Origin of the sequence: Pseudocitrobacter corydidari (assembly GCF_021172065.1) — a bacterium.
GTDB classification, from domain to species: domain Bacteria; phylum Pseudomonadota; class Gammaproteobacteria; order Enterobacterales; family Enterobacteriaceae; genus Pseudocitrobacter; species Pseudocitrobacter corydidari.
In genome coordinates this window covers 3,160,681-3,389,098 of the sequence record NZ_CP087880.1, presented here as the reverse complement: position 1 = coordinate 3,389,098, position 228,418 = coordinate 3,160,681, and the positions used below count along the sequence as shown (strand labels likewise).

Here is a 228,418-nt window from a genome sequence, read left to right as displayed (position 1 = left end):
CCGGAGTGGACGCATCACTGGTGTTCGGGTTGTCATGCCAATGGCATTGCCCGGTAGCTACATGCGGAAGAGATAAGTGCTGAAAGCATCTAAGCACGAAACTTGCCCCGAGATGAGTTCTCCCTGACTCTTTAAGAGTCCTGAAGGAACGTTGAAGACGACGACGTTGATAGGCTGGGTGTGTAAGTGCAGCGATGCATTGAGCTAACCAGTACTAATGAACCGTGAGGCTTAACCTTACAACGCCGAAGATGTTTTGGCGGAAGACAGACATCAGTTTCAGCTTGATAACAGATTAAATTGACCGGCGATAAGCGGGTTAATAAACAGAATTTGCCTGGCGGCACTAGCGCGGTGGTCCCACCTGACCCCATGCCGAACTCAGAAGTGAAACGCCGTAGCGCCGATGGTAGTGTGGGGTCTCCCCATGCGAGAGTAGGGAACTGCCAGGCATCAAATAAAACGAAAGGCTCAGTCGAAAGACTGGGCCTTTTGTTTTATCTGTTGTTTGTCGGTGAACGCTCTCCCGAGTAGGACAAATCCGCCGGGAGCGGATTTGAACGTTGCGAAGCAACGGCCCGAAGGGTGGCGGGCAGGACGCCCGCCATAAACTGCCAGGCATCAAATAAAGCAGAAGGCCATCCGAAAGGATGGCCTTTTTGCGCTGGAGCGAAAAACAACGCCGGATGGCGGCTGCGCCTTATCCGGCCTACAAAAGAATAACCTCCCCCACCGAATGGCACGAACCCGTAGGCCCGGTAAGCGCAAGCGCCACCGGGCAACACAGCGCGCATAACCTCTTCCTGACGACATTTTAACGATACCTGCCCCAGAACAACACCCAACTGATTAAAACGCGTCTCGTGGATTACAGCAATGATTTAAAAACGGAAAGGCTGGAAAGCAGGAAGAGTGGTGTACAAACCCCAGAAAAGCAAAAACCCAGCCATAGGCTGGGTTCTTTAAATAGTGGTGCCCGGACTCGGAATCGAACCAAGGACACGGGGATTTTCAATCCCCTGCTCTACCGACTGAGCTATCCGGGCAACGGGGCGCATTAAACCGTAATCTGCACATCTCGTCAACTCAATTTCACGTTTCGCTGTCTAGTTGCTTATCTTTGCGGCAGTTTGTGCAGTTCTGGACCATTATTGTGGAAAATTACATCACTCCCATATCACCTTCCCGCTGTTTCCAGCCGCTTTGGATGGCGGTGACATGCCGTTTACCTGTAAGCGAATAGCCTGGGATAAAACTGTCTTCTTGTCTCGGGGAGTTGATAATTATTTCTGCATCTACACCTTTTTGGTAGTAACCGTGATGGCTGGCAACGGTGCCTATGTAACAGTTGTTATTCAACCAGACAGGAATGACGGCAACACGTTCAAAGGTGTAATGCAGTGGCTCTCCAAAGCGGTAGTTATCAGCATCTGCGGCAGACGTGTTTGGTGGAATTGGGCATATAGCAGCAGGAGGTTGATTTGAGGGCATATCTTTAATGAGATGGTCCTGCATCCGGGCGAGAGATTTCAACAGGCCTTTGCGGTCTGTATCACTGATTGCCGGGAGTTCTTTGCTGTCGGCTTTCATTATTTCTAATGCATAGCGATAACGAATCGTCACAGCAGGAACTTTTTCTTCGTTGCTAAAAGGCCGCAGTAGATAAAGGTTATCTTCGCCAAACTGGCCGTTATACCAGAGCGCATAAACCTGGCCGTTTATGCGTACCCATTGGCTCCACTGGTTAGCACCACGTCCGGGTTCCGAGAACAACGCACCTGCTACGTAGACGTTTTCATCGTCAGTGCTATTAACCGCATAAAACGACTTATCTCCGCGTTTTAGTACGCCCGTGTAACTGAAAAGCCCCGTACCACCAGCGTAACAGTCAATAATGAGATCGCGTTTTCCGTCACCATCTAAATCAACCAACACATAGTCAGTTCGCCCATTTTCGGAAACTCCTTCGACAGGAGATTGTTTAAAGGCCTGCCATTCATCGTCACTGATTTCTGCTGAGGGTTTTTGATCGGGTAATGGATTACCTTGTTCATCGATGCTTTGCACTGAGAAATCCGTAGCCTGCCCCATTAATGGAAACTGGTCGGAAACTTTCTTCAGATTCAGTTCTGGGTTAATCGCTTTTTCTTTATTGATGGCATCATAAAGGGACTTTAGCGCGGCATTATCTTTGTCGATGTCTTGTTGCGTGCGGACATAGCTCACGAACGTGGGCAGCGTCCAGACTCCGTTAACAGAGAAGGTTCCCCGACCACCGCTGCGGTATTCTTCGGTTAATGCAAACGTTTTTCCGGTCCAGCGCCAGATCTGTATCGGCTCGGCAAATTTTCTTATCTCTCCATCCTCATAGCCGCTTGCATCGTTGGTAATCAACTGCGGAGGGGCTGTTAGTGTGGAGTTAGTTAGCCACATGGCGTAACGGGAGATATCGAAACACGCTGTTTGAATTAACGTATGACTTTTATCAACCGGAATGGCGTAATAGCGGTTTTTGCCCCCCTCTGTCGGCCCGCTACAGTTCATCTCTGGTGTCAGTTGAAGCTGTGACTGGATATTTTGAAGCTGTATTGCCGTTAATGGTGTCATTTTCGGCGATGAGATAACGGGGCGTGTCGCGATAAGCGGTATGGGAGATTCGGGGAGTGTTTCGAAACTGTTGTCAGCTCCTGGCTTAAGCAGGGCGCTTTCAGTATTAATACGTTTTTGGAACGCATCCATTTTCAGTAGTACGGCATCAGATCCTGCCAGAGAGAGTATTTTACGTTCGCCGTCGGCTTCAAATTCAATCACATCATTTTGTTGTAATGCCCGAATAAAGTCAGACCTGATGTCACTTCCCAGCAAAAAATAGCCATCAGAAACAGGAGTAAGCGGCCTTTGTTTTTGATTATTAATAAAAAGCACGGCAGTGGAGATGGGGGATTGCCCTTGTTCTCGTTGGGAAAAAGTCACCTCTATTCTGGTATCAGGGGATATACCCGCTCGACGCGTCAGTAATGCACTGACGTTATCACCATAGCCCGCAGCGCGGCAGGTGCCAGTGTTGTCGCAGGCGAGTTCCCAGTCTTTATGGCTGAAAGTAAGGCCACTTATGGCATTGGCAAAAAATGGTATAACGAAAAGACTGGCAAGTGTGGCGTGGTGAAGCAGGCGCATATAATTCCCTTTTACATATCCATGTTGGCGGAATTATATGCGTATACGAAAGGACCAGAAATCCGAATTACGTCAGTGCACCGCCTTGGCGGCACTGTGCAAAGCGCAGAATATCTTCTGCCAGACGATGCGCGGTATCGACATCCACCTGGCTACGATTCACCAGCATTCGGCTCAGGCAGCCTTCCAGTACCAGTTCCATCTGTTTTGCCACCATTGCCGGGTCATCGACTTCCAGTTGGGTCAGCAGCTCGTGGCTGAACGTATATGCCGCTTGCTTCTGTTGATCCGCCAGTTGATGGATCGGGTGGTCCGGGTCCGGATAAAACGTACAGGCGGCGATAAACAGGCAGCCCGGATAACGCTGATTACTGACGCAGTCCGTCAGGGCGTTATAGCGCGCCAGCAATTTTTGCTCAGCGGTCAGTTCATCATCCAGCATCAGTTGACGGCGCCAGATATCCACCTGCTGGCTGAGATAACGTAAGGCGTCATAAAGCAGCGCCTCGCTGTCCGGCCAGTAGCGTCTTAGCTCGTCGAGTGGACGATCAACACGTTCGGCAACCATCTCAAGCGTAGTGCTGGCTATCCCTCTGATCTCAAGTAAATGTAGGGCTTCTCCCAGGACATCTTCACGTTGCACGGTGTTCTCCTTCGTTCCCAACGGTTTTTCCCGTCTAAAGTGTTGTCTACGGTTGGCGATCGCGCAAATGTGCGTTGAATGCAGCAGCATCCATAAAGCCGGTTACCCGTTGTGTCGGCTGTTCCTGCCCCTCTTTATCGAAAAAGAGGATGGTGGGCAGGCCCAGTACGTTTAAATGTTTCAGCAACGCGGCGTTCTGTGCACTGTTGGCGGTGACATCCGCCTGCAACAATACCGTGTTGCTCAGCGCATGTTGAACCTGTGGATCGCTGAATGTGTATTTCTCAAACTCTTTGCAGGCCACGCACCAGTCGGCGTACAGGTCTAACATTACAGGCTGACCTTTGGCTTTCGCCAGTGCCTGGGTGAGTTCTTCGACGCTGCTGACTTTAGTAAAGTTCAGATGCGAGCGTTCCTGTACTGTTGCCGTGTTGCCGAAGGTCCAGTCCTGTAATGGACGCACGCTGATTAACGCGGCGGCGAGCAGGATAATCTGCCCAAGTCGCATCCACGGTTTTTGCGCGCCCAGGCTGGTGATAAAGGCCCAGCCGAAGAATGCGACGCCGAGCAGCGACCACAAACGTAGCCCCCACACGTCGCCAATAACGCGTTCCAGCAGGAATACCGGCAATGCGAGGATCACAAAGCCAAAAGCCGTTTTGACATGCGCCATCCACGGCCCACTTTTCGGTAGCAGGCGGTTGCCGAAGACGGTGACCAGAATCAGCGGCAGACCCATCCCCAGCGCATACAGATAAAGCGTACCGCCGCCCAACAGAAGGTTACCACTTTGCGCGATGTAGAGCAGGATGGCGCTCAGCGGCGCGGTGGTGCACGGCGAGCAGATCAGCCCGGCAATCGCGCCCATCGCGAAAACCCCGCCCAGCGAACCGCCCTGCTGGCGATTGCTCATCAGCGTTAATCGCGTCTGTACAGACGACGGCAGTTGCAGCGAGAACGCGCCAAACATCGAGAGCGCCAACAGGATAAACACCGCAGAGAGACCAATCAGCACGTACGGATGCTGCAACGCGGCCTGGAACTGCATACCTGCGGCGGCGACAACCAGCCCCAGCGCGGTATAGGTCAGCGCCATCCCCTGCACGTAGATAAACGCCAGCAGTAGCGCGCGCGCCGTGGAGAGGCGCTGTTTACCGCCCAGCACGATCCCCGAGATTAACGGATACATCGGCAGCACGCAGGGCGTGAACGCAATGCCTATGCCGATGAGCAGCGCCCAGAGCGCAGAGAAGGGCAAACCCGCGCTGGCAGGTGCAGACGTTTCAACAGGGGCGGACGTCGCTGCTACGGCGCTCAGAGGGACGGTCCGGGTTTCTGGTGGGTAACAGAATCCCGCGTCGGCACAGCCCTGATAGGTTATCGTCAGCGTCGCACCCTGAGATGCCTGGTTAATCGTCACCGGTACGGTCAGATGCTGACGATAAATCTCGCTCTTGCCGTAAAATTCATCTTCATGCCACAGCCCGGCGGGCAGCGTCAGCGGTGATACCTGAGCCTGACTGGGCACGACTTTAATTTGCTGGCGATAGAGGTAGTAGCCCTCTTTTACCTGCCAGGTGAGGTTGAGATCCTGTTGATTCTGCTGAAAATCGAAAGCGAATGCCTGGTCCGCCGGAACAAAGTTAGAGCGGCCAGGAGTGTCGAACAGACCGGCAAAGGCAGATGTGCTGCACAGCAGCAGGATCAGCGTAAGGATGCGTTGAGCCATGAGAGATAATCGCTGTCTCCGTGAGTAACGGGTAAAACCAATAATTCCGGCGTCTGATACGGGTGATGAGACTTCAGGCAATCGAGCAGCGCCTGCTGATGGGTCAGATTGGTTTTGAGGACCATCTGCACTTCGTACTCCTGCTCCAGCTTTCCTTCCCAGTAATAAAGCGACGTCGCGCCGGGAATAATCGTTGCGCAGGCGGCAAGTTTTTCCGCCAGTACTTTGGCTGCTAAATCCTGGGCAGTCGCTTCATCCGGGGCAGTACAGAGAACAACAACAGCATCGGTAGTGCTCATCATCAACCTCGTATCGGTGAAAGAGGCAACTATAGCACGGTGTGGCGGAGGGAAGGCGCGAATCGGGCCGCATAGCGGCCCGGGTTTAAGGTTTTTTACTTACAGCATGATCCCGCCGAAGATGAAACCTAAGATGACGCACAGGGCGATGGCAATGACGCCTGGCACCAGGAAGGCGTGGTTAAAGACGTATTTACCGATACGCGTTGAGCCGGTGTCATCCATTTCAACCGCCGCAAGCAGGGTTGGGTAGGTTGGCAGAACGAACAGCGCAGACACCGCAGCAAAGGACGCAATCGCCGTCAGCGGGGTAACACCCAGCATCAGCGCCGCAGGCATCAGTGCTTTAGTGGTTGCCGCCTGGGAGTAGAGCAGAGTAGCCGCGAAGAACAGCACCACGGCCAGCAGCCATGGGTAGTTGTGCAGCAGGTCACCCGCAACTTCCTGGATATCGGTGATATGCGCTTTGACGAAAGTATCACCCAGCCATGCCACACCCAGTACGCACACGCAGGCGCTCATACCGGATTTAAAGGTGCTGGCATTGAGGATTTCACCGGTATCGATTTTGCAGGTAAAGCAAATCAGCGTGGCGATAGTCAGCATGAAGACCACAATCGCTTCGTTACGTGGCAGTACCGGGTTCTGAATCAGGCCAACCGTGTCGCTGATGGCGGTGGCATAGAACATCACTGCAACGATACCTATCAGGAACAGCAGAACGGAGCGTTTCGCATGTGGTTTCAGTTTGAAGACCTGGCTTCCGCGCAGTTTCACTTCACCTTTAGCCAGACGTTCCTGATAAACCGGGTCGTCTTTCAGTTCGCAGCCGAGGAAGTTACACACGCAGGCGGTGATCATGACGGCAATCAGCGTGACCGGAATACAGATAGCCAGCAGCGTCAGATAGCTTACGCCCATCGGCTCCAGAATACCGGCAAAGAAAACGACGGCAGCGGAGATAGGGGACGCGGTGATCGCAATCTGTGACGCGACAACGGCGATAGAGAGCGGACGAGACGGGCGAATACCCTGCTCCTTCGCCACTTCGGTGATAACCGGCAGCGTAGAGAACGCGGTATGCCCGGTCCCGGCCAGAATGGTCATAAACCAGGTGACCAGCGGCGCGAGGAAGGTGATGTACTTCGGATGACGGCGCAGCATACGCTCCGCCAGGCTCACGAGGTAATCCATCCCCCCGGCAACCTGCATGGCCGCGATAGCTGCGATAACCGCCATGATGATTTCAATAACATCGAACGGAATTGCGCCAGGATTAATTTGAAATAAAAGGGTGAGGATAAGAACGCCGAAGCCACCGGCAAAACCAATGCCGATACCGCCGAGCCTTGCTCCGAGATAAATCGCAAGCAGGACAATAACGAGCTCTGCACCAAACATATTAGCCTTCCTTGTGTTTACAAGTTGATATTAGAATGTTGTAGGTTGGTAAATCATAAAAAGCAAAAAGGGCATGTCATCGCTGACATGCCCCTTGTATCTTAACCGCTACTGTTACTGTTCGCTTTCATCAGTATAGCGTTTCGCTTTGTAAGCCGGGTGCATCAGGTTTTGTGCCGAGAAGATATCGTCCAGCTCAGCTTCCGTGAGCAAGCCGCGCTCCAGAACCACTTCACGCACGCTCTTACCGGTTTCAGCGCAAATCTTACCGACGATGTCACCGTTATGGTGGCCAATGAACGGGTTCAGGTAGGTCACAATCCCGATGGAGTTGTAGACGTAGCCTTCGCAAACCGATTTGTTGGCGGTGATGCCATCGACGCATTTTTCCAGCAGGTTGTAGCAGGCGTTGGTCAGGATGTGGATAGACTCAAACATTGCCTGGCCAATCACTGGCTCCATCACGTTCAGCTGCAACTGACCGGCTTCGGAAGCCATCGTCACCGTGGTGTCGTTACCGATGACTTTGAAGCACACCTGGTTGACCACTTCTGGCACTACCGGGTTAACTTTCGCTGGCATGATAGAAGAGCCCGCCTGCAATTCCGGCAGGTTGATTTCGTTCAGACCGGCGCGCGGGCCTGAAGAGAGCAGGCGCAGGTCGTTACAGATTTTGGACATCTTCACAGCCAGGCGTTTCAGGGAGCTGTGAACCATCACGTAAGCACCGCAGTCAGACGTCGCTTCAATCAGGTCTTCCGCCGGAACCACCGCCAGGTTGCTGACTTCCGCCAGTTTCTGCACTGCCAACTGCTGGTAGCCGTCCGGGGTGTTCAGGCGCGTACCGATAGCCGTAGCGCCGAGGTTAACTTCCAGCAGCAGTTCAGCGGTACGTAGCAGGTTTTTGGTCTCTTCATTAAGAAGCACGTTGAATGCGTGGAATTCCTGGCCGAGGGTCATCGGCACCGCATCCTGCAACTGGGTACGACCCATTTTCAGGATGTCCTGGAACTCTACCGCTTTACGTTGGAAGCCTTCGCCCAACTGATGAATCGCGTCCACCAGTTTAACGATTGACGTGTACACCGCGATGCGGAAGCCGGTTGGGTAGGCGTCGTTAGTGGACTGACATTTGTTAACATGATCGTTCGGATTCAGATACTGATATTCGCCTTTCTGATGTCCCATCAGTTCGAGGCCAATATTCGCCAGCACTTCGTTAGTGTTCATGTTAACGGATGTGCCCGCGCCGCCCTGGTAGACGTCAATCGGGAATTGATCCATGCATTTGCCGTTGTTCAGGACTTCATCACACGCCGCAATAATCGCGTTAGCAACGCCTTTTGGAATGGTCTGGAGTTCTTTGTTTGCCAACGCAGCGGCTTTCTTCACCATCACCATACCGCGAACAAACTCAGGGATATCACTGATTTTACTGTTGCTGATGTAGAAGTTTTCAATCGCTCTCAGAGTATGAACGCCATAGTACGCGTCCGCAGGGACTTCCCTTGTACCTAACAGGTCTTCTTCGATACGAATGTTGTTTAGCATGTGAACCTTCTTTTGCAATCTGCCAATGAATTCACCAAATACGCAGAATTTACGAGGTTATGCGTATTTTCTGGCCGACGATTATGTCCTTAATCGACCCGGTGCCCGTGATCATATGCTGATAATAGCGAATTACAGTAATCTTGATCACTTATTGTGAGGCGATTCTTATAAGATTTATTGATTTGTGAAATGGGTCACCGCTTAAGCATTGCTGACAAAAATTTCTCGCCTGTCTGATTGAAAAATGACAGGTCGCCACCATTTATACCGGGTGACAGCAGCAAAATTTTTACGTGGATGCGACGACATCCGCGATTTACAGGAGAAGCCAGTGCGCTGGATACCGTTTATTGCTATTTTTCTTTATGTTTACATAGAGATATCGATTTTTATTCAGGTCGCCCATGTTTTTGGCGTCCTGCTCACTTTAGTTTTGGTCATCTTTACTTCCGTGATTGGTATGTCGCTGGTGCGTAACCAGGGCTTCAAGAACTTCGTGCTGATGCAGCAGAAAATGGAAGCGGGAGAAAGTCCGGCGGCGGAGATGGTGAAAAGCGTTTCACTGATTCTGGCGGGGCTGTTGTTATTGCTGCCAGGGTTCTTTACTGACTTCCTCGGCCTGCTGCTTCTGCTGCCTCCAGTGCAAAAACATCTGACCATGAAACTGCTGCCGCATTTGCACTTCTCGCGTATGCCGGGCGGCGGGTTCAGCGCCAGCAACGATGGCGGGCAGACATTTGATGGTGAATATCAGCGTAAAGACGAAGAGCGCGACCGTCTGGATCACAAAGACGACCGCTAATCGATTCCGAAGTGGCGCGGTTTACGCGCCACTGCTTTTTGGCAGGAACAGCCAGAATACCGCCAGCATCACCACCGCATACAAACACTTCCACCCCACCATCGCCAGCAAAACAACGCAAAGCAACGCGCCCGTCACCGCCAGCGCCTTATAACGCCCCTTCAGCAATCGGCAACCGGCCAGCATGCACAGCAAGTAGATAACAATAAAGATGCCGTTGGCGTAGACGATCAGCGCATCAAGGTTGATATCGAGCCAGAAAATCGCCAGCGTGCTGATCACGCAGCAGCCTAATACCGCGTTCAGCGCATTAACGGGAAGCTGCTTTTTCGACAGGCGCGACAGCGGGCTCTGGGGCTTATTTTGCGCCTGCGTCCAGACCAGGCGCGCGAAGCTCTGAATGTAAATATTCAGGCTGGCAAAGCAGGCGAGATAGCCTATCACGCAGGCAACCCACAACGCCTGAACGCCAAAGAGTTGCACCACGATAGTGGGCAGCGAGGCGGCGGCCGCCAGTTCGCTGTTATAGGCGTTGAAGTGCAGCACCACCACTGTACAGGCCCAGTAAACCGTACCCGCGAGCAGCAGGCCAATCATCAGTGCGCGCGGGAAATCGCGCTCAGGATTTTTAAATTCAGAGGCCAGATGGGCGAATGCTTCCAGCCCGACGAAGCACCAGAACATCACGGAGAGCGCTGAGAACAAATGGTCGGGTGCAATTTGCGTGACGGGCGGGAAGGGGATTTCGCCCAGGCGAATATCGCCAAACCACCAGATGGCGGCAATGAGTGCCACGATGAGTACCGCAACCAGCGTTTGCAGGTTGGCGCTGGAACTTGCCCCGCGCGAGCCCAACCACCAGACAATCGCCAGCGTGCCAAGCTCCGCCAGCAACAACTGGCTGTCGTGCCAGCCAAACAGCGCCTGACCAAAACCGGTGGCGATGTGCAACGCCGCAGGGAGACCAACGGGAATAACCGAAAGGAACAGCCAGCCGGTCACGCGCGCCAGACGAGGTCCAAACGCCATGTCGACAAAGTGCGCCACGCCGCCTGCGCTGGGGAAGTGACGGCCCAGAATGGCGAAAACAATGGCCACGGGAAAGACAAGAATAATCAAAACGGGCCACGCCCACAGGCTATCGCCCCCGGCAACTAACGCCGCCAGTGCAGGAACCGCAAAGACGCCGGTTCCCAACAATGAAGTTGAAAGTAAACCTACACCCTGAGCCAACCCCAGCTCTTGTTTCAGACCACTCATGACCGCGTCCCGGCATTCGTAAAGAAGGGGATAGTAACACAACCGTTATTGGCTGAAACGCAAGCAATTTACGCTGCTTTGCGATGAAGATTGCCGTTTCGCAGCACTCGCAATTTTTTCTGAAATTTTTTTCGACTTCCCCCTTGAAGGGGGAATGGCCCATCCCCATCTCTCTGGTCACTAGCCGGAAAACCGATCGCGGCCCGGCGTCACCCATAACTGATAAAGACTTTCTCAAAGGAGAGCTATCAATGAGTATTCGTCCGTTACATGATCGTGTGATCGTCAAACGTAAAGAAGTTGAAACGAAATCTGCTGGCGGCATCGTTCTGACCGGTTCTGCAGCAGCAAAATCAACTCGTGGCGAAATCATCGCTGTCGGTAAGGGTCGCATCCTGGAAAACGGGACTGTGCAGCCGCTGGACGTTAAAGTTGGTGACATCGTTATTTTCAACGATGGCTACGGCGTGAAATCTGAGAAGATCGACAACGAAGAAGTGTTGATCATGTCCGAAAGCGACATTCTGGCAATTGTTGAAGCGTAATCCGCGAACGACACTGAACATACGAATTTAAGGAATAAAGATAATGGCAGCTAAAGACGTAAAATTCGGTAACGACGCTCGTGTGAAAATGCTGCGCGGCGTAAACGTACTGGCAGACGCAGTTAAAGTAACCCTGGGCCCGAAAGGCCGTAACGTGGTTCTCGACAAATCCTTCGGTGCGCCGACCATCACCAAAGATGGTGTTTCCGTAGCGCGTGAAATCGAGCTGGAAGACAAATTCGAAAATATGGGCGCGCAGATGGTGAAAGAAGTTGCCTCTAAAGCGAATGACGCTGCAGGCGACGGTACCACCACCGCGACCGTACTGGCTCAGTCCATCATCACTGAAGGCCTGAAAGCTGTTGCTGCGGGTATGAACCCGATGGACCTGAAACGTGGTATCGATAAAGCGGTTCAGGCTGCTGTTGAAGAGCTGAAAGCGCTCTCCGTACCGTGCTCTGACTCCAAAGCTATCGCTCAGGTAGGTACCATCTCCGCTAACTCCGACGAAACCGTAGGTAAACTGATCGCTGAAGCGATGGACAAAGTCGGTAAAGAAGGCGTGATCACCGTTGAAGACGGTACCGGTCTGGAAGATGAGCTGGACGTGGTTGAAGGTATGCAGTTCGACCGTGGCTACCTGTCTCCGTACTTCATCAACAAACCGGACACCGGTGCTGTTGAACTGGAAAGCCCGTTCATCCTGCTGGCTGACAAAAAAATCTCCAACATCCGCGAAATGCTGCCCGTTCTGGAAGCCGTTGCGAAAGCAGGCAAACCGCTGGTTATCATCGCTGAAGACGTTGAAGGCGAAGCGCTGGCGACCCTGGTGGTTAACACCATGCGCGGTATCGTGAAAGTGGCTGCGGTTAAAGCACCGGGCTTCGGCGACCGTCGTAAAGCTATGCTGCAGGATATCGCAACCCTGACTGGCGGTACCGTTATCTCTGAAGAGATCGGTATGGAACTGGAAAAAACCACCCTGGAAGATCTGGGTCAGGCGAAACGCGTTGTTATCAACAAAGACACCACCACCATCATCGATGGCGTGGGTGAAGAGTCTGCGATCCAGGGCCGTGTTGCTCAGATCCGCAAACAGATCGAAGAAGCGACCTCTGACTACGATCGCGAAAAACTGCAGGAACGCGTTGCGAAACTGGCAGGCGGCGTTGCAGTGATCAAAGTCGGTGCTGCTACCGAAGTTGAAATGAAAGAGAAAAAAGCACGCGTTGACGATGCCCTGCACGCGACCCGTGCGGCGGTAGAAGAAGGCGTGGTTGCTGGTGGTGGTGTGGCGCTGGTTCGTGTTGCAGCGAAACTGGCTGGCCTGACTGCTCAGAACGAAGACCAGAACGTGGGTATCAAAGTTGCGCTGCGCGCAATGGAAGCTCCGCTGCGTCAAATCGTGACCAACGCCGGTGAAGAACCGTCTGTTGTTGCTAACGCGGTTAAAGCGGGTGAAGGTAACTACGGTTACAACGCCGCAACTGAAGAATACGGCAACATGATCGACTTCGGTATCCTGGACCCAACCAAAGTAACTCGTTCTGCTCTGCAGTACGCGGCGTCCGTTGCGGGCCTGATGATCACCACCGAGTGCATGGTCACCGACCTGCCGAAAGGCGACGCGCCTGATTTAGGTGCTGCTGGCGGTATGGGCGGCATGGGCGGTATGGGCGGCATGATGTAATCGTGCGTTATACTCCATAGCAACAAAGAAACCCCTGGTCAGAAATGACCGGGGGTTTTTCTTTTGGTCATCTTTTTAGTATAAGGTTTACACACGGACGACATGCGTCCAGCTCATTGATTGTGGGGAATAACATGCAGGTAAAATATTTAGCAGGGATCGTTGGCGCCGCGCTGCTGTTAGCTGGCTGTAGTTCCAGCAACGAATTAAGTGCGGGTGGGCAGAATGTTCGCTTCGTTGAAGATAAACCGGGCGCAGAATGCCAGCTGTTAGGTACGGCAACAGGTAAACAGGGGAACTGGCTTTCTGGTCAGACGGGCGAAGAGGGCGGCTCGATGCGCGGTGCGGCGAATGCGCTGCGTAACCACGCGGCAGAGATGGGCGGCAACGTGATTTACGGTGTCAGCAGCCCAACTCAGGGTATGCTTTCAAGTTTTGTGCCGACCGATACCGAAATGAACGGCCAGGTTTATAAGTGCCCGAACTGATTTCTCAGGGGCGCTAATTGTCGGATGGCGGCATTATCGCCGCCATCCGACGCCATCAGGCCGGTGTTTTCACCGACTGGACGCGTAAATGATACAACGCACGTAAACACTGCTCTTGTGTCAATTGTTGTCCGTTATTCGCAGCTAGCGTTCTGACATAGACCTGACACGGCGTACCGGCCAGTTTTTTCAGCCGTGGGCTGAAGTCGATTAAACGGCGAGAAATGGCCTGCGCTTCTTTACTGCCTGATGGTGTACGCGTTTTAACAATGCTGCCGCTAAAACACTCTTTGCCCTCTTTATCGGTAAAGCGATAGAGCACTGCCAGATAATGACTGAACAGATCGTGTTTCCACTGCGCCTGGTCGTAGAAGTCATATTCCAGACTGCCTTTTTCCTGACAATCGGCATCATACAGCGGCAGGAAGTCCAGCAGTGAAGAAATACGCAACGCCAGTTCTTTCATTCCCGCATTATTAATAGAATGAATAATTGCTTTGACCAGCAGGTCAATTTGCAATTCATTAATGGTCAGTTCGACGTTTTCGCCGCGATGCAGTTTTAGCGTAACGGTTAATTCATCTTTACCGTTTTTAGACAGTTCCAGCGCATCGACGCGGAAATTGACATCAGCATGGCGTAATTCTTCTTCCACAAGCGCGGGCACGTTTTCCAGCATCTTTTTACCGGCTTTTTCTCGCGCTTTCTCATACTTCTGCAATTCATCGCCTTGCAGCTGATGCAGCGCCGCAAGACGGCTTTCCAGGGCGATGAGGAGATCTCTGAGTACCAGCGCAGGGAAGAAAAAGAGAGACTCTTTGTTTTTTTGCTCTTTGATTTTTAAGGCTAATGCGACGAAGGCATTTCCCTGACGAATAACACCGGTATTAACGCTTTTAATATTCAATGCCATGTTGGTTCTCCATAACCATATATCTTGTAAATACTTAATCGGAAACTATAGATATATATTATTAATTAGGGTGATATCAGATGGTGAAGTAAAATATCACAGCTATGACTGATGTCCAGATAATCTCTGTGGAGCAACTATTATTATTTTAATAAATATATTAAAAGTGAATGATTGTGCCCTCATAATAGAGGGCAGCTAAATTAATGCTGGCGAAGCTGAAGATCCAGCGGCGTTTTGCTGGGCTCACCGCCAATTTCGCGCGCCAGTTTCGGCACCATATAACCGGAAATCAGCGTCAGCAACTCGCGCATAATCGCGCGCGCTTCGTCATCGCTCACCAGGAAGTGGGCTGCGCCCTGCACTTTATCGAGAACGTGAAGGTAGTAAGGCATCACTCCCGCATCGAAAAGCGCGTTACTGAGGTCAGCAAGCGTTTGAGCATCGTTGTTCACGCCGCGCAGCAGCACGCTCTGATTTAACAGTGTCACACCCGCCTGGCGTAAGCGCGTCATCGCCGCGCGGAATTCATCGTCTATCTCTCTGGCATGGTTGATGTGATTCACCAGCAGAATTTGCAGCCGACTTTGTGCGAAACGCGTAACCAGCGCATCGGTGATGCGTGCCGGTATAACGATTGGCAAACGACTGTGAATGCGCAGACGTTTAACATGCGGAAGGGCTTCAATGTGCGTTATCAACCACTCCAGCTCATGGTCTTTCGCCATCAACGGGTCGCCGCCGGAGAAAATAATTTCGTCCAGCTCAGGATGCTGCGCGATGTAGTCGAGCGCGGCCTGCCAGTTGCGTTTGTTGCCCTGATTTTCCGCATACGGAAAGTGGCGACGGAAGCAGTAACGGCAGTTTACCGCACAGCCTCCCTTCACCAGTAGCAACGCCCGGTTACGGTATTTATGCAGTAGCCCTGGCACCACGCTGTGCTGCTCTTCCAGCGGGTCGGTCGAGAAGCCTGGCGCGGAGATAAACTCGTCCTGCGCGGTTAAAACCTGGCGCAATAGCGGGTCATTTGGGTTACCTTTTTCCATCCGGGCGATAAACGCGCGGGGAACGCGAAGCGGGAAAAGACGCTTCGCTTCTCTTCCTGCGAGCAATTTTTCATCAGCGTCTACATTTAAAAGACGTAATAGTTCATCCGGATCGGTCACAACATCGGCAAGTTGCGATAACCAATCTTCTCTGGATGGGGTATTTAGGGTTACAATATGCGCCATTTTGTGGCTTAGCTACCATTTCACAATTTCAGAGGGCCTTATGGCGACTTACTATAGCAACGATTTTCGTGCTGGTCTTAAAATCATGTTGGACGGCGAACCGTACGCGGTTGAAGCCAGTGAATTCGTTAAACCAGGTAAAGGCCAGGCGTTCGCTCGCGTTAAACTGCGCCGCCTGCTGACCGGTACCCGTGTAGAAAAAACCTTCAAATCTACTGACTCCGCTGAAGGTGCTGACGTTGTCGATATGAACCTGACTTACCTGTACAACGACGGTGAGTTCTGGCACTTCATGAACAACGAAACCTTCGAACAGCTGTCTGCTGACGCAAAAGCGATTGGCGATAACGCTAAATGGCTGCTGGATCAGGCTGAATGCATCGTGACCCTGTGGAACGGTCAGCCTATCTCCGTGACTCCGCCGAACTTTGTTGAACTGGAAATCGTTGAAACCGATCCAGGCCTGAAAGGCGACACCGCAGGTACTGGCGGCAAGCCGGCGACTCTGTCCACTGGCGCAGTGGTGAAAGTTCCGCTGTTCGTCCAGATTGGCGAAGTCATCAAAGTGGATACTCGCTCTGGCGAATATGTATCCCGCGTGAAGTAATCCATGCTATAAATGGATGAATGAGGGCGCAGCACGGCGCTGCGCCTGATGATTTCAGGCAAGGATGATGACTCGTACCGTAAAAACACTTCTACTGCTGATTGTCGCCGGCGCATTGCTGAGCGGATGCAACACCGCCCGTGGTGTTGGTGAAGATATCAAAGATCTCGGTAGCATCATTTCCCACGCCGCCAGCTAATTTTCCAAAATTCCTAAATCGTCCTTCTTTTCCGTCGAAATGCGGGAATTTGTCTATGCTTAACAAGCTACATGCATAAAACATTGACCATTAAAGGACGACATGATGATTAAGAAAACAATTGCAGCGTTTTTTACCGTGGTAGTGCTTTCATCTGTGCTGACAGCGTGTAATACGACGCGTGGCGTTGGTGAGGATATTTCCGATGGCGGTAGCGCCATTTCTGGCGCAGCGACCAAAGCTCAGCAGTAATTATTCTTTCAACGGTACGGAGATTTCGCCGTACCGTTCCTTCCGTTTGCTCCGCGTATTGACGATTGATAAAATACCCTTTCATCTAGCCTTGCGGGACGACCCGTAAGCGCCTCATTTCATCGGGGACGGCCCCATTTCTCTGGAGCCTGTTGTTATGTCCTGGATTATTCTTCTTATTGCGGGTCTACTCGAAGTGGTGTGGGCCGTTGGCCTGAAATACACCCATGGATTCAGCCGCCTGACGCCAAGCGTTATCACCATTGCAGCAATGATTATCAGTATGGCGTTGCTTTCCTGGGCGATGAAAAGCCTGCCGGTCGGTACGGCTTATGCGGTCTGGACCGGCATTGGCGCAGTTGGCGCTGCCATTACCGGTATTCTCCTGCTGGGTGAATCAGCAAGCCCCATGCGTCTGGCGAGCCTGGGGCTGATTGTTGCGGGGATCATCGGCCTGAAACTCAGCACCCATTAATGGGGCTGTTTCACCCAAATGAGCTTACTGGCATCAAATCCCTGCCGGGTTGCGACGGCCAGCATCTGCTGTTTCATCTCATCTGAAATAGTCGGTGTGCGTGAGAGTATCCACAGGTAGTCGCGATCCGGCCCGCAAACCAATGCGTGGCGATACTCTTTATCGAGCGCAATCACGTTATAGCCACCGTAGAAGGGGCCGAAGAACGACACTTTTAGGGCCGCGCGGTTTGGATCGCCGGTGAAATAGGCTTTCCCCTCGGTTTTCTGCCACATGGCCCGATCCGGATTATAGCCTTTGTTTGTCACGTTCAGACCGCCGTCATCACGCAGACGATAGGTGGCGGTGACTTGTTCCAGCCCGCGTTCAAACCGGTGATCAAAGCGGGCAATTTCGTACCATGTGCCAAGGTAGCGAGTAGCATCAAATGGCGTCACAACGGTAACGCCTTTTGGCGGCGTCGGGGAGCTACAGGCAACCACCAAAAATGCGGCGGTGACGGCGGCGACAACGGGCAGGATGCGCATAAGAGTTTCCTTACTGGTTTTCTGTTAAGTGTAGATGACAGCAGGAAAATCGAGTGGGAACGGCCTGCCGAAACAGGCCAAAAATCACTTATTTCAGCGAATTCAGAATTTGATACGCGGCGGCTACGCGCGCAGGGTTGGGGTAGTTCTTGTTTGCCAGCATCACAATGCCGAGTTCTTGCTGCGGCACAAAGGCGACGTAGCTACCAAATCCGCCGGTTGCGCCGGTTTTATGCACCCATGATGCACTTACGGCGGGCGCAGGCGGCGTTATCGCTTTCGCTGGCAGCGCGGCGAGGGCGATTTTACTGTCGCTGCCGTTGACGATGGTGTCAGGGTTGACCGGCCAGTTCAGCATTTCCCAGCCTAATCCCTGATACATTTCGCCAATTTGCCAGTAGCGCGACTGCGCCAGTGAAATGCCCTGTCGCAGGGTTTTCTCTTTGATTTTGCTGGCGTTCATATTGAACTGCACCCAGTGCGCCATATCCTGAATACTGGATTTCACACCATAGGCTTCGGCATCCAGCTGGCCTGGTGAGACGTGCACGGCTTTCCCTTCGCGGTATCCCCAGGCGTAGTGTTTCTGTTCGGCGGGCGGGACGGTGACCCACGTCTGCGTAAGCTTGAGCGGCTGCAACACGCGTTCGGTCATGGCCTTCTCAAAGCTCAAACCGGACGGTTTCACCGCCATCGCGCCAAAAAGCCCAATGCTGGCGTTGGCATATAAACGATGCGTGCCCGGCGCCCATTCTGGCTGCCAGTTTTGATAATAGCGACGCAGTTCAGCATCGGTCGTCACGTCGTCCGGTACCTGTAGCGGTAAACCACCTGCGGTGTAAGTCGCGAGATGCAGCAGCGTAATGCCCTGCCACTGTTTCCCGGTGAGTTCTGGCCAGTATTTTGTCGCCGGGTCATTCAGGCTAATTTCCCCACGCGCGATAGCGTCGCCGCCCAGTACGCCGGTGAGGGTTTTACTGACTGAACCCAATTCGAACAGCGTCTGTTGCGTGACGGGCTGCTTTTTCGCGACGTCAGCGTCACCCCAGGTAAAGTAATACGGTTTGCCCTGATAGATGACCGCGACGGCCATGCCGGGAATAGCCTGCTCCTTAATGAGCGGCGTAATGGTGCGATTAACGATATCCGTTATCTGTTGTTCAGTGTAAGGGGCGGCAAGTGCGGTGCAGGAGGCGCCAAGCAGTAGCGCGCAGAGAGACGTTTTGAACATGACCAGGCTTCCATACAAAACGGCCCGCCAGTGGCGGGCCGGATTAACATTAGGACTTCATCAGATGGTGACGATACCAATCAGCGTCACAACCGTCAGAATAGCAGCCAGGCCGTAGAAAACCCACTTTCCGCTTGGAACGTGAATTTTCAGATCGTGCATCGCGTGGTGAATACGGTGTAAACCGCACCACAGCGGCAGCACAATCATCAGGAACAGAAACGCACGGCCAATAAAGCTTTGTGCAAAGGCCAGCACGCGCTCATAGCTCAGCGCATCGCCCGGATACAGCCCCAGCGGCAGCATGATGCCAACCAGCAGGACAATCACCGGCGCGACGATTGCGCCCCACATCCCGCCTGCGCCAAACAGGCCCCAGAATACCGGTTCGTCAGAACGTTTTGGATTTGGATTAATCACCCTGGCCTCCTTACCAGAATAGTGCCACAAACAGCACGACCACGGTGACGAGGATCGTCACCACCCAGAGCCCTTTGATAATTGGCTCCGGCCCCATTTTTGCGTCTTTCACAATAATATTGGCCGCTTTCGGCGCCAGCTCAAACCAGGTTTTGGTATGCAGCAGCGCGCCCGCGAGGGTAATCAGGTTAAGGATTACGACAATCGGGTTTTGCAGGAAGCTGACATAGTTTGCCCAGGACTCAGGCCCGTGCTTCAGCGAAAAAAGGCCGCAAATCAGCAAAATGCTGAACCAGACAACGGTTACCGCCGTTCCTTCACGCAGCATATAGAAGCGATAAAACGGCAGATTTTTCCACCAGGTGGACGGCATTGGCCGCACATAGGGTTTGCGTTTAGTCGTCATAATGCACTCCTTAGCGTGGTTTCAGGGTAGCAATAAGAAAGTCTTTCGAGCTTTCCACTTTACCCTGCTGAATGGCCGCTGCCGGGTCGACGTGTTTCGGGCACACTTCGGAACAGTAACCGACGAAGGTACAGGTCCAGACGCCATTCTGGCCGTTCAACTGCGTCATACGTTCTTTCTTCCCGTGATCGCGGCTGTCTTCGTTATAGCGGTGGGCGAGCGTAATCGCTGCCGGGCCGATAAACTCAGGGTTCAGGCCAAACTGCGGGCAGGCGGCGTAGCACAGGCCGCAGTTGATGCAGCCGGAGAACTGATGATACTTCGCCATCTGCGCAGGCGTCTGGTTGTTCGGACCCTGATCTGGCGTACGCGAGTTGCCGATGATGTACGGCTTAATCGCTTCCAGGCTTTCGATAAAGTGCGTCATATCGACAACCAGATCGCGCTCGATCGGGAAGTTGCCCAGCGCCTCAACCTTAATGCCTTTGGTGTAATCGCGCAGGAAGGTCTTACAGGCCAGCTTCGGCACCTTGTTGACCATCATGCCGCAGGAACCGCAGATCGCCATACGGCAGGACCAGCGGTAGCTGAGATCTGGCGCCAGGTTGTCTTTGATGTAGCCCAACGCATCCAGCAGCGAGGTGGTTTCATCATAAGGCACTTCATAGAATTCGCTGTGCGGCGCGGAGTCCACTTCCGGGTTGTAGCGCACCACTTCGATTTTCAGGTTATGCATCTCAGCCATTCGCTTTCTCCTTTTTATCGGCTGCTTCAGCTTCGCCACCGTAGACACGCTTGGCTGGCGGCAACGTTGTGATTTTCACATCGCTGTAGTCCAGACGCGTGGTGCCGTCGGCATCGCGGAAAGCAAGCGTATGCTTGAGGAAGTTGACGTCATCACGCTCGGTGCAGCCTTCGTCCAGACGCTGGTGCGCGCCGCGAGACTCTTTACGCGCCATTGCGGAGTGCGCCATACATTCGGCGACGTTCAGGCCGTGGCCCAGCTCAATGGTGTAGAGCAGGTCAGTGTTGAACACGCTGGAGGTATCGGTGATGCGCACGCGTTTGAAGCGTTCCTGCAACTCGGCCAGCTTATCGATGGTTTTCTGCATCAGTTCCGGCGTACGGTAGATACCGCAACCTTCTTCCATCGACAGACCCATTTCGTCGCGGATCTTCGACCAGTTTTCGCTACCTTCCTGATTAACCAGTGCTTTCAGGCGGCTTTCAACGTCAGCAACCTGAGCGTCCAGCGCGGCGCTGTTGGCTTCGCCAGCGGTTGCGGCGCGTTCCATTGCCTGTTCGCCCGCCATGCGGCCAAAGACCACCAGTTCAGCCAGCGAGTTGGAACCCAGACGGTTTGCGCCATGCAGGCCAACGGAGGAACATTCGCCCACCGCAAACAGCCCTTTGATGCGGGTTTCACACTGCTGATCGGTTTCGATACCGCCCATGGTGTAGTGCGCGGTCGGACGAACCGGAATCGGTTCTTTCACCGGGTCGACGCCCACGTACGCTTTCGCCAGTTCGCAGATGAACGGCAGACGTTCCAGCAGTTTTTTCTCGCCCAGATGACGCAGATCGAGGTAAACCACATCGCCGCGCGGCGTGGAGATGGTGTTGCCTTTACGCCACTCGTGCCAGAAAGCCTGAGAAACTTTGTCGCGCGGACCCAGTTCCATATATTTGTTTTTCGGCTCGCCCAGCGGGGTTTCCGGGCCCATGCCGTAATCCTGCAGATAACGATAGCCGTTTTTGTTGACCAGAATACCGCCTTCACCACGGCAGCCTTCTGTCATCAGGATGCCAGAGCCCGGCAGGCCGGTTGGGTGATACTGAACGAATTCCATATCACGCAGCGGAATACCGTGGCTGAGCGCCATGCCCATACCATCACCGGTGACGATGCCGCCGTTGGTGTTGTAGCGATACACACGGCCTGCGCCGCCGGTCGCCATCACCACCGCGTTGGCGCGGATCTGCACCAGCGTGCCTTCCATCATATTCATCGCCACCAGGCCGCGAGCCTGACCGTCATCGACCAGGATGTCGAGGACGAAATGTTCATCGAAGCGTTGAATTTGCGGGAATTGCAGAGAGGTCTGGAAGAGGGTGTGAAGCATGTGGAAGCCGGTCTTATCGGCGGCGAACCACGTACGTTCAATTTTCATTCCCCCGAAGCGGCGCACGTTGACGCTACCGTCCGGACGACGGCTCCACGGGCAGCCCCATTGCTCAAGCTGGGTCATCTCTGTCGGGCAGTGATGGACGAAGTAGTCCACGACATCCTGTTCACAGAGCCAGTCCCCACCGGCGACGGTGTCGTGAAAATGGTATTCAAAGCTATCGTGATCCTGCGCGACGGCAGCGGAGCCACCTTCAGCCGCAACGGTATGGCTGCGCATCGGATAAACTTTTGAGATTAAAGCTATTTTGGCGTTTGGATTAGCTTGCGCCGCGGCGATGGCTGCTCGTAGACCAGCTCCGCCAGCACCTATAATGGCAAGATCGGCTTGAAAGGTTTGCACGACATTCCTCCAGATTATTGTTATTCCGCACCAGCTCTAAGCAAAGGTAGTTCACCTGATTACGACTCGCTATGGCGGAAACGTTTCCACTGCTCCTTTATGGGTAAAGCAGTATACCCGTAGAAATCCGAGGGAAATTTGATGTGTTCGATTATTTTTGAGTCTGATAACCCCTAATCATCACTAATTTTGATTAATTTAATTACTAAACTACCCCTGGCTACTCCCTTGCGCCAACTGACCCGGCTAATAATTTCCGCACAAAATTTGTCTCGCTGACAGGTTACGAGTAGACTTCGTGCCCTTGTTTGAATCTGGAGAAAAAACCATGAGCGAGACGGCAACCTGGCAGCCGAGCGCATCCATCCCCAACCTGTTAAAACGCGCGGCTGTTATGACGGAGATTCGTCGTTTCTTTGCTGACCGCGGCGTGCTTGAGGTGGAAACGCCCTGTATGAGCCAGGCAACGGTAACCGATGTGCATCTGGTACCGTTTGAGACTCGCTTTGTGGGCCCTGGCCATTCTCAGGGTGTGAATCTCTATCTGATGACCAGCCCGGAATACCACATGAAGCGTCTGCTGGCGGCAGGCTGTGGCCCGGTATTCCAGTTGTGCAGAAGCTTCCGCAATGAAGAAATGGGGCGTCATCACAACCCGGAATTCACCATGCTGGAATGGTATCGTCCGCATTTTGATATGTACCGACTCATCAACGAGGTGGATGATTTACTGCAACAGGTTCTGGAGTGCCAGCCGGCGGAAAGCCTCTCTTATCAGCAGGCGTTCCAGCGTCATCTGGAAATTGATCCACTCTCAGCGGACAAAACGCTGCTGCGTGAAGTAGCCGCGAAGCTGGATCTCAGCAACGTCGCCGATGAAGAAGAGGACAGAGATACTCTGTTACAGCTGCTGTTCGCTTTCGGCGTAGAGCCGCACATCGGTAAAGATCGACCGACCTTTGTTTACCACTTCCCGGCAAGCCAGGCGTCGCTGGCGCAAATCAGCGCGGAAGACCACCGTGTGGCGGAACGTTTCGAGGTCTATTTCAAAGGCATGGAGCTGGCGAACGGTTTCCATGAACTGACCGACGCGCGTGAACAGCAGCAGCGTTTCGAGCAGGATAACCGCAAGCGCGCCGCGCGCGGCCTGCCGCAGCAGCCTATCGATCAGAACCTGCTGGACGCCTTAGCCGCCGGTCTGCCTGATTGCTCCGGCGTGGCGCTGGGCGTCGATCGTCTGGTGATGCTGGCGCTGGATGCGGAGCAGATTGCCGACGTTATCGCCTTTACGGTCGATCGCGCCTGACATCTTCGCGCGGCTATGCTTGATGAAATATAGCCGCGCGTTATTTAAATAAATCGTAATATTCACGTCACTTAGTTAATATAACTGCCTCACCTCTTTTTTACAGTCTTTCATTCGCTATCCGCCAATATTGTCACAATAATAATCTGGTTTTTTGTTATTATCCGCGCTTTCGTCCCTGCCAGTCGGCGTAGGGATAACGTTATTTGCGTTATGACTCTTTTTGGAACGGCAAGATGAACCAGTCTCTAAAAAAGATGAGCCTCACCGGGCTTATTCTGATGATCTTTACGTCGGTGTTTGGCTTCGCCAATAGCCCGTCGGCATTCTATTTAATGGGCTACAGCGCCGCGCCTTTCTATATTCTCTCGGCACTCTTCTTCTTTATCCCTTTCGCGTTAATGATGGCGGAGATGGGCTCTGCGTACCGTAAAGAAGAGGGCGGTATCTACTCGTGGATGAATAACAGCGTAGGGCCGCGCTTCGCGTTTATTGGCACCTTTATGTGGTTCTCGTCCTATGTCGTCTGGATGGTGAGCACCGCAGCGAAAGTATGGGTGCCGTTTTCCACCTTTTTGTGTGGCTCGGATCAAACGCAGGTGTGGTCCTTCGCTGGCTTAACGCCCACGCAGGCCGTCGGCATTCTGGCGGTATGCTGGATGCTGCTGGTAACGTTTGTGGCTTCGCGTGGGATCAATAAAATCGCCAAAATCACCGCTGTCGGCGGGATTTCGGTAATGTGCCTGAACCTGGTCTTGCTGGTGGTAAGCATCACGATACTGGCGCTGAACGGCGGCAACTTTGCCGAGCCGGTTAACTTTGTCGCCTCGCCAAACCCGGGTTATCAGTCTGGCCTGGCGATGCTGTCGTTTGTGGTCTTTGCCATCTTTGCCTACGGTGGCATTGAAGCGGTCGGCGGGCTGGTGGATAAAACCGAAAACCCGGAGAAGAACTTTGCGAAAGGCATTATCTTCGCGGCGATCGTTATCTCCATCGGTTACGCGCTGGCGATCGTTCTGTGGGGCGTGAGTACCAACTGGCAGGCGGTACTGAGCAACCGTGCCACCAACCTTGGTAATATTACTTACGTGCTGATGCATAGCCTGGGCGAAACGCTGGGGCATGCGCTGGGCTTATCGCCTGATGCAACGACCTCGCTTGGCGTATGGTTTGCGCGTATTACCGGTCTGTCGATGTTCCTCGCGTATACCGGTGCGTTCTTCACCCTGATCTACTCGCCGCTGAAAGCCATTGTGCAGGGCACGCCAAAAGCGCTGTGGCCAACCTCCGTCACGCGCCTGAACGCGAGCGGTATGCCGGAAACCGCGATGTGGGCGCAGTGTGGCCTGGTGTGTCTGTTTATTCTGCTGGTGTCGTTTGGCGGCGATACGGCTTCTGCGTTTTATAACAAACTAACGCTGATGGCGAATGTCTCAATGACGCTGCCCTATCTTTTCCTGGCGCTGGCATTCCCGTTCTTCAAAGCGAAAACCGACCTGGAAAGGCCGTTTGTTATCTTTAAAACGCGTGCTTCTGCGCTGGTTGCCACTACGGTCGTGGTGCTTATCGTGTCGTTTGCCAACATCTTCACCGTCATCCAACCAGTGATTGAAGCGAATGACTGGAGCAGCGCCCTGTGGATGATTGGCGGGCCAATCTTCTTCTCGCTGATGGCGATGGGGATATACGAGAACTATCGCCGCCGGACAGCGAGCGCGCCGGAGCTGGCGATAGAGTAATCAAAAGGATCGGTAGGCCTGATAAGCGAAGCGCATCAGGCAATGGCGGGGAGCGTGATGCTGGCCCGCCCTACCGACTGCTACAAACTCCCCGCCTTACGTCCGCGCCCTGCGGACGTTAACGTTCTTCCCGCAGGGGTTTTATTGCCACCCAGGCTTTCCAGACGCATCTGGAACGGTGGGAACGGCATATCGATACCGTGTTCGCGGAAGCCCGCCAGAATCAACTGGTGGATTTCGTGGCGTAGCGGCATTCGGTGACCCATCTCCGCGGCATAAATACGCAGTTCGAAGATTTGAATCCCCTGTTGCAGGTCGACCAGGAAGGCTTCCGGGGCCGGATTATCAATCACCAGCGAGCAGCGCTGCGCGGCGGTCAGCAGGATCTGCGTGACTTCTTCGCTGTCGGCGTCAGACGGCGCCGGAATGCTCAACACTACGCGGGTTACCGAGTCGGACAGCGACCAGTTAATAAACTGCTCGGTGATAAAGGCCTTATTCGGCACGATAATCTCTTTGCGGTCCCAGTCGCTGATGGTGGTGGCGCGGGTGTTGATTTTGGTGACGCTCCCGGTTAAATCGCGAATGGTGACCGTATCGCCGATTCGAATCGGTTTTTCGAACAGGATGATCAGGCCAGAGATAAAGTTGGCGAAAATCTCCTGTAAACCAAAACCTAACCCGACACCCAATGCTGCAACCAGCCACTGTAATTTCGACCACTCAATACCAATCATCGAGAAGCCAATCAGCCCGCCAAACAGCATCAACAGATACTTGGTGATGGTGGTGATGGCGTAGCCGGTGCCAGGCGTCAGATTGAGATGCTGGAGCAGCGCCAGTTCCAGCAGTGCGGGCAGATTGCGCACCAGTTGTGTAGTGATGATAAACACCAGAATCGCAATCAGCACCGCGCCAAGCGTAATCGGCTCAATACTTTCCACGCCCTGCACGGTCGAGGAGACATCCCACAGCGAGATATTTTCCAGGAAGCCGAAAGCAGAGTGAATTTCCGACCACAGTACAATCACCGAAACTAATGCAATGAGCATCAGAATTGAGCGCACCAGCCGCAGTGACTGGGCGCTGATGGTGTCGAGATCGACTTCGCTGACTTCGGCTTCTACCGAACCTTCCAGGCTGGTGGAGTGGGTCTCTTCTTCGCCTCTGGCGCGGTTAGCCAGCATCTCTGCGCGTCGATGCTTGGCGCGGTCAAACGCCAGACGGCGACGCTGAATAAGCATCCAGCGGCGGATAACGTGATAAATCACCAGTAACAGGAACCAGATGGCGACCGAGGTTTCCAGACGCGCCAGCAATGCCTGTGATGTTGCCAGATAACCGACGGCTGCCGCGAGAATTGCGACCATTGGCGCACCGGAAAGCAGGTTCCACAGCAGACGGTTTACCATGTTATCGCCATCGCCCTCTTTATCGAGCCAGAGGGGAATGCCCGCACGTTTCAGGCTGAGCGTGACCACCGCCAGCGCGCCGCAAATCAGGATGAAGCACAGCCTGCCTAATGAGGCTGAAAACTCGCGATCGTTGAGATTATCGAACATGATCAGCGCCATAATCAGCGGCACGATAAGCCCGATACTCATCAGATAGTAACGCATCGCCCGCAGCACGCGGTTGCGCGGCCAGCCGAAGTGCACGATGAACAAGCCATTTGGACGGGCAAAGGCGGCGCAGATCATCACCACCCACAGCAGCGGCACGGTGGCGGTTACCCCGTCGCCAATCGCCACGGCAAGCGGATAAGGCCAGGCCTCCTGAAGGCCATAACCCAGCGTCGCCCACAGGACGGGCAGGGGAGACGCCACCAGAATCGACCAGAAAACGGTACGCATGGTCAGCCAGAAATGATCCTGAGTGACTTTGCCAACGCGCGCGCTGGAACGCTCCAGAAAACGGGTAAAGTGTTTGCGCGAACTGATACTGAAGCCCACCAGAATCAGCGCCGCAAAGAGCGGTAGCAGCGTCTGCTTGCTGGTGAGCATCATCGCCGTGGCTTTACCTAGCTGGCTGAAGGTATCCAGTGAGATTAAGCGGCGCAGATCCTGCACCACTTCCAGCGGCCAGCTGAAGTCCATAGGCCGCACGTCTGAGGTCCAGAACAGATAGCGGTGGGTGGCTTCATTCACCTCTTTTAACGCGTCTTCCAGTTGGCTGTTGGAAACTTTCAGCTTGGTAAGCTCCAGAATCAGCGTGTCGCCACCCTGCAACAGCGAGTTGAGGAGTTCACGCTGTGTACGAAGCTGTGCTTCCAGAATACGATTTTGCTCGGCGGTAAGCGGCTTGCCATCGGCCTGCTGGATCTGGCGCAGTTGCGGCTGCTTATTGAGTAAATCTTCATAGCGCAGACGATGCACGCGCAGCTGAGCCATTTCGGTATCAAGCTGCTGGGGCTTGGGCATTTCCGGCAGGCGAGCAACCTGCGCGCGTAACGCTTCGCCTAATAGATTAGAGGAACCCAACCATTGCGACTGTTCGCGCAGCGTGTTCAGCGCCTGACGAACCTGCAAGGTTTGACCCGTTGCCTGACGCTGCTGCGAGGCCACCAGATCCATACGCTGCGCCTGTTGATTCAGCGCCTGAGAAAGCTCACGGTTATCTTTGAACTGATTAACAATACCGGCGGGCAGATTCGCGCTGTTTTCGGCAAGCAGTTCGGTGCTTTCCAGCGCCCGTTCGGCTTCGCGCTGGCGCTGGCTGTTGAGCTGATTGCGTAGCGCCTGAAGATACGCATCCAGCTGTTCGCCCTGTTTCTGCGCCAGCTCGGATCGCATGCGTGACAGCTCCTGGCGATTGTTCGCCGAAAGCTGTGCCAGTTCCAGTTCATCAACCAGCGCCTTCAGGCGTGCGGAATCGGCCTGTAACGCCAGGTTTTGCGCCTGCGCCTGCGGTGTGTTGGCCGTTTGCGTGCCGACGCGGCGCTCCACTTCATTCAACTGGCGACGGGCATCGGTTTGCTGCTGCGGCAGCTGATTGAGGGAGTCGGCGATTTCCCGCGCGCGTTCCTGCTCCTGCTGCGCCAGGCGGCTTTTTTCCAGTAGCTGGCTGCTGACCTGAAGGATTTCCTGGCTTAGCGCATCAGCGCTCATACCTTCTGGAACCTCGCGCGGCTCTTCGCGCAGGTTATTCAGTTGGGAGCGTAATGTTTGGGAAAGTTTAGGAAAGTTGTCGATCACATGCTGATACTGCGTGGCGCGCTCAAGAGAGCCTTTTCGCTCCTCAAGCGCGTTCAGCGCACCCTGCAAGGTTTCAACGGTTTCGGGCTGGGCTGGTTTGGCGGATTTAGCCTGCTCCAGCTCCTGCGCTATCTGTTTGCTGTCGGGGGCCGTCGCTGCGTACGCCCCCAGGCTGAGGCACCAGGCCATCAGGAAAGTGATAATCAGGCGCACGTCAGAACCCTTTTTTGAAGTTAGCTTTCGTCTTTCTTATCGTCGACCAGCGGGCTGGCTTCAATTTCAGCCGCCACTTCTTCCTCTGGCAGGACTTCCGGCTCTGGAACGACAACGGCTTCGGTTGAGACTGCCAGTGGTTGGCCCAGCTTCGTCACAGAGAGGCTTTTCAGCTCTTCAATTAGCTGCACTTTGCCCGGCGCGAAGAGGTTGATGACCGTGGAGCCCAGTTTGAAGCGGCCCATCTCCTGGCCTTTCAGCAGAGCAACGGAACCTTCGCTGTCGCCTGCCGGCCAGGTCCAGCGTTTGATCACGCCTTCACGCGGCGGTGTGATCGTACCTGCCCATACGGTTTCGATACTGCCAACAATGGTCGCACCGACCAGAATCTGTGCCATCGGGCCAAATTCGGTGTCGAACAGGCAAATAACGCGTTCGTTACGGGCAAACAGGTTAGGTACGTTCTGCGCGGTCAGGTGGTTCACGGAGAAGAGATCGCCCGGCACGTAGATCATTTCGCGCAGGATACCGTTGCACGGCATATGGACGCGGTGATAGTCACGCGGCGACAGGTAGGTAGTGGCAAAAGTCCCGTTGCGGAAAAGATCTGCCATCAGGTAGTTGCCTGCCAGCAGGGCTTCCAGCGAGTAATCGTGGCCTTTAGCCTGCAAAATTTTGTCTTCTTCGATACGGCCTAACTGACTGATTACACCGTCGGCAGGCATCACCAGCACGTTCGGGTCGGTATTGAGCGGGCGCACATCGTCACGCAGCGGGCGCACAAAGAAATCGTTGAAGGTGCGATAGCTGGCGGTATCTGGTTTCTGCGCCTCTTGCATATCGACCTTGTAGTATTTCACAAACAGATCGATAACCAGTTTGGTCAGCCATCCTGCTCGCTTGCTCGCACCCCAGCCTGCGAGGCGGGTAAGCCACAGTTTAGGCAGAATGTATTGCAGTGAAAGTTTAAGATCGTTTAACAAAGTAGCCTCCAGGCCATGATGTGTCGTTCCTGAACCCGCATCATGTGCGGGTCCCAAAAGAAAAGGTGGCGATTTTAACGACGCACGCGATAAATGTCAGTCGCTAAAGCATAATTCTCAGTTATCACCATCAGAAAAGTTTTTACGCGTTTTTACCTGCGACATACTTTCCAGGATGCGGTGATAATTTTCGAATCGCGTCTCGGCAATTTTACCTTCTTCAACGGCTTCGCGGATGGCGCAACCGGGATCGGTGTCATGTTTGCAGTCGCGGTATTTGCACAAACCCAGATAATCATGGAATTCGACAAAGCCGTTGGTGATTTGTTCCGCCTCAAGATGCCAGAGGCCAAATTCCCGAACGCCAGGGGAATCAATCACATCGCCGCCATGCGGGAAGTGATACAGGCGTGCGGCGGTCGTGGTGTGCTGGCCTAAACCGGAGTTATCGGAAACATCATTGGTGAGGATCCGCTCTTCGTTAAGCCCCAGCAATGCATTCAGCAGGCTCGATTTACCCACACCAGACTGCCCGGCAAAAATACTGATACGGTCGGTCAACGCCTCTTCCAGCGGTTTCAAACCATCCTGTGTATGGCTGGATACCATCAGCACGCGATAGCCAATGTTGCGGTAGATATCCATCTGCTCATTCACGAAAGCCATGCTTTCGTCATCCAGCAGATCGATTTTGTTCAGCACGATAATCGGTTCGACGTCCAGCGTTTCGCAGGCAACGAGATAACGGTCGATAATATTCAGCGACAGTTCCGGCAGAATGGCCGAGACGATAACGATTTGGTCGATATTGGCGGCAATCGGTTTTACGCCGTCGTAAAAGTCCGGGCGCGTCAGCACCGAGGTACGCTCATGTACCGCTTCTACGATGCCTTTAACGTTCACGCCTTCGGCTGCCGCTTTTCCCGGACGCCAGACAACGCGATCGCCGGTAACCAGCGAACGAATGGTGCGGCGGATGTTGCAGCGGTGCGTCTCGCCGTCGGCGGATTCAACGTCAGCATGCATGCCAAAACGGCTGATAACGGTGCCTTCAGCGGTTTCACCAAACAGATTGTCATCGTAGTCGGGCTTCTCCGCAGTCGTTTTAAGACGGCGCTGGTGGTTAGCCGACACGCGACGCTGCTGACCTTTGGAGAGTTTATTTTTACTCAATCGTACAGACTCCTGGTCGCCCATAATGGGCAAAAGTTCTATGATACACGCTATTTTTGATGAATATAGTCACGCGATAAGGGTGGAAAATAACATGAGTGCAGATGAAAACAACCTGATTTGGATCGATCTGGAGATGACCGGTCTCGATCCCGAGCGCGATCGCATTATCGAAATCGCCACCCTGGTAACTGATGCGAATCTGAACATTCTGGCTGAAGGCCCGACGATTGCGGTGCATCAGTCGGATGAGCAACTGGCGCTGATGGATGAGTGGAACGTGCGCACGCATACCGGCAGCGGGCTGGTCGAACGCGTGAAAGCAAGCCGCATTGACGACCGCGCGGCGGAGCTTGCCACGCTTGAGTTCCTCAAGCAGTGGGTTCCGGAAGGGAAATCGCCAATTTGCGGTAACAGCATCGGCCAGGACCGTCGTTTCCTGTTCAAGTATATGCCGGAACTGGAATCCTACTTCCACTATCGCTACCTGGACGTGAGCACGCTCAAAGAGCTGGCGCGTCGCTGGAAGCCGGAAATTCTCGACGGCTTTAAGAAGCAGGGCACCCACCAGGCAATGGACGATATCCGTGAGTCAGTGGCTGAACTGGCCTACTATCGCGAAAACTTTATTAAGCTCTGATTCTCGTCTTTGCCGGATGGCGCTTGCCATTCGGCGTAAAAAGCACCAGGATGATGAATTATTCAGCACTTGAACGATATTTCAAAAAAAACGCTTCAGGGGGGGTTGCAGCAAAAAGGATTTCTCGTATAATGCGCCTCCCGTAACGACAGAGAAATCGTTGTTACGACAGCAACAAATTTGCGGGAATAGCTCAGTTGGTAGAGCACGACCTTGCCAAGGTCGGGGTCGCGAGTTCGAGTCTCGTTTCCCGCTCCAAAATTTGAAAGATGCTTTCTAAGCATGCACCACCCAAGCGGGAATAGCTCAGTTGGTAGAGCACGACCTTGCCAAGGTCGGGGTCGCGAGTTCGAGTCTCGTTTCCCGCTCCAAAATTTGAAAAGTGCTTTCTAAGCACGCACCACCCAAGCGGGAATAGCTCAGTTGGTAGAGCACGACCTTGCCAAGGTCGGGGTCGCGAGTTCGAGTCTCGTTTCCCGCTCCAAATTTTCTTTCTGATTTATCGAAATCCACAGTGAAGTTAATTCGCTGAGGTGATTTTTCGTTTCTGAAATACTCTTGTAAACAGAGTTATCCACAGACTCACGCATCATTCGTGGAATGCAAAATTCTTCGAACGGTGAATAGTATCCTTGTATCTAATTGATAATTATCGAAAAAATAACATTTCAAAATGTTAATTCGATCACTTGACCTCTCTGTGTGCTTTGAATCCCTTTGCTTTTTTATTTTTATTCACAGCCTGTGAATGTTTTACGCGTCCCGCGGTAATCCTTTCTCAACCACTCGCACCAGGCGTTGTTTCTTCGGCAATTGCACCTCGACTACGCAGGCATTTCGCTTCTCAATTTGCTGCGCAATCGCCCATTCTATGTGTTCATCGAGAAGTGGGTGCTCACCTCGGCGTGTCTCCAGCGCCTGAATAACCGCTTCACTCCATGGCGCATTACCCAGCGCAACGGCGATATTACGCAGCCAGCGCAGATGGCCGATGCGGCGAATCGGAGAACCTTCAGTGACTTTCAGGAACCATGCTTCATCCCAGGCAAACAGTTCAATTAGCTCCGGGGCGTGCAGCGCCTTACGCGGGCTGAAGTCTGCTTCGTCTGTCAGTTGCGAGAAACGATTCCACGGGCAAATCAGCTGGCAATCGTCGCAGCCGTAAATACGGTTACCCATCAGTGGGCGAAACTCTTCCGGGATGGCACCTTCCAGCTCAATGGTGAGATAGGAGATACAGCGGCGCGCATCGACGGTGTAAGGCTCAACGATGGCACCGGTCGGGCAGATGGTCATGCAGGCGACGCAGCGTCCGCACTCTTCCTCCACCGGTTTATCGATGGGCAGGGGCAGGTCAATCAGTAACTCGCCGAGGAAAAAGAACGATCCGGCGTCGCGGTTGAGGATAAGTGAGTGCTTACCTGTCCAGCCAATCCCGGCTTTTTCGGCGAGCGGGCGCTCAAGGATGGGCGCGGAATCAACAAAAGGTCTAAAATTCAGCGAGACGCACTGTTCCTGAATCAACTCGCCCAATTTTTTAAGGCGATTACGCAGCAGCTTATGATAATCGCGCCCGAGCGCGTAGCGGCTGATATAACCGAGATCGGGATTTTTCAGGGTGCTGGCAAAGGCCGCATTGGCGGGCAGATAGTTCATCCGCACGCTGATGACGCGCAACGTGCCGGGCTGAAGCTCGTGAGGGCGGGCACGCATCATACCGTGGCGGGCCATCCACTCCATTTCGCCGTGGTATTGTTTGTCCAGCCATGCCTGTAATTTGGGCTCGGAGGCGCTGAGATCGGTATCGGTGATACCCACCTGCTGAAAGCCCAGTTCGGTGCCCCATTGTTTAATTTGTTGCGCTAACTGATTGAGATCGAGGGGCTGTGACATGACGGACCATACATTGACGAGAAACCCTGCAAGTATACCACACTCCGTGTGGCCTGCGGATGACCTGCGGCGCGCAGAAAGAGAGGCGGCAGATAGCCTTGGCATGACGCTGTTTGAACTGATGCTGCGCGCGGGCGATGCCGCGTTTACGCTGGCGCGTGCCACGTACCCGACAGCTTCACACTGGCTGATTCTCTGCGGCCACGGCAATAACGGCGGCGATGGCTACGTAGTGGCGCGTCTGGCGCAGGCGGCGGGCATCAACGTCACACTGCTGGCGCAGGAGAGCGATAAACCGCTGCCGGAAGAGGCCCACGCCGCGCGTGAGGCCTGGCTGAACGCGGGCGGGGTGATCCACTCGCCGCAAACCGTGTGGCCGGAAGAGACCGACCTTATCATCGATGCGCTGCTCGGCACGGGCTTACAGAGCGCGCCGCGCGAGAATATTGCTCGCCTGATAGAGCTTGCGAATCTGCATTCCGCGCCCATTTTCGCGCTCGATATTCCCTCCGGCCTGAACGCGCAAACCGGTACCACGCCGGGTGCGGTGATCCACGCCGAGCATACCCTCACGTTTATTGCCCTGAAACCTGGCTTATTAACCGGCAAGGCGCGAGACGTCGTCGGGCGTTTGCATCATCATGCGCTGGGTCTGGAACGCTGGCTTGAGGCGCAGACGACTGAGATCAGCCGTGCCGACGCATCACAGCTCACCGCGTGGTTCCCACCGCGTCGCCCGACGTCGCATAAAGGCGACCACGGCAAACTGGTGATAATCGGCGGCGATCGCGGTACCGCTGGCGCGATACGCATGACTGGAGAAGCCGCGCTGCGTGCGGGGGCTGGATTAGTGCGAGTGCTTACTCGCATTGAGAACGTCGCGCCGATTATTACCGCCAGGCCGGAGTTGATGGTGCATGAACTGACCCCTGAAATTCTTGAAGAGAGTCTGCAATGGGCAGATGCGGTAGTTATTGGCCCTGGCCTTGGCCAAAGCGCGTGGGGAAAACAGGCGCTGCGTAAGGTTGAAAACGTCAATAAACCGATGCTCTGGGACGCCGACGCGCTGAACCTGCTGGCAATCAATCCCGATAAACGTCACAATCGCGTGTTAACGCCGCATCCCGGCGAAGCCGCGCGGTTACTGAACTGTCGCGTGTCAGAAATTGAAGCCGATCGCTTACTTTCTGCGCAGCGTCTGGTAAAACGGTATGGCGGCGTGGTGGTGCTGAAAGGCGCAGGCACGGTGGTGGCCTGTGAAGCGGGGGCAATAACGCTGATTGACGCCGGAAATGCCGGAATGGCCAGCGGCGGAATGGGCGATGTGCTCTCCGGTATCATTGGCGCATTGCTGGGGCAGGCCTTCTCGCTTTATGATGCTGCCTGCGCGGGCTGTGTCGCGCACGGTGCGGCGGCGGATGAACTCGCGGCGCGCTTCGGTACCCGCGGTATGCTGGCCACCGATCTCTTTTCCACGCTGCGGCGTGTTGTTAACCCGGATGTGATTGACGTAGACCATGATTAATCGAGTGATTCCCTTACCCGACGAGCAGGCGACCTTAGACCTCGGCGACCGCGTGGCGAAAGCCTGCGATGGCGCGACGGTTATCTATCTGTACGGCGATCTCGGCGCCGGCAAAACCACCTTCAGCCGTGGCTTCCTGCAAGCGCTGGGCCACCGCGGCAACGTCAAAAGTCCAACTTATACGCTGGTCGAGCCGTATACCCTCGATAAACTGATGGTTTACCATTTTGATTTGTACCGTCTTGCCGATCCCGAGGAGCTCGAATTTATGGGGATCCGCGATTATTTTTCTAATGATTCCATCTGCCTGGTGGAATGGCCGCAACAGGGCGCGGGTGTACTGCCTGAACCGGATATCGAAATACACTTAGATTACCAGGCGCAAGGGCGTGAGGCGCGCATAACCGCTGTCTCCTCATTGGGTGAGTCTCTGCTGGCGCGGTTTGCCGGTTAATTTTAGGGATCACGGGATGATTTTACGCGCAAAAGGTTGGCTGGCTGCGGCGCTGATGCTGTTCAGCGTGGGCGCAACGGCGGCAACGTTATCCGATATTCAGGTTTCAAATGGCGATCAGCAGGCGCGCATTACCTTCAGTTTTATGGGTGATCCTGAGTACGCATTCAGCCAGGATGGCCCGCGCAGCGTGGCGCTGGATATCAAACAGACGGGTGTAATTCAGGGGCTGCCGCTGCGTTTTAGCGGCAATAACCTGGTGAAAGCGATTCACTCCGGTACGCCCAAAGACGATCAGTCGTTACGTCTGGTGGTCGATCTCACGCAAAAGGGTAAAACGCAGGCGGTTAAAAAGCAGAACGGGGCGAGCTATATGGTGGTGTTTACCATTGATGCCGATGTTCCGCCTCCACCGCCGCCGCCTCCTGCGCCAGTGGTGGTCAAGCAGGTAGAAGCGCCGGTGGTGACGCCTGCGCCGCGTCCGGTTGAGCCTGCGCGTAATCCGTTTAAGACGCAAAACGATCGCATCACGGCGGTGACCAACACCGATACGGCGATTTCACGCCCGGCCAGCCGCACGCGCGTTGCCTCGGGCGACAAAGTGATTATTGCCATTGATGCGGGCCACGGTGGTCAGGATCCCGGCGCTATCGGCCCTGGCGGCACGCGCGAGAAGAACGTGACGATTTCCATTGCCCGTAAGTTGCGTACGCTGCTCAACGATGACCCGATGTTTAAAGGCGTGCTGACCCGCGACGGTGATTACTTTATTTCGGTGATGGGCCGTTCAGACGTGGCGCGTAAACAAAACGCCCACTTCCTGGTGTCGATTCACGCCGATGCCGCGCCAAGCCGTTCAGCGAGCGGCGCGTCCGTGTGGGTGCTCTCTAACCGTCGCGCCAACAGCGAAATGGCGGGCTGGCTGGAGCAGCACGAGAAACAATCTGAGCTGCTGGGCGGCGCGGGCGATGTGCTGGCAAACAGTCAGGCCGACCCGTATCTGAGCCAGGCGGTGCTGGATTTGCAGTTCGGTCACTCCCAGCGCGTAGGCTATGACGTCGCCACCAATGTGATAAGCCAGCTACAGCGCGTGGGCAATATCCACAAGCGTCGCCCGGAACACGCCAGCCTTGGTGTATTACGTTCGCCGGATATTCCGTCGATTCTGGTCGAAACTGGCTTTATCAGTAACACATCGGAAGAACGCCTGCTGGCCAGCGACGACTACCAGCAAAAACTGGCGGAAGCGATTTACAACGGGCTGCGTAACTACTTCCAGGCGCATCCGATCCAGTCTGGCCCGAGAGAAGATCAGGCCCAGACTGCCAGCGCCAACGCATCAACCGGAACGTTGATTAACTAAGGAGTCTTCATGCCGATTCAGGTTCTGCCGCCGCAGCTTGCGAACCAGATTGCCGCTGGCGAGGTGGTAGAGCGACCTGCGTCGGTGGTGAAAGAGCTGGTGGAAAACAGCCTCGATGCGGGCGCAACCCGCATCGATATTGATATCGAACGCGGCGGCGCGAAGCTTATCCGCATTCGCGATAACGGCTGCGGTATCAAAAAAGACGAGCTGGCGCTGGCGCTGGCCCGTCACGCCACCAGTAAAATTGCCTCGCTCGACGATCTGGAAGCCATTATCAGCCTCGGCTTTCGCGGCGAAGCGCTGGCGAGTATCAGCTCCGTCGCCCGTTTAACGCTCACCTCCCGCACAGCGGAACAGCCGGAAGCCTGGCAGGCTTACGCGGAAGGGCGCGACCAGGACGTGACGGTAAAACCCGCCGCGCATCCGGTCGGTACCACGCTGGAAGTGCTGGATCTCTTCTACAACACGCCGGCGCGGCGCAAATTTATGCGCACCGAAAAAACCGAATTTAATCATATTGATGAGATTATCCGGCGCATTGCGCTGGCGCGTTTTGACGTGGCGATCACCCTCAATCACAACGGTAAGATGATCCGTCAGTACCGTGCGGTTACGCAGGGTGCTCCGCGTGAACGTCGGCTGGGCGCGATTTGCGGTACCGCGTTTCTTGAACACGCGCTGGCAATTGAGTGGCAGCACGGTGATTTAACCCTGCACGGCTGGGTTGCGGACCCGAACCACACCACCCCGGCGTTAGCGGAAATTCAGTACTGCTACGTGAATGGCCGCATGATGCGCGACCGCCTGATTAATCACGCGATTCGCCAGGCTTGCGAAGATAAACTGGGTGCCGATCAGCAACCGGCGTTTGTGCTTTATCTGGAAATCGACCCGCATCAGGTGGATGTCAACGTGCACCCGGCGAAGCATGAAGTGCGATTCCACCAATCGCGGCTGGTGCATGACTTTATCTATCAGGGCGTGCTGAGCGTGTTGCAGCAGCAACTGGAAGCGCCGCTGGCGCGGGATGAAGATGACGACGAACTCGCGCCGCGTCCCATTGCGGAAAACCGAGCGGCAGCGGGGCGCAATCAGTTCGCCGAACCTGCGGCGGCGCGTGAGCCTGACGCCCCGCGTTTTAACGCACCCTCTTCAGGCGTGAACACGCGCGGCGGCGCAAGCTGGCCGAATGCGCAGCCGGGATACCAAAAGCAGCAGGGCGCGCTCTATCGCCAGTTGCTCGATACCCCAAAAACGCCGGAGAAACCGCAGTCGCCTGCGCCGGATTCCCTGGCCGGACACAGTCAGAGCTTTGGCCGTGTTTTAACTATTGCGCCGCCGTGCTATGCGCTACTGGAACGCGGCGGCAAACTTAGCCTGCTGGCGTTGCCCGTGGCGGAACGCTGGCTGCGCCTGGCGCAGTTGACGCCTGGCGAAACGCCGATTTGCGCGCAGCCGCTGTTGATTCCGTTGCGCCTGAAAGCGAGCGATGTTGAAAGCCAGGCGTTGCAAACGACGCAGCCGCAACTCGCTTCGTTAGGCATTGATATTCTGGCAGAAGGCCAGCACGTGACCGTTCGCGCGGTGCCTTTACCCTTACGCCAACAAAATTTACAAAACTTGATTCCTGAACTGATAGGCTATCTGGTGCAACAAAGTCAGGTTGAAGCGGGCGATATTGCCCAGTGGCTGGCCCGCAACCTGGCGAGCGAGCATGTTCAATGGAACATGTCTCAGGCTATCGCGATGCTGGCGGATGTTGAACGACTCTGCCCACAGCTGGTCAAAGCACCTCCAGGTGGTCTGTTACAACCTGTTGATTTAGATTCTGCGATGAACGCCCTGAGAAATGAGTGACGTGACCGAGGCTCGCCTGCCGAAGGCAATTTTTTTAATGGGGCCAACCGCTTCCGGTAAAACGGCGTTGGCTATCGAATTACGTAAAGTTTTACCTGTAGAGTTGATTAGTGTTGATTCCGCCCTCATTTATCGAGGGATGGATATCGGGACGGCCAAGCCGAACGCGCAAGAATTGTCAGCCGCGCCGCACCGATTGTTAGACATTCTCGACCCGGCACAGGCGTACTCCGCCGCGGATTTTCGTCGCGATGCGCTGGCCGAAATGGCTGAGATTACCGCTGCAGGGCGTATCCCGCTTCTGGTTGGCGGAACGATGTTGTATTTCAAGGCGTTGCTGGAAGGATTGTCGCCGTTACCGTCGGCAGATCCCGAGGTCAGAGCGCGAATTGAGCAACAGGCTGCAGAGCAGGGGTGGACAGCGCTGCATGAGCAACTTAAGTCAATTGACCCGGTTGCCGCTGCGCGAATTCATCCAAATGATCCGCAAAGACTTTCCCGGGCACTGGAAGTTTTTTTCATTTCGGGTAAAACTTTAACGGAACTGACGCAAACGTCAGGAGACGCTCTGCCCTACAAGGTGCATCAGTTCGCCATCGCCCCGGCGAGCCGTGAACTGCTCCATCAGCGCATTGAGCAGCGTTTTCATCAGATGTTAGCTTCAGGTTTTGAAGCAGAAGTGCGGGCGCTTTTTGCCCGTGGAGATTTGCATACGGATATGCCTTCCATTCGTTGTGTTGGATATCGCCAGATGTGGTCATACCTCGAAGGCGAGATCTCGTACGATGAAATGGTTTATCGAGGAGTTTGCGCCACGAGACAGTTAGCCAAACGCCAGGTGACCTGGTTGCGCGGTTGGGATGGGGTTCACTGGTTAGATAGCGAACAACCTGAACAGGCGTTCAACGAAGTAATACAGGTAGTTGGTGATTGTGTAGACTGAATGTGTACAATTGAACCGTATTCGTGCGCAATTTTAAGGACCTGTGGGTTCTAAGTACAAATAAGCATATAAGGAAAAGAGAGAATGGCTAAGGGGCAATCTTTACAAGACCCGTTCCTGAACGCACTACGTCGGGAGCGTGTTCCGGTTTCTATTTATTTGGTGAATGGTATTAAGCTGCAAGGTCAAATTGAGTCCTTCGACCAGTTCGTGATCCTGTTGAAAAACACGGTCAGCCAGATGGTCTATAAGCACGCAATTTCCACTGTTGTTCCGTCCCGTCCGGTATCTCATCACAGCAATAACGCTGGCGGCGGCACCAGCAGTAACTACCATCATGGTAGCAACGCGCAGGGTTCAACCACTGCGCAGCAAGACAGCGACGACACAGAATAAGTTAACGCTGTTTCCCGGTCGGGGAGCCTGGTTTACCCGGTTCCCCGCTGGTATTTTATGAGGAATTACGCTTGTTTGACCGTTATGATGCCGGTGAGCAGGCGGTGCTGGTACACATCTATTTTTCGCAAGACAAAGATATGGAAGACCTCCAGGAGTTTGAATCTCTGGTCTCTTCCGCCGGTGTCGAAGCAATGCAGGTGATTACTGGTAGCCGTAAAGCACCGCACCCAAAGTATTTTGTTGGTGAAGGTAAGGCTGTCGAAATTGCGGAAGCCGTAAAAGCGACAGGCGCTTCTGTCGTACTCTTTGACCATGCATTAAGCCCAGCCCAGGAACGTAACCTGGAACAGCTGTGTGAATGCAGGGTGATTGACCGTACCGGTCTGATTTTAGATATTTTCGCCCAGCGTGCGCGCACCCATGAGGGTAAGCTGCAGGTTGAGCTGGCGCAGTTGCGCCATCTGGCGACGCGCCTGGTGCGTGGCTGGACCCACCTTGAACGGCAGAAAGGCGGGATTGGTTTGCGCGGCCCGGGTGAAACCCAGCTCGAAACTGACCGTCGTTTACTGCGTAACCGTATTATGCAAATCCTCTCGCGGCTTGAGAAAGTAGAAAAGCAGCGTGAGCAGGGACGTCGTTCCCGTACTAAAGCTGATGTCCCGACGGTATCGCTGGTGGGTTACACCAACGCCGGGAAATCGACGCTGTTTAACCAGATAACTGAAGCGAAGGTTTACGCGGCAGACCAGCTGTTTGCGACGCTGGACCCAACGCTGCGCCGTATTGATGTCGCCGACGTTGGCGAGACGGTGCTGGCGGACACGGTTGGCTTTATTCGCCACCTGCCGCATGACCTGGTGGCCGCGTTTAAAGCAACTTTGCAGGAAACTCGTCAGGCGACGCTGCTGCTGCACGTCATTGACGCAGCCGATGTTCGCGTGCAGGAAAACATAGAGGCCGTAAATACAGTGCTGGAGGAGATCGACTCGCTTGAGATCCCGACGCTGTTGGTCATGAACAAAATCGACGTGCTGGACGATTTCGAACCGCGCATCGATCGTGATGAAGAAAACAAACCTGTCCGGGTCTGGCTTTCCGCGCAGACCGGGGTGGGTGTGCCACTGCTTTTCCAGGCTTTAACCGAACGGCTTTCCGGGGAAGTAGCGCAGCATACTCTGCGTCTACCGCCTGAGGAAGGGCGTTTAAGAAGCCGGTTTTATCAGCTTCAGGCGATAGAAAAAGAGTGGATGGAGGAAGACGGCAGTGTCAGTCTGCAAGTTCGTATGCCGATTGTTGACTGGCGTCGCCTCTGTAAACAAGAACCGGCGTTGACCGATTACGTGGTCTAGCCGGCAGCTTGCCTGGAGCATGGAGTCATTTCGCCTGTCCCCTGCCGTCGCAAGACATTGGGGATCACCGCATAACAAATATGGAGCACATACATGGCGTGGAATCAGCCCGGTAATAACGGACAAGACCGCGACCCGTGGGGAAGCAGCAAACCTGGCGGCAACTCTGAGGGAAATGGAAACAAAGGTGGTCGCGAACAGGGGCCGCCCGATCTGGATGATATCTTCCGCAAGCTGAGCAAAAAGCTCGGTGGCCTCGGCGGCGGTAAGAGCGGTTCTGGCGGCGGTTCAACCCAGGGGCCTCGTGCGCCAATGGGCGGTCGCATCGTCGGTATCGCAGCGGCAGCCGTCGTCATTATCTGGGCAGCCAGCGGATTCTATACCATTAAAGAAGCCGAACGTGGCGTGGTTACGCGTTTTGGTAAGTTCAGCCATCTGGTTGAGCCGGGCCTGAACTGGAAACCGACGTTTATCGACGAAGTGACGCCGGTGAACGTGGAGGCCGTGCGTGAACTGGCCGCTTCCGGCGTGATGCTGACCTCTGACGAAAACGTGGTGCGCGTTGAGATGAACGTGCAGTACCGCGTGACCGATCCGCAGCGCTATCTGTTTAGCGTCACCAGCGCCGACGACAGTCTGCGTCAGGCGACCGACAGTGCCCTGCGTGGTGTCATCGGTAAATACACCATGGACCGTATCCTGACGGAAGGTCGTACCGTTATTCGTAGCGATACCCAGCGCGAGCTGGAAGAAACCATTCGTCCGTACAATATGGGTATCACCCTGCTGGACGTCAACTTCCAGGCCGCTCGTCCGCCGGAAGAAGTGAAGTCTTCCTTCGATGATGCGATTGCCGCGCGTGAAAACGAACAGCAATACATTCGTGAAGCGGAAGCGTACACCAACGAAGTTCAGCCGCGTGCGAACGGTCAGGCTCAACGTATTCTGGAAGAGGCGCGCGCCTATAAGACGCAGACCGTTCTGGAAGCGCAGGGTGAAGTGGCACGCTTTGCCAAGATCCTGCCGGAGTATAAAGCTGCGCCGCAGATCACCCGTGAGCGTCTCTACATCGAGACCATGGAAAAAGTCCTGAGCCATACGCGTAAAGTGCTGGTTAACGATAACAAAGGTGGCAACCTGATGGTTCTGCCGCTCGACCAGATGCTGAAAGGCGGGAATACTTCCGGTGCAAAGAACGATAACAGCGGGGCCAACAACCTGCTGCGTCTGCCGCCGGCGTCTTCCTCCAGCAACAGCGGAGCGAGCAACTCATCGTCCACCAGTCAGGGCGACATTATGGACCAACGCCGCGCTAACGCGCAGCGTAACGACTACCAGCGTCAGGGGGAATAACGATGCGTAAGTCAGTTATCGCGATTATCATCATCGTGCTGGTAGTGCTGTACACCTCTATCTTTGTGGTTAAAGAAGGTGAGCGTGGGATCAAGTTCCAGTTCAGCAGCGTCGTGCGTGATGGCGACAAAAAACCGTTGATCTATGAGCCGGGTCTGCACTTTAAAGTTCCGTTCATTCAGTCGGTTAAAATGCTGGATGCACGTATTCAGACCATGGACAACCAGGCCGATCGCTTTGTAACCAAAGAGAAAAAAGACCTGATCGTTGACTCCTATATCAAATGGCGCATCAGCGATTTCAGCCGCTACTTCCTGGCAACAGGTGGTGGTGACGTTTCTCAGGCAGAAGTGCTGCTGAAACGTAAGTTCTCTGACCGTCTGCGTTCTGAAATTGGTCGTCTGGATGTGAAAGACATCGTCACCGATTCCCGTGGTCGTTTGACCCTGGAAGTGCGTGATGCGCTGAACTCCGGTTCTGCGGGTACCGAAGACGAAGTGGAAACGCCAGCCGCGGACAACGCGATTGCCGAAGCCGCTGAGCGCGTGACCGCTGAAACCAACGGTAAAGTGCCGGTTATCAACCCGAACAGTATGGCGGCATTAGGTATTGAAGTGGTCGATGTGCGTATCAAGCAGATCAACCTGCCGACCGAAGTGTCCGAAGCGATCTACAACCGTATGCGCGCTGAGCGTGAAGCGGTTGCCCGTCGCCACCGTTCACAGGGTCAGGAAGAGGCTGAAAAACTGCGTGCAGCGGCTGACTATGAAGTCACCAAAACTCTGGCAGAAGCAGAGCGTCAGGGCCGTATCCTGCGCGGTGAAGGCGATGCCGAAGCGGCTAAACTGTTTGCCGATGCATTCAGCCAGGATCCGGACTTCTATGCCTTTATCCGTAGCCTGCGTGCCTATGAAAGCAGCTTCCAGAGCAACCAGGACGTGATGGTTCTGAGCCCGGACAGCGATTTCTTCCGCTACATGAAAACGCCGAACGCGACGGCGCGTTAATCGCCCAAAGCGTTAGTGCATAAAAACCACCGCATCTTCGGATGCCGGTGGTTTTCTTTTATAAGGACGAAAAATGAACTCCACAATCTGGCTCGCGCTGGCGTTAGTTTTGGTGCTGGAAGGGCTTGGCCCGATGCTTTATCCGAAGGCCTGGCGCAAAATGATCGCTACGATGACTCAACTACCCGATACGATGTTGCGCCGATTTGGCGGCGGTCTTGTGGTTGCGGGCATTGTGATCTACTACATGTTGACGAAAACGATTAGCTGAACAAAAAGCGGCCTTTTCAGCATCATTTTGAATATAAAAAGTGCTGTATATCTGAAAAAGCGATGGTAGAATCCATTTTTAAGCAAACGGTGATTTTGAAAAATGGGTAACAACGTCGTCGTACTGGGCACCCAATGGGGTGACGAAGGTAAAGGGAAGATCGTCGATCTCCTGACTGAACGGGCTAAATATGTTGTACGCTACCAGGGCGGTCACAACGCAGGCCATACTCTCGTAATCAACGGTGAAAAAACCGTCCTCCATCTTATTCCATCAGGTATTCTTCGCGAAAACGTCACCAGCATCATCGGTAACGGCGTCGTGCTGTCGCCTGCCGCGCTGATGAAAGAGATGAAAGAACTGGAAGACCGTGGTATCCCGGTTCGTGAACGTCTGCTGCTCTCAGAAGCATGTCCGCTGATCCTCGATTATCACGTTGCGCTGGATAACGCACGTGAGAAAGCACGTGGCGCGAAAGCGATCGGTACTACCGGTCGTGGTATCGGCCCGGCTTACGAAGATAAAGTTGCGCGTCGCGGTCTGCGCGTTGGCGATCTGTTCGACAAAGAAACCTTCGCTCAAAAACTGAAAGAAGTGATGGAATATCACAACTTCCAGCTGGTGAATTACTACAAAGTAGACGCAGTTGACTACCAGAAAGTGCTGGACGATGTGATGGCGGTTGCCGACATCCTGACCGGCATGGTTGTTGATGTGTCTGACCTGCTGGACCAGGCGCGCAAACGTGGCGATTTCGTCATGTTCGAAGGCGCGCAGGGTACGCTGCTGGATATCGACCACGGTACTTATCCGTACGTAACGTCTTCCAACACCACTGCGGGTGGCGTGGCGACCGGCTCCGGCCTGGGCCCGCGTTATGTTGACTACGTACTGGGTATCATCAAAGCTTACTCCACTCGCGTGGGTGCGGGTCCGTTCCCGACTGAGCTGTTTGATGACACCGGCGAATTCCTGTGCAAACAGGGTAACGAATACGGTGCAACCACCGGTCGTCGCCGTCGTACCGGTTGGCTGGATACTGTTGCGGTTCGCCGTGCGGTGCAGATCAACTCCCTGTCTGGCTTCTGCCTGACCAAACTGGACGTACTGGACGGCCTGAAAGAGGTTAAACTCTGCGTGGCTTACCGTATGCCGGATGGCCGCGAAGTTACCACTACTCCGCTGGCAGCAGACGACTGGGAAGGTATCGAATCGATTTACGAAACCATGCCTGGCTGGTCTGAATCCACTTTCGGTGTGAAAGAGCGTAGCGGCCTGCCGCAGGCAGCGCTGAACTACATCAAGCGTATCGAAGAAGTGACCGGTGTGCCGATTGATATTATCTCTACCGGCCCGGACCGTACCGAAACCATGATTCTGCGCGACCCGTTCGACGCATAATTGATGGAAATGCCCGGCAACGAGAGTCGCCGGGTTTATAAGCCGGGTAACGCGCATTTGCGCTGTATCCGGCTTACTATCTTGCAAGATCCGCGCTTTTTTCCTTCCCGCACCGAAAAAATTAGCGACCTGGCTGGTGGCTGGTTTATCATCAATATAAATATCCGAAATTATTCTTCCCGAGTTCCTGTTCCCCTGAGGTTGATGTGCAGTTAACAAGCTTTACCGATTATGGATTACGCGCGCTGATTTATATGGCGTCGTTGCCAGATGGCAAGATGACCAGTATCTCTGAAGTGACAGAGGTCTACGGCGTGTCACGTAACCATATGGTGAAAATCATCAACCAGCTAAGCCGCGCGGGCTACGTGACGGCAGTGCGGGGGAAAAATGGCGGGATCCGGCTGGGCAAGCCGGCGGAGACGATTCGCGTAGGCGACGTTGTCCGCGAACTGGAACCTCTCTCGCTGGTGAATTGCAGCAGTGAGTTCTGCCACATCACACCGGCCTGTCGATTGAAACAGGCGCTTTCTCAAGCCGTGCAAAGTTTTCTCAAGGAACTGGATAACTACACACTGGCCGATTTGGTTGAAGAGAATCAACCGCTTTATAAATTATTGTTGGTGGAGTAAAGACTATCGCCGACAACGATGACTACGGAGGAACCGATATGTCACAAGACCCTTTCCTGGACCGCGAAGCTGAAAAATACGCCAATCCTATCCCGAGCCGGGAATTTATCCTCGATCATTTAACAAAACGTGAAAAACCTGCCAATCGTGAAGAGCTGGCGGTTGAACTGAACATTGAAGGCGAAGAGCAGATTGAAGCCCTTCGTCGTCGCCTGCGCGCCATGGAGCGTGACGGGCAACTCGTCTTTACTCGCCGCCAGTGCTATGCGCTGCCGGAACGCCTCGACCTGCTGAAAGGCATGGTTATCGGTCATCGCGATGGCTATGGCTTCTTGCGCGTGGAAGGCCGTAAAGACGACCTGTACCTCTCCAGCGAACAGATGAAAGTCTGCATGCATGGCGATCAGGTGCTGGCACAACCGCTGGGCGCGGATCGTAAAGGCCGTCGCGAAGCGCGCATTGTGCGCGTGCTCGAGCCGAGAACCGGGCAAATCGTTGGCCGCTACTTCACCGACGCGGGCGTCGGTTTCGTGGTGCCGGACGACAGCCGCCTGAGCTTTGATATTCTCATCCCGCCAGAAGCGGTGATGGGCGCGCGTATGGGCTTTGTGGTGGTGGTCGAACTGACCCAGCGCCCAACCCGCCGCACGAAAGCGATTGGTAAAATTGTCGAAGTGCTCGGCGATAACATGGGCACCGGCATGGCCGTTGACATGGCGCTGCGTACCCATGAGATCCCATACGTCTGGCCGCCAGCGGTAGAAGCGCAGGTTGCCGGGCTGAAAGAGCAGGTGCCGGAAGAAGCGAAAATTGGCCGCGTCGATCTGCGTGATTTACCGTTGGTGACTATCGATGGTGAAGACGCCCGTGACTTTGACGATGCGGTTTACTGCGAGAAAAAACGCGGTGGCGGCTGGCGTCTGTGGGTGGCGATTGCCGACGTAAGCTATTACGTTCGCCCACCAACCCCGCTGGACAAAGAAGCGCGCAACCGTGGTACGTCCGTTTACTTCCCGTCGCAGGTTGTACCGATGCTGCCGGAAGTGCTCTCTAACGGGCTGTGCTCGCTGAACCCGCAGGTTGACCGCCTGTGTATGGTCTGCGAAATGACCGTCTCATCAAAAGGCCGCTTAACGGGTTATAAATTCTATGAAGCGGTGATGAGCTCCCACGCGCGTCTGACCTACACCAAAGTGTGGCATATGCTGCAGGGCGATCAGGACCTGCGTGAGCAGTATGCGCCGCTGGTTAAGCACATTGAAGAGCTGCATAACCTCTATAAAGTGCTGGACCAGGCGCGTGCCGAACGTGGGGGTATCTCATTCGAAAGCGAAGAAGCGAAGTTTATCTTCAATGCCGAACGCCGTATCGAACGTATCGAGCAGACGCAGCGTAACGATGCGCACAAACTGATTGAAGAGTGCATGATTCTGGCAAACATCTCGGCGGCGCGTTTCGTTGAGAAAGCGAAAGAACCTGCGCTGTTCCGTATTCACGATAAGCCAACGACGGAAGCGATTACCGCATTCCGTTCCGTTCTGTCGGAGCTGGGGCTGGAACTGCCGGGCGGCAACAAGCCGGAGCCGCGTGATTACGCCGAGCTGCTGGAATCCGTCGCCGATCGTCCTGACGCCGAAATGCTGCAAACCATGCTGCTGCGTTCGATGAAGCAGGCGATTTACGACCCGGAAAACCGGGGCCACTTTGGCCTGGCGTTACAGTCGTATGCGCACTTTACCTCGCCGATTCGCCGTTATCCTGACCTGTCGCTGCACCGCGCCATCAAGTATCTGCTGGCGAAAGAGCAGGGCCACAAAGGCAACACCACGGAAACCGGCGGCTATCACTACTCGATGGAAGAGATGCTGCAACTGGGTCAGCACTGTTCCATGGCCGAACGCCGCGCTGATGAAGCCACGCGTGACGTCGCTGACTGGCTGAAGTGTGACTTCATGCAGGATCAGGTCGGCAACGTCTTTAAAGGCGTGATTGCCAGCGTGACCGGCTTTGGCTTCTTCGTCCGTCTCGATGAGCTGTTTATCGATGGCCTGGTCCACGTTTCATCGCTGGATAACGATTACTATCGTTTCGACCAGATTGGTCAGCGTTTGATCGGTGAATCCGGTGGGCAGACCTATCGTCTGGGCGACCGCGTAGAAGTTCGCGTGGAAGCGGTCAACATGGACGAACGTAAGATTGACTTCTCGTTGATTTCCAGCGAACGTGCGCCGCGTAATGTCGGCAAAACCGAACGCGAAAAAGCGAAGAAAGGTCCGGCGAATAAAAACGGCAGTCGCCGTCGCCAGGTCGGCAAGAAAGTGAATTTCGAGCCAGACAGCGCGTTCCGTGGCGAGAAGAAACAGAAGCCTAAAGCAGCGAAGAAAGAGGCGAGAAAAGCGAAGAAGCCATCGGCGAAAACGCAAAAAATCGCCGCTGCGACTAAAGCAAAACGCGCAGCGAAGAAGAAAGTGGCGGAGTAAAACCCGCCCCTCACCCCGACCCTCTCCCCATAGGGGAGAGGGAGAATAATCGGTAGGCCGGGCAAGCGCAGCGCCCCCGGCAAAACGTTAGCAATGAGACCCATCAATGAGTGAAATGATTTACGGCATCCACGCAGTCCAGGCCCTGCTGGAGCGCGCTCCTGAACGTTTTCAGGAAGTCTTTATTTTAAAAGGCCGCGAAGATAAACGTTTGTTGCCGCTGATCCACGCGCTGGAAGCGCAGGGCGTGGTGATCCAACTGGCGAACCGCCAGTATCTGGATGAGAAAAGCGAAGGTGCCGTGCATCAGGGTATTATCGCGCGCGTGAAGCCGGGCCGTCAGTATCAGGAAAACGATCTGCCGGATCTGATCGCCTCGCTGGAAAACCCGTTCCTGTTGATCCTCGATGGCGTTACCGATCCGCACAACCTCGGCGCCTGCCTGCGTAGCGCCGATGCGGCGGGCGTGCACGCGGTGATTGTTCCGCGCGATCGCTCTGCACAGCTGAACGCAACGGCTAAGAAAGTCGCCTGCGGCGCAGCAGAAAGTGTGCCGCTGATCCGAGTGACCAACCTGGCACGCACCATGCGTTTGTTGCAGGAAGAGAATATCTGGATCGTCGGTACCGCTGGCGAAGCGGATCACACCCTCTATCAGAGCAAAATGACCGGCCGCATGGCGCTGGTGATGGGTGCTGAAGGCGAAGGTATGCGCCGTCTGACCCGTGAGCACTGCGACGAGCTGATCAGCATTCCGATGGCGGGCAGCGTCTCCTCGCTGAACGTCTCCGTCGCAACGGGCATCTGCCTGTTTGAAGCGGTACGCCAGCGCGGTTAACGCGTCGAGCGTTGAAATCAAGCCATCCCACGGGATGGCTTTTTTGTGACCGCAATCCAGCGCCAAATCCTTACCTCTGTCCATACTTAAAGTACTGCCACTTGACGGAGGGAGACACATGTCCTGGCAAACGCACACCGTTTTTAATCAGCCTGGCCCGTTAAATAACAGCAATCTTTTTTTGTCCGATGGCGCACTGCGTGAGGCGCTGGTCCGCGAAGGCGCAGGCTGGGACAGTGACCTGCTGGCGAGTATCGGTCAGCAACTGGGGACCGCCGAATCGCTGGAGCTTGGGCGGCTCGCCAACACCAATCCCCCTGAACTTCTGCGCTACGACGCCACCGGCACGCGTCTGGACGACGTTCGTTTTCATCCTGCGTGGCATCTCTTAATGCAGGGGCTGTGCGCCAACCGGGTACATAATCTGCCGTGGGAAGAGGATGCGCGCGCGGGCTCGTTCGTTGCCCGCGCCGCGCGTTTTATGCTGCATGCGCAGGTGGAAGCCGGAACGCTGTGCCCGATTACCATGACCTTCGCGGCCACTCCCTTACTACAACAGGCGTTGCCCGCCGAGTTTAAAGAGTGGATCACACCGCTTATGAGCGATCGCTACGATCCACATTTACTGCCCGGCGCGCAAAAGCGCGGGTTGCTGATTGGCATGGGAATGACCGAGAAGCAGGGCGGTTCAGATGTGTTAAGCAATACCACGCGTGCGGAGCGTCTGGCGGATGGCAGCTATCGGCTGGTGGGGCACAAATGGTTTTTCTCGGTGCCGCAAAGCGATGCGCATCTGGTGCTGGCGCAGGCCACTGGCGGGCTCTCCTGCTTCTTTATGCCGCGCTTATTGCCCGACGGGCAGCGCAATGCCATTCGTATCGAACGCCTGAAAGATAAGCTCGGCAATCGTTCTAACGCCAGCAGCGAAGTGGAGTTTCAGGAGGCTTTCGGCTGGCTGGTGGGTGAAGAGAGCGAGGGCGTGCGGCAAATTCTGCGCATGGGGGGCCTGACGCGTTTTGATTGCGCATTGGGCAGCCACAGTATGATGCGTCGGGCGTTGTCGGTGGCGCTTTATCATGCCTTCCAGCGTCAGGCGTTTGGCAAGAATCTGGTCGATTTACCGCTGATGCGCCAGGTGCTGGGGCGGATGGCACTACAGCTTGAAGGGCAAACGACGTTTCTGTTTCGCCTTGCTGGCGCATGGGGACGGCAGTCACATGAGGCAGAGCGCCTTTGGGCACGGTTGTTCACGCCAGCGGCGAAATTCGCCATTTGCAAAGCGGGTATGCCGTTTGTGGCTGAGGCGATGGAGGTGCTGGGCGGCTCCGGTTATTGCGAAGAGAATGAATTGCCGCGTCTCTATCGCGAAATGCCAGTGAACAGTATCTGGGAAGGCTCCGGGAATATCATGTGCCTGGACGTGCTGCGCGTCCTGACAAAACAGCCGGATGCGCTGGAACTGCTGGCGGAGATGTGCGGTGACGTGAAAGGCCAGGATCGCCACTACGATCGCCAGTGGCGGCAGTTGCAACAGCGTTTACGCAAGCCGTCGGAAGCGCAGGGGCGCGAAATTGCGATGCAAATCTATTTGCTGGGTACGGGCGCGCAGATGCTGAAATATGCGTCACCACCGATGGCGCAGGCCTGGTGTCGAATGATGCTGGATACGCGCGGCAGCGTATTGCTTAACGATCAGGTTATCAGTGATGTACTGCTGAGGGCGACAGGGGGCGTGTGAGGAAAAGCTGACGTCGTGGAAGAGCGGCATTCTGCCAGTTACTCTTCCACGCGTTTTATTGTCTCAGGCATAGATAATCGCCTGTGCTCGCCAGTTGTCCGGTTGCTGCTCTTCGTACATCTGAACAATGCGATACCAGGAAGCACCTTGTTCATCCGCTTTCTGGGCGATGGCATCTTCGACATCTTGCTGACTACCGGAAATATTGTTCACGGAAATCAGCCCGATTTCATTCAGCCCGGTAACGCAATCCGCGCTGGCAAATTCAGCCGATTGCGCCGCGCTGGCATGAGCACCGCCAGAAAAGAGCAGGGTAGATAAGGTAAGAGATCGTTTCATCGTCAGCTCCATATACAAAACCCCGTAGGGCAGTCCATAGCAGACGTCAGGGCATACTTGCATCCGCTCCTTCGGATGGGTCGTTGATGACGCCATATTGCATCAGGGAAACGTGAATAAGGTACAAACCTGCGTAAATCTGGTTCAACAATGTTGTCCACTATACTCTTCATCCTTTAAGTTGTTTCTGCGTTGGCTGCGGTCGTTCACCCCAGTCACTTACTTCAGTAAGCTCCTGGGATTCACTCCCTTGCCGCCTTGAAAAAACTCGAATGATTTTGAGTATCTTTACGGTAAAGGATGGCCTGCGAATACCACTGCCCCGGAACCACCGTGCTGTCATCAATCATGATGATAACGTAGTAATCCGCTTTGGCCGCGGTCGCTTTGGCTTTCAGCGCGGCTTCGACATCCATTGGCGAGCCATATATCATGACGCTGATGGTGCCCATCCGCTGTAAACCTTCCGTCTGGTTACGACGAATTTCTTGTGGAGTATCTGTTGCCGCCGGAGGGGCTGTAGGCTTACCTTCCAGAATGCTGCAACTGCTCAACAGTAACGCCAGTAACAGAGGAGTAAAGCGACGCATAACCATATCCCGTTTCCTGATATTCACAGTGTAGTGGTATAAGGAAATTCCCATTAGGGGAATGTTCCCGATTTGTTATCTCAAGCGCTATTTTCGAATGAAAATCTCACGAAAGTGCAACTGGGTTCTCAATGTTAAAAATCAGACAAAGGATCATCTGCTAAAGCCCCACTGCTTTGCCTGATATTCAGTATGCCGGAAGGAGGCAACCGATGATTGAACTGGAAATGCGCATGCTCGCGGGGAATGAAATCCTGCATGCGTTCCCGAAAGGTTACGCTGCACAACCGCTGCCTTGCATCGTTTTTTATCATGGATTTACCTCCTCAAACCTGGTTTACAGCTATTTTGCCGTCGCGCTGGCGCAGGCCGGTTTTCGCGTGGTAATGCCGAGCGCGGCGGAACACGGGGCGCGCTTTAACGGTGACGAGCAGCAACGGTTACAGCACTTCTGGCAGATTCTGCTGCAAAACTTTCATGAGTTTCCGGCATTGCAGGAAGCGCTATACCGTGAGCGACTGGTGAGCGAGGGGCGTCTGGCGGTGGCGGGGGCCTCGATGGGCGGAATGACGGCACTGGGGATCATGACGCATCACCCTGAGCTTAAATGTGTGGCCAGCCTGATGGGGTCGGGCTATTTCAGTTCGCTTTCCACAACGCTATTCCCACCTGCTGATGCGCAGCGCGCTGACCTTCCGCCGCTGCTGGCCGAGTGGGATGTCAGCCAGCAGCTCGCCCACGTCGCAGACAGGCCGCTGCTGCTCTGGCACGGCGATGCTGACGATGTGGTGCCGCCTGATGAAACATTTCGTCTGCAGCAGGCGTTGAAGCGCGACCAACTGGACGCTAATCTGACCTGTGTCTGGCAAGCTGGCGTGCGTCATCGCATTACGCCAGAAGCCCTAAGCCACACTGTCGATTTCTTTAAACGCTATCTCTAAACGCGCAGCACCTGCACGCCCTGTGCTTCCAGCGCTTTGAGGATTTCAGGGTCAGCCTGCTTGCCGGTGATAACCATATCGATTTCATCGGCGCGGCTGAACAGCATACCTGCGCGTTCGCCAACCTTACTGCTATCCACCAATACGGCGAGTTTACCGACAACATTCAACATTTTTTGCTCGGCCATCGCGGTGAGCATGTCGGTTTTATACAACCCTTCTGCGGTAAGCCCCTTACCGCTGGTGAACATCCAGTGGCCCGCATAGAGGCTGTTTTCGCTGCCCTGAGGGCTGAGTGTGATCGCATGGCTGCGGTTGTACTGCCCACCCATGATGATCACGCTGTCATGCTCCTGCTCAATGAGGTAATTCGCCAGCGGCAAATAGTTGGTGATGATTTGCACCGGTTTGCCGCAGATCTCCTGCCCCAGCAGAAAAGCGGTTGAACCACAGTTAATGACCACGCTTTCACCAGGCATTACCAGTTGCGATGCGGCTCTGGCGATACGCACTTTCTCATCGTGATTCAGCGCCTGATGGATATTCATTGGAGACCAGCGCGGGCGCGGTTGATTGATGGCTTCAGCGCCGTTACGTACTTTTTTCAGTTTGCCGCTTTCATCGAGCTTGTTGATGTCCCGGCGAGCGGTGGCCGGTGAAATCCCCAGTCGGGTCATCACCTGTTCTACGGTGACAAAGCCTGTCTGCGCCAGCAGTTCGAGTAATATTTGATGCCTTTGCGCTTCCGTCATGAGCTAATCCGATAAAAAATGATGAGCAAAGATGATATTTGAAATGTCACGAAAATACTATGTCAGGAGAGAGCCGGATAGGATCTATCCGGCTAGGGAGCGGATTACAGGAATGATTTGAACGGCAGATCCGGTTCAATCGTGAAGCAGTCGTCGAAACCACGCGGATAGTGGTACTCGAAATTGTCTTTATCCAGAGGCCAGGTGAACTTGCCGCCAACCTGCCAGATAAACGGCTTAAAGCCATACTTCAAACGATCTTTTTTCATCTCCCACAGTACGCGAATCTCTTGCGGATCGGCCTGGAAGTTTGACCAGATGTCGTGATGGAACGGGATCACTACTTTCGCATTTAACGCTTCGCCCATACGCAGCATATCGGCGCTGGTCATTTTATCGGTAATACCGCGTGGGTTCTCACCATAGGAGCCTAAAGCCACGTCGATTTGATACTCATTACCGTGTTTCGCATAGTAGTTAGAGTAGTGGGAATCGCCGCTGTGATACAGGGAGCCGCCCGGCGTTTTGAACAGGTAGTTTACCGCGCGATCGTCCATACCGTCTGGCAGTACGCCAGCCGCTTTTTGATCGGCAGGCAGGGTAATCAGTGCCGTACGGTCGAAGGCGTCAAGTGCATGAATTTCAATGTCTTTAACTTTTACCACGTCGCCCGGTTTAACTACGATGCAACGCTCTTTCGGCACGCCCCAGCCAATCCATAAATCGACGCAGGTTTTCGGCCCGATAAACGGCACATCATCAGCGCAGTTCTGCATCACGGCGGCGGCGACGTTCACATCGATGTGATCGTTATGATCGTGCGTTGCCAGGACGGCGTCGATCTGGCGAATGGCAAACGGATCAAGAACAAACGGGGTGGTGCGCAGGTTTGGCTGCAGTTTTTTCACGCCCGCCATACGCTGCATTTGGTGACCCTGCTTCATTAGCGGGTTGCCGTGGCTCTGCTTGCCGGTGCCGCACCAGAAATCGACGCAGATATTGGTGTTACCCTCAGATTTCAACCAGATACCGGTGCAGCCCAGCCACCACATCGCAAATGTTCCCGGTGCCACTTTCTCCTGCTCAATCTCTTCGTTCAGCCAGCAGCCCCATTCCGGGAAGGTGCTCAGGATCCAGGATTCACGTGTGATGGTTTCTACTTTACTCATGATTTATCCCTCTTCAAAATTTCAAAATACGTCATGTTGTGATTTGTTATGATTGATAATGACGCTAAATTTTCAGGAATGCAATGGCTCTTTTTGTACTCTTTTGTATATACATTTGACGAGATAAGTCTTTTGTAACTCGATGAATCAAAGTGAGTTATTTTTAATTTATTGATTATAAAAGGATATGTTCTTTAGATTTTGCCGGATACGAAACACACATAGTTTGTATGATTATTATTGCGGCGTAAGTCACATTTAATCAAATTGAATCTTGTTGTGATTATTTTTGATTATTAGAGTGAGCGAACTAACAGACGGACGTGCGCTGACCGCAGCGCCTTCATTTTCGGAGAGCGTTATGGATATCCTCTACAACATCTTTACCGTATTTTTTAACCAGGTCATGACCAATGCCCCGCTGCTGCTGGGTATTGTGACCTGCCTGGGTTACATCCTGCTGCGTAAAAGCGTCAGTGTGATTATCAAGGGCACCATCAAAACGATCATCGGTTTTATGCTGCTGCAGGCCGGCTCTGGCATCCTCACCAGCACCTTCAAACCGGTTGTGGCGAAAATGTCCGAGGTTTACGGCATTAACGGCGCAATTTCCGATACCTACGCATCAATGATGGCGACCATCGATCGCATGGGCGATGCCTATAGCTGGGTAGGTTACGCGGTGTTGTTAGCGCTGGCGCTGAACATCTGTTACGTGCTGCTGCGTCGCATTACCGGTATTCGTACCATCATGCTGACCGGCCACATCATGTTCCAGCAGGCGGGGCTGATTGCCGTTACGTTGTTTATTTTCGGCTATTCCATGTGGACGACCATTATCTGCACCGCGATTCTGGTTTCGCTCTACTGGGGCATTACCTCCAACATGATGTACAAACCGACTCAGGAAGTCACCGACGGCTGCGGTTTCTCCATCGGTCACCAGCAACAGTTTGCATCATGGATTGCTTATAAAGTCGCGCCGTTCCTCGGCAAAAAAGAGGAAAGCGTTGAAGACCTCAAACTGCCAGGCTGGCTGAATATTTTCCACGACAACATCGTCTCCACGGCGATTGTCATGACCATCTTCTTTGGCGCCATTCTGCTCTCCTTCGGTATCGACACCGTTCAGGCGATGGCAGGCAAAGTGAACTGGACGGTGTACATCCTGCAAACTGGTTTCTCCTTCGCGGTGGCGATCTTCATCATCACTCAGGGCGTGCGCATGTTTGTGGCGGAACTCTCTGAAGCGTTTAACGGTATCTCTCAGCGCCTGATCCCAGGTGCGGTTCTGGCGATTGACTGTGCGGCTATCTATAGCTTCGCGCCGAACGCCGTGGTCTGGGGCTTTATGTGGGGCACCATCGGTCAGCTGATTGCGGTTGGCATCCTGGTCGCCTGCGGTTCCTCGATACTGATTATTCCTGGCTTTATCCCGATGTTCTTCTCTAACGCCACCATCGGCGTGTTCGCTAACCACTTCGGCGGCTGGCGTGCGGCGCTGAAGATTTGTCTGGTGATGGGGATGATCGAAATCTTTGGCTGCGTCTGGGCGGTGAAACTCACCGGTATGAGTGCCTGGATGGGTATGGCGGACTGGTCGATTCTGGCACCGCCGATGATGCAGGGCTTCTTCTCCATCGGTATCGCCTTTATGGCCGTCATCATTGTAATTGCACTGGCTTATATGTTCTTCGCTGGCCGCGCACTGCGCGCAGAAGAAGATGCAGAAAAACAACTGGCAGAACAGTCTGCTTAATAAGGAGTTTTGATTATGACCGTACGTATTCTGGCTGTGTGTGGCAACGGACAAGGCAGTTCCATGATCATGAAGATGAAAGTGGACCAGTTTTTAACCCAATCAAACATTGACCACACGGTAAACAGCTGCGCGGTTGGCGAGTACAAAAGCGAGTTGAGCAACGCGGATATCATCATCGCTTCTACGCACATCGCGGGTGAAATCACCGTGACCGGCAACAAATATGTGGTTGGCGTGCGCAACATGCTCTCTCCTGCCGATTTTGGCCCGAAACTGCTGGAAGTGATCAAAGAACATTTCCCGCAGGACGTGAAGTAAGGACGCGCCATGAAATTACGTGATTCGCTGGCCGAAAATAAATCCATCCGTCTGCAGGCAGAAGCTGAAACCTGGCAGGACGCAGTGAAAATCGGCGTTGACCTGCTGGTGGCGGCGGATGTTGTCGAGCCGCGTTACTACCAGGCGATTCTGGATGCGGTTGAACAGCACGGCCCGTACTTTGTGCTCGCACCGGGCCTGGCAATGCCGCACGGTCGCCCGGAAGAGGGCGTTAAGAAAACCGGTTTTGCGCTGGTGACGCTGAAAAAGCCGCTGGAGTTCAACCACGAAGATAACGACCCGGTGGATATCCTCATCACCATGGCAGCGGTCGATGCCAACACTCACCAGGAAGTGGGCATCATGCAGATCGTCAATCTGTTTGAAGATGAAGAGAATTTCGACCGTTTACGTGCCTGCCGTACCGAGCAGGAAGTACTGGATCTCATTGACCGCACCAACGCGGCAGCTTAAGAAGGAATTGAACATGTCATTACCGATGTTGCAGGTCGCGCTGGACAACCAGACTATGGATAGCGCCTACGAAACCACTCGCCTGATTGCCGAAGAAGTCGACATTATCGAAGTGGGTACCATTCTGTGCGTGGGCGAAGGCGTGCGTGCGGTTCGCGATCTGAAAGCGCTCTACCCGCACAAAATCGTGCTGGCAGACGCCAAAATTGCCGATGCAGGCAAAATCCTTTCGCGTATGTGCTTCGAAGCCAACGCTGACTGGGTGACCGTGATTTGCTGTGCGGATATCAACACCGCCAAAGGCGCGCTGGACGTAGCAAAAGAGTTTAACGGCGATGTGCAGATCGAGCTGACCGGTTACTGGACCTGGGAACAGGCGCAACAGTGGCGCGACGCAGGTATTGGGCAGGTGGTTTATCACCGCAGCCGTGACGCACAGGCCGCAGGCGTGGCGTGGGGCGAAGCAGATATTACCGCGATCAAACGTCTTTCCGATATGGGCTTCAAAGTCACCGTCACCGGAGGCCTGGCGCTGGAAGATCTGCCGCTGTTCAAGGGTATTCCGATTCACGTCTTTATTGCCGGTCGCAGCATCCGTGATGCCGCCTCTCCGGTAGAAGCTGCACGTCAGTTCAAACGTTCTATTGCCCAGTTGTGGGGCTAAGGAGCGGATATGTTGTCCAAACAAATCCCGCTTGGCATCTATGAAAAGGCGCTCCCCGCCGGGGAGTGCTGGCTGGAACGCCTGCGACTGGCAAAAACGTTGGGCTTCGATTTTGTCGAGATGTCGGTGGATGAAACTGACGAGCGCCTTTCGCGCCTCGACTGGAGCCGCGAGCAGCGTCTGGCGCTGGTCAACGCGATTGTTGAAACCGGCGTGCGCGTGCCGTCCATGTGCCTTTCTGCTCATCGTCGTTTCCCGCTGGGCAGCGAAGATGACGCGGTGCGGGCGCAGGGGCTGGAGATTATGCGTAAAGCCATCCAGTTCGCCCAGGACGTTGGCATTCGCGTGATCCAGCTGGCGGGCTATGACGTTTACTATCAGGAAGCCAATAACGAAACGCGTCGCCGTTTCCGTGACGGCCTGAAAGAGAGCGTTGAGATGGCGAGCCGCGCGCAGGTGACGCTGGCGATGGAGATTATGGATTATCCGTTGATGAACTCCATCAGCAAGGCGCTGGGTTACGCGCACTATCTCAACAACCCGTGGTTCCAGCTCTACCCGGATATCGGCAACCTGTCGGCGTGGGACAACGACGTACAGATGGAATTGCAGGCCGGAATCGGGCATATCGTCGCGGTGCATGTGAAAGACACCAAACCAGGCGTCTTCAAAAACGTGCCGTTTGGCGAAGGTGTGGTGGATTTCGAACGTTGCTTCGAAACGCTCAAACAGAGTGGCTATTGCGGGCCGTACCTGATTGAGATGTGGAGCGAAACGGCGGAAGACCCGGCGGCAGAAGTGGCGAAAGCGCGTGATTGGGTGAAAGCGCGCATGGCCAAAGCAGGCATGGTGGAGGCGGCATAATGCAAAAGCTGAAACAGCAGGTATTTGAAGCCAACATGGATCTGCCGCGTTACGGGCTGGTGACCTTTACCTGGGGCAACGTCAGCGCCATCGACCGCGAACGCGGGCTGGTGGTGATCAAGCCCAGCGGCGTCGCCTACGAAACCATGAAAGCAGACGATATGGTGGTGGTCGATATGACCGGCAAGGTGGTGGAAGGGGAGTATCGCCCGTCTTCCGACACCGCAACGCATCTCGAACTCTACCGTCGTTATCCCTCGCTTGGCGGCATTGTCCATACCCACTCCACTCATGCTACCGCATGGGCGCAGGCGGGGCTGGCGATCCCGGCGTTAGGCACCACGCACGCCGACTACTTCTTTGGTGACATCCCGTGTACGCGCGGATTAAGCGAAGAAGAGGTGCAGGGCGAGTATGAACTGAACACCGGCAAAGTGATTATCGAAACGCTGGGTAACGCCGAGCCGCTGCATACGCCGGGGATTGTGGTGTATCAGCACGGGCCGTTCGCCTGGGGGAAAGACGCGCACGATGCGGTGCACAACGCAGTAGTGATGGAAGAAGTGGCGAAAATGGCGTGGATTGCGCGCAGTATTAACCCACAACTGAATCACATCGACAGCTTCCTGATGAATAAACACTTCATGCGTAAGCACGGTCCCAACGCCTATTACGGGCAGAAGTAACTAAGCGCCCCGTCGTTGAGTCTCCTCAGGGATGTCATCGGTCAGGCGACGGGGCCTTTCTTATCCAGCATCATTTTGGTGCTTAACGATAAATATCAGCACTGGCATGTATCACGCCATTACTCCCCGGCTCATGCATTAATATCGGGCGGAAGTATTTCGCGCCCTGAGCCTCGCTCTCTTCATTCAGCGCCAGCTCAGCCTCGCTGACCGTCGCGAGATTATGGTTGATATAAATGACCCCTAAGCTCTGTACATCGTCCATATTGCGAGCCTGACGGGCGTCGATTTTGATGGCGGCGGAGACGTTTGCACTTAGAAACAGCGCCGCGAGAATGGCAATGGTGATGTTTTTCATCCTGTACGCTCCACTTCAGCACTGACGTTACGGTAACTTCGCTCCTCTCAATACGGTTGTTCTCTACATAAAGTGTAATCGTTTCTCTTAGGGGAAATCGTGACCATTTTTGATGGGGTTGTTCAAAAAAGCAGCGTATCTCATGCTGTTTGATTCTAAATCATCGCCTTAGACTCGCTTTACGCTTTGTGCGAATTATTTGTGCAATCACCTTGAGTTTAACGGGGCATACCAGTATTATGACGCGTCAATTTTTCAGCCGCCCTTTAACACGTTCCTTGCCTCCATGGGCCGCGGCTGACCCAGACAGGAGGCTGAATAATCCGTAAGGAGCAATTCGATGCGTCATTACGAAATCGTTTTTATGGTCCATCCTGACCAGAGCGAACAGGTTCCGGGCATGATCGAGCGCTACACTGGTGCAATCACTGCAGCAGAAGGTACGATCCACCGTCTGGAAGACTGGGGCCGCCGTCAGCTGGCTTATCCGATCAACAAACTGCACAAAGCTCACTACGTTCTGCTGAACGTTGAAGCTCCGCAGGAAGCGATCGATGAGCTGGAAACTAACTTCCGCTTCAACGATGCCGTTATCCGCAGCATGGTTATGCGTACTAAACACGCTGTTACCGAAGCATCTCCGATGGTTAAAGCGAAAGACGAGCGTCGTGAACGTCGCGATGATTTCGCAAACGAAACCGCAGATGATGCTGAAGCTGGGGATTCTGAAGAGTAATTTCTGATGACCAACCGTCTGGCGCTGTCCGGCACCGTGTGCAGGGCTCCCCTTCGAAAGGTCAGTCCATCAGGAATTCCTCACTGCCAGTTCGTGCTTGAGCATCGTTCTGTGCAAGAGGAGGCCGGCTTTCACCGGCAGGCGTGGTGCCAAATGCCCGTTATTATTAGCGGACACGAAAACCAGGCCATTACTCACAGTATAACGGTCGGTAGCGCAGTCACCGTTCAGGGCTTTATCTCTTGCCACAAAGCAAAGAATGGCCTGACTAAAATGGTCCTGCATGCCGAGCAGATTGAATTGATAGATTCTGGAGACTAGCCATATGGCACGTTATTTCCGTCGTCGCAAGTTCTGCCGTTTCACCGCGGAAGGCGTTCAAGAGATCGACTATAAAGATATCGCTACGCTGAAAAACTACATCACCGAAAGCGGTAAGATTGTCCCAAGCCGTATCACCGGTACCCGTGCAAAATACCAGCGTCAGCTGGCTCGCGCTATCAAACGCGCTCGCTACCTGTCCCTGCTGCCGTACACTGATCGTCATCAGTAATCGGTCACGGTCCATTAATACGACTTTGAGAGGATAAGGTAATGCAAGTTATTCTGCTTGATAAAGTAGCAAACCTGGGTAGCCTGGGTGATCAGGTTAACGTTAAAGCGGGCTATGCTCGTAACTTCCTGGTACCACAGGGTAAAGCTGTTCCTGCTACCAAGAAAAACGTTGAGTTCTTCGAAGCACGCCGTGCTGAACTGGAAGCCAAACTGGCTGACGTTCTGGCTGCTGCTAACGCACGTGCAGAAGCAATCAACGCACTGGGCACCGTTACCATCGCGTCTAAATCTGGCGACGAAGGTAAACTGTTCGGTTCCATCGGTACTCGCGACATCGCTGATGCAGTTTCTGCTGCTGGCGTTGCTGTTGCTAAGAGCGAAGTTCGCCTGCCGAACGGCGTTCTGCGTACCACTGGTGAGCACGAAGTTGACTTCCAGGTTCACAGCGAAGTGTTCGCTAAACTGGTTGTAAACGTTGTTGCTGAGTAATTAATTACTCATCACCACGACAAGACGCCGGCCCTGTGCCGGCGTTTTGCTTTTTATCGTTCCCGCTTTAGCGCTGGTATGGTAGCTATTTCTCATACAATCAATGATAATAAATGAAACGTCATTTTAACTCTGGTGTATGGAATGGAAACTGCCTGCCCGGCTCCCGTCTTTGCCCGTAAACATGTTGCTTACGCCTGTGCTACGCTCTGTTGCCTGTTATGGGGAAGTTCTTACCCTGCCATCAAAAACGGTTATGAACTCTTTCACATTGCGACCGACGATATCCCGTCGAAGATAGTCTTTGCGGGCTACCGGTTCCTGTTTGCCGGACTGGTATTGCTGCTTTTCGCGCTGGCGCAGCGTAAACCTATCGCACGCCTGAGCGGTCGCCAGTTCGGCCAGCTCACGCTGCTGGGGCTCACCCAAACCTCCATCCAGTACGCCTTCTTCTATATCGGCCTGGCGTTCACTACGGGCGTGAAGGGGTCCATCATGAATGCGACAGGCACCTTCTTTAGCGTGCTGCTGGCGCATTTCATCTATCAGAACGACCGCCTGAGCTATAACAAAACCATCGGCTGCGTGCTGGGCTTTATCGGCGTGATGCTGGTGAACTTCAACCACTCGCTGGCGGATTTCAGCTTCGTCTGGCAGGGCGATGGTTTTGTTGTCCTGGCCGCCTTTATCCTGTCGGCAGCCACGCTCTATGGTAAACGTATCTCGCAAACGGTTGATCCGACGGTCATGACGGGCTGGCAACTGGCGATCGGCGGTGGCGCGCTGGTGGTGGGCGGCTATCTTACGGGCGGTCATCTGGCCATCGAGAGCACGACGGCGCTGGCGATCCTCGCGTATCTGGTGTTCCTCTCATCCGTCGCTTTCGCCCTGTGGAGCGTGATTCTCAAATACAACCGCGTCAGTATGATTGCGCCGTTTAACTTCGTGATTCCGGTCGCGGGAACGGTGCTCTCCGCTATCTTCCTCGGTGAAAATATTCTGGAAGTGAAATACGCGGTGGCGTTGGTACTGGTGTGTTCGGGGATTTGGTGGGTGAATAAGGTCAGCAAAAAGTAAGGTCAGCCCGATGATGTCATCATCGGGCTAATGCACTACCGCGCGCGAATAAAACTACCGTTCGGCTGGCGGGTAAACAGTACTTGTCCATTACCAGTATCAATGGTCAGCCCTGTCACGACACCGCTGGCGTTCTGGCGAATCTGCACCATTTGACCGTTTTGTAGGTTGCTGAGCGGCTTGCCTGCACCCTCTACCTGTGCCATTGCGTAAACATCGGTTGCCGGAAGATTATGGTCGCGGAACAGCTGCGCCAGCGTTTTACCGGGCTCTACGCGGTAGGAGCGCCACTGCTGGTCGATGCCCTGATTTTCCTGGAACGGCTGCGTTTGCGGCTGGCTCTGCGCCTGTGGCTGCTCTTGCTCCTGCGGCTGTTCTTCAGGGACAGGTTCCGGTTCAACAGGAGCGACCAGGCCGGGATCGTTGCTCGGCGTCACCAGCTGCGTTTGCATTGGCGCGTTATCGGGCTGTGGGCGTGATTGCGACTGCACATCGAGCTGCGCAGTGCGGCTTACCGGGTCGGACGCTGTGTCGTCGTTTGACGGCAGCAGAAAGCCGATGACCACCGCCAGCGCAGCAATAATAATGCCGCGACGGTGCATGGTGGGTAGCGGGTCCATGATGCGAAGATTATCCGGCGCATGCCAAATCTTCACCAGCGTAGGTTTTAACTCAAATCGCCCGGGCATGGTTTCCTCCTGCTCCGCGTCTTTTATTATCCTCGTCACGAGTATAGCTGGCTAACTGCCTGAACGGCGAGGCAAAGCGCGCTTTCGCAACACATCCTTAGGCAAGATCATTCTCCCAGCCTATTGTTTCTTTTTCCCCGCGATTTGTCATCTTTCCTGACACAAAGTTTACCGTTCAGGGCATGGCTGTTATGCTGCCCGCTACTTTATACCCGAAGAAAGGAAAGACAATGGCCACCCCGACTTTTGACACCATCGAAGCACAGGCAAGCTACGGCATCGGCCTGCAGGTAGGACAGCAGCTGAGCGAGTCCGGTTTGCAGGGCCTGCTGCCGGAAGCGCTGGTAGCTGGCATCGCTGACGCACTGGAAGGCAAACAGCCTGCTGTGCCGGTTGAAGCGGTACACCGTGCGCTGCGTGAAATCCACGAACGTGCTGATGCCGTGCGTAAAGAACGTTTTGCAGCGATGGCGGCAGACGGTGTGAAATACCTGGAAGAAAACCGTGAAAAAGAGGGCGTGAACAGCACCGAATCCGGTCTGCAATTCCGCGTTCTGACTCAGGGCGAAGGCGCTATCCCGGCGCGTACCGACCACGTTCGCGTGCACTACACCGGTAAACTGATCGACGGCACCGTATTCGACAGCTCCGTTGCGCGCGGCGAACCGGCTGAATTCCCGGTTAACGGCGTTATTGCTGGTTGGATCGAAGCGCTGACCCTGATGCCGGTTGGCTCCAAATGGGAACTGACTATCCCTCATAACCTGGCCTACGGCGAGCGCGGCGCTGGCGCGTCCATCCCGCCGTTCAGCACCCTGGTCTTTGAAGTCGAGCTGCTGGAAATTCTGTAAGCTCGCGTCATCCCCTCTCCTTATGGTGAGGGGATACTTAAAATGAGTAGTAAATTCTTAAGTTAGATATTTGCTGGAGTTTTATCTTGCAAATACATCTATTGCGTGTATTTTTGTGACGTGATTCCCATAGTTGGAGTGATATAACACTCACTTTCAACATATAATTAACATTATATTCAAATCATAGTATTCATCCCGCCGATTCTTACCTAATATCGAGTCATCCTATTTTCGGGATCGTCTCATTAGATGAAATAAAGGCCACAAGAGCCTGCACAACACAGACAGAACCAACAGGAAGAAAATCACATGGTAGATCAGATAAAAGTCGCAGCCGACGAAGAACAGGCTCCGGCTGAACAATCGCTGCGGCGAAACCTCACGAACCGGCATATTCAGCTTATTGCAATTGGTGGCGCAATTGGTACCGGGCTGTTTATGGGTTCCGGGAAAACCATTAGCCTTGCCGGCCCGTCGATTATTTTTGTCTATATGATAATCGGCTTCATGCTCTTCTTCGTGATGCGTGCGATGGGCGAACTGCTGTTATCCAACCTCGAATATAAATCTTTCAGCGACTTCGCCGCCGACCTGCTTGGCCCGTGGGCGGGGTATTTCACCGGCTGGACCTACTGGTTCTGTTGGGTAGTCACCGGCATGGCCGACGTTGTGGCGATAACCGCCTATGCGCAGTTCTGGTTCCCGGGGCTGTCGGATTGGGTGGCGTCGCTTGCTGTCGTCGTGCTGCTTCTGAGCCTGAACCTCGCTACCGTGAAGATGTTTGGTGAGATGGAGTTCTGGTTTGCGATGATCAAAATCGTCGCCATTGTGGGGCTGATTGTCGTCGGTCTGGTGATGATCCTGATGCACTTCCAGGCACCTAACGGCACCGAGGCGTCCTTCGCGCACCTGTGGAATGACGGCGGCTGGTTCCCGAAAGGCATTAGCGGCTTCTTTGCCGGCTTCCAGATAGCGGTCTTCGCCTTCGTGGGGATTGAACTGGTGGGCACGACCGCTGCGGAAACCAAAGACCCGGAGAAATCCCTGCCGCGCGCAATCAACTCGATTCCTGTTCGTATCATCATGTTCTACGTCTTCGCGCTGATCATCATTATGTCCGTGACGCCGTGGAGCTCTGTCGTCCCGGATAAGAGCCCGTTTGTTGAACTGTTTGTGCTGGTCGGTCTGCCGGCGGCGGCAAGCATTATCAACTTCGTGGTGCTGACGTCAGCGGCGTCTTCTGCGAACAGTGGCGTGTTCTCTACCAGCCGTATGCTGTTCGGCCTGGCGCAGGACGGCGTGGCGCCGAAAGCATTCGCCAAGCTCTCTAAACGCGCGGTACCGGCGAAAGGGCTGACCTTCTCCTGTATCTGCCTGCTGGGCGGCGTGGTGCTGCTGTATGTGAACCCAAGCGTGATCGCGGCGTTTACCATGATCACCACCGTCTCCGCGATTCTGTTTATGTTCGTGTGGACGATTATCCTGTGTTCTTACCTGGTGTACCGCAAACAGCGTCCGCATCTGCACGAGAAATCGATCTACAAGATGCCGCTGGGTAAAGTGATGTGCTGGGTCTGCATGGCGTTCTTTGCGTTCGTTATCGTTCTGTTGACGCTGGAAACCGATACCCGTCAGGCGCTGATTGTCACCCCGCTGTGGTTCGTAATTCTGGGGCTGGGCTGGATGTTCCTGAGAAAGAAAGCCATCGCCAAATAAGCGGATGAGAAATGTCAAAAAGGTGCTTAACGGCACCTTTTTTTATGTCTGCCTGATGGCAGGGGAAACATCAAGACAGGGGATTATTCCCCCGCCAGCGCGCGCGGGAACAGTACGTTGTTTTCGAGGCTGATGTGTTCCATTAAGTCATCGATCATTTCATTAATGCCGTTATACATCGCCTTCCAGGTGGTGCAGGCTTCTGGCGGAATGGTCACGTTTTGGGTGGTGTGTTTAATCACTTCCAGCAGTTCACCTGCTTCGTCGTGCTCGCTTTCCATCACGCTGATTGGCCCCATCGCCTGGCTGCCCATGCCCTGTTTGATCATCGGGAACAGAATCTGCTCCTCTTTCATCATGTGGCTGGAGAGCTCCTGATGCAGCATCGTCAGATATTTTGCCAGGCCTTTTGGTACGTTCGGTTTGTCGGCGTGTACGCGTTCGACTTTGGTAGCCTGTAAAATCAATTCCGGCAGTTGTTCACGGTGGCGATCGTGGTAGCGCGGAATAATGTAATCGATGATTTCACCCAGCGGGGCGGTACGCCAGTCTTTATCAACCGGCTGCTCGGCCAGTTTTGCCAGCTCAGCCTCAATGACCTCAACGTCCAGTTCCTTGCGAGCCGCAGCGCGAGCCAGGGTTTGCTTACCGCCACAGCAGTAGTCCATATCGTATTTACGAAACAGCGCGGATGCGCGCGGGATGGAGAGCGCCAGCTCACCTAAAGGTTGGTCGCGGAAGGCCATAGTCGTTACCTCGTCATCGATAATATAAGATGTATTTTAAATGCATCTTTAAGGCGAAGATATACCCCTTTGGGGGTGATCTTCCTGAGAACGGGGTGGCCTGACAGTCAAAGTGCGCTTTGTTCTTGCCGGATGCGGCGTGAACGCCTTATCCAGCCTACAAAGTAGCGCTAATTCAATATGTTGCACAAACTCTGTAGGCCTGATAAGCGCAGCGCCATCAGGCATTTTTTGTCTCCTGGCTCAACTCCCGCAGCGCAGGCTTAACGGGCTTTGCGCGTACCGCAATCACCACGCCCAGCACCAGCAGGGCAATTCCGCTCAGCGTCAGCAGCGGCGGTAAGCTCTGGCGCAGTATGAAGGTATAAAGTAACCCGGCCAGCGTCTCGAACACGATCAACGGCCCAAGGATGACTGTAGGTAAACGCTGGCTGGCGATATTCCAGCACAGCGCACCGACCCACGAGCAGAGCACGGCAATAGCGATCATCAGCGTAATAAACACCATCGGACGCGGGCCAAACGGCAGCGGAAAGCCTTCAGGCTGAGTGCTCAGCCAGCCGCAGGCGGCAAAATAACCCAGCAGCGACACAGGCAGCGTCACCAGCGCCTGCGCGGTGGCCCACATCATTGGGTGCTTATCCGGGTTTTCCCGTAGCCAACGGGCGTTACGCAGGGCATACCACGCCCAACACACCACCGAGACTAACGCCAGCGCGATACCGGATGCGTAGCGCGTCCAGTTGAAGTCCTGCAAGCCGTGGCTTAATTCGGCGATATTCACACACGCCAGGCCAATACCAATGCAGATAAGCGCCGGAGCCAGTTTCGACCAGGCAAGTTTGCCGTCGCGCTGGCTGTAGAGGAGATTAGCAAAAACCGGAATAACCACGGGCAGTGTGCCGATGATCATGGTTGATACGGGCGCGCCGGTGCGCTGAATCGCGCTCGCCAGGCACACGTAGTAAATCAGGTTGCCCATCATGGTCAGCGCCAGTGCGGTAAACCAGTCGCGCCGGTTAAGTTGTTTTAACCGCGCACGGCCCAGCCACGCCAGCGGTAAGGCGATAAGCCCTAGCGCCAGATAACGCCCGGTCGATTGCAGCACCGCAGGATATTCTGGCACGATCAACGGTCCAACAAAAATCAGCCCCCACATCAGCCCCGCCAGCAGAGCGTACAGCACACCACTAATCATTTTTACATCCACATTGACCACATTTAGCCACAGTGTAGGCGGGCGCGGGGCGGGAATATTGTACCGGATTGCGCATTAGCGCCGGGCAACCTGTTTCTGGTAGCGCACCGGGGTGATGCCGTAGCGTCGGGTAAAGGCGCGGGTGAGATGCGACTGATCGGTAAGGCCGGTGGCCGCTGCCACCTCGGCCGCAGGCATGCCGTGGGTCAGAAACGCTTTCGCGCGCCACAGGCGGATCGCCATCAGCATTTGATGCGGGGTGACGTGGAAATGCGCTTTAAACTGGCGTTGAAAATGATATGGACTCAGCGCCACGACCTGCGCCAGTTCGTCGAGCGTCACGGGCTGCATGTAGTTATCGTGGAGATAGTCGCGAACCTGGTCGAAGCGATGGCTGGCTTCCGCACTCTGCGGCGCATGATGGGCGAAGGGGCGGAAGGTATCGATGAGATCGAGCAGAATACCTTGTTGAGCCAGTGGGTCGCGGGTATGCCACAACTGAAAAATCTGCTGGCCGATACGTTGCGAACGCTGCGGGTCATGGCGCAACACATCGCTAAACCACCAGTGACGAACGCCGGTTACTTCTTCAAGCTGCGTTGGGTCGAGGTAAATCATGCGGTAGCGCCAGCCTTCGGCGGTTTCCGCTTCACCGGTATGGAGTTCGTCGGGGTTCATGGTGACAATCGAATTCACCGATGCCACATACTGGCTGCCGCGATAGCGAAAACGCTCCGCGCCCAGCTCAATGGTGCCGATGCCGAAGGCTTCATGCGTATGCGGTTCGAAGGCGTAGCGCGAGATATGCGCGTGATACAGCTCCACGCCCGGCACCTGCGCCAGGTGCCGGAAGTTGGCGCTGTCTTTTTCGTCTGTGAAGTGGTCAGGTACGCCCTGCACGGATAGGCTCCTCCGGTATCATCTTTTCATTATCGAAGATGACCCGGAGGGACGCTACAAAAATTAACCAAATAGTAACCTTCAGAGGATACCTTTGACGCTTTCAGCAAGTGTCGTGGTCGGGCGGCCAATCAGTTTGCTCAGCGTTTTGCTGTCATCAAACAGACCGCCTTTCGACGCGCCAGTATCTGAATCCGCCAGCATATCCGCCAGACCCGCAGGCAGGCCAACCCCTTTCAGCGCGGCGGCGAAATCGGCTTCGCTCAGGTTCTGATAGGTAACCGGTTTGCCACTCTGTTTGGTCAGTTCCGCTGCCAGCTGTGTCAGCGTCCAGCCGCTGTCGCCCGCCAGTTCGTAGACCTTACCTTCATGACCTGCCTCGCTAATGACACGCGCCGCAGCGGCTGCATAATCGGCACGCGTCGCCGACGCAATTTTGCCGTCGCCTGCCGCGCCAATAAATACGCCATGTTCCAGCGCTGCCGGGGCGCTGGCAAGATAGTTCTCGGTGTACCAGCCGTTGCGCAGCAGGGTGTAAGCGATGCCGGAATCCGCCAGCATTTTCTCGGTTTCAACGTGTTCATCGGCGAGGCCGAGCGGGGAGGTATCCGCATGCAGCAGGCTGGTGTAAGCGATAAATTTCACGCCCGTCGCCTTCGCCGCGTTAATCACGTTGCGATGCTGCGAGGCACGCTGGCCCACTTCGCTGGAAGAGATCAGCAGCAGTTTTTCCACGCCCTGAAGGGCTAGTTTTAGCGCAGCTTCATCGCCGTAATCGCCCTGGCGTACGTGAATACCCTGCGCAGTCAGTGCCTGTGCTTTTGCCGGGTTACGCACGATAGCCACAACGTTGCCCGCAGGAACGGTTTTCAGTAAGGATTCGATAACATGCTGGCCCAGTTGGCCGGTTGCGCCGGTAATTGCGATCATGGGAAGTCTCCATCGGTTTGTCTTGTGTTTGAATACGCTAACACCTAAACTTACTTTTAGTAAGTACATACAAAAAGGTAAGTGTAAAATGAGTCAGGTGAGCCTGTCGCAACAACTGAAAGAGGGCAATCTCTTCGCCGAACAGTGCCCGTCGCGCGATGTGCTGAAACACGTCACCAGCCGCTGGGGCGTATTGATTCTGGTCGCGCTGCGCGAAGGTACGCACCGTTTTAGCGATCTGCGTCGCAAGATGGGCGGGGTGAGTGAAAAGATGCTCGCCCAATCGTTACAGGCGCTGGAACAGGATGGTTTTCTCAACCGTATTGCCTATCCGGTCGTTCCGCCGCATGTGGAGTATAGCCTCACGCCTCTGGGTGAGCAGGTGAGTGAGAAGGTCGCCGCGCTGGCGGACTGGATTGAGTTGAATTTGCCAGAGGTGCTGGCGATGCGGGATGAGCGTGCGGCGTAAATGCCGGATGGCGCTGCGCTTATCCGGCCTACAAAATCATTCCCTGTAGGCCGGGTAAGGCGAAGCCGCCACCCGGCGTGGCATTACTTCCTCAAATCCACCTGATAAACCGCAAATCCGATATCATCGGTCGCGACCTGCTTCATTGGGTACTGCGCCTTCTCTTTAATAAACGTCGCCGCTTTCTCAGAAGGCGAGGTTTCGAAGCGAACATCCAGCGCGGCGTTGCTGGCAATCGGCGCTAAGCGCCAGTTGTTATCCGCCGCCGGGTGAATGGCGCCTGCGCGTTTCGATTCGGCACTTATCCAGCTTGCCAGCACGGAACGGTTCTCATCCGGCGAAGCAAATGCGATATGCCCGTCGCCTGTGCCCGCGAACTTGCCGCCGTAGGCGCGATAGTTATTGGTCGCCACCAGGAACGTAGCGTTCGGATCGATCGGTTTCCCGTTAAATTTCAGATCTTTCACGCGCTCCGCTTTTGGGTTCACCGTCTGACATTCACCGTCGTAGCGCGCTGGTTGGCTGACATCAATCTGATACGTCACGCCGTCAATAACGTCAAAGTTATAGGTGCGGAAGCCATCCCAGTTGATGAGCGACTGTGGTTTGCTGCTGGTCGGGTCAATCTGGTTAAACTGCCCGGCTGAACACTCCAGCCACTCTTTCACCTCTTTACCGCTGGCTTTCACCACGACCAATGTGTTCGGGTAGAGATACAGATCGGCGGCATTGCGGAAGGTGAGCTGACCTTTCTCGACCTCAACATAGCTCGCCGGATCGTTCTTACGCCCACCCGCTTTAAACGGTGCGGCGGCGGAAAGCACCGGCAGTTTTGCCAGGTCTGGATCGCCCTGAATATAGTGCTCGACGTAGGCTTTCTGCGCCATGTTGACGACCTGCACGGTCGGGTCGTCCTGTACCAGCGACAGGAAACTGTACATATTGTCGGACGATTTGCCGATAGGCTTGCTGACGAACTCGCGCGTGGCGTCGTGATCGGCTTTTAAGATCTCAACCAGCTTGCTGTCTTCTGCCGCCAGCGATTTCTTCGCCGCTGTATCGTAGATTGGGCGTGCTTGTGCTTTCGACGACGTCACCTGCCACTTGCCGCTGTCGTTATTCAGCACCAGATCGACTACGCCCAGATGGTCGCCCCACATCCCTGGCATCACCGCAGGCACCCCGTTCAGTGTGCCTTTATCAAGGTCGACGCCTTTGATATCCGCAAAATCTTTCCCCGGAAAAACGGCGTGCGCGTGGCCAAACATAATCGCATCGACGCCCGGCACTTCACTCAGATAGTAAACGGAGTTCTCCGCCATCGCCTGATACGGGTCGGCAGAGAGCCCGGAGTGGGCAATCACGACCACCACATCCGCACCGTTTTTACGCATCTCAGGGACATAGCGGCGGGCGGTTTCGGTGATGTCGTTGACCGTCACTTTGCCGTCAAGATTGGCTTTATCCCACGTCATGATTTGCGGCGGCACAAAACCGATATAGCCGATACGCAGCGTATGCGTTGCGCCGTCTTTATCTTTCACCGTGGTTTCTTTTATCAGATAGGGTGTAAAAAGCGGCTTCTTGCTTTTAACGTCGATGATATTGGCGTTAATATACGGAAACTTCGCGCCTGCAATGGCTTTATGAAGGAAGTCCAGCCCATAGTTAAACTCATGGTTGCCCAGGTTTCCTACCACGTAATCCAGTGTATTCATCGCCTTATACACCGGATGCGTATCCCCGGCTTTTAAGCCTTTGGCCGCCGCGTAGTCGCCCATCGGGCTGCCCTGAATCACATCGCCGTTATCGACCAGCACGCTGTTGGTGGCCTCCGCGCGGGCGGCATTGATCAAACTGGCGGTGCGGACCAGTCCGAATTTCTCCGTTGCAGAATCTTTGTAATAGTCGAAATCCATCATATTGCTGTGCAAATCAGTGGTTTCCATAATGCGGAGATCGACCGTGGCGGCATTGACGCTGGCAGCAATCAGCGTGGCCAGGAGCGTTGCGCTAAACTTAATCATCAGGGGGCGTCCTTTTCAGATCCAGGGCACATAAGAAAATGTATGTACATTCTGTTGCTTACGAGAATGTGAATCATGCCAGAAAATAATGAGCGGAAACCGGCAGCGCTTCACAGATATCCTGACCCGGCGTCGCCGATGGGAATGGCGCAATGCGTGACGATGCGATATAAATAAAACAACGAGTTAACACCACTGCAATCTCAACGAGGTGGAGAATGTTAGAACAAGTATGTCAGCTTGCAAGGAACGCGGGCGATGCCATTATGCAGGTTTATGATGGAGCGCTACCGATGGACGTTGCCAGCAAGAAAGACGATTCTCCCGTCACGGCAGCGGATATTGCGGCGCACCATGTGATTGTTAACGGTCTAAAGGCGCTTGCGCCTGACATTCCGATTCTGTCGGAAGAGGACCCGCCGGGCTGGGATGTGCGTCAGCACTGGCAGCGCTACTGGCTGGTGGACCCGCTGGATGGCACCAAAGAATTTATCAAGCGCAACGGCGAATTCACCGTCAATATCGCCTTGATTGAGCACGGTAAGCCGGTGCTGGGCGTGGTGTACGCCCCGGTCACGAAGGTGATGTACAGCGCAGCCGAAGGCAAAGCGTGGAAAGAAGAGTGCGATGTGCGTAAGCAAATTCACGCCCGCGATGCGCGCCCGCCGCTGGTGGTGATCAGCCGTTCGCACAGTAGCGATCCGGAACTCGCGGAATATTTACAACAGTTGGGTGAGCATCAGACCACCTCTATTGGCTCATCGCTCAAGTTCTGCCTGGTGGCAGAAGGGCAGGCGCAGCTCTACCCGCGCTTCGGGCCGACTTGCGTCTGGGATACTGCCGCAGGGCACGCGGTGGCCGTTGCCGCCGGGGCGCGGGTTCACGACTGGCAGGGGAAAACCCTCGATTACACGCCGCGTGAATCTTTCCTCAACCCCGGCTTCCGCGTCGCTATTTTTTAAGTAATTTATGCAGCAGGGCAATCACCTGCTGCACTTCATCCTGCGTCAACGCGCCATCTTTGGCCCACTGTACGCGCCCGTCTTTATCCAGCACCGCAATCGCTGAACTCTCTTCTTCCAGTTGCCAGGCTTTCATCACCCCCCCGTTGCTGTCGACCACAATCTGCGACCACGGGAAGAGCTTTTTATTGCTCTCCAGACTGTTACGCACAAACATTCCGGTGCCCGGAATGGCGTCGTCGGTGTTGACGATGGTGGTGGTCTGGTAGCGGTCATGCGGCAGGTTCGCCGCTTTGATGGCTTCAATCAGCCCGGCATTCTTCTCTTTGGCGGAGGTGCGCCCGGCAATATGTTGCACCACTCGCACTTTTCCAGGAAGCTGCGCGCTATTCCAGCTTTTGTAGCTAAACTTATCATTGTCGAGCATCAATTCACCGCGATCGGCAACGCCTACCGCAGGTACGCGTTCCCCCTCTTTCAGCGAGTGGGCGGACGCCATCAACGGCATTAACAGGCATGAAATGGCCAACAGAGAACGTAAGGTCATGGTGTGTCCTTCTTTTTATGCAGGTGATCCGACCACTTGGCCGATGCTTTTAAGCATAAGTGCTATTGATATGTTTTTCCCGCAAGGTTAGTGCCACTTTGTGGGGGAACGCACATAACCGCAGTAAATCGAAGGCTTATACTGTATTCATCGTATAGCTGAAAAGAAAATTCTCAATTATTGTAATAAAAAGGTAAATAAAGCTCCCTATACTAGGGTAGCTCTGTGGTTATGGACTATAGTTAACGGGTATTTAACATTGCGCCCCGGAGCGTTGAACCAAATTTGGAATCAACAAGGGCGTTATACTCGCAGGAGATAAGAATGAAAATTTTCCAACGCTACAACCCGCTTCAGGTGGCAAAGTACGTAAAAATCCTGTTCCGTGGACGGTTGTACATCAAGGACGTTGGTGCTTTTGAGTTTGATAAGGGGAAAATTTTGCTCCCCAAGATTAAGGACAAGCAGCACTATTCTGTGATGTCCGAGGTCAACCGCCACGTTATGCGTCTGCAAACCGAGATGGCATAACGGCAGCTAGCGGCAGAAAAGCAAACGGCTCCCAATGGGAGCCGTTGATGTTTTCAGAGAAGCGTTTTAAGCCGCTGTACCTTTCTCTTCGATTTCAGCTTGTTTTGGCACTAACACCGTCGGCTTGTTATCAATGCGGGTGACCAGCAACTGGTCGATGCGGTAGTTATCAATATCCACCACCTCGAACTTGTAGCCGGAGAACTTCACCGCATCGGTGCGTTTCGGGATTTTACGCAGCATAAACATCATGAAGCCGCCGATGGTTTCATAGTTGCCAGACTGCGGGAAGTCGTCGATATCCAGCACACGCATCACGTCGTCAATCGGCGTGCCGCCGTCGATGAGCCATGAGTTTTCATCGCGCGCCACAATCTGCTCTTCCAGCCCCTGGCCGACCAGGTCGCCCATCAGGGTGGTCATCACGTCGTTCAGGGTGATGATGCCCACCACCAGCGCGTATTCGTTCATGATAACCGCGAAGTCTTCACCCGCCGTTTTGAAGCTTTCCAGCGCCTCAGAAAGGGTAAGCGTGTCCGGCACAATCAGGGTATTGCGGATCTGCACGCCGCTGTTCAGTGCCATGCTCTGGTTTGCCAGCACGCGGTTCAGCAGATCTTTCGAATCGACATAACCAATGATGTGATCGATATCTTCGTTACACACCAGGAACTTAGAGTGAGGATGCTCGGCCACTTTGTTTTTCAGGCTCTGCTCATCTTCATGCAGGTCAAACCAAATCACGTTTTCGCGCGACGTCATGGAAGACGGCACGGTACGTGATTCCAGTTCAAACACGTTTTCAATCAGTTCATGTTCTTGCTTACGCAGCACGCCCGCCAGCGCACCGGCTTCTACAACGGCATAAATGTCATCAGAGGTGATGTCATCTTTACGCACCATTGGCAGTTTGAAGATGCGGAAGATGACGTTAGCGAGGCCGTTGAAGAACCAGACCAGCGGACGGAAGACCAGAAGACAGAAACGCATCGGGTTGATGATTCGCAAAGCCACGGCTTCCGGCGAAATCATACCGATGCGCTTCGGCGTCAGGTCGGCGAACAGAATAAACAGGCCGGTCACCAGCGAGAAGGAGAGAATAAAGCTCAGCTGCTCGGCAAGCTCTGGAGACATGTAATTCATAAACAGGCTGTGGAACGCCGGTGAGAATGCCGCATCGCCCACGATACCGCCCAAAATGGCGACCGCGTTAAGGCCAATTTGCACCACGGTGAAGAACATACCGGGGTTTTCCTGCATTTTCAGGATGCGTTGCGCATTCACATTGCCTTCATCGGCCAGCAGCTTGAGTTTGATTTTACGGGAGGCAGCCAGCGAGATCTCAGATATCGAGAAGAAGGCGCTGACGGCAATCAGGCAAAGTATTACTAAAATACTGTTTAACATATCTTATCCGACCGTTAAGGCCAGATCCTCGGAAGGGAAGTTGAACGTCGTGTGGAATACACTAAAAACCGGTCCGAAGGCACTGGACCGGCGAATTCGCAGCTAGTATAGCGTAAAAGAGTGTAAATTCGCCAGTGGGCGCATTTTGCTTAGCGGGGAAGGTCAATCCAGCGGCGCTGCGCTGAGGATTGATAAAGAGCGTTGACCATTCGCAGGGATACCGCTGCATCGTGAATATCGGCCCCGCCGTACTGCGTCGGGTCGAGGATTGCCGCATAGAAATCGTTTATTGCCTGGCGGTGGCTGTCGCCCCAGTAGCGTTTGACGTTGCCGTGCGGCAGCTCGTCATTAACCAGCGCCGTGCGTTGCTCATCGACCACCTGCCAGAGCGTATTGCGTTCGAGCTGTAAAAAGCCGCGCTCAAAGTGGATCTCCAGCGCCAGCGGAGAATCGGTGGTGTAGCAGTTGGTGGCGTAGAAAATACCGCGCGCGCCGTTGGTGAACTCCATTGTCGCCATTGCTGAATCTTCGGTTTCGATAAGCGATTCAAGCAGGCTGGTTTCCACCACGCCCTTGATACGCTGCACGCCGCCGGCAAACCACTGCATCAAATCCAGCGTATGAATGGCCTGGTTAATCAACAGGCTGCCGCCCTCCGTAGCCCAGCGACCACGCCACGGGCTTTGGTTATAGTACGCGCCGTGGCGATGCCAGGTCAGGCAGGCTTTGATGCTTAACATGTTGCCGAGCGTTCCGCTCTGAATAGTCTGCCGGATGCGCTGGCTGGTGGGGTTAAGGCGATTCTGGTAGCAGACCGCAAGCTGCGTATCGGCACGCTCGACCGCAGCCTGGATCTGCGCCAGTTCACTCCCATTCATGACGACAGGCTTTTCACTAAAGACGTGTTTGCCCGCCGCCAGTGCGGCGATAATCATCTCCCGGTGCAGATGATGGGGTGTACAGATGTGCACCACATCGACCTCTGCATCGGCCAGCAGGTCGCGGTAGTCGGCGTAAAAGCGGCAATTATACTTTTCTGCCAACGCCCGGCCCTTGTCGACATCCGTATCAACAAGTGCGTACAACCGGGCTTGCGGGTGCTGGAGTATCGGGTCTGCATGGCAACCATGAATGGAGCCTGCGCCGATAATCGCTGCATGAATGGGTCCCATAGTGCCTCCGTTAGGCCAGTGCGTTAGCCAGCATTTGCGCCTTCACGCACAGCTCGGCGGCTTTAAACGTGTGTTCCTGGGTCATGGCATTCTCGGTGCGATTCAGGCAATCGAGAATCAACTGGCCGAAGTAGGGGAAGCCCACTTTGCCCGCCACCGGATAGCGGAACTCGCCCTCTTTGTTGACCAGATAAACCACATCCTGCTCCTGACGGGTGATATCGACATACTTGCGAATTTCGATATAGCCCTCGGTGCCCAGCAGCGTCAGACGACCGTCGCCCCAGCTTGAAAGGCCGTCCGGCGTGAACCAGTCGCAGCGGAAATAGCCGGTGGCGCCGTTGTCGCCCGCCAGCATCGCGTCGCCGAAATCTTCAAACAGCGGATACTGTGGATGATTGACGTTGCGCACCTGGCTTGCCACCAGGCGCGCGTTGCGGTTGCCGGTATAAAAGAGGAATTGCTCAATCTGATGGCTGCCGATATCGCATAGAATGCCGCCGAACAGGGCTTTATCGTAGAACCAATCCGGGCGTCCTTCGCCTTCACGGTGCGGGCCAACGCCGAGGGTTTGCATAACGCGGCCAATCGCCCCTTGTTCCACCAGTTGCCCGGCGAAAACGGCACTTTCAACGTGCAGGCGTTCGCTATAATAGACCGCGTATTTACGCCCGGTTTCCCGCACTTTGCGTTTTGCCTGTTCCAGTTGCGCCAGAGTGGTCAGCGGCGCTTTATCGGTGAAGTAATCTTTGCCTGCATCCATCACTCTCAGGCCCAGCGGGCAGCGCTCGGAAGGCACGGCGGCACCGGCAACCAGCTGCACGCTGGCGTCGGTCAGAATGGTTTCCAGAGAATCAGCCACCTTCACCTGCGGATACTGCTCGACGAATTTCGCCACTTTAGCCGGGTCGGGATCGTACACCCACTTCAGCGTCGCGCCCGCTTCAATCAGGCCGTTACACATGCCGTAGATGTGGCCGTGGTCCAGCGCGGCGGCGGCAATGATAAATTCGCCCGGCGCAACCACCGGCTGCGGTTTGCCCACCGGGGCGTAGTTCATTCCGTCTTTGATGCTCATTGTTGCTCCTGTTGGTGCCTGCCTTTGCGTCGGGTGGCGCTGCGCTTACCCGACCTACAATCTGTATTTCGTAGGCCCGGTAAACGAAGCGCCACCGGGCAATTTCGCTTACCAGGTGCCGGACGCGTCCAGGGTTTTGCTCTCGACGTTTTTATCCACGGACGTGGCAATGCGCTCATCCAGCAGCTGTTTGAACAGCGCTTCATCCAGCGGCAGGTCGACCCAGTTGTCTGTCCAGGTGGAAAGGTGCATGGCGTTAGAGAGCGTCAGGCCGTGAATACCTTCCTGACCCGGTGCCAGCAGCGGCGTGCCGTGCAGCACGGCGGCGGCAAAGTTAGTGGTGATTACATGATGATCGCTGCACTCCGGTGCCACCGGAATGGTCACTTCCCAGCACTCCGGTTCGCCAAAGCCGTTCTGCCAGCGGGCGTTGAATTCGGTTTCCGATTCGCGCAGTCGCCAGAAGCGCAGCTTGCCCTCTTCAACCACCACTTTGCCGCGATCGCCGGCGATTTCCAGGCGGTTCGTGCCGGGGGCTTCTGCGGTAGTGGTGATAAACACACCCGTCGCGCCGTTGGCGTATTCCGCGTAGGCGGTGACTTCGTTTTCGACTTCAATCTGACGATGTTTACCGAACTGGCAGAAGGCGCGCACGCGAACGGGCATACCGACCAGCCATTGCCAGAGGTCGAGCTGGTGCGGGTCCTGGTTGAGCAGCACGCCGCCGCCTTCGCCTTTCCAGGTGGCGCGCCAGCCGCCGGAGTTGTAGTAGCTTTGTGAGCGATACCAGTTGGTGATAATCCAGTTTGAGCGGCGAATTTCGCCCAGTTCGCCGCTGTCGATCAGATCTTTCACTTTCTGATACAGCGGGTTAGGGCGCTGGTTGAACATCATGCCGAACACCACGTTACAGCCACGCGCAAATTCGTTCATCTCGCGCACCTGCGCGGTGTACACGCCAGCCGGTTTTTCGCACAGCGTATGAATGCCCAGGCGCATCGCCATCATCGACAAACGCGGATGCTCATAGTGCGGCGTCGAGACAATTACCGCGTCAATCAGCCCGCTTTGCAGCATCTCCTGCGCATCGCTAAACAGCGCGACTTCTTCGCCCACTAACGCGCGAATGGTCGCGTGTTTTTCAGGATTGTTGTCGCATACCGCCGTCAGGCACGCCTCTTTAACCGTGCCCGCCAGCAGATAGCGGGCGTGAACCGTGCCGATATTCCCCACACCAATAATGCCAAACCGTACCTTCTTCATGCTGCACCTTGCGTCGTAAAAAGGGTTGATGTCTGCAACATAGAAAAGGCGCAACGGGGCGACAAACGGATTTTGTGAGAATGCTCGCAGGGAAAGCAGGAATATGGGCGAAAGGGTGAAAAAAGGTTTTAAAATCAGCCGACTGGTTCTGCAAATATTTGCAGAATTTGATTGCGAGCGAGATCACATCATGTCCGGCAAGCTGAAAATGAAGCAGATCGCCACCCAAACGGGCTACTCCATCAGCACCGTTTCGCGCGTGCTGAGCGGGAAATCGTACACCAGCGAAAAAGCGCGGGCGGCGATAGTGAAATGCGCGCGGCGATTGGGCGTGCTGGAAGAGATGGCGAGCGGGCGGCTGCTGATAAACGGCATCGCCGTTTTTGCGCCAGCGCGCACATTCACCGCCAACGGCGATACCTTTTATCAGGAGGTGACCAAAGGCATCGCTGACGCCGTCGCCCCGCACGATGTCTATCTCTCCTGGTGCGGGCTGGAAGAGCGGCAGGCGGACATTCGCCTGTTCCTCGATAAGACCGGCAGTAAGCACATCAACGCGATCATTATTATCGGCACCGACGACCCGACTATCTTTAAACTTGCCGCCAGCCTGAATAAACCCTGCGTGCTGATTAACTCTCATGACAAAGAGATGGCGCTGGATGCGGTGTCGCCGGATCACCACGCCATTGGTTACAGCGCGCTGCGCCATCTGTTTGAGCACGGGCATCGGCGCGTGTTATCGCTCACCTGCCTGCGTCGTGAAACGCTCTATACGCGTCTGGAAGGAATAAAACAGGCTTATCGCGACTACCATGTGCCGTTTGATCCTGCGCAGTCTTTAATCGTAACGGAAGGGTTTTCCGCTCACGAAGCGGAGCAGGCGCTGGAGGATTGGCTGACGAGTCACCCGCGCGACCTTTGGCCGGAGGCGATTTTCCCCGGAAGTTCAGGGATGACGGTGGGCGTGCAGCGGGTGCTGGCACGTCTTGGCCTGCGCGTGCCGCAGGATATCTCGCTGTTGACCACTGATTTTGGCTGGCACCTGAGTAATGCGTCGATAACGGGCGTTGAAGTGCCGTGTCGGGAACTCGGCATCGAGGCCGTTCATCTGCTGCAAACCCGGCTGAATCGCCCGCAGGCACCCATCTTTAACCTGCTGTTGCAGGGCAAAGTGCGCGAAGCGGGCAGCGTGATCAGCGCCACGCGGCACATGGCCCGCGCGGCGATTTCACCGTAGCGTTACGCCAGCTGCGGCGGCAGGCAGACGCCAATCCCACCGATACCGCAGTATCCGTACGGGTTTTTGTGCAGATACTGCTGGTGGTCATCTTCCGCGTAGTAGAACGGTTTGGCGGTGGCGATTTCCGTGGTAATGCGACGATTGTCGCCCGCGCTTTTCATTGCGGCCTGGAAGCGTTCGGCGCTGGCGTGCGCTTCGCGCTCCTGCTCCGGCGTCAGCACATAGATCGCGGAGCGATACTGTGTACCGTGGTCATTCCCCTGCTGCATACCCTGCGCCGGGTCGTGATTTTCCCAGAATACCTGCAACAGTTGCGCATAGCTGATAACGGACGGGTCATAGACCACGCGTACCGCCTCGGCGTGTCCGGTCTGCCCGGAGCAGACTTCGCGGTAGGTCGGATTCGGCGTGTAACCGCCGCTGTAGCCTGCCGCCGTGCTGTACACGCCAGGAAGCTGCCAGAACAGGCGCTCAACGCCCCAAAAGCATCCCATCGCGAAAATAGCCACTTCCATGCCATCCGGAATATTCGTCATTGAGTGACCGTTAACGGCGTGTAACGTATCTACAGGCATCGGTGTATTGCGCCCTGGGAGTGCATCCGATTGAGACACAAGGTGATTTTTCTCAAATAAGCTCATAGGACGGTCTCCAGATTACAGGATGAGCAGTTAAGGTTGTAACCAGGCGTGAGTTTTAACACAATAAACACGCCGAATACGTCTAGATTTAAACATAAGAATAATTTGGGGTGTTGTCTCTTTTTCAACCCGAGAATGTTTAGGGTTATTAAAAACAGAGCGCCATACGTATGAGCAGGGAATCGGTTGATACGTATCCGACGCCGTTATTGCCGTGGAAAGGCTTTCGTTTCCATCAGGGGTGGAAACAGGATATTCAGGAGAAAATGTGCGACAAATCCGCCAGTTATGTGTGGTCGGTTTACTGCTGACCAGCGGTGTTGCCAGTGCAGCGAATATACGTTTGCAGGTTGAAGGACTTTCAGGGCAACTGGAAAAAAACGTTCGAGCGCAGCTCTCGACGATTCAGGGTGATGAGGTCACGCCAGATCGCCGTTTTCGCGCGCGCGTCGATGACGCTATCCGTGAAGGCTTAAAAGCGCTCGGTTATTACGAACCGACGATTGATTTTGAACTGAAACCGCCGCCGGCAAAAGGGCGTCAGGTGCTACTGGCGAAAGTCACGCCGGGCGAACCGGTGCGCATTGGCGGCACCGACGTGATTCTTCGCGGCGGTGCGCGTACCGATAAAGATTACCTTGCGCTGCTGAAAACGCGCCCGGCGATTGGCACGGTGCTCGATCACAGTGATTACGACGATTTTAAAAAAGGCCTAACCAGCGTTGCGCTGCGTCGCGGCTATTTTGATAGCGAATTCAACAAGAGCCAGCTCGGTATTGCGCTCGATCGCCATCAGGCGTTTTGGGATATCGATTACGACAGCGGTGAGCGCTATCGCTTCGGCCCGGTCACCTTTGAAGGCTCGCAAATTCGCGAAGAGTATCTGCAAAACCTCGTGCCGTTTAAGCAGGGGGATTATTATCAGTCCAGCGACCTGGCGGAACTGAATCGCCGCCTGTCGGCGACCGGTTGGTTTAAATCGGTGATTGTCGCGCCGGAATTCGAAAAATCACGTAAAACGAAAGTTTTACCGCTGCATGGCGTCGTTTCGCCGCGCAGTGAAAACACCATCGAAACCGGTGTCGGCTACTCGACTGACGTCGGGCCGCGCGTAAAGGCCACGTGGAAAAAACCGTGGATCAACTCCTATGGGCATAGCCTGACGACCAGCGCCAGTATCTCATCGCCTGAGCAGATCCTCGATTTCAGCTACAAGATGCCGCTCCTGAAGAACCCGCTTGAACAGTATTATCTGGTGCAAGGGGGCTTTAAGCGCACCGACCTGAACGATACGGAAGCCGACTCCACCACGCTTGCGCTCTCGCGCTACTGGGACCTCTCCAGCGGCTGGCAGCGGGCGATTAACCTGCGCTGGAGCTTCGACCACTTTACCCAGGGTAACGTCACCAATACCACCATGCTGCTGTATCCGGGGGTGATGATCAGCCGTACCCGCTCGCGCGGCGGCCTGATGCCGACCTGGGGCGATTCCCAACGTTACTCCATCGACTACTCCAACACCGCCTGGGGCTCAGACGTCGACTTCAGCGTCTGGCAGGCGCAAAACGTCTGGATTCGAACCTTATACGACAAACACCGCTTTGTAATGCGCGGCAACCTCGGCTGGATTGAAACCGGCGACTTCGACCGGGTGCCGCCGGATCTGCGTTTCTTCGCCGGGGGCGACCGCAGTATTCGTGGCTATAAATACAAATCGATCTCGCCGGAATACGATGACGGCAAGCTGAAAGGGGCCTCGAAGCTGGCGACAGGCTCGGTTGAGTACCAGTACAACGTCACCGGTAAATGGTGGGGCGCGGTCTTCATGGACGGCGGCGAAGCGGTGAGCGATATCCGCCGCAGCGACTGGAAAACCGGCGCGGGCGTCGGCGTGCGCTGGCAGTCTCCCGTGGGCCCGGTCAAGCTCGACGTTGCCGCACCGCTGGGCGACAAAGACGAGCACGGTTTACAGTTCTACATCGGTCTGGGGCCTGAATTATGAGTTTATGGAAGAAGATAAGCCTCGGCGTACTGATTTTTATCGTGCTGCTTATCGGCGCGGTGGCGTTCCTGATTGGCACCACCAAAGGTTTGCATCTGCTGTTTAATGCGGCAAACCGCTGGGTGCCGGGGCTGGAAATCGGCCAGGTGACCGGGGGCTGGCGTGATCTGACGCTGAAAAATGTGCGTTACACCCAGCCGGGCGTGGCGGTAAACGCAGGTGAGTTTCATCTGGCGGTGAGAACCGAATGCCTGTGGAGCAGCAGCCTGTGCGTGGACGATATCGGCCTGCGTGATGTCAACGTCGCTATCGACAGCAGTAAAATGCCGCCGTCATCTCCGGCGGCGGAAGAGGAAGAGAGCGGCCCGCTGAATCTCTCTACCCCGTACCCTATTACGCTTAGCCGCGTGTCGCTCAACAATGTGAATATCAAAATCGACGACACCACCGTGTCGGTGATGGATTTCATGACCGGGCTGAACTGGCAGGAGAAAAACCTGACGCTGACGCCAACCACGCTGCAAGGGCTGCTGATCGCTCTGCCGAAAGTGGCGGACGTGGCGCAGAAAGAGGTGGTTGAGCCGAAGATTGACAACCCGCAGCCGCAGGAAAAACCGCTTGGCGAGACGATGAAAGATCTCTTCTCCAAACCGGTGCTGCCGGAGATGACCGACGTGCATCTGCCGCTCAATCTGAATATTGAATCTTTCAGCGGCGAACAACTGCGCATCACCGGCGATACGGATCTGACGGTGTACAAGATGCTGCTGAAGGTGAGCAGCATCGACGGCAATATGAAGCTGGACACGCTGGATATCGATTCCAGCCAGGGCACGGTAAATGCCACCGGCACAGCGCAACTGACCAACGACTGGCCGGTGGATATCACCCTCAACAGTACGCTGAACATTGACCCGCTGAAGGGCGAGAAAATCAAGCTCAAGCTGGGCGGTGATGTGCGTAAGCAACTGGAACTGGGTGTGAATCTCTCCGGCCCGGTGGATATGTCAATGCGCGCGCAAACGCAACTGGCCGAAGCCGGGTTGCCGCTGAATCTGGAAGTTAACAGCAAACAGCTGTACTGGCCGTTTACCGGCGAGAAGCAGTTCCAGGCCGACGATCTGAAACTGAAACTCAGCGGCAAAATGACCGATTACACGCTGTCGTTTGGGACGGCGGTGAAAGGTCAGGGCGTGCCGCCTGCCAACATTAAGCTGGATGCGAAAGGCAACGAACTTCAGGTCAACCTCGACAAACTCACCGTAGCGGCGCTGGAAGGCACCACCGAGCTGAAAGCGCTGCTCGACTGGCAGCAGGCGATCAGCTGGCGCGGCGAGCTGGCGCTGCACGGCATCAACACGGCAAAAGAGGTGCCGGACTGGCCGTCGAAGCTGGATGGCCTGATCAAAACCCAGGGCAGCCTGTACGGCGGCACCTGGCAGATGGATGTGCCGTCGCTGAAAATCACCGGCAACGTGAAGCAGAACAAAGTGAACGTTGACGGCTCCCTGAAGGGCAACAGCTACATGCAGTGGACCATTCCGGGTCTGCATCTGGAACTGGGGCGCAACAGCGCCGACGTGAAGGGCGAGCTGGGGGTGAAAGATCTCAATCTCGACGCCACGATCGATGCGCCGAGCCTGGATAACGCCCTGCCGGGTCTGGGTGGCACGGCGAAAGGCCTGGTAAAAGTGCGCGGTACGGTGGAAGCGCCGCAGTTGCTGGCGGATATCACCGCGCGCGGCCTGCGCTGGCAGGAGCTGACCGTCGGTCAGGTTCGCGTGGAAGGTGATGTGAAATCCACCGACCAGATCGCGGGCAATCTTGATGTGCGCGTCGAGCGCATTGCGCAGCCGGGCGTGGATATCAGCCTGGTGGATCTCAGTGCCAAAGGTAGCGAGAAACAGCACACGCTGAATCTGCGCATCAACGGTGAACCGGTCTCCGGGCAGCTGGCGCTGGCGGGCAGTTTTGATCGCAAAGAAGAGCGCTGGAAAGGTTCGCTGAGCGACACGCGCTTCCAGACGCCGGTCGGCCCGTGGTCGCTGTCGCGTGCGATCGCGCTCGATTACCGTAACAAAGAGCAGAAAATCAGCGTGGGCCCGCACTGCTGGACCAACCCGAACGCTGAACTCTGCGTGCCGCAGACCATCGACGCCGGAGCAACGGGCCGTGCACAGGTGAACCTTAACCGCTTCGACCTTGCGATGCTCAAACCGTTTATGCCGGAAGAGACGCAGGCCAGCGGCGTGTTCAGCGGTAACGCTGATGTGAGCTGGGACACCACTAAAGAAGGCCTGCCACAGGGGAAAGTGACGCTTAACGGGCGTAACGTGAAGGTCACTCAGATTGTGAACGACGCGCCGCTCCCGGTGGCGTTCGACACGCTGAATCTCAATGCGGACCTGCACAACAACCGCGCCGAGCTGGGCTGGATGATTCGCCTGACCAATAACGGGCAACTTGATGGGCAAGTTCAGGTTACCGATCCGCAGGGGCGACGCAACCTGGGCGGCAACGTCAACATCCGCAACTTCTCGCTGGCGATGATTAACCCTATCTTCGCAAAAGGCGAGAAAGCAGCGGGTACACTGAACGCCAACCTGCGTCTCGGCGGCGACGTTCAGGGGCCACAGCTGTTTGGCCAAATGCAGCTCAACGGTGTCGATCTCGACGCTAACTTCATGCCGTTCGACATGCAGCCGAGCCAGATTGCAATGAACTTCAACGGCACGCGCTCGACCCTGCAAGGGGAAGTGGTGACGCAGCAGGGGCGCATTAGCCTGAGCGGCAACGCCGACTGGACGCAGATCGACAACTGGCGCGCCAGCGTGGCGGCGAAAGGCAGCCGGGTACGTATTACCGTGCCGCCGATGGTGCGCCTCGACGTTTCGCCGGATGTGGTATTTAACGCCACGCCGAGCCTGTTTACGCTCGACGGCAGCGTTGATGTGCCGTGGGCGCGCATTGTGGTGCACGACGTACCGGAGAGCGCGGTGGGCGTCTCCAGTGATGAAGTGATGCTCAACGATCAGCTACAGCCGGAAAACCCGAAAAGCGCGTCGATTCCGATCAACAGCAACCTGACCATTCACGTCGGTAACAACGTGCGTCTGGATGCGTTTGGCCTCAAAGCACGCCTCACCGGTGACCTGAAAGTGGCGCAGGACAAACAGGGGCTTGGCCTGAACGGCCAGATCAACATTCCGGAAGGGCGCTTCCACGCCTACGGCCAGGATTTGATTGTGCGTAAAGGTGAGCTGCTCTTCTCCGGCCCGCCGGACCAGCCGCTGCTGAACATCGAAGCGATCCGTAATCCGGATGCCACCGAAGATGATGTGACCGCCGGTATTCGCGTCACCGGCCCGGCAGACCAGCCGAAAGCCGAAGTCTTCTCTGACCCGGCGATGTCGCAACAGATGGCGCTCTCTTATCTTGTTCGTGGACAGGGGCTGGATAGCGATCAGAGCGACAGTGCCGCGATGACATCCATGCTTATTGGCCTGGGGGTTGCACAAAGTGGTCAGGTTGTGGGTAAAATCGGCGAGACATTTGGCGTAAGCAATCTGGCGCTGGACACTCAAGGGGTGGGCGACTCATCTCAGGTGGTGGTCAGCGGCTACGTACTGCCGGGTCTACAGGTGAAATATGGTGTAGGGATCTTTGACTCCTTAGCGACACTCACGTTACGCTATCGCCTGATGCCTAAGCTATATCTGGAAGCGGTGTCTGGGATCGACCAGGCGCTTGATTTGCTCTATCAGTTTGAGTTTTAGCAATGCGAATATTTGTATACGGCAGTTTGCGGCGTAAACAAGGCAACAGCCACTGGATGACCAACGCCCAGTTGCTGGGCCAGCACAGCGTGGCCGACTATCAACTGTACAGCCTGGGCCACTATCCAGGCGCAGTGCCGGGAAAGGGCACAGTACACGGTGAAGTTTACCGGGTTGATGCGGCGACGATGGCTGAACTTGACGAGCTACGCACCAAAGCGGGTGAATACGCTCGTCACCTTATCCAAACGCCATACGGTAGTGCCTGGATGTACGTCTATCAGCGCCCGGTCGATGGGCTGCCGCTGATAGAAAGCGGAGACTGGTTGGATAAAGACCAGTATTAATCCTCATAACGCCACCTTCGGGTGGCGTTGTTTTTTGTGCGTTATACCGCGCTAATTCTGCAATCTGTTCCCGTTTTCTCTGCACGCTACGTTCCTCTTTCCAGATTAAAGAAAACCTTAAAAAGGACGCTGGCGCGTTTTATCCCAAAAAGGCAAACTCGACGGCGAACTGCTGAGTTATACTTTGTATAACTTCAGGAGGGCGCTATGCACGTTACCATCAAAAAATGGGGAAACAGTATGGGGATGGTCATTCCAGGTACCGTCGTCAAAGAGTTGAATCTGTCCGCCGGGCAGAACATGGAGGTAGAGGTGAAAGAACACCAGATAATCCTGACGCCGCTAAAACGGCACTATTCGCTGGATGCGCTGTTGGCCCAGTGCGACATCAATGCGCCCGCGTTAAGTGAACAAGAGCTTTGGGGGCAAAGCGGTCCGCAGGGTGACGAAGTATGGTAAAAAGCCCAATGTTTGCGCGCGGCGATATTGTGCTGGTGGGGTTTGACCCCGCGAGCGGGCACGAACAAAAGGGCGAAGGGCGTCCTGCATTAGTGCTCTCTGTTAGCGCCTTTAATCGCTTAGGAATGGTGCTTGTCGCGCCTGTTACACGCGGTGGAAACCATGCGCGTTATGCCGGTTTCGCTGTTCCACTGAGCTGCAAAACCGGCGACGTCAGCGGCGTTGTGCTGGTTAATCAGTTTCGCATGATGGATCTTAACGCGCGTGGGGCAAAGAAACTGGGCGAAGCAAGCGCGGAAGTGGTGGAAGATGTGTTACTTCGGGCACAGGCAATTCTTGATTAGATGGGAAGAATTTATAGGCCGGATAAGGCGTTTACGCCGCATCCGGCAAGACGTCAGGCATAAAAAAACACCGCCGAAGCGGTGTCTTTTATCACGCAAAAAGAAAGCTTATTTCTTCGCACGTTCGAAGGAAGCAATGATTTCCGCTTTCGCAGCTTCAGCATTGTCCCAACCGTCAACTTTAACCCATTTGCCTTTTTCGAGGTCTTTGTAGTGCTCGAAGAAGTGGGTGATCTGCGCTTTCAGCAGTTCCGGCAGGTCGTTCACATCTTTGATGTGATCGTATTCTTTGCTCAGTTTGGTGTGCGGTACCGCAACCAGTTTGGCATCTTCGCCAGACTCGTCGGTCATTTTCAGCACGCCAACCGGACGGCAGCGAATCACAGAACCTGGTTCCAGCGGATACGGCGTCGGGACCAGTACGTCAACCGGGTCACCGTCCAGAGACAGGGTGTGGTTGATGTAGCCGTAGTTGCACGGATAGAACATCGCAGTGGACATGAAGCGGTCAACGAACAGTGCGCCGCTCTCTTTGTCGACTTCGTATTTGATAGGATCCGCATTCGCCGGGATCTCGATAACGACGTAGATATCTTCCGGCAGATCTTTACCCGCTGGGACGTTGAGTAAGCTCATGTCTGTTTCCTTTAAAATGTATGGCAAACAAGTGGCGGGTATTATAGCCAACTCATCGCGAAAGTCTTGACCTGTTTTATCTCTTCTCTAACCGACGACGCCTTTTTCAGCGCCTTCCGATGACTCTAAAATCCATAAAGTTAGCCGCATCCTGAATAAATTTATGAAACCGTTTACATTGGCGCATTCACGCGCTCCGTATTGTACGAAAATTCTGCAATATCAATCATCGCCCGATCCCTTGCGCCTCCTCAGCTCCTGCCAACACTGACAATTAACATTGCATTCACTTTCCTGAATTGTGATGTAACGCATTCTGTTACATTTGCCATTGTCTATAGTTTGTCCGCAGGCGTGTTTTTCACCAACAATAACCCTACGAGGATAACTTTATGTGGAAGCGCTTACTTCTTGTCACAGCAGTTTCCGCAGCCATGTCGTCTATGGTCATGGCTGCCCCTTTAACAGTGGGATTTTCGCAGGTCGGTTCTGAATCCGGCTGGCGCGCAGCGGAAACCAACGTTGCGAAGAGTGAAGCGCAGAAACGCGGCATCACCCTGAAAATCGCCGATGGTCAGCAGAAACAAGAGAACCAAATCAAAGCGGTACGTTCGTTCATCGCCCAGGGCGTGGACGCCATCTTCATTGCGCCAGTGGTGGCGACAGGTTGGGAACCGGTACTGAAAGAGGCCAAAGAGTCGCAGATTCCAGTGTTCCTGCTCGACCGCTCGATTGATGTGAAAGACAAATCGCTCTACATGACCACCGTCACGGCAAATAACGTGCTCGAAGGGCAGTTGATTGGCGAATGGCTTGCTAAAACCGTCGATGGCAAACCGTGTAACGTGGTTGAACTGCAAGGCACAGTGGGCGCAAGCGTGGCGATTGATCGTAAGAAAGGGTTCGCCGAAGCCATTGCTAAAGCGCCAAATATCAAAATTATTCGTTCTCAATCCGGCGACTTTACCCGCAGCAAGGGGAAAGAGGTGATGGAGAGCTTCATCAAGGCCGAGAACAACGGCAAGAACATCTGCATGGTTTACGCCCATAACGACGATATGGTGATCGGCGCGATTCAGGCGATTAAAGAAGCCGGGCTGAAGCCGGGCAAAGATATCCTCACCGGCTCTATCGACGGCGTGCCGGATATCTATAAAGCGATGATTGCCGGTGAAGCAAACGCCAGCGTGGAGCTGACGCCAAACATGGCTGGCCCGGCATTTGATGCGCTGGAGAAATTCAAGAAAGACGGCACGATGCCGGAGAAAGTCACCGTTACTAAATCGACGCTTTACCTGCCGGATACGGCAAAAGAAGAGTTAGAGAAGAAGAAAAATATGGGGTATTGAGTTCTGGCTTCGCTTATCCGGCCTACCGGCACCGTACCGTAGGCCGGATAAGGCGTTTACGCCGCCATCCGGCATCAGTGGGGAGAGATAAACCATGAGCACCAACCAACACCAGGAAATCCTCCGCACTGAAGGATTAAGCAAATTCTTCCCCGGCGTCAAAGCGCTGGATAACGTTGATTTCAGCCTGCGGCGCGGTGAGATCATGGCGCTGCTCGGTGAAAATGGCGCGGGAAAATCGACGCTCATCAAAGCGCTAACCGGCGTTTATCACGCCGATCGCGGCACCATCTGGCTGGATGGCAACGTCATCTCGCCCAAAAATACCGCTCATGCTCAACAACTGGGTATCGGCACGGTGTATCAGGAAGTGAACCTGCTGCCCAATATGTCGGTAGCGGATAACCTTTTTATTGGTCGCGAGCCGAAACGCTTCGGTTTTCTGCGCCGCAAAGAGATGGAAAAGCGCGCCACCGCGCTGATGGAATCCTACGGCTTTTCGCTGGATGTCCGCGAGCCGCTCAACCGCTTTTCCGTGGCGATGCAGCAAATCGTCGCGATTTGCCGTGCTATCGATCTCTCCGCCAAAGTACTGATCCTCGACGAACCCACCGCCAGCCTCGACACCAAAGAAGTGGAGATGCTGTTCACGCTGATGCGCCAGCTGCGCGATCAGGGCGTCAGCCTGATCTTCGTTACCCACTTCCTCGATCAGGTGTACGCGGTGAGCGATCGCATTACCGTGCTGCGCAACGGCGCGTTCGTCGGCTGCCGGGAAACGCGCGAGCTTCCGCAGATTGAACTGGTGAAAATGATGCTTGGCCGCGAACTGGACACCCACGCCTTACAACGTGCAGGCCGTACTTTGCTGAGCGATAAACCTATCGCCGCGTTTGAAGGATTTGGCAAAAAGGGCACTATCGAACCGTTCGATCTCCAGGTGCGCCCCGGTGAGATCGTGGGACTCGCCGGGTTGCTTGGTTCCGGGCGCACCGAAACGGCGGAAGTGATCTTCGGTATCAAACCCGCCGACAGCGGAAGCGCGACGATCAAAGGCAAACGCCAAACCCTGCGATCGCCGCATCAGGCGTCCTGCCTGGGGATCGGCTTCTGCCCGGAGGATCGCAAAACCGACGGGATCATTGCCGCCGCGTCGGTACGGGAAAACATCATTCTGGCGCTTCAGGCCCAGCGCGGCTGGTTAAGGCCGATTGCGCGCAAAGAACAAAACGAAATTGCCGAGCGCTTTATTCGCCAGCTCGGCATTCGCACGCCGAGCGCGGAACAGCCGATCGAATTTCTCTCCGGCGGCAATCAGCAAAAAGTCCTGCTCTCACGCTGGCTGCTGACGCGCCCACAGTTCCTGATCCTCGACGAACCCACGCGCGGGATCGACGTCGGCGCGCATGCGGAGATCATCCGTCTGATCGAAACCCTGTGCGCTGATGGGCTGGCGTTGCTGGTGATTTCATCTGAACTGGAAGAACTGGTGGGCTATGCCGACCGGATAATCATCATGCGCGATCGCCGACAGGTGGCGGAGATCCCGCTCGATAAGCTCTCCGTTCCGGCCATTATGAATGCTATTGCGGCATAAGGAGTAAACCGTGATGCCACAATCCTTACCCCAGCCAGGCCAGCCCAAACGGCGCTTCAAATGGCCGACGGGCATGCCGCAAATTATCGCACTTCTTCTGGTACTACTGGTTGATAGCCTCGTCTCGCCGCACTTCTTGCAGGTGGTGTTGCAGGATGGCCGTCTGTTCGGCAGCCCGATTGATATCCTCAACCGCGCCGCGCCCGTTGCGCTGCTGGCGATTGGCATGACGCTGGTGATTGCCACCGGTGGGATCGACCTCTCTGTGGGCGCGGTGATGGCCATTGCCGGGGCGACGGCGGCCTCGATGACCGTTGCCGGGCACAGTCTGCCTGTAGTCCTGCTGGCGGCGCTCGGCTCCGGCGTGCTTGCGGGGTTATGGAACGGTGTCCTGGTGGCGATCCTGAAAATTCAGCCCTTTGTGGCGACGTTGATTCTGATGGTCGCCGGGCGAGGCGTGGCGCAACTGATCACCACCGGGCAAATCGTCACCTTTGATTCGCCGCATCTGGCGTGGCTGGGCAGCGGCTCGCTGCTGCTGTTCCCGACGCCGGTGATCATCGCATTGATTACCTTGCTGATTTTCTGGCTCTTTACCCGCAAAACGGCGCTGGGGATGTTTATCGAAGCGGTGGGCATTAACATCCGTGCGGCGAAAAATGCCGGGGTAAACACCCGTATTGTGGTGATGCTGACTTATGTGTTGAGCGGGGTCTGTGCAGCCATCGCCGGGGTGATTGTCACGGCGGATATTCGCGGTGCGGATGCCAATAACGCCGGGCTCTGGCTGGAGCTGGACGCCATTCTGGCGGTGGTGATTGGCGGTGGTTCGCTGATGGGCGGGCGTTTTAACCTGCTGCTGTCGGTGGTAGGGGCGCTGATTATTCAGGGGATGAATACCGGGATATTGCTCTCAGGTTTCCCACCGGAGCTCAACCAGGTAGTGAAAGCGGTGGTGGTGCTGTGCGTGCTGATTGTCCAGTCGCCGCGCTTTATTAGCATACTGAAGGGGATGCGCGGCCATGATAAAACGTAACTTACCGCTGATGATCACGCTCGGCGTTTTCATCCTCGGTTATCTCTACTGCCTGACCCAGTTTCCCGGCTTCGCCTCGACGCGGGTGATTTGCAATATTCTCACCGACAACGCCTTTCTGGGGATCATTGCGGTCGGCATGACGTTTGTGATCCTCTCGGGCGGGATCGATCTCTCCGTCGGGTCGGTGATCGCCTTTACCGGCGTGTTCCTCGCCAAAGCGATCGGTTTCTGGGGGATTTCGCCGCTGCTGGCCTTCCCGCTGGTGCTGGTGATGGGCTGCGCGTTCGGCGCCTTTATGGGGCTGCTGATTGATGCGCTGAAAATCCCGGCGTTCATCATTACGCTTGCAGGGATGTTCTTCCTGCGCGGCGTCAGCTATCTGGTGTCTGAAGAGTCGATTCCGATTAACCATCCGGTTTATGACACGCTCTCCAGTCTGGCGTGGATGATCCCCGGCGGCGGGCGCTTAAGCGCGATGGGGCTGTTGATGCTGATGGTGGTAGTGGTGGGGATTTTCCTTGCCCATCGCACGCGTTTTGGTAATCAGGTTTACGCCATCGGCGGCAGCGCGACGTCGGCAAACCTGATGGGGATTTCCACTCGCAGCACGACGATTCGCATCTATATGCTTTCCACCGGGCTGGCGACGCTGGCGGGCATTGTTTTCTCTATTTACACTCAGGCGGGCTATGCGCTTGCGGGTGTCGGTGTGGAGCTGGACGCGATTGCGTCGGTTGTCATCGGCGGCACGCTGTTAAGCGGCGGGGTAGGAACCGTGCTCGGCACGTTGTTTGGCGTCGGTATTCAGGGCTTGATTCAGACCTACATCAACTTCGACGGCACGCTCAGTTCATGGTGGACGAAAATTGCCATCGGCATTCTGTTGTTTGTCTTTATCGCCCTGCAACGCGCGCTGACCGTGTTGTGGGAAAACCGGCAGAATGCGCCAGTAACAAGGGTTGCGACGAAGCCATAAAAAAGCCGGGTGGCGCTGGCGCTTACCCGGCTTACGATTTACTACGCAGGAACTTTACGCGTCCGGGAACTCACGGATAAAACGTTCAACATCGTCAACCATATGGTCGTTACCGACGAAGAACGAACGACGCTGGTGCAGGGTTTCCGGGATGATATCCAGAATACGATTCTCGCCATCGCTGGCTTTACCGCCCGCTTGTTCCGCGAGGAACGCCATCGGGTTGCATTCGTACAGCAGGCGCAGCTTCCCTTCCGGGTGGCTGGCGGTGCTCGGGTAGAGGTAAATGCCGCCTTTCAGCAGGTTGCGGTGGAAGTCCGCCACCAGAGAACCGATGTAGCGCGAGGTGTACGGGCGCTGGGTCGATTTATCTTCTTCCTGGCAGAACTTAATGTACTTTTTCACGCCCGCCGGGAAACGAATGTAGTTACCTTCGTTAATCGAGTAAGTTTTGCCTTTTTGCGGGAAGCGCATGCGCTCCTGGCTCAAGCAGAACACGCCCAGCGATGGGTCGTAGGTGAAGGCGTGGACGCCGCAACCGGTGGTGTAAACCAGCATGGTTGAGGAGCCATAAACCACGTAACCGGCAGCGACCTGCTTGTTACCCGGTTGCAGGAAATCTTCCTCAGTGACCGGCGTACCGACAGGCGTCACGCGGCGATAGATAGAGAAAATCGTCCCGACAGAGACGTTCACATCGATGTTGGAGGAGCCGTCCAGTGGGTCCATCAACACTACATATTTTGCGTGTTCACACCCTTCAAAGACCACAATCTCGTCTTCTTCTTCGGATGCGATGCCAGCGACGATATCGCGGGCGCGCAGTGCGGCTTTCAGTTTTTCGTTGGCGAACAAGTCGAGTTTTTGCTGCACCTCGCCCTGAACATTTTCAGCACCGCTGGCACCCAGGATATCAACCAGACCTGCTTTGTTGATATCGCGGTGGATGATTTTGGCACCTAACTTTATTGCCGACAGCAGAGCGGTAAGCTCACCGGTCGCATGAGAAAACTCATGCTGTTTCTCGACAATAAATTCACCTAACGTTTTCATAACACTTTCCCTGCAGTTAATGTGGAGTAAAGCGACTGCAACAATCTTAACAAAGAATAAAAAGAATGCGCACAGGTGAATCGCGCCAGCAAAGTACGGAATATCCTGAAATGCGTTTCTCTGCTGGCGAACATGTGGGTAAAATGTGCGGCAGATAAAAGAAGGATAGTGACGTATGCGCATTCATATTTTGGGAATTTGTGGCACTTTCATGGGCGGCCTGGCAATGCTGGCCCGCTCCCTCGGCCATGAAGTAACGGGCTCGGATGCGAATGTGTATCCGCCAATGAGCACGCTGCTTGAGAACCAGGGCATTGATTTAATTCAGGGTTACGACGCCAGCCAGCTCGACCCGCAGCCGGATCTGGTGATCATCGGTAACGCCATGACGCGCGGTAATCCGTGTGTTGAAGCGGTGCTGGAAAAGAACATTCCGTACATGTCCGGCCCACAGTGGCTGCATGATTTCGTCCTGCGCGACCGCTGGGTGCTGGCCGTTGCCGGTACGCACGGGAAAACCACCACTGCCGGTATGGCGACCTGGATCCTCGAAGCGTGCGGCTATAAGCCGGGCTTTGTGATCGGCGGCGTGCCGGGCAACTTCGACGTTTCCGCGCGTCTGGGCGACAGCCCGTTCTTCGTCATTGAAGCGGATGAATACGACTGCGCCTTCTTCGATAAGCGTTCTAAATTCGTCCATTACTGCCCGCGCACGCTGATCCTCAACAACCTTGAGTTCGATCACGCAGATATCTTTGACGACCTGAAAGCGATTCAGAAACAGTTCCATCACCTGGTACGCATCGTTCCGGGTCAGGGGCGCATCATCTGGCCGGAAAACGACATCAACCTGAAGCAGACAATGGCGATGGGTTGCTGGAGCGAGCAGGAGCTGGTGGGCGAGCAGGGCCACTGGCAGGCGAAAAAACTGAACGCCGATGCCTCCGAGTGGGAAGTGCTGCTTGATGGCGATGTGGTCGGTCAGGTGAAATGGGGCCTGGTGGGCGAGCACAACATGCATAATGGCCTGATGGCGATTGCGGCTGCGCGTCACGTCGGCGTTACGCCTGCGGATGCGGCGAACGCGCTGGGTACGTTCATCAACGCCCGTCGCCGCCTTGAACTGCGCGGTGAAGCCAACGGCGTGAGCGTTTACGATGACTTTGCGCACCACCCGACAGCCATCCTCGCTACGCTTCAGGCGCTGCGCGGTAAAGTCGGCGGTACGGCGCGCATTCTGGCGGTGCTCGAACCACGTTCTAACACCATGAAAATGGGCGTCTGCAAAGACGATCTCGCCCCGTCACTGGGACGCGCGGATGAAGTCTTCCTGCTTCAGCCGCAGCACATTCCGTGGCAGGTGGCTGAAGTGGCGGAAGCCTGCGTGCAGCCTGCACACTGGAGCGCCGACGTCGATACGCTGGTGGACATGGTGCTGAAAACCGCGCATCCGGGCGATCACATTCTGGTGATGAGCAACGGCGGTTTCGGTGGTATCCATCAGAAACTGCTGGACGGCCTGGCGAAAAAAGCGGAACAGCAACAACAGTAACCTCACTCAGGTTGCCTCTCAGCCAATCGGGAAACCGGTTGGCTTTTTTATTCCTGATTTCAATGGACTGCGCAGATGCTTTCAACTCACCGACTGACGTCAACTGACTCGCCGCTCTTTTCCCGCGTGGATGCGCTTTATGCGCAGGCTTTTCCGTGGCACGAGCAGCGTGAACCTGCGGCGAAAGCGCAAGCGCTTAACGACCCACGCTATACGCTGGAAGCGTGGTTCGACGGTGAGCAATTTGTGGGGATGAGCGGTAGCTGGCGGCTGGGAGAGATGCTTTACATTGAGCATCTGGCCGTCGATGGTACATTGCGCTCAAAAGGTTACGGTAAAATCTTGCTGGCTGAACTTCTGACCCGCGCCCCGTTAACGGTGCTGGAAATTGATCCGCTTACCACGGAAATCGCCCACCGGCGGTTACGGTTTTATGAATCAATGGGTTTTGTCGCCAACCCGTGGGCGCACACGCACCCGACCTATCATCAGGGAATTGCCGACCATGAACTGGTGGTGCTGAGTTACCCGCAGGGGATCGATGCGGTGGAGTATCAGCGGTTTAATGAGGGGTTGTGTCAGGTGGTGATGCAGTGAAAAACCGCGTCGGATGGCGCTGCGCTTATCCGACGTACAAACTCGGTGAATCGTAGGCCTGATAAGCGAAGCGCCATCAGGCAAAGCGATATCCGGCCAGCAGGCCGGATAGAGCATAGGGCACTTTACCCTTCGTTCTCTGCCAGTTCGCGCAGATACTGGAAAATCAGACGCGAAGACTTCGGCGGCTTATTCCCTTCTTTCTCTTTCTTCGCGTTGCGGATCAGTGAACGCAGTTGCTGACGGTCGGCATTCGGCCACAGATTCAGCACTTCATCCATCGCTTCATCACCGTTATCAATCAGACGATCGCGCAGCTGTTCCAGTTTATGGAACAGGGCAACCTGCTGGTTGTGGCGGTTCTTCAGCTTATCCAGCGCCTGGCGAATCGGCTCGACGTCGCGGCTACGCAACATTTTACCAATCAACTGCATCTGGCGGCGGCGACCTTCTTTCTTGATGCGCTGCGCCAGTTCAATGGCGGCACGCAGGTCATCATCGAGCGGGATTTTATCCAGCGCGTTTTTACCCAGGTCTACGATCTCACCGCCAAGCTGCTTCAGCTCTTCGGCGTCACGTTTAATTTCACTCTTGCTGACCCAGATAATTTCATCATCTTCGTCTTCGATATCATCACCGGGGACGTCGTCGAGCCAGTCTTCGGGCTGCTTTGTCATTTCAGGCTCCTTAAAAAAGAGGCTAATACTAACAGCTTGGGCGCACACTGAGAAAGGGTTCTCTGTTAGACTTCAGGTAACTTTACCTAACATTATGGCATTGGCGATGAAAGTAATCACACAAGTTGCAGAACAGCGTATTGCGCTGGAAAAAGCTGTCTCCACCGCACTGGAACTGGCATCAGGCAAATCAGATGGTGCTGAAGTCGCGGTGAGTAAGACCACGGGCATTGGCGTCAGCACCCGTTATGGTGAAGTGGAAAACGTTGAATTTAATAGCGATGGTGCGCTTGGCATCACCGTGTATCACCAGAATCGTAAAGGCAGCGCCTCCTCAACCGATCTCAGCCCGGACGCCATCGCGCGTACCGTCCAGGCGGCGCTGGATATCGCCCGTTATACCTCGCCAGACCCGTGCGCAGGCGTCGCAGAAAAAGATCTGCTGGCCTTCGATGCGCCGGATCTCGACCTGTTCCACCCGGCGGAAGTGACGCCGGATGAAGCGATTGAATACGCCGCGCGCGCAGAGCAGGCGTCGCTGAAGGCCGACAAACGCATCACCAATACCGAAGGCGGCAGCTTTAACAGCCATTACGGCATCAAAGTATTCGGTAACAGCCACGGCATGCTGCAAAGTTACTGCTCGACGCGCCACTCGCTCTCCAGCTGTGTGATCGCGGAAGCCGATGGTGATATGGAACGCGACTACGCCTACACGATTGGCCGCGCGCTGGGCGACCTGCAAACGCCGGAGTTCGTCGGCGAAGAGTGTGCCCGCCGCACGCTGGCGCGTTTATCGCCGCGTAAACTCTCGACGATGCAGGCACCGGTGATTTTTGCCAACGAAGTGGCGACCGGTCTGTTTGGTCATCTGGTTGGCGCGATTGCCGGTGGTTCGGTGTATCGCAAATCGACCTTCCTGCTTGATTCTCTCGGTAAGCAGATCCTGCCGGAGTGGCTGACCATTGAAGAGCATCCACACCTGTTGAAAGGGCTGGCCTCCACGCCGTTCGATAGCGAAGGCGTGCGCACCGAGCGTCGCGACATCATCAAAGATGGCGTGCTGATGCAGTGGCTGCTGACCAATTACTCTGCGCGGAAACTGGGCCTGAAGAGCACCGGTCACGCGGGCGGCATTCACAACTGGCGCATCGCCGGACGTGGGCTGAGTTTTGAAAAGTTGCTTAAAGAGATGGGGACAGGTCTTGTCGTCACCGAACTGATGGGACAAGGTGTCAGCGGCATCACCGGCGACTATTCTCGCGGTGCATCCGGTTTCTGGGTTGAAAATGGTGAGATCCAGTATCCGGTCAGTGAGATTACGATCGCAGGAAATCTGAAAGATATGTGGCGTAATATCGTCACGATTGCTGACGACATTGAAACGCGCAGCAATATCCAGTGTGGCTCCGTGCTTCTGCCGGAGATGAAAATCGCCGGGCAATAACGCCCGGTTTTTACGGACGCGCCCTGCGGCGTCTGATTGCTTAATAATAAAAAAGGAAGTGAGCAATGCGTAAAAAACTCTTAGCAATGTTGGCCGTATCCTCCCTTGCATTGGGCGCGGCAGCACCTGCGTTCGCCGATCTCGAAGAAGATATGGAAACGCTGGCGAAAAACCTCAAAGTGGTGGAAAGCACGTCGGATGCGACCGAGCTGAAAGCGGCGCTCACCGAAATGCGTACCGCCGCGCTGGACGCCCAGAAAGAAACGCCGCCGAAGCTGGAAAGCAAAGCGGCTGACAGCGCCGAGATGAAAGATTATCGCCACGGCTTTGACGTGCTGGTCGGTCAAATCGACGGCGCGCTGAAGCTGGCTAACGAAGGCAAAGTGAAGGAAGCCAAAGCGGCGGCGGAAGAGTTTAAAGCCACGCGTAACGAGAACCATAAGAAGTTTCGTTGATTATTAGCGAGCGCCGGATGGCGGCGACACCTTATCCTGTAGGCCGGATAAGCGCCAGCGCCATCCGGCACTTTCACCGCACATAAGCAAACCTTATCTACCTCACATTTTCGCACAAATCCTCCATACGCTTTCCCCCGTCAAATCTGCATTTAAGGGCATATCCACGTGATGAATATCACGCTTTTCCGCCGATAAATCGTCAAAACCGCTAATTTTGTGGCACAGATCACTGGCCTCCTTCACCTTTCCACTTCGAAGTGGAAAACAACTCGCTACAAACCTGCAACCCGCGCCGTTACTTTAACTCCAGAGCCATTAACGGGGTAAGACGAGTGATGAATGCAGCGGTATTGAACAATGATGTGGAACCGGCAGCGCAAACAGAACAGCTTGCCGACACCATGCTGAAGCAGGTTTTCGCCCTGTTACGCAGCCACAACATTATCCCCAACGACGTACAGGAACAGATGTTGACCTCTCACCTGCGAGCAATGGCGCATCGGTCGGTGACCGGTGAGCCGCTGCCAGAGGTAGATGCCAGCCTGTTCGACGAAATTTCACCCGAATCAATGCAACTTGCCCGCGAAGTGGTCGCGCAGTTTGGCAATCTTCCTGAAGAAGAGTCCTGGCTGCTTTCCGTTCACTTCGAAGTCGCAAAAGAAAACCTTTAAGGAGCAAAACATGGAACAGATTACCGTTGTGATTGGCGATCGTTTAGGCAAAGGCCAGAAAGTGGCAGCAGGCGTTGAGAAAGCCGGTGGTCGTGCCGTGGTCGTACCGGGTGTCGCCGCTGATATGAAGCTGGGCGACATGATGAAAGCGGAAAACGCCACGTTTGGCATCTCCTTCTGCGGCAGCGGTGGTGCGGGTGCAATTACCGCGCAGACCAAATATGGCTACAAAGCCAAATACGGTATGCGTTCCGTTGATGAAGGCGTTACCGCGATTAACGAAGGCTGCAACGTACTGGGCTTCGGTTTTATGGATAAAGAAGAGCTGGGCGAGCGTCTGGTACAGGCGTGGCAGAAGAAGTACGGCGCGTGAGTATGAAACAACAATTCACCAAAACGGTGAGAGTCAAAGGGAAAGGCGACGCCAAAGCGCGCGCCTTTGCCGACGCGCTAAACCATGTCCAGGCCGCGGTGATGAAAGATACACCGCACATCTTACTGCGTATTGAACCACAGGATGTGCAGGTTGTTCATGCGTATGAAGCGGTGCGCAAAGAAGCCTTCTTATTCTTCTTTTTGCGCCGGGAACGACGCACCTACAGCGTGGAGCTGGATGTGACCGTCAACGTGACCGCCATCAATCTCGACAACGTGGATTTCGTCACGCAGAGCTAAATCACACAGAAGGGCAGACTGATGTTCTTAATTATATTAATAAAATCGCTCATTATCGGCGGCCTGGTCGGCGTCGGTGTAGGGGCCGGTGCTGCACGCATGTTCCATGCGCCTACCACGCAAGGTATGGGCGCGTTTCGTACGTTGGGGGAGTTGAACTCCTGTGAAGGCGACCCGGCGTCCCACTTCTCCTTTGGCCTTGGCTTCTTCTTTAACGCCTGGGCTTCTTCCGTTGCAGCAGGTTCATTTACCCAGGACGTTGACCACCGCATCATCCCGAACTGGGGCGCGGCGGCGCTGATGATCAAAAACCGTAACGTCGGCGAGACGCTGCACGATCCGAAGAAAATGGCGATTGCCTGCGGCGTGATCGGCATGCTGGTCGTCACCTTCCTCAACTTAACCGCCTCCTCAGTACCGGAATCACTTCAGGTGACCGCCGTTAAGGTACTGGTTCCGGCAGCGAACCTGCTGGTGAACACGGTGATGCCGGTTATCTTCTGGCTGGCGGCGATTGACGCGGGCAAGAAATCGGGCTTCTGGGCCACCGTCTTTGGCGGCGCGGCGCAGATGATCATGGGGAACGCCGTACCGGGTCTGGTGCTGGGTATCCTGATTGGTAAAGGCGTTGAAGAGAGCGGCTGGAACCGTATCACCAAAGTGATGATGAGCGCCATCGTGGTGCTGTTTGTCCTGAGCGCCTTCTTCCGCGGCTTCGACATGAAGATGATCGAATCCTTCCACCTGACCGTGCCGAACTGGCTCGATCTGATCCACAGCTCGCTCAGCGGCAAATAACGGGAGCCTCGAAATGGAACAGAATAAAGGTTTTTGGTATGCCGACTGGTCGTTCCCGATCTTTGTTGGCCTGCTCTCTTCCGGCGTGTTCGCCGGGACGCACATGTACTACCTCTACGGCATCGGCGCATTTAACGAAGTAGCGTTTGTCTCGATGCTGCGTGCCGGAATTGATACCGGCGCTTACGGCGCGGTAGCGGCGTTTGGCGCAAGCTTCCTGTTTGCCCGCATCATCGAAGGTTCGCTGGTGGGGATTCTGGATATCGGCGGCGCGATTCAAACCGGCGTCGGCCTCGGCGTTCCGGCACTGCTGCTGGGCGCGGGCATCATGTTCCCGGTGACCAACTTTATCGCTTCACTGATTACCGGCCTGGTGATTGGCCTGGCGATTGGTTACGTCATTATTCTGGCGCGTAAGTTCACCATCAATCAGAGCGACTCGACCTACGGGGCCGACGTGATGATGGGGGCAGGTAACGCCTCTGGCCGCTTCCTCGGCCCGTTGATTATTCTCAGCGCGATGACCGCTTCTATTCCAATCGGTATCGGTTCCCTGCTTGGCGCGCTGCTTTTCTACCTCTGGCAGAAGCCGATTACCGGCGGTGCGATTCTGGGGGCGATGCTGTTTGGTGCGCTGTTCCCAATCGCGATTAGCTAACTGCCTGATGGCGCTTCGCTTATCAGGCCTACGAACGGTAGGCCGGATAAGGCGGTAACGCCGTCATCCGGCAATGACCCTGGTGGGCGTGAAAACGCCCGCTCTTTCAGGAGAACGAGATGTTTGATTTACTCCTGCGCGGTGCGCGCCTCGTCGACGATACCCTGACCGATATCGCCATTCAGGATGGCTTAATCCACGCGTTGGGCGACCTGACGTCACCCGCCAAGAAAACGATCGACCTGCACGGCAACTACTACGTCAGCGCGGGCTGGATTGACTCCCACGTTCACTGCTACCCGAAATCACCGATTTATCATGACGAACCCGATAGCGTTGGCATCGCCACCGGCGTAACCACCGTTATCGATGCCGGTAGCACCGGGGCGGATGACGTGGATGAATTCTATGAGCTCACCCGCCAGGCGGCGACCGACGTTTATGCGCTGCTGAATATCTCCCGCGTCGGGCTGATTGCCCAGAACGAGCTGGCCAATATGGCCAATATCGACGCCGATGCGGTGAAAGAAGCGGTAAAACGCCACCCCGATTTTATCGTCGGCCTGAAGGCGCGGATGAGCAGCAGTGTGGTAGGCGAAAACGGCATCACTCCGCTGGAACATGCGAAAGCGATGCAGCAAGCCAACGGCGACCTGCCGCTGATGGTGCATATCGGCAATAACCCGCCGAATCTGGATGAGATTGCCGACCTGCTGAGTTCCGGCGACATCATTACTCACTGCTATAACGGCAAACCGAACCGCATCCTGACGCCGGAAGGTGAACTGCGCGCCTCGATTACGCGCGCGCTGAAGCGTGGCGTACGTCTGGATGTCGGCCACGGTACCGCCAGCTTCAGCTTTGAGGTGGCGAAACGCGCCATCGCGATGGGCATTCTGCCGCACACCATCAGTTCCGATATCTACTGCCGCAACCGCATCGACGGCCCGGTACGTTCGCTGGCGCTGGTGATGTCCAAATTCCTCGCCATCGGTCTGTCGCTGCCGCAGGTCATTGCCTGCGTCACCTCGCATGCCGCAGAAGGCTTACGTCTGACCCATAAAGGTCGCCTGGCGCCGGGGATGGATGCGGATCTGACGATTTTCACCGTGAAAGATCAACCGATGAGCCTGACCGATGCGGAAAACGTTTCGCTTCAGGCCGACAAAATTCTGGTGCCGCTGGCTGCCGTTCGCGCAGGCAAAGGCTATATGACCGAACAAGGGAGTGCAGAAAATGCCTTCGATTTTTGAGAAATACAATTTAAAGCAAGTGATTAACACCTCTGGCCGCATGACCGCGCTGGGTGTTTCAACCCCACGCCCGGAAGTGGTTCAGGCGGCGATGGACGGCATGAACCAGTACTTTGAGATGAAAGACCTGGTTAATAAAACCGGCGCGTACATCGCTAATTTGCTGGATGTAGAAGGGGCGACGGTCGTCTCCTGCGCATCGGCAGGCATCGCGCAGTCCGTGGCGGCGGTGCTGGTGAAAGACAGCGACTGGCTGCTGGAAAACCTGCACGTCACGCCAGTTGAAAACAACGAAATCGTCCTGCCGAAAGGCCACAACGTTAACTTCGGCGCACCGGTGGGCACCATGGTGGCGCTCGGCGGCGGCAAACTGGTAGAAGCAGGCTACGCCAACGAATGTTCCGCAGCACAGCTGGCGGCGGCAATTACCCCGCGCACGGCGGCTATCCTGTATATCAAATCGCACCACTGCGTGCAGAAAAGCATGCTCAGCGTCGAGCAGGCGGTTGTTGTCGCACGCAAACACAATCTGCCGCTGATTGTCGATGCCGCAGCGGAAGAAGACTTGCAGTGCTACTACCGCTCGGGCGCAGACCTGGTGATTTACAGCGGCGCGAAAGCCATTGAAGGGCCGACCAGCGGGCTGGTGATCGGCAAAACCCAGTACGTTGAGTGGGTAAAACGCCAGTCGGCGGGCATTGGCCGCGCGATGAAAGTCGGCAAAGAGGGCATTCTTGGCCTGACCTGCGCCATTGAACATTACCTTAGCGCAACGAAAGAGAGCGGCGCGGAGATGGTGGCGAAGATGACGCCGTTTATCGACGCACTGAATACGCTCAACGGTGTGTCTGCTCGCGTGGTCTGGGATAGCGCCGGGCGCGACATCGCGCGTACCGAAATTAAATTCGATGAAGCCGTCACCGGCATTGGCACGGGCGAGCTGGTCGATGCGCTCAAGCAGGGCCAATACGCCATCTACTTCCGTGGCTACAAAGCCAACGAAGGCATTATCGAAGCCGACGTGCGCAGCGTCGACCAGGCGCAGCTGGACATTGTTGCCCGCCGTATTGCTGAAGTGATCAAACAGGAGATTAACGCATGAAACTGACCCCAAACTTTTACCGTGACCGCGTCTGCCTGAATGTACTGGCTGGCAGCAAAGAGAACGCCAGCGAGATTTATGAAGCGGCGGAAGGTCATGTGCTGGTGGGCGTGCTCTCCAAAAATTACCCGGACGTGGCCAGCGCGGTGGCGGATATGCGTGACTACGCGGCGCGGATTGATAATGCGCTCTCCGTAGGTCTGGGCGCGGGCGACCCGAATCAGTCGGCAATGGTCAGCGCGATTTCCGCTGAAGTGCAGCCGCAGCACGTCAACCAGGTCTTTACCGGTGTGGCTACCAGCCGCGCGCTGCTGGGGCAGAACGACACCGTGGTGAACGGTCTGGTCTCACCAACCGGCACGCCGGGCATGGTGAAAATCTCCACCGGGCCGCTGAGCAGCACCGCGCCGGACGGCATCGTGCCGGTCGAAACGGCGATTGCCCTGCTGAAAGATATGGGCGGCAGCTCAATCAAATACTTCCCGATGGGCGGCCTGAAGTGTCGTGAGGAATACAAAGCGGTAGCGGAAGCCTGCGCACGTCACGACTTCTGGCTGGAGCCAACGGGTGGGATCGATCTGGAGAACTTCAGCGAGATCCTGAAAATTGCCCTCGATGCGGGCGTAAGCAAAATCATCCCACACATCTACAGTTCTATTATTGATAAAGCCAGCGGCAACACTCGCCCGGACGACGTGCGCGCGCTGCTGGAGATGACGAAGGCGTTAGTGAAGTAAGCGCCCGATGGCGCTTCGCTTATCGGGCCTACGCGTTGATTCGTAGGTCGGATAAGCGTTAGCGCCATCCGACAACCTATCTCGTAAGGAGCCACCATGTACCCATCCCGCCACCTGCTTGTTGCTTCACTTTCTCTGCTTGCCACCACCGCCATCGCGCAGACGCAATACGCGTGGGTGGGCACCTACAACCCCAACGGCGAAGGTGTGTACCGCTTTACCCTCGACAGCCAAACCGGGGCGTTAAGCGACAAAACGCTGGTCAGCACGTTGCCCAATGCCGCGCAGCTTATCGTCTCTGCCGATGGCAAAACCCTGTATGTCGCAAGCGAAGAAGAGAAGGGTGTGGTGCAGGCGCTGCGGGTGGATGAGAAGGGCGCACTCCATGAGCTGAATCAGGTTTCATCCGGCGGCGCAGGCCCGGTGTATCTCTCGTTGACGCCTGGCGGAAAGCATCTGCTGGTGGCGAATTACGTCAGCGGCTCCGTGGCGATGTTGCCGGTGAAAGCTGATGGCAGTCTGGCGGAGGCCAGCGATTTTCATCAGGATGCGGGCGAGCCGGGCGCCGTAAAACCGGCGGCTGCGGTCAAAGGCAGCTTTGCCGCCAGCGATCATAACGGCCCACATGCCCACATGATCGCCGCCGATCCCAGCGGGAAATACGTTTTTTCTACCGACCTGGGCCTTGATCGGATCTACCAGTATCGGCTGGATGAAAAGAACGGCAAGTTGATCCCCAACACGCCGCCATTTATCAATGCGTCGTCGCCGGGCGCGGGGCCGCGTCATTTTGTGTTTACAGCAAAAGGCGATGGGCTTTGGTTGATCAACGAAGAGTCTTCCACGCTGACGCATTACCGTCTGGATGCCGCAACCGGGCAACTCCAGGAAGGGAAAACGGTATCGTCGCTGCCGAAAGCGTATCAGGGAACCAGCTTCGCCGCCGGGCTGGCAATCAGCGCGGACGGAAAACAGCTCTATGTTGCCAACCGTCTGCACAACAGTATTGCTCACTTCACGGTTATGAATGACGGTTCATTGATTCAAAATGATAATATATGGACGCGAGGCGACTACCCGCGCAGCCTGACGCTGGATAGCGCGGGCCGCTGGCTGTACGTGATGAATCAGCGCAGCGATAACATCACCCGTTTTCGCGTCGCGCCTGACGATGGCACGCTGACGTTTGTCCCCGAATACACATCGGTCGGCAGCCCATCACAGATGGTGATTTCGTTTAACCCCTGAGGCGTAATAAGGAAACTGACGTGCGATTCCCCAACCAACGTTTAGCCCAACTGTTCAATTTACTGCAAAACGAAGTTTTGCCGCAGGATGAGCTGGCTGCACGGTTGTCCGTTTCCACCCGTACCGTTCGCGCCGATATCACGGCGCTTAATGCCTTGCTGGCGAGCTACGGGGCGCAGTTTACGCTTACGCGCGGCAGCGGCTATCAGCTCAATATCAGCGACCCGAATCGCTATCAAAAACTGGAAGAGAGCGCGCCGAGCACGCTACGAATTCCGCGTACGGCAAGCGAGCGCGAGCATTCACTGGCGGTGCGCTTTCTGACATCCGCGTTTTCACTCAAGCTGGAAGACCTGGCGGATGAGTGGTTTGTCAGCCGCGCCACGCTGCAAAATGACATGATCGCCGTGCGCGAACGTTTTCAGCGTTACCAGTTGACGCTGGAGACGCGCCCGCGCCACGGCATGAAGCTGTTTGGCAGTGAAGTCTCTATTCGCGCCTGCCTGACGGATATCCTTTGGGAACTGCCGCAGCAGGAAGGGTTTAATGTCCAACTGATGGCGGAAGCGCTCAATGCGGGGGCAATCACATCGCTTACCGCGACGTTGCAGGAAACGCTCACCCGCCACGCGATTCGCCTGACCGACGAAGGTGAACGCTTCATTCGTCTTTACTGCGCGGTGGCGGTACGCCGCATTAGCGAAGGTTTCCCGCTGGCAGAGTTCGCGGCGGAAGAAGAGGTATCGCAGAATGTGCGCGAAGCGGCGCGCGATATCGCGGCGGCCATACAGAAGCTGGCGGGCAAACCGCTGGCCGACTCGGAGAAAGCCTGGTTGTGCGTGCATATCTCCGCGCGTCAGACGCAGCAGGTTTCGCCAAGCGCCATCAGCGCCGACGATGCCGAAGCGCTGGTGAACTACATTCTCAGCTACATCAACAGCCACTATAACTACAATCTGCAAAACGACGACCAGCTGCACGCGGACTTGCTCACCCACATCAAAACCATGATCACCCGCGTGCGTTATCAAATCATGATCCCCAACCCGCTGCTGGATAACATCAAACAGCACTACCCGATGGCGTGGGACATGACCCTGGCGGCGGTGTCGAGCTGGGGAAAATACACACCGTACACCATCAGTGAAAACGAAGTTGGTTTCCTGGTGCTGCACATCGGCGTCGGGCTGGAGCGGCACTACAACATCGGCTATCAGCGCCAGCCGCGTGTCCTGCTGGTGTGCGACACCAGCACGGCGATGGTGCGCATGATTGAAGCGGTGTTGCAGCGTAAATATCCACAGATTGAAGTGACCGATGTGCTCTCGCTGCGCGATTACGAACAGCGGGAGAGCATCAGCGAAGACTTTGTTATCTCGACCGCCCGCATCAACGAAAAAGATAAACCGGTGGTGACCATCGCCCCGTTCCCGACCGAGTTCCAGCTTGAACAAATCGGCAAACTGGTGCTGGTGGACCGCACGCGTCCATGGATGCTGAACAAATATTTCGATGCCGCGCATTTTCGCATTATCGACGGCGATATCGACCAACAGACCTTATTTAGCGAACTTTGCGCTCAGCTTCATGAAGAAGGCTTTGTTGACGCCGAGTTCCACTCTTCAGTTGTGGAGCGTGAAGCCATCGTCAGCACCATGCTTGGCGACGGCATCGCGCTGCCTCACGCCCTGGGATTGCTGGCACAAAAAACGGTGGTCTACACGGTGCTGGCACCGCAGGGAATTGCGTGGGGCGAGGAAACCGCGCACGTCATCTTCCTGCTCGCGATCAGCAAACGTGAATATGAAGAGGCGATGGCGATCTACGATATTTTTGTCACCTTCCTGCGCGAACGCGCAATGGCACGGTTGTGCACCTGCCGGGATTTTGCGGAGTTTAAAACCGTGGCAATGGAGTGTGTGAGCCGGTTTTGAGAGGCATTTTCCAGAATCGAATGTAATGCGAGTGTAATGCTATAATGCATTACACTTTTTCTTTTTCTGGAGGCACAATGGCGACCATCAACGTCAGACTTGACGATCAACTCAAAAAAGAGGCATACGCCGTGCTGGAAAAACTCAACATCACTCCCACGGAAGCTGTGCGATTACTGTTTCAGTATTTGGCGGATAATGGGCGGATGCCGGTAAAAAACGTCACCATCAGCGACAGTGAAGAAGCGCTGCTGCATTCTGTCAGGGAAAGATTGGCCGCTCCGCAAGAGGCCGTTAAGGTCAGGTTGGATGATCTATGAACTGGCCTTTGACCCGAGGGCGTTAAAAGAGTGGCAAAAGTTAGGTGCTACTGTCCGGGAGCAATTTAAAAAGAAACTGAAGGTAGTTTTGCTTCATCCGCGCAATGAAGCTGACAGGTTACGAACGTTTCCCGATTGCTACAAAATCAAACTAAAGGCTTCCGGGTTCAGGCTGGTTTACCAGGTGCAAGAGGCCCAGGTCACGGTACTGGTGATAGCGATTGGCAAGCGGGAGAAATCTGCCGTTTATCAGGATGCTGACAAACGGCTTGAAGACTAGCGCAGGTGGTGCACCACCTGATTGCTGCTGCCGCGCCAGATAAGTGCCGGGTCTTTTAAATCCTGCACAAACTTACCGTCAACCAGCACGTTGATGAGGTTGACCACCTCCATTTGCGCGGCGTTTAGCTCGTCCAGTTTGTAGCCGGTCCACACCCAGATATCCTTCCCCTGGCATTCCGCATGGATGCGTTTGACCAGCTTGAGGATCTCGGGCACGTTTTGCGGATGCAGCGGGTCGCCGCCGGAGAGTGAAATGCCCTGACGTTTCACGCGCGTGTCGTTGAGATCGGCGATGATGCGGTCGGCCATTTCGGTGGTGAATGGCATGCCTGAATTCACGCGCCAGGTGCTTTTGTTATAGCAGCCGGGGCATTCGTGAACGCAACCTGCCACAAACAGCGTGCAGCGTGTGCCGGGGCCATTGACGATATCGACGGGGTAGTACTGATGGTAATTCATGGTTGTTTGCCATGCCGGATGGCGGCTGCGCCTTATCCGGCCTACAGAGAGTGTAGGCCCGGTAAGCGTAGCGCCACCGGGCATAAAACCGCAGAGGATTAACCTATCTGCCCGTTGCCGAGATGTTTCACGCGGCGTTTCACTTCTTCCTGCTTACCGGCGTTAAACGGACGCGCATCCGGGCTGCCTAAGTAACCGCACACGCGGCGGGTGACCGACACGCGGGAGGCGTCATGGTTACCACATTTCGGGCAGGTGAAGCCTTTGCTGGTACACTCGAACTCACCGGTGAAGCCGCACTCATAGCATTCATCGATCGGCGTGTTGGTGCCGTAGTACGGCACGTGCTGGTAGCTGTAATCCCAGACATCTTCCAGCGCTTTCAGGTTGTGCTGAATGTTCGGGTACTCGCCGTAGCAAATGAAACCGCCGTTCGCCAGCGGCGGGTACGGGGCTTCAAAGTCGATTTTGTCGTAAGGGTTAACTTTTTTCTCAACGTCTAAGTGGAAGCTGTTGGTGTAGTAGCCTTTATCGGTGACGCCAGCTACCACGCCGAATTCAGCGGTGTCGAGGCGGCAGAAACGATCACACAGGTTTTCACTTGGTGTGCTGTAGAGGCTGAAGCCGTAGCCGGTTTCCTCTTTCCACTGGTCAACGGCCTGGCGCAGACGCTCAACGATCGCCACACCTTTCGCGCGCAGGGCTTCGCTGTCGTATACGTGCTGATTACCAAACAGCGCGTTGATGGTTTCGTGAATACCGATATAGCCCAGCGAGATAGACGCACGACCGTTTTTGAAGATTTCAGAAACGTCATCGTCAGCCTGCAAACGCACGCCACACGCGCCTTCCATATACAGGATCGGGGCCACGCGCGCTTTCACGCCTTCCAGACGCGCGATGCGCGTCATCAGCGCTTTACGCGCCAACACCAGACGTTCGTCCAGCAGTTTCCAGAACGCGTCTTCATTGCCTTTGGCTTCCAGCGCGATGCGCGGCAGGTTCAGGCTGATGACGCCGAGGTTGTTGCGGCCATCGTGGATCTGCTCGCCGTTTTCGTTTTCCCACACGCCGAGGAAGCTGCGGCAGCCCATCGGGGTTTTGAACGAACCAGTCACTTTCACGACCTGGTCGTAGTTCAGGATGTCCGGATACATGCGCTTGCTCGCGCATTCCAGCGCCAGCTGTTTGATGTCGTAGTTAGCATCGCCCGGTTTGTGGTTCAGGCCGTCGCGGATAGCGAACACCAGTTTCGGGAACACGGCGGTTTTACGGTTTTTGCCGAGGCCCGCAATACGATTACGCAGAATGGACTGCTGAATCAGGCGCGATTCCCAGCTGGTGCCGAGGCCAAAGCCGAAGGTGACGAACGGCGTTTGGCCGTTGGCGGTATGCAGCGTGTTGACTTCATATTCCAGCGACTGGAAGGCGTCGTAGCACTCTTTTTCCGTACGGGAATGGGCGTAGCCTTCGGCGTCCGGAATCTGCCACTCTTCAGCGGTCTGGCGATGTTTATTGAAGCTGGCGGTCACGAACGGGGCCAGGACTTCATCAATACGGTTGATGGTGGTGCCGCCATAAATGTGGCTGGCAACCTGCGCGATGATCTGCGCGGTAACGGCCGTTGCGGTAGAGATGGATTTCGGCGGCTCGATTTCCGCGTTACCCATTTTAAAGCCCTGCGTCAGCATCCCTTTCAGGTCGATCAACATGCAGTTGAACATCGGGAAGAACGGGGAGTAATCAAGGTCGTGATAGTGGATAACACCACGTTCGTGCGCCATCACCACGTCATGCGGCAGCAGGTGCTGACGGGCGTAGTGTTTCGCGACGATACCGGCCAGCAGGTCACGCTGGGTTGGGATCACTTTACTGTCTTTGTTGGCGTTTTCATTGAGCAGCGCCGAGTTGGTCTGCTCAACCAGGCCGCGAATCTCTTGGTTCAGGCGGCCACGCTTTTCACGCTGGCTGTCGCGGTCATGGCGATATTCGATATAGGCGCGCGCCAACTGCTTGTACGGGCCAGACATCAGCTGGTTTTCAACCGCGGTCTGGATCTCGTTGATATCAACCTGGCTGCGGCCTTTCATCAGCTCGCTTACGATTGCCGCGACGGTGGCGCAATAGTCTGCGTCATCGACTCCCGCTGCTTTAGCGGCACGCAGGATAGCTTCCTGGATGCGCTCTGATTTGAACGGCACTTTACAGCCATCGCGTTTCATCACATGCGGTGTCATGATCACTCCATTATAAAAACAGGTTATCCACAGAACTGAAGTCGGGGCGGGGGCGAGATTTACAAAGCCTGCCCGCGTGTTAGCGCTTCTCCAGCCAAATTTATCCACATATCACCCCCTTTCTTCATCGGAAGGGTATGGTGATATTGTAGACGATAAACCCAATATGTTGGGTCGGCGAGCATTCTAAGGTCTATATATAGTGATTTGCATCAAACAAGTTTGCGATTTTATTGATGTAGGACAAAGTAAAAATCGAAGCGTACAGATGGCGGGCGCTAGACGTAATGTAAATATCTAAGCATTTCCTGGTGCTTAAAATTTCAACAAAAACAGCAGGATTAGTTGAAATCCGGCGGCGTTGTGCCGCCGGACAGGCGAGTTAATTTTGTATCCACCAGACCGCTTCAAAAGGCCGTAGCGTCATTTCTGACGGGGCGCTTGCCACTTCGTCATAGTTACTGATTAAGGCCGCCCAGTCACCGTGAGGGACGTCTGGCTGCCAGTGCTGAAGTTCCGCGCTGAGGTTAGCGACAACCAGCAGCGTTTGCCCCTGCCACTGGCGGCGATAGCACCACAGGGACGGGTGATCGGGCAGAAGATCCTGATAATCGCCCCACGTCAGAATCGGCGTGGTTTTACGTAGCGCAATTAACTGCTGATAGGTGTAGAACACCGAATTCGGATCGTTCAACGCTGTATCGACGTTGATCGCCTCATAGTTGTCGCACAGAGCGATCCACGGCGTGCCGGTGGTGAATCCACCGTGCGCTTCGCCATTCCATTGCATCGGCGTGCGGCTGTTATCGCGTGATTTACTGGCGAGGATCGCCAGCAAGGTTTGCGCGTCCTGGCCCTGCGCTAACCGCTCGGCGAACATATTGTGGCTCTCGACGTCGCGGTAGTCGGTTATCTGCGTGAAATGCGGGTTGGTCATGCCAATCTCTTCGCCCTGATAAACATAAGGCGTGCCCTGCATGCCGTGCAGCACCATGGCCAGCATTTTGGCGGCGGGCAGGCGATACTCGCCTTCATCGCCAAAGCGCGAAACAATGCGCGGCTGATCGTGGTTACACCAGAACAGCGCATTCCACGCGCGGTTGTGCATGCCCTGCTGCCAGTGGCTGAACAGCGCTTTCAGGGCGACGTAGTCCGGCTTTGCCAGCGTCCACTTCTCGCCGCCGGGGTAGTCCACCTTCAGGTGGTGGAAGTTAAAGGTCATCGACAGTTCGCGACCATCCAGCGCGGCGTACTGCTGGCAATTTTCCAGCGAGGTTGACGACATTTCGCCGACGGTCATCAGCTCGCGTGGGGTAAAGACATCGCGGCTCATCTCCTGTAAGAACTCGTGAGCGCGCGGGCCATCGGTATAGAAGCGACGTCCGTCACCGTCCGGGTCGGAAGGGAATGCCTGATCTTTTGAAATCAGGTTCACTACATCAAGACGCAGGCCATCGACACCACGATCGGCCCAGAACTCGCACACTTTTTTTAGTTCGGCGCGCACCGCCGGGTTTTCCCAGTTGAGGTCCGCCTGCTCTGGCGCAAACAGGTGCAGGTAATATTGTTCGCTCTCGGCGTGCCACTGCCAGGCGTTGCCGCCAAATTTCGAGCGCCAGTTATTGGGCGGGGTGCCCGGTTCGCCGTCACGCCAGATATAAAATTCGCGGTACGGGCTCTCTTTATTCAGCGATTCGCGGAACCAGGCGTGCTGCGTGGAGGAGTGGTTGAGCACCATATCCAGCACGATACGAATACCGCGTGCTTTGGCCTCGGCCACCAGTTCATCGAAATCGTCCAGCGTACCGTAGGCCGGGTCGATGGCGGTGTAATTCGCTACGTCGTAGCCGTTATCAACCTGCGGCGAGACATAAAAAGGGGTCAGCCAGATGGCGTCTACACCCAGCGTCTTCAGATAGTCGAGGCGATAGGTTACGCCGCGCAAATCACCGGTGCCGCTGCCGGTCGTGTCCTGAAAACTCTTTGGATAAATCTGGTAAATAACGCCGTTCTGCCACCAGTGGGGAAGAATATTCATAGTGCTGTCCTGAAATGCGAAGGGGCGCAAGAGCGCCCCAAAGTGAAAACATTAAACAATCTGTAAGGTGCCCTGACGGTGTTTACGCTGGTAAACCACCGAGGTGAGGATGATAGGAATAACGATGGCAATCAGCATCGCCAGGCTAAAGACCTGCCAGTAGGTCGGCTGGATGGAGAGAATACCCGGCAGACCGCCGACGCCAATACCGTTCGCCATTACACCGCTCAGGCCGCACAGCAGGCCCGCAAGGCCGGAGCCTACCATCGCGCACAGCATCGGGAAACGATACTTCAGGTTGATGCCGTACATGGCCGGTTCGGTTACGCCAAGGAAGGCGGAGATAGCGGCAGGCACGGAAATTTCACGCTCGTTCTGCTTGCGGCTGCAAATAATGATGCCTACTACCGCCGAAGCCTGCGCAATATTAGAGAGCGCAATCAGTGGCCAAACCGGCGTGCCGCCCATGCTTTGAATCATCTGCATGTCGATAGCAAGTGTCGTCTGGTGAACGCCGGTAATGACCAGCGGAGCGTACAGGAAGCCGAACAGCGCAGCGCCAACCGGCGCGAAGCTACCGGTCATCAGGTGACGCACGGCAAAGGCGACGCCATCACCAATCATACGGCCAAACGGGCCGATAAAGGCGTGAGCAAGGAAGACCGCCAGAATCAGCGAGCAGACCGGCACAATCACCAGATAGAGGTAATCCGGTACGATGCGTTTCATGCGCGTTTCAATATAGCCGAGCGCCAGACCCGCCAGCAGCGCCGGGATCACCTGCGCCTGATAGCCCACTTTCGCGATGGTAAACAGGCCGAAGTTCCACACCTCCGGCACCTGTTGGCCCAGAAGGTAGGCGTTCATCAATTGCGGGGAGACCAGCGTAACGCCAAGCACGATACCCAGAATCGGCGTACCGCCCATTTTGCGCACCGCCGACCAGCAGATACCCACCGGTAAATAGAAGAAGATGGCTTCGCCAATTAGCCATAAGAAATCGTAGATGCTTTGCAGCGACGGGTACATTTGCGCCAGCGTCTGGCCGTTGCTCATCGGCAGGTCGCCGATCACGTTGCGGAAACCGAGGATCAACCCCCCGCTGATCAGCGCCGGAAGCAGCGGGAAGAAGATCTCCGCGAAGTGCGAGATCATGCGTTCATGCCACTTCATGTTCTGGCGCGCCGCCAGTTTGGCCTGTTCTTTATCTGCCGCCGCCTGGCCGGTTGAGGCGATCAGTGCCTGGTAGTAATCGCCGACTTCAGTGCCAATGACCACCTGAAACTGCCCGGCGTTGGTGAAGCAGCCTTTTACCATCGGCAGTTCTTCGATGGCTTTTGGATCGGCTTTCGCCGGGTTGTTGAGGACAAAACGTAAGCGGGTAATGCAGTGGCTGACGGTGGCGATGTTATCGCGTCCGCCGACCAGCTCGATAAGTTTATCGATGTTCTGCTGATTTATTTTACTCATTATGAAAACCTCAGTGCCGAGGAGAGATATTGTGTTGATGACCTGAGCAGTAGCCTATCCGTTAACCGATTTTTGGAAAATGGGAACGTTCCCGAAACGCAGCGAGGATCACATAATTTACGCGTTCAGGCTTAGATGAGGTTGGCGGGAATAATAATCTGACGCGGTTCGGCGCGTCCGGTTACCTGGCCTATCAGCTGTTCTGCCGCCTGGCGTCCGGCGTCGGCATAGCCGGGATCGACGGTGATAATTTCCGGGTGCAGGAACTTCATCAGCGGCGTGTTGCCGACGCTGGCGAGTTGCACGTTATCCATGCGTTCCTGCTGGAAATATTTACTCGCGCCCAGCGCCAGCGTATCGGTGGCGCACAGCAGAGCGGTAGTGTCCGGCGTCATCACTTTGCTGGCATATTCAAAGCCCTGCTTCATGGCGAGGCCGGGCAGCGCGGCAACCGGGTTAAGTTTATGTTTTTTGCAGAAGGCGAGATACGCATCGTGGCGACGCTTGCCGGTGGTGACGTCGCTGTGGGGGACGCCAAGGTAGCTAATGTGGCGATGCCCCTGGTCGTAGAGGCGCTGCATCAGGATGTTGATGGCGCCTTTATCGTCATAACAAACCGAGGCGAAACCTTTGGCATCGCGCGCCACCATCACCAGCGATGACTGCCAGTTAGCCAGCATGGTTTCGCTGACGCCGGTAAAACCAAACAGCACCACGCCGTCGATGTTACGTCGCTTCAGCATGCCGAGATGTTCTTCCACTTTCTCCGGCGAGAACTGGCTTTCCATCATGATGGGGTCGTAACCCTGTTCGTAAAACACCGGTAGCATGGTTTGTACGGCAAGATTTTCTGAAAGGGAATCGAGACGCGTGACGATAATGGCGACCACTTTATCGCTCTGCCCGCGCATCGCACGCGCGGAGCGGGAAGGGGAGAAACCGTGCTGGTTCATCACTTCTTCAACACGTTCACGAGTACGATCGCTGACGCCGCTTTCATTATTCAGCACGCGGGAAACGGTCGATTTTCCCACTCCGCTCAGGCGTGCAATATCTTTAATGGTCAGCCGGTTCTGCATCTCGTTTTCCATGTTAATAAAATGTTATTTCAGACTAAGTGTTTCATCCTACGCAAACAATGTGCAATGAGCAAAGTCTGGTTTACGTTCGGTTTAGTTGCCGGGGGGTATTATACCGCCCGAACTGGCACAAACATTATGGTTTTATACGTATAATGTGCGGCGCTATTAATCATTCATCTTACCGGAGGCCGTATGGATCCCGATCCCACCCCTCTCCCGCACGGGAGCGTAATTTTCCGGTAAGTCAGTTTTCGCTGCCTTACCGAACACGTGAGGCAGTGACATCCCCGATGTCCCTGTAGAAAAATTAAGTGCCTGACAGGCAAGAACTTATTGCGCCTGTCAGCCGAGCTGCGTCCGTATTTTACGGATGCGGGGGACGTTTTATGCTGAAAAATATGACCCGGCAGCTGCTTGCGCAGCTCAGCCGCCACCTGCCACGCCGTTTAGTCCAGCGCGACCCGATGCCGGATGGCAAAAATCTCTCTGGCGTTCCAATGCCGGATTCTCTGAGCCAGCACTGCCTGAATGTGGCAATGATGGACGAAGAGGCCGTATGGCACGCTTATGGTACGCATCCGGAAGGGCTCAACGAGGCCGAAGTTAACGCGAAACGCGAGCGTTACGGCGATAACCAAATCCCGGCGCAGAAGCCCGCGCCGTGGTGGGTTCACCTGTGGAGCTGCTACCGCAACCCGTTCAACCTGCTGCTGACGGTGCTCGGCATCGTCTCTTACTCGACGGAAGATCTCTTCGCCGCTGGCGTGATTGGGCTGATGGTGGTGATCTCCACGCTGCTTAACTTTGTGCAGGAAGCGCGTTCCACGAAAGCCGCCGACGCGTTAAAAGCAATGGTGAGCAATACCGCCACCGTGCTGCGGGTGGTGAATATTCAGGGCGAAAGCCGCTGGTGTGAAGTGCCGCTCGACCAGCTTGTACCCGGCGATATCGTTAAGCTGTCCGCAGGCGATATGATCCCCGCCGATCTGCGTATCGTGCAGGCGCGCGATCTTTTCGTCGCTCAGGCATCGCTCACCGGCGAATCACTGCCCGTTGAAAAAGTCGCGCGCAGCCGTGACCCACAGCAGGCTAACCCGCTCGAGTGCGATACCCTCTGCTTTATGGGCACCACCGTGGTGAGCGGCTCGGCGCAGGCTATCGTCACGGCGACGGGCGGTCACACCTGGTTTGGTCAACTGGCCGGGCGCGTCAGCGAGCAGGAAAGTGAGCCGAATGCGTTCCAGAAAGGTATCAGCCGCGTCAGTATGTTGCTGATTCGCTTTATGCTGGTGATGACGCCAATCGTGCTGCTGATCAACGGCTACACCAAAGGCGACTGGTGGGAAGCGGCGCTGTTTGCGCTGTCGGTTGCCGTCGGCTTAACGCCGGAAATGCTGCCGATGATCGTCACCTCAACGCTGGCGCGCGGGGCGGTGAAACTCTCTAAACAGAAAGTGATCGTTAAGCATCTCGACGCCATTCAGAACTTTGGCGCGATGGATATCCTGTGCACCGATAAAACCGGCACCCTGACGCAGGATAAAATCGTGCTGGAAAATCATACGGATATCTCTGGTAAAGCCAGCGAGCGCGTGCTGCATACCGCCTGGCTCAACAGCCATTATCAAACCGGGCTAAAGAATCTGCTGGATACCGCCGTGCTGGAAGGCGTGGATGAAAACGCCGCGCGCGAGCTTTCCGGGCAGTGGCAGAAAGTGGATGAGATCCCGTTTGATTTCGAGCGTCGCCGCATGTCGGTGGTGGTGAGCGAACGTCCGTCCGTGCACAAACTGATCTGCAAAGGCGCATTACAAGAGATCCTCAACGTCTCGACGCAGGTGCGCCATAACGGCGAAATCGTCCCGCTGGACGAAACCATGCTCCGCCGCATTAAACGCGTCACCGACACGCTTAACCGTCAGGGGCTGCGCGTGGTGGCGGTGGCGAGCAAGTATCTCCCCGCGCGTGAAGGCGACTACCAGCGTATTGATGAATCCGACCTGATTCTGGAAGGCTACATCGCGTTCCTCGATCCGCCGAAAGAGACCACCGCACCGGCGCTGAAAGCGCTGAAAGAGAGCGGTATTACCGTGAAAATCCTCACCGGCGACAGCGAGCTGGTGGCGGCGAAAGTGTGCCATGAAGTGGGGCTGGACGTTGGTGACGTGGTGGTCGGCAGCGATATTGAGACATTAACTGACGACGAACTGGCGGCGCTGGCGCTGCGCACCACGCTGTTTGCTCGCCTGACGCCGATGCATAAAGAGCGCATCGTAACGCTGCTGCGCCGCGAAGGGCATGTGGTCGGCTTTATGGGTGACGGCATCAACGATGCGCCTGCATTGCGTGCGGCGGATATCGGGATTTCTGTCGATGGCGCGGTGGATATCGCCCGCGAAGCCGCCGATATCATTCTGCTGGAAAAAAGCCTGATGGTGCTGGAAGAGGGGGTTATCGAAGGCCGCCGTACGTTCGCCAACATGTTGAAATACATCAAAATGACGGCAAGTTCCAACTTCGGTAACGTCTTCAGCGTCCTGGTGGCGAGCGCCTTCCTGCCGTTCCTGCCGATGTTGCCATTACACCTGTTGATTCAGAACCTGCTGTACGATGTATCCCAGGTGGCGATCCCGTTTGATAACGTCGACGACGAGCAGATCCAGAAACCGCAGCGCTGGCAGCCGTCTGAACTGGGGCGTTTTATGATCTTCTTCGGGCCGATCAGCTCCATCTTCGACATTCTGACCTTCTGCGTGATGTGGTTTGTCTTCCACGCCAACGTGCCGGAAGCGCAGACCCTGTTCCAGTCCGGCTGGTTCGTGGTGGGGTTACTGTCGCAGACGCTGATTGTGCATATGATCCGCACGCGCCGTATTCCGTTCATCCAGAGCCGCGCCGCCTGGCCGCTGATTATCATGACGCTGGTGGTGATGGTTGTCGGTATCGCGCTGCCGTTCTCGCCGCTGGCGGGATATTTGCAGCTGCAGGCGCTGCCGCTCTCCTACTTCCCGTGGCTGATTGCGATTCTGGCGGGGTATATGACGCTGACGCAGATGGTGAAAGGGTTCTTTAGCCGTCGGTACGGCTGGCAGTAAAACGTAGCCGGGTGGCGCTGATGCTTACCCGGCCTACGCGCGATATGCCGTAGGCCTGATAAGCGTAGCGCCATCAGGCGCTTGCCGCGTCGTGATTAGCGACGTACCGCAATCGCTTCAATTTCAATCTTCACGTCTTTCGGCAGACGCGCGACTTCCACACATGAACGTGCCGGGAAGGTAGCGTTGTGCTCGGTAAAGAATGCTTCGTAAGTGGCGTTAACGGTCGCGAAATCATTCAGATCTTTCACGAAAACGGTAGTTTTCACGATGTCGCCAACTTTCAGGCCTGCAGATTCAACGATCGCTTTTACGTTATCCAGCGACTGACGCGCCTGAGCGGCGACGTCTTCCGGCACTTCACCGGTTTTCGGATCCACCGGGATCTGACCAGAAGTGATGATCATGCTACCCAGATCAACGCCCTGAACGTATGGGCCGATAGCGGCTGGTGCATTTTCCGTCGCGAGTACTTTGCTCATGTTTTCTCCAGAATTACAGCGTTAAGAATGTTCCCGGCCATTATAGCAGCCGGGATTTCATTACCAACCTCAATTAGTTGGCCAGCACCACATAATGGGAAAACTCTTTTTCGCAGTATTTACATTTGAGTGCGATGTCATCTGCGCGTTTTTTCACTGCAAAGCTGGATGAAACCGGTTCGGCATGGCTAATGCAGTTGCTGTTCGGGCAAACCAGCACGTTATCAATACGTTCCGGCAAGCTTGGTCGTGATTTCCCAACCACTTCGTACTCTTCAATACGGTTAACTGTCGCCTGCGGTGCATAGAGCGAAAGCTGGTTAACCTGTTCATCGGTCAGGAACGTATTTTCGATTTTAATCAGATCCTTGCGGCCCATCTCGCCGGAAGGCAGGTTCAGGCCGATGGTGATGCGTTGGTCTGTCTCGGTCAGTTTAAACAGCGTCAGCAGCTTAAAGCCCACCTGTGCCGGGATATGGTCGATTACCGTGCCACGTTTAATGGCTTCCACCTGAAGTTTGTTATCGTGTGTCATAGTCATTTCCCCTTACAGATCCAGGTCGCGAGTCAGAACCAGTGCCAGTAACGCCTGGCGAGCGAAGATACCGTTGCCAGCCTGCTGGAAGTACCAGGCGTGCGGCGTTTTATCGACATCCGTGGTGATTTCGTCAATACGCGGCAGTGGGTGCAGCACTTTCATGTTGTCGCGCGCGCCTTCCAGGTCGGCGGCGCGCAGCACGAACTGCGCCTTCACGTTGGCGTATTCTGACGGGTCCAGACGCTCTTTCTGCACGCGCGTCATATAAAGGATATCCACTTCCGCCATCACTTCTTCAATGGCGCTGTGCAGGCTCCAGGCAATGCCTTTCTCATCGAGCATATCCAGGATGTACTGTGGCATCGCCAGTGCATCCGGGGCGATAAAGTAGAAGCGGTTGCCGTTAAATTTCGCCAGCGCCTGGGTCAGGGAGTGAACGGTACGGCCATATTTCAGGTCGCCGACCATCGCCACGTTGAGATTTTCCAGGCGGCCCTGCGTTTCCTGAATGGTGAAGAGGTCGAGCAGCGTTTGCGTTGGATGCTGGTTAGCGCCGTCACCGGCGTTTAACACCGGAATGCCGCCGGAGAACTCGGTCGCCAGACGCGATGCACCTTCCTGCGGATGACGCATCACGATGGCGTCGACGTAGGTGCTAATCACCGAAATGGTATCCGCCAGCGTTTCGCCCTTTTTACCCAGCGAGGTGTTGTTGCTGTCGGAGAAACCAACCACGCTCGCGCCCAGGCGATGCATTGAGGTTTCAAACGACAGGCGGGTACGGGTTGACGCCTCGAAGAAACAGCTGGCAATCACTTTGTGCTTCAGCAGTTCCGGTTGCGGGTTTGCTTTCAGCTTTGCAGCGGTAGCCAGTACCAGTTCCAGATCGTCGCGACTGAGGTCGTTGATGGAAATGATATGTTTTTGATACAGCGGATTAGCCATGTTTTTCTCCTGACGCCTGCGCAAAAAAAAAGCCCCTTAAATAAGGGGCTTCGAGAATGAGTGAGCAACGGAAAGAAAACGGCAGGCCAGCGTCTGTTTTCAGACGCGGTAAGACGCGATGTCGTACACACTGAACCATAATTCCTCCCGGCAAACGGGACGGGATTATACGCAGGTCTGTTTTTGACGCAAGAGATTAATGCACACTTTATCCATGGGAAACGATTGTTGTTGAATGAATATTCATTTTTAGTACATTTTTAATATTGCGATAGACCAGGGCTGTTCGTTTCACATCGCGCGGCGCTACCCAGACAATATTGCTACAGGCGACGACGCCAAGAATCTCTGGCAGGGCGTGATAATCCAGTATTCTGGCGATGGCGCGGGCATAACCGGCTACCGTGTGGATAAGGACAAATTCGTCGTTATGTTCCATGCTGACCACCATTTCAGCCACCGTGCGTGCGGCGTTGGGTGTCGGTTGTGATAACGGATTCAGAGAATAAATTTTTTGTCCTTTTGCGTTTCGAATTTTTATGATTCCAAGCATTTTCAACAGTCGGGAAACCGTTGACTGGCTGATCGCGTCAAAGCCATAGCGCTGTAAATCTCGGCGTATTTCCTCCTGCGAGAGATAGGTTTTTTCCAGGACGAGTTGTTGGCACGCCGCAAGCTGGAGTTGTTCACGTGCCTCACTGCTGTTGATATCCTTCATTCATTCCCTCTTTGACTATTAAACCGGAAACGGTTAGCGAAACACGAGCTTAAAATGAAATTTAATCAGAAGGTTACCTGCAAAGGTAACCTTGCAGAAAGACACGCTACAACAGTGCGCCGAGGCTTAGGGCAACCGTGACAAGTACGGTCAAAATGACCAGCAATGGCATTATCCATCGCAGATAACGAATGTAGGGAACACGGGCGATCGCCAGTCCACCCATCACGACGGCTGAGGTCGGCGTGACCAGATTAACAATGCCTGATGCGGACTGATAAGCCGTGACAACAAGCTCACGATTCACGTTCGCAAAGTCGGCGAGTGGCGCCATGATGGGCATAGTGAGTACGGCGAGGCCGGAGGAGGAGGGAACCAGAAATGAAAGCACGACCTCGAGCCAGTACATCACGTTGATAAATGCGATAGAGGGCAGACCACTGACAATACCTTCCGCACTGTGCAGAATGGTGTGGGTAATCATGCCTTTGTCCATAATCACGACGATGCCGCGCGCAATGCCAATGATGAGTGCCACGCCCAGTAGATCGCGAGCGCCATTGATAAAGGTTGAGGTAAGCTCCTCTTCACTCATGCGGGCAATAATGCCCACAACGATCGCAGAGGCGAGAAAAACAGTGGAGATCTCCGCCATCCACCACCCCTGAACCGAAACGCCGTAAATCATTACCGCGAAGGCCAGGGCAAAAATGATGAGAATGAGTTTACGAACCGGCGTAAATTCCAGCGATTGTGATGATTTATTACCTAAAAAATGTGCCTGATTTTCTGCCATTTTGTCGGCAACAATCGACAAAGAAGGATCGCGGCGTACTTTTCGCGCATAGCGCATTACCCAGGCGGTACAAACAACCCAACCGACAATCAGCATTGCCAGCCGTAGCCCAATGCCGTCAGTAAACGGTATTCCCGCCGCATTGGCGGCAATGACGGTAGCAAAAGGATTGATAGTTGATCCCAGCGTACCGATCCCCGCACCCAGCAGGATCGTCGAGGCGGCGACCAGCGGATCAAATCGTGCTGCCATCATGATGGGCACCAGCAGGGTGTAGAAGGGCAGCGACTCCTCCGCCATCCCATAAATAGTGCCTCCGGCGGCAAAAAGCGCCATCAGGATAGGGATCATCCACTCTTCCCTGCCAGCCAGTATGGTCGTGACGCGTTCAATTCCCGCATCAATTGCCCCGGTTCGGGTCACAATACCCAGAAAACCGCCAATAATGAGAATAAACAGGGCGACATCAATCGCACCAGCTTGCCCCGTTTCAGGATCGTACAGCCCGCTAATCGGCGCCATTAAAACGGCAATAAGCCCCTGTGGATGGGCGGCTACGTGTGCATAGGTTCCGGCTACGGGCACTTCTTTGCCCAACGCTTCATTCATTGCCATCTGATACTGTCCGGCCGGAACGACCCAGCTCAGTACGGCGACTAAGGCAATGAGGATAAAAAGAATGGTGTACGCCGAGGGAAATTTAAATGTCGACATGATCCAGCTTCCTTGAGCTTGAACCCCACTGACGGGGGAGATAGCCGGAGAGAACCTCCGGCTGTTGTCGTACCTGTTAGCTGCCGAGCGTGGCGACCATCACCGCTTTGATGGTGTGCATGCGGTTTTCGGCTTCATCGAAAACGATGGAGTGGGCAGATTCAAAAACCTCCTCCGTCACTTCCAGCCCCTTAAGGCCGTAGGCCATTTCGATTTCGCGACCAACTTTTGTCTGCTCGTTGTGGAATGCGGGTAGGCAGTGCATGAACTTGACGTGCGGATTGCCCGTGGCATTGATGACATTCTGGTTGATTTGATACGGCGTCATCAGGCTAACGCGCTCTGCCCAGGCTTCTTTCGGCTCGCCCATTGATACCCAAACGTCGGTGTAGAGAAAGTCTGTACCGTGTACACCTTCCTCCACATCCTCCGTTAGCGTGATACGTGCGCCAGTGTCTTTTGCGATGCTGCGGCACTTAGCGACCAGCGCCTCATCTGGCCAGAAACTTTTTGGTGCGACCAGGCGTATATCCATGCCCATTTTGGCTGCGCCAACCATCAAGGAGTTGCCCATGTTGTTGCGGGCGTCACCCAGGTAGGCAAAGCTCAGCTCGGGCAGTGTCTTACCTGGCGCATGCTCTAACATAGTCATTAAGTCTGCGAGGATTTGCGTCGGATGGAACTCATCAGTCAGGCCGTTCCATACGGGGACGCCCGCAAATTCACCTAACTCTTCTACGATGGGTTGACCAAAGCCTCTGTATTCGATGCCGTCATACATCCGGCCCAGAACACGAGCAGTGTCTTTCATTGATTCCTTGTGGCCGATTTGGGAACCGCTTGGGCCGAGATAGGTGACTTGCGCCCCCTGATCAAATGCCGCGACTTCGAAAGCACAGCGGGTGCGCGTGGAGGTTTTTTCAAAAATCAGTGCGATGTTTTTACCCGTCAGGGTTTTCTTCTCGCAACCTGCTTTCTTAGCGGCTTTTAATTCAATAGCGAGATCGATGAGGTACTGGATCTCGTCCGGGGTATAGTCGAGCAGTTTAAGAAAATTACGGTTTTTCAGAGAGAGGGCCATTTCTATATCCTTATTAATATCAGAAGGGTTACGCATGAGACACGGTGTTTTCCATACGAATTAGCGTGCCTTTTTCACCGTCGAGAATGGCGGGGCCATCTTCTAATGAGCCAATACCTGCTATTCCATGGCATTGGCTGACAAAATTGGCGCAAGCAGCGACTTTCGGCCCCATTGAGCCTGCATCGAACTGCATTTCACTGAGAAGTTGTGGCGTCACCTGGGCAAGTGGGCGTTGGGTTGGTTTACCCCAATCGAGGTAGACGGCATCGGCATCGGTAAGGATCAGCAGGGCATCGGCGTGGATCTGTTTTGCTAACAAAGCGGCAGAGAGATCTTTATCGATGACGGCTTCAATGCCGTGATAGCCATCGGCTTTTTCAATCACGGGCACACCGCCACCGCCGTTACAAATCACCAGATGGTCACGCGCGATCAACGCGCTAATGGCATCGCTTTCGACGATGCGTTTAGGCTGTGGTGACGGTACCACCCGGCGGAAGGATGAACCGTCAGGTTTAAAGTCCCAGCCTTTTTCTTTCTGAAGGGCACCCGCCTGAGCGACGTCATAAACAGGTCCAATGTATTTCGTTGGGTTGCTAAACGCCGGATCTTTGGCATCGACCTCAACCTGCGTCAGCAAAACGCTCACCTCGCGTTGTGGAAGCTGATTTTTGAGCGCCTGCTGCAACATGTAGCCAATCATTCCCTGGCTTTCTGCGCCCAGAATATCGAGGGGGTAGGGCGTGACTTTTTCATAGGCGCTGTTTTGCAGAGCTAACAGGCCAACCTGCGGGCCGTTACCATGCACCAGTACTACTCGCCATTGTTGAGTGAGCAGGGCGACCGTTTTGGCTGCGACTTCAATATTTTTACGCTGAATATCGGCCTCAAGCGGTTCGCCACGTTTGAGCAGGGCATTACCGCCCAGCGCTACGACTAATGTCGGTTTTATCGTCATGACGCTCTCCTTAAATACCGTCACGTTCTAGCGGGCAGCTCATGCAGCGCGCACCGCCGCGGCCGCGACCAAGTTCATCACCGGGAATGGGTAAAACGGTGATGCCCGCCTTGTCATATTTTTCGTTAGTCCAGATATTGCGTTCATAACCAACGACAACCCCGGGGCGCAGAGTGAGGACATTGTTGGCGTCGTTCCACTGCTCACGCTCGGCTTCGAAGGCATCACCGCCGGTGGTGATGAGCCGTACCTGAGAGATACCGAGCGCTTTTTCGATGGCGTGCAGAAAGTCCCTCTCTTCGCTACGCGTGATGCCGCCGTGGCCGTCCGGCGTGAGCGTCCAGCACTGAGCGTCCTTGCGTACGACTTCGGGATAAACGGAGAACGTATCGACATCCAGGTGAGTCATGACGGTATCGAGATGCATGCATGAACGGTGTTTTGGGAGTTCTAGCGCAATAACACGTTCAGCCTGTTTATTCTTGAATAGCGCATTGGCGAGGAATTCAATTCCCTGTGGAGTTGTACGTTCAGACATGCCAATTAATACTGCACCACGACCAATAACTAATACATCACCGCCTTCCAGCGTAGAATGGTCATAGTTAATATTTTCGTCGCCAAAATATTTAATAAAATCGCCTTTGGCGAAAGCAGGATGCCAGCGATAGATCGCGCGAAGATTATTTGTTTCGCGTTGGCGAGCTTGTTTCGCCATTGGATTAATAGATACGCCATTATAGATCCAGCACGATGTGTCACGCGTGAATAAGTGGTTAGGCAAGGGTTTCATAATGAAATCATTCGCCGCGTGGGTGTCCACAACCATATTTTTAATACAGACGGGAATTTCTCCGTAGGTCAGTCCGCCGCTCAAATGACGCGCCAGTTCGCGATGCGGCAGTTCGCCGAGCCAGCCCCGAACATCATTGGCAAAGACGGGGCCCAGTCGATAATCAGAGACCTGGGTGTTCAGTAACCAGTCTTTAGCCTCCTGAATATCAACAGTTTGTGTGAGAAGGTCGGTGAGTAGCAGAACTTCGATGCCCTGTTGTCGAAGCGTATTGGCAAAAGCATCATGCTCCTGACCTGCACGCTCAACGGATAACACATCATCAAATAACAGCTCCTGACAGTTAGAAGGCGTCAGGCGCTTCAGGCTGAGATTGGGGCGATGTAGCAGTACACTTCGCAATTGGCCTATTTCAGAACCGACGTAATGCTTTTCCATTATTATTCCTTTCGACAAAATTCAAGAATAAACGGGCAGTAGCTATGCGCTTTAAAAGTGCAACAGCTCGTTGGATTCATATTTAATTCTCAGCCAATATCCTGTTTTTATTTTTTATTAAATGTGATCGCTGTCGCATTGAAGATTCGTTGAAGTATTTGTTTTGGAATGCATGAGCCGTGTCGAAAATTAATAATTTAAAAAACGGAGGTTTTTGAATGAATACGCAATTATGCAGCCTGTTATTTATTGCTGTTAATTTTATGTATCAAGTTAATATAGTTTGGTGTCAGTTAACTTATTGAATAAGTTGATTTTTTAAAATCAGATCGAATAGCTATGCATGTTTATAAAAAAGATATTGGAAATTCACCTGTAAAAATACAAATAACTATTTCATAAACGCGTGAAAATACAGCAAAGTGAAATGTGAGCCGGCATCGGTTTTTTTAATAAATTTAGTTTATTCAATTGGTTATAGATAGATGGCAAAGGCTTCTTATGTGTTTTATGCACATTATCTGTATAAATCATTCTCAGAATTAACATCGATTTTACATTATTTGCAATAACTATGCGCCAGCGCAAACCCCCGCCAAAAAGTAGTGGTATGGCAGCCAGAATTCTCGTATAACAGTTTAAAATGAAACGGTGTTTTAATTGAGGTATTATCATGATTGTTGGCAACATCCATAATGTGCAGCCGTGGCTACCGGAAGCCCTGCGCCAGGCGATCGCGCATGTTAAAGCTGAAGTGACTGATACCACCGCGCTGGGCAAACATCCCATCGACGGCGACCGCGCCTTTTATCTGGTGGCGGAAGATATGACCGAGCCGTGTGAACAGCGCCGTGCCGAGTATCACGCGCGTTATCTGGATATCCAGATTTTGGTGAAAGGGCAGGAGGGGATGACCTTCAGCACGCTGCCTGCGGGCGCGCCGGAGACCGACTGGCTGGCGGATAAAGACATCGCTTTCCTGCCGGCAGGAAAAGAAGAGAAAACCGTTATTCTGAACGAAGGCGATTTCGTGGTGTTCTATCCGGGTGAAGTGCATAAACCGCTGTGTGCGGTCGGCGCGCCTGCGAAAGTGCGCAAGATTGTGGTGAAGATGCTGGTCGAGTAAAGCTCTTCTCCGGCCTGTATGCTGCGTGCATTCAGGCCGGATAGGCGTTGTTACTGGCTTAACGTCGCCACCATCACCGCTTTGATGGTGTGCATGCGGTTTTCGGCCTGGTCGAAAACGATGCTTGCCGGGGATTCAAATACCTCGTCGGTAACTTCCATTCCACCGTGCATCCCATACTCTTCGGCCATTTTTTGGCCGAGCGTGGTCTGATCGTCATGGAACGCAGGCAGGCAGTGGAGGAATTTTACCTGCGGGTTGCCGGTGAGCGCCATCATTTGGCTATTCACCTGATAATCACGCAGCAGCGCAATGCGTTCTGCCCATTTCTCTTTGGCTTCGCCCATCGATACCCACACGTCAGTGTAGATAAAGTCTGCGCCTTTCACGCCCGCCGCAATATCTTCGGTGAGGGTAATGTTACCGCCATTCTTTTGTGCCAGCGCTTTGCATTCGGTCACCAAACTTTCTTCCGGCCAGCAGGCCTGCGGGGCGACCAGACGTAAATCCAGCCCGGTTAACGCGGCGGCTTCCAGCATCGAATTGCCCATGTTGTTACGCGCATCACCTGCATAAACCAGCGTCATCTCATTGAACGCTTTACCCGGCAAATGCTCCTGCATGGTGAGCAAATCAGCCAGCAATTGTGTCGGATGAAATTCGTTGGTCAAGCCGTTCCAGACCGGCACACCCGCGTACTGCGCCAGCGTTTCGACAATCTCCTGGCCGTAGCCGCGATACTGAATACCGTCATACATGCGGCCCAGCACGCGAGCGGTGTCTTTGATCGATTCTTTGTGGCCAATCTGGCTGCCGCTTGGGCCGAGATAAGTAACGCGAGCGCCCTGATCGTATGCGGCAACTTCGAAAGAGCATCGTGTGCGTGTTGAGTCTTTTTCGAAGATGAGCGCGATGTTTTTACCTGTCAGTTTTGGCGTCTCTTTGCCGCTTTTTTTATCGGCTTTTAGCTGAGCGGCGAGTTGCAGCAGCGCGTTCAGCTCGGCAGGGGTGAAATCGAGTAATTTTAAAAAGTGCTTCTGATAAAAATTCGGCATCTTGTCCTCGCATGGCTCAAGCCACTTATTGAATTAAAATTCAATTTATATGTATGAATATGCAATTGCAACCCCGGTGCACAAATCTTTCTCACAAAGGTGGAGGCAATGCTTGCGGTATGTGACAATAAGAGTAACGCCACATTACGAGGAACGAGCCATGGCAAACCCGGAATTACTGGAAGAGCAGCGTGAAGAGACGCGCCTGATCATCGAAGAACTGCTGGAAGACGGCAGCGATCCTGATGCGCTGTATACCATTGAACACCACCTCTCTGCCGATGACTTCGACGCGCTGGAGAAGTTCGCGGTTGAAGCCTTCAAAATGGGCTACGAAGTGACTGAGCCGGAAGAGCTGGAAGTGGAAGAGGGCGACACCGTCATCTGCTGCGATATCCTCAGCGAATCCGCGCTGAATGCCGATCTTATTGACGCGCAGGTTGAGCAACTGATGACGCTGGCCGAGAAATTTGAAGTCGAGTATGACGGTTGGGGCACTTACTACGAAGATCCTAACGGCGAAGATGGTGAAGACGACGACGAAGATGACGTCGACGAAGATGATGATGGTGTACGTCACTAAGCATCACACACCCACGGCAGCGCCCGCTGCCGTGGGGCAAGGATAAAGCATGGATTACCCGCAAATTCTCTCCCCTGTTCTCAATTTTCTCCACTGCACCACGCCACAGGCCTGGCTTGATAAAGCCCGTGACCCGGCGAATCTGCCGCTTTTATTAACCGACCATCTGGTGTGCGAGCTCAAAGCCGCGCAAACCGCCATGCTGCTGGTGCGTAAATATGTCGCCGATAAGCAAGGCGCGGACGCGTTGCTGGCGTGGCTACAGCCGTATGAAGCGTTTGCGTTTCGCGATGGGCCGGAACCAGATTTTGTCGCGCTGCACAAACAAATCGGTAAAAGCGTCATGCCACAGACCGACGATCCGTGGGGACAGGCGCTGATCGGCAGTATGGTGCTGTTGATCAAAGAGGAGCTGCATCACTTCTGGCAGGTACGCGAAGCCATGGCCGCGCGCCAGATCCCCTATGTGAAGATAACCGCCAGCCGCTACGCGAAAGGTATGCTCAAAGAGGTGCGTACGCACGAGCCGTTGACGCTGATTGATAAACTGATTTGCGGGGCTTATATCGAAGCGCGTTCCTGCGAGCGTTTTGCCGCGCTGGCGCCGTATCTCGACGAGCCATTGCAGAAGTTTTATCTCTCACTGCTGCGCTCTGAAGCCCGCCATTATCAGGATTACCTGGCGCTGGCGCAGCAGGTGTCAAAAACGGATATTACCCCGCGCGTGCGTTTCTTTGGTGAAGTGGAAGCCGCATTAATTAGCACGCCGGATGCGGAGTTTCGTTTTCATAGTGGCGTGCCGGTTTAATTTTATTTCACTAACGCAGGAATAATAAATAATATATCCCCCTGTCAATATCATTATTGATAGAGGGATGTTGTTTAGTTACTTAAAATATCAATGGAATGAATTTAAAGATGGTCACAAAGAACAAAATTATATTATTAGTGTGCGCTATTGTTTTTGTCGCTGCGATTGCATGGCTGAATAAACAGGATACGCCCGAAAACGCAACATTGGGTTTATTAAAAAGCAATGATGTCGCGGAGGTTATCCGAAAATACGACCCAGAGGCCTGGCAGAAAATTTATGATGGCCTGCTGTTGATCGAAACTAAAAATAAAGACCCTCATGAAGTTGCGCGAGCGCTTCAGCCGATAGTGACCAATTTTATTCAGGGGAGATTGCCCTTTGCGGCGGATGAGAATGTGATAGATGTTGGCAGAAGTAATTTGGAGCGTTTGAGCCTTATTGCGAAAGACAGCAAAGACAATTGCCTGCGCGCACTTTATCCCATAATTGATGGCCCTGTTAATGGTGAAACTATCCTAAAAATTATTCCCTACGAATTGCGTAAGCGCTCCGAAAAAGCGGCGTCAGATATGGTTATCTCTTCCTATGGCCCGGACAAGCATCAGGTCACGGAAGCAGAGAGCAAACAGGTAGTGAAGGACATGCTGTCGATACAGAAAACGTTGCGTGCGCGTTTTGGAACGGATATCAATTACTGGGTAGCCCCTCCTGAAAACTTCAGTAAGAGCAGCATCATTTGTGACATTGAAATAGCCTACTGGAAAGAGGTGCTCGCCGCCCCTGTACCAAGAGCGGCGGCTATTATTCGCAAGATCAACAGTTCGGCGGAGTAATCGGCCCGCTCTTCGTCAAAGGGATTTCAGCATCCGCACTTCACAATCCACGTGGCCGGTGCAACCCAACGGCTCGCTGATATGCTCGAAGCCTAAGTGCTCATACAGACCAATGGCTTCGCGCAGAAACTCGGTGGTTTCGAGATAACAGTGCTTAAAACCCTGTTCACGCGCGTGATCAAGCGCCATCAGCGCTAACTTCTTCGCCAGACCCTGACCACGCACGGAAGAGAGAAAATACATCTTCTGCAATTCACAGATATCCGGCTCGCTACAGCCTAATGGGGCAACGCCGCCGCCGCCAACCACCTGACCATCTTGCTCAACCACCCAATATGCGGCACCCGGCTGGCTGTAGAGCTGGTACAGCTCGTCCAGATTCGGGTCGGCAACAGTATAGCCTTTGTCGGCGGTCAGGCCATATTCGGCGGAGACCTGACGGATAACGCTGGCAATAGCGGGATTATCTTCAGCGGCGAGCGGGCGCAGCGTGACGGCGACCGGAGATATAACACTCATAGCGAAACTCGAAATAAATAGTGACGGAGATATGCAGTTAATAACACCCTGGGCGGGTGAGTGCAAGCGAGGATAATTCAGGGAGGAAAATCAGGTGTGCCTGCATGCGAGCCGTGTCATCCGGCAAACAAACAGGCACAACCTTAAGGCATTACAGCGCGGCGATCACCGCCTGCTGTTCAATCAGTTTCGCTTTTGCTTCAGCATAACCGTCCAGCTTCTCACGCTCTTTGGCGATCACCGCTTCCGGTGCGCGCGCCACAAAGCCTTCGTTAGACAGTTTGCTTTCGATGCGGCTGATTTCACCTTCGATCTTCGCCACTTCTTTCGCCAGACGCGCCAGCTCATCTTCTTTGTTGATGAGGCCCGCCATCGGGATCAGCAGCTCAGCGCCGTCGATGATTTTGGTCACGGATACCGGACCTTTGTCATCGGCTGGCAGCACGGTGATGCTTTCCAGACGTGCCAGGTTCAGCAGGAAGCTACGGTTGTCGTTCACACGACGCTGCGCATCTTGACTGCAACCACGCAGCAGCAGTTCCAGCGGTTTGCCTGGTGCGATGTTCATTTCCGCACGAATATTACGTACGGCAACGATCGCCTGTTTCAGCCACTCGGTGTCGGCCAGCGCGGCTTCATCAACCTGAGATGCATCGTATTCCGGGAACGGCTGCAGCATGATGGTGTCGGCGGTGATACCGCAAATCACTTTCACACGCTGCCAGATGGTTTCGGTGATGAACGGAATGATCGGATGCGCGAGGCGCAGCAGACCTTCCAGAACCGTCACCAGCGTATGGCGAGTACCACGCAGTTCAGCCTCGGAACCCCCGGTCATCACTGGCTTGGTCAGCTCCAGATACCAGTCGCAGAACTGGTTCCAGGTGAACTCATACAGAATGCCTGCGGCGATATCGAAGCGGTAGCTATCCAGCGCTTCACGGTACGCTTTCACGGTCTGGTTGAATTCGGCCAGAATCCAGCGGTCCGCCAGCGACAGCGTCATTTCGCCACCGTTGAAGCCGCAATCCTGATCTTCAGTGTTCATCAGCACAAAGCGGCTGGCGTTCCACAGCTTGTTACAGAAGTTACGATAACCTTCGAGGCGCTTCATATCCCAGTTGATGTCGCGGCCGGTAGAAGCCAGCGCCGCCAGAGTAAAGCGCAGGGCGTCAGTACCGTGCGGCTCAATGCCGTTCGGGAACTGTTTCTCGGTACGCTTACGGATTTTCTCCGCCATCTGCGGCTGCATCATGTTGCCGGTGCGTTTCTCCAGCAGGTCTGCCAGCGAAATCCCGTCAACCATATCCAGCGGGTCAATCACGTTACCCTTGGATTTGGACATCTTCTGGCCTTCGTCGTCACGAATCAGGCCGGTCATGTAGACGGTGTGGAACGGCACCTGCGGCTTGCCATCTTCATCTTTGATGAAGTGCATGGTCATCATGATCATGCGGGCAATCCAGAAGAAGATGATGTCGAAGCCAGAGACCATCACGCTGGTTGGGTGGAACTGACGCAGGGCGTCGGTGTTTTCCGGCCAGCCGAGCGTGGAGAAGGTCCACAGTGCAGAAGAGAACCAGGTGTCGAGAACGTCTTCGTCCTGACGCAGGGCAACGTCGGCACCGAGGTTATTTTCTTTACGCACTTCGTCTTCGTTGCGGCCAACATAAACGTTACCCGCTTCGTCGTACCATGCCGGGATACGGTGACCCCACCACAGCTGACGAGAGATACACCAGTCCTGAATATCGCGCATCCAGGAGAAGTACATGTTTTCGTACTGCTTCGGTACGAACTGAATGTCGCCGTTCTCAACCGCTTCAACCGCCGGTTTCGCCAGCACGTCGGCACGCACGTACCACTGGTCGGTCAGCATCGGTTCGATAACCACGCCGCCACGGTCGCCGTAAGGAACGGTCAGGTCGTGCGGTTTGATCTCTTCCAGCAGGCCGAGGGCGTCTACGGCAGCTACGATCGCTTTACGCGCGGCAAAACGCTCCAGTTTCTGGAATTCAGCCGGGATCTCACTGGAGTAAACGTCAGATTCGTTACCTTTGGTGTCATACACTTCTGCCGTTTCGCGGATGTCGCCGTCAAAGGTCAGAATGTTGATCATCGGAAGTTGATGACGACGACCCACTTCATAGTCATTAAAGTCATGCGCCGGGGTGATTTTCACGCAGCCGGTGCCTTTTTCCATGTCGGCGTGTTCATCGCCCACGATCGGAATGCGGCGGTTAACCAGCGGCAGGACAACGTATTTACCGATCAGATCTTTATAACGCGGATCTTCCGGGTTAACGGCCACGCCGGTATCGCCCAGCACCGTTTCCGGGCGGGTGGTGGCGACAACCAGATAATCTTTACCGTCCGCGGTTTTCGCGCCGTCGGCCAGCGGATAGCGGATATGCCACATCGAGCCTTTCGACTCGCGGTTTTCCACTTCCAGGTCAGAGATGGCGGTGCGCAGTTTCGGGTCCCAGTTTACCAGGCGTTTGCCACGGTAAATCAGGTCTTCTTTGTAGAGGCGTACGAAGACTTCTTTCACGGCATTGGAAAGCCCTTCGTCCATGGTGAAGCGCTCGCGCTCCCAATCCACGGAGTTGCCAAGACGGCGCATCTGACGGGTAATGGTGCCGCCGGATTCCGCTTTCCACTGCCAGATTTTGTCGATGAACGCATCGCGTCCATAGTCGTGACGGGTTTTACCTTCTTCAGCGGCAATTTTGCGCTCAACCACCATCTGGGTGGCGATACCGGCATGGTCGGTCCCCGCCTGCCAGAGGGTGTTTTTACCCTGCATGCGCTGGTAGCGGATCATGGTATCCATGATGGTTTGCTGGAAGGCGTGACCCATATGCAAACTGCCGGTGACGTTCGGCGGCGGGATCATGATGCAGAAACTTTCCTGGCTTTCATCGCCATTCGGTTTGAAATAGCCCTGCTTTTCCCAGTGCTCGTAAAGCGGCTGTTCGATATCGTTTGGGTTGTATGTCTTTTCCATTATTTCCAGGTTGCCGTGTTCAGGTTGAAACCAGCCACGCGGTAAGCTTTGTATCGTTCGCGCGCCAGTTGTTTAAGCGAATCTTCGTAAGGAACGAAGTCTATCACTTCTGTGAAAGCGGTGGCAAAATCTGCGAAATTGAGTCGCAGACTGATCAGTATATCGCGCGGGCTGCTGTTACGCTTTTGCGGCCAGGCAATCTCGACCGGCGCACCACCGCGTGGGCCTTCACCCGCGAGATTATGTGGCACAAAACTCTCCGCCGGGCGCGCCCAAAGGGCTTCATCCAGGCGGATGGCCTGCTGCTCATCCTCACAGGCGATCAGCACGCGCTTACCGCTACGCCAACGTTCTGCGGCAACGTCGCACACCAGTTGCTCGACGGCGCTCAAGCCATCGACGGTGGTTTCGTTGTCCAGAAGATAGAACGTCGCATTCTTCATATATGGGGCTTCTTGTGGTGGATTTAAATGCGTTGCCGGATGGCGCTGCGCTTATCCGGCCTACAAACGGCATCTTTCCGTAGGCCCGGTAAGCGTAGCGCCACCGGGCATCAGACGGTAATTACTCTTCGCCGTTAAACCCGGCGCGGTTGAGCAGGAACTGCGACAGCAGCGCGACCGGGCGACCGGTTGCGCCTTTGGCCTTGCCGGAGCGCCATGCGGTACCGGCGATATCCAGGTGCGCCCAGTTGTACTTACGGGTAAAGCGCGACAGGAAGCAGCCAGCGGTAATCGCGCCGCCAGGGCGGCCACCGATGTTTGCCATATCGGCGAAGTTGGACTCCAGTTGATCCTGGAACTCGTCGGCCAGCGGCAGACGCCATGCACGGTCGCCCGCCTGCTCAGACGCGCCAATCAGCTCGTGCGCCAGCGGGTTGTGGTTCGACATCAGCCCGGTGATGTGATGGCCAAGGGCAATCACGCACGCGCCGGTCAGCGTCGCCACATCGATAACCGCTTCCGGCTCGAAACGCTCAACGTAGGTTAACACGTCGCACAGCACCAGACGGCCTTCGGCGTCGGTGTTTAGCACCTCAACCGTTTGGCCTGACATGGTGGTCAGCACGTCGCCTGGGCGATACGCGCGCCCGCCAGGCATGTTTTCACAGCCAGCCAGCACACCGACCACGTTAATCGGCAGCTGAAGTTCCGCCACCATGCGCATCACGCCGTAAACCGCCGCCGCGCCGCACATGTCGTACTTCATCTCATCCATGCCTTCGGCAGGCTTGATGGAGATGCCGCCGGAGTCGAAGGTCAACCCTTTACCGACCAGCACGATCGGGCGGGCATCTTCAGAGGCGTTACCTTTATACTCAATTACTGACATCAGCGATTCGTTCTGCGAACCGTGGCCGACCGCCAGATAAGAGTGCATGCCCAGCTCTTTCATCTGCTGCTCGCCAATCACGCGGGTTACCACGTTCTTGCTGTAGCTGTCTGCCAACTGGCGTGCCTGCGATGCCAGGTACGCGGCGTTACAGATGTTTGGTGGCATGTTGCCAAGGTCTTTCGCGGCTTTAATCCCGGCGGCAATCGCCAGGCCGTGCTGAATCGCACGTTCGCCGCTGGTCAGTTCACGGCGGGTTGGCACGTTGAAGACCATCTTACGCAGCGGACGGCGTGGCTCGGTTTTATTGGTTTTCAGCTGATCGAAGCTGTACAGCGTCTCTTTTGCCGTTTCTACGGCCTGACGCACTTTCCAGTAGTTGTTGCGGCCCTTAACGTGCAGCTCGGTCAGGAAGCAAACGGCTTCCATCGACCCGGTATCATTCAGGGTGTTGATGGTTTTCTGGATGACCTGCTTATACTGACGCTCATCAAGCTCGCGTTCTTTACCGCAGCCAATCAGCAGAATGCGCTCTGACAACACGTTCGGAACGTGGTGCAGCAGCAGCGTCTGGCCGGGTTTACCTTCCAGTTCGCCGCGACGCAGCAGGGCGCTGATATAGCCGTCGCTGATTTTATCGAGCTGTTCGGCAATCGGGGAAAGACGGCGCGGTTCAAAAACGCCGACCACGATGCAGGCGCTCCGCTGTTTTTCCGGGCTACCGCTTTTTACACTGAACTCCATGGACTACGCTCCTGAATCTTAAAGACAACGGCGGTGGCTACAGTTAGAATTGCAAGCTTTCGTAACTCATTTCCGCTGTTGCGGTGACTTCGTGTTAATCTTAACGTTATTACGGTGTTGGCACGTCAGAACCGAGTCCTGAAACGTGAAACCGCTGAGTCATATAATCTTAGCGATGTTTTCGACGACTCAAGAGAATAAATGACGTTTAAGCCATGAAACAAGCTATTTTCCTGCAATAAGACGGGTTTTTACGGGCGTATTTATAGTGATAATCATAAGATATCTGGTGCGGGAGACGCTTAAAAGCCAGCTTGCGATCCTCTTCATCCTGCTTCTGATCTTCTTTTGTCAGAAACTGGTGAGGATCCTCGGCGCGGCGGTAGACGGCGAAATCCCGACAAATCTGGTGCTCTCATTACTGGGGCTGGGCGTGCCTGAAATGGCGCAGTTGATCCTTCCCCTGAGCCTGTTCCTCGGCTTATTGATGACGCTGGGCAAACTCTACACCGAAAGTGAAATTACGGTGATGCACGCCTGCGGCCTCAGTAAAGCGGTGCTGATTAAAGCCGCCATGGTGCTGGCGCTGTTCACCAGTATTATTGCTGCTGTGAATGTGATGTGGGCAGGGCCATGGTCGTCGCGTCACCAGGATGAAGTGCTGGCGGAAGCGAAAGCGAACCCCGGCATGGCGGCGCTGGCGGCGGGCCAGTTCCAGCAGGCGACTAACGGCGACTCGGTGCTGTTTATTGAAAGCGTCGATGGCAGCAGCTTTAACGATGTCTTTTTGGCGCAGTTGCGTCCGAAAGGTAATGCGCGTCCTTCCGTGGTGGTCGCCGATTCCGGGCATCTCTCGCAGCTGAAAGACGGCTCTCAGGTGGTGACCTTAAACGAAGGTACTCGCTTTGAAGGCACCGCGATGCTGCGCGACTTCCGCATTACCGATTTTAAAGATTACCAGGCGATTGTCGGCCACCAGGCGGTAACGCTCGATCCGAACGACACCGACCAAATGGATATGCGCACGCTGTGGAACACCAACAATGACCGCGCGCGCGCTGAATTCCACTGGCGTATCACGCTCGTGCTGACGGTGGCTATTATGGCGCTGATGGTGGTTCCGCTCAGCGTGGTCAACCCGCGTCAGGGCCGCGTGCTGTCAATGCTGCCGGCGATGCTGCTTTATCTGGTCTTCTTCCTGCTGCAAACCTCGCTCAAATCAAATGGCGGCAAAGGCAAGCTCGACCCGGCTATCTGGATGTGGGTGGTGAACCTGTCCTATCTGGCGCTGGCGGTGGTGTTGAACCTGTGGGATACCATTCCGATGCGTCGCTTCCGTGCGCGTTTCTCGGCTAAAGGAGCGGTGTGATGCAGCCATTTGGTGTACTTGACCGCTATATCGGTAAAACCATTTTTACCACCATCATGATGACGCTGTTCATGCTGGTGTCGCTCTCCGGCATCATCAAGTTTGTCGACCAGCTGAAAAAGGCCGGGCAGGGGAACTACGATGCGCTGGGCGCCGGGGTTTATACCCTGCTCAGCATGCCGAAAGATATCCAAATCTTCTTCCCGATGGCGGCCCTGCTGGGCGCGTTGTTAGGTCTGGGGATGCTGGCACAGCGCAGCGAACTGGTGGTGATGCAGGCTTCCGGCTTTACGCGTATGCAGGTGGCGTTATCGGTAATGAAAACCGCTATCCCGCTGGTGTTGTTGACCATGGCGATGGGGGAGTGGGTTGCGCCGCAGGGCGAACAGATGGCGCGTAACTACCGTGCGCAGGCGATGTATGGCGGCTCGCTGCTCTCAACCCAGCAGGGGATGTGGGCGAAAGATGGCCATAACTTTGTCTATATCGAACGGGTAAAAGGTAACGACGAACTGGGTGGCGTAAGCATTTATGCCTTCAACGCGGAAAAACGTCTGCAGTCCGTTCGCTACGCGGCCTCCGCGAAGTTTGACCCGGAAAACAAGGTGTGGCGTTTGTCGCAGGTGGATGAGTCCAACCTGACGGACAGCAAGCAAATCACCGGTGCGCAAACCGTTAGCGGCACCTGGAAAACCAACCTCACGCCAGACAAACTCGGCGTGGTGGCGTTAGACCCGGATGCGCTCTCTATCAGCGGCTTACATAACTACGTGAAGTACCTGAAGTCGAGCGGCCAGGATTCCGGGCGTTATCAGCTCAATATGTGGAGCAAAGTCTTCCAGCCGCTCTCTGTCGCGGTGATGATGCTGATGGCGCTGTCGTTCATTTTCGGCCCGCTGCGTAGCGTGGCGATGGGCGTGCGCGTGGTCACCGGTATCAGCTTTGGTTTTGTGTTCTACGTGCTGGACCAAATCTTCGGGCCACTGACCCTGGTGTACGGCATCCCGCCAGTGATTGGCGCGCTGCTGCCAAGCGCCAGCTTCTTCGTAATCAGCCTTTGGCTGATGATGCGAAAAGCATAATGTTTTGAAAAAGGGAGCGAAAGCTCCCTTTTTTATGCCGGGGGCGCTGCGCTTGCCCGGCCTACGGTTAAGTACGATCTGTAGGCCTGATACGCGAAGCGTCATCAGGCATTGTGCAGAGTAATCGCCGGATGGCGGCGTTGCCTTATCCAGCCTACGAATATGTGCCGGTAGGCCTGATAAGCGCAGCGCCATCAGGCATTGTGCAGCATAGTCGCCGGATGGCGGCGTTGCCTTATCCGCCTACGAATATGTGCCGGTAGGCCTGATAAGCGAAGCGTCATCAGGCATTGTGCAGCATAGTCGCCGGATGGCGGCGTTGCCTTGTCCGCCTACGAATATGTGCCGGTAGGCCTGGTAAGCAAAGCGCCATCAGGCAACAACAGGCCGCACAACCCCTTACCGGCGCCTTCCCCCGAGCAAACTCCCCAGCATCCCACGCACAATCTGATTGGTCACCTGACGCACTGCGCTTTTCGCCGCTGTCTGAACGATGCCATCTTTCTTACCGCCGCGTGGCCCGGTGGTGCCGAACAAAATATCCTTCAGCCCGCCGAGAATACCGTCATCCACCTCAACCGCTTTACCTTTGGCGGCTGGCGCATTGGCCTGCTCGGTGCTGGTCTGCACGCCTTTTTGCAGCATCTCGAACGCTGATTCGCGGTCAACCGCATCCTCATACTTGCCATACAGCGGCGAGTTGTTAATCAGCCCGTTACGCTCATCGTCGGTAACCGGCCCCATGCGCGAGCACGGGGCAATCACCATTGCGCGCTCTACCACCGACGGGCTGCCTTTGGCATCCAGGAACGAGATCAACGCCTCGCCGGTGCCCAGCTCCTGAATGGCTTTCTCCGTATCAAATGCCGGATTGGCACGCATGGTCTGCGCCGCTGTTTTCACCGCTTTCTGATCTTTCGGCGTAAAGGCTCGCAGCGCATGTTGCACGCGGTTCCCCAACTGCCCGAGCACCGCATCAGGAATATCCGACGGGTTCTGCGATACAAAATAGACGCCCACGCCCTTCGAACGAATCAGGCGGATCACCTGCTCAATTTTATCCAGCAGCACCTGCGGCGCATCGTTAAACAGCAGGTGCGCTTCATCGAAGAAGAACACCTGCTTCGGTTTCTCGAGGTCACCCGCTTCCGGCAACTGCTCGTAAAGCTCGGAGAGCATCCACAGCAGGCTGGCCGCATAAAGCTTCGGCATCTGATAGAGTTTCTCAGCGCTGAGGATGTTAATCACCCCTTTGCCATTGCTGTCGGTACGCATCCAGTCTTTGATATCCAGCATCGGCTCGCCAAAGAAGTGCTCGGCACCTTGCTGCTCCAGCGTTAACAGCCCGCGCTGAATCGCCCCGACCGACGCGCTACTGATATTGCCGTACTGGTTCTGGAACGACTTCGCGTTATCGCCAATGTACTGTGTGATGGCGCGCAGATCTTTAAAGTCCAGCAGCAGCAGGCCCTGGTCGTCGGCGATGCGGAAGATAATGTTCAGCACGCCAGTCTGTACCTCGTTGAGGTTCAGCAGACGCGCCAGCAGCAGCGGGCCGAGATCTGACACTGTGGCGCGCACCGGGTGGCCTTTCTCGGCAAAAATATCCCACACCACCACCGGATTCGCGTGCGGCTCCCAGTCGGTGACGCCAATTTTGTTCAGGCGCTCCTGAAGCTTCTCTGATGCCTGGCCTGCCTGCGCAACGCCCGTCAGGTCACCTTTTACATCCGCCATAAACACCGGCACGCCAATCTCCGAGAACGACTCAGCCATCTTTTGCAGAGTGACGGTCTTCCCGGTACCGGTCGCCCCGGTGATCAGCCCATGACGATTCGCCATACCGGGCAACAGGTGCAGCTCTTTTTCCTGCGTGCGTGCAATTAGCAAAGGTGCGCTCATTGAATTATTCCTCCATTTATCTGCGTCGAGTATAGGCAAATTGCCAGCAAAAGGCGGCAGGAATTTCCGTGCTTTGCGGCGCTTTATCCAGCGCGAACTATGCTTTGCATACGGTTTGCATTTTTTTGGAAGGTTATGTCCAGATTCTTTTATGACGATCGCAAACAGCTGGTCAACGATGCGATTGAAGGTTTAGTGTTATCCGCGCCGCACGGCAATCTGATGCGGCTTGATATCGACCCGGCGATTCGGATTGTCGCGCGCAGCGACTGGGATAAAAGCCGGGTTGCGGTGATTTCCGGCGGCGGCTCGGGCCATGAACCCGCGCATGCTGGGTTCGTCGGCAAAGGCATGCTGACGGCGGCAGTGTGCGGCGACCTGTTCGCTTCGCCAAGCGTCGATGCGGTGCTTAACGCCATTGTGGCGGTAACGGGCGACCGTGGCTGCCTGCTGATTGTTAAAAACTACACGGGCGACCGCCTCAACTTCGGCCTGGCGGCGGAGAAAGCCAAACGCTACGGCCTGAAGGTTGAGATGGTGATTGTCGCCGACGACATCGCGCTGCCGGACAACAAACAGCCGCGCGGCATCGCGGGCACTGCGCTGGTGCATAAAATCGCCGGTTATGCCGCTGAGCACGGTAAATCCCTCAGCGAAGTGCGCGACATCGCGCAACAGGCGTGCGACAGTGTTTTCAGCCTGGGCGTGGCAATGGAGAGCTGCAACCTGCCGGGCAGCGACAACGACGAAGGGCGCATCAAACCGGGGCAGGTGGAGCTGGGGCTGGGTATTCACGGCGAACCGGGCGCATCGGTGGTGGAAAGCCACAACAGCAAAGCGCTGATCGACATGCTGGTTAAACCCCTCAAAGAACAGGTGGGCGACGCCCGCGTGGCGGTGCTAATCAACAACCTCGGCGGCGTTTCGGCGCTGGAGATGGCGCTGCTCACCAAAGAGTTGGCACACTCGGCATTACAGGAACAGATTGCCTGGCTGATTGGCCCGGCGCCGCTGGTGAGTTCGCTGGATATGAAAGGCTTCTCGCTTTCGGTATTAAAACTGAACCCGGACTTTGAACGTGCTTTAAAGGCGGATGTCGAGACGGTGGGCTGGTTAAAACCGGTCGCCTTCGCACCGGTAAAAACCGTCAAGCACAGCAAAGTATACGACGCCCTGGAGATTCAGCCTTCCGACAACCCGGCGATTGCCGCGAGAGTGGGGCAGATAACCCAGACGCTTATCCAGCTTGAGAACCGCCTGAACGCGCTGGATGCCAAAGTGGGCGACGGCGACACCGGTTCAACCTTTGCATTGGGCGCGCGTGATATCGCCGAACTGCTCGACAAGGGCGAACTGCCGCTCAACAACGGCGCGCAGCTGCTGCAACTGGTGGGGGAACGGCTGGCTACGGTGATGGGCGGCTCCAGCGGCGTGCTGATGTCCATCTTCTTTACCGCTGCCGGGCAATCACTCCAGCGCGGCGACGCACTGGCGGATGCGCTGTTGAAAGGGCTGACGCAGATGAAACAGTACGGCGGAGCCGATCTGGGCGACCGCACGCTTATCGACGCCCTGCAACCGGCGCTGGAAGCGCTGCGCGATAGCGACATACAGGCAGCGGCAAGCGCCGCAAATGCCGGTGCGGAGAAAACCGCGACCATGCAAAAAGCAGGCGCGGGGCGCGCGTCGTACGTAAACAGCCAGAACCTGGACGGCGTGACCGACCCGGGGGCGGTTGCGGTAGCGGAAGTCTTTGCCGCACTGGCAAAAGGCTAAACGAGAGAACCGGCGGCAGAACGCCGCCGGCATGGCATTAAAAATCAGCCTTCAGCACCACGCGGTAACGGGCTTTGCCGTCGCGCAGATGCTGCAACGCATCGTTGATTTGCGACATCGGGAACAGCTCGGTTGTCGGCGTCACACCGCTACGCCCGGCGAACTTCATCAGCTTACGCAGCTCAGCCGGGTTACCCGTCGCCGAACCGGAAATACTGCGGTCGCCGCCAATCAGCGTAAAGGCCGGCACCGGCAGCGGTTTCAGCACCGCGCCAACCGTATGGAAGTTACCGCCGTAAGCCAGCGCTTCGAAATACGGCTGCCAGTCGAGATCAACGCTCACGGTGTTGATAATCAGGTCGAACTGGCCCGCCAGCGCTTTCAGCGCTTCCGGATCGCGGCTGTTCACTACATTATCGGCTCCCATCGCCCGCACTTCCTGCTCTTTCGACGGATTGGAGCTGAACGCCGTCACTTCCGCACCCATCGCGCGCAGCAGTTTGATGGCAATATGCCCCAGCCCGCCAATACCGATAACCCCAACGCGGCTGGTGGCCGTCACGTGGTGCATCAGCAGCGGTTTAAAGACGGTGATACCGCCGCACAGCAGCGGGCCTGCGGTTTCGATATCGATGTTCTCCGGCAGCGGAATCACCCATTGCCAGTCTGCGCGCAGCTTATCGGCAAAGCCGCCGCGATTGAGAATGGTCGGCAGCGACCCTTCCGTACAGTTAATCTGATTGCCGCTGATACAGGCATCGCAGTGCCCACAGCTGCGCGCCGTCCAGCCAATACCCACGCGCTGGCCCACTTTCAGGCCCTTATTCTGCGCAGCGCTACCCAGCGCCACCACATGACCAATCACCTCGTGACCCGCAACCAGCGGATACTGAGACATGCCCCATTCGTTATCGATCATCGACAAATCAGAATGGCAGACCCCGCAGTAATCAACCTGAACTTCCACGTCTTCCGGCAGAAGTTCCCCCGCGTCGTACTCCCAGAGTTCCAGAGTATCGCCCGCATTTTTCGCGGCGTAGCTTTTGATGATGGACATCGTACTTCCCTCACTATGGTGTTGAACTGACAGTGTAGAGCAAGCGGCAGGGCGGTGCTTAGCGGAATACGCCGGGAAAAATACGAAATGATGATGAGGGGAGATGGCATTCAGGGAACGCTGATTTTTTCGACACTTAGCGTGAAGAACATGCGGTGCCGCTTGCAAGGTGGCGTGCGACAGGTATAATCCACTCGTTTTCCGCATACCCTTCAGTGCCGAAGTGGCGAAATCGGTAGACGCAGTTGATTCAAAATCAACCGTAGAAATACGTGCCGGTTCGAGTCCGGCCTTCGGCACCATCGGAACATCAATTGACGTCAACGGACGTCTTTTTTTGTGTCTGAAATCCACTATCCGCAAGGCTTTCCTCGCTTTTTCACTCCACCTAAGTCAACCTGATTCAATCTACATCAACTTACTGATGCGGGTACAACTGCGGGTATATCCCGGTTCGATAATGTTTGTACCCACACAGAACCCTTGAAAGGATACTCATCATGGCTCTGAGTGATGTGAAGGTTCGTTCGGCAAAGCCGGAAGCAAAAGCCTATAAGCTGACTGACGGCGACGGTATGGTTTTGCTGGTTCACCCGAATGGCTCAAAATACTGGCGGCTGCGTTATCGTTTTGGCGGTAAAGAAAAGATGCTGGCTTTAGGGAAATACCCTGAAGTGTCGCTGGCTGATGCCAGGGCACGCCGGGATGACGCTCGTAAGCTCTTAGCTAATGGCGTCGATCCCAGTGAGAACAAGAAAGCCGTTAAGGTAGAGCAGGAACAAGAGGCGATAACGTTTGAGGTGGTCGCCAGAGACTGGCACGCCAGCAATCAAAAGTGGTCGGCATCGCATAGGGCTCGTGTATTGAAAAGCCTGGAAGATAATCTCTTCGCTGCTATCGGTAAGCGGAACATTGCTGAATTGAAGACACGGGATCTGCTTGTCCCCATCAAAGCGGTGGAGTCGTCCGGGCGTCTCGAAGTTGCGGCTCGTTTGCAACAGCGAACTACCGCGATTATGCGCTTTGCTGTGCAGAGCGGTTTAATCGACTACAACCCTGCACAAGAAATTGCCGGTGCGGTTGCTACGGCGAAAAGACAGCATCGTGCGGCACTGGAGCTTAACCGTATACCTGAATTACTTCATCGCATTGATCACTATTCCGGAAGACCATTAACCCGACTTGCTGTCGAACTTACCTTGTTAGTCTTTATCCGCTCAAGCGAGCTGCGCTTTGCCCGCTGGTCAGAAGTAGATTTTGACACGGCCATGTGGACGATTCTGGGCGAGCGTGAGCCACTGGAAGGAGTCAAGCATTCTCAGCGTGGTTCAAAGATGCGGACACCTCATTCTGTTCCCTTGTCGCGACAAGCTCTCGCTATATTGGAAAAGATCAAAAGCATGAATGGGAACCGAGAGCTGATTTTCGTGGGCGATCACGATCCACGTAAGCCTATGAGTGAGAATACGGTGAATAAGGCTCTGCGAGTCATGGGCTATGACACTAAAACAGAAGTGTGTGGGCATGGTTTCAGGACGATGGCTTGTAGTTCTCTGATTGAGTCAGGATTGTGGTCGAGGGATGCAGTGGAGCGGCAGATGAGCCATCAGGAGCGTAGCTCTGTTCGGGCAGCTTACATCCATAAGGCGGAGCACTTGGGTGAACGCAGGTTGATGTTGCAGTGGTGGGCGGATTATCTGGATGTGAATCGGGAGAAGGGGATTAGTCCGTTTGATTATGGGCATAGGAATCATACATAATTGGACTTTATTTTTATTTTAAAATAATTTGTGAGTAACGTTGAAAACTAATTAAGCTAAGTTATAGGGTGATTCAAATAATGAAAATAAGAAATATGTCATCTGTTTTTCTCACTATGCATGACATGAATTTAGATGCAAACGAATTTTTGGATAATTGTAGTGATGAGGAGTTTTTCAAGTTTAGGAGGGAAATTGAAGAAGCGAGAAAAAAATTTCCTATTGCACTGTGTAGTGTGTGCTATCAACCAGTAGTCTTACGAGGTGATGCGCATAGAACAAAGTTTTTTGCGCATACAAAAAATTCAGCCGATTGTCCTATCAAGACTACAACAAACTTAACTGAAGATGAGTTGCGTGCTCTAAAATACAATGGGCAAAAGGAGGGGGCGGCACATAGAATTAACAAAGAGAAAATAGCGAAACTATTATTGCTTGATGATTTATTTGAAGATGATGTTAAAGTTGAAGCAACATTTCGTCAAGAGAATCATGTTGGGATTTCGAAAGAATGGCGTAGGCCAGATATAAGTTGCGTATTAAAACATACTAGTATTCAATTAGTTATTGAGTTACAGGTATCAACTACATTTTTAGATGTAATCATAAGTCGTGAGGCATTTTATAGACGTAATGGGGCATATATATTATGGGTTTTTATATCATTCGAGCCTGATAAATTTACAACTTTAGATATAGCATATGGAAATTTTGCAAATGTTTTCGTATTTGACTCCGAGGCTGAAGTCGAGTCCGAAAAATTTAATAAGCTCATATTGAAATGTTACTATAGAAAGCCATATATTACTAAATTCAATACAATATCCTATTCTTGGGAGTGTGAGTTAGTTGATTTTAATATTTTATTATTCAAAGAGGAAAGTAAAAAAGTCTATTATAAAGATACTGAGAACATGAAGGAAATAGCAATGAATGAACTCTATAATAGAGCTCAAGAAGTGAAAAGAATGCGAGAACAGGTTGAGCTGGCTCGACAAAGCATGAATAATTTAAAACGAAATAAGGCTTCTGAAAAAACTGATAGAGTTAAAAACGAACGACCTATCAATTCTCAATATAAAAACAAGCAACATAGGTTTAATGTTTCTTCATTAAAATCAGCACAAAATATAAAAAATCATGAGCTGGTTCAATGTAATAACTGTGGATATATTGGGAAAGCAAGAAAAATAGGAACGTCAGTATTATGTGCAAAATGTTTTCAACCAATTTAGGATTGTATTATTTAGGGGGCTGAATCCATAGATATTAATATCTATGGATTCAGTTTATTATTTAACGTTTTTGTGTAGTTTTATCGAGAGCCAACACATTTTTGCTCATGTGGATCAATATCAATAAGTTTATATTTTTGATGCTCTTTTAATTTTGTAAATATTTTATTTAAGTTTGCAGTATTTGACTTATCTTTTGTGTCTTTTGATATACACATTATTATCTGTTTATTAGACGATGCTGCGTATGTAAGCAAAGCAACCATGCTTTCTACATTCATGGCATGTTGACCTGGTTCATCGAGTATTAAAAAACCTGGATGGTTAGCAGAAATATCTAAAAGAGTTAGATAGAATGCCCATTGTGCACGAATGAAATCACTTGCGGAAGAACTGAGTCTGATTGTTTGAGTATCACGACCAGTAATAACTACAGGAAGTAGTCTTGATGGAGCTTTGTTTTGAATTGCAATATGATAAATATGGTTGCTAGTATAGTTGAAATAATCAGAACCTAGTAGTGTCTTAAATTTTTTTAAAAAGAAGGCTATCTTTATATTATCTCTTTCGTCTGATAGTCTAAGTGAGGATTTATCATCTTTTAATTTCGTAAACTCCACTATTAGATCTTTTAGATCTGCCTTTACAGCATTAAATGTAGTGAGTAGTTTTTTATATTGCTCTATTTTTTGAGATATAGTAAGTTCGTTTAATATATCAGTTCGTAGAGTTGAGTCTTCAAAAGAAGAAATATCTTTTCTCAGATTTTTTATTTCATTTTTCTTTAAGGTAATCTCATTGACCAAATAGTTACTGATGTTATCGAACTTAGAGTCTAGCTCATTATGTTTATTGATATAGGATATATAAAGATTTCTCTGGCTTTTGAGAAAAGCGATAGAATCTCTATAATTCATTTTTGAATTTGTAACGTTTAATCTTGATTCAATATCAAGTTCATGATCACAAAGTGGACATAAAGAAGACATTTTATCTTCAGGTAGAAAGGCATCTAACTTTAGAGCACTATCTAATCTATCGATTTCTATATCTAATTTATTTATTGATTCTCTATATTCGTTTATTTTTTGTTTTTCTGAAATCCGTTCTATATTTAATGTTCTAATCTGTCGGTTTATTAGTGAAATTTCTGATTGTAATTTACTTTGTGCATTTTTAATTAAATCTGGTGTCAACGAAGAGTTTTTTTCTTTGATTTTTTTTATAGTCAATATTAGTTCATTATCTAATTCAGTTAATTCTTTTTCGAGTGTGATCCATTCTTTTTTATCCGCCGATATCTTACTTAATGAAGACATTGAAATGTTCTTTAAACTATTGCCATGGATATCTTTATTGACTCCTTTTAATATGAAGCCTTTTTCAGAGGCTAATCCATCAATTTTTTCATATTTTTTATCCCACAATGATTTAATATTTTTTTCTTCTTGAGCTAGAATATCTTTTTTAAATTCATTCTCTAAACTTTCTAAATTCAAAAGGAATTCTATTAATTTTTGTTTGGCATCTTTTATTCCAAAGTTAGGCATTTGAGCGAAGAAGTCAGACCAACCTTTAGTTTGTTCAATTAAAGCACAAGGAAATATGTTTTGCAGGTATAAATGCTTTACTTGATCAGTATTTTCACTGTAGGTTTTAGGTAATTCTATCCCTAAAAAAAGAGTTAGCCATTTATAGAACCCTGAAGCCCTATCATGATCTCCGGGGGTATGGACTAAATACGATATAGTATTTCCATTCTCAGTAATTATTATTTTATTTTTATTTTCATCAATGCTGTTTTTTATATATCTTTTTAATCTTGCAGTTCTATTATTGTGACTGATTTCTAATTCTGCTTTGGATTCAGTGATGGTATAAGTTTTTCCATTATAATCGAATTCTCTAGTTATACTTTTATCTAGTATTAGATTTCGATTTCCGCCAAGCAGTTGCTCCATACCTAAGCAATAATAAATGCAAGAAATAATTGTTGATTTACCACTAGAGTTATGTCCAGTAATGATATTCAATCCCGAATCAAAGTTATATGAAAAACCATATTCTTCGACTGAATTAAAAACGCTAGCATGAAGATTTATACTGTTTATTTTCATAAGGTTACCAAAGCAGCTTGTTGTTTTGTAGTTTTTTAATTGTCAGTTTTTTGGTTATTTCTCTAGCAGATATATTAATATCATTAAATAATTCTTCATTAATCATTTCTTCAACATATGCATTTCCATTATCAGTTATTTTTACTGCCAGACTTCTGTTTTTATAATCAATGTCGAGTAATTCATAAGAGTATAATAACAATATTATTGGCTTGATTAATGTATTTACATTCCAAAGTTGAACATAATCGTAATCTAAGTTTTTTGTCTTGTTTATGATGTTGTCAAAGGCAAAGCTTATGTATTCTAAATTGACGGATTTGCTCTTTCCTTTCAAAGCATAATAAATAGTAAATAATACTATTGAAGAATATACCTCATTTGTATTAGAGCTACTAGCTAAAATCCTTCGCTTATTTAATTTGATTTCTATCATTAGTCTTCTTCCAAAAAGTCCAAATCACAATTAGCGAGCCAAAAAGCAATATCTTTGTTCCGCAATAAGAGTATTTCATCTTTTTGTAAACCGTGAGGGGATAGGCTATCGGACAAAATATTCAGATAATCACTCTTAATATTTTGATAACCTTTATTTGCCTCTGCGCGGTTGTTAACATATAAAGTCATATCCTCTCCACCGAATACCAGGTGTGCGGTTGAGTAGCTAGTTTCAATATTTGGATAGTTAATCATCCGGGCTCGAGCAAAATTGTTCCCAGAAAGTAAGTTTAGGATTATTTTTTTCTTCTCTTGATCAATTTTACTTGCAACGTGTAATATGTTTATTTTTCTGTCTATATTGTTGTTGTATTTTTTATTCTCTTCTAAGTTTTCCCAGTCATGAATGACTGAATCTATATTTTCGTCCTTTAGCATAAGCAAAGATTCTTTTAATATTGAGCTGCCGAAATCATAATTATTACTGCTATTTGCTTTTAATGAATCGTGAATCTCAATAAAACAAGAGGCATTACTACATCTAACTTTTCCAAATAAACCATCATCAGGGATGGAGGATATGATACCTACTAATACTAATTGTTGATGAATTTTAATAAAAACACCTGCTCCCGATATTCCTTGTAGAGCGCTTGCCCCCCAACGGCCAGAAGAGTCTTCCATAATGCTTTTGTCAATATTTATATAATAATAAAAATCATCAAGTTTTTCAATTTGTTCTTTTGAGTATAATGAAGTAGGAATGTTATTTATATGACTTCGACACCTAGATATTAATTCTAAATTTGGAGAGGATAACGGGTTAAAAAAACATATTTCTTCAAGGTTATTTATATCCCCATCTAAAACTAGAAGTGCAATATCACGTCTCTTACTTTCATTAATATTACCTCGCAATTCATTAACTTTATAAATCCGCTTTTTTTCATCAACTATTTGTATCAAATGTTTATTATCAGAAAAGTTATGAATTAATGATTCAAGAACATGAAATGCTGTTGCTAGCATAATTTCATTATTATTCTTAAATATAACAGCACATCCTATAAAATCATCTGATATATAAATAAATGCCGTTACTTTGCATAGGTTATTGATCTGGTAGCAAGTCATAAAATAATCTCATTAGTGACGATTTTGCAAATTTCGATATCAAGCTCTGCTTCATTTATGATTTCGAATTCTGATGCAGATTGATAATTAAAATAAAAATAAACCTTTGTAAAACCAGCGTTAATAGAATTAATAATTATCTTATTTATTGTCTCTATATCAGGGTGGTTGTAAGGACGGCTACCATCGGTAGAAATAATAAATCTATTGCAACTGATTAAACTTAATAATTCTGATGTTGTATTATGTTTGCTTCCATGATGAGATATTTTTACAACATCAATATTTATTTTTTCAATCTGCTGGTTTTTAAGAATGGTTTTTAATTGTTTTGAAATTATTTCAGGGTGGGCATCCCCTAACATCAAAGCTTTTTTATTTTCATATTCAATAAGACATGCTATAGATGTTGAGTTTAATAAATCCTTGATTGGATTTTTTACTGAATCATCTGGTGCTGCTTTAACGTCAATTTTGAATTTCTTTTTTTGCACCGATACAAACTCGTCGCCGTAATATTTTTTATTTAATTCTTTCTCTATTTCTATCCATTTTTCTTTTAATATATGGATATGTTCTAATGTTGGCGATAAAATCGTGATTTTAATGTTTTTGAAACATAATACATCTTCTGAAAAAAGCGGTTTACTGTTTAACTTAAGTGCAGATATATGAGCTGATAGTGCAGAACCGTGGTGAAAACCAACTTCATCATTGTCTTTATATCTTATTAGATCTAATGTATTGCCAAAAAAAATTAAGTCTGGATGTAGATCATTTCTTTGAGCTTTGGATAAAAAATTTACAAAACCACCGATATGATCGTAATCGATGTGCGTGAGTAGATAAAACTCAATTTCTCTGAACGGTGGTAAAGAAGGGTTACGGTTCTTCCTTAAAGTGGATGCAGTACCGCTATCAATGAGCATGTGGTTCCCCTCCCATGACAACAGAAGTGAGTCTCCCTTACCAGCTTTTAAAATCCCTATTCGCATATCATCTATTGCCCTAAGGAGTAAGATTAGCGTGGAAATCTATTTAATACTAACATTGTTTGTTCTTTTTTTGAACTGTATGTATTTACACTGTTTTTATATTCAGCCATTAGTGTGATATATTGAATTTGGCTTAATCATAAGGATGGGGTCTATTAACGGTTATATTGTAATAGACTGGCCCCATAGACCACCAGACACTTCGCCTCTCTTAAAATAAGGGGTAGTCTTAGACCTATGTTTAACACCAGTCAGAATAATAAGGTGGTTGAAGTGTTATCAGGACCTGAGCGGCGTCGCCGCCGTACACCGCAGGAAAAAATTGCCATTATTCAGCAGACTATGGAGCCCGGCATGACCGTGTCTCATGTTGCCCGTCTTCATGGCATCAATGCTAACCAGATCTTCAAATGGCGCAGGCAGTATGAAGACGGCTCTCTGACCGCCGTGGCATCAGGCGAAGAGGTCGTTCCCGCATCTGAACTTGCTGCTGCCAATAAGCAAATCCGCGAACTTCAGCGCCTTCTGGGCAAAAAGACGATGGAAGCTGAAATACTTAAAGAGGCTGTGGAGTTCGGCCGGGCAAAAAAATGGATTGCGCATGCGCCCTTGTTGCCCGGGGACGACGAATAGCCGACGTCAGCCGGAGTATCGGTGTGTCGCGTGCGCAGCTGAGCATCAGGGTTCACCGGCCGTCTGACTGGCAGGATCGCAGAAGACAATCCCGTTTTGACGATGCCGCGGTGTTGTCCCGGATAAATGCGGCGGTGGCCGACCTGCCCACATACGGTTACCGCAGGGTATGGGCACTGTTGCGACGGGAATCTGAGCAGGACGGGCAGCCTGTTGTGAACGCGAAACGGGTGTACCGCGTTATGAGCACCCACCATCTGCTTCTTGAACGTAAGCCTGCTGATAACCACCGAAAACGGGCCCATAAAGGACGCGTGGCAGTCGCTGAAAGCAACCGGCGCTGGTGTTCAGACGGCTTTGAGTTCCGCTGTGACAATGGCGAAAAGTTCCGGGTAACCTTTGCCCTGGACTGCTGTGACCGGGAGATCATCGACTGGGCCGCGGGCACGGGCGGCTATGACAAAGAAACCGTGCAGGATGTGATGCTGGGCGCGGTGGAAAAACGCTTCGGGCAGCGTCTGCCGTCAGAGCCGCTGGAATGGCTGACGGATAATGGTTCGGCTTACAGGGCGCATGAAACACGGGCGTTCGCTCGTATGTTGGGGCTTTAGCCATGCACAACAGCAGTGAGGAGCCCGGAAAGTAACGGTATAGCAGAAATCTTCGTGAAGACGATAAAGCGGGATTACATCAGCATCATGCCCAAACCGGACAGCGGGACGGCGGTGATGAATCTGGCGGTGGCGTTCAGTCATTACAACGAACATCATCCACACAGCGCGCTGGGGTATCGCTCACCACGGGAATATATACGCAGAAAGTTATCGCAACCATAAGAGAGAAAACGCGTCTGGATATATAGGGGCAAATCCATAAGGCAGATATTACACTACTTATGGACTATTACCATGAACACCGTATTCTAATGGAAGGTATAAAGGCAACTCTCAAGAATATGAAAAATAGCAAGAGCCTTGATCTCGATATTGAGGGCTATTCATTAGAGTGACACTTCCTTAACGAACTCAACCTTTCGAATATTATACTAAAACGCTATAGCCACCTGTTATCTCAACATCCTGAAGAGCCTGAAATGAAAGACCTTCAGTATTAATGGACTGCCAAGGCTTATTTACGTGCTGACTATATTCTGTAAGCGCCAAGCTATGCGTTTTTAGAGAACGACTCAGACACCCTATAAGGCTAATGTCCGCTTGTAGTTCACAGCGGACTCAACATACTGAATCCAGACTACTACTGGTTAGGAAGGACTCCAAACATAGCAATCATCTATTGAAGCATAAAGTCTATTCAGAGTAGTTTCTAAGCATGAATGGTAATACTTAGTTAATTGGCTTCAATCAAGTCATACATTTCAGTAAACCTTTCCCATCTTTTAACAAGTGCCCCATAATTAATCTTATGCGTTACATGCAGATTTTTCCCCTGATACTTTGTATATTCTTTATCTTGAATCTGTGGAGCAAAGTAAATAATTAATGAATCTGGATTGATTGCAAAAAGATCCAAATCATAAAGGGTATGCATGTCACAACGTAACAGTAGCCCATTGCTAACATGGTTATGTGTATCATTTTTATATGCGGAGATATGTGCGGCTTCGAGGATATCAACGATTTTACAGCCAGTTACTGCACATTTAGCTGTTTGAGAGATCAAAGTATCGCGAAAAGCTTTTTGCCCACGTCTTTGCTTAATTTGCCGTAAAACCGCGATTCGCCGATCATCCATATCTAGAGGTGTATCATCGATGTCTGTTTCAGTAGGATCCAATTGGATGATGCTATCAAATATGTTATTAGCCCATTCGAAATCAATTTCTTGAATCGAACTTTGAACGTTGTATCGCGGTGTTTGAGATATTAAGTCCATTATGGAAATAGAATTAATGGGTTTGTAGTTTTGCTTATAATCAGCTTTAAACTCAAGTGCTGGTACGTCTTCTACTTTAGGCTGTTCAAATTCGTGTCCATTGCTGCAGCGCCACTTTGGCTTTTTAGTTTTTCGAAGGATTAACTTTGCCGGTGTGCAATTCTCATTTGGGCATCGGTTACGAACTTTTATGTAGGGTGTCGAAGATAAATTGTCTATAACTGATATACCCAGAACATTTTTTCTATCAGTTACTATCACAATGTCTCCTTTTTTAACTTGCTTGTGATTTGGCACAAAGTTGTCATATCTGTAAAAGCTTGTGGAGTCATCGTGATAACCATTATTCCCAAAGTACCGAAGATCATCTTGATCTACTGCTTTAAAAGACCATGCCCTTTGATTCATCTGTCTGATTCCATGATAAAAACACTCGTTGAATCATAAAACAATAAGAGGGTAATGAGAACAACTTCGCTTTAGTAACCAAGCAACCATGTACAGACATGGCAGTGCTTAACTTCAGCGCCTCTGTGATAGTTCTTGCTTTTGGATAAAGCGGCTCTACCTGTATGAATCTTGATTTGATAGCCATATCGGTGTTCTACTGGTATGACTTTATACCCACTCGCAATGTCTATTTTTTGTACGGATTTTAACTTGTGGGTACAAGTGCGGGTATAATTAATTATGCATATTCATAAACTGCATTGATATCAGTCTATTGGGTGTGAAATTCGAGTCCGGCCTTCGCCCCATATTCTCATCAATCCTCAAACACCACACTCCTATGCCACTCCAGATACTCCAGCGATCTCTCCGGAAACGGACTAATCCTCCCCGGCAAATTCAGCGCCTTATACGTTTCATAATCAAGCCGATTGCTGACAATAACATCGCCCTGGTCGGCAAAGGAGATCCACCCCCCATCAAACAACACATCAATATGCGCAGCCAACATGATCCCATTAAACGGATCCAGTCTCTCCGTAGATGTCGCACAATCAGTCCACGGTTTGATATGACTGGCGCGCAGCAAAGGTTGAAATGCGAAATGAGTGACCGGGCAAGCGGGATAGAGATTCAGGCAGCCAGAGCGGAACTGGCCCTGGCCCAGGCGGGCGTTGATCAAACGTTGACGCGTTGTCGCATCCAGAGAGGCATCTTTTTCTAAAAGCGCGATATCGCGCTGAATAATCGTAATCTTACTGGAGGGTTCAGGCATCTTATGCGCGCTAAACCCCAGCTCTTTCATTAACGCTTGTTGATGCTGCGCAGGAATAAATGCGCGGGCGACATCAAAGGCTAACGTATCGATATACGAGGGATGCTGCTTCAGAAATGCAAAGCTGGGGTCATCGAACCCGCCAGCCACCTGAAACGCCTTAAGTTCCGACTCTTTTGGTTCACGGGTACCTTGTGAAGAGCAAAGTTCTGCATTTTTAAGCTGCCAAAAACCATCGTGACGCAGACGCCAGAATGGCATATCAGTGGCATAAGCGCTACGCTCCGGCCCATAGCGCTTCAACAGCTCACGAAGGTTCGGCTTCACCTCGCTGGCATAATCAAACAAGCAGCCATGCCCTTTTTTGTACTGCGAGAGGGCATAAAGCACCAACAGCGGCTTGTTTAACGTGATGTCATCGCCGTATTTGGCGGTTTTCATTGCCAGAACTTTTTGGCTGAGGAACTGTGCTCCAGGCATGGTCGGGTTACCTATTTACGTCATTATTGGCGATGATGCTCGCAAAACGTGCCATATTCAACCCAGCATCGGCAGCCCCAGCCCGCGTTTTACCTCATCAAGCGTCGCCTGCGTCACTTCCCGCGCTCGCTCACTCCCTTCACGCAATATCGCCATCAGCGCGCCTTTATCCTGAATAAACGTGTTCCGCCGTTCGCGCATCGGCGCAATCAACTCCTGTAAACAGGTTTCCAGTTCGTTCTTGCAAACGCGATCGCCGAGCCCGCCCTGTTGATAGTGTGTTTTCATCGCCGCGACTTTCGCCGTGTCAGGATGAAACGCATCCAGATAAGTAAAGACCACATTCCCCTCCACACAGCCCGGATCGCTTACCCGGAGGTGGTTCGGGTCGGTGTACATTGCGCAAACGGCCTTGTGAATTTCTTCCTCGCTGGCAGAAAGGGTTAGCGTATTGCCCAGCGATTTGGACATCTTGGCATTACCGTCGATGCCCGGCAGGCGGCTGGTCTGGCTGAGCATCGCCTGGCAGTGGCGCAGCACCGGGGTGCTCAGCAGACTATTCATCTTGTGGACGATCTCATTGGTCTGCTCAATCATTGGCAACTGGTCATCGCCTACCGGCACCAGCCCGGCCTTGAAGGCGGTAATATCGGCCGCCTGGCTGATGGGGTAGACCATAAATCCGACCGGCAATGAGCGGGCAAACCCTTTCTGGGCAATCTCATTTTTGACCGTCGGGTTACGCTCAACGCGCGCGACGGTGACGATGTTCATATACAGCACGGTAAGTTCTGCCAGCGCGGGCAGGGCGGATTGCAGGCAGATCGTGGTGAGGCGAGGGTCGATACCTGCGGCCAGATAGTCTGCCAGCACTTCCGGAATATTATCGTGGATTTTCTGCGGGTTACTGCCGTTGTCCGTCAGCCCCTGAAGGTCGGCAATCAGCACATATTGTTGATGGTCATGCTGCAATGCCACGCGCTGGCGCAGCGAACCGACGTAATGACCCAAATGCAGTGGGCCGGTGGGGCGGTCACCGGTGAGAATCGTAGGTTTGTTCATGTGAAGCTCCCTGGCTTAATTAGCCGAAAGGCGCCCCTGAAATGATATAGCCGCCTTTCGGCGGCTATAAAAAATGGGATGAGAGTATCCGTGCCGCCTTTAAAAAGGCAGCCACCAACGAGTGTGACGTGAGGTGGAGACGACGGTACGGTTCATGATTCTATCCTGTCACCATCCATCATGAAGGTCAATATGTTGTATCTCTCCGATGTCGTTCGTAGTCGCTACACCTTCTTCCTGATTACTGATGGCTAACCTTACTCAACAATACATAAGCGGCGATGAACTTGAGAAAAAGCGCCTTATCATAACCAGCATGATTGGATGGTTATTTACCGCGTTTCAGGAACAAGCTGATGAGAAAAGCACTGCGTAATACTCTCCGGGTTCCGATTCTGCTGGCCCTCTCGGTGGGCGTTTTATTTCTCCTGCTTCCCATTCAGGAGAGCGAATCGGCGACGGAATGCCGCCGTAGCCTGACCCGGCAGGCGAAAAATCTGGTACAGGAGGATTATCTGAAGAGTCGTTTTCCCTACTGGCAGATTGAAAAGAAAATGCTGGGCACGCTGACGCCCAACTTAAGCTTTGGCAAAGTGACGATTGAAGACGACGCCTATCACGTGCCGTTCACCGCCGTGGGGCCCGACGCCACGCTGGTGCGCGTCGGGATTATTGACTGTAAACTCCAGGACATTGATTACGCGTTTGCGTCCTGATCCATCGCCCGATGTACGGTCTCGCCGAGCTGTTCCATCACCCGTCGATGCTTCTCGGTGGTGGGCAGCGCGCAATTGATGCGCAGGCAGTTGCGGTATTTTCCCGAGGCGGAAAACAGTGAACCCGGCGCCACCTGAATCTTCAGGCGGCAGAGCTGTTTGGCGACGCAGACCATATCCACCACTTCCGGTAGCTCTACCCACAGCATGTAGCCGCCGAGCGGGCGGGTAACGCAAATCCCGCAGGGAAAATACTGACGCAGCCAGCAGGTGTAGGTTTCCATATTGTTCTGATAAATCTGCCGCATGCGCCGGACGTGGCGGTGATAGTGACCCTCGCGTACAAAGGTTGCCACGGCGAGCTGCGTGGCGGGCGGGGTAGTGCCGCTCGATGCATATTTCATGTGCATCACCCGATCACGATAGCGGCCCGGTACAATCCAGCCAACCCGCAGGCCCGGCGCCACGGTTTTGGTAAACGAGCTGCACAGCAGCACGCGGCCATCAATATCGAACGAATGAATGGTGCGCGGGCGCGGGTACTCCATCGCCAGCTCGCCGTAAATATCATCTTCAAAAATCACAATATCGTGACGCTGCGCCAGCGCCAGCACCGCGCGTTTACGTGCTTCCGGCATAATAAAACCGAGCGGATTATTGCAGTTGGGCACCAGAATCACGCCCTTGATCGGCCACTGTTCCAGCGCCAGTTCCAGCGCTTCGATGCTGATACCGCTTTCGGGATCGGTCGGGATTTCAATCGCTTTAATGCCAAAACCGCGTAGCAACTGCATGGTGCCGTAAAAAGTCGGCGATTCCACGGCGACGATATCGCCCGGTTTGCACACCGCCAGCAAGGCAATCGACAGCCCGCTATGACACCCGCTGGTGATGACCACATCGTCGGCGGTTACGGTTGACCCGCCATCCAGCATCAGGCGCGCCACCTGTTCGCGCAGCTCGCGTCGCCCGGCCAGCTCGTCGTAGTTCAGAATTTCTGTCGGATGGTGCTGCACCACGCGGCTCATCTCGCGCCACAGCGGTTTCAGGCTGGGCTGGGTGACATCTGGCGAACCACCGCCAAAGAGAATAATCTCTTTATCGCGACGCGCTTCCAGCATCTCCAGCACCTGATCCCACTGGGTAACCTCCACCGGGCGCTGCACCGGGCGGCTCATCGCTGGCACCGGCGGCTGTGCTTTACGCGACGCCACGAAATAGCCCGAGCGCGGCTGTGGCGTGATCAGCCGCAGCGTTTCCAGCGTCTGGTACGCCTGCTGAACGGTGCTGATGCTGACACCGTGTTCCTGACTCAATGTTCGCACCGAGGGCAGCTTTTCGCCCGCGCGATACAGGCCCTGCTCAATACGTTCTGCCAGAAGATTGGCCAGATGTTGATAACGCGTCATGCTGTATTCCTCAGTGTCACCATACAGATCGCACGACCAGTACAGATGGGGGTGAAAAGCGCCGTGCAGATCCTGTTTTAGACCATCTGTATGTTAAAGAAAAGTTATTTGTGAATCTGTATTGCAGTGGTGCTTTTTGGCGAAGATAAAGCCTCTGGCAACGCGTGGAGGTGCGATATGGAATTTTACGAAAACCGTTCAAAAAGGCCGTTTATCGGGCTGGTATGGCTGTGGCAGGCGCTACGAAAATGGTACGACCGCGAGCGTACGCGCCGCGTGCTCGACAGGATGAGCGATGCGCAGCTGAAAGATGTTGGGCTGAGCAGGGATGATTATCGGTAATTGCTTTTTATGCCGGATGACGCTTCGCTTATCCGGCCTACAGATATACACCGACTGAATATAACGTTTGGTTTTTCACATTCAATGCTATCCATTCCGCTGTTTCTTGATACTTACCATGATAAGTATTATCTTCCTCAAGGTAATCACTGAGGAGTTCGCCATGACTGAAGATGAATTGTTTGCCCGCAGGCCGATGGGGATGCGGATGGCGATGGTTGTTCGCCAGTGGCGGGGCATCATCGATCGGGCGATCACCGACACCGGGTTAACGCAATCGAGCTGGACGGTGCTGATGCAGCTTCAGCAACTGGGCGACAATGTGTCAGTCAGCGAACTGGCGGAAGTGCAGGGCATTGAACTGCCGCCGCTGATGCGCACGCTGACGCTACTGGAACAGCAAGGTTACCTGCTGCGCACGGTGTCGCCGTATGACAAGCGCATTCGCCTGCTGACGCTCACGCCGGAAGGTCAGGCGGTGCTGCAACGGCTGACGCGGGTTATTGAAGATTTTCAGACCCGCGTTTCCGAAAACATCCCGCCGGAACAGATCGCTCTGTTCAGCGAAACCCTGAATCACATTGCCTGCAATTTGCGGATGCTCCGCGAAGAAAATAATAAAACCGAATAACACCATGATGACGCCAGAACAGAAATTTGCCCGCTGGGTAAGGGTCAGTATTGCCTCTTTCCTGCTTATGTTTGTCTATTTTATCATCGCCGATATCTGGATCCCGCTCACGCCGGATTCCACGGTGATGCGCGTAGTGACGCCCGTTTCATCACGCGTTTCTGGCTATGTTGCGCAGGTGTATGTGCACAACAACAGCCAGGTGAAGAAGGGCGACCTGCTGTATGAGCTCGACCCGACGCCGTTTGTGAATAAGGTGGAAGCCGCGCAGATTGCGCTGGAACAGGCGAAACTGAGCAACCAGCAGTTGGATGCGCAGATCGTCGCCGCGCAGGCAAATCTGAAAACCGCGCAGTTCACCGCCCGCAACGATCGCGTGACCTACGAGCGTTACCAGCGTTTAAGCACGATGCAGAACGTTTCGCAGTCGGATCTCGATAAGGTGCGTACCACCTGGCAGACCAGCGAGCAGTCAGTAAGTGCGCTTAACGCGTCTATCCATAACCTGCAAATTCAGCGCGGTGAGCGCGATAACCATCGCAACGTCACCATTCAGAAATACCAGAATGCGCTGGAAGAGGCGCAGCTCAATCTTGGCTGGACGAAAATCCGCGCCGAAGAAGATGGTACGGTGAGTAACCTGCAGTTAAGCCCTGGCCTGTATGCCAGCGCCGGGACGGCGGTGATGGCGGTCGTGAACGAACATACCGACATCGTCGCCGATTTTCGCGAAAAAAGCCTGCGTCACACCAAAACCGGCACCGATGCTGCTGTGGTATTTGATGCGCTACCCGGCAAAGTCTTTAGCGCAAAAGTGACCAGCAGCGACGCCGGGATCTTAGCCGGTCAGGAAGCGGTAAACGGCCAGCTTTCCCAGCCGGATACCTCCACGCGTTGGGTGCGTGATGCCCAGCGTATGCGCATTCACGTGGCTTTGGATGAACCGCTTGAGCAAACATTGCCGACCGGCGCCCGCGCCACCGTTCAGCTTTATAACAGCGATGGACCGTTCGCCCGCTTTTTCTCCGGGGCGCAAATCCATCTTGTGAGCCTGTTGCACTATGTCTATTAAAACACTCGCTCAGGTCTTCACGCCGCACGGCAATATCGTCTACACGGCGAATGATTTTCGCCAGACGCTGCGCACCGTGTTCACCGGTATGACGGCGCTGAGCATCTCCACGTTCTTCGATACTCAGTATGGCGTGTTCTTTGTCGTCTTCCCCATTCTGCTGGTGTCGCTTGTTCCGGTCTTCAACGGCCATATCGCACGGCAGTTTTTGCTCAGTGCGGTGCTGAACTGCATCGAAATGGTGATTATCGTCGGCTATCTGATTGAATGGCCGCTGATCATGACGATTGTCGTTTTCGGCATGTATGTGATGCGTTTCCGTTTTATGAGCAAGGGGCCGCTGTTCCTGTTCGGCTCGATGGGCGTGGTGTGTCAGAGCGTAATGCTGAATTTTATGAGCTACCCGACCACCAACTGGCATACGTTGCTGTTCTCCAATATGGAAGCCAGCGTCATGGCGGTAGCGCTAAGCGCTTTGTTCCACTATCTCATTCCCGATGTTGAACCACGTAAGCCGCCGCCGCTGATCGAAAAAGACGCCGCGCGCGTACGTCATGAATCGCTACTGTCGGGCACGGTGGCAACGATGCTGTTTATCGTCTTTCAGATAAGCGATTTACAGGATTCATTGTCGGCGTTGATGGCGGGGATCTTAATTCTCTTCCCGATGCACTATCGCGGATCGGTGGTCAGTTCCCTGTGGCGCGTGGTCGGTGTGGTGCTTTCGTGTCTGTATATTCTGGTGGTGCAGCTGATTTTGTACGATCACAGCAGCCACATGATTCTGATGATGCCGCTGATTGGGCTGGGCCTGGCATTCAGCGCGCGAATGCACGTGATGGAAAAAGTGGGCGCTGGCGTCGGTTTTGCCAGTATTACCACCATCGGCATTATGTTCGGCCAGAACCTTCAGCCGGACCAGGATCTGGTCTTCAGTGACATGTACCGCGTGACGTCTGTTACCGTTTCGTTATTAGGAACGCTCACCATGGTGTTTCTGGTGCACCGAATTTTGAACTGCTTCCAGGCAACGCGTTTTATTGTGAAGTAGCGCACTTCCGGTCCCAGACGCTGCGCCGCGTTTGTGCTTAGAATAGCTCCCCCCGCAATGGATGGAGAAGGACGATGTGGCAAACGCGCGCGCTGGAACTCAATAATCAGGAGTTCTGGAACTGGGATAAAGCCTGTGAATTAGTGAAGTGGGCCATCAATCACGACTTCAATACGGTGATTGTCGGCCAGGCCAATTTGTTCGATAAACTGGTCTCACCAAAAGGCTTCACGCCGCATCAATACAATGATGGCCTCTCCAGCCATCAGCGCGCTCGCTGTGTTTATCTCAACCGGCTGGCCGGTTTTTGTCAGCAGCATGGCCTGAAATTTTACCTGCAGGCCAAAGAGTTTAGCTTCCCCGTTGACCTGCTGGCGGCGCACCCCGAACTGCTGAATAAAAAGGGCGGCGTGCATTTCGACGCGGAATTCTGGTGTCGCTATCTGGCGGACAAAATGACCCTGCTGTGTCAGCGCATTCCGCTCATCAGCGGCCTGCTGGTGGCGCTTTCAAATACAGACGGTCTGCTGCCTATCTCGCGCCCGAACTGGGAACTGACCGGGCACGACGATCCTTCTCCGCATATCGATCCGCGCAGTTTATCGCTCTACAGCCAGTGCTTTAGCGCGATGGCGCGAGCGGTGATGCGTGAAGGCAAGCATCTGGTGCTGCGCGCGTTTCCGGCGGGCAATCACGATATCAGCAACGTTCTGGAAGCGATCAGCACGTTACCGGAGGCTGTTTCTGTCTCGATTAAAATCACCCCGGAGCGTTTCTGGCCTAATTTTCCCAATAACCCTGCGCTGCAAGCGGTTGAAAACCGCGACGTGTGGGTCGATCTCGATCTGGTTGGTGAAGAAGTGGGTTGGGGGATTTTTCCGTTCCCGCGCATCGACGAGTTGCAGGGGCGACTGTTGTGGTGCCGGGGGAACCCGGCAATTCGCGGCGCGGTGTGCAAAGCCAGCTGGGAAGGCGTGGATAACCACTGGATTATGGGCACGTTGAGCGAGTGCAACCTGGTTGCCTGTAGTCAGTTGCTGGCGCACCCGGAAAAAGCCGTGACCCGCACCTCGCTGATGATGCATTGGCTGGATGAGTGTTATGGCTGGCGCCCGGACGACGAGACGTTCACTGAATTTCAAACGCTGTTAGAGCAGGCCGGGCAGGTACTCTATCGCGCCATTTACGTGCGCGACCACGTTTTCCACCGCCACAGCCAGGTGCCGGAGAGCTACGGGCAGGGTGTCTGGAGCCTTTACGGCCAGCTTAACCGCAACCACTGGCTGCCGGGCTCTGAGCGTGATATCGCCTTTAGCCCGCATGATGTCGCCACCGCAGGCCGCAATTTGTCGTTGATTGCTAAAGAGAAAGACGAAGCCTGGCAGGAGGCGCAAACGCTCCAGGCCGAAGCGCTTGGCTTCGCGCAGCGCGCGGCCTTCCCCCATGCGCTGGCTTGCCGCTGGCAGGAAGAGTGGCAGGGTTTTGCCCTCTATTGCCAGTTGTTTATGCATGCGCAAAAGGCCTTTTTCACGCTGCACTACGCCACGGTGGTGGAGAATAACTGGAGCATGCGTGAGATTTGTCAGGTGAATATTCAGGAGCTCTACCGCTGCGCCGTTGAAATGGACACCTTTTGCGCAAAGCATCCCGATGCATCGCCAGGCATGCACGTCATCTTTGACGCCTCGCGCGTACGAGCACTGGCAGACAGCCTGCATCATCAGCTGACTCAGCTAAAAGCGTGATTAAGATCACATCAAAAAACGGCGGATCGCGGAATAAATGCGATCCGCGCCGTTTTCATCCCCTACGGCAAACAGCAAAATGTGATGAAAATCTCATTTGCCGCCCCGCGCATCGCTGGATTGTGAATTCCCAGGCAGATCCATAAAACCTCGCGTTCACTCACATAGCCCCAACGCCCCCGAATCCTGATGATACGGCGCTAACACAAGCGTAGTGAGTGAGGAGACAACATGAGGCTGGCAGCGGGTGACGCGATAATGCGTTTTGCAGTTTCAGCGCCGCATAATGAGCGGTTTGCTGAGTTTTACACGGGTGAAACTCTCGATGCGTCAACGGGATACGTGGTGACCGATGACGCCGGGCCGGAACAACACTCATTCTGCCGTCGCGTATTTTGCGACAGCACCGCCCAGCGCACCGTGCCGCCTGCCCGCGCATTACCCGCTAGCCATACAGTGCAGGCGGACGAAAGTGGGATGGTTCACTTCTCGCTGTTTAAACCGATCGCCACGCACAGCCAGCGCTGGCTGTACGTCAATCTTCATACCGATAAACCGGGTGAATACGCCTTCCAGCTGGCGACCTGCGGCGGTGTGCGTATTTGGGTTAACGGTGCAGAAGCCGCTCGCTTTACGCCTTTTACCCGCAACAGGCTGCAAATTTGCCAGGTTAACCTGCCGCTTCAGCAGGGCGAGAACTCGCTGCTTATTCATCTTGAAGAACTCTGCGAACGTGAAACGCAGTTTGTGCTGCGCATGATTTATCAGGGGCAGGCCCCCCTCGAGGTACGGCTGGCTGAAGAGGATGATGCGCTCCCGTTGTATCAACGCCCTATCGCAGAACGGCACGAAGATGAAGGGCGTGCGCTGCTTACACGGCTCAAGCTGGGGAAGGCAGACGAACAGGCGCAAGCGCTGCTGGTGCGCCTGTTGCAGCGGGTTAGCGCCAGGGAAGAGGGCTCAAGTTCCGCGCTTATCTCGCTGTTGTGGCTCTGGCATGACTATCATGGTGATATTTTCGCGCCGGTGCTGTGGCGCCGCGTGCGCTCGGCGATATTAGGTTATCGCTACTGGTTTGATGAACTGGGCAATGACGTTATGTGGTTTACCAGCGCAAACAATGCCTTAAGCTTTCACACCGCGCAGTATCTCGCCGGGCAGATATTCCGTGATGAACGTTTCACCGCCTCTGGCCGCCTCGGTCGCGAACAGCAGGCGCTCGCCGCGCAGCGCCTGGCGTACTGGTCGGTAAACGTCACCCCGCAGGACGGCGTAGCGCCCAGCCTGCTCGCGTTGTCGCAGCTGGCGGATGACGCCGGGCTTCGCGCTCGCGCACAACGTCTGCTGACCAGCGATCTTTCTCTAACGTCCTCACACGCAGGAGCCGCATGATGCGCCACGCTGAATTACATCAAACTCTGGAACAGGTTGTGCAGGGATTCTGCCGCCTGAAAAATATCGGCGAAGTGAGCAGCGGCGAAGGGTTTGCCATCAACTTCGAAGAGTGGGAATGGGAAGTGGGCGTCGGGCTGTATGGCTTCTGGCAGTATGCGTTATCGCAGAATGATGCCGGGTTGCAGCAGTCGATTCTGGCCTGGTATGAAGGACAACTGGCGAAGGGCCTGCCTGCGGTACAAATCAACACCACCGCGCCGATGATCGCGCTCTCGCTGGTGGCCGGGCACACGGGGCGCGAAGATCTGCTGAAGGTCGTGAACGACTGGGCGGATTCTCTGCTGCAAACGCTGCCAAAAACGGAGGAGGGCGGTTTTCAGCACGTCGTCAAAGAGCAGCCGAACACGGGGCATTTGTGGGATGACACGCTGTTTATGACCTGCCTGTTCCTCGGCTCGGCGGGCGTGGTCCTTAAGCGTAAAGACCTGATTGACGAGGCGTCGTATCAGTTTTTACTGCATACCCGCTATCTCAGCGAACCGGCCAGCGGCCTGTGGTATCACGGCTGGACATTCATCGGCCAGCATCACTTCTCGGGCGCGTTCTGGGCGCGGGGTAATGCGTGGATCACCGTCGCCATCCCGGAATTTATCGCTCTGCTCGGCGACAGCCTGGACGCCAGCGTGAAGCGCTATCTCTCGCAGGTTGTGGCGCGGCAGGTGAAAACCCTGTGCCAGATGCAGGCTGAAAACGGTATGTGGCACACGCTGGTGGACGATCCGCTCTCGCCGCAGGAATCGTCCGCCACGGCGGGGATCGCCTATGGCATGCTACGCGGCGTGCGGATGGGGATTCTGGACGCTGACGTTGCCGGTTCGGCGCTGCGGGCATGGGACGCGTTGCGCAATCGCATTGATGACCGCGGGATCGTGCTGGAAGCCTCTAAGGGAACGATGGTAGGGCCGGATCTGCAATATTACTGTGATATCGAAATGGCCCCGGTACCGTACGCGCAGGCGCTGATGATGCTGCTGTTGCTGGAGTTGCAGCAGGGGGAGTGGCTGGCGTAATTGTGCCAGGTTGCGCCGGATGCGGCTGCGCCTTATCCGGCCTACGGGGAGGCGATCTGTGGGTCGGATAAGGCGTTAGCCGCCATCCGACACCACCGCGTTCTCCGCTCCCTAAATCAGCGCCGGTATTTGTGACAACAGCCACAATACCAGCCCGATCGTCCCGCCGACCAGCGTGCCGTTGATACGAATAAACTGCAAATCCTTGCCGATATTAAGTTCGATCTGCCGCGACATATCGCGCGCGTCCCAGCTCTTCACCGTGTCGCTGATATGGCGGGTAAGGAAAGCAGAGAACTCCGGCGCCACGCGCATCGCGGCCTGTTCCAGATGGTTATTGAGCGACTCACGCAGTGCGGCGTCATGCATCAACGTCTCGCCAAACCACTGCCCGGCTTCGGCGATCCGCGTTTTCACCCGCGAATCGTCAGAGGCCATATCATCTTTGATCCACTGGCGATAATCGGCCCAAATCTGCCCCAGATAGCGGTTAAACGCTTCATCATTTTTCAGATAGCTTTTGATATTCTCGGCTTTGGCTTCCATCTCCGGCGATGTATTCAGGTTCTCAATAAAGCGGAAAATCACCCGATCAAACGCCTGGCGGATCTGATGATGACGATTCTCGGTGATATCGTCGAGCACCGAGTCCACCGCATCGGCAACCAGATCTGCCCCCTGATCGCCCAGCCACTCCGTCGGCAGCAGCCGCGCTTTGATCGGATGCTCCTGCTCCATCCAGTGTACGATCATCTGTGCTATCACATCGCGCGTGCTCTCCTTACGCAGCAGCGCAATTAACTGCGCCACCAGAGAATCGAGCAGCTTCTGATGGCGATTATCTTTGGTCATACTCTCGAGGATCACCGCGCTGGTCTGGGTGAGATCGACCTTATCAATCGCCTTATGCACCGCGCGTTTCAGCAGCCCCTGCACGCGTGAATCATCAGTGAGCTCAATAAAACCGCTCATCACCTTCACCAGATTCTGCCCCACGCGCGCGGCGTTCTCCGGCTGACTGAACCAGTTGCCAATGAGTAGCGCAGGTTCGTGACGGCGAATCAGCGCAACCAGCGATGGCGTATCGAGGAATTTCTCCTGCACGAACTGGCCAAGATTGTCGCCGATTCGGTCCTTATTGCGCGGGATAATCGCCGTATGCTGCGCAATAAACGGCAGCGGTACGCGACGAAACAGCGCCACTACCGCGAACCAGTCCGCCAGCGCGCCGACCATCGCCGCTTCGGAGATAGCCTTCAGCGCGCTGACCCACGGCGCAGGCGGCAGCATCAACGTGGTAACAAAAATGGCTGCGGCAATCAGCAGCAGCGACAGCGCCAACAGCTTGGCGCGTTTAAGCGAAGTGAGTTTTTCCATAGGGGTAAGCATATAACCTGGCGGCGAGAACGTCATGTTAGCTGCTGAAGTTGCTTGTGAATTTACGAGAAGCCTTCCGGGAAAATGTCGCCGTTGCAGGCGATGAAAAACCTTTTGCGAGGCGTTACGCAGAGGCTGACATTGCCGGGTGAAGCCTCTTCAGAGCTACGGTAGAGTCCAGCCACTTTCACAGCAGGCAAGGGACAGCCATGGCAAAAAATTCCAGCACAACGCCGCATGACACGGTGTTTAAACAGTTTCTTCATCAGCCTGATACCGCACGGGATTTCCTCGATATTCATCTACCCGCGCCATTACGCAAGCTATGCGACCTGACTACGCTCAAACTGGAATCCGAGAGTTTTATCGAAGAGAATTTACATAAGTGCTACTCCGACGTGTTGTGGTCAGTGCAAACTCAGGATGGGCAGGGGTACATTTATGTCGTCATTGAACATCAAAGCACACCCGATGAGCTGATGGCATTTCGCTTATTGCGTTACACGGTTTCCGCGATACAGCGGCATCTTGAAGCCGGGCATAAAACCCTACCGCTGGTGGTGCCGATGCTCTTTTACCATGGCGAGAAAAGTCCGTATCCGTACCCCATGTGCTGGCTGGATCTCTTCCCGCAGCCAGACGTGGCGAAGGCGCTCTATACCACTGATTTTCCGCTGGTTGATATCACCGTCACCGACGATGACAAGATCATGCAGCACCGCCGTATCGCCTTGCTGGAACTGATACAGAAGCATATTCGCCAGCGGGATCTCACTGTGCTGGTGGAGCAACTGGTTGCCCTTCTGGCATTGGGATACACTAGCGACGCTCAGGTGAAAACGCTGTTTAACTATATTTTCCAGTACGGCGGAGCGGCACGCGCCAGCGCATTTTTTCGCGAAATGGCGGAGCGCTCGCCAAAGCATAAGGAGGAGCTGATGACGCTTGCTGAGAAGTTACACGAAGCGGGAAAAGTTGAGGGTTTGCAGATAGGGCGACAAGAGGGCCGACAGGAAGGTCGCCGGGCTGAAGCGCTAAGAATTGCCCGTTCGATGCTGGAAAACGGGCTTGATAGTGTAGCGGTGACAACGATTACCGGCTTAACAGCCGAAGACTTACAGACTCTCACGCATTAATTTAACGTGCCGAATGCGAGCTCGCGATTCGGCATTCTTCCCTTTTCTTAAAAGTGCGCTGCGTTCCCTCGGAACACTCCGTTTCTCTCCCTAAGCCAGATATCTCAACTACGCTTAATACTTTGAATGGCATTTTTGACTGCTTTCATCACTTAACCAGGAGCGAGATATGGCCTATCAGACAGTAAATCCTGCTAACAACCAACTCATTAAAGAGTACCCCCCACACAGCGACAAGGACATTGAGGCCGCGCTGCAAAAAGCCGATGCGCTTTATCATTCAGAGTGGGCAAAAGGTGATATTAGCCAGCGTCTGCCCGTTTTACATAAGCTGGCCGATCTTATCGACAGCCGCGTCGAAGAACTGGCGAAGATCGCCAGTCAGGAGATGGGCAAGCTTATCGAACAGAGCCGTGGCGAGGTGAAACTCTGCGCGCAGATCGCCCGCTACTACGCGGACAACGCGAAGCAATTCCTGGCGCCCGTACCGTATAAAACCGAGTTTGGCGACGCATGGGTGGAGCATCATCCGATCGGCGTGATTATGGCGGTGGAGCCATGGAACTTCCCGTACTACCAGCTGATGCGCGTACTGGCCCCGAACCTGGCTGCCGGTAACCCGGTACTGGCGAAACATGCGAGTATCGTCCCGCACTGCGCCGAGACCTTTGCGCATCTGGTGCGTGAAGCGGGCGCGCCGGACGGGGCATGGACCAACCTGTTTATTTCCTCCGATCAGGTGGCGAACATCATCGACGACCCGCGTGTTCAGGGGGCCGCGCTAACCGGTTCCGAAAAAGCGGGCAGCGTGGTCGCCGCGCAGGCTGCGAAGCACGTCAAAAAATCGACCCTCGAGCTGGGTGGTAACGATGTGTTCGTGGTGCTGGACGATGCCGACCTCAACAAAGCGGTGAAAATTGGCGTGCAGGCGCGACTGAACAACGCCGGGCAGGTCTGTACCGCGGCAAAACGCTTTATTCTGCATGAGAAAATTGCCGATAAATTCCTCAGCGCATTCACTGACGCCTTCAGCAAGGTGAAGGTGGGCGATCAGATGGATGCCTCAACTCAGCTTGGCCCGTTGTCGTCGAAAGACGCGCTGGAAACGTTGACCAAACAGGTTGATAACGCGGTGAAAAACGGCGCGAAGCTGCACTTTGGCGGCAAACCGCTGGAGAGCAAAGGCAACTTCTTCGAGCCAACGATTCTGACCAACATCACCCGCGACAACCCGGCCTATTTCGAAGAGTTCTTCGGCCCGGTGGCGCAGATTTATGTGGTGAAGGATGATGACGCGGCGGTGAAACTCGCCAACGACTCCCATTACGGCCTCGGCGGCGCGGTGTTCAGTGAGGATATTGAACGCGCCAAACGTATGGCCTCGCGGATTGAAACCGGGATGGTCTATATCAACTGGCTGACCGACACCGCCGCAGAACTGCCGTTTGGCGGCGTGAAGCGTTCCGGATTCGGGCGCGAGCTGTCGGACCTGGGGATTAAAGAGTTTGTGAACCAGAAGCTGGTGGTGGTGAAGAAATAAGTTGTTGAGAGTGGCGCAGCGCCGGGTGCGGCTGCGCCTTATCCGGCCTGCGATTGTTACGATCCAGTAGGCCGGGTAAGCGAAGCGCCACCCGGCGTTATTTAGCTGCACCGCTTGCCCGTCAGGTCACAACAAACTGCCACAATATCCAGCCGCCAAAACCTATCAGGATGCCGCCTGCCGCACGCTCAATTTTCCAAATCAGGCTGCCTAATCGGCGTTGAACCTGCGGCAGGGCAATAAGCACGATCAGCAGCAAGTCCCATAGCAGAACCACGCTGGTCATCCACACTCCACAGATGGCCTGCTGCGCCACGGTGACATCCGGCCCCAGTAGCGCGGTCATCAGCGCCAGATAAAACAGCGCGTTTTTGGGATTCAACAGCGAAGAGCCTAGCCCGAGAAGCAGTTGGCGTGACAACGAAGGGCGCGCTGATTCAGTATGCTCCCACGCCACTTGCCCGGCGCGGCTTCGCAATAGCTGGCGGCCCACCCACAGCAGATAGGCGGCTCCCAGCAGCTCAATGACGGTGAACAGCAGCGGCACCTCGCGCAACAGGCCAGAGCCGATGACGACCAACAGAATATACAGCCCGTTCCCTGCCGCGAAGCCCAGACACAGCCCGATGCTGCCGCGCAGCCGATAGCGCACGGCGTAGCCCACCAGTAAAAAGAAGTCCGGCCCGGGGCTGAGCAGCGCCATAAAATGCGCCAGGGCCAGCGCGGGAAACGCCGGCGGAAATAACGTAGTGACCTGTTCCATAGCGACCTCAGTAAAAATACGGAGGTCAGCTTATGCCTGCTGACGCGTTAATTATTGTCGGATATTGATCGCCCACGCGCGTACTGCCGTGGCGTGGCCGCCGTGTAGCTGACGAAGGTTTTATGGAAATGACTCTGGTCGGCAAAGCCGCTCTGGTAGGCGACATCGGCGATATCGTCCCCGGCGCGCAGCCGCGCTTTTGCGTATTCCACTCGCGAGACGTTGAGAAAGCTGCCTGGAGTCAACCCCGTGTCCTGTTTGAAGGTGCGAATTAAAGTCTCTTTGCGCAGCGAGAATCGTTGCGCGAGCTCGTCAAGAGAGGGCGGATACACCGGATCGGAAAGCAGCGCCTGCTGTACCTGCTGGCTGGTCGGGCGCAGCATATCACCGGCGCCCACCCGTAGCGTGAGGGCAGCTAACAGCGCATTCACCGACGACGTTGTCATCTTTTCAACCACGGCAAGATAAAGCCCGAACAGCGATTCGCTACGAATATGCTGCTGCGCGAGAGGCAACTCGCTGTCCAGGTAGAGCATATGGTAGCTACGCGCCTGCCCCTGCACCGGGTTACAGCTGTGCGGCGCACCTGCGGGAATAACGATGATATCGCCGGGGCTCAGCAGATACTCCTGGCCGTGGCAAATACAGCGAGTTTGCCCTGCCAGAATGGCCCCAATAGATAGCTGCGCGTGGCTATGGCGTTTATAGGGCTGGGTGCTTTGCCAGGTACTGCGCAGCTCCAGCCCAGGATGGCGGGTGAATGTTTGCTGAATGTCGCGTGCGGTGGTCATAGGATCGTCCGGACAGTTTTGAGTTTTTATATCACACTCCGGGATACAGATGGCGGTTAAGGAATATTCCTCGCAATAAGTTGTTGATGAAGGGCGCAGTGCCGGATGCGGCAGCGCCTTATCCGGCCTACGATGGTGATGCTCCTGTAGGCCGGGTAAGCGAAGCGCCACCCGGCGCTTTTACATCACCTTCCGCGTCTTACCCGTAATCACCCCAATAAACTCCTGCACCTGCTTTTGTTTACGCGCCGACAGCTTGCACACCTTGCGCAGCGACTGCATCAGTTCGCTCTCTTCGGCGGCGGGTGGTTGAGCGGTGAGGACGATACAGCCTTCCATCACTTTGACGTCAACGGGCGTGCCGGTGGCAAAACCGGCGGCTTCCAGCCACTGACCTTTCAGGGTGATGGCGGGAATATGCGCGTGATCCGGGTAGCGGCTCGCATAACCGACGGTGACATGACGGTTATTTGCCGGGGAGACTTCTGGTTCGAATGATTCTGAAATAGAATGCGTGTCAGTCATGATTACTATTCTCGTGAAATAGGGATTGTGATGAGCGGTGCGGGTGTGTTGGCGCACACCCGCATCGCGATAAATACCTGAATATATCAACAGTAAATAAAAATAAAGTCCAGCGAATAACAGGACATAATAACGACGTAACTGGAAATATTCAGCGGGGAAATATAAATAAGTATTGGTAGGCCGGATAAGCGACGCGCCATCCGGCAGTCAATATCAATGCAGAATATTAATATGATGTTGTTTAAAATTCTCCGCCTGTGCCAGCACACCCATATAAACATCATCATTCGCCACAGGTGGGAATTTGTGTTTATGCAGCAACAGGATCAGCTCAACCTTAAGTTTCGCTTTAATATCATCGCGTTTGCTCCAGTCCGGGTACTTCGACGTGTTATCGACCACGCTTTTCATCTCTTTCGCCAGTGACAGCATTTTGTCATCATCGTAGGTGAACTGATATTTATCACGCATATGCGCCAGAATGTCGTAAAACGCTTTCTCTTCCATATCAATGCCGAGATCGGCATAGGTACCCATCTCAGTTTTAATATCATAGATGATATCGGTCATTTCTTGACTGAATTCATCAAACTCTTCGCCATTCAAAATATCATCTTCCCGACGTTCATTATATCTGTCCATAATGGACTGAAAACGGCGGGTGAAATTGATCCCCTGAAGCTGGTTCACTTTTTTAAAGTCGCCGATCGCTTTCTCCAGCAACTTTTGCAGCAACTGGATCTTCGTTGCCGGAAGTTTGATCTTGTTAATTCTCGCCAGATAATCTTCGTCAAATATATCAATAGATTCCGCTTTTTGATCGCCGAGGAAAAACAGTTCTTCCACGCCATCGGCTTTCAGCGCCTCGGCAATCATCTCGCGCACGCGGGCGTTCATCTGGGTGACATCCGGCGCATCGCCTTTGGTCAGTTTGAACACAATAGAGCGCACGGCAAGATAGAAATGAATATGATCGCGTTCCGCCTCAGAGAGTGCCTCACTTCCTGAACAGACGTCATAGGCGGCTTTAAGACGTTTCACCAGCCCCATAAAACGGCGCTCGACTTTCTGGGTGCGCATGACAAATTCTGCCGCATTGTTCAGGCAGGCAAGCTGCGCCTGCGGCTCGCCGGTAAAGTAGGCATGGCTGTCGAATTCGTGGAACACGTGCCCCAGCAACTCGAGATGATTTTTCACTTCAATAATCGACTGCAGAATATCTTCAAAGTTGGTGGCGTCAATGCGGGAATACATCGCCAGCGCCTGGTTCATCTGACGTTTAATGCCGATGTAGTCCACTACCAGCCCTTTGTTTTTACCTTCAAATTTACGGTTAACGCGGGAAATCGTCTGGATCAGGTTATGTTTTTGCAGCGGCTTATCGATGTAGATGGTGTCCAGTTCTGGCACGTCGAAGCCGGTTAACCACATATCCACCACAATGGCGATTTTGAAATTCGAACTGGCGTTTTTGAACTGTTTATCCAGCTCTTTTCGGTACTCTTTGGTGCCTAATAAATCATAAAGCGCAGCGTCATCATCTTTACCGCGCGTCATCACCATCTTGACCATTTCAGAAGGCGGTAATTCGTTTTGCTCATCTTCTGTCAGTTCGACACCCTCAGGTGCTTGTTTAACTTCAAACCACGCGGGCCGGAAGTCTTTCAAGTGACGATAGAACGCCCATGCAATTTCACGACTCGCACAGACAAACATCGCTTTGCCTTTTACGGTAGAACCTTCAGCGACGCGCTCTTCATAGTGTTTAGCGAAATCTTCCGCCAGTGCTTCCAGGCGGTCTTCATCGCCCAGAATGGCATTCATGGTGGCGCTGGCTTTTTTGCTCTCGTCGATCTGCCATTCGTTGGTGCCCGCACTGGCGCACTCTTCGTAGTATTTCTCGACCTCTGCCAGCTTGCTGGCATCCAGAATGACTTTGGCCGCGCGGCCTTCGTAGACGATGCGAACGGTAATTTCATCCTGCACGGATTCCGTCATGGTGTAGCTGTCCACGACTTCACCGAACACATCCAGCGTGGCGTCAATTGGCGTTCCCGTAAAGCCGACATAGGTTGCTTCCGGCAGAGAGTCATGCAGATATTTAGCGAAACCGTAGGTTTTACGCACTTTTCCGCTCTCTTTATCGACAATCACTTTTTGGTCGAGATTAACCTGGCTGCGATGCGCTTCATCGGAGATACAAATAATATTGCTGCGTTCCGAGAGAAGCTCGGTGTCTTCGGTGAACTTATGGATGGTGGTCAGGAACACACCGCCACTGTTACGGCCCGCCAGTTTTTCGCGTAGATCGTCACGGCTGGTGACCGGCACCACGGTGTCATCGCCGATGTAATTTTTGGCGTTACACATTTGCACAGAAAGCTGATCGTCCAGATCGGTGCGATCGGTAATTAACACAATCGTCGGGCTGGCGAAATCCACGCTTTTCATTAACAGGCGGGTTAAAAACTGCATGGTGTAGCTTTTACCGCAGCCTGTTGCACCAAAATAAGTACCGCCTTTACCGTTACCCATCGGTTTACGCGCCTGTTTGATGCTGTAGTACAGCTTGCGTGCGGCGTAATATTGCGGATAGCGGCAGCAAATTTTTATTTCGTGTTTAGCTTTATCCGGGAAACAGATAAAGTTTTTGATCACATCCAGCAGGCGCACCGGGTGGAACAGCCCCTTAATCATCGAATGCAGAGAAGGGATGCCGTCCTGCTCACGATTTTCATTGCCGCTTACCTTGCGCCAGGAATAAAAATACTCATATGGCGCAAACAGATTTCCCATTCGGTTATTCACGCCGTCACTGATAATACAGAGCGCGTTATAGACAAACAGTTGCGGGATATCGCGGCGGTAGCGCGTACAAAGTTGCTTATAAGCATCGCCAATATTGGCTTCTTGCTCGCGCACCGCACTTTTAAACTCAAAGACCACCAGCGGCAGACCGTTGATATACAGAATGCCGTCAGGAATACGGATCTGGTTCTCTTTGCCGGTAATGTTGAGCTGGTTAACAATTTTGAAGCGGTTTAACGGCTTGCTGATATAAGCAGCGGAAGGTTCTGCGGCCTGCTGTAGCGGCATATCTTCTGCTTCAAATAATTGTTGCAGTGCGGCGGGAAGATGCCGGGTATCGAGCAGCTCAATATAGAGATCTTTCTGCCGACGATCGTCGCGTTTAAACAGGAAACCATTCGCCAGCCAGTGACAGAACGTTTTGTTGCTTTCATAAAGATCGGAGGCGGGGAGCGTGGTGAACTGTTTGATCAGGCGCTGAATTTCATCTTCAGTGATGCCATCGGGCTGATAGCGAGCGGCGAGGTAGTGGCGAAGATCATCTTCGATAATCACCTGATCAAGGCCTGAACGTGGCACATTTTCGCCGATCAGGTGCTGATAGCCCTGATCCTGTAACAGTTCAATGATGGCCTGTTCTAATTTCGCTTCACTGAATGAGAGACTCATATCTCGCTCCAACCCTGGCTGATTTCTGGTAAGGATTCCTGTAACCCCAGAAAACCTTACCAGAAAGCCCCTGATTTTTCAGGGGCAAAATGCGTTATGCGGCTTCGGTTTGTTTGATGAGATCCGGGAGATCCTCCACGGATAGCTCGCCGGAGATGAGTTTCGGGAGCAGGGTGTCGCGGAGTTTAGAGAGATTTTCAATTTCACCACAATGAACAAAAATCTTTTCCTCCCACTTTCCTGAAAGCTCTTCAAATTTATTAATGAGTTCAGTTGGAGAACAGAGCAGAGGAAGTTGTTTTAAATCTTTTTGGTTTATGCTTCCAAAGACTGTTCCTTCACCATTAAATACGGAAAAATAATCAGATAGATTGCTTATAGAATAATAGGTGAAAGCAATGTTTCCTGATTTATGTCTTAACGCTGCAAGGCCTCGACCAATTATACATTCTGTGGAAGCTAAATTTGTAACGCCGACTGGGGCTCTAACACTAAGCAGAGTATCGAGTTTATATGCTAATCTTTTTGGATCAGTACAATAAATACGTTCAGATGGAAATCTAAATCCAAAATCAGTCTTTCCTTGAAAGAAAGGCAAACCTGTTCTGCTTTCATTATAAGTTATACCTGATGGCGATTGCCCCATCGTGATGTTAAATTCTTTTCCCAGATTAGATATTGTCCACCCTTTCGGCACCCAACCCAACTCTGTCTCTTCAAATTCACCAGGGAAAAGCGAGCGAATTTCTGCCGGGAGCGGTTTGAAATCTGCACTATTGCGTACTTTTTGACGCAATTCGACGCGAGATTGTAGAGCTTCCGGGATTGGGTTCCCCGCATCCAGAGCGTTATCAATTACCGGATCAAAATCCACAAACCAGGATTTGAACAGGGTCTTGGACATTTGTTCTAGTGTATGATTTAGTTGGTTATTTATATTTATTTTCTTATCTAAAGAATAAAGAAAATTAGCAATAATGTTTTGTTTGCATAAATCAGGTATAGTTAATGGAATGCGCGATAATATTTTTTGATTTAGTGAAGGCATTGTTGTCCCTTCGCTATTTTTGATCAGCCACTCTCTTGTTGTGGGGCTTCGCATTATATAGCTAATGAAAAGAGAGTTATAGTTGTCATCAAGGCGTAAATAAATACCATCTGACCCAAGAAACCAACCAGCCTCTTTTTCAGTAATATATGCAGTACGGTCTACTCCACCCTTTCTGGCAAAAACAATATCGCCTTTATTTAATACAAATTTGGGAAGGCGGTTAGTAGTATTTCTACTAACTCTAGGTGTCGTGCCTTCAATTTTTATATAACCATTCCTGATTTCTCGGACAGAAATTAGGGGGACTCCGTTGTCGGTATATTCCTCTGCTTTCAAAGCTGTACCAAAGGGGCCTGTCTGTAAAAATGCATGACCTTGATTAATAAGATCATTCAACACAATGCTTTTCCAATCACTCCCCATAACCCAACCCCTCCAAACTCTGGCGAATCGCACGATCCAGTTCTTCCGCCTGCTTCATCTGCTCAAACAACGTCTTCGACAACTCCCGCATTTTGGTCTCAAACGCCACGCCGTCCTCTTCTTGCTCGGCTGCGCCCACGTAGCGCCCCGGCGTCAGCACGTAGTCGTTGCCCTTCATCTCTTCAATGGTCGCAACTTTGCAGAATCCTGCCTGGTCTTCGTATTTCTCCAGCGTACTCTCGCCACGTTTAACGCGTTCCGCCAGTTCTTCCGGCGTACTGCGCCAGGCATGGTATGTATCGGCGATGGTGGCGATATCCTCTGTGGTCAGCTCTTTGGTGGTGCGGTTAATCATGGTGCCGAGGTTACGCGCATCGATAAACAGCGTTTCACCCTGACGATTGCGATAGCCTTTAGCCGGGTCGGCTGCCTTCGATTTGGTCATAAACCACAAACACACCGGAATTTGCGTGGTGTAGAACAACTGGCCGGGCAGGGCGATCATGCAGTCGATCAGATCGTTTTCGATCATCTGCGCGCGGATCTCGCCTTCGCCGCTGGTGTTGGAGCTCATCGAACCGTTTGCCAGCACAAAACCTGCTGTGCCGTTCGCCGACAGCTTGGAGAGCATATGCAAAATCCAGCCGTAGTTGGCGTTGCCGGTCGGCGGTGTGCGGTAGCCTGCAAAGCGCGGGTCTTTGGTCAGCTCGGCATCGTTGCGCCAGTCTTTCAGGTTGAACGGCGGGTTCGCCAGAATGTAATCGGCTTTCAGGTCCGGGTGCTGATCGCTAAAGAAGGTATCCGCCGGGCGCTCGCCGAGGTTGGCGGAAAGGCCGCGGATCGCCAGGTTCATTTTCGCCAGCTTGTAGGTGGTCGCCGTCAGCTCCTGACCGTAAAGCGCGATATCACGGCTTTTGCCCTGATGGCTTTCAACAAACTTCACCGACTGCACGAACATCCCCGCCGAGCCGCAGCATGGGTCATAGATTTTGCCCTGGAATGGTTCAAGCATTTCGGTCAACAGGGTCACGATGCATTTTGGCGTATAGAACTCGCCGCCGCCTTTGCCTTCTGTCGCGGCAAACTTGCCGAGGAAGTATTCATACACGCGGCCAACCAGGTCTTCTTTGGAGAGCGCCTCAACATCGGTTTCGTGGGCCAGCGTTTCGATGTTGTCGATGGTATCAATCAAAGACGCCAGCTTTTTGGTTTCCAGGTTCTGACGGCTGAAATAGTTGTCCGGCAGCGCGCCTTTCAGCGTCGGGTTACGTTTCTCAATGGTAGAGAGTGCGGTATCAATACGTACTGCGATGTCATCCTGCTTGGCATTCTGTTTGATGAACGACCAGCGCGCCTCTTCCGGCAGGTAGAAAATGTTGTCCTGCTGGTAGAACACTTCCATCTCCAGGAAGTCGCCCTGGCCGTCATCTTTCATTTTCTGGCGACGGGCTTCAAATTTATCGCTGATAAATTTCAGGAACACGAGGCTCAGAACAACGTGCTTGTATTCGGAAGACTCAACGCTGCCGCGAAGCTGGTTCGCGGTATCCCATAACGTGTCTTCAAAGCCTTTTTTTGCTTTGGTTTTGTTTGTTGGTGCTTTGGCCATGATGAACTCGATTCGGAAAAATTAGGTCGCTATTGTAACGGTAAAAGCGGCGAATTTCGCCCTTTACTCCATCTCCAGCTCGTCAAACAACTGCAAATCCACATCCAGCAATTCCACCGCGTTGCTGCGGCGAATGCCGACGTTATTTTCGATCAATAGTTCCAGCAAGCGATCGCCGTCAATGAGCGTAATGGGCGCAGCCCCCGGAAAGAGAGCCGCTTCTGCACATTTCGCCGCAAATTTTCCGGTAGTGATGAGCGTACCGCGAATGGCTTTATGGTAAGGCAGCGCACCGCGTAGCTGGTCGATATAGGGGCGGGTGATGGTGTTCTGCATTCTTTTAACCTGTACCACTTCGGTAATGGTGGTGATGCCGACCTGCACCTGACCAATCACGTCCACACCTTTATCGCCTGAGGCTTTGGTCACTTCAACTTGTTCGTATCCCATTGCTTCCAGTAATTGACCAACAAGGTGCTCAAACTTGTACGGATTCATGGTGCTGATTTGCTCGCGCAGCAGCTCTTTTTGCTGCTCGTTGTAGCGCTTCACGGCTTCCAGCAGCTCTTTACGCGGATCGCTTTTTCGTGCCGGTAACGCTTTTCCAAGCCAGGCGCGCCCGGCATCGGTAATGCGATAGCTCATCCCTTCACGGTTTACCATGTCGCGGTCGATAAGGTTATAGAGACGGGAGTAGAGCGTACTTTTCACTGAGCTGGCAGACGCGAATTTCGAATGCTGATGCAAAAAGGCCTGCCATTCCGGTAATAAATCGGCGCGGCGCGACATTTCCCGGCCAGCCAGCAGCTCAAGCAGTTGCAGAATACCTTCCTGGTCGTCCAATGAACGCAGCGTCTTTTCGTCATCTTGCAGAAATTGCTGCCCGCGCGAGGTGGGCTGCCAGACATCATCTGGCGTGCTTTCCATCAGCTCAAACTGAGGATAGTTCAGGAACAAATAGCAGCCGTAGCTGTGGCGCGGGTTCAGAATGTGATTGTCGGTATCCCAGATGCGATGAGCGATTTCGGCATCTTCCCCCGTTAAACGTTCGCTGATCCAGAGATCGGGTTCTGACCAGTCAACGGGTTTTTGCGGCGTACCGGTTTGCTCGTGAATGGCGGTAATCATATTGCGCACCGCTTTCAGGGAATAACCTGATACGGCTTTCATCATCGCCTTAACTTGCGCATAGGTAGGAAAAAGCGGGGTAATGACTTTGTATTTTTTCACGGTAATCCCTTAACGACAGCGAGGCGCTTAGTGTGCCACGTCAGGCGAGAAATTCTATTGGATGAATCAAGTCCACCTCACTCATTGTCAATTTCATGGTTGATTCTCCGAAACGTGATGCTATTTCCATCATCGACGCTATAATTGCAGAATAATTGTATATACATTTATGTGTATACAATAAGGGAAGGCTACAATGCCAATGGAGTTTGAATGGGATGCAAACAAGGCCAAAAGCAATCGGGTGAAGCATGGCATCCGGTTTGAAGACGCGGTGTTGGTGTTTGACGATCCCCGACATTTATCAAGACAGGATCGCGTAGAAAACGGAGAGTATCGCTGGCAAACCATCGGCCTGGTACACGGCATCGTGGTTATTTTGGTCGCGCATACCATCCGTTTCGAAAGTGGAAATGAAATGATTCGAATCATCAGCGCACGAAAGGCAGATCGTAAAGAGAGGAATCGTTATGAGCATGGTTAAACATAAACGAGGTTCGTCCTCCACACTCAATTCTCAGCATGAAGCTGAACTCAAGGCGCTGGCGAATAAACCCGATGAGGATATTGATTACACCGACATACCTGCTTCCGGCGATGAACAATGGTCGGATGCCGAACGCGGCAAGTTTTTCCGGCCATTGAAAACACAGGCTTCCGTGCGCATTGATGCCGATGTGATGGAGTGGCTAAAACGCCCAGGTAAAGGCTATCAGACTCGCTTGAATGCGATATTGCGTGAAGCGATGTTACGCGATCAGAACAAAAAATAATTCAGGCCGCCACGTGGCGGCCCATAATCCCACCCTACTTCCTCAACCCTGCAAACGCCGCCCGAATCTTTTCCTCTGGCAACTGTATCCCAATAAATACCAACTGACTCTGCGGCGTTTCATCACCCCACGGCCTGTCCCAGTCGGCGCTGTAAAGGCGTTGTACGCCCTGGAACAGCAGGCGGTTCGGCTCGCCGTCAATCCACAGCATCCCTTTGTAGCGCAGCAGTTTGTCGGCGAACTGTAGCAGCAGGTTTTCCATCACGCGCGACACGTCGCTGATATCGACGGGGTAATCCAGCTCCACCACAATCGACGACACATCATTCTGCTTATCCGCCATAAAGTGGAAGCGCGGTTTACCCGCCAGCACGTTCTCTTCCAGCATAAAGCCGCTGGTATTGAACAGCTGCGCCAGGTCGATATCGCCATGAACGACGGTGTAAATCGGGGCGCGGGCGTTGATGCGCGCCAGACGTTCGCGCAGCTTCTCGGTGTCGCCTGCGACGTCGGTTTTGGTCAGCAGGATGCGGTCGGCATAGCCAACTTGCGACTGGGCGATGGTGAACTGGTTCATCTGCTCATTGGCGTGAACTGCGTCGACCAGCGCAATCACGCCGTCCAGCAGGTAGCGCTCGCACAGGACGTCATGAGAGAAAAAGGTCTGAATAATCGGGCCGGGGTCGGCCATGCCGGTGCACTCAATCACCAGGCGGTCGAATTCAATTTCGCCGCGATCGCGGCTGTCGAGCAGGTCGAGCAGGGCGTCTTCCAGTTCATTGGCGCGGGAGCAGCAGATACAGCCGTTGGTGAGGGTTTTGATTTGCGTGGCGCGGTCGCCAATAAGCTGGGTATCAACAGAAACTTCGCCGAACTCGTTCTCAATGACGGCGATTTTGAAACCGTGCTGTTCGTTGAGGATATGGCGCAGCAGGGTGGTTTTGCCCGCGCCAAGAAAACCGGTAAGTAGGGTAACTGCAATCGGGGTCATGTTTTCTCCTTCTAACAGCAGCGCATGCCGCCTTTTCCGTCTCCGCCGTAGCGCGCCTGTTGCCGCTCGCGGAAGAACTCTTCGTAGGTCATGTACGGCTTGTCCGGATGCGTGGCTTTCATGTGTTCGACGTAGTTGTCGTAGTCCGGGATGCCAATCAGCATCTTCGCCGCCTGACCGAGGTATTTTTTCGCCTGACCTAAGTTACCAAACATTGTGCTATCCAGATATACACGTCATCCTTCAAGCTGCCTCTGCGTTGGCTGCGCTCGTTCACCCCAGTCACGTACTTATGTACGCTCCTGGGGATTCACTCCCTTGCCGCCTTGATGCAACTTGAATGATTTGTGTATATAACTAATGCCGGATGGCGGCTAGCGCCTTATCCGGCCTACGCGTGTGGAACAGTAGGCCGGATAAGCGTAGCGCCATCCGGCAATCTGTTAATGGTGTGAAGAGGTCTTCACGCCGCCTTCCGGCACAGGAACATAAGGTGTTTCTTTGTCGGAGCGTTCTTCGTTATTGCGCACCTGCATCCAGGTTTTGAAACCGTAGAAGATGATGCTGTACACCACCACCAGGAACAGAATACTCAGGCCTGCGTTGGTGTAGTTGTTGATAACGATGTGGTTCATGTTGGCGATTTGCTGCGCCGTCAGTTCACCACCTGCGGCAATTTTCGCTTTGTACTGGCTCGCCATGTAGAAGAAGCCTTCCATCTGCGGGTTGGTGCTGAACAGTTTCAGACCCAGCGCCCAGGTGGTGCAGACCAGCAGCCAGAATGCCGGGATGATGGTAACCCAGACATATTTGCTGCGTTTCATCTTCACGAGGATAACCGTGCCGAGGACCAGCGCCACAGCGGCCAGCATCTGGTTAGAGATACCGAACAGCGGCCACAGGCTCTTCACGCCGCCCAGCGGGTCGACAACGCCCTGATACAGCAGGTAGCCCCACAGGCCTACACAACCTGCGGTCGCCACAACACCTGCTACCAGAGAATCGGTTTTCTTCAGGAACGGAATGAAGTTGCCCAGCAAGTCCTGCAACATGAAGCGGCCCGCACGGGTACCGGCATCCAGCGCGGTGAGGATAAACAGCGCTTCAAACAGAATACCGAAGTGGTACCAGAAGCCCATGTCCGCCCACGGCAGCACTTTGTGGAACACGTGTGCGATACCGACCGCCAGGGTTGGTGCGCCACCGGCACGGTTCAGAACAGACGGTTCACCGATATCTTTCGCGGTTTGCAGAATCTCTTCCGGCGAAATCACGAAGCCCCAGGAACTGACCGTTGCCGCCGCATGAATGGTCACTTCTTTCAGCTGCGCCGCAATCATGGCCGCGTTTTCACCGCCCATTTCGTGCAGGTTCGGCATGGTGATGCCAAGGCCAGCAGGCGGGGTGTTCATCGCGAAGTAGAGGCCCGGTTCGATAATGGATGCTGCAACCAGCGCCATAATCGCCACGAAGGACTCCATCAGCATTGCGCCATAACCGATGAAACGTGCGTCGGTTTCACAGGCGAGCAGCTTCGGCGTGGTGCCGGAGGAGATCAGCGCATGGAAGCCAGATACCGCGCCACAGGCGATGGTGATAAACAGGAACGGGAACAGAGCACCTTTCCATAGCGGGCCGGTACCGTCGATGTACTGAGTAACGGCTGGCATTTTCAGATCCGGGTTGAGGATCACGATGCCAATTGCCAGGCCAACGATAACGCCGATTTTCAGGAAGGTGGCGAGGTAGTCGCGCGGTGCCAGAATCAACCAAACCGGCAGCAGAGCGGAGATAAAGGCATAACCAATCAGCGTGAAGGTGATGGTGGTGTCTTTAAAGGTCAGCGCCGGGCCCCAGTACGGGTCGTGAGCGATGACGCCACCGAACCAGATGGAAGCAACCAGCAGCACGATACCGATAACGGAGACTTCCCCCACGCGGCCTGGGCGAATAAAGCGCATGTAAATACCCATAAACAGCGCAATCGGCACGGTCGAGCAGACGGTGAACACACCCCACGGGCTTTCGGCCAGGGCTTTCACCACGATCAGCGCCAGCACCGCCAGGATGATGATCATAATCAGGAAGCAGCCGAACAGGGCGATAGAGCCCGGCACGCGGCCCATCTCTTCTTTGACCATCTCGCCCAGCGAAGAACCGTTACGGCGCGTGGAGATAAACAGCACCATAAAGTCCTGCACCGCACCGGCAAGCACTACGCCCGCCAGCAGCCACAGGGTACCGGGCAGGTAACCCATCTGGGCGGCCAGTACCGGCCCAACCAGCGGGCCCGCGCCTGCGATAGCGGCGAAGTGGTGGCCGAACAGCACGTAGCGGTTGGTCGGCACGTAGTTCAGGCCATCGTTGTTAATGACCGCCGGCGTCGCACGCGTTGGGTCGAGTTTCATCACCTTCTGGGCGATGTAGAGGCTGTAGTAGCGATACGCCACCAGATAAACAGAAACCGCCGCGACCACGATCCACAGGGCGCTAACGTGTTCTCCCCGACGTAATGCCACAACTGACAGGCAAAACGCGCCGATGATTCCAAGAATCACCCAGGGTATGTGCTTGAATAACTTTTTGGTATCCATAGTAAAACCTGGTTTTTTAAGATTAATAATGAGCCGAAGCTGTATGGGTTTTGTGTTTAATGAGTGAGGAGGTATGACTGCTATGCTGATGAGCATCTTGCCAGAGATTCACGCGCGTAAAGTTGGGTAAAGTCGTGAGTGGTTGTATGGGGGGTTAAGCGGTTGTGTGTGGAGGTGAGCGGTTGGGTAAGAAGTGAGCGGGTGGGGAATATGTGATTGAGATCACAAGATTTTATTGCGTGCATTTATGCAGTTGCCGGATGGCGGCTGCGCCTTATCCGGCCTACCGATCGCGTAGGTCGGATAAGCGCAGCGCATCCGACAACAATGGCGGTTTTACACCGCCATCTCCATCTCCATCATCACCGGATGAAAACGGCGCTTGAAGTAAATCAGCCCATGCCCCTCATCGCTGAGGATAATGTGCTTGATCTCCACCAGATACACCAGATGCGTGCCGATGGTCTGCACCTGGCTTATTTCGCCTTCCAGGCTTGCCAGCGCGCCCTTCAGCACCGGTTGCGCCAGCGGCCCTTTTTGCCAGCAGGAGAGGGTAAAGCGCTCTTCCATCGCCATGCCCGTCATCCCGGCAAAGTGGCGCGCCATCAGCTCCTGTTCGTGGTTGAGGACGTTGACGCACAGCTTACCGTTGCCCTGAAATACCGGGTTCATGGCGCTGTTGGCGTTGATACACACCATCACCGATGGCGGCGTATCGGTAACCGAGCACACGGCGGTAGCGGTTATCCCACAGCGACCCGCCTCGCCTTCGGTGGTAACGATATTCACCGCCGCCGACAGGCTGGACATAGCATCGCGAAAGCGTAAACGTTGTTCATCTACTTGCATGGTGGTCTCCTGCTGCGTTACTTCAGCAGCTTGTCTAACATGTTGATATCAGCGTTGTTGTGCAGGTGCGGCACGGTCCAGCCATGTTGGTCGTACTCGGAAAGGCAGCGGTCGACCATCGCCATCATTTTGTCCATGTTGCCGGAGGTCTGCGCCTGACGCAGACATTGCAGGCGAATCTCATCCTGGCTGCCGGAATAGTTGATCTCGTAAAGCTCATGCCGCCCGCCGAACTCGCTGCCGATGGCATCCCACATCAGTTTGAGGATCTTGATGCGCTGAACGTGATCCATACCGTTCGATCCGCGCACGTATTTCGCCAGGTACTGGTCGATCTGCGGGTTATTCAGATCGCGCGCGCTCGACGGCAGGTAGATCAGCCCGCTGGTGACGTTGCGCTCAATAATATTTTTGATTTTCGCGTAGGCCATCGGAGCCATGACGCGGTAGGTTTGCAGTGCGGCGTGATCCGGCAGATACGCGCCGTTCACCCACGGTGTGGCTTCCGAACACATGGAATCGCTCAGCGCCCAGAAGGTGTTGCGCCAGGCCACCACTTCCCCGAGGTCCGCCTGCACCCCACGGAACTCCAGCGTGCCGGTACATTCGAGGGATTTTTTCAGCAGCGCGGTAATAAAGTCGAGCTTCACCGCCAGGCGCACACAGGCCTGCAACGGATACATACGGGCGAAGCCGCCTTCCATCGTCCAGCGACGGCAGCGATCGAAATCGCGGTAGATCAGCACGTTCTCCCATGGGATCAGCACGTTATCCATCACCAGGATCGCATCATTCTCATCGAAGCGGCTGGAGAGCGGGTAGTCGTACGGGGAGCCGGTTGCACCTGCGACCATTTCATAGGACGCGCGGGAGATAAGCTTCACGCCATCGGCGTCCATCGGCGCGACGAACATCAGCGCGAAGTCCGGGTTTTCGCCCATCACCTGTGCTGAGCCGAAGCCAATCATGTTGTAGTGGGTCAGCGCGGAGTTGGTGGCAACCACTTTTGCGCCGCTGACCACGATCCCGGCATCGGTCTCTTTTTCCAGCTTGATGTAGACGTCTTTCACCTGATCGGTCGGTAAATGGCGATCGATCGGCGGGTTAACGATAGCGTGATTGAAGTACAGGCCGGTTTCCTGAATGCGCGAGTACCAGTTGCGGGCGTTTTGCTCAAACTGGCCGTAGAAGCCTGGGTTGGCGCCCAGCGCACAGCCGAAAGCGGCTTTGTAATCCGGCGTGCGACCCATCCAACCGTAGCTCAGGCGTGACCACTCGGCAATGGCGTCGCGCTGCTGGCGCAGGTCGTCCGGGCTTTTCGCCACGCGGAAAAACTTGTGGGTGTAGCCGCCACTGCCGGTGTCGGTGTTCCAGCACAGGGAATCCTGCATCTCTGGTTTGTGCAGCGCATCGTACAGCTGTGCGACGGACGCCGCCGCGTTACGGAACGCCGGATGAGTGGTGACATCTTTCACGCGCTCGCCGTAGATGTATATTTCACGGCCATCCTGCAAACTCTTCAGGTACTCTTCACCGGTAAACGGACGCTGGGTACTGGCGCGGAAATCTTCAGGTTTCATAATCAGACTCTCTTTTTGTAATCGGATGGAAAGCCAGCGCCAATGGGCGCTACTGGCTTTAATGTTAAATTTGTGTTTTGTTTTTGTTGTTTAATTGAAGCGGTTAGACCGGTATTCGTGAAGAGACTTTTGGGTCAATGGCGGGTACTTTTCGGGGAGGTGAGGGTTTTGTGATCGGTGTAGGATTTGGCGGGTGGCGCTGCGCTTACCCGCCCTACATGTATTCCTTCGGCAAGCCTCACGATACCGGCACTTTCCTCGCCCGGTAAACGCTGGGCGAACATCCCACCAACCGGTTGAAAAATCGCGCGAAGTAGGCGGGATCTTTAAATCCCAGTTGCCAGGCGATGTTGTTTACCGCGCTGTCAGAGAACAGCAGTAGCCGCTTGGCCTCGCGCAGTTGCCTGTCGAAAATCAGCCGTTTCGGCGGGCGGTTGGCGAAGCGGCGGCAGATATCGGTGAGCCGGGATTCGGTGATGTGCAGCTCGCAGGCGTAATCCGGTACCGTCCAGTGCTGGTGGAAGTGGCTGTCGATCATCAGGTTGAAGCGCTGGAACAGTTTTAGCTCGCCGCGCATACCGCTGGCGGCGTGGTCGTCGAGGCGGGCATTACGCAGCAGCAGAGTAAACACCGCCTGCGCCAACAGCGTGAGGGTATGTTCGCGCCCCGGCAGTTGCTCAACCGACTCCCGTTCGATCAGCCGCCAGTAATGTTCCAGCGCCGCCAGTTCATCCGGTTTATCAGCCAGCGACAGGCAGATCCCCGGCAGACCGAAGGTTTCCCGCGTGCCGGGATAAAGCACCTCCAGCAGCGGCCAGATAAGATCCTCATGCACCGTCAGCACATGCCCGTCAGCGTCTGATTCGGTGATAAACGCGTGCGGTACCGACGGTGGCGTCAGCACAAACAGCGGCGCTTCTACTGAGTAGCGATGATCGTCAAGCTGAAGCTCGATCTGCCCGGTCAGCAGGAAATGCATCTGGAAATAGTGTTCGTGGCGATGAGCCTGCATATCGCGGCCAAAGAAAGCCGCCATCCGCGCAAATGACTGATAATGCACATCATCCGTACCCAGACTTTCATCGTATTCGGTGCTGATATCGATGTTATAGATCGGGTTCTCGCACATGCAGGCTCCTTACGGCGTGGCGCGCGGGCGAGACGATTTCATCGGGATCGCCCAGATAATCACCGATCCAATCACCAGCAGCGACGCCACAAACCACAGGCCGCTGTTAAAGCTGCCGGTTATATCCTTCAGCCAGCCGATCATAAACGGACTCAGCGCCGATCCAATATTGCCGGTGGCGTTGATCACCGCGATACCGATAGCCCTGGCGCGCAGGCTGATCGACTGATCCGGCGTGGTCCAGAAAATGGCCATCGCGCTGAACGATCCGGTCGAGGCCATTACGATCCCCAAAAGCTGGATCAGGTTGTGATCGGTAGCGGAAGCCAGTAGCCAGCCCGCGGCGGCAAACAGGAACGGCAGGGCGGTATGATGTTTACGCTCCTGATGTTTATCTGAATGGCGGCTCCAGTAGATCATCCCCAGAATGGTACAAATCTGCGGTACGGCGGCAAGCAGGCCGATAGTGATATTGCTGCTGGCCTGGTTGAAGCTTTGCAAAATCTGCGGCGTCCAGATGCTGATGGCGCTCAAGGTGTTAGTCAGGCAGAAGTAGGCGAGGGTGTACATCAGCACGATCGGCGTGAAAATCTCGCGCCACAGGCTGCGCTGTTGAGCGGCGTGGTGGCTGATTGCCCCTTCCGGCTGAACCAGGGTCAGGCGATCGTTATCCATCATCTGCTGAAGGTTTTTCTTATCCTCAGCGGTCAGCCATTTGGCTTTGTCAGGAGAATCATCAAGATAGAACCACACCATGATACCCAACAGCAGTGACGGGAAGCCTTCCAGCAGGAATAGCCACTGCCAGCCTTTCAGCGCCATCACACCGTCCAGGGCCAGAATATAACCGGAGACGATCGAACCGAAGGCGGTGGTCACCGGCATTGCCACCATAAATAAGGCGTTGGCGCGAGCGCGGAAATAGGCCGGGAACCAGTAGGTGAGATAAAGCAGAATGCCCGGCAGAAAGCCGGCTTCGGTGATGCCGACCAGAATACGCAGCACATACAGGCTGGTGGGGCCGGTGGCGAACATCGTTGCGGTGGAAGCGATGCCCCACAGCACCATGATGGTGGCGATCCAGCGGCGCGCGCCGACAATCCCCAACATGATGTTGCTCGGAATGCCGAAAATTACGTAGGCGGCGTAAAACAGGGTCGTGGCGAGGCCGAACATGGTGGCGCTCAGTCCGAGATCGCGCCCCATCGTTAGCCCGGCAAAACCGATATTGATGCGATCGAGAAACGAAAAGATAAACAGCACGAACAGAAAAACGATCAGGCGACGGAAAAGTTTATTGATGACCGCCTGCTGGCCTGTGGTTAGCGATTTATGCGCGTCCGCGGGGTTTGGCAGTGCAGATGATGTGTCGCTCATGGCTATTCCTCTAAGGGGATTTTTGTAGGGTACGACAACAGTTTTTTGCCGGATGGCGGTGTAAACGCCTTATCCGGCCTACGATTTGGTGCGGTTGTAGGCCGGATAAGCGCAGCGCATCCGGCGTTAATACACGCCGGGCTTAATGGCGGTGGTCTGCGCGCCAAACCGGGCGGCCAGCGCTTCGGCGGCGCGGGCGAGCAGGGTGGTGTCGACGCCGACGGCGACAAACAGCGCGCCTAATTCCAGATAGCGTTTCGCCAGCGACTCATTGGCTGTCAAGATCCCCGGCGCCTTACCCGCCTCACGGATCTGCACGATCGCCTGCTCAATCGCGGCCTGCACTTCCGGGTGTTGCGGATTACCGGCATAACCCATATCGGCGCTCAGATCCGCCGGGCCGATGAATACGCCATCCACCCCTTCCACATCCAGGATCTGCGGCAGATTTTTCATTGCTTCACGTGTTTCGATCTGCACCAGTACGCACATTTGATCGTTGGCTTTTTGCAGGTAATCCGGAATACGGTTCCAGCGCGAGGCGCGTGCCAGCGCACTGCCTACGCCGCGAATACCGGCGGGGGGATAACGGGTGGCGCGTACCGCTTCACGGGCTTCGTCAGCGTTTTGAACCATCGGCACCAGTAAGGTTTGTGTGCCGACGTCCAGCAGTTGTTTGATTTGCACTGGATCGTTCCACGACGGACGTACTACCGGTTGGCTGGGGTAGGGCGCAATCGCCTGTAGTTGGGTGAGCACGGTTTGCACGTTATTCGGCGCGTGCTCACCGTCGATCAACAACCAGTCGAATCCTGCTCCGGCCAGTAACTCTGCGCTGTAGCTGCTACTCAGCCCCAGCCATAATCCGATCTGCGGACGGCCTGCTTTCAGCGCCGTTTTAAAGCTGTTTTCCATCGTTCTCTCCTTAAACAAAGCGGCAGCTAATGGAACCCATGTTGCCGTAATCGACGTGGAAGGTGTCGCCCTTACGCGCCGGAACCGGGCGGGTGAACGATCCGCCGAGGATGATTTGCCCGGCTTCCAGCTGTACGTCATACGGTGCGAGCTTGTTCGCCAGCCAGGCCACACCGTTTGCCGGGTGATTGAGCACGCCAGCGGCGACGCCGGTTTCTTCAATCACGCCATTGCGGTAAAGCAGGGCGGAGATCCAACGCAGATCCAGCTCATCGGGCTTAATGGGTCGACCACCGAGGATCACCCCCGCGTTGGCGGCGTTATCGGAGATGGTGTCGAACACTTTGCGCGGGCGCTGGGTTTCAGGGTCGATGTTGTGGCAGCGAGCGTCGATCAGCTCCAGCGCCGGGATCACATAGTCCGTGGCGTTGTAGACGTCGAACAGCGTGCAGTTCGGCCCGCGCAGCGGTTTTGCCAGCACGAAAGCCAGCTCAACTTCGATGCGCGGCACGATAAAGCGATCGGTCGGGATATCGCTGCCATCGTGGAAGAACATGTCGTCGAGTAGCGCGCCGTAGTCTGGTTCGCTGATCTGTGAACTGGCCTGCATCGCTTTTGAGGTCAGGCCGATTTTGTGGCCTTTCAGCGTGCGGCCTTCGGCAATTTTCAGGCGTACCCATTCGCGCTGTACGGCATAGGCGTCTTCGATGGTGATCTCCGGATAATCCAGGGAGATCGCGCGGATCTGTTCACGCTGTTTTTCTGCCTGATCCAGACGCTGGGCGATCAGGGTATGAGTTTGTTTGTCGAACATGGCGATATCCTGTGGCATTGCCGGATGGCGGCTGCGCCTTATCCGGCCTACGGTGTACGGTTTGGGGTTTTGTAGGCCCGGTAAGCGCAGCGCCACCGGGCAACCTGCACCTTACTTAAACAACGCGTGCACGTTGTTTTGTTTAAAATTCAGCGTCGGGTGCAGCTCTTCAATTTCAAACGACAGCGCCAGCAGACGGCTCTCCATCAGGGCGGCGAAGTGCGTTTTAATCAGTTCAAACAGCATTTCACCCGCCTGCTGACGGCTTTCCAGGCTGCGGCCGGCACCGATTTTCAACGTCATATGCACAAAGGCGTAATCACGCTGCCCGTCGGCCATCTGCCAGGTATCGACCCAGTGCGCGCGGCTGCGAATACCCGCCAGCGGAAAAATCCCCGTGGCCGCCAGCGCCGGATTCACTTTGGCGAACAGCCCCGGCAGGTCGGCTTCTTCGCGGATGTTGTCACTGCATTCAACAATAAAGTGCGGCATAAAACGTCCTTATGCGGGAAGCGGAAAGACAGCGTTAACCTGGCCGGTGCCGGAGCTTGGGAATAGCTCGGTGATAAACTCCACCTTGCCGTCGTATTTATCCCAGCCAAGCATCCCCAGCAGCATCACCGTGTCGTGCATATTGCCTTCGCCGTAGCAATAGTCGGCGTACTCCGGCAGCATGCTGCAAAACTCTTTGAACTGGCCTTCGCGCCACAACTTCACTACGCGCTCGTCCATCTGGCGGTCGAACTCGCGGGTGTAGCTGTTCATCCCTTCTTCTGCGCGCTGGTCGTCAATAAAGCGGTGCGACAACGAACCGCTGGCAAGTACCGCCACGGTGCCGTCGTACTGTTCGATCGCTTTCAGAATCGCTTCGCCCAGCTTGCGGCTGTCGGCAAAATCGTGAACCGTGCAGAAAGCCGAAATGGAGACCACTTTGAAGCGCTTGTCTTCATTCATGTAGCGCATCGGTACCAGCGTGCCGTACTCCAGTTTCAGGCTGGGAATGTTGTGCGCTTTTGCCCGCACGCCGAGCTTTAAGGCTTCATCGGCAATAAGCTGCCCCAACTCCGGGTTGCCCTCGTAGTTGTAGGTCATGTCGCGAATAAAATGCGGCAGCTCGTTGCTGGTGTAGACGCCTTCAAAATGGTCTGCACAGTTGATGTGATAAGCACTGTTGACCAGCCAGTGGGTATCGAAAACGATAATGGTATCGACGCCCATTTCCCGGCAACGCTTGCTGATCTCTTTATGCCCGTCGATCGCGCCCTGGCGGCAACCGTGGTTTTTCCCTGGCAGTTCAGAGAGATACATCGACGGTACGTGCGTGATCTTGGCGGCTAACGCTAACTTACCCATATCAGACTCCCCATTTCGGAATTGGATGGTCGCCCATGGAAATGCAGACGTTCTTCATTTCCGCGAACACTTCGAAGCTGTACTCACCGCCTTCACGCCCGGTGCCGGAGGCTTTTACGCCGCCAAACGGCTGGCGCAGGTCACGCACGTTCTGGGTATTGACGAACACCATGCCTGCTTCAATGCCACGCGCCAGGCGTAACACTTTGCTGACATCCTGCGTCCAGATATACGACGCGAGGCCGTACTCCACGTCGTTTGCCAGGCGCAGACCTTCGGCTTCGTCTTTAAACGGCAGCAGGCAGGCGACCGGCCCGAAAATCTCTTCCTGGGCGACGCGCATACGGTTATCAACGTCTGCCAGCACCGTTGGGCGCAGGAAGTTACCGCCTTTCAGGTGCGCAGGCAGGTCGGACGGTTTATCCGGACCGCCCGCCAGCAGGGTTGCGCCTTCTTCAATGCCGAGACGGATATAGCCGGAGACTTTTTCCCAGTGTTGCTGGCTGATCAGCGCGCCAACCTGGGTATTCGGATCGGTCGGATCGCCCACGCGCAGACGGTTAGCGCGTTCGGCAAAGCGTTTAACGAATTCCGGGTAGATGCTCTGCTGAATAAAGATGCGCGAACCGGCGGTACAGCGCTCGCCGTTGATTGAGAAGATGGTGAACAGGGCGGCGTCCAGCGCGCGCTCAATATCGGCATCCTCAAAAATCAGCACCGGCGATTTGCCGCCCAGCTCCATGGAGTATTTTTTCAGCCCGGCGTTTTTCATGATGTTGCGCCCGGTGGCGGTACCGCCGGTGAACGATACGGCACGCACGTCATGATGACGCACCAGCGCATCGCCTGCGGTTGCGCCGTAGCCCTGCACCACGTTCAGCACGCCGGCCGGAATCCCGGCTTCCAGTGCCAGCTCACCCAGGCGGTCAGCGGTCAGAGGAGAGAGTTCCGACATCTTCAGCACCGCGGTATTGCCCAGCGCCAGACACGGCGCGACCTTCCAGGTGGCGGTCATAAACGGTACGTTCCACGGCGACACCAGCGCACAAACGCCCACCGGCTGCACCAGCGTGTAGTTGAGCATCTTGTCGTCAACCGGGTAGGTCTTGCCGTTCATCTGCTGGCAGACTTCGGCGAAAAATTCAAAGTTGTGGGAAGCGCGTGGGATCAACACATTTTTGGTCTGATGGATCGGCAGGCCGGTGTCCGCGGTTTCCATCGCGGCGATCTCCGGCACGTTCTGGTCGATCAAATCGCCCAGACGGCGCATCAGGCGCGCACGCTCTTTCATCGGCAGATTGGCCCATTTCGGGAACGCCTCTTTCGCTGCCGCTACCGCCTGATTGATCTCCGCTTCACCGCCAGAGGCCACATCCGCCAACACTTCACCCGTTGCCGGGTTGGTGGTCTGGAAGTAGTCGTTACCTGCAACATTTTTGCCGTTGATCCAATGGTTTATCTTTCTCATTTTGCAGTCTCCTCACTGACAATTCTGTTCACCAGGCGGCCCACACCTTCGACTTCCACCACCACTTCATCGCCAGGCACCACGTCAGATAAGCCTTTTGGTGTGCCGGTGGCGATCATGTCGCCCGGATTCAGGGTCATAAATTCGCTTAAGTAGGCGATCAGGAAGGGGACGCTGAAGATCAGATCGGCGGTAGTACCCTGCTGGCGCAGTTCGCCGTTGACGAAGGTGCGAAGGGTCAGATTATGCGGGTCCGGGATCGCCTCTTTCGGCACGATGGTTGAAAGCATCGGCGTCAGTCCGTCGCGGCTTTTTACCCGCAGGTTAGGGCGGTAGTAGTTTTCCAGATAGTCGCGAATGGCGTAGTCGTTACACACGGTGTAGCCCGCGACATAATCCATAGCATCGGCTTCGCTGACGTTACGCGCCTGCTTGCCAATCACCACCACCAGCTCCGCTTCGTAGTGCATGTATTCAATATTGTTCGGGCGCACGGAGGTCTGGTTATCGCCCGTGAGGGTATTTGGCGCTTTCAGGAACACCAGCGGCTCTTCCGGTGGCTTAAATTCCAGTTCGCTGGCGTGGTCGGCGTAGTTCAGGCCGAGGGCAAACAGCGTGCCGTGCGGGTGTGGCATCGACGGGAAGGTTTTACGCGTGGTGACTTCGCGATCGTCCACCACCGGGTTTTCCAGCGGCGGGAAACCTTCGGCCAGAATGCGTACCTGGTCGCCGGGTTGAATGTCCACGCGGGTTTGTGGTGTACCAAGCAGAATGGCGTCGCCAGGGTTCAGCGTGGCGAATTCGCTCAGGGCGCTCAGCAGCTGTGCGGCGTTGCGCTGTAAATCGGCGGTACTCCAGCGATCCGCTTCGCGACCGTTGATTTCGGTAACAATCGTCAGGTTATCAACATCTTTCAGCGCCACCGTTTCGCCCATCGGGCAGAAACCATCGCGGCATTTGGCTTTGATCGCCGGGCGGTAGAAGCTCTCTTCCGGCAGGCTGACGTCGTTCGCCAACGCAAAGCCCGCGATGTACTCTGCGGCGTCTTCAACGCGCACTTTGGTTGCCGTTTTGCCGACAATCAGCGCCACGGTTGCGCCGCTTTGCACCGTTTCGCCCTGTGGGAAAGGAATGGGCTCCCCCGCGCCAATCACGGTATTACGCGGTTTAATAAACCAGACGGCAGTTTTGGGCGGCGTTTTATAGGGCGCTTGCTGGAACGCGTTGTGCCAGGCGTCAATCTGGCTGCGGTGGTTTAGAGCGACGGCGAAGACGGTGCCTTTCATTGACCTCTCCTCAGGGCTGATTCGGTGAGTTTTATTTTCATTAATATGTTAATGATCTCTTTTATTCCTGATCGCGTCGTTTGGCAAAAGTAAGTGAAATATTTGTGATGTTATTAACAATATATTTACAGTTAAATTTATTAAATCAATTAAAATCAATAAATTATATTGTGGTTGTGATTTTGGGTCGATGACAAAACAAAGAAACCGGTTGCCGAACAACGCCGTGTTTGCTAATTGTTTCGTTATTAATGATTTTTTGAGTACTCTGGGGAAGAACGATGCACGAATCTTTGACAATCGCTCTGTTGCAGGCGCGCGAAGCGGCGATGAGCTACTTTCGTCCCATCGTTAAGCAGCATAATTTGACCGAGCAGCAGTGGCGTATCGTGCGCATTCTCGCCGAGAACCCATCAATGGATTTTCACGATCTGGCGTTTCGCGCCTGCATTTTGCGCCCAAGCCTGACCGGTATTTTGACGCGCATGGAACGCGATGGCCTGGTGCTGCGCTTAAAGCCGGTCAACGATCAGCGCAAGCTGTTCGTGTCGCTTACCAAAGAGGGGCAGGCGCTATACGCGCGCGCGCAAACGCAGGTAGAAGAAGCTTATCGGCTGATTGAAAATGAGTTTACGCCAGAGAAAATGCAGCAGCTTACCGCGCTGCTGGGCGAGTTTATTGCGCTGGGCAGTTTGCGCCAGAGCGAGAATACGGACGATAAAAACTAGTTAGCGCACAACAAAAGCGGTGAGTAGAAATTGCCAATGATAGTGGCGTGTTCCGGCGTGCGCTGGATGCTAAGCAGGCGCTTCTGGCCCAGCAGAATACCGGCGGTGTAGGCTTCGAAAATTTTATCCGGTACGCGATCGTGGCTGAATCGTTCGATGTTCTGAATGTGAATTTCGTACAAACTGTCGTGCAGATTACGCCAGCTGAAATTCTCCTGCCGCGAGACGGTATGCGTCTTCTCGTTCGCCATCAGGCTTCCGGTCATGATGAAATAGCCGCTGCCATCCGGATTAAAGTGCATCACAATCTGGCCGTCAAAATTAAACGGGTTATTGTCCCGGCTTTCCTTAAAGTTGAGCTGCCCCTGGCAGTTAAACGCCAGCGGTTCTGGCTTATTAAGCCACCATATTGTCGCGGCGATAAGCGTGATGTTTACGAAAATAAAGGCAATTATCAGAAGGGTTCGGGACTTCATCTGTCACCACTCATAAAAGTAATTGGTGCTACAGGTGCTGGTGTTTTGGCTTGAGCGTGAGCACTGCGAAAGCACCAGTCTGCCCTTATCCCCATAAAACAGCGTGTTCTGGATATGCACATAGAATACGGAGTTTTCCAGGCAAGATAATCCGCTGCTTTCTTTGATTTGACGGGTTAGCGCCACGGCCTGCTTCTGGAAAACGTCAGCAATCGGCGTGAAAGTATAAACCGGGCAACCATCAATCTGGGTCAGTAAATAGCGGCCAGTCACTAACGGTGACTGTTTTTGCGAGATATAACTGCCGCAAATGGCCGCGACGATCATCGTGGCAATGCCCAGCCAAATGGCTAACGTCGGGCGGGAACGCGGCGCACGTTCCGGCGCGGGAAGCGCGGGCACGCTTTCACGGCTGAGCGGTTGCACACTTATCTCGGCATTCAGCATAAAACCTGTTTTCGGTACGGTAACGATAAACGTAGTGCCGGGCACCATGTTATCCAGCAATTTGCGCAAGATGCTAATGTACTGATTAAGTGAGTTATTGGAGCCTGTTAAGCCACGCTCATCCCACACCTCTTGCAGAAATTTCTCGCGATCCACCACCATGCCATGATGGGCAATTAATAAACTGAAGATATGGTTTGCGGTGCTGGTCAACATCTGACTCTCGTCACTCGCCTCTCCCTTCAGGGAGAGCGAGCCATCTTCGTTGTCATAGATGATCGCGTCAGCGAGCAGATATTTCATGTGCGGTAAGCGCGTCCGGAATCGAGAGAGCCAAAGGCAAAGTGCCTTTATATTAGCTTAAATTATAGGTTGTTATGTTACCTATAACATTGATCCCAACAATGATTACCGCCTGCGCATTAGTTGTACAGGGCCTGCTGTTCCATCAAATTCATTTTGCGGTTGAACTCTACCAGCGTATCGCAGTGGAATTTATCCATTGCGTTGCGCTTATGGGTATAAATCGTTTTCGGCGACTTATTGAGGATTTGCGCAATCCGCACCAGCGTAAAGCCCTGACGGATCAGCGAGCAGACGCGCGCTTCAGAGCGGGTGAGTTGTTTATCGCGGCGGCGGCGGCTGAACGTGGGATTTTTCAGCTGTTCTTGCAGCTCCGTCATTGCCAGACGATCGGAAAGAATGTTCACCCGGTCATCCGGCAGCATCACGCTCAGGTTGTCTACCTGCTCACTTTCCGTAAAGACCAGCCACTTTTGCGCAATCGGAGTGGCATAAATTTCCTGGCACAGTAAACGCTGCTGGCCGTCGTTGTTCTCTTTTACCCACTGAATATCAGCGGTTGGTTTTCCCTGCTGACGTACCAGGTTTTTCACGCCCAGCCAAAAGAAATAATTGTTACTCAGAACCCGGACCTGATAGCGGGGTTCTGCCAGAGTTAATGCGGTTATCATCATTTTCACACCCGTTCTGGCCCGCGATGACATTATCGCCGGCTCGGAGAAGAATGAGAAAAAGCCTACCCCGTTGGGGGCGTTTAAAGATATTTATAAATGCATTTGGCTTTTATATGGTGATTTATTCCAATTTATAAACGGTATATATATTTTTTATCTGTTTGGCGAAAATGGTTGTGCCATTGTTGTTAAGTGAAAATTAATATACGGTTAAGTAACCCTGCCGTCTCTAATCAACGTTATTGGAGATGAAAATCATAAAGGAGCTTTTCATGGAAACAGTAACCCTCTCTCTGGATGAGGCTTACGCGCTGGCGTATCACGCGCTCAGCAGTAATGGATTCAGTGAGCAACATGCGGCGGTGATTGCGCAAAACGTCACTGCCGGTGAACGTGACGGCTGCGCATCGCACGGCCTTTGGCGATTATTGGGCATTGTCGACACGTTGCGTAAAGGAAAGGTGTCAGCTGATGCGCTGCCTACGGTGATTTCTCAGGCTCCGGCGATTGTCAAAGCGGATGCGCATGGCGCGTACTCGCTGCTGGCCTTTGAGCAAGCGCTGCCGCTGTTGATTGAGAAAACGCGTCAGTGTGGGATTGCGGCGCTGGCGATCAATCGCTGTGTACACTTCTCCGCCTTGTTTGCCGACGTAGAACCGCTGACCGATGCCGGGCTGGTGGCGCTGGCGACCACCCCAAGCCACGCCTGGGTTGCACCCGCAGGCGGCACGCAGCCGCTTTTTGGTACTAACCCGATAGCCTTTGGCTGGCCGCGCGGCGATCAGCATCCGTTTATTTTTGATATGGCGACGAGCGCGGCGGCGCGCGGTGAAATTCAACTGCATCATCGTGCCGGGAAAGCGATCCCTGAAGGCTGGGGCATCGACAGCGAGGGCAACGCCACCACCGATCCACAGGCGGTGCTGGAGGGCGCGATGCTTACCTTTGGCGGGCATAAAGGTTCAGCGCTGGCGGCCATGGTTGAGCTGCTCGCCGGGCCGCTGATTGGCGATATGACCAGCGCGGAATCTCTGGCGTGGGATAACGGCGCAGGCGGCCTGCCGTACGGTGGCGAATTGATTCTGGCGCTTGACCCGACGCGCTTCCTCGGCGAGGACGCCAGCGCCCATCTGGTGCGGGCCGAAACGTTATTCAGCGGTATGCAGGCGCAGGGCGCGCGGTTACCGGGCGAGCGTCGATATTTATCGCGGCTAAACAGTGAAAAGCAGGGCGTGGCGATCACCCAGTCGCTGTACGATGATATCCGTGCGTTAAGCGCTTGATTAAACATTGCCAAACCGTAGGCCGGACAAGGCGCAGCCGCCATCCTGCAAAAAACAGCACCATACCGTAGGCCGGATAAGGCGTAGCCGCCATCCGGCAATTCAAGGTTGCACCTTTTCTTAAAGTTTTCTCTATCCAGGCCGAAAACCGTAATTCGCCAGGAGGAAGAGAAAGCATGTTAAAACGTATCAAGATCGTGACCAGCTTAGTGCTGGTTTTGGTGTTATTTGGACTATTACAACTCACGTCGGGCGGGCTGTTCTTCAACGCGCTCAAAAACGACAAGGAAAACTTCACCGTTCTACAAACCGTTCGCCAGCAGCAGTCTGGCCTCAACGGCAGCTGGGTGGCTTTGCTGCAAACCCGCAATACCTTAAACCGCGCCGGGATCCGCTACATGATGGATCAGAACAATATCGGCAGCGGCGCGACGGTGGCGGAACTGATGCAGGTTGCGCAGAAATCGCTGAGTGATGCGGAAAAGCGTTGGGCCGAGTATGAAGCAATGCCGCGTGACCCGCGTCAGAGCGAGTCGGCGGCGCTGGAAATCAAACGCAACTACGACATCTACCACAGTGCGCTGGCCGAGCTGATTCAGCTACTGGGCGCGGGCAAAATCAACGACTTCTTCGACCAGCCAACTCAAGGCTATCAGGACAGGTTTGAGCAGGCGTATGTCGATTATCTGCAACAGAACGATCGTTTATACGATTTGGCCGTCGCCGATAACAACCGTTCATACGATCAAGCGATGTGGATCTTAGCCGGTGTCATGATTGCCGTACTGCTGGCGATTGCGATCGTCTGGTTTGGCATTCGTAAAACCCTGATCCTGCCGCTGCAAAGCCTGATTGAAAGCATTCGCCATATTGCCGGGGGCGATCTTGTTCGTCGCATTGATGTAGAAGGGCGCAACGAAATGGGGCAACTGGCCAGCACGCTACGTCATATGCAGGGCGAACTGGCGCGCACCGTCGGTGAAGTACGCAACGGCGCGGACGCGATTTATAGCGGCGCGAGCGAGATTGCGATGGGCAATAACGATCTCTCTTCACGTACTGAACAGCAGGCCGCTTCGCTGGAAGAGACCGCTGCCAGTATGGAAGAGCTAACTGCTACCGTGAAGCAGAACGCCGAGAACGCCCGTCAGGCGAGCAACCTTGCGCTGAGCGCCTCGGAGACGGCGCAGAAGGGCGGTAAAGTAGTAGATAACGTGGTGCAAACCATGCGTGACATTACCGCCAGTTCGCAGAAGATTGCCGATATTATCAGCGTAATCGACGGTATTGCCTTCCAGACCAACATTCTGGCGCTCAACGCGGCGGTCGAAGCGGCGCGAGCAGGCGAGCAGGGGCGTGGTTTTGCGGTAGTAGCGGGGGAAGTGCGTAATCTGGCCCAGCGCAGCGCGCAGGCGGCCCGCGAAATTAAGAGCCTGATTGAAGACTCGGTAAGCCGTGTTGATTTGGGTTCGACGCTGGTGGAAAGCGCCGGGGAAACCATGGATGAGATTGTGAATGCGGTGACCCGCGTGACCGACATTATGGGCGAGATTGCGTCGGCGTCTGATGAGCAGAGCCGCGGTATCGACCAGGTTGGGCTGGCGGTGTCGGAGATGGACCGCGTTACTCAACAGAACGCCTCGCTGGTGGAAGAGTCCGCCGCAGCGGCTGCGGCGCTGGAAGAACAGGCCAGCAGGCTGACCCAGGCGGTGGCGGTGTTCCATATCCAGCAGGAAAAAGCGCTTCAGGAGAAAGCGGAAGAGCGCGTGGTAGCGGTGAAGCCGGTGCAACGCAAAGCTGCGGCGACGGATGCCGGGGAGAACTGGGAGACGTTTTAAGGCCCTCACCCTCACCCTAACCCTCTCCCTGTACAGTCCGGGGACATATTGAACACTTGTTCGGGGACATGGTAGACACTTACAACTAAGGCATAAGAATCCGTTTATGGAGTCGCTTATGCCCTGGGATGCGAGAGATACCATGTCATTACGTTCCGAGTTTGTTCTGTTCGCCTCACAAGACGGGGCGAACATCCGTTCCCTCTGCCGTCACTACGGCATTTCTCCCGCCACCGGTTACAAGTGGCTTCGTCGCTGGGCTGAGGAAGGCGCATCCGGTCTTCTGGACCGTCCCCGCGTACCTCATCACTCTCCCAACCGTTCTCCGGATGATATCACTGACCTGCTGCGCATCGCCCATGCCCGTCATGAGCGCTGGGGCGCCCGCAAGATAAAGCGCTGGCTCGAAGACCAGGGGCACCGTATGCCCGCCTTCAGCACCGTCCATAACCTGATGGCCCGTCACGGTCTGCTACCGGGCACGGCTCCGGGCATTCCGGCCACAGGGCGCTTCGAACATGACGCGCCGAACCGGCTCTGGCAGATGGATTTTAAGGGCCACTTCCCCTTCGGCGGGGGCCGCTGCCATCCGCTCACCCTGCTGGACGACCACTCTCGTTTCTCCCTGTGTCTGGCACCCTGCACCGATGAACGCCGTGAGACCGTGCAGCAGCAGCTGGTCAGCGTGTTTGAACGCTACGGGCTGCCAGACCGGATGACGATGGACAACGGCTCACCGTGGGGCGACACCACCGGCACCTGGACGGCACTTGAGTTGTGGCTGATGCGCCAGGGTATCCGGGTGGGGCATTCCCGGCCATACCATCCGCAGACACAGGGCAAGCTGGAACGTTTTCACCGCAGCCTGAAGGCGGAAGTACTGCAGGGTAAGTGGTTCACAGACAGCGGTGAGCTGCAGCGAGCTTTCGACCACTGGCGTACGGTGTATAACCTTGAACGGCCCCATGAAGCACTGGGTATGGCCGTTCCGGCCTCGCGGTATCAGCCGTCTGCAAGGCAGTACAGCGACAGCATTACGCCACCGGAATATGATGAAGGGGTGATGGTGAGGAAGGTCGATATCAGCGGGAAGCTGAGCATAAAAGGTATCAGTCTGAAGGCAGGCAATGCGTTCAGGGGAGAGCGGGTCGGGCTGAAGGAGACGCAGGAGGATGGCTGCTATGAAGTGTGGTGGTACAGTACGAAAGTGGGGGTGATCGACCTGAAGAAAAAGTCGATCACCATGGGTAAAGGATGTTAAAAAGTGTTCACCATGTCCCCGAACACCTGTCTACCATGTCCCCGGACCGTACAGGGAGAGGGCGGGGTGAGGGGGCCCTTACCCCTGCGCCTCAACCACTTTAATCTCCACCATCCCAATCCCCAGCTGACGCGGGGAGTGGCCGAGGATATTTCCTTCGTTTGTAGACTCAGGCGCTGGTGGAACAATCACCAGCGTGTTGGCCTGCGCCGGGTTATCGAAGTGCAGCGTAGTGGTGGTCACATCGTGCCCAAGCGTCAGCGTTTGCTCGCTATTGCCAACGCGCACGGGGATCGGTTTATCAGCATTCTGACCAAACGCTTTCGCGGTGATCACCAAATCAAATTTCTTCGGCAGCGGATGCTGATACTCAATCTTCACTTCGTTGCCCAACTGTGCGTTGGACCAGCGCCCCCAGGCTTCCGGGCGCGAAATGCCGCTAAACTGCTTCACCTCTTCCGGCGCACCAGCGACGTTGAAGATAAAGCTGTCGGCTTTGTAGCGAATATCGTTATCCACCACTTTCAACGTGTCGACGTTACCGTTGTAGCGCGTCATGTCGATCACCGTGTCTTTGAACGCCGTTTTGCCTTTCCACTGCGCTTTATCGACGTGCTGTACTTTTTGTTCGCCGCCCAGTTGCCCCTGCGAGACGCACCAGTCGGTGGAGAGCGCGAATTCCGGCGCCCATAGCTGGCCCATTTTGTAGCAGCGGTCAATCCAGACAAAGTTATCGCGCGGGGCAAAATCGGCTAGCTGATAGCGCAGCGGCGCAGAGTATTCACTTTCCGGCAGCGGCTCGACGCGTTTTTCCGACACGCGTAACAGCAGCGGCAGACGGAAATGGCTGCCGGAGAAAGCGATCATGTTTTTCTGCGAGTCGATGGTGAAATCTTTCATCTCTTTCGGGAAATTCCACAGGCGGATGATATCCGGTTTCCACGCCAGCACTTTCTCTTTCATATTGAGGAAAATGGTCGACAGCGATTCGCCCGACAAGCTGCTGCGCCCAAGGCCGATGAAGTTATCACCGCCCAGAATATCGAGCACCGTTGCGCCGTTATCCATGGTGTTACGCTTTTGCGCCATCACTTCCTGCTGAGGCTGGTCGCCGCGCAGGACGAAGAACAGGTTGTTGCGATCCTGCTTATTAAGGTAATCCCAGGCGGTATTTTTCATCGCCAGATGATCGGAGGAGACCACAATTACCGTGTTTTTAAAGTACGGCGAGGCTTTGATTCTGTTAATGAATTCCGCAATGTTCTGCTGGCTGCAACTGACAGCGCTAAAGGACTGATTGGCCTTGCCGCCAATTTCATAGCTTTTACGCGAGCAGCTGCGCGAGATAAAACCATCCGGGTGATGCGTGTCGACGGTGAGGGTAAACAGCGAGAAACGCTTGCCCTCTTTAGAGAGCGTTTCGAATTTTTTCCACGCTTCGTCCAGCACCGTGTCATCGTAGAAGCCCCAGTCGTTGCGGTAGTTTGGGTCATCAACGGTGGCTTTCAGCTCTTCGGAGCCGTAGAGGTTGTCGAAACCGTGCGACTTCAGGAACACATCTTTCCCGGCGAAGCGCAGGTTCGCGCCCTGCACGAAATAGTTTTCATAGCCGGAGTTTTTCAGGATATCGCCAAGGCAGATATTCTGCGGGAAGAAGCTGGAGAGCGATGCGGAAGCGTTGCCTTCAAACGGTGCGAACAGCGGAATGCCACATTGTGACGCGACCATCCCGGCAATGGTGTAGTCGGTGCCCGGCAACTGCATGGTGTGGCTGAAATCGATGCTGTCGTTTTTCAGCGCGCCAAGTTCCGGCGCGAGATCCGGAAACGCCTCGTTATCAAAATAGGTGCGCTCCAGGCTTTCACCGTAGATGTAGACGAGGTTCAGTTTTGGTTGCGGAATACTCTTGGCTGGCTCTTTGTAATAGATAGAGAAATCAGGATCGCCGTCGCGCGACTGGGATTTTACCAGCTCGCTAATCTGGCGAAAGGCAGGGCTGGCATCGACGGAACCCACTGCCAGCACCAGCGCCAGCAGGCTGTAACCAAAATGATGCGGATGATGACGGCGGCGACGCAACAGCCAGCCGAGCGTGCCGAATACGGCAACCAGCCCTAACACCAGGCCGATACCTGGCAGGATGTATTTACTGACTCCCGCGCCGGTCAGGCTGTTGGTGAGCGTGTAAAGTACGGCGTCATTGATGCCGTCGCCGGTGAAATAGTCGCTGGCGTAGAGCGTAATGTTGAGTACGACAAAAAATCCCAAAACAATCAGCGTAGCGGCGAACCACCACGTATTGCGGCCTGCCTTCAGGGCGTAAATCGCCACGGAGGCAAGAAAAAGAGCAAGGGAGAGCAACTCTGACACTACGTATCCTCAACAGCGCCAGTTTTCTGGCCAGACATTTATTGAACAGCATAATGTAATCATGCCGTCGTATTGCTGCAATTCTAGCGTCATCAAAGTGTGCTGTTGTTCAGAATTGGTTTATAAATAGCCGAATTTATCGTCGTAGAAGGGAACTTTTGTGCATGGGGCGTAAGACGGATGTTGCAGCATGCGGATAAGCAAAGAGTCGCTCATCCGCGCGCTCAGCGGGATCAGGAGAGGAAGTTCACACCCTGTTTCAGCACCAGATCGCAGGCTTTAGCTTTCACTTTTTTACCCAGATCGGTATTGCCCAGGCTTTCAAGATTCAGCTGCTGGCCATCTTTTGCATTCAGCAGGCCCTGGATGCCGTCCATATAGCTGGTGTCTTTTTTCTGCTCAGCGGCAGTGTCCAGACCCAGTTTATCCAGCACCTGAGATTTGATGTTATCGACGTTGGCAACCGAGGTGATTTTCTCTTTTGCACAGTAACCCATAATGCCCGCCGCGTTATTCATGGTGCTCGAGCTCAGTGACTGCGAACCGCCATTCAGCAGGCTGGTTAATGAAGAGAGCGATGTGCCGCTCTGCTGGCTGCTGCTCTGGCCGCCCAGCTGGCTGGCTGCACTGCTCAGGGTATCGGTCAGGGAATTGGCGTTGGCCGCCGTTGCGAAGAAGGCACCCGCGAGGATAGCGCCGCAAAACAGGGATTTGGTCGTTTTCATGAGAAGCACTCTATTCATGCAATGAATGTATTAGGCCGCCAGTATACTCCCTGTCGGCACCAAGATTTATCTCAATACTCTTTGCCGGTGACCCGGCTGCGATAGCTGTCCCAGTTAAAAATCACCCACAGACTATTACCAAGGCGCATACGGTCCATCACGCGTTCACCCAGCAATTTATTCATCTCATCCATATTGCTGTTGGTGAGCATACCGGTAGGGCGTTTGGAAGAAGAGCGACGATCGACAATCTGGTTGATGATCACTTTCTCGTAGCGCGACTCCGTTTGCACGCCGATTTCGTCGATCACCAGCAGGTCGACCTGGCTGAGATCGTTCAGCAGTTGCTCTTCGCTGGTTTCGCGATTGCTGAAGGTATCCTTCATGGCCGACATAATGTCGGCAACGGTGATGATTAACACCGATTTCCCGCGAAGGAGCAGTTCATTGCAGATGGCCGCCGCCAGATGGTTTTTCCCGGTACCCGGCTTGCCGGAGAAGATAAAGCTGGCAATGTTGCCATCGAACTCTTCCACGTATTGACGCGCTTTGGATAGCGCGTTCATCTGGCCTTCGTTTTCCACACGATAATTGTCGAACGAGCAGTTCTGGTGCAGCGGGCGAATGCCCGAGCGGTTAAATGTGCGCTGCATTTTCATGGCGCGGTTTTCCCGCTCCAGCGCAGCGGCACGGATTTTTCCCTGCTCTTTTTGCCAGGCCAGCAGCTCTTCACCGGTGGTGAAGGCGGGCTTGACGTTCGCCGGCATCATCTTTTGCAGGCGTTGCATTAAATCGCCAACGTTTTTCATGCTCATCCTCTGAAACCAGGGGGAATATGATTATCGGGTTCGGACACGCTGTTCAGGTCGCGCTTCGGCTGGCCGTTATTGCTCGCGCGGCCCATTTGTACGCTGCGCGCCAGTTTTTGCTGCCACTGCACGTGATGGAACACTTTCCCTTCTGCCTGCCAGTAAGCGACAAATGAAGCCAGTTCTTCCGGGGTGACCGGCTCGCTGAGGGCAATTCCCCACAGCGCGGAGAGCCGTAAAAATTCAGCGTCCGGCTGCCAGCCCGCGTACATGGCAAATTTGCCCATCGGCACGGCGACAGGCATGGGCGCAGGCTCTTCAAAGAACTGCGTATCCAGCGCCACATCGCTGCCCGGACGGGCGAGCTTTTCTTCCAGCGCTAACAATTGTGCCAGCCGTTCCGGCGTGATGGCGTAGAACGCGGGCGCATTGTTCGCAAATACGGCCAGTGCACCACCTTCTGTTTTAGCAAGAATGGCAGCAGGATCGGCGACAAAGGCGTCAATACCAATCACGTTCGGCGTCAAAATACGAGAAGACATAACACTATCTCAATACAGAAAAACAACAGGAAGGCTGCGGGGACCCCGCAGGTTAATGTGCATATAGTAGCACAGAGCATGAAAGGGACGGCAGCCTTAATCCCGGCTGCCGTCGCGTAGAGGATTAGACACGAGGGCGTTTACGATACAGCCACAGGCCTGGAATCGACAGGCCGATAGAGAGCGCGCCGACAATCGAGGAGGCCTTAAGAAAGTTGCTGATGAGCGCAATCATCATCTCTTCGGTGTAGCCTAAATGGCTGATTTTTACCGCCGAAATCATTGCGGTATAGGCTGATATTCCAGGGAACATGGGGATGACGGCGGCGACGGTAAAGATCTTCGGGTGCGCCAGGTACCAGCGCGACCAGCGAATACCGATGCTGCCCACCAGAATCGCGGCGAGGAACGTCGCCCACTCAATGTTAAACCCGGCGGTCATCATCACAAAACGTGAGCTGTGGCCGATTGCCCCCAGCAGAGCGCACCACGGCAGCGCCCGGTGTGGTACGTTGAACACCATCGCAAAACCGACCGCCGGAATGGACGAGAGAATAATGTCCTGAACCAGTGCCAGAAAAAATTCGATTATACCCATCCGCGCAGCCCCCAAACGGTCATGGCCATTACTACGCCCACGCAGGTGGCGAGCGTCAGCAGGCTGGCAATGGCCCAGCGCGCCAACCCGGTATTGATATGGCCCTTAAACATGTCGGCTACGGCGTTAATGAGCGGGAAGCCCGGCACCAGCAGCAGCACGCTGGCTGCCATCGCCACGGTGGAAGTTTGGCTGAACGCGGGAACGCGCAGCAGCAGGCCGGAGACGGTGGTGGCGGCAAAGGCGGTGATACAGAAGTTGATTTGCGGGTGCATCGCGCGGTGGGTGAGGACCTGGCGAATATACATCGCGATGGTGCTGGCGCAGAGCGTGACGAATGCGCCATCCCATCCGCCGTTGTTGAGTTTGCAGAAACAGGCGCACGAGAGGCCGACTATCATCACCACTAGCCAGCGCGGATAGCGCAGGGGCTTGATTTGCGTGAAGCGTTTGGCGACATCGCGCGCATCCAACAGTTTGTGCTCTGCCATGATGACGATGTGCTGGATCTCCGTGACGACGTGCATGTTGATGCCGCGATCGGCATTTTTACGCGTCGAGGTAATACATTGCCCGTCTTTAATCGTCGATAAAACAATGGCATTCGGTGATATCGCTATCTCGACGCTGTCCATTCCCAACGCGCGGCCTAAGCGTGACGACAGCTCATCAACCAGCGCGCTTTCCGCGCCGTGCTGAAGCAGAAAAAGGCCGCACTGAATACAGAGCCGCGTAATGCCTCGCTGGGTATTGTGATCTACTTCCGTGGTCATCCTGCATCCTCGGTACAACTGCCTGATGGCTTACTTTTACCCGAAGCGCCGATGGCAGGAGTCCGTGTCGGATCAAATAATGTGCAAAAAGGCGTCTGGGTTTTTCGCCTGGTGATAATTTGATGCTCGCCACACTTTCTGAAAATTGTCGAAAAGTGCAGCTTTTGAACAGGTTTTGCCCTTCTTTTCCCACGCTCCCTTATCAAAAATGCATGAATAAACCTTATGCAAACATAAAACAAACAAATAATTAACCTATTCGACGTGAGGCGACCCTATGAAGACACAAGTAGTGATTATCGGCGCGGGGCCTTCAGGGCTGCTATTGGGGCAGTTGCTGCATAACGCGGGCATTCAGACTTTGATTCTGGAGCGCCAGACGCCGGACTACGTGTTGGGGCGTATCCGGGCTGGCATTCTGGAAAGCGGCACGGTTGGTCTGCTGCGTGAAGCGGGCGTGGCAAAACGGATGGATGCGGAAGGGCTGGTGCATCATGGCGTGGAGTTTTTGTTTAACGGCAAACGCATTCCGGTGCCACTGAGTGAACTGACCGGCGGCAAGAGCGTGATGGTTTACGGGCAAACCGAAGTGACGCGTGACCTGATGGAGGCCCGGCAGTCCAGCGGTGCGCCTGCTATTTATGGTGTGAGCGATGTGCGTATCGATGATATCAAAAGTGACAGCCCAACAGTCACCTTTACCAAAGGCGGCGAAACCTGCCGCGTTACCTGCGATTTTGTTGCCGGATGCGATGGCTTCCACGGCGTTTCGCGGCAAACCATTCCGCGCGAAATTTTGCGGGAATATGAAAGCGTCTGGCCGTTCGGCTGGTTAGGGATGCTGGCCGATACGCCACCGGTGAATTCGGAACTGATTTACGCCCATCACGAACGCGGATTCGTTCTTTGTAGTCAGCGCTCACTAACTCGAAGTCGCTACTATTTACAGGTACCGCTAACGGAAAAAGTTGAGCAGTGGTCTGACGAACGCTTCTGGCAAGAGCTGAAACGCCGCCTGCCAGAGGATCTTAGCCAGAAGTTAGTAACTGGTCACTCACTTGAGAAAAGTATCGCGCCGCTACGCAGTTATGTGGTGGAACCGATGCAGTATGGCCGCCTGTTCCTGGTGGGCGATGCTGCGCACATCGTTCCGCCAACGGGCGCGAAAGGGTTAAATCTGGCGGCGTCGGACGTCAATTATCTGTGGCGGATTTTGTGCCAGTATTACCAGCATGGACGGGCAGACCTGCTCGATCGCTATTCGCAACTGGCGCTTAATCGCGTCTGGAAAGGGGAGCGATTTAGCTGGTTTATGACCCACCTGCTGCACGATTTCCAGGATAAGAGTGAATTCGATAAAAAGATGCAGGAAGCGGATCGTCAGTATTATCTGGGCTCACGCGCTGGCCTGACGACGATTGCGGAGAACTACGTCGGGCTGCCGTATGAGGCGGTAGAGTCGTTGTAAGATTGTCCCCCTCACTTTTATCGCTTATAGGTGAGGGGTGTTTCAGCATTAAATCAATCCAAAAATAAAATACTATTTAAATAAACCATATAATTAATTAATGTTTTAATTATAGCTTACACGTTTATTCATTTTTTCTAATTGCATTTGGATTACCATTTTATAAACAATGTGACATATTATATCTGTTAACCTTTTGTCGTAGCGCCTCTTATTTAAATATATTGATGTGATTTAATTTGTCAGGACAAAAAAGGTATTTCTGGAGCAAGGAAGAACAGGTCCATTTTTTAACAAAACACCCTTAACGGTGAACATAAAAAAGGATCTTCGATTGGATGCGGAGGTTTTATGTTACAAGGATACTGCAAGTTCGGCGTCGTTATCAGTAAGATACCGGTGATGCAATCCGGGTTAAGTGCGATCATGACCGCGCATTTCCCTGATTATGAGCTGAATGTTTGTCACTCGCTGGAAGAGCTTACGCTGCTCCAGCTTCGTCGGGCTGACCTGGTGCTGGTCGATCTCTCTGGCGATATTCATCAGCCGCGCAATGTGTGCGAGCAATTTTACGCTTTACTGTCGCAATACCGTGATATTCACTGGGTTTTCCTCGTTAGTCGCCCACATTATTCCCTCGCCGTTGAATTACTGATGCGCCCGGAAAGCACTCTGCTGTCTGATTCTGAGCCCGTTGAGCGTGTGGTGATGGCGATTCGTCAGGGCGGTGTTTCCGCGGAACGTATTAGCCAAAAGCTGCTGGCACCGGACTACGACGATATTCATGCTGAAAATGAAAAAATGGTGATGCTGACGCTGTCAGAACGTAAGGTTTTACGTCTGCTGGCGAAGGGATGGGGGATTAATCAAATCGCCACGCTGTTGAAAAAGAGCAATAAAACGATCAGCGCACAGAAGAACAGCGCGATGCGTCGTTTGTCATTACGCAGCAACGCGGAGATGTATGCCTAGATCAACAGCACTCAGGGAATGAAGGAACTCAATCTCTACTCAGCATATGGAGAACCGGCAGAATGGAAAAACATCACGGAAAGCAGCATGTCGCTATAGTCGAACCCTGCGTGATGGCGGAAGTCGGCCTGCGTCATTTGTTAGCCGCGTCTTCCAGAAGCCCCTATGTATTTCATTTTTTCCACTCGGCAGATGCGCTAAGAGAGTCTCTGCTGAGCGATGATTTTTTTGCGGTGATTTGCTGTCTGTCTGGCACGCGTGAACTGCGCCTCGAAAGCCTGCTTATTCAGGACGAAATTGCGAACAGCAGGCCAGATATTCTGCGCATTATTCTGGCGAGCGATCGCCAGGAGGCCGAACTGATCAAGCAACTCTCTCCGACGTTGCTGAACGGCGTGGTAAGCAAGGCAGAATCACTCTCCAGGCTAAAAAGCACGATCCTTGAACTTTTGCGCAACGGCGGCACGCAGCAGCCCGCGCAGGAAGAGGGGGATATTACCGTTCATCACCGTTTTCTCAGCCCAACCGAGCTGGCCATATTACGGTATATGACCTGTGGCTACTCCCTGACGGATATTGCCGCGCGGCTTGAACGCAATATTAAAACCATTCGCGCGCATAAATTTAATGCGATGGCGAAACTGGGCGTCAATTCCGATATTGGCTTGCTGAGCGCCGCGGATTTACTGATGTCGTTGCCCGATCGGGAAGGGCTATCCAGCGATCAATCCTATTTTCTGTAGGGCGATACCGGAGCAAGCAGATAAGCTCCGGTTTATGACGGCTAAAGACACACATCAACCCAGGTTGCTTCGGTCAGTTGCGCCATGCGTTCGGGGGATATCCGCACCGCGCTGTGCGTCGCGCCGGCGGCAGGTAAAACTTCAGAATAGTGCTGCAAAGACACATCGCAATAAACGGCGAGCGGGTTTTCCAGGCCAAACGGGCATACGCCGCCGACCGGGTGGCCGGTTAGCGTCACCACTTCATCGCTGCTTAGCATGCGTGCTTTGGCGCCAAAGGTGGCTTTAAGTTTTTTGTTATCCAGTCGGGCATCGCCTTTCGCCACGATCAGAATGACCTGGTCTTTAACTTTCAGCGACAGCGTTTTGGCTATTTGACCCGGCTCAACATGGTGGGCTGCGGCGGCAAGAGCGACGGTAGCGGTGCTCTGCCCTAATTCAATGATTTCAATATCGGGGGCGTGTTCGGCGAAGAATTGCCGCACAGATTGCAGGCTCATTGGCATCTCCTGAAAAATTGTGGCGTTAAATCTGTCACAAGCCTCGAATCCTGTAAATATTTGCCTGATGGGAATCGGATAAAACCGCGTTTTCTGGATCTCCTTCACAATCACTGCAACCGGTTACAGTAACCGGTTGCAGTTCTGTTGAGAGGAGATTAAAACTGTGGGTGTCACTTAGGTGTATCCAAATAATAACAGCCCTGTACGACGCGTCGCGTAACACGCGTTTGTAGAGCGGCAAAATCGTTGTTGCTGTGCTTACGTCTCAAGCCTGTCAGGAGGGCTGCTATGTCTGCTGGTCACACTGCGTTTAATTTGATTTTCCGGTTTGTGGAAAACTACGTCAGCCCCGTTGCCGGACGTATTTCCTCGCAACGTCACGTGATGGCAATCCGTGACGGCTTTATCTCTGCGATGCCGTTTATGATTGTCGGCTCGTTCTTACTGGTGTTTGCCTATCCGCCGTTTTCGCCGGATACCACCTGGGGCTTTGCCCGCGCGTGGTTAGATTTAGCGAAAGAGTTTGAAGGTCGTATTCTGACACCGTTTGATATGACCATGGGCATTATGTCCATCTACATCTGCGCGGCGATCTCTTATAACCTTGGCAAACATTACGAAAAATCCCACCAGCTTGATCCATTTATGTGCGCCATGTTGTCTATTATGGCGTTCCTGCTGGTGGCTGCGCCGAAAAGCAACGGCACGTTGCCGGTTGATAGCCTCGGCGGCACCGGGATTTTCACCGCCATTCTGGTGGCGATTTATTGCGTTGAACTGATGCGTTTCTTGAAAGCGCACAACATCGGTATCCGCCTGCCGGATCAGGTGCCGCCGATGATCAAAAACTCGTTCGACCTGCTGATTCCGGTGCTGGTGGTGGTGCTGACCCTTTACCCGCTGAGCCTGCTGATTCAGAGCCAGTTTGGTATGCTGATCCCACAAGCGATTATGTCGCTGTTTAAACCGCTGGTGTCTGCGGCAGACTCCCTGCCGGCGATTCTGCTCGCCGTGCTGATTGGTCACCTGCTGTGGTTTGCGGGCATTCACGGGGCGGCGATTGTCTCCGGAATGCTGCAAATGTTCTGGCTGACTAACCTTGGCCTGAACCAAACCGCGCTGGCGCAGAGCGCGCCGCTGCCACATATCTTTATGGAAGCATTCTGGACTTTCTTTATCGTGATTGGCGGTTCGGGGGCGACCATGGGGCTGGTGTTCTGCTACCTGCGTAGCCGTTCAGCGCACCTGCGTTCTATTGGCCGTCTGAGCGTGGTGCCGAGCCTGTTCAACATCAACGAACCGGTGATTTTCGGTACGCCAATCGTAATGAACCCGGTGTTCTTTATTCCGTTCCTGTTAGCGCCAATGGTTAACGCCGTTCTGGCCTGGGCGGCAATGAAACTGGACCTCATTGGCCGCGTTATCTCAGTTGTTCCGTGGACGGCTCCCGCGCCGATTGGCGGCGCATGGGCGCTAGGCTGGGATTTCCGCGCGGCGATTCTGGTGGTGCTGCTGGCCTGCGTATCCGCCATCATCTACTACCCGTTCTTCAAGGTGTATGAGAAACAGCTGCTGGCGCAGGAAGAGGAAGAAGCACAGCGTGCGGCTGAAGAGAGCCAGCAGGTTGCGTAACGGTTGAGTTGGTCACGTTGCCGGGTGGCGCTGCGTTTACCCGGCCTACGGCTAAATATCTCGTAGGCCTGATAAGCGTAGCGCCATCAGGCAATTCGCGTTCGATTATTTCAGCGTGCAGTCACCGCATTGCTGCACATCCGGCAGGCGGTAACGCTGACAGCAAGTACGGCGAACCAGCAACCCATCGCGCGGCACAACGGTGCGCCATAGCGGGTTGTCCAGGCCGCAGGAAAGGGTTTTCGCAAAGAAGAATTGTTGGCGAAGGCTGTTAACCTGTTCCTCGCCCAGTAAGGTTTTCATCTCGCCCAGATACCAGTTAATCAGATAACCGGTATTGCTCCAGATAAGTTTTCCGTTAATGTCGCCCGTGGCTTCCAGGGTCTCAACAACCGGGATCAACGCCTGTTTAATCAGCATTTCCATGCGATGTGACGGCGAAGACTGGCTGGCACGCGCATCTTCCTGCACATCGACCCAGAAGCAGGCGGCACGGCCTGTTTCATGAAATTCAACGTGAAAATGCTCCGGCGAGAGGTCAAGCGCGGCGTCTTCCGTCAGCAGCGCCAGCATCAGCGGCGGCACCATCAGGCCGATATACCATTGCGCCCACAACGAGATCAGCGGTTTATTCTCCCGCGTCATGGTTGGCTGGTTACGGTAGATGTGATCGGAATAGAGCGCCAGCAGCGAACTGAGCTCTGTGGGCCGCATCCACTCCGCCAGGGTTTTGGCTTGCGCAGGGTGTGGCTCATCAAGTTTGAAGCACTCCAGCATATGCGGGCGCTGTTCGGCAATTTTGTCGCGCACGGAGTCAGCCAGCGGTCGCTTACGTGTCGGAAGCGGCGCGCGCCAGATAATATCCTCTGCAATCGGTGCGGAACGGTAGGCCATAGAATTCGCTGGATACAAATCTAAATGATAATGATTGCCAATCCTAGCTATAGATAAAACCGAGCGCAAGGAGTTTTGTATTCCCTACGCTCAGGTTGTGAGGTTAGTACTGCGCAAGGGCGTCGCTGGTGAGAATGTTATTTCGACCCAGGCGTTTGGCTTCGTAGAGGGCTTTATCGGCATTTTCCAGCGATTTATCAATCTCTTCGCCCTCAAGTGGAGCAATGCCAATACTGATGGTCACGTTGGTTGCCACGCTGGCGTTGAGGATGTGTGGAATTTTAAGATCGTACACTTTCTGGCGGATACGCTCTGCGGCAAGTTGGGCGCTATCCGCATTGCTGTTTGCCAGCAGGACAACGAACTCTTCGCCGCCGAAGCGGGTCACAATATCGCGTGAGCGCACGGCATCGCGCACCGCTGCGGAAACCTGAATCAGCGCCTGATCGCCCATCATATGACCATAGTGATCGTTATAGGCTTTGAAATGGTCGATATCCAGCAGCAGGACATAATGACCTTCCGGTGCCAGCGACATCAGCGTGGCGAAACGGTGCTGGAAGCCACGGCGGTTATACAGCCCGGTTAAGGGGTCGAGCATACTTAAATCATTCAGCGTTTCCCGCTCTGCCAGCAGCTTGTGCATCAGGCTCTGGGCAAAGGCATCGTTACGCTTTTCAATCAGATGCTGGATGCTAATGCCAACAATGGGCAGCGCAAGGCAGAATGCCATCCTTGCCCATTGTTCACTGCCACTGAACAGCAGACAGATGATAAATACCGGCAATGAGTGCAGCAGGAACGCTACGATATTATTCGAAAAGGCGATGGTGCCAATGAACAATACGTTGAGCAGGACAACGATTAAGAAATTAACTTCGCCCGGATGCGTGCCCGGCATTTTTATCATGATGTGCCAGGCCCATAAACAGCCAAAAATAACTGAAATTACCGGAAGATAAATTTTTCGCTCTGCATTCAGCCAGTGCCAGAGCAGCAGGGCGCTACTTATACCTAAAATAAACGCGATGGGCAGCGTAAACGCATGAACTTTATAGATAGGGTTCAATAACGAAAATAGCGACGACACCAGATTGAGAAAAAGGAAGAGCCTCAGCGTGAGCTGATACTTTTTGCTGTGCAAAGACCGCCAGGATTGTACTGTCATAAGAGATCGTTATTAATCTTCTGGTTATTAAGAGAAGGTCGCCAGCTGTGAACAAGACAAATTAGAACATGCAAGAAGTGCACGCAAACCCCAGGAATTAAGAGGGGGAAGTTTACGGGCGCACAATTTATCACCTTACAACCGTCGTGTCATTATTCGTAAGCGAAAGTTATCAATTCATGGAGTTCTCAAATGATAAAAATTATCATATGATATTAGTTATCATTATCGATTTGAGAGATAAAACCATGTTGATGAGAACGTTGGGCAGTGGCTGGGGCGTGCTGATCTCGGGAATGGCGATTTTTGCTCTTGGCCTGATTGGCCTATCGATGGACGCCTGGCGCGGGATTATTGCCGTCGGTATGTTGCTGAGCTGCGTAATGATCTGGCATCGACAATGGCGACATTACGTGTTGCTGCCGTCATGCGTTGCGCTGATAAGCGGTTTAATGCTGATTGTGATGAATATTAAATAATGAGGAAAAACAGGGAAGTTACTCAGAGGGGAGAACGAGGACTGGTGCGAGGGGGGGGACTTGAACCCCCACGTCCGTAAGGACACTAACACCTGAAGCTAGCGCGTCTACCAATTCCGCCACCTTCGCACAGATATCTCGTTGTTTATATCGCCCTCGTGGTGCGAGGGGGGGGACTTGAACCCCCACGTCCGTAAGAACACTAACACCTGAAGCTAGCGCGTCTACCAATTCCGCCACCTTCGCACAGTGCGAGCGATATAACGTGGTTTATGGTGCGAGGGGGGGGACTTGAACCCCCACGTCCGAAAGGACACTAACACCTGAAGCTAGCGCGTCTACCAATTCCGCCACCTTCGCATACCATCGATACCGTAAAAAGTATCGTTACCACGGAGGCGCATTCTAGAGATTTTCAGCTTGACGTCAATAGTTAATTATTGGATGTCGCGCGATTGCTGCAAAAAACGGCGATTATTCTGCGCGAACGGCGCCTGATGGCGCTTCGCTTATCAGGCCTACCGATCCCGTAGGCCTGATAAGGCGGTACTGATTAGGCTTTCTTCGCCTGGCGGGTCATGATGGCGCGATACACCTTGAAGCGGCCGGTCTGCGCGATAACTTCGTGGAAACCAAAGGTTTCGTCGAGGATCGCCGGGTACGGCAGGAAGGCGTTCGCCACAATGCGCAGCTCGCCGCCGCTGTTCAGGTGACGCACGGCGGTACGAATCAGCGTTTGCGCGGCATCGAGGCTGGTTTGCAGACCATCGTGGAACGGCGGGTTGGAGATAATCATATCGAAGCGACCTTTCACTTCGGAGAAGACGTTGCTGGCAAAGACTTCGCCTTCAAAGCCGTTTGCCGCAAGCGTGGCGCGACTGGCTTCGACCGCTGGTGCGCTCACGTCGCACAGGGTTAAACGTACTTTTGGCGAATGGCTGGCAAGCGTCGAGGCTAACACGCCCGCGCCGCAGCCGACATCCAGCACTTTACCTTTAGTGTGCGGTGTCAGGGTGGAGAGCAGCAGTTGACTGCCCACGTCCAGCCCATCGCGGCTAAATACGCCCGGCAGCGTTTTGATGGTCAGGCCGTCGAGCTGATACTCGCCCCACTGTTTTTCCACATCAAAAGTGGTCTGTTTTTCCAGACGACCATGATACAGGCCGCAGCGACGTGCGCTGTCGACTTTGTTCAGCGGCGCGTAATCCGCCAGCATTTGTTCGGCGCTGCGCACGCCGCTACGGTTTTCACCGACCACAAAAATATCGGTACCGAGCGGCAGCAGTGACAGAATATTCATCAACTGGAACTGGGCTTCTGGCTTGTTCTTCGGCCAGTAATAAATAAGCGTGTCGCAGTCGGCGACGTCTGCCGCTTCAGCCACCAGACTGTAGCGCACATTTTCGCCCATTTGCTGGCTCAATACCTGCCAGTGGTGGAATTGCTGGGTATGGGCGCGGCTGAGTGCCGTGTCGAGGCGGGCAGGCAGGTCATCCTGCAAATCTCCGGCAAACAGAATACGGCTTTGTTCGAAATCATCACTGTGGCGCAGCAAGACTTCACTTGCCGGGGTAAAAGCAGACATGAAAAGCTCCTTCGTTAAACGTGGCGGCGATTATACACTGTTGTTTGCGCACGAGCGCGTAATTGGCGCACTTTCGCTGAGTTTGCTATATTTGCGCCCTTGATAGACAGGAGCGTTTCACATGACATCCCGGCGAGACTGGCAATTACAACAGTTGGGCATCACCCAGTGGTCTCTTAGGCGCCCGACGGCGTTGCAGGGGGAGATTGCGATTTCGCTACCGGAACATATCCAACTGGTGATGGTCGCCGATGATCTGCCGTTGCTGACGGAACCGCTTATTAGCGATGTACTGCGCGCGTTGCAGCTTACGCCAGACCGCGTCCTGCAACTTACGCCTGAAAAAGTGGCGATGCTGCCGCAGGGGAAACGCTGCAACTGCTGGCGTCTTGGCAACGATGAGCCCGTATCGCTGGAAGGGGCTCAGGTCTCAACGCCTGCCTTTAATGAATTAAAAGCCAGCGCGCCAGCACGCGCCGCGCTTTGGCAACAAATTTGCGCACATGAACACGATTTCTACCCTCAGCACGACTGATTTACCCGCAGCCTGGCAGATTGAAAAACGCGCCCACGCCTTTCCGTGGAGCGAAAAAACCTTCGTCAGCAATCAGGGCGAGCGATACCTGAACCTGAAGTTAACCGTTGGTAATGAACTGGCTGCCTTCGCTATCACGCAGGTGGTGCTGGATGAAGCGACGTTATTCAATATTGCAGTCGATCCCGCTTATCAACGTCGTGGGTTGGGGCGTGAGTTACTGGAACGCGTGATTGACGACGTCGAGAAGCGGGGCGTCACCACGCTATGGCTGGAAGTGCGCGCCTCGAATGCGCCCGCCATTGCGCTCTACGAGAGTTTAGGTTTTAACGAAGCGACGATTCGCCGCAATTACTACCCGACGGTTGACGGGCATGAAGATGCGATTGTGATGGCTTTGCCGCTCAGTATGTAAGTAAAACAAGGTGATACGATGAAGTGGGACTGGATTTTCTTTGACGCCGACGAAACGTTGTTTACGTTTGATTCTTTCAGCGGCTTACAGCGGATGTTTCTCGACTATAGCGTGACCTTTACCGCCGAAGATTTTCAGGACTACCAGGCTGTAAACAAACCGTTGTGGGTGGATTACCAGAACGGGGCAATCACCTCGTTGCAGCTTCAGCGCCAGCGTTTTGTTGGATGGGGTGAGCAGCTTAGCGTACCGCCGGAAGAGCTGAACGACGCGTTTATGAATGCAATGGCGGAAATCTGCGCGCCGCTGCCGGGTGCGGCCTCGCTTATCAACGCGCTGAAAGGCAAAGTGAAAATGGGGATCATCACCAACGGTTTCACGTCGTTGCAGCAGATTCGCCTTGAGCGCACCGGTTTTCGCGATCACTTTGATTTGCTGATAATTTCTGAAGAGGTCGGCGTCGCTAAACCTGACCGCCGCATTTTCGATCACGCACGAGAATTAGCCGGTAACCCGGACCCTTCGCGCATATTAATGGTCGGTGATACCGCCGCGTCGGATATCCTCGGCGGCATGAACGCGGGATGGTCTACCTGCTGGCTGAATGCGCACCAGCAGCCGCTGCCGGAAGGCATCAAACCCGACTATACCGTTTCGTCATTAAGCGAACTGGAGTTACTCCTGTGTAAACAGTGATTGCCTGTCCCCCTTTGATGGGTAAAATAGCCGCAATTTTTCGTATTTAACGTGCGCAGCGCTTTGCTGCGCCTGGAAAGAAGATCCCATTATGACGTTGTCTCCTTATTTGCAAGAGGTGGCGAAGCGCCGCACTTTTGCCATTATTTCCCACCCGGATGCCGGTAAAACGACGATTACCGAAAAGGTTCTCCTGTTCGGACAGGCGATTCAGACTGCGGGTACGGTAAAAGGCCGTGGCTCCAGCCAGCATGCGAAATCTGACTGGATGGAGATGGAAAAACAGCGTGGTATTTCTATCACCACGTCGGTGATGCAGTTCCCGTATCACGATTGCCTGGTGAACCTGCTGGACACCCCAGGGCACGAAGACTTCTCGGAAGATACCTACCGTACCCTGACGGCGGTCGACTGCTGCCTGATGGTTATCGATGCCGCGAAAGGTGTCGAAGATCGTACCCGTAAGCTGATGGAAGTTACGCGTCTGCGCGATACGCCGATCCTCACCTTTATGAACAAACTCGACCGTGACATCCGCGACCCGATGGAGCTGCTGGATGAAGTGGAAAACGAGCTGAAAATCGGCTGCGCGCCGATCACCTGGCCGATTGGCTGCGGCAAGCTGTTCAAAGGTGTTTACCATCTTTATAAAGACGAAACCTATCTTTATCAGACCGGTAAAGGCCACACCATTCAGGAAGTGCGCATCGTGAAAGGGCTGAATAACCCGGAACTGGATGCCGCTGTCGGTGAAGATCTGGCGCAGCAACTGCGTGATGAACTGGAGCTGGTACAGGGCGCATCGAACGAGTTCGATGAAGAGCTGTTCCTGGCCGGTGAAATCACGCCGGTATTCTTCGGTACCGCGTTGGGTAACTTCGGCGTAGACCACATGCTGGATGGCCTGGTCGAATGGGCACCCGCGCCGATGCCGCGTAAAACCGACACCCGCGAAGTGGTTGCAGCGGAAGAGAAGTTCACTGGCTTCGTCTTCAAAATTCAGGCCAATATGGACCCGAAACACCGTGACCGCGTGGCGTTCATGCGTGTTGTTTCGGGTAAGTATGAGAAAGGCATGAAGCTGCGTCAGGTGCGTATCGGTAAAGACGTGGTCATTTCTGATGCGCTGACCTTTATGGCGGGCGACCGTTCTCACGTAGAAGAAGCGTATCCTGGCGACATCATTGGTTTGCACAACCACGGCACCATTCAGATTGGCGACACCTTCACCCAGGGCGAAATGATGAAGTTCACCGGTATTCCGAACTTCGCGCCGGAACTGTTCCGTCGTATTCGTCTGCGCGATCCTCTGAAGCAAAAGCAGCTGCTTAAAGGGCTGGTACAGCTTTCAGAAGAGGGCGCGGTGCAGGTGTTCCGTCCGATTGCCAACAATGATTTGATCGTCGGCGCGGTGGGTGTGCTGCAGTTCGACGTGGTTGTGGCGCGCCTGAAAAGCGAATACAACGTTGAAGCGATTTACGAATCAGTAAACGTCGCCACTGCCCGTTGGGTGGAAGGCAAAGACGTTAAGAAATTCGAAGAGTTTAAACGTAAGAACGAAATTCAGCTGGCGCTGGATGGTGGCGATAATCTGACCTATATCGCCCCAACCATGGTTAACCTGAACCTGACGCAGGAACGTTACCCTGATGTCGAGTTCCGCAAAACTCGCGAGCACTAATTCCCCCAGGAAGCACGGCCAGCGCCGTGCTTCCGCGTTTTTCCCCTCACTTTTCCCGACTGCGGAAAGTTCTTAATTGCACCCCTATCTCACCCATTTTGCTGGTTTTTTAAACGATTACGCCTGCAAGTTGCCGAGAGTGTTCTATATTTAACAGAGTGATGAGCAAGTTGCTGGTTTAATGCACTTTGTAATTTAAGAATATTAGCGCATTAACCCATCAAATATTCTCATCTCAGTATGAAAAACCATAAACCGGTCGGGGATAACCGACTCACCAGGAGGACGGGTGTCGTCCTCAGCAGCATAACGGCCATGGAGCCGGGTGCGCAAAAACCGGGCAATACAAGGAGATATGATGATGACTAAGATGAAAATGGGAAAAACGTTGCTGGCCGTCATTCTGGGCTCTGCGGTGATGAGCGGTTCTGCAATGGCTGAAAGCAATGCGGCCTCTGAAGCAGGACAGAAAGTTGACAGTTCGATGAATAAAGTCGGCAACTTCATGGATGACAGTGCAATCACCGCGAAAGTGAAAGCGGCGCTGGTTGATCATGATGCGATTAAGAGCACCGATATTTCGGTAAAAACCGAGAATAAAGTGGTGATCTTAAGCGGTACCGTTGATAACCAGTCTCAGTCCGATCAGGCCACCTCCCTGGCGAAAGGGGTTGAAGGCGTGAGCAGCGTCGAGAACAAACTGACCATTCGTGAAGGCAAAGCCGACAGCATGAAAGGTTATGCGGGCGATGCGGCAACCACCAGCGAAGTGAAAGCTAAACTTCTGGCTGATGACATTGTTCCGTCACGCAAAGTGAAAGTTGAGACCACCGATGGCGTCGTGACGCTGACCGGTACGGTTGAATCTAAAGCGCAGGTGGAACGCGCGGAAAGCATCGCGAAGGCCATTGACGGCGTGAAAAGCGTAGAAAACGACCTGAAAACGCCGTAAGGGCAGCTCAGGAAAATATTGATGTACTTTTAATTTTTAATATCGCTGGTGTCGCCTGAGTGCGTTGAGAAGCGGTGACATTAACTATGGTAAAGGAGAATCGTATGTTTCGTTGGGGCATTATCTTTCTGGTTATCGCGTTAATTGCCGCTGCACTGGGCTTTGGTGGGTTAGCAGGTACCGCAGCAGGTGCGGCGAAAATTGTATTTATCGTCGGTATCATCCTGTTCCTGGTCAGCCTGTTTATGGGCCGCAGACGTCCGTAGCGTCTGATACAGACAATTTACAAAGCCAGTCTTCGGACTGGCTTTTGTCGTTTATGCGCGGCTGCCGGATGGCGGCGTACCGCCTTATCCGGCCTACAAATAGCGTAGATCATCAGCCGCAATTGCTGGTTGGTGAGTTCACAGGATTCAAGGAACCGTAGGCCTGATAAGCGCAGCGCCATCAGGCACAGTTCGGCGCAGCTGCCGGATGGCGGCGTACCGCCTTATCCGGCCTACAAATAGCGTAGATCATCAGCCACAATGCTGATTGGTGAGTTCACAGGATTCAAGGAACCGTAGGCCTGATAAGCGCAGCGCCATCAGGCGCAGTTCGGCGCAACTGCCGGATGGCGGCGTACCGCCTTGTCCGGCCTACAAATAGCGTAGATCATCAGCCGCAATTGCTGGTTGGTGAGTTCACAGGATTCAAGGAACCGTAGGCCTGATAAGCGCAGCGCCATCAGGCACAGTTCGGCGCGGCTGCCGGATGGCGGCGTACCGCCTTATCCGGCCTACAAATAGCGTAGATCATCAGCCGCAATTGCTGGTTGGTGAATTCACAGGATTCAAGGAACCGTAGGCCTGATAAGCGTAGCGCCATCAGGCGCAGTTCGGCGCAACTGCCGGATGGCGGCGTACCGCCTTATCCGGCCTACAAAACCATAAACCAAATGGGGTACACTGAAACGCTGCACGTTGCCGGAGAAAACCGCATGACCTTTCGTTTTATCGACACCCATTGTCACTTTGATTTTCCGCCGTTCACTGGTGATGAAACGTCAAGCCTGGCGCAGGCCGCGCAGGCGGGCGTTGAAAAAATCATTGTTCCGGCAACAGAGGCATTGCGTTTTGATACGGTGCTCTCGCTGGCCTCCCGGCATACGGCGCTGTATGCCGCGCTGGGTCTGCATCCTGGTGTCATTGAAAATCATGATGACAGAAGCCTGGAAGCACTGGAGACGGTACTGGCGTCAAAGCCGGAAAAACTGATTGCCGTCGGCGAGATTGGTCTCGATCTCTATCGTGAAGACCCGCAGTTTGAACGCCAGCAGCGCCTGCTGGATGCGCAGCTACAACTGGCAAAACACTATGATTTACCGGTCATTCTGCATTCACGTCGTACCCATGACAAACTGGCGATGCACCTGAAACGTCATGCGCTACCGCGAACCGGCGTGGTGCATGGTTTTTCCGGTAGCCTGCAACAGGCGGTGCGGTTTGTTGAACTGGGTTATAAGATTGGCGTCGGCGGCACCATCACCTATCCGCGCGCCAGCAAAACGCGCGCTGTCATGGCGCAACTTCCGCTCAGCGCATTACTGCTAGAAACAGACGCGCCGGATATGCCGTTAAACGGTTATCAGGGCCAGCCCAACCGTCCGGAACGCGTGGCGCAGATCTTTCATGAACTGTGCACACTACGCGATGAATCTCCGGCAGACATAGCGGAAGCGCTGTGGTGCAACAGCCACCAGCTCTTTTTCTGATTTGTTAACAACTGGTGTGATTTGAGTCTCATTATTAACTTTTACTCTCTGAGTCTTGCGTAAAATATGTGATGTCACGCGAGAAGGATAGTGACGGAACGTTATAATCGTGGCGCGTTAAGTTGCGTCATTTTCAACGTTTCAATACACAGGGACTCTGTATGCAAATCCTCATGGGACTCATCGGCATGGTGGTTCTGCTGGCCATTGCCTTACTTCTCTCCAATAATCGTCGAGCGATCAATCTCCGAACCGTGCTGGGTGCCTGGCTGATTCAGGTCGGAATTGGTGCGCTTATCCTTTATGTTCCCGCTGGCCGTAAGGTGCTGCTGGCGATGTCCGAAGGCGTGGCGAACGTCATCGCCTACGGTAACGAAGGTATCGGCTTCCTGTTTGGCGGGCTGGTATCGGACAAAATGTTTGAAGTCTTCGGCGGCGGCGGTTTTGTTTTCGCGTTGCGCGTACTGCCGGTTATCGTCTTCTTCTCCTCGCTGATTGCCGTGCTTTACTACCTCGGCATTATGCAGTTTGTGATCCGTATTCTGGGCGGCGCGCTGCGTGCGGTGCTGAAAACGTCCCGTACGGAATCGCTCTCCGCGACGGCGAATATTTTCGTCGGGCAAACCGAAGCGCCGCTGGTGGTGCGTCCGTATATTGCTACCATGACGCGTTCTGAACTGTTCGCGGTAATGTGCGGCGGCCTGGCGTCGGTGGCCGGTTCGGTTCTGGCAGGCTACGCGCAGATGGGCGTGCCGCTGGAGTACCTGATTGCTGCGTCGTTCATGGCGGCACCGGGCGGCCTGCTGTTCGCGAAAATCATTGTGCCGGAAACGGAAAAACCGCACGACTCGCCGAACCTGGAAGCCGAAACGGATAACCCGGATGCCCCGGCAAACGTGCTGGATGCTGCGGCGTCTGGTGCTGCATCGGGTATGCAACTGGCGTTGAACGTCGGCGCAATGCTGCTGGCGTTTATCGCCCTGATTGCCCTGCTGAACGGCATGCTCTCCGGGATTGGCGGCTGGTTTAACCATCCGGAGCTGTCGCTGCAAATGATCCTCGGCTGGGTCTTCTCGCCGCTGGCGTGGGTGATTGGTGTGCCGTGGAGCGAAGCAACGGTGGCGGGGTCGTTTATCGGCCAGAAACTGATCATTAACGAATTCGTGGCTTATATGAACTTCGGCGCATACCTGAAGCCGGATGCCGAAGTGGCCGCCGCCGGGTTACAGGTCATTTCTGCGCATTCAAAGGCGATTATTTCGTTTGCCCTGTGCGGCTTTGCCAACCTGTCGTCAATTGCCATTCTGATTGGCGGATTGGGCGGCATGGCACCGAGCCGTCGCCAGGATATCGCCCAGCTTGGCCTGCGCGCGGTAGCGGCGGGGACGCTCTCGAACCTGATGAGCGCTACCATCGCCGGGGTATTCCTCGCGCTATAAGTAAAGCGCCGGCGGGATAATCTGCGTTATCCCTCTGGCCCGCAGCGCCTGCGCCAGCGCTTCAATGTCGTCTGGCCCGGCGCTACGCCACGTTTTTGCTTCGCCGTACACGCCATACGCATGAAACGCATTCAGCCGCACCGGCACCTCTCCCAGTTCACGAATAAACGCGCTTAACGCCTCTATCTCTTGCAGATAATCGCTTTGCTGCGGGATCACCAGCAAACGCAATTCCGCCAGTAAGCCACGCTCTGCCAGCCAGCGAATGCTCGCCTTGATGCGTTGATTGCTTCGCCCGGTCAGCGCCTGATGCATGGTTTCACCCCAGGCTTTTAAATCGACCATCACGCCGTCACACAGCGGGCGCAATTTTTCCCAACCCGCGCTAGACAACTCGCCGTTGCTGTCGACCATGCAGGTGAGATGGCGCAGGGCGGGCGACTGGCGAATCTGTTCAAACAGCGCGCAGACAAACGGTAACTGCGTGGTGGCCTCGCCGCCGCTGACGGTGACGCCCTCAATAAACGGTGCGGCGCGGGTAATCTGCTGGAGAATGTGTTCCATGCTCCAGAGCTGGGCCATCGGCGTTGCCTGCTGCGGGCACATTTGCAGGCAGGTGTCGCACTGCTGACAGGCGTCCTCCTGCCAGTAAACGCGCCCACCCTGAATGGAGAGCGCAGCGTGCGGACAGTGCGGCACGCATTCGCCACAATCGTTACAACGGCCCATCGTCCACGGGTTATGGCAGTTTTTACAGCGCAGATTACACCCTTGCAGGAACAGGGCCAGGCGGCTGCCCGGCCCATCCACGCACGAGAAGGGGATGATTTTACTGACTAAAGCGCATCTGCTGTTCATGGCTGACCACTCGCGGTTGGCGTTCCAGAATGCGCGTATTGCGCGCGGCTTCCTCACCCAGCCAGGTGGTATTGGTGCGTGAACCGTCGGCGCGGTACTTTTCCAGATCCGACAAGCGCACCATGTAGCCCGTGACGCGCACCAGATCGTTACCGCTGACGTTAGCGCTGAACTCGCGCATGCCGACCCTGAACGCCCCGAGGCAAAGCTGCATCACCGCCTGCGGGTTACGTTTTACCGTTTCATCGAGCGTCAGGATATCGCTGATCCCTGCCGGATAATGCGCGTGATGCGGTGCAACCGCCAGCAGATGACTCACCGGATCGGGCTCATCGCCGTAGGGCAGACGCGCGCCCGGCGTGGTGCCGATATCGGAGCTGATCCCCGATTGCGCATGCAGCATTGCACGCTGCTGCCAGCCGTAACGCACAGGTGTGTTCGCCACAAAATCTGCGAGTTGTTCACTGATGCGGTAACCCAGCGCGTTGGCCTGAGGATCTTTGCCATAGTGGGCGCTAAGATCGTCTTTCTCACACAGGATATTGACCGCCTCGGCGAGAGAATAGATGCCAAACATGGGCACAAAACGATCGGGGTCGATCAGACCTTCTGCCACCAGGAAGCTATGATCAAAGAAGTGCGATTGCTCATAGAGGAAGGCGCAGCGGGCGTCAATGATGTCGATTTGTTGCTGGCAGTAGTGCGGCAACGCGCGGGTGAAGAAATCATCCGTGGAGTGACTGCGCTTCGCCACCTCCTGCAAATTGAGGCGTACCAGCGTACTGCCGCCGCCCGCCATCGGCAGGCTGTTGTAACAGCTCACGATGCCATAGTGAGCTTTTGTGAAAATATTATCATTTAATGGGCCGTTGGCGATGTGGGGTTTGCTGCACTCGCAGATATTTTTGCTGACTTCCAGCATCAGATCGTCTGGGGTGATTTCCGGATCGTAGATAAAGGTGAGATTCGGTGCGACCTGCTTCAGTTCAGCGTCTGCGCGAAGAATGGCGCGCGTTATTGGTGTGTCGGCGGGGCCAATATTCACATGTGTGAAGGCGTCCGGGAGCGTGCGATCGAGATAGCGCCAGAAACGTTTTATTCGGCTATTGATTTCTTCTTGTGTTAGAATTCTAACATACGGCATCAGAAGCGCATCAAGATGACCGAGGAACACCGGCATGGCGGTGACGGAAGGAACGTGGTGATAAAGAATGGTGAGCAAAGAGAGCGCATCGTCTAAATCCTGAGCGCCTTCCAGCTCCAGCCATTCTGAACCGTTTGCCAGAAAACGCGCGTAGTCCGGCAGCACGTAACGCGGTTTATAAGGGGCATGACCTTCGAACATATCGCAGATAACGCCCTCCGCCAGCGCGGCTTGTGCAGCGGGCGTCAGCGCCGGGTAAGGCAGTGCGTTTTCCGCCTCCAGCGCCAGAAAATGGCGTTTCTGTTCCGGGCTTAAAACAGGGCTTGTCACAATTTTCTGGCACTGTTGCAGCACCGATGAAGAGGTTGATGTTGGCATGGGGTGTTCCTCAGGCGAGAGATGGGCGAAGTGTAGGAAAAAGCGCGTAGCGATCTTTTGATCCCATACGGCGAACCACGTGTTTTCTTGCGCTGAAAGAGTGAGAAGTTTGATTAATGTCTCATTATGGTTATGCAAACTTTTAGATGTGTTTCATTAACTGTGATGAGTGTCGAAGTGTGAGTGCGGGTCGGTGTTACAATAGTCACATACCCGCAAGGTGAAATTTTAAAGTCGGAGAACAAAATGACTGATTTAACGGCAAGCAGCCTGCGTGCATTAAAACTGATGGACCTGACCACCCTGAACGAAGACGACACTGACGCGAAAGTCATCGCGCTGTGTCATCAGGCGAAAACTCCGGTCGGCAACACGGCAGCGGTCTGCATCTACCCGCGTTTTATCCCGATTGCGCGTAAAACCCTGAACGAACAGGGCACGCCGGATATCCGCATCGCCACCGTCACCAACTTCCCGCACGGTAACGACGACATCGATATTGCGCTGGCGGAAACCCGTGCGGCAAT

214 protein-coding genes, 8 tRNA genes, 2 rRNA genes and 4 pseudogenes (2 of these 228 running past the window's edge) are annotated in these 228,418 nt (G+C 54.0%); 119 read left to right on the top strand and 109 right to left on the bottom strand.

The window, feature by feature from the left end; all coding sequences use genetic code 11:
• The 3 genes from G163CM_RS15845 to G163CM_RS15835 all read left to right on the top strand — a co-directional run.
• Positions 1-239 (top strand): 23S ribosomal RNA (locus G163CM_RS15845) (it extends 2,668 nt beyond the left edge of the window).
• Positions 240-336: 97 nt separating this feature from the next.
• Positions 337-452, top strand: a 5S ribosomal RNA gene (gene rrf, locus G163CM_RS15840).
• A gap of 207 nt (positions 453-659) precedes the next feature.
• Positions 660-818: a hypothetical protein gene (locus G163CM_RS15835; protein WP_231825591.1), complete on the top strand. Its 159-nt coding sequence runs from the start codon at positions 660-662 to the stop codon at positions 816-818.
• Between the two features lie 152 nt (positions 819-970).
• Here G163CM_RS15835 and G163CM_RS15830 read toward each other — a convergent pair.
• The 7 genes from G163CM_RS15830 to aspA all read right to left on the bottom strand — a co-directional run bounded on the left by G163CM_RS15830 (position 971) and on the right by aspA (position 8,800).
• Positions 971-1,046: transfer RNA gene (locus tag G163CM_RS15830), tRNA-Phe, on the bottom strand.
• Positions 1,047-1,161: 115 nt separating this feature from the next.
• Entirely contained in the window at positions 1,162-3,177 is a 2,016-nt protein-coding gene (locus tag G163CM_RS15825) for a DUF1176 domain-containing protein (RefSeq protein ID WP_231825590.1), read from the bottom strand.
• Between the two features lie 67 nt (positions 3,178-3,244).
• Positions 3,245-3,820: a transcriptional regulator gene (locus G163CM_RS15820; RefSeq protein ID WP_231825589.1), complete on the bottom strand. Its 576-nt coding sequence runs from the start codon at positions 3,818-3,820 to the stop codon at positions 3,245-3,247.
• Between the two features lie 46 nt (positions 3,821-3,866).
• Positions 3,867-5,549 carry a protein-disulfide reductase DsbD gene (locus G163CM_RS15815; protein WP_231825588.1) on the bottom strand — a complete coding sequence of 561 codons (1,683 nt, stop codon included), beginning with the start codon at positions 5,547-5,549 and terminating at the stop codon, positions 3,867-3,869.
• Positions 5,525-5,848, bottom strand: coding sequence for a divalent cation tolerance protein CutA (gene cutA, locus G163CM_RS15810; protein WP_015966243.1), 324 nt, complete (start codon positions 5,846-5,848; stop codon positions 5,525-5,527). Before cutA ends, G163CM_RS15815 begins: the two co-directional genes overlap by 25 nt.
• Positions 5,849-5,947: 99 nt before the next feature.
• A complete protein-coding gene (locus G163CM_RS15805; RefSeq protein WP_015966242.1) occupies positions 5,948-7,249 on the bottom strand; it encodes an anaerobic C4-dicarboxylate transporter in 1,302 nt (433 codons plus the stop codon).
• 114 nt (positions 7,250-7,363) lie between these two features.
• Entirely contained in the window at positions 7,364-8,800 is a 1,437-nt protein-coding gene (gene aspA, locus G163CM_RS15800) for an aspartate ammonia-lyase (RefSeq protein WP_231825587.1), read from the bottom strand.
• A gap of 334 nt (positions 8,801-9,134) precedes the next feature.
• On the opposite strand from aspA, the gene G163CM_RS15795 reads away from it, so the two are divergent.
• Entirely contained in the window at positions 9,135-9,605 is a 471-nt protein-coding gene (locus G163CM_RS15795) for an FxsA family protein (protein WP_015966240.1), read from the top strand.
• A 21-nt stretch (positions 9,606-9,626) separates the two neighbouring features.
• On the opposite strand, the gene yjeH is transcribed toward G163CM_RS15795, so the two are convergent.
• Positions 9,627-10,865, bottom strand: a complete 1,239-nt coding sequence (gene yjeH / locus G163CM_RS15790) for an L-methionine/branched-chain amino acid transporter (protein WP_231825586.1) — start codon at positions 10,863-10,865, stop codon at positions 9,627-9,629.
• A 251-nt stretch (positions 10,866-11,116) separates the two neighbouring features.
• Between yjeH and G163CM_RS15785 the strand changes: the two genes are divergently transcribed.
• From G163CM_RS15785 to G163CM_RS15775, 3 genes are all read left to right on the top strand, one after another.
• Complete coding sequence (locus G163CM_RS15785; protein WP_003855929.1) at positions 11,117-11,410, top strand: co-chaperone GroES; 294 nt, start codon at positions 11,117-11,119, stop codon at positions 11,408-11,410.
• A 43-nt stretch (positions 11,411-11,453) separates the two neighbouring features.
• Complete coding sequence (groL, locus tag G163CM_RS15780; protein ID WP_015966238.1) at positions 11,454-13,100, top strand: chaperonin GroEL; 1,647 nt, start codon at positions 11,454-11,456, stop codon at positions 13,098-13,100.
• Between the two features lie 134 nt (positions 13,101-13,234).
• Positions 13,235-13,588 (top strand): DUF4156 domain-containing protein, encoded by a 354-nt coding sequence (locus G163CM_RS15775; RefSeq protein WP_015966237.1) that lies wholly within the window; start codon positions 13,235-13,237, stop codon positions 13,586-13,588.
• 55 nt (positions 13,589-13,643) lie between these two features.
• On the opposite strand, the gene yjeJ is transcribed toward G163CM_RS15775, so the two are convergent.
• Complete coding sequence (gene yjeJ / locus G163CM_RS15770; RefSeq protein WP_231825585.1) at positions 13,644-14,501, bottom strand: YjeJ family protein; 858 nt, start codon at positions 14,499-14,501, stop codon at positions 13,644-13,646.
• Between the two features lie 203 nt (positions 14,502-14,704).
• Positions 14,705-15,733 (bottom strand): EF-P beta-lysylation protein EpmB, encoded by a 1,029-nt coding sequence (gene epmB, locus G163CM_RS15765; RefSeq protein WP_231825584.1) that lies wholly within the window; start codon positions 15,731-15,733, stop codon positions 14,705-14,707.
• Between the two features lie 40 nt (positions 15,734-15,773).
• Here epmB and efp point away from each other — a divergent pair, with 40 nt between their 5' ends.
• From efp to sugE, 4 genes are all read left to right on the top strand, one after another.
• Positions 15,774-16,340 carry an elongation factor P gene (efp, locus tag G163CM_RS15760; protein ID WP_007372714.1) on the top strand — a complete coding sequence of 189 codons (567 nt, stop codon included), beginning with the start codon at positions 15,774-15,776 and terminating at the stop codon, positions 16,338-16,340.
• A gap of 67 nt (positions 16,341-16,407) precedes the next feature.
• A complete protein-coding gene (locus tag G163CM_RS15755) occupies positions 16,408-16,539 on the top strand; it encodes an entericidin A/B family lipoprotein (protein WP_041686332.1) in 132 nt (43 codons plus the stop codon).
• 105 nt (positions 16,540-16,644) lie between these two features.
• Positions 16,645-16,791, top strand: a complete 147-nt coding sequence (ecnB, locus tag G163CM_RS15750; RefSeq protein ID WP_231825583.1) for a lipoprotein toxin entericidin B — start codon at positions 16,645-16,647, stop codon at positions 16,789-16,791.
• A 157-nt stretch (positions 16,792-16,948) separates the two neighbouring features.
• Complete coding sequence (gene sugE / locus G163CM_RS15745) at positions 16,949-17,266, top strand: quaternary ammonium compound efflux SMR transporter SugE (protein WP_231825582.1); 318 nt, start codon at positions 16,949-16,951, stop codon at positions 17,264-17,266.
• On the opposite strand, the gene G163CM_RS15740 is transcribed toward sugE, so the two are convergent.
• The 6 genes from G163CM_RS15740 to frdA all read right to left on the bottom strand — a co-directional run bounded on the left by G163CM_RS15740 (position 17,263) and on the right by frdA (position 22,378).
• A complete protein-coding gene (locus G163CM_RS15740) occupies positions 17,263-17,793 on the bottom strand; it encodes a lipocalin family protein (RefSeq protein ID WP_231825581.1) in 531 nt (176 codons plus the stop codon). The genes sugE and G163CM_RS15740 overlap by 4 nt on opposite strands.
• 88 nt (positions 17,794-17,881) lie before the next feature.
• Entirely contained in the window at positions 17,882-19,024 is a 1,143-nt protein-coding gene (gene ampC, locus G163CM_RS15735; protein ID WP_231825580.1) for a CMY2/MIR/ACT/EC family class C beta-lactamase, read from the bottom strand.
• Positions 19,025-19,084: 60 nt separating this feature from the next.
• On the bottom strand, positions 19,085-19,444 hold the full coding sequence (gene frdD / locus G163CM_RS15730) for a fumarate reductase subunit FrdD (RefSeq protein ID WP_015966229.1): 360 nt from the start codon (positions 19,442-19,444) through the stop codon (positions 19,085-19,087).
• A 10-nt stretch (positions 19,445-19,454) separates the two neighbouring features.
• Positions 19,455-19,850 (bottom strand): fumarate reductase subunit FrdC, encoded by a 396-nt coding sequence (frdC, locus tag G163CM_RS15725; protein WP_231825579.1) that lies wholly within the window; start codon positions 19,848-19,850, stop codon positions 19,455-19,457.
• A gap of 10 nt (positions 19,851-19,860) precedes the next feature.
• Positions 19,861-20,595 carry a fumarate reductase iron-sulfur protein gene (frdB, locus tag G163CM_RS15720; protein ID WP_231825578.1) on the bottom strand — a complete coding sequence of 245 codons (735 nt, stop codon included), beginning with the start codon at positions 20,593-20,595 and terminating at the stop codon, positions 19,861-19,863.
• On the bottom strand, positions 20,588-22,378 hold the full coding sequence (frdA, locus tag G163CM_RS15715) for a fumarate reductase (quinol) flavoprotein subunit (protein WP_015966226.1): 1,791 nt from the start codon (positions 22,376-22,378) through the stop codon (positions 20,588-20,590). Before frdA ends, frdB begins: the two co-directional genes overlap by 8 nt.
• Positions 22,379-22,706: 328 nt before the next feature.
• Here frdA and epmA point away from each other — a divergent pair, with 328 nt between their 5' ends.
• Both epmA and yjeM read left to right on the top strand, forming a co-directional pair.
• Entirely contained in the window at positions 22,707-23,684 is a 978-nt protein-coding gene (epmA, locus tag G163CM_RS15710) for an elongation factor P--(R)-beta-lysine ligase (protein WP_015966225.1), read from the top strand.
• Between the two features lie 236 nt (positions 23,685-23,920).
• On the top strand, positions 23,921-25,423 hold the full coding sequence (yjeM, locus tag G163CM_RS15705; RefSeq protein WP_231825577.1) for a glutamate/gamma-aminobutyrate family transporter YjeM: 1,503 nt from the start codon (positions 23,921-23,923) through the stop codon (positions 25,421-25,423).
• A gap of 80 nt (positions 25,424-25,503) precedes the next feature.
• On the opposite strand, the gene mscM is transcribed toward yjeM, so the two are convergent.
• From mscM to rsgA, 3 genes are all read right to left on the bottom strand, one after another.
• Positions 25,504-28,830 (bottom strand): miniconductance mechanosensitive channel MscM, encoded by a 3,327-nt coding sequence (gene mscM / locus G163CM_RS15700; protein WP_231825576.1) that lies wholly within the window; start codon positions 28,828-28,830, stop codon positions 25,504-25,506.
• 20 nt (positions 28,831-28,850) lie between these two features.
• Positions 28,851-29,813, bottom strand: coding sequence for an archaetidylserine decarboxylase (asd, locus tag G163CM_RS15695; RefSeq protein ID WP_015966222.1), 963 nt, complete (start codon positions 29,811-29,813; stop codon positions 28,851-28,853).
• Positions 29,814-29,930: 117 nt separating this feature from the next.
• On the bottom strand, positions 29,931-30,986 hold the full coding sequence (gene rsgA, locus G163CM_RS15690) for a small ribosomal subunit biogenesis GTPase RsgA (RefSeq protein WP_041686331.1): 1,056 nt from the start codon (positions 30,984-30,986) through the stop codon (positions 29,931-29,933).
• Positions 30,987-31,080: 94 nt separating this feature from the next.
• On the opposite strand from rsgA, the gene orn reads away from it, so the two are divergent.
• The 4 genes from orn (at position 31,081) to G163CM_RS15670 (ending at position 32,110) form a co-directional block, all read left to right on the top strand.
• Positions 31,081-31,626: an oligoribonuclease gene (orn, locus tag G163CM_RS15685; RefSeq protein WP_015966220.1), complete on the top strand. Its 546-nt coding sequence runs from the start codon at positions 31,081-31,083 to the stop codon at positions 31,624-31,626.
• A gap of 182 nt (positions 31,627-31,808) precedes the next feature.
• A tRNA-Gly gene (locus G163CM_RS15680) sits at positions 31,809-31,884 on the top strand.
• A gap of 37 nt (positions 31,885-31,921) precedes the next feature.
• Positions 31,922-31,997: transfer RNA gene (locus G163CM_RS15675), tRNA-Gly, on the top strand.
• A gap of 37 nt (positions 31,998-32,034) precedes the next feature.
• Positions 32,035-32,110: transfer RNA gene (locus tag G163CM_RS15670), tRNA-Gly, on the top strand.
• A 269-nt stretch (positions 32,111-32,379) separates the two neighbouring features.
• Here G163CM_RS15670 and queG read toward each other — a convergent pair.
• Positions 32,380-33,519 carry a tRNA epoxyqueuosine(34) reductase QueG gene (queG, locus tag G163CM_RS15665; protein WP_231825575.1) on the bottom strand — a complete coding sequence of 380 codons (1,140 nt, stop codon included), beginning with the start codon at positions 33,517-33,519 and terminating at the stop codon, positions 32,380-32,382.
• Here queG and nnr point away from each other — a divergent pair.
• The 15 genes from nnr to G163CM_RS15590 all read left to right on the top strand — a co-directional run bounded on the left by nnr (position 33,518) and on the right by G163CM_RS15590 (position 51,132).
• The gene (gene nnr / locus G163CM_RS15660) at positions 33,518-35,044 is read left to right on the top strand and encodes a bifunctional ADP-dependent NAD(P)H-hydrate dehydratase/NAD(P)H-hydrate epimerase (RefSeq protein WP_231825574.1); all 1,527 of its coding nucleotides are present in this window, start codon (positions 33,518-33,520) and stop codon (positions 35,042-35,044) included. The genes queG and nnr overlap by 2 nt on opposite strands.
• Positions 35,037-35,498: a tRNA (adenosine(37)-N6)-threonylcarbamoyltransferase complex ATPase subunit type 1 TsaE gene (tsaE, locus tag G163CM_RS15655; RefSeq protein ID WP_015966217.1), complete on the top strand. Its 462-nt coding sequence runs from the start codon at positions 35,037-35,039 to the stop codon at positions 35,496-35,498. The genes nnr and tsaE overlap by 8 nt, the downstream gene beginning before the upstream one ends.
• 16 nt (positions 35,499-35,514) lie before the next feature.
• Complete coding sequence (amiB, locus tag G163CM_RS15650; protein WP_015966216.1) at positions 35,515-36,861, top strand: N-acetylmuramoyl-L-alanine amidase AmiB; 1,347 nt, start codon at positions 35,515-35,517, stop codon at positions 36,859-36,861.
• Between the two features lie 9 nt (positions 36,862-36,870).
• Complete coding sequence (mutL, locus tag G163CM_RS15645) at positions 36,871-38,721, top strand: DNA mismatch repair endonuclease MutL (RefSeq protein WP_231825573.1); 1,851 nt, start codon at positions 36,871-36,873, stop codon at positions 38,719-38,721.
• A complete protein-coding gene (gene miaA / locus G163CM_RS15640; RefSeq protein WP_015966214.1) occupies positions 38,714-39,664 on the top strand; it encodes a tRNA (adenosine(37)-N6)-dimethylallyltransferase MiaA in 951 nt (316 codons plus the stop codon). The genes mutL and miaA overlap by 8 nt, the downstream gene beginning before the upstream one ends.
• 84 nt (positions 39,665-39,748) lie before the next feature.
• Positions 39,749-40,060, top strand: a complete 312-nt coding sequence (gene hfq / locus G163CM_RS15635) for an RNA chaperone Hfq (protein ID WP_015966213.1) — start codon at positions 39,749-39,751, stop codon at positions 40,058-40,060.
• 71 nt (positions 40,061-40,131) lie between these two features.
• Positions 40,132-41,412: a ribosome rescue GTPase HflX gene (gene hflX, locus G163CM_RS15630; protein WP_015966212.1), complete on the top strand. Its 1,281-nt coding sequence runs from the start codon at positions 40,132-40,134 to the stop codon at positions 41,410-41,412.
• Positions 41,413-41,505: 93 nt separating this feature from the next.
• Positions 41,506-42,765 carry an FtsH protease activity modulator HflK gene (hflK, locus tag G163CM_RS15625; RefSeq protein ID WP_015966211.1) on the top strand — a complete coding sequence of 420 codons (1,260 nt, stop codon included), beginning with the start codon at positions 41,506-41,508 and terminating at the stop codon, positions 42,763-42,765.
• A gap of 2 nt (positions 42,766-42,767) precedes the next feature.
• Complete coding sequence (gene hflC / locus G163CM_RS15620) at positions 42,768-43,772, top strand: protease modulator HflC (RefSeq protein WP_149464971.1); 1,005 nt, start codon at positions 42,768-42,770, stop codon at positions 43,770-43,772.
• A gap of 73 nt (positions 43,773-43,845) precedes the next feature.
• The gene (locus G163CM_RS15615; RefSeq protein ID WP_015966209.1) at positions 43,846-44,043 is read left to right on the top strand and encodes a DUF2065 domain-containing protein; all 198 of its coding nucleotides are present in this window, start codon (positions 43,846-43,848) and stop codon (positions 44,041-44,043) included.
• A 102-nt stretch (positions 44,044-44,145) separates the two neighbouring features.
• Complete coding sequence (gene purA / locus G163CM_RS15610; RefSeq protein WP_231825572.1) at positions 44,146-45,444, top strand: adenylosuccinate synthase; 1,299 nt, start codon at positions 44,146-44,148, stop codon at positions 45,442-45,444.
• A gap of 206 nt (positions 45,445-45,650) precedes the next feature.
• Positions 45,651-46,076 (top strand): nitric oxide-sensing transcriptional repressor NsrR, encoded by a 426-nt coding sequence (nsrR, locus tag G163CM_RS15605; protein WP_015966207.1) that lies wholly within the window; start codon positions 45,651-45,653, stop codon positions 46,074-46,076.
• A gap of 38 nt (positions 46,077-46,114) precedes the next feature.
• The gene (gene rnr / locus G163CM_RS15600) at positions 46,115-48,556 is read left to right on the top strand and encodes a ribonuclease R (RefSeq protein WP_015966206.1); all 2,442 of its coding nucleotides are present in this window, start codon (positions 46,115-46,117) and stop codon (positions 48,554-48,556) included.
• A 106-nt stretch (positions 48,557-48,662) separates the two neighbouring features.
• The gene (gene rlmB, locus G163CM_RS15595; RefSeq protein ID WP_015966205.1) at positions 48,663-49,394 is read left to right on the top strand and encodes a 23S rRNA (guanosine(2251)-2'-O)-methyltransferase RlmB; all 732 of its coding nucleotides are present in this window, start codon (positions 48,663-48,665) and stop codon (positions 49,392-49,394) included.
• Positions 49,395-49,512: 118 nt separating this feature from the next.
• A complete protein-coding gene (locus tag G163CM_RS15590) occupies positions 49,513-51,132 on the top strand; it encodes an isovaleryl-CoA dehydrogenase (protein WP_231825571.1) in 1,620 nt (539 codons plus the stop codon).
• Positions 51,133-51,195: 63 nt separating this feature from the next.
• On the opposite strand, the gene yjfN is transcribed toward G163CM_RS15590, so the two are convergent.
• Together yjfN and bsmA are read right to left on the bottom strand one after the other, a co-directional pair.
• The gene (yjfN, locus tag G163CM_RS15585) at positions 51,196-51,471 is read right to left on the bottom strand and encodes a DUF1471 family protease activator YjfN (RefSeq protein ID WP_231825570.1); all 276 of its coding nucleotides are present in this window, start codon (positions 51,469-51,471) and stop codon (positions 51,196-51,198) included.
• Positions 51,472-51,713: 242 nt separating this feature from the next.
• Positions 51,714-52,067 carry a biofilm peroxide resistance protein BsmA gene (bsmA, locus tag G163CM_RS15580; protein ID WP_231825569.1) on the bottom strand — a complete coding sequence of 118 codons (354 nt, stop codon included), beginning with the start codon at positions 52,065-52,067 and terminating at the stop codon, positions 51,714-51,716.
• A gap of 206 nt (positions 52,068-52,273) precedes the next feature.
• On the opposite strand from bsmA, the gene yjfP reads away from it, so the two are divergent.
• Complete coding sequence (gene yjfP / locus G163CM_RS15575; RefSeq protein WP_231825568.1) at positions 52,274-53,002, top strand: esterase; 729 nt, start codon at positions 52,274-52,276, stop codon at positions 53,000-53,002.
• Here yjfP and ulaR read toward each other — a convergent pair.
• Together ulaR and ulaG are read right to left on the bottom strand one after the other, a co-directional pair.
• A complete protein-coding gene (ulaR, locus tag G163CM_RS15570) occupies positions 52,999-53,754 on the bottom strand; it encodes an HTH-type transcriptional regulator UlaR (RefSeq protein ID WP_231825567.1) in 756 nt (251 codons plus the stop codon). The genes yjfP and ulaR overlap by 4 nt on opposite strands.
• 104 nt (positions 53,755-53,858) lie before the next feature.
• Complete coding sequence (gene ulaG / locus G163CM_RS15565; protein ID WP_231825566.1) at positions 53,859-54,923, bottom strand: L-ascorbate 6-phosphate lactonase; 1,065 nt, start codon at positions 54,921-54,923, stop codon at positions 53,859-53,861.
• A gap of 361 nt (positions 54,924-55,284) precedes the next feature.
• Between ulaG and ulaA the strand changes: the two genes are divergently transcribed.
• From ulaA to ulaF, 6 genes are read left to right on the top strand one after another with little or no spacing between them, the layout of a single operon-like run.
• Complete coding sequence (ulaA, locus tag G163CM_RS15560) at positions 55,285-56,682, top strand: PTS ascorbate transporter subunit IIC (protein WP_231825565.1); 1,398 nt, start codon at positions 55,285-55,287, stop codon at positions 56,680-56,682.
• Between the two features lie 15 nt (positions 56,683-56,697).
• Positions 56,698-57,003: a PTS ascorbate transporter subunit IIB gene (ulaB, locus tag G163CM_RS15555; RefSeq protein ID WP_231825564.1), complete on the top strand. Its 306-nt coding sequence runs from the start codon at positions 56,698-56,700 to the stop codon at positions 57,001-57,003.
• Between the two features lie 9 nt (positions 57,004-57,012).
• Positions 57,013-57,477, top strand: coding sequence for a PTS ascorbate transporter subunit IIA (gene ulaC / locus G163CM_RS15550; RefSeq protein WP_000776505.1), 465 nt, complete (start codon positions 57,013-57,015; stop codon positions 57,475-57,477).
• A 13-nt stretch (positions 57,478-57,490) separates the two neighbouring features.
• A complete protein-coding gene (ulaD, locus tag G163CM_RS15545) occupies positions 57,491-58,141 on the top strand; it encodes a 3-keto-L-gulonate-6-phosphate decarboxylase UlaD (protein WP_108476137.1) in 651 nt (216 codons plus the stop codon).
• 9 nt (positions 58,142-58,150) lie between these two features.
• Positions 58,151-59,005, top strand: coding sequence for an L-ribulose-5-phosphate 3-epimerase UlaE (gene ulaE / locus G163CM_RS15540; protein WP_000949539.1), 855 nt, complete (start codon positions 58,151-58,153; stop codon positions 59,003-59,005).
• A complete protein-coding gene (gene ulaF, locus G163CM_RS15535; RefSeq protein ID WP_231825563.1) occupies positions 59,005-59,691 on the top strand; it encodes an L-ribulose-5-phosphate 4-epimerase UlaF in 687 nt (228 codons plus the stop codon). Before ulaE ends, ulaF begins: the two co-directional genes overlap by 1 nt.
• An 82-nt stretch (positions 59,692-59,773) precedes the next feature.
• Here ulaF and yjfY read toward each other — a convergent pair whose 3' ends face one another.
• Complete coding sequence (yjfY, locus tag G163CM_RS15530) at positions 59,774-60,049, bottom strand: DUF1471 family protein YjfY (protein WP_015966191.1); 276 nt, start codon at positions 60,047-60,049, stop codon at positions 59,774-59,776.
• Between the two features lie 340 nt (positions 60,050-60,389).
• Here yjfY and rpsF point away from each other — a divergent pair, with 340 nt between their 5' ends.
• From rpsF to G163CM_RS15505, 5 genes are all read left to right on the top strand, one after another.
• Positions 60,390-60,785 carry a 30S ribosomal protein S6 gene (rpsF, locus tag G163CM_RS15525; RefSeq protein ID WP_015966190.1) on the top strand — a complete coding sequence of 132 codons (396 nt, stop codon included), beginning with the start codon at positions 60,390-60,392 and terminating at the stop codon, positions 60,783-60,785.
• Positions 60,786-60,791: 6 nt separating this feature from the next.
• Positions 60,792-61,106 carry a primosomal replication protein N gene (gene priB, locus G163CM_RS15520; RefSeq protein ID WP_015966189.1) on the top strand — a complete coding sequence of 105 codons (315 nt, stop codon included), beginning with the start codon at positions 60,792-60,794 and terminating at the stop codon, positions 61,104-61,106.
• Positions 61,107-61,110: 4 nt separating this feature from the next.
• Positions 61,111-61,338 carry a 30S ribosomal protein S18 gene (gene rpsR, locus G163CM_RS15515; protein WP_000135199.1) on the top strand — a complete coding sequence of 76 codons (228 nt, stop codon included), beginning with the start codon at positions 61,111-61,113 and terminating at the stop codon, positions 61,336-61,338.
• A 41-nt stretch (positions 61,339-61,379) separates the two neighbouring features.
• On the top strand, positions 61,380-61,829 hold the full coding sequence (gene rplI, locus G163CM_RS15510) for a 50S ribosomal protein L9 (protein ID WP_015368607.1): 450 nt from the start codon (positions 61,380-61,382) through the stop codon (positions 61,827-61,829).
• 144 nt (positions 61,830-61,973) lie between these two features.
• Positions 61,974-62,906, top strand: coding sequence for a DMT family transporter (locus G163CM_RS15505; protein ID WP_108476141.1), 933 nt, complete (start codon positions 61,974-61,976; stop codon positions 62,904-62,906).
• Positions 62,907-62,941: 35 nt separating this feature from the next.
• Here the strand turns inward: G163CM_RS15505 and G163CM_RS15500 are convergent, their stop codons facing one another.
• Positions 62,942-63,595 carry a LysM-like peptidoglycan-binding domain-containing protein gene (locus G163CM_RS15500; protein ID WP_231825562.1) on the bottom strand — a complete coding sequence of 218 codons (654 nt, stop codon included), beginning with the start codon at positions 63,593-63,595 and terminating at the stop codon, positions 62,942-62,944.
• A 230-nt stretch (positions 63,596-63,825) separates the two neighbouring features.
• Between G163CM_RS15500 and fklB the strand changes: the two genes are divergently transcribed.
• Positions 63,826-64,446, top strand: coding sequence for a BamJ family beta-barrel-assembly machinery protein (fklB, locus tag G163CM_RS15495; protein WP_015966186.1), 621 nt, complete (start codon positions 63,826-63,828; stop codon positions 64,444-64,446).
• Between the two features lie 312 nt (positions 64,447-64,758).
• Positions 64,759-66,165, top strand: coding sequence for a D-serine/D-alanine/glycine transporter (cycA, locus tag G163CM_RS15490; protein WP_231825561.1), 1,407 nt, complete (start codon positions 64,759-64,761; stop codon positions 66,163-66,165).
• An 83-nt stretch (positions 66,166-66,248) separates the two neighbouring features.
• Here the strand turns inward: cycA and ytfE are convergent, their stop codons facing one another.
• From ytfE to G163CM_RS15470, 4 genes are all read right to left on the bottom strand, one after another.
• Positions 66,249-66,911 (bottom strand): iron-sulfur cluster repair protein YtfE, encoded by a 663-nt coding sequence (gene ytfE, locus G163CM_RS15485; RefSeq protein WP_231825560.1) that lies wholly within the window; start codon positions 66,909-66,911, stop codon positions 66,249-66,251.
• Positions 66,912-67,131: 220 nt separating this feature from the next.
• Positions 67,132-68,109 carry a DMT family transporter gene (locus G163CM_RS15480; RefSeq protein ID WP_231825559.1) on the bottom strand — a complete coding sequence of 326 codons (978 nt, stop codon included), beginning with the start codon at positions 68,107-68,109 and terminating at the stop codon, positions 67,132-67,134.
• Between the two features lie 75 nt (positions 68,110-68,184).
• Entirely contained in the window at positions 68,185-69,009 is an 825-nt protein-coding gene (locus G163CM_RS15475) for an AraC family transcriptional regulator (protein WP_231825558.1), read from the bottom strand.
• 81 nt (positions 69,010-69,090) lie between these two features.
• On the bottom strand, positions 69,091-69,939 hold the full coding sequence (locus tag G163CM_RS15470; protein ID WP_231825557.1) for an SDR family oxidoreductase: 849 nt from the start codon (positions 69,937-69,939) through the stop codon (positions 69,091-69,093).
• Positions 69,940-70,027: 88 nt separating this feature from the next.
• On the opposite strand from G163CM_RS15470, the gene G163CM_RS15465 reads away from it, so the two are divergent.
• Positions 70,028-70,408, top strand: coding sequence for a winged helix-turn-helix transcriptional regulator (locus tag G163CM_RS15465; RefSeq protein ID WP_231825556.1), 381 nt, complete (start codon positions 70,028-70,030; stop codon positions 70,406-70,408).
• An 83-nt stretch (positions 70,409-70,491) separates the two neighbouring features.
• Here G163CM_RS15465 and G163CM_RS15460 read toward each other — a convergent pair whose 3' ends face one another.
• Positions 70,492-72,435 carry a bifunctional 2',3'-cyclic-nucleotide 2'-phosphodiesterase/3'-nucleotidase gene (locus G163CM_RS15460; protein WP_231825555.1) on the bottom strand — a complete coding sequence of 648 codons (1,944 nt, stop codon included), beginning with the start codon at positions 72,433-72,435 and terminating at the stop codon, positions 70,492-70,494.
• A 218-nt stretch (positions 72,436-72,653) separates the two neighbouring features.
• On the opposite strand from G163CM_RS15460, the gene cysQ reads away from it, so the two are divergent.
• Entirely contained in the window at positions 72,654-73,397 is a 744-nt protein-coding gene (gene cysQ / locus G163CM_RS15455) for a 3'(2'),5'-bisphosphate nucleotidase CysQ (RefSeq protein WP_015966178.1), read from the top strand.
• On the opposite strand, the gene G163CM_RS15450 is transcribed toward cysQ, so the two are convergent.
• Positions 73,387-73,944 (bottom strand): YtfJ family protein, encoded by a 558-nt coding sequence (locus G163CM_RS15450; protein WP_231825554.1) that lies wholly within the window; start codon positions 73,942-73,944, stop codon positions 73,387-73,389. The genes cysQ and G163CM_RS15450 overlap by 11 nt on opposite strands.
• Positions 73,945-74,268: 324 nt before the next feature.
• Between G163CM_RS15450 and G163CM_RS15445 the strand changes: the two genes are divergently transcribed.
• Positions 74,269-74,475 carry a DUF1107 domain-containing protein gene (locus G163CM_RS15445; RefSeq protein ID WP_015966176.1) on the top strand — a complete coding sequence of 69 codons (207 nt, stop codon included), beginning with the start codon at positions 74,269-74,271 and terminating at the stop codon, positions 74,473-74,475.
• Positions 74,476-74,541: 66 nt separating this feature from the next.
• Here G163CM_RS15445 and paeA read toward each other — a convergent pair whose 3' ends face one another.
• The 4 genes from paeA to G163CM_RS15425 form a co-directional block, all read right to left on the bottom strand.
• Positions 74,542-75,882: a polyamine export protein PaeA gene (paeA, locus tag G163CM_RS15440; protein WP_231825553.1), complete on the bottom strand. Its 1,341-nt coding sequence runs from the start codon at positions 75,880-75,882 to the stop codon at positions 74,542-74,544.
• Positions 75,883-76,031: 149 nt separating this feature from the next.
• Complete coding sequence (locus G163CM_RS15435; RefSeq protein WP_231825552.1) at positions 76,032-77,054, bottom strand: Gfo/Idh/MocA family protein; 1,023 nt, start codon at positions 77,052-77,054, stop codon at positions 76,032-76,034.
• 10 nt (positions 77,055-77,064) lie between these two features.
• Positions 77,065-78,132 carry a Gfo/Idh/MocA family protein gene (locus G163CM_RS15430; protein ID WP_231825551.1) on the bottom strand — a complete coding sequence of 356 codons (1,068 nt, stop codon included), beginning with the start codon at positions 78,130-78,132 and terminating at the stop codon, positions 77,065-77,067.
• Between the two features lie 108 nt (positions 78,133-78,240).
• Positions 78,241-79,395, bottom strand: coding sequence for a Gfo/Idh/MocA family protein (locus G163CM_RS15425; RefSeq protein ID WP_231825550.1), 1,155 nt, complete (start codon positions 79,393-79,395; stop codon positions 78,241-78,243).
• 190 nt (positions 79,396-79,585) lie between these two features.
• Here G163CM_RS15425 and G163CM_RS15420 point away from each other — a divergent pair, with 190 nt between their 5' ends.
• The gene (locus tag G163CM_RS15420; protein WP_231828386.1) at positions 79,586-80,635 is read left to right on the top strand and encodes a LacI family DNA-binding transcriptional regulator; all 1,050 of its coding nucleotides are present in this window, start codon (positions 79,586-79,588) and stop codon (positions 80,633-80,635) included.
• 2 nt (positions 80,636-80,637) lie between these two features.
• Here G163CM_RS15420 and msrA read toward each other — a convergent pair whose 3' ends face one another.
• Complete coding sequence (gene msrA / locus G163CM_RS15415; protein ID WP_015966170.1) at positions 80,638-81,279, bottom strand: peptide-methionine (S)-S-oxide reductase MsrA; 642 nt, start codon at positions 81,277-81,279, stop codon at positions 80,638-80,640.
• A gap of 268 nt (positions 81,280-81,547) precedes the next feature.
• Here msrA and tamA point away from each other — a divergent pair, with 268 nt between their 5' ends.
• The 5 genes from tamA (at position 81,548) to G163CM_RS15390 (ending at position 88,207) form a co-directional block, all read left to right on the top strand.
• Entirely contained in the window at positions 81,548-83,281 is a 1,734-nt protein-coding gene (gene tamA, locus G163CM_RS15410; protein WP_231825549.1) for an autotransporter assembly complex protein TamA, read from the top strand.
• A complete protein-coding gene (gene tamB / locus G163CM_RS15405) occupies positions 83,278-87,057 on the top strand; it encodes an autotransporter assembly complex protein TamB (protein ID WP_231825548.1) in 3,780 nt (1,259 codons plus the stop codon). The genes tamA and tamB overlap by 4 nt, the downstream gene beginning before the upstream one ends.
• 2 nt (positions 87,058-87,059) lie before the next feature.
• On the top strand, positions 87,060-87,404 hold the full coding sequence (locus G163CM_RS15400) for a gamma-glutamylcyclotransferase family protein (RefSeq protein WP_015966166.1): 345 nt from the start codon (positions 87,060-87,062) through the stop codon (positions 87,402-87,404).
• 207 nt (positions 87,405-87,611) lie between these two features.
• Positions 87,612-87,863: an AbrB/MazE/SpoVT family DNA-binding domain-containing protein gene (locus G163CM_RS15395; RefSeq protein WP_231825547.1), complete on the top strand. Its 252-nt coding sequence runs from the start codon at positions 87,612-87,614 to the stop codon at positions 87,861-87,863.
• Entirely contained in the window at positions 87,857-88,207 is a 351-nt protein-coding gene (locus tag G163CM_RS15390; RefSeq protein ID WP_015966164.1) for a type II toxin-antitoxin system ChpB family toxin, read from the top strand. Before G163CM_RS15395 ends, G163CM_RS15390 begins: the two co-directional genes overlap by 7 nt.
• A gap of 108 nt (positions 88,208-88,315) precedes the next feature.
• On the opposite strand, the gene ppa is transcribed toward G163CM_RS15390, so the two are convergent.
• Positions 88,316-88,843, bottom strand: coding sequence for an inorganic diphosphatase (ppa, locus tag G163CM_RS15385; RefSeq protein ID WP_004857176.1), 528 nt, complete (start codon positions 88,841-88,843; stop codon positions 88,316-88,318).
• Between the two features lie 392 nt (positions 88,844-89,235).
• Between ppa and ytfQ the strand changes: the two genes are divergently transcribed.
• The 4 genes from ytfQ to yjfF all read left to right on the top strand — a co-directional run bounded on the left by ytfQ (position 89,236) and on the right by yjfF (position 93,804).
• Positions 89,236-90,192 (top strand): galactofuranose ABC transporter, galactofuranose-binding protein YtfQ, encoded by a 957-nt coding sequence (gene ytfQ, locus G163CM_RS15380; RefSeq protein WP_231825546.1) that lies wholly within the window; start codon positions 89,236-89,238, stop codon positions 90,190-90,192.
• 94 nt (positions 90,193-90,286) lie between these two features.
• Positions 90,287-91,789 (top strand): galactofuranose ABC transporter, ATP-binding protein YtfR, encoded by a 1,503-nt coding sequence (gene ytfR / locus G163CM_RS15375; protein ID WP_231825545.1) that lies wholly within the window; start codon positions 90,287-90,289, stop codon positions 91,787-91,789.
• Positions 91,790-91,799: 10 nt separating this feature from the next.
• Positions 91,800-92,825 carry a galactofuranose ABC transporter, ATP-binding protein YtfT gene (gene ytfT / locus G163CM_RS15370; RefSeq protein WP_231825544.1) on the top strand — a complete coding sequence of 342 codons (1,026 nt, stop codon included), beginning with the start codon at positions 91,800-91,802 and terminating at the stop codon, positions 92,823-92,825.
• On the top strand, positions 92,812-93,804 hold the full coding sequence (yjfF, locus tag G163CM_RS15365; RefSeq protein ID WP_015966160.1) for a galactofuranose ABC transporter, permease protein YjfF: 993 nt from the start codon (positions 92,812-92,814) through the stop codon (positions 93,802-93,804). The genes ytfT and yjfF overlap by 14 nt, the downstream gene beginning before the upstream one ends.
• Before the next feature lie 54 nt (positions 93,805-93,858).
• On the opposite strand, the gene fbp is transcribed toward yjfF, so the two are convergent.
• Complete coding sequence (gene fbp / locus G163CM_RS15360; RefSeq protein WP_015966159.1) at positions 93,859-94,857, bottom strand: class 1 fructose-bisphosphatase; 999 nt, start codon at positions 94,855-94,857, stop codon at positions 93,859-93,861.
• 175 nt (positions 94,858-95,032) lie between these two features.
• Between fbp and mpl the strand changes: the two genes are divergently transcribed.
• Both mpl and G163CM_RS15350 read left to right on the top strand, forming a co-directional pair.
• A complete protein-coding gene (mpl, locus tag G163CM_RS15355; RefSeq protein WP_015966158.1) occupies positions 95,033-96,409 on the top strand; it encodes a UDP-N-acetylmuramate:L-alanyl-gamma-D-glutamyl-meso-diaminopimelate ligase in 1,377 nt (458 codons plus the stop codon).
• Between the two features lie 75 nt (positions 96,410-96,484).
• The gene (locus G163CM_RS15350) at positions 96,485-97,006 is read left to right on the top strand and encodes a GNAT family N-acetyltransferase (protein ID WP_231825543.1); all 522 of its coding nucleotides are present in this window, start codon (positions 96,485-96,487) and stop codon (positions 97,004-97,006) included.
• 125 nt (positions 97,007-97,131) lie between these two features.
• On the opposite strand, the gene yjgA is transcribed toward G163CM_RS15350, so the two are convergent.
• Entirely contained in the window at positions 97,132-97,683 is a 552-nt protein-coding gene (gene yjgA / locus G163CM_RS15345) for a ribosome biogenesis factor YjgA (RefSeq protein WP_015966156.1), read from the bottom strand.
• A 94-nt stretch (positions 97,684-97,777) separates the two neighbouring features.
• Here yjgA and pmbA point away from each other — a divergent pair, with 94 nt between their 5' ends.
• From pmbA to G163CM_RS15275, 14 genes are all read left to right on the top strand, one after another.
• Positions 97,778-99,130: a metalloprotease PmbA gene (gene pmbA / locus G163CM_RS15340; protein ID WP_015966155.1), complete on the top strand. Its 1,353-nt coding sequence runs from the start codon at positions 97,778-97,780 to the stop codon at positions 99,128-99,130.
• A 65-nt stretch (positions 99,131-99,195) separates the two neighbouring features.
• Positions 99,196-99,585 (top strand): cytochrome b562, encoded by a 390-nt coding sequence (gene cybC, locus G163CM_RS15335; RefSeq protein WP_231825542.1) that lies wholly within the window; start codon positions 99,196-99,198, stop codon positions 99,583-99,585.
• A 335-nt stretch (positions 99,586-99,920) separates the two neighbouring features.
• Positions 99,921-100,259, top strand: a complete 339-nt coding sequence (locus G163CM_RS15330) for a PRD domain-containing protein (RefSeq protein WP_144052273.1) — start codon at positions 99,921-99,923, stop codon at positions 100,257-100,259.
• Positions 100,260-100,269: 10 nt separating this feature from the next.
• The gene (locus tag G163CM_RS15325; RefSeq protein ID WP_015966151.1) at positions 100,270-100,632 is read left to right on the top strand and encodes an SFCGS family glycine-rich protein; all 363 of its coding nucleotides are present in this window, start codon (positions 100,270-100,272) and stop codon (positions 100,630-100,632) included.
• Between the two features lie 2 nt (positions 100,633-100,634).
• Complete coding sequence (locus tag G163CM_RS15320) at positions 100,635-100,934, top strand: DUF4312 family protein (RefSeq protein ID WP_015966150.1); 300 nt, start codon at positions 100,635-100,637, stop codon at positions 100,932-100,934.
• Positions 100,935-100,955: 21 nt separating this feature from the next.
• Positions 100,956-101,732 (top strand): DUF4311 domain-containing protein, encoded by a 777-nt coding sequence (locus G163CM_RS15315; protein ID WP_015966149.1) that lies wholly within the window; start codon positions 100,956-100,958, stop codon positions 101,730-101,732.
• Positions 101,733-101,745: 13 nt separating this feature from the next.
• On the top strand, positions 101,746-102,390 hold the full coding sequence (locus G163CM_RS15310; protein WP_015966148.1) for a DUF4310 family protein: 645 nt from the start codon (positions 101,746-101,748) through the stop codon (positions 102,388-102,390).
• Between the two features lie 119 nt (positions 102,391-102,509).
• Positions 102,510-103,643: an amidohydrolase/deacetylase family metallohydrolase gene (locus tag G163CM_RS15305; protein WP_231825541.1), complete on the top strand. Its 1,134-nt coding sequence runs from the start codon at positions 102,510-102,512 to the stop codon at positions 103,641-103,643.
• On the top strand, positions 103,627-104,745 hold the full coding sequence (locus G163CM_RS15300; RefSeq protein WP_231825540.1) for a DgaE family pyridoxal phosphate-dependent ammonia lyase: 1,119 nt from the start codon (positions 103,627-103,629) through the stop codon (positions 104,743-104,745). The genes G163CM_RS15305 and G163CM_RS15300 overlap by 17 nt, the downstream gene beginning before the upstream one ends.
• The gene (gene dagF, locus G163CM_RS15295) at positions 104,742-105,482 is read left to right on the top strand and encodes a 2-dehydro-3-deoxy-phosphogluconate aldolase (RefSeq protein ID WP_015966145.1); all 741 of its coding nucleotides are present in this window, start codon (positions 104,742-104,744) and stop codon (positions 105,480-105,482) included. Before G163CM_RS15300 ends, dagF begins: the two co-directional genes overlap by 4 nt.
• A 96-nt stretch (positions 105,483-105,578) precedes the next feature.
• A complete protein-coding gene (locus G163CM_RS15290) occupies positions 105,579-106,730 on the top strand; it encodes a lactonase family protein (RefSeq protein ID WP_231825539.1) in 1,152 nt (383 codons plus the stop codon).
• Between the two features lie 20 nt (positions 106,731-106,750).
• Positions 106,751-108,664, top strand: a complete 1,914-nt coding sequence (locus G163CM_RS15285; protein WP_231825538.1) for a BglG family transcription antiterminator — start codon at positions 106,751-106,753, stop codon at positions 108,662-108,664.
• 77 nt (positions 108,665-108,741) lie between these two features.
• A complete protein-coding gene (locus G163CM_RS15280) occupies positions 108,742-108,984 on the top strand; it encodes a type II toxin-antitoxin system RelB/DinJ family antitoxin (protein ID WP_231825537.1) in 243 nt (80 codons plus the stop codon).
• The gene (locus G163CM_RS15275) at positions 108,974-109,264 is read left to right on the top strand and encodes a type II toxin-antitoxin system RelE family toxin (protein ID WP_231825536.1); all 291 of its coding nucleotides are present in this window, start codon (positions 108,974-108,976) and stop codon (positions 109,262-109,264) included. The genes G163CM_RS15280 and G163CM_RS15275 overlap by 11 nt, the downstream gene beginning before the upstream one ends.
• On the opposite strand, the gene nrdG is transcribed toward G163CM_RS15275, so the two are convergent.
• From nrdG to treR, 5 genes are all read right to left on the bottom strand, one after another.
• The gene (gene nrdG, locus G163CM_RS15270) at positions 109,261-109,725 is read right to left on the bottom strand and encodes an anaerobic ribonucleoside-triphosphate reductase-activating protein (RefSeq protein WP_231825535.1); all 465 of its coding nucleotides are present in this window, start codon (positions 109,723-109,725) and stop codon (positions 109,261-109,263) included. The two genes, G163CM_RS15275 and nrdG, sit on opposite strands and share 4 nt — an antisense overlap.
• 98 nt (positions 109,726-109,823) lie before the next feature.
• Positions 109,824-111,962: an anaerobic ribonucleoside-triphosphate reductase gene (gene nrdD, locus G163CM_RS15265; RefSeq protein WP_231825534.1), complete on the bottom strand. Its 2,139-nt coding sequence runs from the start codon at positions 111,960-111,962 to the stop codon at positions 109,824-109,826.
• 382 nt (positions 111,963-112,344) lie between these two features.
• Complete coding sequence (treC, locus tag G163CM_RS15260; RefSeq protein WP_231825533.1) at positions 112,345-114,000, bottom strand: alpha,alpha-phosphotrehalase; 1,656 nt, start codon at positions 113,998-114,000, stop codon at positions 112,345-112,347.
• Positions 114,001-114,051: 51 nt separating this feature from the next.
• On the bottom strand, positions 114,052-115,470 hold the full coding sequence (gene treB / locus G163CM_RS15255) for a PTS trehalose transporter subunit IIBC (protein ID WP_231825532.1): 1,419 nt from the start codon (positions 115,468-115,470) through the stop codon (positions 114,052-114,054).
• 131 nt (positions 115,471-115,601) lie between these two features.
• Positions 115,602-116,549 (bottom strand): trehalose operon repressor TreR, encoded by a 948-nt coding sequence (gene treR, locus G163CM_RS15250; protein ID WP_015966136.1) that lies wholly within the window; start codon positions 116,547-116,549, stop codon positions 115,602-115,604.
• Positions 116,550-116,938: 389 nt separating this feature from the next.
• Between treR and mgtA the strand changes: the two genes are divergently transcribed.
• Positions 116,939-119,647, top strand: coding sequence for a magnesium-translocating P-type ATPase (mgtA, locus tag G163CM_RS15245; protein WP_231825531.1), 2,709 nt, complete (start codon positions 116,939-116,941; stop codon positions 119,645-119,647).
• A gap of 95 nt (positions 119,648-119,742) precedes the next feature.
• On the opposite strand, the gene ridA is transcribed toward mgtA, so the two are convergent.
• The 4 genes and pseudogenes from ridA to pyrL form a co-directional block, all read right to left on the bottom strand.
• On the bottom strand, positions 119,743-120,129 hold the full coding sequence (gene ridA / locus G163CM_RS15240) for a 2-iminobutanoate/2-iminopropanoate deaminase (RefSeq protein ID WP_015966134.1): 387 nt from the start codon (positions 120,127-120,129) through the stop codon (positions 119,743-119,745).
• Between the two features lie 73 nt (positions 120,130-120,202).
• Positions 120,203-120,664, bottom strand: coding sequence for an aspartate carbamoyltransferase regulatory subunit (gene pyrI, locus G163CM_RS15235; RefSeq protein ID WP_015966133.1), 462 nt, complete (start codon positions 120,662-120,664; stop codon positions 120,203-120,205).
• A 12-nt stretch (positions 120,665-120,676) separates the two neighbouring features.
• Complete coding sequence (gene pyrB, locus G163CM_RS15230; protein ID WP_015966132.1) at positions 120,677-121,612, bottom strand: aspartate carbamoyltransferase; 936 nt, start codon at positions 121,610-121,612, stop codon at positions 120,677-120,679.
• A gap of 5 nt (positions 121,613-121,617) precedes the next feature.
• Positions 121,618-121,751: pseudogene (gene pyrL / locus G163CM_RS15225) on the bottom strand (pyr operon leader peptide); the annotation flags it as partial.
• Between pyrL and G163CM_RS15220 the strand changes: the two are divergent.
• Positions 121,731-121,796 (top strand): annotated as a pseudogene (locus tag G163CM_RS15220) (hypothetical protein); the annotation flags it as partial. The pseudogenes pyrL and G163CM_RS15220 sit on opposite strands and share 21 nt — an antisense overlap.
• Positions 121,797-121,820: 24 nt before the next feature.
• Here the strand turns inward: G163CM_RS15220 and G163CM_RS15215 are convergent.
• The 5 genes from G163CM_RS15215 to arcA all read right to left on the bottom strand — a co-directional run bounded on the left by G163CM_RS15215 (position 121,821) and on the right by arcA (position 127,113).
• A complete protein-coding gene (locus G163CM_RS15215; protein WP_231825530.1) occupies positions 121,821-122,330 on the bottom strand; it encodes an arginine repressor in 510 nt (169 codons plus the stop codon).
• A gap of 106 nt (positions 122,331-122,436) precedes the next feature.
• Complete coding sequence (locus G163CM_RS15210) at positions 122,437-123,840, bottom strand: YfcC family protein (RefSeq protein ID WP_231825529.1); 1,404 nt, start codon at positions 123,838-123,840, stop codon at positions 122,437-122,439.
• A 76-nt stretch (positions 123,841-123,916) separates the two neighbouring features.
• On the bottom strand, positions 123,917-124,921 hold the full coding sequence (argF, locus tag G163CM_RS15205) for an ornithine carbamoyltransferase (protein ID WP_231825528.1): 1,005 nt from the start codon (positions 124,919-124,921) through the stop codon (positions 123,917-123,919).
• A 28-nt stretch (positions 124,922-124,949) separates the two neighbouring features.
• Positions 124,950-125,882, bottom strand: a complete 933-nt coding sequence (arcC, locus tag G163CM_RS15200) for a carbamate kinase (protein WP_231825527.1) — start codon at positions 125,880-125,882, stop codon at positions 124,950-124,952.
• A 10-nt stretch (positions 125,883-125,892) separates the two neighbouring features.
• Positions 125,893-127,113, bottom strand: a complete 1,221-nt coding sequence (gene arcA, locus G163CM_RS15195; protein WP_231825526.1) for an arginine deiminase — start codon at positions 127,111-127,113, stop codon at positions 125,893-125,895.
• Positions 127,114-127,786: 673 nt separating this feature from the next.
• Between arcA and G163CM_RS15190 the strand changes: the two genes are divergently transcribed.
• A complete protein-coding gene (locus G163CM_RS15190) occupies positions 127,787-128,239 on the top strand; it encodes a YhcH/YjgK/YiaL family protein (RefSeq protein ID WP_231825525.1) in 453 nt (150 codons plus the stop codon).
• Between the two features lie 50 nt (positions 128,240-128,289).
• On the opposite strand, the gene argF (G163CM_RS15185) is transcribed toward G163CM_RS15190, so the two are convergent.
• Positions 128,290-129,294: an ornithine carbamoyltransferase gene (argF, locus tag G163CM_RS15185; protein WP_231825524.1), complete on the bottom strand. Its 1,005-nt coding sequence runs from the start codon at positions 129,292-129,294 to the stop codon at positions 128,290-128,292.
• Positions 129,264-129,389 (bottom strand): putative translational regulatory protein ArgL, encoded by a 126-nt coding sequence (gene argL / locus G163CM_RS23565; protein WP_420851446.1) that lies wholly within the window; start codon positions 129,387-129,389, stop codon positions 129,264-129,266. The genes argF (G163CM_RS15185) and argL overlap by 31 nt, the downstream gene beginning before the upstream one ends.
• Positions 129,390-129,454: 65 nt before the next feature.
• Here argL and rraB point away from each other — a divergent pair, with 65 nt between their 5' ends.
• The 3 genes from rraB to G163CM_RS15165 all read left to right on the top strand — a co-directional run bounded on the left by rraB (position 129,455) and on the right by G163CM_RS15165 (position 131,524).
• Positions 129,455-129,877: a ribonuclease E inhibitor RraB gene (rraB, locus tag G163CM_RS15175; protein ID WP_231825523.1), complete on the top strand. Its 423-nt coding sequence runs from the start codon at positions 129,455-129,457 to the stop codon at positions 129,875-129,877.
• 49 nt (positions 129,878-129,926) lie between these two features.
• Positions 129,927-130,685 (top strand): tRNA isopentenyl-2-thiomethyl-A-37 hydroxylase MiaE, encoded by a 759-nt coding sequence (miaE, locus tag G163CM_RS15170; protein WP_231825522.1) that lies wholly within the window; start codon positions 129,927-129,929, stop codon positions 130,683-130,685.
• Between the two features lie 110 nt (positions 130,686-130,795).
• On the top strand, positions 130,796-131,524 hold the full coding sequence (locus tag G163CM_RS15165) for a hypothetical protein (protein WP_231825521.1): 729 nt from the start codon (positions 130,796-130,798) through the stop codon (positions 131,522-131,524).
• 15 nt (positions 131,525-131,539) lie between these two features.
• Here the strand turns inward: G163CM_RS15165 and G163CM_RS15160 are convergent, their stop codons facing one another.
• The 4 genes from G163CM_RS15160 to pepA all read right to left on the bottom strand — a co-directional run bounded on the left by G163CM_RS15160 (position 131,540) and on the right by pepA (position 137,126).
• Positions 131,540-132,043: a GNAT family N-acetyltransferase gene (locus G163CM_RS15160; protein WP_231825520.1), complete on the bottom strand. Its 504-nt coding sequence runs from the start codon at positions 132,041-132,043 to the stop codon at positions 131,540-131,542.
• Between the two features lie 151 nt (positions 132,044-132,194).
• Positions 132,195-135,050 carry a valine--tRNA ligase gene (gene valS, locus G163CM_RS15155; protein WP_231825519.1) on the bottom strand — a complete coding sequence of 952 codons (2,856 nt, stop codon included), beginning with the start codon at positions 135,048-135,050 and terminating at the stop codon, positions 132,195-132,197.
• Positions 135,050-135,493 (bottom strand): DNA polymerase III subunit chi, encoded by a 444-nt coding sequence (holC, locus tag G163CM_RS15150; RefSeq protein ID WP_108476199.1) that lies wholly within the window; start codon positions 135,491-135,493, stop codon positions 135,050-135,052. Before holC ends, valS begins: the two co-directional genes overlap by 1 nt.
• A 121-nt stretch (positions 135,494-135,614) precedes the next feature.
• Positions 135,615-137,126, bottom strand: coding sequence for a leucyl aminopeptidase (gene pepA, locus G163CM_RS15145; RefSeq protein WP_015966101.1), 1,512 nt, complete (start codon positions 137,124-137,126; stop codon positions 135,615-135,617).
• 154 nt (positions 137,127-137,280) lie between these two features.
• On the opposite strand from pepA, the gene G163CM_RS15140 reads away from it, so the two are divergent.
• From G163CM_RS15140 to lptG, 3 genes are all read left to right on the top strand, one after another.
• Positions 137,281-137,331 (top strand): hypothetical protein, encoded by a 51-nt coding sequence (locus G163CM_RS15140; RefSeq protein WP_217448718.1) that lies wholly within the window; start codon positions 137,281-137,283, stop codon positions 137,329-137,331.
• 63 nt (positions 137,332-137,394) lie between these two features.
• A complete protein-coding gene (gene lptF, locus G163CM_RS15135; protein WP_231825518.1) occupies positions 137,395-138,495 on the top strand; it encodes an LPS export ABC transporter permease LptF in 1,101 nt (366 codons plus the stop codon).
• A complete protein-coding gene (lptG, locus tag G163CM_RS15130; protein ID WP_015966099.1) occupies positions 138,495-139,577 on the top strand; it encodes an LPS export ABC transporter permease LptG in 1,083 nt (360 codons plus the stop codon). The genes lptF and lptG overlap by 1 nt, the downstream gene beginning before the upstream one ends.
• A gap of 399 nt (positions 139,578-139,976) precedes the next feature.
• Here the strand turns inward: lptG and G163CM_RS15125 are convergent, their stop codons facing one another.
• Entirely contained in the window at positions 139,977-141,512 is a 1,536-nt protein-coding gene (locus tag G163CM_RS15125; RefSeq protein ID WP_255690532.1) for a helicase HerA-like C-terminal domain-containing protein, read from the bottom strand.
• A gap of 102 nt (positions 141,513-141,614) precedes the next feature.
• Between G163CM_RS15125 and G163CM_RS15120 the strand changes: the two genes are divergently transcribed.
• On the top strand, positions 141,615-143,255 hold the full coding sequence (locus G163CM_RS15120; RefSeq protein WP_231825516.1) for a dihydroxyacetone kinase subunit DhaK: 1,641 nt from the start codon (positions 141,615-141,617) through the stop codon (positions 143,253-143,255).
• Between the two features lie 37 nt (positions 143,256-143,292).
• On the opposite strand, the gene ahr is transcribed toward G163CM_RS15120, so the two are convergent.
• Positions 143,293-144,312: an NADPH-dependent aldehyde reductase Ahr gene (ahr, locus tag G163CM_RS15115; RefSeq protein WP_231825515.1), complete on the bottom strand. Its 1,020-nt coding sequence runs from the start codon at positions 144,310-144,312 to the stop codon at positions 143,293-143,295.
• Between the two features lie 217 nt (positions 144,313-144,529).
• Here ahr and G163CM_RS15110 point away from each other — a divergent pair.
• The 3 genes from G163CM_RS15110 to G163CM_RS15100 all read left to right on the top strand — a co-directional run bounded on the left by G163CM_RS15110 (position 144,530) and on the right by G163CM_RS15100 (position 147,307).
• Positions 144,530-144,614 (top strand) — tRNA-Leu (locus G163CM_RS15110).
• A gap of 198 nt (positions 144,615-144,812) precedes the next feature.
• A complete protein-coding gene (locus G163CM_RS15105) occupies positions 144,813-146,072 on the top strand; it encodes a tyrosine-type recombinase/integrase (protein ID WP_231825514.1) in 1,260 nt (419 codons plus the stop codon).
• Between the two features lie 80 nt (positions 146,073-146,152).
• Complete coding sequence (locus G163CM_RS15100; RefSeq protein WP_231825513.1) at positions 146,153-147,307, top strand: DUF6035 family protein; 1,155 nt, start codon at positions 146,153-146,155, stop codon at positions 147,305-147,307.
• An 80-nt stretch (positions 147,308-147,387) separates the two neighbouring features.
• Here G163CM_RS15100 and G163CM_RS15095 read toward each other — a convergent pair whose 3' ends face one another.
• Genes G163CM_RS15095 through G163CM_RS15080 form a run of 4 tightly spaced genes read right to left on the bottom strand, consistent with a single transcriptional unit; the run spans position 147,388 to position 151,925 of the window.
• Entirely contained in the window at positions 147,388-149,424 is a 2,037-nt protein-coding gene (locus G163CM_RS15095; protein ID WP_231825512.1) for a hypothetical protein, read from the bottom strand.
• A gap of 4 nt (positions 149,425-149,428) precedes the next feature.
• On the bottom strand, positions 149,429-149,860 hold the full coding sequence (locus G163CM_RS15090; protein ID WP_231825511.1) for a hypothetical protein: 432 nt from the start codon (positions 149,858-149,860) through the stop codon (positions 149,429-149,431).
• A complete protein-coding gene (locus G163CM_RS15085; RefSeq protein ID WP_231825510.1) occupies positions 149,860-150,996 on the bottom strand; it encodes a hypothetical protein in 1,137 nt (378 codons plus the stop codon). The genes G163CM_RS15090 and G163CM_RS15085 overlap by 1 nt, the downstream gene beginning before the upstream one ends.
• Entirely contained in the window at positions 150,993-151,925 is a 933-nt protein-coding gene (locus G163CM_RS15080; RefSeq protein WP_231825509.1) for a ComEC/Rec2 family competence protein, read from the bottom strand. The genes G163CM_RS15085 and G163CM_RS15080 overlap by 4 nt, the downstream gene beginning before the upstream one ends.
• 303 nt (positions 151,926-152,228) lie before the next feature.
• Between G163CM_RS15080 and G163CM_RS15075 the strand changes: the two are divergent.
• A pseudogene (locus tag G163CM_RS15075) lies at positions 152,229-153,460 on the top strand (IS3 family transposase).
• 511 nt (positions 153,461-153,971) lie between these two features.
• On the opposite strand, the gene G163CM_RS15070 reads toward G163CM_RS15075, so the two are convergent.
• The 3 genes from G163CM_RS15070 to trpS form a co-directional block, all read right to left on the bottom strand.
• A complete protein-coding gene (locus G163CM_RS15070; protein ID WP_231825508.1) occupies positions 153,972-154,925 on the bottom strand; it encodes an HNH endonuclease in 954 nt (317 codons plus the stop codon).
• Between the two features lie 358 nt (positions 154,926-155,283).
• Positions 155,284-156,222 carry an HNH endonuclease gene (locus tag G163CM_RS15065; protein WP_231825507.1) on the bottom strand — a complete coding sequence of 313 codons (939 nt, stop codon included), beginning with the start codon at positions 156,220-156,222 and terminating at the stop codon, positions 155,284-155,286.
• Positions 156,223-156,279: 57 nt separating this feature from the next.
• Positions 156,280-157,284, bottom strand: coding sequence for a tryptophan--tRNA ligase (trpS, locus tag G163CM_RS15060; RefSeq protein ID WP_231825506.1), 1,005 nt, complete (start codon positions 157,282-157,284; stop codon positions 156,280-156,282).
• A 356-nt stretch (positions 157,285-157,640) separates the two neighbouring features.
• On the opposite strand from trpS, the gene G163CM_RS15055 reads away from it, so the two are divergent.
• The gene (locus G163CM_RS15055) at positions 157,641-158,000 is read left to right on the top strand and encodes a YebF family protein (RefSeq protein WP_015966087.1); all 360 of its coding nucleotides are present in this window, start codon (positions 157,641-157,643) and stop codon (positions 157,998-158,000) included.
• On the opposite strand, the gene G163CM_RS15050 is transcribed toward G163CM_RS15055, so the two are convergent.
• Positions 157,982-159,409, bottom strand: a complete 1,428-nt coding sequence (locus G163CM_RS15050) for an aminotransferase-like domain-containing protein (protein WP_231825505.1) — start codon at positions 159,407-159,409, stop codon at positions 157,982-157,984. The genes G163CM_RS15055 and G163CM_RS15050 overlap by 19 nt on opposite strands.
• Before the next feature lie 177 nt (positions 159,410-159,586).
• Here G163CM_RS15050 and G163CM_RS15045 point away from each other — a divergent pair, with 177 nt between their 5' ends.
• The 7 genes from G163CM_RS15045 (at position 159,587) to bglB (ending at position 166,715) form a co-directional block, all read left to right on the top strand.
• Positions 159,587-159,751 (top strand): DUF1127 domain-containing protein, encoded by a 165-nt coding sequence (locus G163CM_RS15045; RefSeq protein ID WP_231825504.1) that lies wholly within the window; start codon positions 159,587-159,589, stop codon positions 159,749-159,751.
• 163 nt (positions 159,752-159,914) lie between these two features.
• On the top strand, positions 159,915-160,382 hold the full coding sequence (locus tag G163CM_RS15040; RefSeq protein ID WP_015966084.1) for a MarR family winged helix-turn-helix transcriptional regulator: 468 nt from the start codon (positions 159,915-159,917) through the stop codon (positions 160,380-160,382).
• Positions 160,383-160,386: 4 nt separating this feature from the next.
• Positions 160,387-161,454: an HlyD family secretion protein gene (locus G163CM_RS15035; protein WP_015966083.1), complete on the top strand. Its 1,068-nt coding sequence runs from the start codon at positions 160,387-160,389 to the stop codon at positions 161,452-161,454.
• Positions 161,444-162,505 (top strand): DUF2955 domain-containing protein, encoded by a 1,062-nt coding sequence (locus G163CM_RS15030; RefSeq protein ID WP_015966082.1) that lies wholly within the window; start codon positions 161,444-161,446, stop codon positions 162,503-162,505. Before G163CM_RS15035 ends, G163CM_RS15030 begins: the two co-directional genes overlap by 11 nt.
• A gap of 74 nt (positions 162,506-162,579) precedes the next feature.
• Complete coding sequence (locus G163CM_RS15025) at positions 162,580-164,250, top strand: hypothetical protein (protein ID WP_231825503.1); 1,671 nt, start codon at positions 162,580-162,582, stop codon at positions 164,248-164,250.
• A gap of 231 nt (positions 164,251-164,481) precedes the next feature.
• On the top strand, positions 164,482-165,642 hold the full coding sequence (locus G163CM_RS15020; RefSeq protein WP_231825502.1) for a hypothetical protein: 1,161 nt from the start codon (positions 164,482-164,484) through the stop codon (positions 165,640-165,642).
• Positions 165,642-166,715, top strand: a complete 1,074-nt coding sequence (gene bglB, locus G163CM_RS15015) for a beta-galactosidase BglB (RefSeq protein WP_231828384.1) — start codon at positions 165,642-165,644, stop codon at positions 166,713-166,715. The genes G163CM_RS15020 and bglB overlap by 1 nt, the downstream gene beginning before the upstream one ends.
• 111 nt (positions 166,716-166,826) lie before the next feature.
• Here the strand turns inward: bglB and G163CM_RS15010 are convergent, their stop codons facing one another.
• Positions 166,827-168,104: a DUF445 domain-containing protein gene (locus G163CM_RS15010; protein ID WP_231825501.1), complete on the bottom strand. Its 1,278-nt coding sequence runs from the start codon at positions 168,102-168,104 to the stop codon at positions 166,827-166,829.
• Positions 168,105-168,301: 197 nt separating this feature from the next.
• Here G163CM_RS15010 and G163CM_RS15005 point away from each other — a divergent pair, with 197 nt between their 5' ends.
• Together G163CM_RS15005 and G163CM_RS15000 are read left to right on the top strand one after the other, a co-directional pair.
• Entirely contained in the window at positions 168,302-169,228 is a 927-nt protein-coding gene (locus G163CM_RS15005; RefSeq protein ID WP_231825500.1) for an Rpn family recombination-promoting nuclease/putative transposase, read from the top strand.
• A gap of 169 nt (positions 169,229-169,397) precedes the next feature.
• Entirely contained in the window at positions 169,398-170,768 is a 1,371-nt protein-coding gene (locus G163CM_RS15000) for an NAD-dependent succinate-semialdehyde dehydrogenase (protein WP_231825499.1), read from the top strand.
• 121 nt (positions 170,769-170,889) lie between these two features.
• Here the strand turns inward: G163CM_RS15000 and G163CM_RS14995 are convergent, their stop codons facing one another.
• From G163CM_RS14995 to G163CM_RS14965, 7 genes are all read right to left on the bottom strand, one after another.
• The gene (locus G163CM_RS14995; RefSeq protein ID WP_231825498.1) at positions 170,890-171,531 is read right to left on the bottom strand and encodes a LysE family translocator; all 642 of its coding nucleotides are present in this window, start codon (positions 171,529-171,531) and stop codon (positions 170,890-170,892) included.
• A 47-nt stretch (positions 171,532-171,578) separates the two neighbouring features.
• Positions 171,579-172,322 carry a helix-turn-helix transcriptional regulator gene (locus tag G163CM_RS14990; RefSeq protein WP_231825497.1) on the bottom strand — a complete coding sequence of 248 codons (744 nt, stop codon included), beginning with the start codon at positions 172,320-172,322 and terminating at the stop codon, positions 171,579-171,581.
• Positions 172,323-172,502: 180 nt separating this feature from the next.
• The gene (symE, locus tag G163CM_RS14985) at positions 172,503-172,847 is read right to left on the bottom strand and encodes an endoribonuclease SymE (RefSeq protein ID WP_231825496.1); all 345 of its coding nucleotides are present in this window, start codon (positions 172,845-172,847) and stop codon (positions 172,503-172,505) included.
• A 216-nt stretch (positions 172,848-173,063) separates the two neighbouring features.
• A complete protein-coding gene (locus G163CM_RS14980) occupies positions 173,064-176,327 on the bottom strand; it encodes a type I restriction endonuclease subunit R (RefSeq protein ID WP_231825495.1) in 3,264 nt (1,087 codons plus the stop codon).
• 94 nt (positions 176,328-176,421) lie between these two features.
• The gene (locus tag G163CM_RS14975) at positions 176,422-177,801 is read right to left on the bottom strand and encodes a restriction endonuclease subunit S (protein WP_231825494.1); all 1,380 of its coding nucleotides are present in this window, start codon (positions 177,799-177,801) and stop codon (positions 176,422-176,424) included.
• A complete protein-coding gene (locus G163CM_RS14970) occupies positions 177,791-179,410 on the bottom strand; it encodes a type I restriction-modification system subunit M (RefSeq protein WP_231825493.1) in 1,620 nt (539 codons plus the stop codon). The genes G163CM_RS14975 and G163CM_RS14970 overlap by 11 nt, the downstream gene beginning before the upstream one ends.
• A gap of 63 nt (positions 179,411-179,473) precedes the next feature.
• Positions 179,474-180,640, bottom strand: a complete 1,167-nt coding sequence (locus G163CM_RS14965) for a restriction endonuclease (protein ID WP_231825492.1) — start codon at positions 180,638-180,640, stop codon at positions 179,474-179,476.
• A 196-nt stretch (positions 180,641-180,836) separates the two neighbouring features.
• On the opposite strand from G163CM_RS14965, the gene G163CM_RS14960 reads away from it, so the two are divergent.
• On the top strand, positions 180,837-181,124 hold the full coding sequence (locus G163CM_RS14960) for a BrnT family toxin (protein ID WP_231825491.1): 288 nt from the start codon (positions 180,837-180,839) through the stop codon (positions 181,122-181,124).
• Complete coding sequence (locus G163CM_RS14955) at positions 181,111-181,413, top strand: BrnA antitoxin family protein (RefSeq protein ID WP_231825490.1); 303 nt, start codon at positions 181,111-181,113, stop codon at positions 181,411-181,413. Before G163CM_RS14960 ends, G163CM_RS14955 begins: the two co-directional genes overlap by 14 nt.
• Before the next feature lie 34 nt (positions 181,414-181,447).
• On the opposite strand, the gene yjiA is transcribed toward G163CM_RS14955, so the two are convergent.
• From yjiA to hpaG, 13 genes are all read right to left on the bottom strand, one after another.
• Complete coding sequence (yjiA, locus tag G163CM_RS14950; RefSeq protein WP_231825489.1) at positions 181,448-182,404, bottom strand: GTPase; 957 nt, start codon at positions 182,402-182,404, stop codon at positions 181,448-181,450.
• Positions 182,405-182,415: 11 nt separating this feature from the next.
• Complete coding sequence (locus tag G163CM_RS14945) at positions 182,416-182,619, bottom strand: YbdD/YjiX family protein (RefSeq protein ID WP_015966066.1); 204 nt, start codon at positions 182,617-182,619, stop codon at positions 182,416-182,418.
• Between the two features lie 228 nt (positions 182,620-182,847).
• Positions 182,848-184,998: a carbon starvation CstA family protein gene (locus G163CM_RS14940; protein WP_015966065.1), complete on the bottom strand. Its 2,151-nt coding sequence runs from the start codon at positions 184,996-184,998 to the stop codon at positions 182,848-182,850.
• A gap of 336 nt (positions 184,999-185,334) precedes the next feature.
• Positions 185,335-185,847, bottom strand: a complete 513-nt coding sequence (locus tag G163CM_RS14935) for a 4-hydroxyphenylacetate 3-monooxygenase reductase subunit (RefSeq protein WP_231825488.1) — start codon at positions 185,845-185,847, stop codon at positions 185,335-185,337.
• A 17-nt stretch (positions 185,848-185,864) separates the two neighbouring features.
• A complete protein-coding gene (gene hpaB / locus G163CM_RS14930) occupies positions 185,865-187,427 on the bottom strand; it encodes a 4-hydroxyphenylacetate 3-monooxygenase, oxygenase component (protein WP_231825487.1) in 1,563 nt (520 codons plus the stop codon).
• 238 nt (positions 187,428-187,665) lie between these two features.
• Positions 187,666-188,556: a 4-hydroxyphenylacetate catabolism regulatory protein HpaA gene (hpaA, locus tag G163CM_RS14925; RefSeq protein ID WP_231825486.1), complete on the bottom strand. Its 891-nt coding sequence runs from the start codon at positions 188,554-188,556 to the stop codon at positions 187,666-187,668.
• Positions 188,557-188,565: 9 nt separating this feature from the next.
• Positions 188,566-189,933, bottom strand: a complete 1,368-nt coding sequence (hpaX, locus tag G163CM_RS14920) for a 4-hydroxyphenylacetate permease (RefSeq protein ID WP_231825485.1) — start codon at positions 189,931-189,933, stop codon at positions 188,566-188,568.
• A 126-nt stretch (positions 189,934-190,059) separates the two neighbouring features.
• Positions 190,060-190,848, bottom strand: a complete 789-nt coding sequence (gene hpaI, locus G163CM_RS14910; RefSeq protein ID WP_231825484.1) for a 4-hydroxy-2-oxoheptanedioate aldolase — start codon at positions 190,846-190,848, stop codon at positions 190,060-190,062.
• Positions 190,849-190,858: 10 nt separating this feature from the next.
• Positions 190,859-191,662, bottom strand: coding sequence for a 2-oxo-hept-4-ene-1,7-dioate hydratase (hpaH, locus tag G163CM_RS14905; protein ID WP_015966059.1), 804 nt, complete (start codon positions 191,660-191,662; stop codon positions 190,859-190,861).
• A 111-nt stretch (positions 191,663-191,773) separates the two neighbouring features.
• Positions 191,774-192,154, bottom strand: coding sequence for a 5-carboxymethyl-2-hydroxymuconate Delta-isomerase (locus G163CM_RS14900; protein ID WP_015966058.1), 381 nt, complete (start codon positions 192,152-192,154; stop codon positions 191,774-191,776).
• 9 nt (positions 192,155-192,163) lie between these two features.
• A complete protein-coding gene (gene hpaD / locus G163CM_RS14895; protein WP_015966057.1) occupies positions 192,164-193,015 on the bottom strand; it encodes a 3,4-dihydroxyphenylacetate 2,3-dioxygenase in 852 nt (283 codons plus the stop codon).
• A 1-nt stretch (position 193,016) separates the two neighbouring features.
• Entirely contained in the window at positions 193,017-194,483 is a 1,467-nt protein-coding gene (gene hpaE, locus G163CM_RS14890) for a 5-carboxymethyl-2-hydroxymuconate semialdehyde dehydrogenase (RefSeq protein WP_015966056.1), read from the bottom strand.
• Positions 194,480-195,769, bottom strand: coding sequence for a 4-hydroxyphenylacetate degradation bifunctional isomerase/decarboxylase (gene hpaG, locus G163CM_RS14885; protein ID WP_231825483.1), 1,290 nt, complete (start codon positions 195,767-195,769; stop codon positions 194,480-194,482). The genes hpaE and hpaG overlap by 4 nt, the downstream gene beginning before the upstream one ends.
• Positions 195,770-196,050: 281 nt before the next feature.
• Between hpaG and hpaR the strand changes: the two genes are divergently transcribed.
• On the top strand, positions 196,051-196,497 hold the full coding sequence (gene hpaR, locus G163CM_RS14880; RefSeq protein ID WP_231825482.1) for a homoprotocatechuate degradation operon regulator HpaR: 447 nt from the start codon (positions 196,051-196,053) through the stop codon (positions 196,495-196,497).
• Here the strand turns inward: hpaR and G163CM_RS14875 are convergent.
• The 3 genes from G163CM_RS14875 to G163CM_RS14865 all read right to left on the bottom strand — a co-directional run bounded on the left by G163CM_RS14875 (position 196,494) and on the right by G163CM_RS14865 (position 198,397).
• Positions 196,494-196,973 (bottom strand): FidL-like protein, encoded by a 480-nt coding sequence (locus G163CM_RS14875; RefSeq protein WP_231825481.1) that lies wholly within the window; start codon positions 196,971-196,973, stop codon positions 196,494-196,496. The genes hpaR and G163CM_RS14875 overlap by 4 nt on opposite strands.
• A gap of 3 nt (positions 196,974-196,976) precedes the next feature.
• Positions 196,977-197,723 carry a winged helix-turn-helix domain-containing protein gene (locus G163CM_RS14870; RefSeq protein ID WP_231825480.1) on the bottom strand — a complete coding sequence of 249 codons (747 nt, stop codon included), beginning with the start codon at positions 197,721-197,723 and terminating at the stop codon, positions 196,977-196,979.
• 119 nt (positions 197,724-197,842) lie between these two features.
• Positions 197,843-198,397, bottom strand: a complete 555-nt coding sequence (locus G163CM_RS14865) for a helix-turn-helix transcriptional regulator (RefSeq protein ID WP_231825479.1) — start codon at positions 198,395-198,397, stop codon at positions 197,843-197,845.
• 272 nt (positions 198,398-198,669) lie between these two features.
• Here G163CM_RS14865 and G163CM_RS14860 point away from each other — a divergent pair, with 272 nt between their 5' ends.
• From G163CM_RS14860 to G163CM_RS14850, 3 genes are all read left to right on the top strand, one after another.
• Positions 198,670-199,680 carry an Ldh family oxidoreductase gene (locus G163CM_RS14860; RefSeq protein WP_231825478.1) on the top strand — a complete coding sequence of 337 codons (1,011 nt, stop codon included), beginning with the start codon at positions 198,670-198,672 and terminating at the stop codon, positions 199,678-199,680.
• A 176-nt stretch (positions 199,681-199,856) separates the two neighbouring features.
• Positions 199,857-201,518, top strand: coding sequence for a methyl-accepting chemotaxis protein (tsr, locus tag G163CM_RS14855; RefSeq protein ID WP_231825477.1), 1,662 nt, complete (start codon positions 199,857-199,859; stop codon positions 201,516-201,518).
• A gap of 118 nt (positions 201,519-201,636) precedes the next feature.
• Positions 201,637-202,779, top strand: coding sequence for an IS481 family transposase (locus G163CM_RS14850; protein ID WP_420851090.1), 1,143 nt, complete (start codon positions 201,637-201,639; stop codon positions 202,777-202,779).
• 78 nt (positions 202,780-202,857) lie between these two features.
• Here G163CM_RS14850 and opgB read toward each other — a convergent pair whose 3' ends face one another.
• The 6 genes from opgB to G163CM_RS14820 form a co-directional block, all read right to left on the bottom strand.
• Complete coding sequence (gene opgB, locus G163CM_RS14845) at positions 202,858-205,149, bottom strand: phosphatidylglycerol--membrane-oligosaccharide glycerophosphotransferase (protein WP_231825476.1); 2,292 nt, start codon at positions 205,147-205,149, stop codon at positions 202,858-202,860.
• A gap of 233 nt (positions 205,150-205,382) precedes the next feature.
• Positions 205,383-205,874 (bottom strand): YjjA family protein, encoded by a 492-nt coding sequence (locus tag G163CM_RS14840; RefSeq protein ID WP_015966047.1) that lies wholly within the window; start codon positions 205,872-205,874, stop codon positions 205,383-205,385.
• Between the two features lie 71 nt (positions 205,875-205,945).
• A complete protein-coding gene (gene dnaC / locus G163CM_RS14835; protein WP_015966046.1) occupies positions 205,946-206,683 on the bottom strand; it encodes a replicative helicase loader DnaC in 738 nt (245 codons plus the stop codon).
• 2 nt (positions 206,684-206,685) lie between these two features.
• Positions 206,686-207,225 carry a primosomal protein DnaT gene (gene dnaT, locus G163CM_RS14830; protein ID WP_015966045.1) on the bottom strand — a complete coding sequence of 180 codons (540 nt, stop codon included), beginning with the start codon at positions 207,223-207,225 and terminating at the stop codon, positions 206,686-206,688.
• Between the two features lie 124 nt (positions 207,226-207,349).
• The gene (locus G163CM_RS14825; protein ID WP_231825475.1) at positions 207,350-207,823 is read right to left on the bottom strand and encodes a threonine/serine exporter; all 474 of its coding nucleotides are present in this window, start codon (positions 207,821-207,823) and stop codon (positions 207,350-207,352) included.
• On the bottom strand, positions 207,814-208,596 hold the full coding sequence (locus G163CM_RS14820) for a threonine/serine exporter family protein (protein WP_231825474.1): 783 nt from the start codon (positions 208,594-208,596) through the stop codon (positions 207,814-207,816). Before G163CM_RS14820 ends, G163CM_RS14825 begins: the two co-directional genes overlap by 10 nt.
• 277 nt (positions 208,597-208,873) lie before the next feature.
• Here G163CM_RS14820 and pobA point away from each other — a divergent pair, with 277 nt between their 5' ends.
• The 3 genes and pseudogenes from pobA to bglJ all read left to right on the top strand — a co-directional run bounded on the left by pobA (position 208,874) and on the right by bglJ (position 211,779).
• A complete protein-coding gene (pobA, locus tag G163CM_RS14815) occupies positions 208,874-210,064 on the top strand; it encodes a 4-hydroxybenzoate 3-monooxygenase (protein ID WP_231825473.1) in 1,191 nt (396 codons plus the stop codon).
• A 351-nt stretch (positions 210,065-210,415) separates the two neighbouring features.
• Positions 210,416-211,135: pseudogene (locus G163CM_RS14810) on the top strand (helix-turn-helix transcriptional regulator).
• Positions 211,099-211,779 (top strand): DNA-binding transcriptional activator BglJ, encoded by a 681-nt coding sequence (gene bglJ, locus G163CM_RS14805; RefSeq protein ID WP_231825472.1) that lies wholly within the window; start codon positions 211,099-211,101, stop codon positions 211,777-211,779. Before G163CM_RS14810 ends, bglJ begins: the two are co-directional and overlap by 37 nt.
• 41 nt (positions 211,780-211,820) lie before the next feature.
• Here bglJ and G163CM_RS14800 read toward each other — a convergent pair whose 3' ends face one another.
• On the bottom strand, positions 211,821-212,279 hold the full coding sequence (locus G163CM_RS14800) for a YbaK/EbsC family protein (protein WP_231825471.1): 459 nt from the start codon (positions 212,277-212,279) through the stop codon (positions 211,821-211,823).
• 291 nt (positions 212,280-212,570) lie between these two features.
• On the opposite strand from G163CM_RS14800, the gene G163CM_RS14795 reads away from it, so the two are divergent.
• On the top strand, positions 212,571-213,914 hold the full coding sequence (locus tag G163CM_RS14795; protein WP_231825470.1) for a PTS sugar transporter subunit IIC: 1,344 nt from the start codon (positions 212,571-212,573) through the stop codon (positions 213,912-213,914).
• Positions 213,915-214,019: 105 nt separating this feature from the next.
• On the opposite strand, the gene fhuF is transcribed toward G163CM_RS14795, so the two are convergent.
• Entirely contained in the window at positions 214,020-214,808 is a 789-nt protein-coding gene (gene fhuF, locus G163CM_RS14790) for a siderophore-iron reductase FhuF (RefSeq protein ID WP_231825469.1), read from the bottom strand.
• A gap of 103 nt (positions 214,809-214,911) precedes the next feature.
• Positions 214,912-215,976, bottom strand: a complete 1,065-nt coding sequence (locus tag G163CM_RS14785; RefSeq protein ID WP_231825468.1) for a GGDEF domain-containing protein — start codon at positions 215,974-215,976, stop codon at positions 214,912-214,914.
• A 209-nt stretch (positions 215,977-216,185) separates the two neighbouring features.
• Here G163CM_RS14785 and G163CM_RS14780 point away from each other — a divergent pair, with 209 nt between their 5' ends.
• Positions 216,186-216,455, top strand: coding sequence for a DUF1435 domain-containing protein (locus G163CM_RS14780; protein WP_231825467.1), 270 nt, complete (start codon positions 216,186-216,188; stop codon positions 216,453-216,455).
• Between the two features lie 42 nt (positions 216,456-216,497).
• Here the strand turns inward: G163CM_RS14780 and G163CM_RS14775 are convergent.
• The 4 genes from G163CM_RS14775 to rsmC all read right to left on the bottom strand — a co-directional run bounded on the left by G163CM_RS14775 (position 216,498) and on the right by rsmC (position 218,040).
• Positions 216,498-216,584: transfer RNA gene (locus G163CM_RS14775), tRNA-Leu, on the bottom strand.
• A gap of 30 nt (positions 216,585-216,614) precedes the next feature.
• Positions 216,615-216,701 (bottom strand) — tRNA-Leu (locus G163CM_RS14770).
• A gap of 27 nt (positions 216,702-216,728) precedes the next feature.
• Positions 216,729-216,815: transfer RNA gene (locus G163CM_RS14765), tRNA-Leu, on the bottom strand.
• Between the two features lie 193 nt (positions 216,816-217,008).
• Positions 217,009-218,040, bottom strand: a complete 1,032-nt coding sequence (gene rsmC, locus G163CM_RS14760; protein ID WP_231825466.1) for a 16S rRNA (guanine(1207)-N(2))-methyltransferase RsmC — start codon at positions 218,038-218,040, stop codon at positions 217,009-217,011.
• A 121-nt stretch (positions 218,041-218,161) separates the two neighbouring features.
• Here rsmC and G163CM_RS14755 point away from each other — a divergent pair, with 121 nt between their 5' ends.
• The 8 genes from G163CM_RS14755 to G163CM_RS14720 all read left to right on the top strand — a co-directional run bounded on the left by G163CM_RS14755 (position 218,162) and on the right by G163CM_RS14720 (position 225,511).
• Positions 218,162-218,575: a DNA polymerase III subunit psi gene (locus tag G163CM_RS14755; protein WP_015966033.1), complete on the top strand. Its 414-nt coding sequence runs from the start codon at positions 218,162-218,164 to the stop codon at positions 218,573-218,575.
• The gene (gene rimI / locus G163CM_RS14750) at positions 218,544-218,990 is read left to right on the top strand and encodes a ribosomal protein S18-alanine N-acetyltransferase (RefSeq protein ID WP_231825465.1); all 447 of its coding nucleotides are present in this window, start codon (positions 218,544-218,546) and stop codon (positions 218,988-218,990) included. The genes G163CM_RS14755 and rimI overlap by 32 nt, the downstream gene beginning before the upstream one ends.
• Before the next feature lie 18 nt (positions 218,991-219,008).
• Positions 219,009-219,686 carry a pyrimidine 5'-nucleotidase gene (gene yjjG, locus G163CM_RS14745; protein ID WP_231825464.1) on the top strand — a complete coding sequence of 226 codons (678 nt, stop codon included), beginning with the start codon at positions 219,009-219,011 and terminating at the stop codon, positions 219,684-219,686.
• 91 nt (positions 219,687-219,777) lie between these two features.
• On the top strand, positions 219,778-221,367 hold the full coding sequence (gene prfC / locus G163CM_RS14740) for a peptide chain release factor 3 (protein WP_231825463.1): 1,590 nt from the start codon (positions 219,778-219,780) through the stop codon (positions 221,365-221,367).
• A gap of 355 nt (positions 221,368-221,722) precedes the next feature.
• Positions 221,723-222,319, top strand: a complete 597-nt coding sequence (gene osmY / locus G163CM_RS14735; protein ID WP_041686325.1) for a molecular chaperone OsmY — start codon at positions 221,723-221,725, stop codon at positions 222,317-222,319.
• Positions 222,320-222,423: 104 nt separating this feature from the next.
• A complete protein-coding gene (locus G163CM_RS14730; protein WP_007373037.1) occupies positions 222,424-222,585 on the top strand; it encodes a DUF1328 domain-containing protein in 162 nt (53 codons plus the stop codon).
• A 713-nt stretch (positions 222,586-223,298) separates the two neighbouring features.
• Entirely contained in the window at positions 223,299-224,072 is a 774-nt protein-coding gene (locus G163CM_RS14725) for a TatD family hydrolase (RefSeq protein ID WP_231825462.1), read from the top strand.
• Positions 224,073-224,233: 161 nt separating this feature from the next.
• Positions 224,234-225,511: a NupC/NupG family nucleoside CNT transporter gene (locus G163CM_RS14720; RefSeq protein ID WP_231825461.1), complete on the top strand. Its 1,278-nt coding sequence runs from the start codon at positions 224,234-224,236 to the stop codon at positions 225,509-225,511.
• Here the strand turns inward: G163CM_RS14720 and G163CM_RS14715 are convergent.
• Both G163CM_RS14715 and G163CM_RS14710 read right to left on the bottom strand, forming a co-directional pair.
• Positions 225,506-226,369, bottom strand: coding sequence for a YjjW family glycine radical enzyme activase (locus tag G163CM_RS14715; RefSeq protein ID WP_231825460.1), 864 nt, complete (start codon positions 226,367-226,369; stop codon positions 225,506-225,508). The two genes, G163CM_RS14720 and G163CM_RS14715, sit on opposite strands and share 6 nt — an antisense overlap.
• Positions 226,341-227,891, bottom strand: coding sequence for a YjjI family glycine radical enzyme (locus G163CM_RS14710; RefSeq protein ID WP_231825459.1), 1,551 nt, complete (start codon positions 227,889-227,891; stop codon positions 226,341-226,343). The genes G163CM_RS14715 and G163CM_RS14710 overlap by 29 nt, the downstream gene beginning before the upstream one ends.
• 246 nt (positions 227,892-228,137) lie before the next feature.
• On the opposite strand from G163CM_RS14710, the gene deoC reads away from it, so the two are divergent.
• On the top strand, positions 228,138-228,418 hold the 5' end (the start) of the coding sequence (gene deoC, locus G163CM_RS14705; RefSeq protein WP_015966024.1) for a deoxyribose-phosphate aldolase. 499 nt of this gene lie beyond the right edge of the window; 281 of the gene's 780 nt are visible here — the first part of the coding sequence; its start codon is at positions 228,138-228,140; its stop codon lies beyond the right edge, outside the window.

What these genes read in the sequence shown, in the direction of transcription:
- G163CM_RS14900 (WP_015966058.1), bottom strand. Translation starts at nt 192,154, where the DNA reads ATGCCGCACTTTATTGTTGAATGCAGTGACAACATCCGCGAAGAAGCC.
- groL (WP_015966238.1), top strand. Translation starts at nt 11,454, where the DNA reads ATGGCAGCTAAAGACGTAAAATTCGGTAACGACGCTCGTGTGAAAATG.
- valS (WP_231825519.1), bottom strand. Translation starts at nt 135,050, where the DNA reads ATGGAAAAGACATACAACCCAAACGATATCGAACAGCCGCTTTACGAG.
- hpaI (WP_231825484.1), bottom strand. Translation starts at nt 190,848, where the DNA reads ATGGAAAACAGCTTTAAAACGGCGCTGAAAGCAGGCCGTCCGCAGATC.
- G163CM_RS15275 (WP_231825536.1), top strand. Translation starts at nt 108,974, where the DNA reads ATGATCTATGAACTGGCCTTTGACCCGAGGGCGTTAAAAGAGTGGCAA.
- amiB (WP_015966216.1), top strand. Translation starts at nt 35,515, where the DNA reads ATGATTTTACGCGCAAAAGGTTGGCTGGCTGCGGCGCTGATGCTGTTC.
- G163CM_RS15740 (WP_231825581.1), bottom strand. Translation starts at nt 17,793, where the DNA reads ATGCGCATCCTGCCCGTTGTCGCCGCCGTCACCGCCGCATTTTTGGTG.
- G163CM_RS14785 (WP_231825468.1), bottom strand. Translation starts at nt 215,976, where the DNA reads ATGACAGTACAATCCTGGCGGTCTTTGCACAGCAAAAAGTATCAGCTC.
- sugE (WP_231825582.1), top strand. Translation starts at nt 16,949, where the DNA reads ATGTCCTGGATTATTCTTCTTATTGCGGGTCTACTCGAAGTGGTGTGG.
- G163CM_RS14875 (WP_231825481.1), bottom strand. Translation starts at nt 196,973, where the DNA reads ATGAAGTCCCGAACCCTTCTGATAATTGCCTTTATTTTCGTAAACATC.
- G163CM_RS15105 (WP_231825514.1), top strand. Translation starts at nt 144,813, where the DNA reads ATGGCTCTGAGTGATGTGAAGGTTCGTTCGGCAAAGCCGGAAGCAAAA.
- G163CM_RS14940 (WP_015966065.1), bottom strand. Translation starts at nt 184,998, where the DNA reads ATGGATACCAAAAAGTTATTCAAGCACATACCCTGGGTGATTCTTGGA.
- G163CM_RS15310 (WP_015966148.1), top strand. Translation starts at nt 101,746, where the DNA reads ATGGAACAGAATAAAGGTTTTTGGTATGCCGACTGGTCGTTCCCGATC.
- priB (WP_015966189.1), top strand. Translation starts at nt 60,792, where the DNA reads ATGACCAACCGTCTGGCGCTGTCCGGCACCGTGTGCAGGGCTCCCCTT.
- G163CM_RS15050 (WP_231825505.1), bottom strand. Translation starts at nt 159,409, where the DNA reads ATGACGCGTTATCAACATCTGGCCAATCTTCTGGCAGAACGTATTGAG.
- hpaH (WP_015966059.1), bottom strand. Translation starts at nt 191,662, where the DNA reads ATGTTCGACAAACAAACTCATACCCTGATCGCCCAGCGTCTGGATCAG.
- G163CM_RS14755 (WP_015966033.1), top strand. Translation starts at nt 218,162, where the DNA reads ATGACATCCCGGCGAGACTGGCAATTACAACAGTTGGGCATCACCCAG.
- nnr (WP_231825574.1), top strand. Translation starts at nt 33,518, where the DNA reads ATGACGGACCATACATTGACGAGAAACCCTGCAAGTATACCACACTCC.
- ulaR (WP_231825567.1), bottom strand. Translation starts at nt 53,754, where the DNA reads ATGACGGAAGCGCAAAGGCATCAAATATTACTCGAACTGCTGGCGCAG.
- G163CM_RS15030 (WP_015966082.1), top strand. Translation starts at nt 161,444, where the DNA reads ATGTCTATTAAAACACTCGCTCAGGTCTTCACGCCGCACGGCAATATC.
- G163CM_RS14960 (WP_231825491.1), top strand. Translation starts at nt 180,837, where the DNA reads ATGCCAATGGAGTTTGAATGGGATGCAAACAAGGCCAAAAGCAATCGG.
- G163CM_RS15320 (WP_015966150.1), top strand. Translation starts at nt 100,635, where the DNA reads ATGAAACAACAATTCACCAAAACGGTGAGAGTCAAAGGGAAAGGCGAC.
- G163CM_RS15425 (WP_231825550.1), bottom strand. Translation starts at nt 79,395, where the DNA reads ATGAAGAAGGTACGGTTTGGCATTATTGGTGTGGGGAATATCGGCACG.
- hfq (WP_015966213.1), top strand. Translation starts at nt 39,749, where the DNA reads ATGGCTAAGGGGCAATCTTTACAAGACCCGTTCCTGAACGCACTACGT.
- symE (WP_231825496.1), bottom strand. Translation starts at nt 172,847, where the DNA reads ATGACTGACACGCATTCTATTTCAGAATCATTCGAACCAGAAGTCTCC.
- rlmB (WP_015966205.1), top strand. Translation starts at nt 48,663, where the DNA reads ATGAGTGAAATGATTTACGGCATCCACGCAGTCCAGGCCCTGCTGGAG.
- G163CM_RS14780 (WP_231825467.1), top strand. Translation starts at nt 216,186, where the DNA reads ATGATATTAGTTATCATTATCGATTTGAGAGATAAAACCATGTTGATG.
- G163CM_RS15315 (WP_015966149.1), top strand. Translation starts at nt 100,956, where the DNA reads ATGTTCTTAATTATATTAATAAAATCGCTCATTATCGGCGGCCTGGTC.
- rsmC (WP_231825466.1), bottom strand. Translation starts at nt 218,040, where the DNA reads ATGTCTGCTTTTACCCCGGCAAGTGAAGTCTTGCTGCGCCACAGTGAT.
- ulaG (WP_231825566.1), bottom strand. Translation starts at nt 54,923, where the DNA reads ATGAGTAAAGTAGAAACCATCACACGTGAATCCTGGATCCTGAGCACC.
- G163CM_RS15590 (WP_231825571.1), top strand. Translation starts at nt 49,513, where the DNA reads ATGTCCTGGCAAACGCACACCGTTTTTAATCAGCCTGGCCCGTTAAAT.
- G163CM_RS14840 (WP_015966047.1), bottom strand. Translation starts at nt 205,874, where the DNA reads ATGAAAACGACCAAATCCCTGTTTTGCGGCGCTATCCTCGCGGGTGCC.
- ulaE (WP_000949539.1), top strand. Translation starts at nt 58,151, where the DNA reads ATGTTGTCCAAACAAATCCCGCTTGGCATCTATGAAAAGGCGCTCCCC.
- cybC (WP_231825542.1), top strand. Translation starts at nt 99,196, where the DNA reads ATGCGTAAAAAACTCTTAGCAATGTTGGCCGTATCCTCCCTTGCATTG.
- fbp (WP_015966159.1), bottom strand. Translation starts at nt 94,857, where the DNA reads ATGAAAACGTTAGGTGAATTTATTGTCGAGAAACAGCATGAGTTTTCT.
- epmA (WP_015966225.1), top strand. Translation starts at nt 22,707, where the DNA reads ATGAGCGAGACGGCAACCTGGCAGCCGAGCGCATCCATCCCCAACCTG.
- G163CM_RS15190 (WP_231825525.1), top strand. Translation starts at nt 127,787, where the DNA reads ATGATTGTTGGCAACATCCATAATGTGCAGCCGTGGCTACCGGAAGCC.
- mpl (WP_015966158.1), top strand. Translation starts at nt 95,033, where the DNA reads ATGCGCATTCATATTTTGGGAATTTGTGGCACTTTCATGGGCGGCCTG.
- G163CM_RS15775 (WP_015966237.1), top strand. Translation starts at nt 13,235, where the DNA reads ATGCAGGTAAAATATTTAGCAGGGATCGTTGGCGCCGCGCTGCTGTTA.
- G163CM_RS15390 (WP_015966164.1), top strand. Translation starts at nt 87,857, where the DNA reads ATGGTAAAAAGCCCAATGTTTGCGCGCGGCGATATTGTGCTGGTGGGG.
- G163CM_RS14870 (WP_231825480.1), bottom strand. Translation starts at nt 197,723, where the DNA reads ATGAAATATCTGCTCGCTGACGCGATCATCTATGACAACGAAGATGGC.
- G163CM_RS15070 (WP_231825508.1), bottom strand. Translation starts at nt 154,925, where the DNA reads ATGAATCAAAGGGCATGGTCTTTTAAAGCAGTAGATCAAGATGATCTT.
- G163CM_RS15450 (WP_231825554.1), bottom strand. Translation starts at nt 73,944, where the DNA reads ATGACCTTACGTTCTCTGTTGGCCATTTCATGCCTGTTAATGCCGTTG.
- dagF (WP_015966145.1), top strand. Translation starts at nt 104,742, where the DNA reads ATGAAACTGACCCCAAACTTTTACCGTGACCGCGTCTGCCTGAATGTA.
- yjfF (WP_015966160.1), top strand. Translation starts at nt 92,812, where the DNA reads ATGATAAAACGTAACTTACCGCTGATGATCACGCTCGGCGTTTTCATC.
- G163CM_RS14865 (WP_231825479.1), bottom strand. Translation starts at nt 198,397, where the DNA reads ATGATGATAACCGCATTAACTCTGGCAGAACCCCGCTATCAGGTCCGG.
- G163CM_RS15460 (WP_231825555.1), bottom strand. Translation starts at nt 72,435, where the DNA reads ATGATTAAGTTTAGCGCAACGCTCCTGGCCACGCTGATTGCTGCCAGC.
- fklB (WP_015966186.1), top strand. Translation starts at nt 63,826, where the DNA reads ATGGCCACCCCGACTTTTGACACCATCGAAGCACAGGCAAGCTACGGC.
- yjeH (WP_231825586.1), bottom strand. Translation starts at nt 10,865, where the DNA reads ATGAGTGGTCTGAAACAAGAGCTGGGGTTGGCTCAGGGTGTAGGTTTA.
- aspA (WP_231825587.1), bottom strand. Translation starts at nt 8,800, where the DNA reads ATGCTAAACAACATTCGTATCGAAGAAGACCTGTTAGGTACAAGGGAA.
- ecnB (WP_231825583.1), top strand. Translation starts at nt 16,645, where the DNA reads ATGATTAAGAAAACAATTGCAGCGTTTTTTACCGTGGTAGTGCTTTCA.
- treR (WP_015966136.1), bottom strand. Translation starts at nt 116,549, where the DNA reads ATGCAGAACCGGCTGACCATTAAAGATATTGCACGCCTGAGCGGAGTG.
- ulaC (WP_000776505.1), top strand. Translation starts at nt 57,013, where the DNA reads ATGAAATTACGTGATTCGCTGGCCGAAAATAAATCCATCCGTCTGCAG.
- mgtA (WP_231825531.1), top strand. Translation starts at nt 116,939, where the DNA reads ATGCTGAAAAATATGACCCGGCAGCTGCTTGCGCAGCTCAGCCGCCAC.
- ppa (WP_004857176.1), bottom strand. Translation starts at nt 88,843, where the DNA reads ATGAGCTTACTCAACGTCCCAGCGGGTAAAGATCTGCCGGAAGATATC.
- yjjG (WP_231825464.1), top strand. Translation starts at nt 219,009, where the DNA reads ATGAAGTGGGACTGGATTTTCTTTGACGCCGACGAAACGTTGTTTACG.
- G163CM_RS15300 (WP_231825540.1), top strand. Translation starts at nt 103,627, where the DNA reads ATGCCTTCGATTTTTGAGAAATACAATTTAAAGCAAGTGATTAACACC.
- G163CM_RS15615 (WP_015966209.1), top strand. Translation starts at nt 43,846, where the DNA reads ATGAACTCCACAATCTGGCTCGCGCTGGCGTTAGTTTTGGTGCTGGAA.
- ulaA (WP_231825565.1), top strand. Translation starts at nt 55,285, where the DNA reads ATGGATATCCTCTACAACATCTTTACCGTATTTTTTAACCAGGTCATG.
- G163CM_RS14995 (WP_231825498.1), bottom strand. Translation starts at nt 171,531, where the DNA reads ATGGAACAGGTCACTACGTTATTTCCGCCGGCGTTTCCCGCGCTGGCC.
- yjgA (WP_015966156.1), bottom strand. Translation starts at nt 97,683, where the DNA reads ATGACAAAGCAGCCCGAAGACTGGCTCGACGACGTCCCCGGTGATGAT.
- trpS (WP_231825506.1), bottom strand. Translation starts at nt 157,284, where the DNA reads ATGAACAAACCTACGATTCTCACCGGTGACCGCCCCACCGGCCCACTG.
- G163CM_RS14720 (WP_231825461.1), top strand. Translation starts at nt 224,234, where the DNA reads ATGCAAATCCTCATGGGACTCATCGGCATGGTGGTTCTGCTGGCCATT.
- G163CM_RS14800 (WP_231825471.1), bottom strand. Translation starts at nt 212,279, where the DNA reads ATGAGCCTGCAATCTGTGCGGCAATTCTTCGCCGAACACGCCCCCGAT.
- treC (WP_231825533.1), bottom strand. Translation starts at nt 114,000, where the DNA reads ATGAATATTCTTCCCCACTGGTGGCAGAACGGCGTTATTTACCAGATT.
- G163CM_RS15020 (WP_231825502.1), top strand. Translation starts at nt 164,482, where the DNA reads ATGAGGCTGGCAGCGGGTGACGCGATAATGCGTTTTGCAGTTTCAGCG.
- ulaD (WP_108476137.1), top strand. Translation starts at nt 57,491, where the DNA reads ATGTCATTACCGATGTTGCAGGTCGCGCTGGACAACCAGACTATGGAT.
- G163CM_RS15395 (WP_231825547.1), top strand. Translation starts at nt 87,612, where the DNA reads ATGCACGTTACCATCAAAAAATGGGGAAACAGTATGGGGATGGTCATT.
- G163CM_RS15210 (WP_231825529.1), bottom strand. Translation starts at nt 123,840, where the DNA reads ATGTCGACATTTAAATTTCCCTCGGCGTACACCATTCTTTTTATCCTC.
- G163CM_RS14955 (WP_231825490.1), top strand. Translation starts at nt 181,111, where the DNA reads ATGAGCATGGTTAAACATAAACGAGGTTCGTCCTCCACACTCAATTCT.
- purA (WP_231825572.1), top strand. Translation starts at nt 44,146, where the DNA reads ATGGGTAACAACGTCGTCGTACTGGGCACCCAATGGGGTGACGAAGGT.
- tamB (WP_231825548.1), top strand. Translation starts at nt 83,278, where the DNA reads ATGAGTTTATGGAAGAAGATAAGCCTCGGCGTACTGATTTTTATCGTG.
- G163CM_RS14715 (WP_231825460.1), bottom strand. Translation starts at nt 226,369, where the DNA reads ATGAACAGCAGATGCGCTTTAGTCAGTAAAATCATCCCCTTCTCGTGC.
- G163CM_RS15010 (WP_231825501.1), bottom strand. Translation starts at nt 168,104, where the DNA reads ATGCTTACCCCTATGGAAAAACTCACTTCGCTTAAACGCGCCAAGCTG.
- G163CM_RS15080 (WP_231825509.1), bottom strand. Translation starts at nt 151,925, where the DNA reads ATGCTCATTGATAGCGGTACTGCATCCACTTTAAGGAAGAACCGTAAC.
- epmB (WP_231825584.1), bottom strand. Translation starts at nt 15,733, where the DNA reads ATGGCGCATATTGTAACCCTAAATACCCCATCCAGAGAAGATTGGTTA.
- rpsR (WP_000135199.1), top strand. Translation starts at nt 61,111, where the DNA reads ATGGCACGTTATTTCCGTCGTCGCAAGTTCTGCCGTTTCACCGCGGAA.
- ulaF (WP_231825563.1), top strand. Translation starts at nt 59,005, where the DNA reads ATGCAAAAGCTGAAACAGCAGGTATTTGAAGCCAACATGGATCTGCCG.
- cycA (WP_231825561.1), top strand. Translation starts at nt 64,759, where the DNA reads ATGGTAGATCAGATAAAAGTCGCAGCCGACGAAGAACAGGCTCCGGCT.
- cutA (WP_015966243.1), bottom strand. Translation starts at nt 5,848, where the DNA reads ATGAGCACTACCGATGCTGTTGTTGTTCTCTGTACTGCCCCGGATGAA.
- yjfY (WP_015966191.1), bottom strand. Translation starts at nt 60,049, where the DNA reads ATGAAAAACATCACCATTGCCATTCTCGCGGCGCTGTTTCTAAGTGCA.
- G163CM_RS15305 (WP_231825541.1), top strand. Translation starts at nt 102,510, where the DNA reads ATGTTTGATTTACTCCTGCGCGGTGCGCGCCTCGTCGACGATACCCTG.
- G163CM_RS15325 (WP_015966151.1), top strand. Translation starts at nt 100,270, where the DNA reads ATGGAACAGATTACCGTTGTGATTGGCGATCGTTTAGGCAAAGGCCAG.
- arcA (WP_231825526.1), bottom strand. Translation starts at nt 127,113, where the DNA reads ATGGAAAAGCATTACGTCGGTTCTGAAATAGGCCAATTGCGAAGTGTA.
- G163CM_RS15290 (WP_231825539.1), top strand. Translation starts at nt 105,579, where the DNA reads ATGTACCCATCCCGCCACCTGCTTGTTGCTTCACTTTCTCTGCTTGCC.
- argF (WP_231825524.1), bottom strand. Translation starts at nt 129,294, where the DNA reads ATGCCGAATTTTTATCAGAAGCACTTTTTAAAATTACTCGATTTCACC.
- G163CM_RS14820 (WP_231825474.1), bottom strand. Translation starts at nt 208,596, where the DNA reads ATGACCACGGAAGTAGATCACAATACCCAGCGAGGCATTACGCGGCTC.
- nrdD (WP_231825534.1), bottom strand. Translation starts at nt 111,962, where the DNA reads ATGACACCGCATGTGATGAAACGCGATGGCTGTAAAGTGCCGTTCAAA.
- G163CM_RS14935 (WP_231825488.1), bottom strand. Translation starts at nt 185,847, where the DNA reads ATGCAAGTAGATGAACAACGTTTACGCTTTCGCGATGCTATGTCCAGC.
- tsaE (WP_015966217.1), top strand. Translation starts at nt 35,037, where the DNA reads ATGATTAATCGAGTGATTCCCTTACCCGACGAGCAGGCGACCTTAGAC.
- G163CM_RS14980 (WP_231825495.1), bottom strand. Translation starts at nt 176,327, where the DNA reads ATGAGTCTCTCATTCAGTGAAGCGAAATTAGAACAGGCCATCATTGAA.
- ytfR (WP_231825545.1), top strand. Translation starts at nt 90,287, where the DNA reads ATGAGCACCAACCAACACCAGGAAATCCTCCGCACTGAAGGATTAAGC.
- pepA (WP_015966101.1), bottom strand. Translation starts at nt 137,126, where the DNA reads ATGGAGTTCAGTGTAAAAAGCGGTAGCCCGGAAAAACAGCGGAGCGCC.
- G163CM_RS15420 (WP_231828386.1), top strand. Translation starts at nt 79,586, where the DNA reads ATGTCCGGCAAGCTGAAAATGAAGCAGATCGCCACCCAAACGGGCTAC.
- cysQ (WP_015966178.1), top strand. Translation starts at nt 72,654, where the DNA reads ATGTTAGAACAAGTATGTCAGCTTGCAAGGAACGCGGGCGATGCCATT.
- G163CM_RS14850 (WP_420851090.1), top strand. Translation starts at nt 201,637, where the DNA reads ATGCCCTGGGATGCGAGAGATACCATGTCATTACGTTCCGAGTTTGTT.
- G163CM_RS15505 (WP_108476141.1), top strand. Translation starts at nt 61,974, where the DNA reads ATGGAAACTGCCTGCCCGGCTCCCGTCTTTGCCCGTAAACATGTTGCT.
- G163CM_RS15465 (WP_231825556.1), top strand. Translation starts at nt 70,028, where the DNA reads ATGAGTCAGGTGAGCCTGTCGCAACAACTGAAAGAGGGCAATCTCTTC.
- G163CM_RS15045 (WP_231825504.1), top strand. Translation starts at nt 159,587, where the DNA reads ATGGAATTTTACGAAAACCGTTCAAAAAGGCCGTTTATCGGGCTGGTA.
- G163CM_RS15055 (WP_015966087.1), top strand. Translation starts at nt 157,641, where the DNA reads ATGAGAAAAGCACTGCGTAATACTCTCCGGGTTCCGATTCTGCTGGCC.
- G163CM_RS15035 (WP_015966083.1), top strand. Translation starts at nt 160,387, where the DNA reads ATGATGACGCCAGAACAGAAATTTGCCCGCTGGGTAAGGGTCAGTATT.
- yjeJ (WP_231825585.1), bottom strand. Translation starts at nt 14,501, where the DNA reads ATGGCATTGAATATTAAAAGCGTTAATACCGGTGTTATTCGTCAGGGA.
- hpaB (WP_231825487.1), bottom strand. Translation starts at nt 187,427, where the DNA reads ATGAAACCTGAAGATTTCCGCGCCAGTACCCAGCGTCCGTTTACCGGT.
- G163CM_RS15280 (WP_231825537.1), top strand. Translation starts at nt 108,742, where the DNA reads ATGGCGACCATCAACGTCAGACTTGACGATCAACTCAAAAAAGAGGCA.
- tsr (WP_231825477.1), top strand. Translation starts at nt 199,857, where the DNA reads ATGTTAAAACGTATCAAGATCGTGACCAGCTTAGTGCTGGTTTTGGTG.
- dnaT (WP_015966045.1), bottom strand. Translation starts at nt 207,225, where the DNA reads ATGTCTTCTCGTATTTTGACGCCGAACGTGATTGGTATTGACGCCTTT.
- G163CM_RS15120 (WP_231825516.1), top strand. Translation starts at nt 141,615, where the DNA reads ATGTCCAGATTCTTTTATGACGATCGCAAACAGCTGGTCAACGATGCG.
- G163CM_RS15435 (WP_231825552.1), bottom strand. Translation starts at nt 77,054, where the DNA reads ATGGGACCCATTCATGCAGCGATTATCGGCGCAGGCTCCATTCATGGT.
- G163CM_RS14730 (WP_007373037.1), top strand. Translation starts at nt 222,424, where the DNA reads ATGTTTCGTTGGGGCATTATCTTTCTGGTTATCGCGTTAATTGCCGCT.
- hpaX (WP_231825485.1), bottom strand. Translation starts at nt 189,933, where the DNA reads ATGAGCGACACATCATCTGCACTGCCAAACCCCGCGGACGCGCATAAA.
- G163CM_RS15005 (WP_231825500.1), top strand. Translation starts at nt 168,302, where the DNA reads ATGGCAAAAAATTCCAGCACAACGCCGCATGACACGGTGTTTAAACAG.
- G163CM_RS14970 (WP_231825493.1), bottom strand. Translation starts at nt 179,410, where the DNA reads ATGGCCAAAGCACCAACAAACAAAACCAAAGCAAAAAAAGGCTTTGAA.
- bglB (WP_231828384.1), top strand. Translation starts at nt 165,642, where the DNA reads ATGCGCCACGCTGAATTACATCAAACTCTGGAACAGGTTGTGCAGGGA.
- ridA (WP_015966134.1), bottom strand. Translation starts at nt 120,129, where the DNA reads ATGAGCAAAGTACTCGCGACGGAAAATGCACCAGCCGCTATCGGCCCA.
- dnaC (WP_015966046.1), bottom strand. Translation starts at nt 206,683, where the DNA reads ATGAAAAACGTTGGCGATTTAATGCAACGCCTGCAAAAGATGATGCCG.
- msrA (WP_015966170.1), bottom strand. Translation starts at nt 81,279, where the DNA reads ATGAGCTTATTTGAGAAAAATCACCTTGTGTCTCAATCGGATGCACTC.
- G163CM_RS15025 (WP_231825503.1), top strand. Translation starts at nt 162,580, where the DNA reads ATGTGGCAAACGCGCGCGCTGGAACTCAATAATCAGGAGTTCTGGAAC.
- G163CM_RS14975 (WP_231825494.1), bottom strand. Translation starts at nt 177,801, where the DNA reads ATGGGGAGTGATTGGAAAAGCATTGTGTTGAATGATCTTATTAATCAA.
- G163CM_RS15500 (WP_231825562.1), bottom strand. Translation starts at nt 63,595, where the DNA reads ATGCCCGGGCGATTTGAGTTAAAACCTACGCTGGTGAAGATTTGGCAT.
- G163CM_RS15430 (WP_231825551.1), bottom strand. Translation starts at nt 78,132, where the DNA reads ATGAGCATCAAAGACGGAATGAACTACGCCCCGGTGGGCAAACCGCAG.
- yjfN (WP_231825570.1), bottom strand. Translation starts at nt 51,471, where the DNA reads ATGAAACGATCTCTTACCTTATCTACCCTGCTCTTTTCTGGCGGTGCT.
- G163CM_RS15400 (WP_015966166.1), top strand. Translation starts at nt 87,060, where the DNA reads ATGCGAATATTTGTATACGGCAGTTTGCGGCGTAAACAAGGCAACAGC.
- G163CM_RS15085 (WP_231825510.1), bottom strand. Translation starts at nt 150,996, where the DNA reads ATGACTTGCTACCAGATCAATAACCTATGCAAAGTAACGGCATTTATT.
- hflK (WP_015966211.1), top strand. Translation starts at nt 41,506, where the DNA reads ATGGCGTGGAATCAGCCCGGTAATAACGGACAAGACCGCGACCCGTGG.
- nrdG (WP_231825535.1), bottom strand. Translation starts at nt 109,725, where the DNA reads ATGAATTACCATCAGTACTACCCCGTCGATATCGTCAATGGCCCCGGC.
- orn (WP_015966220.1), top strand. Translation starts at nt 31,081, where the DNA reads ATGAGTGCAGATGAAAACAACCTGATTTGGATCGATCTGGAGATGACC.
- ampC (WP_231825580.1), bottom strand. Translation starts at nt 19,024, where the DNA reads ATGTTCAAAACGTCTCTCTGCGCGCTACTGCTTGGCGCCTCCTGCACC.
- miaE (WP_231825522.1), top strand. Translation starts at nt 129,927, where the DNA reads ATGGATTACCCGCAAATTCTCTCCCCTGTTCTCAATTTTCTCCACTGC.
- pobA (WP_231825473.1), top strand. Translation starts at nt 208,874, where the DNA reads ATGAAGACACAAGTAGTGATTATCGGCGCGGGGCCTTCAGGGCTGCTA.
- yjeM (WP_231825577.1), top strand. Translation starts at nt 23,921, where the DNA reads ATGAACCAGTCTCTAAAAAAGATGAGCCTCACCGGGCTTATTCTGATG.
- rimI (WP_231825465.1), top strand. Translation starts at nt 218,544, where the DNA reads ATGAACACGATTTCTACCCTCAGCACGACTGATTTACCCGCAGCCTGG.
- osmY (WP_041686325.1), top strand. Translation starts at nt 221,723, where the DNA reads ATGATGATGACTAAGATGAAAATGGGAAAAACGTTGCTGGCCGTCATT.
- bglJ (WP_231825472.1), top strand. Translation starts at nt 211,099, where the DNA reads ATGGAAAAACATCACGGAAAGCAGCATGTCGCTATAGTCGAACCCTGC.
- hflC (WP_149464971.1), top strand. Translation starts at nt 42,768, where the DNA reads ATGCGTAAGTCAGTTATCGCGATTATCATCATCGTGCTGGTAGTGCTG.
- hpaA (WP_231825486.1), bottom strand. Translation starts at nt 188,556, where the DNA reads ATGTGCGAGAACCCGATCTATAACATCGATATCAGCACCGAATACGAT.
- pyrB (WP_015966132.1), bottom strand. Translation starts at nt 121,612, where the DNA reads ATGGCTAATCCGCTGTATCAAAAACATATCATTTCCATCAACGACCTC.
- ulaB (WP_231825564.1), top strand. Translation starts at nt 56,698, where the DNA reads ATGACCGTACGTATTCTGGCTGTGTGTGGCAACGGACAAGGCAGTTCC.
- yjfP (WP_231825568.1), top strand. Translation starts at nt 52,274, where the DNA reads ATGATTGAACTGGAAATGCGCATGCTCGCGGGGAATGAAATCCTGCAT.
- efp (WP_007372714.1), top strand. Translation starts at nt 15,774, where the DNA reads ATGGCGACTTACTATAGCAACGATTTTCGTGCTGGTCTTAAAATCATG.
- G163CM_RS14795 (WP_231825470.1), top strand. Translation starts at nt 212,571, where the DNA reads ATGTCTGCTGGTCACACTGCGTTTAATTTGATTTTCCGGTTTGTGGAA.
- hpaG (WP_231825483.1), bottom strand. Translation starts at nt 195,769, where the DNA reads ATGAAAGGCACCGTCTTCGCCGTCGCTCTAAACCACCGCAGCCAGATT.
- G163CM_RS15215 (WP_231825530.1), bottom strand. Translation starts at nt 122,330, where the DNA reads ATGAAGGATATCAACAGCAGTGAGGCACGTGAACAACTCCAGCTTGCG.
- G163CM_RS14710 (WP_231825459.1), bottom strand. Translation starts at nt 227,891, where the DNA reads ATGCCAACATCAACCTCTTCATCGGTGCTGCAACAGTGCCAGAAAATT.
- paeA (WP_231825553.1), bottom strand. Translation starts at nt 75,882, where the DNA reads ATGTTAAACAGTATTTTAGTAATACTTTGCCTGATTGCCGTCAGCGCC.
- pmbA (WP_015966155.1), top strand. Translation starts at nt 97,778, where the DNA reads ATGGCATTGGCGATGAAAGTAATCACACAAGTTGCAGAACAGCGTATT.
- G163CM_RS15160 (WP_231825520.1), bottom strand. Translation starts at nt 132,043, where the DNA reads ATGAGTGTTATATCTCCGGTCGCCGTCACGCTGCGCCCGCTCGCCGCT.
- holC (WP_108476199.1), bottom strand. Translation starts at nt 135,493, where the DNA reads ATGAAGAATGCGACGTTCTATCTTCTGGACAACGAAACCACCGTCGAT.
- ahr (WP_231825515.1), bottom strand. Translation starts at nt 144,312, where the DNA reads ATGTCCATCATCAAAAGCTACGCCGCGAAAAATGCGGGCGATACTCTG.
- yjiA (WP_231825489.1), bottom strand. Translation starts at nt 182,404, where the DNA reads ATGACCCCGATTGCAGTTACCCTACTTACCGGTTTTCTTGGCGCGGGC.
- G163CM_RS15165 (WP_231825521.1), top strand. Translation starts at nt 130,796, where the DNA reads ATGGTCACAAAGAACAAAATTATATTATTAGTGTGCGCTATTGTTTTT.
- G163CM_RS14725 (WP_231825462.1), top strand. Translation starts at nt 223,299, where the DNA reads ATGACCTTTCGTTTTATCGACACCCATTGTCACTTTGATTTTCCGCCG.
- G163CM_RS15805 (WP_015966242.1), bottom strand. Translation starts at nt 7,249, where the DNA reads ATGTTTGGTGCAGAGCTCGTTATTGTCCTGCTTGCGATTTATCTCGGA.
- G163CM_RS15480 (WP_231825559.1), bottom strand. Translation starts at nt 68,109, where the DNA reads ATGATTAGTGGTGTGCTGTACGCTCTGCTGGCGGGGCTGATGTGGGGG.
- arcC (WP_231825527.1), bottom strand. Translation starts at nt 125,882, where the DNA reads ATGACGATAAAACCGACATTAGTCGTAGCGCTGGGCGGTAATGCCCTG.
- G163CM_RS15100 (WP_231825513.1), top strand. Translation starts at nt 146,153, where the DNA reads ATGAAAATAAGAAATATGTCATCTGTTTTTCTCACTATGCATGACATG.
- rraB (WP_231825523.1), top strand. Translation starts at nt 129,455, where the DNA reads ATGGCAAACCCGGAATTACTGGAAGAGCAGCGTGAAGAGACGCGCCTG.
- G163CM_RS15785 (WP_003855929.1), top strand. Translation starts at nt 11,117, where the DNA reads ATGAGTATTCGTCCGTTACATGATCGTGTGATCGTCAAACGTAAAGAA.
- lptG (WP_015966099.1), top strand. Translation starts at nt 138,495, where the DNA reads ATGCAGCCATTTGGTGTACTTGACCGCTATATCGGTAAAACCATTTTT.
- G163CM_RS14825 (WP_231825475.1), bottom strand. Translation starts at nt 207,823, where the DNA reads ATGGGTATAATCGAATTTTTTCTGGCACTGGTTCAGGACATTATTCTC.
- G163CM_RS15000 (WP_231825499.1), top strand. Translation starts at nt 169,398, where the DNA reads ATGGCCTATCAGACAGTAAATCCTGCTAACAACCAACTCATTAAAGAG.
- prfC (WP_231825463.1), top strand. Translation starts at nt 219,778, where the DNA reads ATGACGTTGTCTCCTTATTTGCAAGAGGTGGCGAAGCGCCGCACTTTT.
- frdB (WP_231825578.1), bottom strand. Translation starts at nt 20,595, where the DNA reads ATGGCTGAGATGCATAACCTGAAAATCGAAGTGGTGCGCTACAACCCG.
- G163CM_RS15040 (WP_015966084.1), top strand. Translation starts at nt 159,915, where the DNA reads ATGACTGAAGATGAATTGTTTGCCCGCAGGCCGATGGGGATGCGGATG.
- hpaE (WP_015966056.1), bottom strand. Translation starts at nt 194,483, where the DNA reads ATGAGAAAGATAAACCATTGGATCAACGGCAAAAATGTTGCAGGTAAC.
- G163CM_RS15090 (WP_231825511.1), bottom strand. Translation starts at nt 149,860, where the DNA reads ATGATAGAAATCAAATTAAATAAGCGAAGGATTTTAGCTAGTAGCTCT.
- ytfE (WP_231825560.1), bottom strand. Translation starts at nt 66,911, where the DNA reads ATGGCCTTCCGCGACCAACCTTTAGGTGAGCTGGCGCTCTCCATCCCG.
- G163CM_RS15470 (WP_231825557.1), bottom strand. Translation starts at nt 69,939, where the DNA reads ATGATCGCAATTACCGGCGCAACCGGCCAACTGGGCCAGCATGTTATC.
- rpsF (WP_015966190.1), top strand. Translation starts at nt 60,390, where the DNA reads ATGCGTCATTACGAAATCGTTTTTATGGTCCATCCTGACCAGAGCGAA.
- G163CM_RS15445 (WP_015966176.1), top strand. Translation starts at nt 74,269, where the DNA reads ATGAAAATTTTCCAACGCTACAACCCGCTTCAGGTGGCAAAGTACGTA.
- mutL (WP_231825573.1), top strand. Translation starts at nt 36,871, where the DNA reads ATGCCGATTCAGGTTCTGCCGCCGCAGCTTGCGAACCAGATTGCCGCT.
- treB (WP_231825532.1), bottom strand. Translation starts at nt 115,470, where the DNA reads ATGAGTAAAATAAATCAGCAGAACATCGATAAACTTATCGAGCTGGTC.
- ytfQ (WP_231825546.1), top strand. Translation starts at nt 89,236, where the DNA reads ATGTGGAAGCGCTTACTTCTTGTCACAGCAGTTTCCGCAGCCATGTCG.
- argF (WP_231825528.1), bottom strand. Translation starts at nt 124,921, where the DNA reads ATGGCCCTCTCTCTGAAAAACCGTAATTTTCTTAAACTGCTCGACTAT.
- G163CM_RS15095 (WP_231825512.1), bottom strand. Translation starts at nt 149,424, where the DNA reads ATGAAAATAAACAGTATAAATCTTCATGCTAGCGTTTTTAATTCAGTC.
- rplI (WP_015368607.1), top strand. Translation starts at nt 61,380, where the DNA reads ATGCAAGTTATTCTGCTTGATAAAGTAGCAAACCTGGGTAGCCTGGGT.
- queG (WP_231825575.1), bottom strand. Translation starts at nt 33,519, where the DNA reads ATGTCACAGCCCCTCGATCTCAATCAGTTAGCGCAACAAATTAAACAA.
- rnr (WP_015966206.1), top strand. Translation starts at nt 46,115, where the DNA reads ATGTCACAAGACCCTTTCCTGGACCGCGAAGCTGAAAAATACGCCAAT.
- frdC (WP_231825579.1), bottom strand. Translation starts at nt 19,850, where the DNA reads ATGACGACTAAACGCAAACCCTATGTGCGGCCAATGCCGTCCACCTGG.
- hpaR (WP_231825482.1), top strand. Translation starts at nt 196,051, where the DNA reads ATGCACGAATCTTTGACAATCGCTCTGTTGCAGGCGCGCGAAGCGGCG.
- G163CM_RS15815 (WP_231825588.1), bottom strand. Translation starts at nt 5,549, where the DNA reads ATGGCTCAACGCATCCTTACGCTGATCCTGCTGCTGTGCAGCACATCT.
- G163CM_RS14945 (WP_015966066.1), bottom strand. Translation starts at nt 182,619, where the DNA reads ATGTTTGGTAACTTAGGTCAGGCGAAAAAATACCTCGGTCAGGCGGCG.
- G163CM_RS15350 (WP_231825543.1), top strand. Translation starts at nt 96,485, where the DNA reads ATGCTTTCAACTCACCGACTGACGTCAACTGACTCGCCGCTCTTTTCC.
- G163CM_RS15755 (WP_041686332.1), top strand. Translation starts at nt 16,408, where the DNA reads ATGACTCGTACCGTAAAAACACTTCTACTGCTGATTGTCGCCGGCGCA.
- fhuF (WP_231825469.1), bottom strand. Translation starts at nt 214,808, where the DNA reads ATGGCCTACCGTTCCGCACCGATTGCAGAGGATATTATCTGGCGCGCG.
- miaA (WP_015966214.1), top strand. Translation starts at nt 38,714, where the DNA reads ATGAGTGACGTGACCGAGGCTCGCCTGCCGAAGGCAATTTTTTTAATG.
- hpaD (WP_015966057.1), bottom strand. Translation starts at nt 193,015, where the DNA reads ATGGGTAAGTTAGCGTTAGCCGCCAAGATCACGCACGTACCGTCGATG.
- G163CM_RS14860 (WP_231825478.1), top strand. Translation starts at nt 198,670, where the DNA reads ATGGAAACAGTAACCCTCTCTCTGGATGAGGCTTACGCGCTGGCGTAT.
- bsmA (WP_231825569.1), bottom strand. Translation starts at nt 52,067, where the DNA reads ATGGTTATGCGTCGCTTTACTCCTCTGTTACTGGCGTTACTGTTGAGC.
- G163CM_RS14990 (WP_231825497.1), bottom strand. Translation starts at nt 172,322, where the DNA reads ATGACCACCGCACGCGACATTCAGCAAACATTCACCCGCCATCCTGGG.
- G163CM_RS15825 (WP_231825590.1), bottom strand. Translation starts at nt 3,177, where the DNA reads ATGCGCCTGCTTCACCACGCCACACTTGCCAGTCTTTTCGTTATACCA.
- pyrI (WP_015966133.1), bottom strand. Translation starts at nt 120,664, where the DNA reads ATGACACACGATAACAAACTTCAGGTGGAAGCCATTAAACGTGGCACG.
- G163CM_RS15065 (WP_231825507.1), bottom strand. Translation starts at nt 156,222, where the DNA reads ATGCCTGGAGCACAGTTCCTCAGCCAAAAAGTTCTGGCAATGAAAACC.